Consider the following 230,686-nt stretch of genomic DNA (forward strand, 5'->3'; position numbering starts at 1 on the left):
ATTGTTTTGCCCAGTAATCACTCGAAGCAGCTTCTTCATTTGTTATAAATTCACCCGATAAACAGGAAATAAAAGGGATTTCAATGGTATTGAATTCGATATCTTTAAATTCTTTTTTAAATTCTTCGAGTATAGAATCCTGCTCACTTGAATGAAAAGCATGTGAGGTATGAAGTTTAATATAAGGAATGTCTTCGCTAGTCAATCTTAAAGTTAATTTTTCTATTGCGGTGTCATTTCCTGAAAAAACTACTTGATTAGGTGCATTTAAGGCAGCTAAAGAAATTCCTTCTTCACAAAAATTCTGAGCTTTAACATCATCAATTGGCACGCTAATCATTGAACCTGATGGCAAACTATCCATGAGTGCACCTCTCTTTACAACTAACTGTAATGCCTGCTCAAAAGAAAAGAGACCACTTATACAGGCAGCCGTATATTCTCCAATACTATGTCCAACCATATAATTTGGCACAATACCATATTCTATTAATAATTTTGCTAAAGAATATTCAATAAGAAAAAGAATTGGTTGTGCTAAAGCGGTATTATTTATACTGTTTTGTTCCTCTTGAATTTCCGGAAATAGTATTGATTTAAAATCCTTATTTGTAAGTTTATATAAGAGCTCAAAACCTTTATCCATATTTTTTTTGAACATGGAATTGGAGCTGTATAAATCTTTCCCCATGTTAACATATTGAGAACCCTGACCAGGAAACAGGAAAATAATGGCATTTGGAGTGTTTTTCACTTTTGTGATAAAATTCTCGTCCAGAATTATTTCGTTTATTTTTTGCTGTAGTTCATTTTTATCCTGAAATGAAAATGATATTCTATTTTCAAAATTTTGACGTCCGGTTTGATAAGTATAACACATATCTGAAAGATTCAAATTTTCCTGATCTCCCAGAAATGCAGAGAAATTTTCCAGGTATTTTCTCAAAGAAGTTTCAGTCTTAGCAGATAAAGTAAGTAATTTGTACTCTTTTTCTAAAGAACTATTTGTTAGAGGTGCTTCTTCAAGAATAACATGAGCATTCGTACCACCTACACCAAAAGAATTCACAGCTGCTCTTAAAGGTGTCGTCGAATTATTATTCCATTCGCTTAAACTATTGTTTACATAAAAGGGACCGTCTTGAAAATTTATGTTCGGACTTGGTTCCGTAAAATGTAAACTGGCTGGAATTTTTTTATTCTTTAAACTTAAAACCGTTTTAATAAATCCTGCCACACCTGAAGCTGTATCCAGATGACCGATATTTGTTTTAACGGAACCGATAGGACATGACATTTCTTTATTATAATTAAAAGCAATATTCAATGCTTCTACTTCAATAGAATCTCCTAATTTAGTACCTGTACCATGTGCTTCTACATAGCCAATCGTTTCCGGTTCTACCTTTGAAAATTTTTGAGCCATTTTGATACAGGCTACTTGCCCCTCAATACTTGGGGCAGTAAATCCTACCTTATTATTACCATCGTTATTTACCGCACTTCCTTTTATAACTGCATAAATATTATCCTTATCAGCAATGGCATCTTTTAATCTCTTTAAAATCACTACACCAGTACCTTCACCATTTACTGTGCCGGTAGAATCTTTATCAAAAGCCTTACAATGACCGTCATTTGATACAATTGACCCTTCTTCATAAATATAACCTTTACTGGCGCTATTGCCTAGTGAAGAAGCTCCTGCAATTGCAATTTTTGTCTCACCAAAAATTAATGCTTTACAAGCAGTATGAATAGCAACCAATGAAGTCGAACAGGCAGTGTGGATCGCTATTGAAGGACCTCTTAAACCCAATTTGTAAGACATTAAGGTCGCCAGATAATCTTTATTATTGATCGTATTTACATAAAAATCATTAACTTTTTGCTTTTCTTCAGAGAGAGCTACAAAAGATTTCCATAATATATCTTCACCGGCACCGGCATAAATTCCGACAGTTTCTTTCATGTTTTCCGGAATATATCCTGCATCTTCCAGAGCTTCCCAAACACATTCATGAAAGAATCGATGTCCGGGATACATCATCTTTGCCTCATCTTTTGAGTATCCAAAAAATTTCGAGTCAAAAGAATCCTTATTTTTTATATCTGTTGTGCAGTTAACATAATTTTTATCTTTAGTGATTGATTTATGCATTCCTGCTGCAATTAACTCTTCATCTGTTAAGAAACGTAATGATTCTTTTGATGAGATTAAATTTTGCCAAAACTCTCTCCAATTTGAAGATCCGGATGTTCTAATTGACATCCCAACAACCGCTACCTCAAAACCCGAATAGTTATTATTATTCATTTTCTTCAAAATTTAATAAATTATATGATTCTTCCATTATACCGTAAAGTTCCTCTACCTTACTCTCATTTGCTTCACTATCTTCTAACGAACTCCCTTTTACATTGGAGTTAATATGTGCGGAAATTGCTGAAATATTAGGTAAATTAAATCCTTCCATTACCGATATATTTGTTTTAAACTCCATATTTACAGCGTTCAACATTTTGATAATCAATAAAGAATTCCCTCCTAAATCAAAGAAATTATCTTTAATACCAATATCTTCAACTCCTAATACATTTTTCCAGATTTCAATCAATTTACTTTCTCTCAAATTTCCGGGAGGAATGTATTCTCTTTCAAAAGCAACCGGTGTTTTCAAATTGGGCAACGCTTTTCTGTCTATTTTACCATTAGGAGTTAACGGAATGTCTTTTAACTCTCTAAATTGATCCGGAACCATATAGTGAGGCAGCTTATACCTAATAAACTCTCGTAATTCACTCTGATCAATAGCAGCCTTACTTGTATAATATGCTACCAAATTTGTATTGCCTGTCTCGTTTTTACTTGCTATCACTACGGCTTTACTTATTTCTTTATATTGCATCAGAATACTTTCGATTTCACCTAATTCGATTCTGTATCCATTGATTTTAACCTGACTGTCGGATCTGCCTAAATACTCTATAGAACCGTCTGCTGTCCAACGGGCTAAATCTCCCGTTTTGTATATGGTTTTATCCTCCTGTAAAGAATTATTAGATAAAGTAAACTTGTCAGATGTTAGCTTTTCATCATTATAATACCCTCTGGTTAATCCTTCTCCTCCTATAAATAAGGATCCTTTTACTCCTATCGGACACAGATTATTATGATCGTCCAAAATATAGATTTGGGTATTTTGTATCGGTTTTCCAATATTTAATATCGAATCTGTCTCAACAGTTAACGAAGTCGACCAAATCGTGGTTTCAGTAGGACCATACATATTATACAGTTTAGACTTGGTACGTGCTCTAAGTTTTTCTAATAGTTCATTAGGAAAATTTTCACCTCCTACTATTATATTATCTAATGATTTTAAGAATAAATCCGAATTATAATCCTCCAATAACGCATCCAGATAAGAAGGTGTTATTTGAAGTGAAGTAATTGGTTTATCGGTCGAATTATCGAGTTTTTCAACCTTCCTGTAACTATCTTTGAGTTCAGACAAATATTCCAGCCCTTTAAGGACTGTCTCATCTTCAATTCCAAAATCAACCAGACAAGCAATTTCTGTAACGCCAATTGAGTAAATTTCAGATAAGATTTTTTTGCAAGAATCCTTTGTGCCTAATAAAGCTGAACTTTGCCAATATCTTTCAAAAGCAAGTTCCAGTAAATCATTTAAATCTTCATCGCTTACTTTCGTAAGATCTCTGTTTAAATCTGTCGCAAGTTTTTGAATTAATCCTACACTTGATTTAAGATAAGCTTTAAATGGCTCCTTTGATTTATTTCTTACGTCTTCCAGATCACTTCCTATATAGGTGTGTAACATCAAAGATATTTTAGCCTCTTCAGTGTCGTAACCATTTTCAGCTAATGCTTGTTTATAGATCCTGATATTCTCCTTCAGATCATTTATTTCCTGACCTAATAAATGCGTTAATATATTAGCTCCTATTCTGCCGGCACTTCTAAAGGTTTCAGCGTTTCCTCCTGAAGTTATGTAAATATTTAATTTAGGATTAATGGGTTTTGGGTAAATTTTAAAGTCAATCTCCTGATCCAAACCATTTTTCCTTCTAATCGAATTACCTTGCCATAATGTTTTTAACTCTTCTATTTGTCCATACATTATCTCATGCCTGTTTCTAAAATGCTCTGGCTTGAGAACAAAATCATCAGCGTGCCATCCCGATGCAATAGATAATGCCACTCTTCCATCTGATAAATTGTCTACAACAGACCATTCTTCGGCTACTCTTACCACATCATGTAAAGGCAACACCACACTACCAGAACGTATTTCAATATTTTCTGTAATGGTTGATAACGCTGCTCCCAGTACCGATGGATTAGGAAATATACCCCCAAATTCATGAAAGTGTCTTTCCGGTAACCATACAGCCGAAAAATTATTTTTATCAGCATAAACAGCCGATTCTTTTAAAAATTTATATTTATTATCATTTGAAGCTTCCTGGCTTGAAAAATAAAACAAACTAAAATCCAACTCCTCAGAATGATCTTTTAAAAAGGAATTGAAATTATTAATTGATGTATTATCCCCTTTTATTGTTATCGGAATACCATTTGTTAAAGTCCAAAACAACTCCAATACTGATATATCAAATGAAATAGAAGTTATCGCTAAGAGATGATCCTTTTCGCCCAGGCAGATAGACCTGTTCATCCCATACAGAAAATTAACCACATTTCTGTTCTCCACCATTACTCCTTTAGGATTTCCGGTAGTCCCTGAAGTATAAATTACATAGGCTAAATGGGATGGCTTATTGATTTTTACTGGATTTTCATCTGAAAATCTTTCTCTGATTGCCAGAAAGTTTTCCAGAAAAGCACTATCAATTACAGCTTTGCAATTGCTGTTGTCCTGGATATAACTGATTCTTTGTTCAGGATAATTAATATCAATAGGAACGTATGCTCCGCCTGATTTTAATATTCCTAAAAGAACAACGATCATTTTCTCGCTTCTCTCCAGTTTAACGCCTACTAAATCATCTGCCTCGATACTGTACATTTCTCGTAAGTAATGTCCCAGTTCATTGGCTTGTTTATTCAGTTCTCTGTAGGTAAGTTTTGTTTTTTCAAATACTACTGCAATGCTATCCGGTGAGGCTTCAATCTGTTTCTCGAATAGGTCTATTATAGTTTTGTCTCTTGGATAATCTGCTTTTGTATCATTGAAGTCTACCAGAAGCTGCTCTTTCTCTGATGGGAGTAAATAATCAAGATCTTCAATAAATATTTCTGGCTGTTCCATCGACTGACTCATAATATTCTCGAAATGGGAGAACATTCTTGTGATCAGAAAAGCATCATAAATATCTGTATTGTATTCAATAATCAGATCCAGTCCTTCTGTTTCTACAAAAGTAAAACTGATATCAAACTTAGAGGTATTACTGTGAAGATCGTATTGACTTACTTCCAGATCGTTAAGTTTATCGTTATTCAGGTTCTTTAACTGCCCCTGATTTTGCAGCACCACTAAAACATCGAATAAAGCCGAACGACCGGCATCACGTTTTAAATTCAATTTGCTGATTAATACATCAAATGGATAATTCTGATGTTCGTAGGCTTCTAAAAGAATGTTCTTTTCTTTATTTACAACGTTTTCAAAGCTGTTTCTGTCATCAAATTGTGTGCGTACTGCTAAAATATTCAGATACAATCCCAGCTGGTTCTCTAAATCCGGATGCTCACGCCCCGCGATCGGTGTTCCTATGATAAGATCGCTCTGTCCTGTATATCTGTACAATAATATCTTAATTCCTGCCATTAAAGTCATAAACAGTGTCGCTTCTTTAGCATTAGAGAAGGTCTTTAATCGCTCTAAAAATGCTTTGGAAAATGTATGCGTCTGGCTTGTCCCGTTATACGTTTTAAGTAAGGGACGTGTATTAAAACTAGGGAGATCCAAAACCGGTATCTCACCTGCAAATTGCGCCAGCCAGTAATTCTCGGATTCACGGTGTTTCTCCTGCTGTATTTCGGCGTTAAGCCATACTGCATAATCTTTGTACTGAATATTCAAAACCGGCAGGTTTATCGCTTGATCTGCTCTTAAGGCATTGTAGTTTTTTATAATTTCTGAAAGCAGTAATTCTATAGACCAGCCATCGCCAATGATATGATGCATGGACAGGAAAAAGATATAGTGCTCTGATGCTGTTTTAAGCAAAGATGCTCTGATAAGGGGACCATGTTCTAAGTCAAAAGGTTCATTGTTTAGCTGCTCGAGATAATCTGCTATAACCTGATCCTGATTTTTTTCAAAACTAAAATCAATTTCTGCTATCTCGAAATTGGTCTGATCGGACGATGCAATATGCTGACGCACTTCTCCTTCTTCACTGGTCTTAAAACGGGTTCTTAAAATTTCATGACTGGCTATTATTGCCGTAAAACATTTTTTCATTTTTTGAAGATCAACATCTCCATGTAATCGAACTGCGGCCGGCATATTATAAGCCAATGAACCTCCTTCGAGCTGGCTTAATATCCATATTCTGCCCTGAGCTGCTGTTAAAGGATAAGAAGGGGCTTCAGGGGCTTTGCTGATGGCCTGATAAACCTGATCCTGAAGTTCTTTACTTAATGTTTCTATTGTTGGACTGCTGAAAAAAGTTTTAAAGGTGACTGATTTGTTTAATTGTTTATAGATACGGTTGATTACCTGACCTACAATCAAACTGTGACCGCCTAGTTCAAAGAAGTTATCTGTAACTCCTATTTCCTGAATTCCTAATACCTCTTGCCATATCAAGGCTAGCTTTTCCTGGATATCGCCAACCGGTGCTATATACTCTTTTTTTATAAGGTCTTCACCTGCTACAACTGGCAGGGCTTTACGGTCTATTTTGCCATTAGGGGTGAGTGGTAAGGCTTCTAACTTTACATAAAAACCGGGAACCATATAGTCCGGCAGCTGGTTTTGTAAATAGCTCCTTAAGTTTGATTTATCAATTGCTGTGTCTGATACAAAATAAGCCACCAGCACCTTCCCTGCAGCTGTATCTACAGCTTCTACAAGAAACTGAACCAGGGCCTCTGAGTACTGCAGGGCAATATTTTCTATCTCTTCCAATTCTACTCTAAAACCACGGATTTTAACCTGATGGTCTCTTCTGCCTTTAAACTCTATTTTACCGTCTGGAAGCCAACAGCCTAAATCTCCGGTATCATACATCATCGTACCTTCTACAAAAGGATTTGGAATGAATTTTTCTTCTGTCAGTTCTGGTCGGTTCAGGTAACCTCTGGCAACTCCAAATCCTGAAATATAAAGCTTACCGTTTATCCCTAAACCTACTGGCTGAAACGAATCGTCAAGGATATAAATTTGTGTATTGGAAATGGGAGAGCCTATTGACGGATTATGAACTAAATCATCTCCCAACAATGTAATTGTTGTTACTACGTGTGTTTCTGCAGGCCCATAATGATTGTGCAGTTTGGTATTAGAATTACTAATTTTATTTAAAGCATCCTTACTTAAACTTAACTGCTCTCCGGCAACTATAATGTTTTTAATTATATTTAAATCTAATAAAGAGTAAAAGGAATTCACTTCCATCAATATTCTAAAATAAGATGTTGGCAAAAAGACAGTATCAATATGGTTTCTTTTTATAAAAAAAGATAAATCCTCATAATCTTTTTTAACTGTTTCGCTTATTGGAAACAGCGTTGCTCCTCCTAATAAAGTGGTGAAAATTTCCTGAAACGAAACATCAAAACTAATACTGGTAAACTGCAGTACATTTTTGACATTTTCTTTTTTAAACTGTTCGTTATGAAAATTGATTAGATTAAGCATACTTTTATGCTCCATCATAATCCCTTTTGGTGTACCTGTTGAACCGGAAGTATAAATTAGATAGACTAAGCTGTGAACGTCAATCGTTACATCATTTTTTTCTACAGCGTATTTCTCTTTATTTTTATTAAACTTCTCTAATTCATCCTGATCAATTACTGCTTTACAATTACTGTCTTTCTCTATGAACTCAATTCTGTTTTCAGGATAATGCGGATCAATTGGTACATAAGCACCGCCCGATTTCAATACGCCCAGAATTGCAACAATTAATTTTTCGCTTTTCTCCAGTTTTATTCCAACTAAATCATCTGGTTTAATCCCATAGCTTTCTAATAAATAGGCTGCAAACTGATTGGATTGCTCCTCAAGTTCTTTGTAGGTAAGTTTAGAATCTTCAAAAATTACCGCAAAGTTATCAGGAGTAGCTTTTACTTGTTCTTCAAATAAATCTATGACTGTTTTATCTGTAGAAAAATTAAAATCTACAGTATTGAAATCATTCAACAGGCGTTTTTTCTCGGTTTTGTCAAGATAATCTACTCTGTCAATAGCTATTTCCGGATTTAAAACTACGTTGTTAAGTAAAACTTCGAGATGATTTAGTATCTGATTTCCAAATTCCTGAGAATAAATATCATTGTTGAATATTATTGTTACTACTAAACCTTCTTCCGCTTCATTAAAAATAAATTCGAGATCAAACTTGCTAAAATTTACTTCTCCCGACTTATAATTTTTAATCTCGATTTCAGCTAATCTCTGAGTTTCATTCTGAAGTAAGCTTTCTTCATGAGATCTTACCATAACATCAAACAGAGGGTTACGGCTTAAATCTCGTTTAAGCGGTAAAATCTCAACTAATTCATCAAATGGAAAACTTTGGTGCTCGTAAGCTCCAAGAGTAACCTCCTTTATGTTTGATAATAATTCCTTAAAGCTGTCCGTTTTCCTAAACTGAGTTCTCAAGGCTAAAGTGTTGACATAAAAACCAATCTGATCTTGTAAATCAAAATTTTCACGTCCTGCAACAGGGCTGCCTATTACGATATCGTTTTGATTCGTATAACGGTACAGTAACAATTTCGTTAAAGCTACAAACCCCATAAATGATGTACAATCCTGAGACTGGCACAAAGCAGTAAATTTTTTGAGAGCACTTTTATCGTACTTTTTTTGAATCGCTTTTCCGTTATAAGTTTTAATTGCTGGTCTGGTTTGACGTGTCGGCAAATCTAAATTTGGTATTTCCTCCTGAAACTGTTGCAGCCAATAGGTCTTATCTAATTCAATATCTGCACCTTTCAACTGACTCTGCTGCCATACAGCGTAATCCTTATATTGTAATCTCAACTCTGAGAGAGGGCTGGATTTTTGGTTTACATATGCTTCATATAAAGTAAATAACTCTTTTGACATGATTTCAGAAGACCATCCATCACTAATAATATGATGCATCATGCAAATAAACACATACGAATTTTGAGAAATCTTCAATAATTTAGCTCTTAGCAAAGAATCAAAAGACAAATCAAATGAGTAATCCAGTTCTTTCTGAACAAGATCTTTAATAGCTGACTCACTAATCGGCTTTTCACTTAAATCTACATATTGCAATTGAAATTTACTTTCTTCCAATTCCAAAATGATCTGTCTAAGCTCTCCTAATTCTGTTTCTTTAAAAACAGTTCTTAAAGATTCATGTCGTTCAATAAGATGATTGAATGCCTTTTCTAAAGAAATAACATCTAAATTCCCTTCCAAGTGAAAAACACTTGGCATATTGTAAGCGGTATTTCCTCCTTCAAGCTGGCTCAATAACCATAATCTACGCTGTGACGAAGACAAAACATAGTCTGTATTCTCAGATGCTTTAGGGATAAATACCTGTTTTACATTTTTTTTATTTAAGGTTAAAAATTCTATTAATTCCTCTTTATGTGATTTAATCTCATTAAGTAATTCTTCCGTCATTACCCCTTTAGGGCACTGAATGTCAATGTTTCCGTTATCTAACAAGTTAATTTTAATATTAACCTGTTTTAGTTTTTTTAATAGTAATTTCATTTTTTTATCCGGATACATTAGTTACCTGTTCTGCCTTTTTCGTCTCCATTTCCTGTCTCTCTCTGAATGCCTCTAATTTTCTTATTACCAAATTTATAAGACAACGAAAGCTGAAAGGACTGTCTGTCAAAATAATATCTATTTTCCTGATAGATGGAGTTAACGGTTAAATTCCCTCTTTGAACTTCTCCTTTAAAAATATCATTTCCTCTTAAAGATATTTTTAGATCTTTATTCAATAAAAGGTATTGGATCGCCAGTGATAATGAGTTTGTTGCTTTATTATTGTAAACACCATCGATTCCAGGAAAACTATACCAATAGCTTACATTAAAAAGTATCGTTTTACTTGAATTTAAAGTAAAATCATTGCTCGTAGATATTCTTGAGTTAAAACCTTTTTGCTCAGGTCGGGTTAAGTCTAAACTTGATTTAGAAATAGAATAATTGACATCAACAGAGTTGCTACTTGTCCAAAATTTGATTTTATCAAATACATAGTTCTCTGATATACCATACCTTGAAGTAGAAATATAATTCAGGATTGTAGATCTGATAATATTTCCATCTGAATCTGGTATTGAAATTGGATAATACATATTATCTTCATAACTGAAGTAAAACTTGTTTTCCAAATTTTTATACGTGTAGGTAAACTCAGCATTATCAATAAAAGCAGGCTGAAGAAATGGATTCCCCTGCATTGTTTGAAAAATATTAGTATACCAAATATTAGGATTTAAATCACTGTATTGTGGTCTGTCGATTCTTCGACTATAGCTAAGATTAAATTTAGAGTCATCGTTAGGTGTATAGGACAAATATGCGGTAGGGAAAATTTTTATATAGTCCTTTTTTACCAATTGATTCAAACTTAAAGTAAATGATTCTGTTTGCGTGGCCTCGACCCTTACTCCTAACTGGGATTCCCACTTATCATTTATCTTTTTAACTCCTGAAATATAAACTGCCTGTACATTTTCAGTATAATCAAAATTATTCTGAGTCAAAGGCATCTGTGTAACTGGATTATTCACCAATCCACTATTAAAATTCAGAATATCATTGTTTGCTTTTGAATTTGAAATTTTACCTCCAAAATTCAACACAGCAAATTTTGTTGGAAAGTCTACATCTAATTTGGCTGACAAATTAGTAATATCCAGATTGTTAACATTTATACCGGAGAAATATTGTTTTTTATAAGGATTTTCAATTACTGAAATACCGCCAAACCTTCTGGTATCTTCATTATCATAATTAAAATAATCAAAGTTCAGACTAATCTTTTTTCCTAATGAATCTAATTTGAATTCATTATAAAAATTAAAAGATCTGATACCTGGGTATCTGACAGTTCTTCCATCTGAGTTCAAACTTTGTACCGCCTCACTAGTTACATTATTATAAATTATTGTTGATGGGCTATCTGTTCCCACGGGTTTATTATTATTAGTCATGTATTGTCCGCCTATTTTCCAGTTGGAAGAAAGCTGATATTCAATGTCTAATTTTGCATTTAGCGCTGCATATTTTACTTTTATTGGAGAATTAGTATGCAAAATTTCGTCTGGAAAATAAACATATTCATCACGTTGTATGTATTGCCCTCCGTTTTTATAATTAATCGATGCTGAAACACTTAATTTATCTTTGTTATAATTAAAACTTCCCATCGTTGCACCTTCACTATAAACCCTTTGAAGATAAGACGCTCCGATTAAACCATTCCAGGAATTCTTTTTTGCCTTTTTTAATACAATATTCACCAATCCGCTGTTTCCGGCCGCTTCGTATTTGGAAGGTGGATTGGTAATAACTTCGATATTTTTGATATTATCAGAAGGTATCGATTTCAGAAAATTAGTCAGATCCTCTCCTGACAGTGTTAGTACTTTGTCATCGACCATTACAATTAAATTACTTTTCCCAATTATCGCCACATTATCTTCTTGTACTCTGACACCCGGAGTAATTTTAAGCGTCTCGAAAGCATCTCCTCCTGCAGCACTAATCGAATTCTCTACATTAAAAATTAATCGATCAACTTTTCTTTCTATCAACTTTTTTTTGGCTACGATTGTTACATTTTCCAGTTCGTTTACGCTTGCAACGATTATTTTTCCTAAATCCAAATTGGTATTTACTTCAATCACTTTGGTAAATAATATTGTTTTTCCCTCCTTAATTTCTAATTTGTATAAACCTTGTTCTGCCAGTATAGTAAAACTTCCATCGTTTTCTGTGAGCTCACTTTTAACAGCTATTGAATCTTTAGAAACTAGGATAACCTCGGCCAACGCAATAGGAGTATTATCTTTTTTATTTACCGTTCCGGTAATTTTTATCTGAGCAAATACCGATATATTTATAAAAAGCAGAAAAAAACTAATAACATTCTTCATTTTGTTTTGTTTGTGTTTATTTTTTTTAATCAAATTACCTCGTTATATAATCAAATCTGAAATGTTACTATTTCATCATTTTCTTTATCGTAATCCTTATTCTCTAATTCCGTTTCGTATTCCGTTAAACTTATATTCTCAATTAAAAGAGCCAGATCCTCAATTTCAATATTTTCAAATAAATCTCTTATCGAAAGTTTTATTTCAAACTCCCTTTGTATGAGGCTAATCAATTTGGTAGCTTTTAAACTATGTCCGCCCATTTCAAAAAAGTTGTCAGTTGTACCGATCTTTTCAATTCCTAATACATCCTGCCATATCATTACTAACTTTTCTTCAATTTCATTCTTTGGAGCTTTATATTCTTTTCTTATGATATCTGCTCCCGAGATTTGCGGCAAATTCCTGCGATCTATTTTTCCATTTGGTGTAACAGGTAACTCTTTCATCAAAACATAGAAACTTGGAACCATATAATCTGGCAGTCTGTCTTGTAAAAAATGTCTAATTTCTAATTTATCAATCTCGGCCTCTGAACCTATAAAAGCAACTAGTACTTTTTCCTGGTTAACCTCCTCCACAAGTACAACTGATTGCTGTATTTGGGCCGAATATTTTGAAATCATACTCTCTATCTCTCCAAGCTCAATTCTAAACCCTCTGATTTTTACCTGATTATCACTCCTTCCTAAAAATTTGATATTTCCATCTGCCAGCCAGCAACCCAAATCGCCTGTTTCATACATTACAGAGTCAGGATTTAACGGATTTTTTATGAACTTCTCTTTTGTGAGTTCCTTATTATGTAAATAACCTCGACTTACACCTTCCCCGGCTATATATAAATTTCCGGTTACTCCAATAGGAACAGGGTTTAGTTCTTTATCTAATAAATAAATCTGAGTGTTCAAAATTGGTCGGCCAATAGACAAGCTGCTCTCGTTATTATATAAGGTCTCGATTGATGTTACAGTTGTTTCAGTAGGTCCGTACTCATTGTAAAAACTACAGTAGTTGTGCCATTTTTTAGCGGTGTTAATGGAACAAATATCACCTCCGGAAATTATTCGTCTTAAGAAAGAATACTTCTTAGGTGTTATTTTCTCAACAACTGCCGGGACAGCATGGAAATGAGTAATCTTAGCAGATTCAAGAAAAACCTCCAGTTTCTTGGCATCTAATAACACGTCCTGACTAAGAATACTTAAACAAGCTCCGTTTAAAAGAGCCAAAAATATTTGCTCCACTGAAGCATCAAAAGCTATATTCGAAAACTGAGAAATATTGTCCGTTTCATTAATTTCAAACTTTATGGACTGAGAGGTTATTAAATTAACCACATTTCTGTTCTCCACCATTACTCCTTTAGGATTTCCGGTAGTCCCTGAAGTATAAATTACATAGGCTAAATGGGATGGCTTATTGATTTTTACTGGATTTTCATCTGAAAATCTTTCTCTGATTGCCAGAAAGTTTTCCAGAAAAGCACTATCAATTACAGCTTTGCAATTGCTGTTGTCCTGGATATAACTGATTCTTTGTTCAGGATAATTAATATCAATAGGAACGTATGCTCCGCCTGATTTTAATATTCCTAAAAGAACAACGATCATTTTCTCGCTTCTCTCCAGTTTAACGCCTACTAAATCATCTGCCTCGATACTGTACATTTCTCGTAAGTAATGTCCCAGTTCATTGGCTTGTTTATTCAGTTCTCTGTAGGTAAGTTTTGTTTTTTCAAATACTACTGCAATGCTATCCGGTGAGGCTTCAATCTGTTTCTCGAATAGGTCTATTATAGTTTTGTCTCTTGGATAATCTGCTTTTGTATCATTGAAGTCTACCAGAAGCTGCTCTTTCTCTGATGGGAGTAAATAATCAAGATCTTCAATAAATATTTCTGGCTGTTCCATCGACTGACTCATAATATTCTCGAAATGGGAGAACATTCTTGTGATCAGAAAAGCATCATAAATATCTGTATTGTATTCAATAATCAGATCCAGTCCTTCTGTTTCTACAAAAGTAAAACTGATATCAAACTTAGAGGTATTACTGTGAAGATCGTATTGACTTACTTCCAGATCGTTAAGTTTATCGTTATTCAGGTTCTTTAACTGCCCCTGATTTTGCAGCACCACTAAAACATCGAATAAAGCCGAACGACCGGCATCACGTTTTAAATTCAATTTGCTGATTAATACATCAAATGGATAATTCTGATGTTCGTAGGCTTCTAAAAGAATGTTCTTTTCTTTATTTACAACGTTTTCAAAGCTGTTTCTGTCATCAAATTGTGTGCGTACTGCTAAAATATTCAGATACAATCCCAGCTGGTTCTCTAAATCCGGATGCTCACGCCCCGCGATCGGTGTTCCTATGATAAGATCGCTCTGTCCTGTATATCTGTACAATAATATCTTAATTCCTGCCATTAAAGTCATAAACAGTGTCGCTTCTTTAGCATTAGAGAAGGTCTTTAATCGCTCTAAAAATGCTTTGGAAAATGTATGCGTCTGGCTTGTCCCGTTATACGTTTTAAGTAAGGGACGTGTATTAAAACTAGGGAGATCCAAAACCGGTATCTCACCTGCAAATTGCGCCAGCCAGTAATTCTCGGATTCACGGTGTTTCTCCTGCTGTATTTCGGCGTTAAGCCATACTGCATAATCTTTGTACTGAATATTCAAAACCGGCAGGTTTATCGCTTGATCTGCTCTTAAGGCATTGTAGTTTTTTATAATTTCTGAAAGCAGTAATTCTATAGACCAGCCATCGCCAATGATATGATGCATGGACAGGAAAAAGATATAGTGCTCTGATGCTGTTTTAAGCAAAGATGCTCTGATAAGGGGACCATGTTCTAAGTCAAAAGGTTCATTGTTTAGCTGCTCGAGATAATCTGCTATAACCTGATCCTGATTTTTTTCAAAACTAAAATCAATTTCTGCTATCTCGAAATTGGTCTGATCGGACGATGCAATATGCTGACGCACTTCTCCTTCTTCACTGGTCTTAAAACGGGTTCTTAAAATTTCATGACTGGCTATTATTGCCGTAAAACATTTTTTCATTTTTTGAAGATCAACATCTCCATGTAATCGAACTGCGGCCGGCATATTATAAGCCAATGAACCTCCTTCGAGCTGGCTTAATATCCATATTCTGCCCTGAGCTGCTGTTAAAGGATAAGAAGGGGCTTCAGGGGCTTTGCTGATGGCCTGATAAACCTGATCCTGAAGTTCTTTACTTAATGTTTCTATTGTTGGACTGCTGAAAAAAGTTTTAAAGGTGACTGATTTGTTTAATTGTTTATAGATACGGTTGATTACCTGACCTACAATCAAACTGTGACCGCCTAGTTCAAAGAAGTTATCTGTAACTCCTATTTCCTGAATTCCTAATACCTCTTGCCATATCAAGGCTAGCTTTTCCTGGATATCGCCAACCGGTGCTATATACTCTTTTTTTATAAGGTCTTCACCTGCTACAACTGGCAGGGCTTTACGGTCTATTTTGCCATTAGGGGTGAGTGGTAAGGCTTCTAACTTTACATAAAAACCGGGAACCATATAGTCCGGCAGCTGGTTTTGTAAATAGCTCCTTAAATCTGATTTATCAATTGCTGTGTCTGATACAAAATATGCCACCAGTACCTTACCTGCAGCTGTATCCACAGCTTCTACAAGAAACTGAACCAGGGCCTCTGAGTACTGCAGGGCTATATTTTCTATCTCTTCCAATTCTACTCTAAAACCACGGATTTTAACCTGATGGTCTCTTCTGCCTTTAAACTCTATTTTACCGTCTGGAAGCCAACAGCCTAAATCTCCGGTATCATACATCATCGTACCTTCTACAAAAGGATTGGGAATGAATTTTTCTTCTGTCAGTTCTGGTCGGTTCAGGTAACCTCTCGCAACTCCAAATCCTGAAATATAAAGCTTACCGTTTATCCCTAAACCTACTGGCTGAAACGAATCGTCAAGGATATAAATCTGTGTATTGGAAATGGGAGAGCCTATTGATACATCTTGTATGTTTTCTATCGAACCAATTAAGGACGATATCGTAGTCTCCGTTGGTCCATATTTATTGTATAGTTTGTATTGGCCTAAATATGTTCTGCTTATTTCGCGAATAAAAGGTTCACCTGCCGAAATAATTCGTTTTAAATTCGTTAATGAATTCAAATTTAATTTCGACAATAAACTCGGTACACTATGAATATGAGTGATTGAATTCTTAATTAAAAATTCTCTTACACGATCAACCGAAATTAAATCCTCTTTTTTTAATACATAAAGTGTTGCCGAACTCAGTAATGTTGTAAAAATCTGTTCCACTGACGCATCAAAAGAGATATTAGCCATTAAAGGCACTCGTTCACTGGAATTTAAACCTAAGTATCTTATCTGAAAGAATACATAATTTGTTAAATTACGATTCTCCACCATAACTCCTTTTGGATTTCCCGTTGTTCCGGAAGTATATATTACGTAAACTAAATCACTAAGACTATTTACAGGCGTTAAATTTGTTTTTGAATAGTGGTCTTTACATTTATAGAATTTTTCGAATTCATTCTTGTCAATAACAATTTTACAAGTACTGTCTTTTTCTATATATTCAATTCTATTTTGAGGGTAATCCGGATCTATTGGCACATATGCCCCTCCTGATTTTAAAATACCTAAAATTGTAATGATCGATTTTTCGCTTCTCTCCAGTTTTATTCCAACTAAATCATCGCGTTTGATCTCATAATTTTCCCTTAAATAATGCGCCAGTAAATTAGATTGCTCATTAAGTTCCTGATAGGTTAATTCAACATCATCAAATACTACAGCCACTTTATCAGCAGATAAAGCTGCCTGTTCCTCAAATAATTCTACTATTGTTTTATCTACCTGATAATCATTTTCTCTACTATTGAAATCAAATAATAATTGCTTTCTTTCGTGCTCTGTCAAATAAATTAATTCTGATACCGGAAGTTCAGGAGCATCAAAAGAATGAATTAATAGATTCTCAAAATGATTAAACATTCTTTCGATCGATATAGAATCATATATGTCCGAATTGAAGTTAATCGCTAACGATAATCCCTCGCTTTCGACGAAAGTGAAAGTAAGGTCAAATTTTGAACTACCACTTTTAAATTGATAATCAACAAATTCAAGACTATTAAGTTCTTTCTTCTGATATTGATTTTGCAGAACAACCATCACATCAAACAGAGCAGAACGGCTCATATCTCTTTTTAGATTTATCTTATTTACTAAAGCGTCAAATGGATAATGCTGATGTTCGTAAGCTTCCAATAACAGAAGTTTTTCTTTTTCTAACAAACTCAAAAAACTATCTTCTTTCCCAAAACGTGTTCTAATAGCCAGAGTATTTGCAAATAATCCCATCTGACCTTCTAAATCAGAATGATCTCTCCCCGCTATCGGTGTCCCAATAACAATATCATTTTGTCCACTATACCTGTTCAACAGCACTTTAACTGCGGTCATTACGACCATAAATAAAGTAGCCTTGTTCTCTTTAGAAAAATCTTTTATTCTTTCTAAAAAGACTGCTGAAAAATCAGTGGTAATTGTACTGCCATTGTAAGTCTTGAGTAATGGACGTGTTTTAAAACTTGGTAAATCCAGTACAGGTATCTCACCTGAAAATTGTTTTAACCAATAGTTTTCCGAGTTTTTTAGTTTATCATTTTCTAATTCATTATTGAACCATAATGCATAATCTTTATACTGAATTTTCAATATTGGAAGACTTGCTTCTTTATTAGTGGTTAAGGAATTATATATTTCTACTATCTCTGAAATCAACAATTCAACAGACCATCCATCTCCTATAATGTGATGCAGTGATAAAAAGAAAATCCATTCATTATCATTTAATGCAATCAAAACTCCTCGAACCAAAGGTGCCTGTTCTAGGTTAAATGCTTCTGAATTTCTTTCTTGCAAATATTCTTCTAACGATTGTCCTTTATCTTCTAATTCACTAAAATTAACTTGCTCAATAGTAAAATTAATGTCGTTTGCCGAAGTTATGTATTGGTTAACTTCACCATCTTTATTCGTCTTAAATGAAGTTCTTAATATTTCATGACGCTCAACGAGTTGCCTGAACGAATCTTCAAATTTGTTACGGTCCATAGTGCCCTTCAATTTTACTACTGAAGGCATGTTGTAAGCTAAAGATCCACCTTCTAACTGACTCAACATCCATAATCGGTTCTGTGAAGGCGTTAAAGGGTATGATTCCAACTCAGGAGCTTTAGGAATTGCAACATATTCTTTTACGAATATCTTTTTACTCAGTTCCTCTATAGTTGGATGTTCGTAAAAGGTTTTAAAATTTACAATTCTATCTAGTTGTTCATGAATGCGATTAATAACTTTTGTGATCAATAAACTATGCCCTCCCAGCTCAAAGAAATGATCTGTAGTTCCAATTCTCTCTAATCCCAACACCTCTTGCCATATGATAACTAACTGTTTTTCAACATCATTTACTGGTGCAGTATATTCTTTTCTTATAATGTCTTTTTCATCAACATTAGGCAGAGATTTACGATCTACTTTACCGTTGTGGGTCAGATGTAATTCTTTCAGTGATATATAAAAACCGGGAATCATATAAATAGGCAATTTCCCCTGAAGAAAATCTCTGATCTCTATTTTATCAATAGGAATTGTGGAAACTAAATAAGCTACCAGTACTTTTTCCTGGTTTATTTCTTTAACCTCTACAACTACTTGTTTTAAATCGGCTGAAAATTGTGAAATAATATTTTCAATCTCTCCAAGCTCAATTCTGTGTCCTCTTATTTTTACCTGATTGTCTTTTCTTCCTAAAAATTTAATCGTACCATCCGGCAGCCAATACCCCAGATCCCCTGTGTCATACATTCTCTCTCCCGGTACAAAAGAATTCGCAATAAATTTTTCTGATGTAAGTTCCGGCTTATTTAAATAGCCTTTTGCAACTCCTGCTCCTGAGATGAAAATCCTGCCAGGTACAGCTATCGGTACTAAGAGCTTTGCATCGTCAAGTATATAGATTTTTGCATTAGCAATAGGAGCTCCGATTGGTATGTTAGCGGAAGGTTTATCAATTTTACAATACGTTGCGCAAACAGTAGTTTCAGTTGGCCCGTATGAATTATAAACTGCAGTTTTATCAAATATTTTATCGATGTAATCAAATTTTAAAACATCACCACCACTAATTATTTTTTTTAATGAACGGAACAGACCACTTTCAGAATTTGTATTCAGAAAATCAATCAGGAATGGATTTGTACTCAGTATGGTAATTTCGTGTTTCTCACATAATGAAAAAACAGAAGTAAAATCTTTATTATCTTCGGCTATTACTAATTTTCCTCCAACATTCAGAATAGGGAAAATTTCTTCTATAGAAGTATCAAATGATATTGTAGACTGACTAAGAATTGAATCTGATTCGTTGACCTGAAAATAATCTAAAAATGTACTTACATAATTGGTTAATGAACTATGGCGTACCATTACTCCTTTCGGATTACCTGTCGTCCCGGATGTGTAAATTACGTATGCTAAATCATCAGGCCCATTAACGACCGTAAGATTCTTCTCAGCAGATTTATCCTTAAATCTGCCAATTTCCTCCAATACAGAATTATCGATAACAATTTTACAATTGCTGTCTTTACGTATATATTCTATTCTGTCTTTAGGATAATTAATATCTATTGGAACGTAAGCTGCACCGGATTTTAATACTCCCAAGATTGCGACGATCATCATCTCACTTCTCTCCAGCGCTATTCCTATTAAATCATCGGACTCTATCTCATAATTTTTCCTTAGAAAATAAGCTAATTGATTCGCTTTTATATTAAGTTCCTCGTAGGTTAGGACACTTTCATTAAAAACAACAGCAATATTATCTGGTGTTTTAATTACTTGTTCCTCAAACGAATCTATTATTGTTTTGTTTTTTGAATAAAATACTTCTGTGTTATTAAAATTAACTAATAGCTGCTCCTTTTCTTTGTTTGTGAGATAATCAATTTCTTTAATAGATTTCTCCGGTTTTACTATTAATTCTGTAATAAGATTTTCGAAATGAATAAACATTCTCTCAATCAAATATTCATCATAAATATCTGTATTGTATTCAATTTTAAGATTTAATTCGTCTGACTCAACAAATGTAAAACTCAGATCCAGTTGAGAGGTTTTAGTATTAAAATCGTAACTGCTAATTTCAATATTTGAAAGTTCTTCAGTATTCATATTTTTTAACTGCCCTTGGTTTTGCAGTACAACCAGAACATCAAATAAAGCCGAACGACTAGTATCTCGTTTCAAATTCAACTTCCCTACCAATGCATCAAAAGGATAATTTTGATGATCATAAGCTCTGGATAAGGTTTCTTTTTGAACGATTATTAAATCTAGAAAAGTATTATCTTCTTCAAATTGAGTGCGTATAGGAAGTGTATTGAGGTACAGCCCCATCTGATTCTCTAAATCCGGATGTTCCCTGCCAGCAATCGGAATTCCGACAACAATATCATTTTGACCGCTATATTTATGCAGAAGTGCATTAATCCCCGTGATCAAAGTCATAAACAAAGTCACGTCCTGTTTTTTCGAAAAATCTTTTAATCTGTTCAAAAAAACATTCGAAAAACAATACGTTAAACTACTTCCATTATAAGTTTTGATTAATGGACGCTGTTTAAAACTTGGTAAATCTAAAACGGATACTTCTTCCTTAAACTGCTCTAACCAATACTGTTCTGAAGCCAGATATCTTTCGCTTTGATTTTGCAAACTAAGCCACACTGCATAGTCTTTATACTGAATACTCATTTCCGGTAAATCAGCTTCCTTTCCGTGTGATAGTTTATTATAAGTACCTACAATCTCTGATGTTAATATTTCTATTGACCATCCGTCTCCAATAATATGATGCAGAGACAAGAAAAACACATATTCTTCTTCATTCAATTTAAGTAGAGACGCTCTAATTAAAGGTCCCTGCTCCAAATCAAATAATTCGGTATTTAGCGTATTTAAACATGCCTCAACTTCTTGTTCCTGATTATCTCCTGCTGGAAAAGAATAATGTGTTATTTTAAAATCGGTCTCTTCGAAAGGGCGTATAAACTGTGAAATCTCACCATTCTTGTTACTCTTGAAACAAGTTCTCAATATCTCATGATGAGCTATTAATTTTACAAATGCTTCTTCGAGCTTATTAACATCAACAAATCCCTTTAACTTAATCGTTGCCGGCATATTGTATGCTAATGAGCCGCCTTCCAGCTGACTTAATATCCATACTCTGGTTTGAGAAGGTGTCAATGGGTAAAAAGCAGCTGCCGGAGCTTTTGGTATAGAAATATATTTATTTTCTCCCAACTCACGGCTTATTCCATATACAGAAGGATTCTCAAAAAATGATTTAAAATTTATGGTATTGCCTAATTGTTTATAGATTCTGTTTATGACCTGAGCAACCATTAGGCTGTGTCCCCCTAAATCAAAGAAATCATCATTAACACCAATCTTTTCAACCTGTAATACTTCCTGCCATATTGCAACAAGTACTTCTTCCATTTTATTTCTTGGTGCTACATATTCTTCTCTGATAGCATCTTTACCTGAAACATCAGGCAATGCCTTTCTGTTTATTTTCCCATTTGGCGTCAAGGGTAAAGAATCTAATTCCATCAAGAAAGCAGGCACCATATAATCCGGCAGCATTTCCTTAAGAAATTTCTTTAATGCCGTTTTCTCTATATTTGATACCGCTACAAAATAAGCAACTAATATTTTTTCATTATTATTTTCTCTTACTTCTACAACAGCATGTTTTAAATCATCTGAAAATTTTAAAATCGTATTTTCGATCTCCCCAAGTTCAATTCTGTAACCTCTAATTTTTACCTGATCATCTTTTCTTCCCAAAAACTCAATATTTCCATCAGATAACCAACATCCCAAATCTCCGGTATCGTACATCAGATCACCTGTAGAAAAAGGATTGTCAATAAATTTCTCCGCTGTAAGTTTGTTTTTGTTTAAATACCCTTGCGCCAGTCCGACTCCCGCAACAAAAATCTTCCCTGTCACCCCTATTGGAACAAGTTTAAAATCCTCATCCAGTATGTACAGGCTCGTATTTGAAATTGGTTTTCCTATAGGAATTATTGTACTATAGGCATTCAGAACGGTCACTTTATAAATTGATACACATACGGCACATTCAGTAGGTCCGTATGCATTATAATAATCGATTCCTGCTCGTATAACAGCCAATGCTTTACTTGGATTTGCAGACTCTCCGGCTGTAATAATACAACGTAGGCCTGAAATATCATTTTCATCTAATAGCGCTAAATAGCTTGGAGGAAAAGTAACAACAGTCGCCTTTGTTTTTTTTAAAAAACCTATAAACTTGTACTTATCTTTTATGATTTCGTCTGTCGGAATACACAAAGCCGCACCACTATACAAACACATCATAATCTCAGAAATAGAAGCATCAAAAGCTACAGAAGCGAACCAAACCACTTTATCACTCTCCGAAATATTAAACTTTCGAATCTGATCTAAAGACATATTTACATTACTTGTATGCTTAATCGCTACACCTTTAGGCTGACCTGTCGAACCGGAAGTATAAATAATGTAAGCTAAATCTTCAGCCGAAATCTTTGTATTGATATTATCTGCAATAATACCTTCAAAATTTATCGAGTTTAAATCTATCGTATTGCAATTATCTATAGTGAATGAATTATCGGAGATTACTATTTTTAATCCGCTGTCTTTGATTAAATAATCTATTCTTTCTTGTGGGTAATTAATATCAATTGGCATATAAACAGCACCCAATTTTAATATCGCCAGTAATGAAACAACACTAGAATCGGCTTTAGGTAAAAAAACACCAACTATATCGCCTTTACCAACAAATTGATTCGAAGAAAGATAATGGGCCAATTGATTAGCCTTTTTATTAATATCAGAATAAGTTAATACCGAATTTTCAAATAGGACAGCAATATTATCAGGCGTTTTTACTACTTGTTCTTCAAATAAATCAACTATTGTCTTATTTTGTGGGTATGAAACATCAGTATTGTTGAAAGAAACCAGCAGCTGCTGTTTATCCTCTTCTGTTAAGAGTGGATACTCACTCAAATCGCAGGATAAGCAGGACTCTAAATTGACAATGAAATAAGTAAAATGCTGAATCAGATAATCAATAATTTCCTTTTTTACAAAACCATCAAGATATCGGAATTGAAACTCGATAGTCTCACCTTCGCTCATTGCGACATTTAACAAAATGCCCCTACAATCTAGATTATTTTGAGAATTGATGTTGATTCCGAAATTAGAAAAAGCTGCTAAATCAATACCACTATCACTATCGGTCCTATTCTTATAATAATCAGCAGAATGGTTTAAACTTTCTAAAATCTCAACTTTAGCCTTTTGAAGAAACTCCTTAAAAATCAGTTTTAAATCAACTGAAAGAGAAAGAAGTAAAGCGTTTTCCTGATTTTCAAACTTAGAAACGACATAACCATCATAATCAGCTATCAATCTTTTTAGTAAAAAAGAATAGATTGCTGTTAATACGGTATGTTGAGCCAGCAAATTATTATTGGTTAGCTGATTAAAGTAAAAAAGATCTGTTTTAGCTACAGTTTTTGTTACTAAAACTTCTTTTTGATTGATCGTCTTTGCACTTTTATCCCTGTTTAATACTTTCTTTTTCCAATATTTTGAAACAATATGAAAATTATATTCTCCTGCTGTACTCATAAATTTAATCCTCTACCCTTTTCTTTAATCTCTGAAAGACTGGCGATGGCTTTCAGCTTTTATATTCTTAAAATTTAATTCCTAATTTTTTTGAAAACAGTAAGACAAATTTCCCTGCAATTATTAAGACTTTAGATGATAAAATTATCAACTCGGCCAAAAATATGTTATACCTGCAGCTAATCACAAATACTTACAACCTACATTTATAAATCTCGATCGTGTTTTTATAAAAACCGTCAAATCAAAAAAACCAAACAACTGATATTCAACACTATAAAAACAAGTCTGTTTGGATTTTTTTTTAAGAATTATCCTAAAATAATTTTTCTAAAAAGAATAAAAAACTCTATTTTTGACCAAATAATATTAATTTTTATTTGCCAAATCATAATATGTCCAAAACTGAAATAAGATTTAGTCTCTTTTCTTCTTATGTTTTTAGAATACCTGCTTTTCCAGTTATCTTGTATCAAAACCTTACAAATGGATCTACTATAACTGATGAACAGATTAAAGAATTGGCAAAAAATAATACGATAAAAGAATCTTTATTTCTAGCATCGCCAGAATTATATAATGAAGTACAGAAGTGGATCTCATTAGAAAATTATTCTCCTGAGAAAGCTCATAAAATCAAAATTTCTTTATTAAAATATTTCATCAGAATGTCAACCAGATGTACACCGTTTGGTCTATTCTCAGCTTGTGGTTCAGGTAAATTTGGTAACAAGACACAAATCAATATCAATACTGCTTCCTCATTTTATAGGAAGACTCGTTTTGATATGCAATTTGTAGGTAATCTAGCAAATACATTGCAAGCCATTCCGTTAGTAAGGGATGAACTGTTGTTTTATCCTAATACCACTATCTATAAATTAGGAAATTTTTACAGATATATTCAATATACTTTAAATAAAAGCGGCAGAAAATACTCACTGGAAGCATTAAAACGCACGGAATATTTAGATCTGATACTGGAAAAGTCACTTTTAGGAATTTCTAAAAGTGATCTCATTAATTTTTTACTATCGGATGAAATAACAGAAACCGAAGCCACCTTTTTTATTGACGAATTAATAAATCATCAAATACTCGTTTCTGAATTAGAAATGACACTTACTGGTGATGACTTTTTCGACAAATTAGTTAACTTAAATGATCTGATAGGAAACGCTTACAAAACTAACTTAGTCGAAATAGAGAAAAAAAATGGACCCCTTAAAAACTCACTAAAAGACAGTTCATCACTAAATTTGAAGGCTCTTTCAGAAAAACTACAAAATATCAATGGGCATCAGAATGAACCACTTTCGAACTATGAAAAAATTGTAGAAGAGCTAAAAGAAAATGACCTTTCTTTTAATGAAAAACATCTCTTTCAAACCGATTTATTTATAGAATCAAATAATTTCACATTAGATGTTAACTATAAAAAAGAATTGCTTCATGCCATAAAATTTTTAAATAAAATTTCGTCTATAACTCCATCCAAAAAACTACAAAACTTTAAAAAAGATTTTATAAAGCGTTATGATTTAGAAGCCATACCGTTAGTTGAAGCACTTGATTTTGAGACCGGTATTGGTTATGGATCTGATAATAAAAATTTTGATGTAACACCTATATTAGACGAATTAGCCTTAAACCATAAATTAAAAACTGAAAATCAAATCATTCTTGATGAAGTTGAAAACATATTTCATTCTAAATTTAAAAATGCCATCCTAAAGAGTCAGAAAAGCATTGAATTAAATCATAATGACTTTAAAGCTATTGATTTTTCAAATCAAAATCTGTCCAGTACTTTTTCTTGCTTATTTGAAATCGTAACAGAAAATGAAGAAGAATGGATTGTAATTCAGAATATAGGAGGATCCAGCGCAGCAAATTTATTTTCGAGATTTTGTTACGGAAATAACGAAATCAATACTTTGGCAAATGAAATTACAAACTACGAATCTAAAAGCTTTGATGGGAAAATTGTTGCCGAAATTGTCCATTTGCCAGAAGCCAGAACCGGAAATGTTCTAAAAAGACCTGCGTTCAGAATGCATGAAATTCCGTATTTAAGCAAATCTGATTTAGACTCTTCACAACAAATACCAATTACCGATATAATTATAAAGATAAGTTCAAATCGAATTGTATTGTGGAGCCAGGAAAAACAAAAGGAAATTATTCCCAAGCTAACTAATGCTCATAATTTCTCTCACCAGGCTTTACCAATTTATGAATTTTTATGTGACATGCAATTTGAAAACACTAAGGGATCATTAGGAATTAAAACGGCTAATCTGGAGAAATTATTTGATTTTACTCCAAGAGTATTTTTGGGTAAATGTATTATTCTGAAAGCAAAATGGATATTTTCACAAGAGCAACATCCCCATTTTTTTAAGTTGTTGAATGTAAATTCTGAAATTTATTACCAAAATATTTCCCGCTTCGTGTCTGATATCACTTCATGTATAAGCTATAAACCAATACCTCAATATGTATCATTGATAGATGGTGATAATACTTTAGTCATAAACATGCAAAACTACGATTGTCAGAAAATGTTATTATCAGCCATCAAAAACCGAACAAAGTTTGTTTTGGAAGAATATCTGTTTCCATCAGAAAAAACGGTTACAAACAAAAATGAATACCATTCCAACCAATTTATTGCAGGTGTAAAATGGGAAAAAAACGAATTTTAAAATGAGTACCGTAAAGAGGAATTTTATTATTGGAGATGAATGGCTATACTATAAAATATATTGTGGTACTTACTCTTCAGACCAGATTTTAATCAATGCTATTCAAATAATCGTTGATAAATTATTTGAAAAAAAAATTATTGATCTGTGGTTTTTTATACGATATAAAGATCCTGATAATCATTTGAGGGTACGTTTTCACTTGCTTAATCCGGATACAATTCTTGAAGTAATACAGTTGTTTAATTTTCATTTTAATAAATTAATTACCAATAATACGGTTTATGATCTTACAACAGCCACTTATAAAAGAGAAATAGAACGATACGGCGAACATACGATTTGCGATGCTGAAAAAATGTTTTATTACCATAGCAAAAAAACAATTGAATTAATTGACAACACAACATCTGAGTGTGATGAAATTGCCAGAATTTTTAGTTCGTTGCAGATGGTCAACGATTTATTAGTAAATTTTGAAATCCCCCTGGACATTCGTCTCCAATTTACCGAAAAGATGTCTGCTCAATTTAAATTAGAGCACAACGTAAATAAGGAGAATAGTCGGAAATTTTCTCACTTGTACACAAAGTACAAAACAGATATTTCATTATTCCTCAGCGAAGAACAAGACCCGGAGTACCTGGAAGGACTTCATGAAATAACTAAAATAAAAAAAGAAGAGATTCAATTAGTAAAAAAGGTTTTAGATAAAACTTCCAAAAATAGCAGCATTAGCGCATTAGAACTAATTACTTCTCTAATTCATATGAACATTAATCGAACATTTCGTTCCAAACAGAGAGAATATGAAATGTTATGTTATGATTTTATGAACCGATATTACAAATTCATCACTTATAAAAAATGAAAAATTATACTTTAATCTTATTGTTTTTTATTCATGCGCTGATTTATTCACAAAGCGTTTTAAAGAATACAGATTCAATTAAAAAACTAAGTTTTGCAGAACTAGATGAAAAAATTGATAATTCATCTCTAAGTTTACAAGAAAAAATTGCATACACTGACATTTACTATAAAAAGGCTATAAAAACTGATAATGTTTTCAGAATTGCAGATGCAATGTATCACAAAGCCCTAATCTATCCCGGTAAATCCGTTCAGCTAAAATATGCAGATTCAATAATCTCAGTAACAAAAGATACTCCCAATGATATTTATCCAGCAAGAGGATATATGTTAAAAGCCAATTATTTTCAAATTAATCTGAATTTAAATCAAGCATTAAAAAATGTATTAATTGCAGAAAAACTATCAAAAAGCAGAAACAATTTTGAACAGAATCTAATCATTAAAAGATATATTGGATTAATAAAAATTGAGTTAGGAAGAGCCGAAGAAGCCTTACCCTTATTTATTGAAAATTTAAATTATTATAAAAATAAACCTGATAAATCATTAGATGTAATTTTCATCAAATGGGTGCTATCGGATATCTATATAAGATTAAATAAGGTTGATCTTGCCTTATCCTATGTAAATAATGAGTTAAAAACTCTTAAAGATACTAATCCGTACTATCCTTATTATATAATGTATAAAGGAATTTGTTTAAATTTAAAAGGAGACTATACTACAAGTAAATCTTATATAGAAAAAGCAATCGATTTACTAAAAAAGACTGATGATTTGCTAAATCTATCAATTTGTTATTATTATAAGGGGGAAAATATCTACAAAGGCCAGAAGGATTCAAAAAATGCAATGCTCTATTTTGAAAAAGTTGATTCTATTTTAGTGAAAACAAAGCAATACTCATGTGATATCGTGGATAATTACACCCGGCTCATTGAAATAAGCAAAAACAATGGAAATGATAAAAAACATCTGTACTATTTAAACCGCTTAATTGAAATTGACAACTATTTTAAATCAAACAATATATCACTTTCAAAAAATATAAATAAGGATTATGATATACCAAATTTACTGGTAGATAAAGAAAATTTAATAACACAAATCAGGAACGAAAAACTTTTTTTTATTGCTATATCATTAGTATTAATGCTGGGTCTTGGATTTTCTATTTTCTATGTCATAAAAGTAAGAGAAAGAAGCAAAAAATCTGAAGAACGTTTCCGTCATTTGATGGAAAAACCAATTTTAGAAAGTACAGAAAATAATGCTCAATTGATTGAAACAAATGAGAAACAAAATGAAAAAGAAAAAGCAATGGATCTACCCGTTGAAATGGTAAATGAAATACTGAAGAAGTTATCAGAATTTGAATCAAATAAGGGGTATCTGGCATCAAATTTAAAACAGACTGATCTTGCGAAGCAACTTGCTACTAATAGCAGTTATTTATCTAAAGTCATTAATTTCCATAAAAGCAAAAACTTCAGTCAATACATAAATGATATGCGCATCAACTACGCAGTAAATAAATTAAAGAAAGATAAAAAGTTTAGAAAATACACCATTAAGGCCATTTCAGAAGAAGTTGGATTCAGCAATTCAGAATCATTCTCAAAAGCATTTTATAATAATACCGGCTTGCAACCTTCTTATTTTATAAAAAAAATAGAAGAAAACGAAAAACAACAAAAATCCTAACAACTGATATACAATTAATTAAAAATAGAATTCCCTATATTTATAAATCTAGACCATTAAAAATATATTACTCTATCCTCTTACTATACATTTGCGAACACTAAGAACAATTTAATGCTTTAAACAATGAAAAAGAATCAAAAAATTGAAGAAAAAAGACTTTCTTTAGAAAAATTCAAAATCGCAGAAATTAAAAACAAAAATGTTATATTCGGAGGAAAAGCTCCAGATGATGGAGATCCACCAGCAACTTCGCCAACTGTAAGAGGCTAATAAGAGATAATTTTCTTAGTTTGCCTTTTAAAAACTAAAGATAATGTTACATTAAATGAAAAAGACAATATTAATCCAGGTAATCTTTATATTTAGTTTCTCGATTTCTGCCCTATCACAAGATTTAAATAATAATCATAACGGTAATACGCAATCGAATACTAAAAACATGGATGAGTATCAATATTTAGAAGATTTACAAAATGATTCTGTACAAAACTGGTTCAAAAATCATAACAATCACGCTAGGTATACATTGGATAATATTTCAGGCAGAAATGAATTTGTTGAAAAACTCATTGAATTTGAAAAAAGAAAAACTTTTAATGTAACATTACTAACTATTACAGAAAATAATTTTTCTTACTACTTAAAAAAAGCTGAAAGGGATCATTCCGACAAGCTTTACTTAAAAAAACCGGGCGAAGAGGAAATCTTACTTTTTGATGCGGCTACTTATAAAAAGGAGACTGGAAATACTTATACCATTTCTTACTTAAAACCATCTTGGGATGAAAGTAAAGTTGCACTTAGTTTTACTAAAAACGGAGAAGAAATCGCAGAAATTGCTTTTTTAGATGTAAAAAGCAAAACTTTACTCCCTATAATTATTTCTAATTGTTGGCCTTCGGAATTAGGCGGAATTAACTGGTTACCCGATAATAGCGGAATTATCTATGTTAACATCCCGGTAATTAACACAAAGAACCCTGATTATCTTTTAGATACAGAATCTGTTATTTATAAAATAGGAGATAATCCATCTAAACATGTTGCCATTTTCTCAAAAATAAACAACCCTGATTTAAAAATTTCGAGAGCTGATTTTCCGATAGTCAAAAAAATAAATTTAAAGGATAAGTATATCTTAGGCGCATTAACCGGAGCAGCTACCTACTTGGATTATTTCTATGCTGACATTAATGATTTAAAAAACCAGAAAATAAACTGGAAAATACTCTATAAAAAAAGTGATGGTTTATTAGATCCCATAATAATCAATGACGATTTATATTGTTTTTCTTCAAATCAGGCTTCAAATTTTAAAATTATCAGAACTAAAATATCTAATCTTAATTTTAAAAACCCTGAAGTACTTGTACCGGAAAATTTAAAAGAAACTTTAGATGACTTTGTGGTAAACAGCGATGGTCTTTTTTATACCACTAAAAAAAATGGCGTTGAAGCTAAATTGTTTTTTTTAAAAGATAAAAAAACAAAACAGATCACTTTGCCTGTAAAAGCAGGTGATATATCGCTTTCTTCAAATAATAAGTATAACAATGATTTTTCCTTGACTACAAGTGGCTGGTTAAGTCCTAAAAGAAGGTTTTCTTATAAGATTGAAACAAATGAGTTTATTGAAGACCACACAAATCCCATTGTTTTATACCCAGAATTTAACGATTTTAACGTTGAAGAGATTGAAATTACTTCACATGACGGTACTTTAGTTCCTGTTAGTATCATCTATAATAAAAAGTTAAAACATGATAAAAAAAACTATATCATGATGGATGGATACGGCTCTTATGGTATTTCTAAAAGCCCAAGATTTCAGCCCACTATTTTAACTTGGGTGATGAATGGTGGTACATATGTAATACCGCACGTAAGAGGTGGAGGAGAAAAAGGAGCTCAATGGCATGAAAGCGGATTTAAGAAAAATAAATCAAATACATGGAAAGACTTTATTGCAACCGCTGAGTATTTAATCAAAGAGAATATAACTACAAAAGATAAAATAGCTTCACTAAGTGGCAGTGCTGGTGCAATACTTGTAGGCAGAGCAATGACTGAACGCCCTGACCTATTTAAAGTAATGATTTGTTATGATGGCTATCTTAATCCTTTAAGAATTGACAAAGCTCCAAATGGCCCTAATAACATGAAAGAATTGGGAGACCCGTCTATTGAGGAAGAGCTTGGCCTTCTGGCTCAAATAGATTCTTTTAATCATTTACAAAAAGGTGTAAATTATCCTGCCTGTCTTATTTCTGTGGGTATGAATGATGCCAGAGTTGCCCCTTGGATGTCTGCAAAATTTGTAGCAAAACTTCAAGCTACAACATCTTCTAAAAATGAACTGCTTTTTGTAGTTAATTATGACGCCGGTCACGGAATAAATAGTTCAAATTTACAGCTGTACAATGATTATGCAGACGAGTTTGCTTTTGCATTCTGGCAAATGGGACATCCAAAATTTAAACTTTTACAAAAAAAATAAGCAAGATTTGATTGCTTATTCTTTTGAATGTATATTTTCTTCTTAAAACAAAAACTTAAGTCATTGTTATACAAGTTACTAAGTTCTTTTTTTTGATGACAATCAGAACATAACACTTGATTGAACCAAGGACATTCTTCAATTAAAAAGCATTATTTTTTCTGCAAATTATAGGATTCATTTTAAACAAATTACTACCATAAGGTTATCCCTTTGCGGTAGTAATTATACATTTTTTATCTCTATCTTTTGAAATTTCAGGACAAGGTGTACTACTCCCTTCTAACAGATCTTTAAAAACTCTACTTGTTTGGTGTAAAGTTTAGTAGACTTCACCTCCATCTTGTCAGGTTGAAGCGGAGTATGATGTAATAATGCTTCATGACACTTACTTTCCTCATTAATAAACCTAAACTTAATAATGAAATTTACCTAACTACAGATTTGGTCTTCTTCGGAAAATCAAAAAAGCTACTGGTAAGTATTGGCACAAAAAATATGGCAACGGTAAGGGCCGAGATCCCAATATCTGCAGCATGGCTTCCTAAGAATTTACTGAATGCTGTTTCTGGATAAAAATGTTCATATAAAGACAACGCCAGCTTGATCCCTAAAATGGCAATAACTACAAAAGCAGCGGTTTCCAAAAACTTATATTTTTCTAAAAGATTCACAAACCTCTGTGCTATAAAACGCATTGCCAGTATACCTATAAATACTCCAATACATACCAATATGATATTTGGCGTAAAGGCAACCGCTGCAAATACATTATCTATTGAAAAGGCCATATCCATAAGCTCTACAAGGCAAACTGTAGCCCAAAAATGCCCCATCGTATTCACCGTGAGGCGATACAACCAATTCCCCTCCTTATTTACTTTTTCTTCTTCACTGCCTTCTTTTTGCTTGTCTTTGTACCATGAATATACGAGATAGAGCAAATAAAGTCCGCCAATAGGTTTAAGCCACCAAATAGCAATAAGCGCCGAAGCAAATACCATTGCAATACCTCTAAAAATATAGGCGCCCCAAATACCGTATTTAAGTGCACGTTCACGCTGGTTTTCCGGTAAATCCATTACCATCGTAGCCAGTACGGCTGCATTATCTACAGAGAGTAGACTCTCAATCAGAATAAGGTTTCCAATAATTGCCAGTGATGTACCCGGATGCGCAATAATATCTTGCCAAAGGCTATTAAAAGTAGTAATCAAATCAGTCATATTGTATTATTTTAAAGTATGGTGCCTCAATGGCTTATTTATTTTGTTATGGAAAGGTCTATTTCAGGATTTGGTTCAAACTCATTTTCATATTTCGAAATGAGTATAACGGCTACCCCATTGCCTATAAAATTAGTTATAGTACGGGCTTCGTTCATAAACTTATCAATACTGAAAAGCAACGCCAAGCCTTCTAAAGGAAATTTATTAAGTGTTGTAAAAGTTATGGTTAGCGCTACAAAACCAGATCCTGGTATTCCCGATGCTACTTTTGATGTCACCATGATAACCAACCCTATAGTGATGATATCGCGAAACGTAAGCGGAATGTTAAACAACTGAGCAACAAACAACGTACATATAGGTAAAAATACAGATGCCCCTGCAAGGTTAAAAGAATAACCCAGTGGTATTGAAAGACCTACAACAGCTTTACTACACCCTGCCTGTTCCAGCTTTGCCACAATCAAAGGAAACACTGTTCTGGATGATGATGTACTAAAAACAATAAGCAGTTCTTCTTTAATATAGTTCAGAAACTTCCAAAGGCTGATGTTGTAATAACGCAGCAAAAGCCCCAATACTATAAATACAAAAGATGCCATTGTAATGTAAGTAGTCGCCAGCAGTTTTCCCAAAGGCAAAAGACTATGTATACCAAATCGCGATACTGCATAAGCCATTCCACCAAAAGCCGCAACTGGAATAAGCAAAAACAGGTACAGGAGTATGCGATACAAAAAGGTCATAATTTTTTGCAAGATCCCTACATACTTTGCTCTGCCCGGCGAAAGGCTAAGCAAAACACCTGTTATAACGGCCAACAGCAGCAATACCAGGGGACGGTTAAGCACTATAAAATTAAACCAGCCGTTATCAAGTGATTCGGTAGCTGTAAAATGTTTGGGCAGAGTTACGTCTATGAGTCTTTTTTCGATCTTGCCGGGCTCTATAAACAACGCTGCCATTATCCCCATGATCATGGCAATAGTCGTTATGATTTCAAAATAAACGAACGCCTTAAGCCCCACACGACCCACTTTTTTAAGATTACCAATACTGCTTACACCTATAATGATCGTTAAAAATATTATGGGCTGTATAAGCGGTTCAATAAGATATAAAAATCCACTGCCTAAAAAATCCAATTGAATACCCTTTTCAGGATAATAGTGACCTACAGCAATTCCCAACAGCAATGCTATAGTAACATAAGCTGCTAGATTTTTCAAATACTTTTGTGGTATTCCGTTGCTTTCCGGATATTGTGGTGTGGTATTCATCTTTTTAAACCTTACTCATTAAGTTGCTCTACAAAGGTAGTTTTAAAAAGTTATTAACCCGATAAGCAATGCTGCAATGAGCATGGCAAGTGATGAACCCAAAGCCCATTTTATAGTAAATTTTACGTGATCAGAAAACTCAACTCCCGCTAATCCTACTAAAAGATAAGTAGAAGGTACCAACGGGCTTAACAAATGAACTCCCTGACCTATAAGTGATGCCACTCCTATTTCTAATTTTGTAGCCCCCAAATGTAATCCTGTTTCGGTAATCAGTGGGAGTATCCCAAAATAGTAAGCATCGTTACTCAAAAAGAAGGTCAACGGCGCACTGCTTACTGCTGTTAGCACCGGAAAAGCGTTCCCCCAGGTATCAGGTACCACTGATATCATAGAAGCTGCCATAGCATCCATCATTCCCGTACCGGAAAGTATGCCGGTAAAAATACCTGCTGCAAATATCATCGATGCTACAGAAAGAGCATTGCCTGCATGTAATTTTAGTACTTTTTGCTGTTCATCGACTTTCGGATAATTGATGATCAGTGCAATACAAAATCCAATCATAAAAGAAACGGCCAGCGGCAATACATCAAACATCATTGAAGCCAACAGCAGTATGGTAAGCAGCAGATTAAACCATATCAGACCAGGTCTTTTGAGCTCGCGCTGCGTTACAACTTCTTCCTCATTTATAAGATGCTTGTTCGTTTCGCCTTCACGGGCAATCCTCTTTTTTTCGCGGAGACCAAGCCAGAATGCTGCAAATATTACCCATAGTACACCACCTGCCATCACCGGTATCATAGGCATAAACAGTTCTGATGCATCCATTTTAAGGGTGGTCATGGCACGTGCTGTAGGCCCGCCCCAAGGCAGTATGTTCATTACCCCGCCACCAAGCATTATAATACACGAGAGTACAAGCGGGTTCATCCCCAGTTTTTTATATAAGGGCAACATTGCTGCTACAACGATCATATAGGTAGTCGCACCATCACCATCAAGCGAAACCAGCACCGTTAAAAAAGCGGTACCTAAAGCTATTTTAACCGGGTCGCCTTTTACAAACTTTAATATCAGGTTTACCAACGGATCAAATAATCCTGCATCAATCATTATACTAAAAAACAGTATACCAAAAATAAGCATGATGCCGGTGGGAGCAATATTTTTTACACCTTCCATGATTATAGAACCGAGATCGGCTGTAAAACCTCCAAAAATAGCAAAAAGTATAGGGATAAGTATGAGCGCTGTTAACGGAAACAAGCGTTTGGTCATGATCAGGTACATAAATACAATGATCATTGAGAATCCTAAAATTGTAAGCATGACGGTATATTTTAAGTTTAATTATTTTCTGTTTTAGACGACCAGTCAAATGAGTTTCTATAGCCCGCCAACACATAATTACTGGTATCGTCCGGACTTACCTGATTGACAAATGAAAGTTCTATGGCTGATTGTTTACCCACATTAATCCCTAATCCGGCAGTAATCCTGTTACTGTCAAATTGTTCCTTCTTTACTACATTCATCCTGATTTCATTTTTCAGAATACCATATAATAAATTCTTCCCTTCTTCTTTACCCAATGGAATTTTTAACGATAGTAGATATCTCAATCTCACCACAAAATCATCCGGATTGGTTAAGAAACGTTCTTCGACACGATACCGATGCAATAAGGTAGTACGGCCAATTTTATTTTTGATCGTTAACTGCTGAAACGGCCTGTTTTCATAACGCAGCTTTTTATCGGTATCGCTGGTATAGGGCTGAAGTACCAAAAACATATAACCCACAGCCGGATAAAGATCATGATCTAACTTTCTTTCCAGATAGGTCGAAACTAAAAAAAGACGTGAATCCATTACTAAATCGTACGCCCGATATTGAGAAAGGGCTGTAAAGCTGTACTTTTCGCTTAATTTTGCGGACATTGTATATTGCAGCCACATGTTAAAATTATCTTGTTGCGCTACTGCTTTCGTAGAAAAAATCATTAAAAAAAACAGGATTGATATATATTTTCTATACATTTTGATAAATCGTTAATTTATTTGTCTGAGGTAAAAGTATACGATTGATTTTTTCAAAAAAGTAATTTTCAACGAACGACTCATTTAATAAACAAACAACGCAAAGTGCCTGTTTTAAAATAATGATATTTGTATTTTTAATGATATAATTTTAAAGGGTGAATAATTTTTAACACAAAAAAGTATGGTTTTACTAATAAACATCATTATCCTCCTTGCGGCTTTCAGATTACTGTTTGAACAAAAGATTATAGGCAGTCTCATGAAGAAACAATGGACAAACCTTATCCGGTTTCAACACATCCTGTTTTTTGTGATATACACCTCTTTTCTGGTAATTTCGACACTTTATTTTACCGAAATGCCTTTTGCGTTGTACAAAATACTCTTCACTATGGCTGTCAATACGGTATTATATTTTGTTTGTTATTCCTATTTAGTTCCCGCCTATTACCAAACCAATAAATATCCCGAATACCTATTATATGCACTGATATTATTTATATCTACAACGTTGCTAAGACTGCTTGTTGAACCTGAATTTTCTCAGGAGAGCGATGCAGTACAAGACCACACATTGTTTTTGATCAGTGTGTACAGTTCGCAGAGTATCGTGATTTTAGTTGCTTCTTTTTTAGGAATATCAAGGCATAAATTCTTAATCGAATATGACTATCTCGACCTTGAGGTAAAAAAAAATGAGACCGACCTCAACCTCATGAAGTCAAAAATAAACCCTCACTTTTTACTCAATACCCTTAATAACATTTACGCAGGCAGTTACAGTCAGCATGGTAATACTACCGAAGCAATACTACAATTGAGCCAGCTGCTGCAATATGTCATATACGAAACCGATAAAAAAACTATTGCGATACACAAAGAGTTCGAAATGATGAAGGCACTCGCAGGTTTGTACCAGCTTAAGTACAATAATACCCTGAACATCCTATTTGAACTAAATGATAGTGAAGTACAGGAACAGGTAGAGATTCCCCCTTCTATCTATTTTACACTTTTTGAAAATGCACTTAAACATTCCGGTATTGGAGCGGATAGAGAAGCTCATATTAAGGTGAACTTTGATAAGGTTGATGATACCTTCGTATTCAGGATAGAAAATTCTGTAGCGGACAAGATTCACTTTAATAACCATAACGGATATAACGGAATGGGGCTCGTTGCACTAAAAAAAATCCTTACCATGAAATATGCAGAAAATTATCAATTGTTTGACGAATTATTAAATAAGACGTACTTTTCTACTCTCAAAATTAAATTATGAAACAATTGCAGGCTGTGGGCGTAGATGACGAATACCTTGCGCTGGAGCTAATAAGAAACTACTGTGGCAATTCTGATGGTGTTAACCTGCTCGCTACCTTTAGCAATCCACAGGAAGCCATCACTTTTTTACAGCAAAATGAAGTTGACTTACTTATCCTTGACATTAATATGCCGGGCATCAACGGCATACAGTTGCTGCAAAATACACCCAACAAGCCACTCTGCATTTTCATAACCGCTGAAGAACAACATGCAGCCAAAGCATTTGAACTTGATGTGGTAGATTATCTTATAAAACCTATAAGTTTTGAACGTTTTGAAAAAGCCATCACAAAAGCCAAAGAATACCACCATTTTATAAAGTCTAAAGATATTGCCGAAGACTATATTATGTTTAAGTCGGACTATATTGTAAACAAAGTCAAGCTGGATGATATTTTTTGGATAGAAGGTTTTGGCGAATACCTTAAAATCGTATCCCGCTACAAAAACCACATGGTATTAGAACGCATGGCAAAGTTTGAAGAAATGCACCGTCACCTGGGTTTTATCAGAATACATAAGTCGTATTTGGTTTTAAAAAGCCACGTAAAATCATTCAACTCACGCATGGTACAGCTCAGAGATGGTAGAGAATTGCCAATAGGCCGCACTTATAAGGACAATCTTAAAGAAATTTAATTACTCCTTCAGAATATTATAATTTTCCTATAATTATTACAACATAACATTCGAATTCTGCTCTCACCACAAAATGCTTTTAAGAAATGAAAGACTGCTTTTACAATCTTTTCAAAAAAACTTGAAAAAAAAAAAAAAAAAAAATGTAAAACCTGAAAATTCAAGGATTTACAGGTTCTTTTGCTGTTTTCTCCATTTTTTTAAATGGAACAAAATCTGAGTGACAGAATCATAGTAAATGCACATTTTATAAAACAGAAAACCCGTAAAATAAACCTCTAAAACTAAGGTTTAAAACTTTTTACAGGGCGATTAATCTCTTTATTTTTCATCAAAAGAGAAAAACTCTTTTACTTCACTGTATTTCAATTCAATAGCAACAACAACAATTTTCTTCGTTACTTAAATAGAGATCACCTAGCCCATCTGATCAGATTTTTCATGCAAATAACCGTAATTTTTCATGCAAAATACCGTAGATTTTTATAAATACTTAAAGGTAAATTTAAGTTTTAATTAGCTCTAATTGAAACACTCAACAATATTTTAGAAGTAAAATTCCCCCTGTACTTATCCAAAAATGAAACAAATACATTAGATAATGGTACGAATGAATTTTTAAAAAACTATAAAAACAATAAAAAAAGAAGTATTTTTTTACAAACAAGATAAAAAAAATCATGTATTTAAAGTTTTTGTAAAAAAATCATTATAAAATAAATTTCAATACTCATTATTTAGAAGAAATTTATTACTTTTATTCTACTATACCACAATAACTATTTATAGCACCAGAAAGGTCATTTTTAAAGTTATACCATTTCCAAATCTCATTTCAATCTTATCAACCTATGAAAAATTCTACTATTATAGGATTAACGCCTTTTGAAAAGCCTGACGTCAACCTAATGTCTCAATTATTTCAGGCCGGAGCATTCCCCGTATTAAGTCTAGGACATGATATCGAAATCGCTCAGGAAGCATTACATCAACTTGATGGGAACAGTATACCTTCCTACGGTATATATCTTACCAGTGACAGGCTAACATCTCTTCAACTGCCCGAGCAGGTAAGCCTTGCGATCCTTCCATTTGGGATCTCAGTAGAAATTTATCCCAACGTATCACGAATTTATCAGGTAACTAACCTTGAACAAGCCAGAGAAGCCGAACAACTGGGAGCTGTTGGAATTATTGTAAAAGGAAACGAAGCTGCGGGATTAGTTGGTTATGAATCCACATTTGTTCTCTTTCAGCGTGTCATACAAGAAATCAAGACCATACCTGTATGGGTACAAGGAGGAATAGGTCTTCATACCGCTGCTGCCGCAAAAGCACTTGGCGCAAAAGGTATTGTATTGGACAGTCAATTGGCATTATATCCCGAAAGTTCCGTTCCTCAGGAACTCAAAAATCTCTGTTCGAAATTAAATGGAACAGAAACCAAGATCATCGCCCAGCATCGCGTATTGGTTAGACCTAATTCGCCTGTTTTATCTGAAAATGTTTCTATAAAAGAGTTGGGGCAATACTTTAATGACCTCGACCCTGAAAAAAGTTACATTCCGATGGGGCAAGACATTGCTTTAGCAACAGATTTGTATGAAAATTTCAAAACGCTGAAAAAATTGATTTTTGGATTTAAAGAAGCTCTATATGGTCATCTGAAACAAGCAAAAGCATCTCAAATTATTGATCAAAACAATCCATTAGCCAAACAACTTGGTCTGCGTTACCCGATCGCACAAGGTCCAATGACCCGTGTGAGTGATGTTCCGGCATTTGCCAATGCGGTAGCCGAAACAGGAGCTTTGCCTTTTATAGCTCTTTCCTTACTCAAAGGGGAACAAGCAAAGGCATTAGTCACAGAAACTAAACAATTGGCCGGCGATAAAACCTGGGGTGTAGGGATATTAGGCTTTGCACCACAAGAATTGCGGGAAGAGCAAACCGCCTATATCCTTGAAGCCAAACCTCCCGTAGTATTGATCGCTGGAGGTAGGCCTGCACAAGCTAAAGTATTTGAAAAAGCCGGTATAACCACATTTCTACATGTCCCTTCGCCTGCGCTATTGGATATTTTCCTAAAAGAAGACGCCAAAAATTTCATTTTTGAAGGCCGGGAATGTGGCGGACATGTTGGCCCGCTCTCCAGTACAGTGCTTTGGGAAAAACAAATCGAACGTATCTTAAAAGAAGATCAGCCGGAAAACATAAGTGTATTTTTTGCCGGTGGAATTCATGATGCTTTTTCCACTGCCTTTGTATCTATCATGGCTGCCCCTCTGGCTGCCCGCGGTGTAAAGGTGGGCGTATTGATGGGAACAGCTTATTTATATACAAAGGAAGCTGTGAGTGCAGGTGCAATTCAGCAAGAGTTTCAGCAACAAGCGATGCAGGCCAAAGATACTGTTCTGTTGGAAACCGCACCAGGTCACGAAACCCGTTGTTTGAATACTCCATTCGCCTCACATTTCGACAATGAAAAGAAAAAGTTACTAGCCCTTGGAATGGACAAAAAGCAAATTTGGGAACAGCTTGAAAAACTGAACGTAGGACGTCTCCGAATTGCCGCAAAAGGCATTGATCGTCAAGGTGATGCACTTGTAACTGTACCTAAAAACCAACAACTTGATTTAGGTATGTATATGATTGGGCAGGTAGCCACCATGCACAATCAGGTGATTACACTGGAATCACTTCATCATAACGTTGCTATCGAAAATCAAAAATATATTCAACAGGCAGCACTGCCAGAAAAACCTTCATCAACCGAAAAAGCCCTCGATATAGCTATCATAGGTATGGAATGCGTGTTCCCAGGCGCCAAAAATTTAGCAGAATACTGGCGGAACATCATTCTTGGAAAAGACTGCGTTACTGAAGTACCGGAGGAGCGATGGAATAAAGACATCTACTATCAGCCTGATTCTAATGGTTCTGATATATCACATTCAAAATGGGGCGGTTTTATTCCAAAAATAGATTTTGACCCTCTAGAATTTGGCATTCCGCCACAATCACTTGCAGCGATAGAGCCAACGCAGCTTTTAACTTTACTCGTTGCCAAACGTGCAATGGAAGATGCGGGTTATGGTGAAAAACAAATCAACAGAGAAAATATATCGGTTATCATTGGTGCTGAAGGTGGAAACGACCTTGCCAACAGTTACAGTTTCAGAGGTTATTACAAACAGGTTTTTGGAGAGCTTCACGAAGAAGTAGAAAAAGCATTCCCGCACACCACCGAGGATTCGTTTCCGGGTATATTAGCCAATGTTATCGCCGGCAGAATCACCAACCGTCTGGATCTGGGGGGAAGAAATTTTACGGTAGATGCTGCCTGTGCTTCATCAATAGCTGCTATTGATCTGGCATGTCAGGAACTGATACTAGGTAAATCGGACATGGTACTTACCGGAGGTGCAGACTTGCATAATGGGATCAACGATTATCTGATGTTTTCCAGTACACACGCCCTCTCTCGCAAAGGACGCTGCGCAACATTTGACAGTGCTGCCGACGGTATTGCGCTGGGCGAAGGCGTCGCTATTTTAGTCTTAAAACGATATGAAGATGCCCTGCGTGATGGTGACCGTATTTATTCGGTTATTAAAGGTGTCGGAGGATCCAGCGACGGTAAAGCCCTTGGTCTTACTGCACCGCGAAAAATCGGTCAGGTACGCGCACTAGAGCGTGCCTATGATCAGGCTGGTATCAGTGCCGCTACAGTTGGTTTAGTTGAAGCTCATGGTACCGGAACAGTGGTAGGAGATAAAACGGAGCTTACGGCACTCACCAATCTATTTCTAAAATCTGGAGCTTTACCGTCTCAGACCCATCTTGGATCTGTAAAAACTCAAATTGGGCATACCAAATGTGCTGCCGGTCTGGCCGGACTTATCAAAGCCACGATGGCCGTATACCACGGAGTAAAACCTCCTACCCTTCATCTCCAACAACCCAATGCCTACTTCAATGCCCATACAAGTCCTTTTGCTTTTCATGCAAAAACAGGATTATGGTCCGAAAAAGAACGTTATGCAGGTATTAGTGCCTTTGGGTTTGGTGGTACCAATTTTCATATGGTAATCGAAAATCATCCACAAAAAGAAGAAGCCGCCATTCTACAATCCTGGTCCTCCGAATTATTCGTCTTCCGGGGAGATAATTATGATGCAGCCAAAATTCAATTGGAACAGGTAAAAACTTTATTGCAAATCAATGATAGTTTATCTTTAAAAGACATTGCCTACAGCTTAGCCGTGGGTTCAGAAAAACCGATTCAATTGAGCATTGTTGCAGATACAGCCGAAGATCTGGTAATGAAAATCGAATTGCTGTTAACGGGCATTGAAAGTAAAGATATTTTTATGGTCAACAAACGAGCGGGTAAAACTGCCTTTTTGTTTCCCGGACAAGGCAGCCAAAACATTCATATGGCACGAGATCTGTTCGTGCTGTTTCCTGCCCTGCGAAAAATCATATCACAATATCCTGATTTAGAAAAAGTGGTCTTCCCCGCAGCCACATTTGATACGGCAACGTTAAAAAAACAAAAAGAAACCATTAAGGACACACGTCTCGCACAACCTCTGTTAGGTATTGTAGATCTAGCCTTAGCTCAATTATTACAGTCATTCGGTATTATACCTGATATGGTAGCAGGACATAGTTATGGAGAGTTACCGGCTTTATGTTTTGCTGGTGTATTTAACGAACAACAGTTGGTTGAACTCAGCAGCAAACGTGCGCAATCTATTCTAGATGCCATTACAGATGGTGATCCCGGAGCTATGGTAGCCGTAAACATTGATGCAGATCGTTTGAAGACAATTCTTAACCAACATCAGGACTGCTATCCGGTCAATTACAATTCACCTACTCAATGCGTTGTTGCCGGAAGTACTGCAGCCATTGATAAATTCATGGAGGCACTTAAAAACGAGCGCATCTCAGCCAAAAAACTAGAGGTTGCCTGTGCCTTTCACAGTCCTTTGGTGAGCAAATCCAAAGATTTGTATGCCGATGTTCTGAAAGAAATTCCTTTTCAGGAAATGCAGATTCCGGTTTGGTCCAACACTACAGCAGCCTTATACCCAAGTGCGGTATCTGATATTAAAACACAATTGACCGATCACTTGGTTCAACCCGTGCATTTTGTTGACGAAATCCAGGCCATGTATGCCGATGGAGCAAGAATATTTATTGAAGTAGGTCCCGGAAAAATATTAACCGGACTAACAAAGGCCTGTCTCAATCAAGAGGAACTGATACTACATGTTGAGGATAACAATCACAACAGTCTCACCCATCTCCTTTGTATGTTGGCACAGTACCTTGGAACTGGCCGCACCTTTAATCTAAATAAACTTTTTGAAGACAGACACGCAAATTTAATCCAAATCAATCAACCGGATCTTTATCAAAAAAGTCCAACGATTTGGCGTGTAAATGGACAAGCCGCTCATCCAACCACAGGTACATTACCTGCTCATGGTGCATTACCTATCGTAACTCCTATTCAAATGACAAACTCCAAGATCATCCAGACACCAGACACACAGCCTGCCGCAGAACAGGTACTACAGGAATATTTAAACAGTATGAAAATGCTGATCCAGGCGCAGCGAGATGTCATGCTTTCCTTCTTAGGACAACAACAGCTAAATCCTATCCCCGTTTATGCTGCTCCGGTAGAAAATAAGACGGCTCATCAATTGGCAGCAACCGTAATTCCGAACGATAAACCGATAGCTAAAGTAACACTGCAAGTGCCTTCAAGAGATATCAAATCTTTGTTGTTAACAGTGGTATGCGAAAAAACGGGCTATCCGAAAGAAATGTTAGGAATGGAAATGGATCTGGAAGCTGACCTCAGTATCGATTCTATCAAAAGAGTTGAAATCATCGGCGCGCTTCGCAACGAGCTTGGTATACTTAGCAGTGATCATGAAAATGACGACTCAGTTATGGAGCAGCTGGCAGCCTTAAAAACTTTAAATGGTCTCGCCGCCTGGCTTACGGAATACACCGATACCTTCAATTCAGTTGCAACAAAAGTTGAATTATCACCTGCATCACCTGTAGCAGCAGATAAAACCACTGTAACACTTGCAGAACTGCAAACTGCCATTTTAGATATTGTTAGTGAAAAGACCGGCTATCCGAAAGAAATGTTAGGACTGGATCTGGATCTCGAAGCCGATTTAAGTATAGATTCCATTAAACGAATGGAAATTATCAGCGATCTGAAAAACAAAATCGGATTTGGTGATGACAAGGAGCAGGCTGATGATCTTATGGAAAAATTAGCCGCCATAAAAACGCTAAATGGTTTAGCTGCCTGGATAAGTGAAATGAGCACAACTGACCCCGTACAAAGTTTATTGACACGCCTGCGGTTTGATTTAGTACCAACCCTTATTTCCGAAGCACAAAACACCGAAATCCTTAAAGGAAAACGATTTGCAATAGTTCCGGACAATGGAACACAAACATTGGCCATTAAAACGATATTGGAACAATACGGTGCAATCACTGAATTGGTTCATGCAGAACAAGATCTGCCCCTCTTTGATGGACTGATTATTACCGATATATACTCAGCCATTGTGAAGCATAGTATTATCGACCACGTTGGTCTCATTAAAAAGATGAATCTTGAGAAAGCGCAATGGATTTATTTGATCTCAGATATCCCGGCACATGTTGAAGAATTAAAAGATACCCGTGCATTACGTCATTATCAAGGTTATCCCGGTTTATTCAAAAGTTTAGCCCGTGAGTTTGAACAAACCAGCTTCAGACTGATCAGTCTCAATACTCCACAGGAAGTAGACCAAATAGCCGAAATTACTTTACACGAGATCCTGACAACAGACCAATCAGTTGAAGTGATTTACAGAAACAATCAACGCTATAAAGTCGAAATAATACCTTCACCCATGTTAACAGCTCTTGATCAGGCACATATCGAATTGGATCAAAAATCGGTTGTTTTAGTCCTTGGCGGAGGACAGGGGATTACTGCGGAACTGGTCAAACACATGTCCGCCACTTATCCGTGTACCTATGTTCTTGTGGGCAGATCAACAGACCCGAGAGAAGTTATTACCGATTCAAAAGCAGTAGAGCTGATGGAATCGAAAGAAGAAATCAGAAGCTATCTGATTAAAACCGGTAATTTCAATGCTCCGTCTCAAATTGAAAAAGAGACCTTACGAATTTTCAAAAACAATCAAATTCTGCGTACCATTCGGCACATGGAAGAATTGGGAAATAAAGTAGTCTATCAATCCTTAGATGTTTGCGATGAAGAGGGCTTGACTCAGCTGATCCATGATATTTATAAGCAATATGGACAATTGGACGGTGTCATTCATGGCGCAGGTCTTTTGGAAGACAAACTTTTCAAACAGAAAACCACCAGTTCTTTTGAACGTGTCTTTGATACAAAAGTAAAACCCTTACGTGTGCTAGCGGAACAATTGCGCTCAGATTGCCAATTTGTAGTTTTATTTTCAAGCATTGCTTCCGTGTATGGCAACAAAGGACAAACGGATTATGCCGCAGCCAATAGTGTATTGGATGATTATGCCAAGGCCTTAAACAAAAGGCTGAAAGGAAAAGTAATCTCGATCAACTGGGGGCCATGGAAAGGCGCGGGAATGGTTTCCTCTACATTGGAAAGTGAGTACGAACGCCGCGGAATTTCGTTGATCCCATTAGAAGAAGGGAAAGAACTGTTTCTGAACGAAATCAAATATGGAACAGAAAGTCAGGTATTAATCATGTCCGGTAAAAATTGGTAATAACCGTCGTATTCCTCTATTATGAAAAAAACAGATATTGCTATTGTAGGTTTATCCTGCCTGTTTCCTGGTGCAAAAAATGCAGAGGAATTCTGGCAGAATATCATCAATAAAGTCGACTCCACGCAAGTTGTTCCGGCAGATCGAATCGATCCTGTTCACTTTAACGACAGCAAAGAAGCTACGGACCGCTTTTATTGTAATCGTGGCGGGTTTATTCCTGATTATGAATTCGATCCTACAGCATTTGGTATTTTACCTCTTGCCGTTGAAGGTACTGAACCCGACCATCTATTAACACTCGAACTCGTTCAAAAAGCATTAGAAGACGCAGGTGTATTCCGAAAAAAAGTTTCATTGGAACGAACCGGAATTGTCATCGGAAAAGGGAATTATACAGGTCCCGGAGCTACACGCGCCATTGAAATTGTACGTACTGGCGAACAGATATTCTCACTTTTACAAGAACTATTGCCGGAGGTATCTTCTTCAGATATTGAAAAAATAAAACAGGCCTTTCAGGAACGTAAAGGGCGATTTTCAGCAGATACCGCCATGGGGTTAATCCCCAACCTTGTGGCCTCATTAGTCTCCAACCGATTCAATCTTGGAGGCGTTGCTTTCACCGTTGATGCGGCCTGTGCAAGTGCTCTTGTAGCCGTAGACCATGCCGTACAAGAGTTGCAGCGTGGCCGAAGCGATATGATGATTGCCGGAGGAGTTCATACCGGTCAAAATGCTGCATTTTGGAGCATATTCAGCCAATTGGGAGCATTATCACATCAACAGCAAATCAAGCCCTTTAGCGAAGATGCAGACGGATTGCTCATTGGAGAAGGCTGTGGTTTCGTTGTCCTAAAACGCTTGGAAGACGCGATACGCGATCAGGATAAAATTTATGCCGTTATTAAAGGAGTTGGTATCAGCAGTGATGGCAATGGAACAAGCGTGATGAGCCCTTCTGTAAAAGGCCAGTTAAAAGCATTGGAACAAGCGTGGACACAGGCCAATTTAAATAAAGAACAAATTGGCTATCTGGAAGCTCATGGCACGGGAACTCCCTTAGGGGATAAAACAGAACTGCAAACTCTGGCTCAATTTTTTGGCAAAGAAGAAACCGCTGCACGTGCCGGTATAGGATCAGTCAAATCCAATATAGGACACGCCATGCCTGCTGCCGGAATAGCGGGTTTAATCAAGACTTGTCTGGCCCTTCATCACGACATATTGCCGCCTACCTTATATTGTGAAAACCCAACTGCCTCTATACAAGACACCAGATTTACACCGATTCAGGAAGCTAAGAACTGGTCACAAGCCGGTTTACCCAAAATCGCAGCAGTAAATGCATTTGGATTTGGAGGGATCAACGCCCACGTAGTTCTGGAGGGTTATGATATTCCCAAAAAAGACGAAGTATTGTTGCTTGCAAGGGAAACCCATGAAGCGCTACTTTCGGCACTTCAGGATAACGATACCTCTGTAGGAAATGGAGATTATCGTATTGCACTTTTTGATCCAACACCCGAACGCATTCAAAAAGCAATCAAAATTGTATCCAAAAATAATGCCTGGCGCAATAAACAAGATATTTGGTACACCTCTACTCCCCTTTTACAAAATGGCGGTAAACTAGCTTTTGTATTCCCGGGATTAGACGGTTTAGAAAAAGGCGAAGTTGAAACTGTCAGTCGATATTTTGGATTGACAGCACCTATAGAAACAGCTGGTGAAGGACTGCTGAACGACGCATTAGGTATTTTTAACAATTGTGGTATACTGGACAGTTCCTTAAAAAAATTGGGAATCTATCCGGATATGAATGCCGGACATAGTTTAGGAGAATGGTTAGCGGGATATGCTTCAGATTTGGCCGAAGCCAGTTCTGTCAAGGATTTGATCGATGTTCTTGATCCGAAAACATTTGAACTAAAAGATTCTAAATTCATTGCTATTGGAGCAGGTCTTGAAGAGGTAAAGCCATTGATTGAACAAATTCCTAACCTCTATGTTTCCAATGATAATTGTCCACATCAGGTCATCCTGTGTGGTACAAATGCGGCACTTCAGGAATTGACTCCTTTATTAAAATCAAAACAGATATTCCACCAGGTTTTACCGTTTCAATCCGGTTTCCATTCTCCATTTGTTGCAGATAAACTGGATGTGATCTTAGCCGGTATGGAAAAAGTTCAATTCCAAAAAACAAAAATTCCGTTGTGGTCAGCCACTACGCTCCTGCCTTATCCGGCAGATCAGAAGTCTATCCGTAAATTAAGCGCCGAACATTTGGTGCAGCCTGTAAGATTCCGGGAACTAACCGAAAAACTTTATGCCGAAGGAGTTCGTTTCTTTATTCAGGTAGGTACGGGAGGATTAATCGGTTTTATTGATGATACGCTAAAAGGAAGCCCTTTCAGTACCCTTGCCTCAAGTGTTGCCAATCGAACAGCACTTGCTCAGCTGCAACGGGTAGTAGCCGCATTATTTGTAGAAGGCAAAGTCCTGGCGCTCGATTTTTTAGACATCCAAAATCACAGAAAAATAGTCCCTAAAAAAGGCATAAAATTGCAATTAGGATCACCTATTATTCGTGATTTTGAAGCCATCCAAAACTTACGAAAATCGATCCATACAGTACAACCTAAAAAGGTTTTAACGGAAGCAAAAGTAAGTCATCCATTGGTCCGTGCCTTTCAGGAAAATATCGCCGATATGATCCGAATGCAGGAAGAAGTATTGGACGTCTTTCAAAATCAGGGAGAAGCCGCTGTTTTAACACCTGTTTTAACGAAAAAACAACTGATCGACAGTCCTTTTGCAAAAACACTGCACGTCAATTTAGATACGCATCCTTATCTGATTGATCACAGCCTTTTACGACAACCCAAAGGCTGGTTGGATGTGGCAGATATGGAACCCGTGATTCCAATGACCATGATCTTTGAATTACTGGCAGAAGCAGCACAAGCAGAGCAGCCGGAAACCAAAATTCACAAGATTATGAACGTCAGTGTATTTCAATGGATGAACGTTGCCAAGCCTTTTGAAAAAACAATAAAAGGCGTCTGGCGCTCCAACCATCACGCCTATCTGGACATAGAGAATTTTGCCAATGCAGAGGTATTTTTAACAGCATCACATCCGCCACAACCTGCTTTTGATCTGTCTGTGGGCGAACGATTGCCTATTGAGCGAACTCCTTTGGAAATCTATGAGAAACATATGTTTCATGGAGAAAAATATCAGGGTATTACGGTTGTATCAGCTGTTGGAAAGAAAGGTATTACAGGGCAAATAAAAGGTAATGGCGGTAAAGGTTCCTTATTGGATAATGCCGGACAATTATTTGGATTGTGGCTGCAACTTACCTTAACCAAAGACCGCATTGCTTTTCCGGTCAAAATCAAACAAATTGAATTCTTCGAAGATATGCACGATCAGGACGGTGTGTTTGAGTGTACCTGTATACTGACTGAATTAAACGATGAATTTGCTATCGCCGACATTGTACTGCAAAGAGACGGAAAAGTTTGGTGTGCGATAAAAGGATGGCAAAACCGAAGATTAGAAATTGACGAACCTTTATGGAATGTTTCCATGTCTCCACTCCATAACCGTCTGTCAGAAGAAATTGCCCCACAAGTCTTTTTCTTTCATCAGGCCTACTCACGCGTAAGTTCCTGGGACTTTATACTGAAACGTTATTTCAATCAAAGAGAAAAACAATACTATCAGGAGCTCCTGCCCAACCGCAGAAAAAACTGGATGGTGAGCCGTGTAGCAGTAAAAGATGCCGTACGACAGGTGCTGAGTGAAAAGAAAAATCAGCCCAGTTATCCTATCACCTTTGAGATTTATTCTGATAAAGCAGGCAAACCTCATCTTAAAGGTAATGCTACAGAACAGATTCAGATCTCACTGGCACATAAAGGAAAAGATGCTGTAGCCATTGCGCGGCACGATAAACCGGTTGGTATTGACATGGAAATCATTGCTGAACGCAGTCCTGAATTTTATCAGTTGGTATTCACCGATACAGAATCAGCCTTATTAGAAGAACGAGATCAGGCCGAATGGACCACCCGATTTTGGGTAGCAAAAGAAGCTTATGGAAAATTATTGGGAACGGGGCTGAAAGGTAACCCAAAAAGACACGAAGTAACCTGCATACAAGGCGATCATCTGTGGATCGATCAAATAGAAATTAAAACAATCAAACACCTAAATTATATTATCGGATGGACACTTTAGACACAACATTAAAAAGAAATCATGAGGAGTTATTCAACCTTTTAAAAGGTTTTATTACAGAAATTATTGGTGAAGAATTTGTAGAAGAAATGGATATCACTCCGGAAAGTTCATTCACCAAAGATCTGGAAATGGACAGTATAGAGATTGTATCTTTTTCAGAAAAAATCAAAGGACACTTTGGCGATCAGATCGATTTCACGGGCTGGCTGTCTGCTATGGATTTGGATGAACTGATCAATCTTGATCTGAATAAGATCATTAATTATATCTACGAATGCCAATAATCACTATTAATAATAAAAAAGTTCACGTACAGGAACTCAATAAAGGTGCTGAAGATACCGTGGTACTAATCCACGGTATGTTTAGTAATCTTTCTATTTATTATTTTAACATTGCTCCCATTTTGGCACAGCACTTTCATGTGGTGATGTATGATCTAAAAAGTCATGGCCGAAGTGAGCGTACCTTAGAAGGATATGATTTAGAAAATATGTCCTCCGATTTAATCGCAATGATGGATTGCCTCCAAATCAAAAAAGCGCAACTTGTTGGTTATAGCTTTGGCGGACTTATTGCTCTCCAAACGGCTTTGAGAGCCCCTGAACGTGTAGATCAATTGGTTATCATCGAAGCACCCGATCCGCAAGATGAAAAGGCACGAGGTATAATCGAAGCTTACAGTAAGGAATTTCTCGAACATTACATCGCCAATTTTACAGATACCACAAAAGTGAAAATGGGAAAAAGACAATTCGAAAAAAACCATCGGTTATACGAGTTTTTATTTCACCAGACCAGTATCAAAGCAGATATGGTTAAAGAAAAAGATTTTCTGTATCAGGTCCTTATTTCCGAATTACGCATACCCACTCTGTTACTCTATGGATCAGCTTCCGACTGTAAACCGACAGGAGAATGGTTAGAGTCTCAAATTGGTACAGCCGAGCTGAAACTCATCGATGGCGATCACAATATTCCCATTCAGGCTCCCATTCAGATAGCAGAAACTATTGTTCAATTTTTAACTAACCCTTTATTACAGAACTATGGCTAAATTTGTATTTGTTGTTCCACCGCTAACAGGTCATGTCAATCCAACATTGAGTATTGGTGCCGAGCTTTTAGAAAGAGGACATAAAGTAGCATGGATCAGTCTTGACCAAAACTTAGAGTCTAAACTTCCTGCAGGCGGACAATTATTGCTTATCCAATACGATCAGACTGACGAAGAAAAAAGAGAGAGCGAACACTATCTGGATATCATTTCAAAAAAGGTCGTTTACGGTATTGACAGTATCAAGTTTTTATACGAAGAAGTGTTGATTCCTTTAAACAGACATTGTTATAATGGAATTGTTAAGCTGTTGGAAATTTATCAGCCGGATTTAGTCATTGGTGATCATCAATTATTTGCAGCGGCAATTGCGGCAAAAAAAGTGAATCGTCCTTATGCGACCTCCGTAACTGCCCCGGCAGCAATCAAAATTATTAGTGAGTTACCAAAAGTACACGAATGGGAAGTCAATCAGATCATAGCTTTACAAGAAGAGCTTGGTGTCAAAGAAAACCAATCACTGGCTTGCTCTGATCTTCTTACTTTAGTGTTAACCTCTCCCTATTTCTTTGGAGAAATGGATCTCAACTCAAACTATCAATTTACAGGTCCGGTAATAACAGAACGCCGTTTGTCGTGCGCTTTCGATTGGGAGCGTTTAAAAAGTAGTCCAGGGAAAAAAGTCTTAGTCAGCATCGGCACCACGTTCGACCACGAGCATAAGAAAGTATTTTTCCAAAAGGTAATCGATGCCTTTCAGGACGAAGATCTAACGGTTGTAGTGGTTTCAGATCCAGATTTATTTGATCAGTGGCCTGAAAATTTTATGGTCTATGTGCAAATCCCACAATTGGATTTGTTACCTCATTTAGATGCTGTCGTGTGCCATGGCGGACACAACACCGTTTCTGAAGCCCTTTCACAGGGTCTGCCACTCGTTGTTATTCCAATTGCATACGATCAGTCACATGTTGCAGGGCGTGTCGTACGTACCGGAGCGGGTGAACGTCTCAATTTTAACCGATTTAAAGCAAATCATCTAAAAAATAGTGTTCATGATATCCTGAATAATCCTCAATATCGGGAAGCCGCCGTCAAAGTACGCCAATCTTTTATAGATGCAGGCGGAACGAAGACCGCAGCAGATCTACTGGAACATGCTATAATTTCTGCGCAGCGATCTACTGAATCTCCGGCCAAATTTCTCGTTGTTGTTCCGCCATTTTTCGGACATATCAGTCCAACATTAAGTTTGGGTGCCAGTTTATTGGCCCGGGGTCATGAAGTCAAATGGTTCGGTATTACACCATTGGCGAAGGAACATATTCCGACAGGAGGAACTTATATCTATCCCGAGGAAGATCTCCTACCTTATCAGGAGGAACTTCAGCGAATATTAAAACGACAAGACGATGGCCCATCTTGTTCGGGACCGGAAGTCATGAAACTGGCACTGGAAGAAACCTATGTTCCATTTGCCAAAATGATGATGCCAGGCTTAGAAACACTACTCGGTCACTGGCAGCCTGATGTAATCATTAATGACTGTATCACTTTTGGCGGCGCTTTGTTCGCACACAAACATCGTATCCCTTCTGTGACAACAACCCCAGTACCACCGGATGTTATGGGGGACACCGAGAAAAGTGCTCCTAAAATATTTGAATGGCAGCAAAATCTTATCAAAGAGCTGCAAAAAGAAGTCGGTATTTCTGATGAGGGGATATTCATACATTCGCATCAATTAAACCTGGTGTTCACCTCGCAATCATTTGCCGGTTTTGAAACCGTTCCTTCACACATGAAATTTGTAGGTCCGGTAAAAGGCCGTCCCAACAATAGTCCTTTTGACTGGGAACGATTAGCAGCCAGCACAACGCCAAAAATATTTGTGTCATTGGGTACTTTATTAGTGGATATCCGGAAAGATTTTTTTAGCAAACTCATCGAAGCATTTGCCGATCAGCCCGTTACTATAATTGCCGCGACACCGCCCGATATATTTGACAAATGGCCTTCTAATTTTATCGTAAATGGTTTTGTTCCACAATCTACATTGATGCCGCATATGGATATGGTGATCTGTCATGGTGGTTTCAATACCGTAAACGACACCTTTACCAATGGTCTCCCGATGTTGATTACACCAATCGCTTACGATCATTTTCATACCGCAAAGTTGATTGAACAGGCGGGCTGTGGTATCAGCATTCGATACAAACGACTTCGCATAGAAGATCTTAGAAAAACAGTCTTTGAGCTTTTAGAAAACCCTAAATACAGAAATGCCGCCAAAGAAGTGCAAACCGCTTTTCTAACCGCAGGCGGCAATGACAAAGCAGTTGCATTATTAGAAGATTTTGTAAAACAAGAACGTTTGGTATTAGCTTCAGTATAAAATATGAAAAGAAGATTGTTATTTGGAGAGCGTATGCTTTTGGGAGAAGGAAAAGACCCCTTCCATGTTGTTATTCCTTTTCGCCTGCGCGGTGTAATTGAGGAAAAAGAGATTCAGTATGCTTTGGGCAGACTTCAGAAAAAACATCCCTGGTTACGGGCATGTATCCATATTGATAAAAAAAACATCCCATGGTTTGAATTATCTAAGCTACCGAATCCAATTCCTATCCGTATTGTAGATCAAAAAAGAGAAGAGGACTGGCAACAAGAAACTATGCGAGAATTGCAGACACTCTTTGATTATAAAAACAAACCTTTGATCCGCCTGGTGTGGATCAAAGGAAATGATACCTCAGATATGCTGCTGACTTTTCATCACTGTCTGTGCGACGGTGGTGCTGCGATGAATTTGATTCATGAATTTTTAAAAGTATTGGATGATCCTACAGCAGATATAGGCATTGAAAATCCTATTTTAGGCATCCAGGACGTTGTTCCTTCCCTTATTTTAAATAGTAACAGACAAAGATTCAAAGCAAAAATGATTGGTCGACTGGCAACATTCGCCATCAAATGCATTCCCGTCAGCAAAAAAGCGATTGATCGACAGACAGACTATTTCATTCATTGGAAATTAGATCCAGCCACGAGTCAAGAGCTTGTTTCCCATTGTCAATCACTAGCCATCACCGTCAATACTTTTTTAAGTGCTATCGTATTGGACACTTTTAAAAAAGTACGCGGAAACAAAGCCTTTAATAAGGTTTCTTGTCCGGTAGACATCAGACGTTTTGCTCCTCAGGTAAAAAAAGATCACATTTTCGCTTTCGGTCTGATGATCGTCCTGTCATCAGATCCTAAACTCGATTTCTTAGACAATTTACGTGTCATGCAGCAGCATGTAGATCGCAAAACCGCCAAACTTAATCCCTATATCACCATGATGGTTATGGAATCTGCTCATAAGGCGTTGAACAACTTTACAAAACTTCTAAAACGAGGCAAGTCCTCCAACGATTGTATGTTCTCTAACCTGGGACGTATTCAGATACCCCATCAATACCAATCCTTTGCGTTGGAAACTGTTCGCAGTCCATCTGTCATTGGCCCATTGGGTAATACAACAACTATCCTTACCTCTACTTATCAAGGTGTTATCGACTTCTCGTTTATGGGAAGTGAAGGTTATTTGCCTTATCACGAAGCCTTAGCCATTCGTGATGAAATAACTGATTCTATCAAACGCCAATTAAATTATCAAGCAGCCTCATGAACAAACGAAAACTCTTATTAGTGGAACGAATCATGTATGTTGATGCCGCCACCCCTCTAAACTGTGTCTTTACAGCAAAAATCAAAGGTGAAATTCTAAAAGAACAGATCGAAATTGCTTTAACAAAAATCCAACACAAGCATCCACTGCTTCGTGCAGAGGTTGATTTACAGGATAAGCAGCATCCGGTTTATGTCCTCAGGGAAAATATGAAACCTATTCCGCTTCGCATCGTAAAACGTCAAACAGATACCCATTGGTTAGTGGAATCCGAACAGGAATGGTATCGACAGTTTAAAGGCGAAGGCTCCCCTTTGGCTCAATTGGTATGGATCAAAGGACAGCAATTCTCTGAATTGTTATGGGTAGTGCCACATTGTATCTGCGATGGAACCAGCATGGTCACTTTGATGCAGGAATTACTTGCCTTAATCGATAATCCAACGCTTGATCTTGAACCTTATCCATTATTTCAATCGGTCAACAATTTTCTGGCGCCGCAGTTTGATCATCAAAAAAAGCACGCAAAGCAAAGCTTTTTTTATTTTTGGGGAAATTTTTCTTTTTACTGCAACGGAAAAATAAAAAAAGAAATCTCGGAAAAAATTATGCCATTCATTGGAAATTAGACCCGACAAACTCCGCCGTTATAAAACAAAAATGCAAAGACAGTGGTATTTCGGTACACGCTATTCTTTGTACCGCTTTTATGCAGGCTTTTCAGGACCTGCAAGGAAAATCAGCGAAAAAAAAGGTAATCAGTCCTATTGATATCCGCCATTTTATTCCTGAAATCAGAAAAGACCAAATGTTTGCCTTTGCCCCAACGGTGGAACTGTCTTTAAAAAAAGAAAAAAATCAGATACTGGATCAGGCGAAACACATCAAAAAAGATCTTGCTCAAAAAATAGAAAAAATGGACGCCCGGGAACTGCTCTGGATGGGTGAACAGATGCACCCTCTGGTACATCGAATGATTGCGCTGCTAAAATCCAGCCGAGGTGCACACGATCTGACGCTGTCGAATATGGGTAACCTTCAAATCCGGAACGATTACAAAAATTTCATTCTGGAAGATATCTTCAGTCCAACAGTAGCATTTCCCTGGCTAAATTCAAACACTTTAGTTACGACTACCTTTAACGATCAAATGGACTTTACCTTAATGTCCAACGAAGACTTCTTATCGAAACAAGAAGCTTCAAAAATTAAAGATAAGGCCTTGGAAATACTGGCTTTGCCCTTATAAATCACATATGAAAACAGCAGCTCAGACCAAAAAAATATCTCTTAAACGCTTTTTAAGAAAGCGAGCCATTTACTATATCCTTCCCAACGTATGTTTCAATTTTATTATTGCTTATGCCAGTTTCCAGGAATTAGGATATACCCATTTTTTTGCCGGTCCTCAAAGCTTAGCACGCTTAACATTGCCAATGGCTATCTTTTTGCCTGTAATCCTGACAATGGATATCATCAATCGGGTTATTGTCGCCTCCAAACAAGAATTAATCGAAGTGGCAATAGATCATAAGCTGAATAAAAACAAGTTTATAACAAAATTATGCCTCTTGCACGGCATCACAACCGGTTTACTGGTATTAACAATATTGCTTCTTGCACAGCAGAGCTTAACGGTTAACCATAAATTAGATCCTACCCTTATGGCTCTTCTGGATGCTGTTCTTGCGGGCCTGCTTTCGATATTGTTTACTTATCTTCCCATCTACAGGTTAAAAAAACATTTTCACCAACCTCTGTCAAAGGTGCAGATAGAAACTGCTAACCATTAACAAGGTAGCATTATTCAACTAGTATCAATCAATACTCAAAAGCTGTAATTAGGCTTTTAATTCCCTATATTAGCATTTGTTTAACTGCATAAATATAATTAAAAATGAATTTAGGGATTTTCAAGGATTTTTGGGACGGGCAGCCAAACCATTTGCCTTTTCTAAGTTTAGTAGAACAAACCAGTGACGAATCTCAAAGTTTCAACTTAAAATTAAGTTTTTCGAAATTAGAAGCCATACTCGAAACAAACTCTGAACAGAAAATTAGTGAAGGTATTAGATTATTATTAGAGCAGGAAAATTGGAGAGCTCACCTAGTAGCATCGGTTTCATTATTATTGATTAGTCAGGCAAAAAGAGACCGTTTAATTAATTTATACTGGGAAAGGCTTTCTCGTGGTTCTTGGGTTTCTCCCCAAATACTAACCTCTCTATCAAGATGCGATACCTCTTTTAATACCAAAGGAGAAAAAATACTTACCGAAGGATTTACCATTAACTATTCATCACTGTCATCGATAGATCATCATGTATTGCGTGGAGGAGTTCCAACAACTGTCTCTGAAAAAAAAATTATAGCAGCTGTAAATTATTTATTAAATAACATTATTAATGATAATTATGATAATGATTCTGGCGGCTCAATAGCCAAAAACTGGAAAGAAAAATTAACTGAATTGATAAAAGAGAACAGAGTGAAACTTGCTTACTTTTAAAGTTAAACTTTTATATAGATTTCATCTATCCTCCAGTTTACTCCCACTCTGTTCTTTTTCTTTTTTTCATCCGAATTTCTAAAGATAATAAGTAATTATAGAAATCTCAAGACCACTCCTTTTAAATTAACACAAACTCCAGTCTTTATCTAAAAATTCATCCTCTCCCGGCTCCTCCGTTTTATAGGCAATCGCTTCCGGAATGGATGTTTTTGGAATGTTCACGTGTATGATTGTATTTTCCTTAATAGTATCAAGCTGCTGTAAAACGTCTTCGAGTTCATCGAGAGTGTTCACTTCAAAACCTTTCCCTCCAAATACATCAACGAGTTTAGCATATTTCCAACGATGCATTTCATTGTAATCATAAACACTGTTTAAATCAGGGATATCATAATCTACCTGATCAGCACCACGGAAAGGATTTGGATTCACCAGCATTTGTTCGATACCATAAATACCATTATCCAATACAAAAACAATAGTATCATGTTTCAGTTTGTTCTGTGTTGATATGGCCTGGCAGGTTTCCTGAAAAGCACCATCGCCAACAAATACCACCGGTCTTTTATCGGGTCTGGCACATTTTATTCCGGTTGCAGCAGGTACCGAATAACCGATAGAAAGCCACGATGCCTGCGCCACAAATCCATTAGGTTCTGCAATACGGATACCCTGAGCTCCCAATAAAGGAAAGCCGGCATCTGCAACTACTATATGGCTGCCGTTTATAAAACTATTGATCCGTTTGAAAAAAGTATCATAGGTCAAAAGTGGTTTTTCATTTTTTGCTATGCTGTCATCAGCAACAAAAAATGATTTCGGCAGCTTTTTTTCCGTGTCATACATTTCATAGGCACTAAAGCTAACTTTAGTGAGTTCTTCTTTCAGGAAAATAATAAAATCCTTTAGCGATACATTAGCCACATAAGAAGCACCTATTCTTACACCACTGTGGTTCGCGAGTACCGTGTCTTCTTTCCAGACATCAAAACCACCCAGATTTTTACCCGTGGTCCATACACCGAGACCAATTTTCACCTGAGCCTTTTCAAATTGTTCCTTAACATCTTTTGGTGATGCTTTGCCATTAAAAACACCCCTAAATTTACGATGATTTTCAGAAACGATCGATTTTCCGAGTATGGAAGTTACAAATTCCGTATCGGTAGTTTCAATCAGATCCAAAAATTCTTTTTGAATGCCGTAGCGCTGGATTTCAATTCCGCCCCAGAAAATAATCTCTTTTCCACGGGCCATTGCGGCAACCCTTTGAGCTGCCTTGCGTGCACTTGTCTGGCATTTTGATGTTCCTTTTTCTACCAATGGAGTAACAGGTGCATTACATTCCATTCGCCATGCATCTTCAAAAACCTCAAGATAAACCGGTCTTCCATATAAAAGACAGGCATTCAGTACTGCATCAATCTTATAAGGAGCGTCAGATGAACCCGTAATCTGTTCGGCTGCGACAGTAACATTACGGAACACATTGATATTGCTGTACATATCACCGGTCATGTGTGAAGCCAGCATTCCCTGAACAAGGCTTCGCTGTTGATCTTTATTGGTTGGAGCTCCATTGATAACCAAAACAGGGCAATGTTCTACATAAGAACCTGCAACCGAATTCAACAATGTAAATGCTCCCACACCATAGGTTACCGCTACTGCTGCAAAACCATTTTGTCGTGCATAAGCATCCGTACAATGTCCGGCATTTATTTCGTTTGTATCGTTAACGATTTTAATTTTTGCATTTTTGTCTTCAAGGATCGTATTTAAAAACGGAGCTGTATAATTGCCTGCAATACCAAATAAGTGGGTAAGCCCTAATTCTTCCAGGCGTATCTGCAGGTATTTTGCTACTGATATTTTTTGCTCTGCCATCTTAAATCGGGTTATTAAGATTACCTATATTTTCGTTGACTTCCAGTGCGGTACGAATTCCCGATTCGATAGCGCCTTCAATCCAGGCATGTTTCAGAGAAGTATGCTCTCCTGCAAAATGCGCTTTTCCTTTCCATTCTGTAGAAATAATATGGCGCTGTAATAACTGTAACTGACCCGGGTTGAAGATTGCTGCTTCGCCAAAAGCATAAGGGTCGCGCATCCAGCTTTGTGTTGCAGCACCCACTAGTTTTCCGGTTTTTCCTTTACGGTCTTTGATACTTGAACTGATTACAGCAAGGTCGATAATACGCTGTTGTTCCTTCTCATCATCGCTGTGCATGATGGCCAGATTTTTAAGTGCATAGAAATATCGGTCATCATCATCCATAGAATCCCAGCGGCTTGCTTCGTCTGACCAGCAATAGGAAGCCAAAACAACACCATGTCCGTTACTTCCCAAATCATTACTCGGATAATACGTAAAACGGTTAGAGAAATCCGTAATGGTGCCACCGCCAACGATATTATACGGAGCTTCCTGCCACCATTTTTCACGAAATTCAAGCAATATTTTAGTAGCAGAATCATAATGCAGTTCCCGGATTGCTTTTCGTTTTTGCTGCTTGAATTGTGGTGTTACATAAACGTGCCTTAGTGCCGAAAATGGTATGCTGACAATTACTTCATCAAATTCCATATCGCCAACAGGTGTTTTTAATGCTTTGAATCCTGCATCTTCATAAAACTGAGGGTCACGCTGTACCTCTATATCTACTTCTATTTTTACCTTGTCATTGACCAGCATCATTTTAGTCATCCTACAATCGAAATAGGTATTTTCTTCTAGTTTATGGGCTTTAAAAAAGGCATTAGGCAGCTTGTCACATCCCCCTACAATTTCCATAAATCGCGTAGAGTCCTTAATAATATTCTGTTCAATAAAACTCTGGATGAAATCGTAAGCCATTCTGGATTCCAGATTTTGGAGCACACCAATCATTTCAATAGCATTTTCTGAATACATGGAATGTTCTTTCAGGAAACGACGCATTGAATACTCTCCGTAACGCTCGATCAGCACTGGCCAGTTTTTTTCCGGATCTTCAGCAATAAAAGCTTTAAGGGGATTTATAAGATTGGCCATTAACTGGTCTGCACGCATGTTTTCGTTGCTGCCTAAATGAAAGTCGAGCAAAGCGTTTACATCAACAATTTTACTCGTATCCTTTGGGATATATTCATTCTGGACCACACGTTTGCGGTTGATGTAGAAAAGAGAGTTTCTTGTAACTTCCGGTTTTGGTTTAGCAGGATCCGCCTGATATGCAATTGCCTGAGCTTTATCAACCGACAAATAATAAAAAGGCTCTGTTTTGAGTCCTAATTTATCGATGTATTTGAGTACCATCTGATGTATGGTCGGGATACGCATTGCTCCAGCTTCGCCATAAACAGTGTCATCTTCAAAATATTTTTTATCATCCGAATTTCGGAAAGTCTTAATTCGGCCGCCAACACGGGTATTAGATTCCACTATTGTAACCTTATGGCCTGCCTCCTTCAACATAGCCGCTGCTACCATTCCGGCCATTCCGGCACCAATGATCAATACATCTTTTGGTTTATCCGTACGGGGAATTCCTTCGTCTATGTATTTTAAATATTGCTGAATAATTGGGTCATTCTCTTCGTCGAGTAAGCCATGTAAGTAGTTTTCCATAATCAGGGAGTTTATTTGTTTGATATGTTATTGGTAATAACAAATAAACTCACTAAAACTGTGATTTTTAAGCGTAGTTCTACCTGTTTTAATTAGTAGAAAGCAGATTTTTTATCCCTCTGATCAAAAGTTTTTAAAATAAGCCTGTTGGGTGTAATTAATACAAAAATCATTTAACATATTGAAACATAGATTCTCCAAAAAAAGCAAGAAGTGAAATGTGAAACGTCCTATTTTTAATAAGAGAGTCTCTGTTTATGTGTTTAAAGAATAGCCGCAGATTAACGGATTAAAAAGATTAGAAAATCTGCAGACCTGAGCGATAGCGAACTGGCGAAGCAATCTGCGTGTAAAAAAATATTCAACGCATCGAGACATCGATTTTCTTTTTACAGGAAGAAAGTCTATGTTTCTCCTGTGTTTAAAAATAATCACACCCAACGGGTTAAACTAAGTATTCAAAAGTTCTTTTTATAGTCAATATCAACTTCTGTCGCAGCTGTCCGACTCAATTAGGGATGACTGAGATAACAAGTTAACTCAGCTGCGACAAAACCACAAATACTTCTTATTTAAAAATGTTCATTTTCTCATCATAAACCGGACTTTCGACATTAAGAAATTTTAAAACACTATGAAAAACATGGTTTTGAGTTAATGTTTCATTAGGCTTAAGCTGTTTTGAATGATCAGACACCCAAACAATAAACGGAATCTCATATTGCTCTTTAGGGGCAATACTAATAGGCACACCATGCATATAAAGATTTTTTTCTCCTAAAGATTCTCCGTGATCTGAAACAAAAATCATGGTGCTTTTGTATTCTTTTAATTCTTTTAAATCCTCAATTACACTATGAAGTATATAATCGGTATACACAATTGTATTATCATAAGCATTAAGAAGTTCATTTTGAGAACATTTACCCAATTCAACACTATTACAAACTGGTTTAAAAGTCTCAAATTGCGGTGGATATTTTTTACTGTATGTAGGACCGTGACTTGTACTGGTATGGAGTACAATTAGTATTTTATTCTTTTTACTGGCCTGAATCTGCTCTTTTAATCCTCTTAGTAAAACCTCATCATAATCACATTCCACACCTTTACAGTCGGCTTTTAATGTTTCCTTGTTTTGATAGTTCTTTATATGAACTGGCGGTTCTCCCCAATTGGTCGTTCTCCAAATGACTTCAACATTATTTCGATATAAATAATTAGGCAAAATTTCATACAGGTCATCACTGTTTTTATGCTCTAAAATACATTTTACACCTGCGGTAGTATATGTAGCACAAGAATTGGCATTAAAATGAAATACATTTTCTGTTTTGGAAAGTAACGGATTGGTGTTTTTCTTATAACCGTAAAGAGAAAAATTTTGTCTTCTGGCCGATTCTCCGATAACCAAAACCACAACCGATTTCTCGTTATCTTTTATAACAGCATTGGGCAGTAAAATTTCCTTTTCATTTTTCTTGAACTTATGAATGTAAAATAGCGGTGTATTAACCGAATATGACCATGGCATTGCAAGACCTCCAAGTCGTTTCGAGTTTTTGTCAATCCAAAGCCAATTGCTGGCATTAACAAATACTAAAACGGCAATAAATACTAAAGTTAGTGCAGAAGTGATTGAAAACTCCTTCAATGGTACCTTGGTTATTTTGACCTTTGCAATGTAAATACTCGGAATAATTCCAAGAAAAATTACATACAAAATTACTTTAAAGGAAAAAAAACTGCTCGATTCTTCGTAATTGGTATTCAAAATATTGCCAATCATACTTTCATCAATGATGACACTATACGTATTCACAAAGTAGACTGCAATTGAACTAACAATAAAAAACAAGATCAGCAAAACTTTTCCGACATGACGAGAGAGCGAAAACAGCAGGTATAAAACAAATGCATTAAGAACCAGCATTAAAATTACCAAACTCACAATCAAGACAATACCGTTTAGACTTTTATAATCGACATTGTTAAAAACAAAGGTGTAAAATGGCAGGTGGAAGAACAAAAAAATCAAAAAACTCATCAATAGAACAAAATGAGTTATTCTTAAATTATTTTTTAACGTAAACATAAGTGATCTTATAAAGTGAGACTGCTAAGCTAATAAACGAAAGATAATATATGATCAAATTTTCTTTAATAATTTTGCCTACCAAGCAAATACAACAAATGATAAACAATGCAATAAAAATAGGATAGTATTTATCATTGTTGATCCAAGCCCCTATTTTATATTTTCTGCTGATAAAAATACCGGAGATTCCGGAAATATACCCCAGAATACTTCCTGTAATTACATCAAGGGGATAATGTGCCCCTACGCCTACTCTTGTAAATGCTAAAATAAATCCTATTGTAATGATCGATACTGACCACAGAATTTTAAATTTCAATCGCTGCGGCATAAAAGCAAATAAGATAATGGTCAATATAGTAAAAACTACAATCGAATGTCCTGAAGGCAAACTATTGAAGCCACATAATTTTCTTCCCATAATACATGTAATTTCATTATTAAAAATTACAGCAGGTCTTGGAACACCAAATATTGCTTTTAACGGACAGGAAAATAATAGCGAAAACAATAACCCCGACAGTAAAGATTCCCATAATTTGGGCGCATAGAGTACAAAAAGGGTTAAAAAGGATAAAAAAATCGAAGCATCTCCAAGTTGAGTAAGATTGTATTGTAAATTAGGATAAAGCCCCAAATGAGCATTAATGTAAAGGAAGCTGCTTTTTTGAATTTGCGCGTAATTATAAACGCTTAAAGCATTCTCATAATACAAAAACAGTACAAGAGCAGCTAAACAGAATAAGGGCAAAAAATATAAGGAGAACTTAAGTTTAGAATAATTTTTAATAATACTAGTATTCATTGTGTTGTTTGTTATGGTAAATTTAAAGGCAGCTAATTTTTTTTTAAAAGGAAAGCGACTTAACAGTCATCGCTCATTTCCTCCGCAAAGTTTTGTAATTAAAATGAAGAGGAGATTAAAAAATCCATAACAGTTTATGTGCCTATCCATCTTTTGGAGAAAAGTAAAAGATATACTAAGTAAAATAGCACAAATGACAGCCCTTTACGAAAGGGAACTAAAATCTTAAAAAAGTAAATTGAAATAAAACTGGCAATTTTTGAGTACCAATAATAAAAAGCAGTTTGAAAGAAAAACGAAAAAAAAACGGAAACATTCGAAAAAACGGATAATTTATAAAATCCGTGTTCCGAAACCTTGTTTAAGTTCTTTTCGATTCTCATATAATAACCTTTAATAGCAAGTAAAGTAATTGTTCAATTTAGAAGAAATTTAGAATTTTGGGCCAAAATAAATACTTTATTTAAAATAATCGTATTTCATAACATTTTATTAACGTAATAATTTTCTTTCATTTGTCTTAAACTAAATAATCTCTCTCAATAACAAATTAAAAATCTTACAAAATCATCTTAACTATTGACCATAATGACACAAATAACGTCATTTTTATATCATAATTCAAACGCTACACTGAAACTCTTTAACATTTTTCGTTCTCTTTTAAAATCACTACTTTTAGATGGAATATCAAAAGACGGAAAAGGTCGTTAAAAATTGAATTGATTCGGTTACATCAAAAAATAAAAGATTCAATTTTTCTACAAAATTCCGGGTTACACTTGCAGCATGAAAATTTTAATTATAGAAGACGAGCGGCAAATTGCTCAAAACATCAGGGATTATTTTAAAACAAACGGCATTCAGTGTGAAACAGCCGAAAGCTACAATTTGGCACTCAGCAAAATCGATTCTTATGATTATGACTGTATCCTTTTGGATCTCATGCTTCCTGACGGTGATGGTTTTGATATTTTAAGGGAACTCAAAAGAAAAAATAAAACGGACGGTGTTATTGTCATTTCTGCCAAAGAAACACTTGAAACGCGGATTGAAGGATTTAACCTTGGCGCAGATGATTTTCTAACCAAACCATTTCACCTTTCTGAACTATTGGTCCGCATGCAGGCTCTTATACGGCGCAAAAATTTTAAGGGAAATAATACTATCATTTTTAATGAAATTGTAATCGACATCCTTTCAAAATCGGTAATGGTAAACGATATTAAACTAGATCTTACCAAAAAAGAAATCGATCTGTTGTTGTTTTTAATTGCAAATGACAATAAAGTATTGTCGAAAGCCGCCATTGCTGAGCATCTTTCCGGAGATATGGCAGATATGCTGGACAATCATGATTTCATTTACGCGCACATTAAAAATTTAAAGAAAAAACTCAGTCAAGCAGGAAGCGGGGATTACATCAAAACAGTTTACGGACTGGGATACAAATGGGAAAATGAATAGCAAAAAATTACTTCAAAAAACAACCAGCAGTTTTCTTACTTATGCTATTATCATTTTAGTAATAGCAGCGCCATTATTCTACTTTATCAGCCAGCAGCTTTATATTTATGAGACTGATGAAGTACTGCATTTTCACAAAGGTGCTTTTATTAAAGAAAGTCATAAGGATTTTACACAAAAAGATATTGACTTATGGAACAAGTACAACCATGAAGTAATGATTGTTCCGGACATGGGCGTTAAAGAAGATTCTATTGTTGGAAAAATGCTTTATGATTCTATTGCAAAAGAAAAAGAGCCCTTTCGTGTGCTTTATGCTCCTGTAACTATAAACGGCAAGAAATACACCTACAACGAAAAAATAAATCTGTTGGAAATGGAAGGAATGGTATTTAGCATTGCCCTTATCTTTCTTTTTATCATTATTATGCTGTTAATCGGAATCATCTTGATTTCAAAAGCCACAGCAGCCAAAATATGGAGTCCTTTTTATAATACTTTGCATCAGATTGAGAATTTTGAAATAGACAAAAACAAACCTCCTCACTTTCTGCCTACCGATATAGATGAATTTGACCGTTTGAATAAAAGCCTTGAAAGACTGATTGAAAAAAACACCGCTATTTATAAAAATCAGAGAGAATTTGTCGAAAATGCAGCTCATGAACTTCAAACTCCACTAGCCCTCTTTCAAACCAAAATAGATACGCTGACACAATTGAATTTAGACAAAGAACAATCCCTTCTGGTTTCTTCTCTAAATCTTGATGTTGCAAGACTTAACAGATTGAATAAAAATCTATTGCTGCTGTCAAAAATTGACAATGAAAATTTTATTGAAAAAAGTACGATGGTCCTTACTGATTATATTACAAAGCATTTGGACTTTTTTACTGAACAGGCGAATACCAAAAACATAACAATCTCTACTGAATTTGCATCTGCATTAACCATTACAGGAAATCCGGCACTTACGGAAGTCCTTATTAATAATTTGTTTTTGAATGCGATTCGCCACAACGAGCAAAACGGAAAAATCATTATTAAAGTTACAGAGAAAGAATTGATTTTTTCAAACACCGGACCAGCCACTTCCCTCGCAATTGAAAAACTCTTTAATAGATTCTATAAAAACAACCCTTCTTCCACTGGTAATGGCCTTGGTCTCGCGATCATCAAAAAAATCACTGAACTGAATCACTGGGAAATAAACTATGCTTTTTCTAATAATAGGCACAGTTTTACAGTCAAATTTTAAAAATTCAAACTTCCTACAGATTCGCATATAATATTTGTACTGTAATTTTTAATTAAAAGAACAGTACTCATGAAAAATTCAATTCTGGCTTGTTTGGCCCTGCTTTTTTCATCTTATGCCATAGCGCAAAAAGTAAATGAAAAAGACATTCCCACTGTCGTAAAATCAACCTTTTTAAAATCTTATCCGAATCAGAACAATGTGAAGTGGGAAAAAGAAAAGGACAATTACGAAGCTTCTTTTACAGTTGTCAAAACGGAACACGCGGTACTTTTAGATTCCAACGGTAGTATTTTGGAAACTGAAGAAGAAATCAGCGTGAAAAAACTTCCGGCTAAAGCGTTGGCTTACATTCAAAAAAATTATAAAAACAAGCAGATAAAAGAAGCTGCTGTCATCACTGATGCTCAAGGCACGATAACTTTTGAAGCACAGATTAATGCTATCGATCTGATTTTTGACAAACAAGGAACTTACATTAAAAGCATAGCAGATTAAAACCATTCCAATGAAATTAAAGATTTTTTTAGTATTCGCCTTACTTGTATTTAAAACATTCAATGCAACGGCACAAAACAACTCCGCAACACTTTCGGGCTTAATTAAAGACAAAACAACAAAATCTCCACTACCCTATATAAATGTCGTTTTAAAGACGGCCAAAGATCAAAAAATGCTGTTCGGCACTCTAACGAATGAAGAAGGACGCTTTAACCTGACCAATGTAACTAGCGGAAATTATACGCTGGAAATTACTTCTGTTGGCTACAAAACCAAATCTCAAAAAATCTTTGTAGGGACGCTATCCGATTTCCTGGACCTCAACACCATTGAACTTGAGGAGGACATCAATACATTGTCTGAAGTTGTTGTGACTTCTAAATCATCTGAGGTAAGTGCCAAAATGGATAAAAAAGTTTTCTCCGTATCCGACAACATCGCCCAAAGTGGAGGCTCAGTTTTACAATCTATGCAGAATCTTCCGGGTGTTACACTCCACGAAGGAAAAGTACAGCTTCGAGGCAATGATAAAGTAATGGTTCTGATTGACGGAAAACAGACTGCCCTGACTGGTTTTGGAAATCAATCGGGTCTGGACAATATTCCGGCATCTGCCATTGAAAAAATTGAAATCATAAACAACCCCTCGGCCAAGTTTGATGCCAATGGAAATGCAGGTATTATCAATATTATTTACAAAAAAAACAAACAGGAAGGACTAAACGGTAAAATAGGAATCAGTTCAGGATACGGTGCTTTATGGGAACGTAAGACCAATTTGCCAACCATTCGTCCACAATATCAGATGACCCCTAAAATTAATCCATCCCTGTCTCTGAATTACAGGAAAGAAAAAATAAATACCTATTTACAGGCCGATTATCTGTATACCGAAACACTCAATAAAAATGAATTTGTAACCCGTACTTATGATGACGGCACCATCATCAATCAGCAAACGGTACGAAACCGCAATACTCATTTTACCACTTTAAAATCCGGAATAGACTGGAACTACAATGAACAAAACAGTTTTTCTTTTTCGGCACTTTTTGGAAGTGAAAAAATTATTGACAACGGTGATGAGCCATTCTTCAATCAAGATTACTCTCAAAGGTTACGCCTGTGGGCGTTTTTAGAAGATGAGCTCAAAACAACGGTAATGGCCAGCGCTTCTTACGAACATAAATTCAAACAGCCCGGGCATAAATTAAATGCTGGTATCAACTATACCTATCACAGGGAAGATGAAAAATACTTCTTTACCAATACATTGTCAACTTCGGTTGGACAGGATGCTTTTAAACTGCTTTCGGATGAAAAAGTAGTGGACATTAATGTTGATTACATAAGGCCATTAAAATATGGGCGATTTGAAACAGGTTTCAAATTCAGAAACAGAGAAATCCCTACCAACATGCAATTTTTCCCGGGCGCGAACTCTCCTATTGACGCCAATGCGGGAGGATGGGCCAATTATAAAGAAATCATTCCTGCTCTTTACTCCAATTATATTTTCGAAACGGACAAAATTGAAGCAGAACTTGGTTTAAGACTTGAATATGTAAAACTGCAGTACGATGTTAATCCCAATCATCCCACTTACAAAAGTGACGGGTACAATTATACAGAACCGTTTCCGAACGTACGTTTTGGATACAAAATTGACGACAAAAATAAAATTACAGCTTTTTACAACCGTCGGGTAGACCGACCGGCAGAGGTTGACATCCGTATTTTTCCAAAATATGATGATGCCGAAATTATCAAAGTTGGAAATCCTACATTACGTCCGCAGTTTACAAGTGCCTTTGAAGTAGGGTATAAAAAAACGATGGAGAAAGGTTATTTCACTTCCTCTGTTTATTACAGAATCATTAATGGAACTATTGCCCGTATTGCCACTACTGTACCCGGAAGTTCACTGATATATAATGTTTTTCAAAACGCAGATAAAAGTTCATCTGTTGGAATCGAAGCTGTTTATTCAAAAGAAATAACACCCTGGTATTCTTTCAACCTGAATGGAAATCTATATCAAAATACCATTGATGCATTTACCGTAACAAATCTATATCCGACGCCAAGTACTTACTATGGAAAACGTCAGCAAATGGTATCCGGAAATTTAAAATGGAACAACAGCCTTCAGTTAAACAAAACACTAAAAGGTCAAATTTCTGCTGTTTATCTGGCTCCTGATATTATTCCACAAGGAAAAATTGACTCCAGATTTTCTGTTGACCTCGGACTAAAGAAAACGGTACAAAAAGGAAAAGGGGAAGTCTTTGTAAATGCCACCGATATTTTCAACACGCTAAGCATACGAAAAGATATTCAAGGTGAGGGCTTTAATTATAGAAGCAAAGATTTTTATGAAACACAAGTGGTGCGATTTGGATACAGCTACAAATTTTAATTTCTAAATCACGTTTTGAATACTTTTAGCTCTCCATAAGCTTCCTGATTTGGAAGCTTATGGAGAGCTTTTTTTTCCTTAAAAACGCCTGGTATTATACTAATTATGATTCTAAATATTTTTTTAAACGGATCATTATCTTAGTATAAAACCATTCTTCATAGGATCTTTCGGATCTATTAAAAATGTATTTACTCCTGTTACAAAGGCCGTTCCTGCCACTTGCGGAATTACAGCTTTGAAAGGACCAAATTTTTCTTCTCTGACAAGTGATCCTTTAAAAGTACTTCCTGTTATACTTTCTATTGTAATAACTTCACCTGAGTTTATGGCATTTCTATTTTTTTCAATCGCAATTCTTCCTGAAACACCGGAACCTGTTGGTGAACGATCGACTTCTCCATCGGCAAAAACGCAGACATTTCGACTGTGGTTAACACTATTCAGCGGTTCATCGATAAAAATAGTTCCGTATAAAAAACTCAAATCTTCCTCAAACGGATGCTGAATTTCTGTATCCTGCTTCATTACGGCATGTTTGATATCGACCCCGGTTTGAATAATGGTTCGGTAATTTTCTTCCGTTAATCCAAAATTCAAATGTGTATTTTTTCTCAAATCAACGTAAGCATAAAAAGCACCTCCATAGGCCAAATCATAAACGACATCACCAATCCCCTCAACATTTACAACACGATCTAAACCTACGGCAAAACTTGGCACACAATGAAACCGAACTCCTGTTACTTCTCCGTTTACTACCGTCACAAACGAAAAAATCCGACCGCACGGAGCATCAATTTTCAATTCATTCTCACCTTCTTTTACTGTGATCCATTTCATTTTTGCTGCCAAAGTACTTATCGCAATAATGGCATGACCACACATACTGCTGTATCCTTCATTATGCATGAAAAGAATACCAAAATCTGCATCATCATCATTTGGCGGAAGTAAAATACAGCCGTACATATCAGCATGACCGCGAGGTTCAAACATCAATGCCGTTCTTAAGTAATCGTAGTTTTCTTTTATATCTCTTCTGTATTCTAAAACAGTATTTCCTTTCAATTTCGGAAAACCGGAAACAATTACACGCAAAGGCTCACCACCTGTATGCATATCAATTGTTTGGATCTGCAGTACGGAAGCGTCTGCTTTATAAACAGTATTATTACAAATATTTTGGTAGGTATTAGACATTCTTTTCTACTTTTAAATTATACTCTTCATAAAAATATCCGGCTGCGACAAGGTCTTCTAAAGCATGTCCAACCGATTTAAAATAAGTGATTTCGGTCTCAGAGGTTCTGCCCGGTTTTGTAGTACTGCATAATTCAAACAAATCGGCTTTAATAGTTTCTTCTGTTATAATTCCGGTTGTCAGCGGAATCAAAATATCGCCGCTTTCCTTTAGTCCGCCCTGATAGGTATCTAAAAACAGGCTCGATTTTAAAACCGCTTCGTCATCTGCCTCGCGCATATCTTTTTTATACGCCCCAACAAGATCTAAATGCTGTCCTGCTTTTAGCCATTTTCCAAAAACAAGCGGAACGGGGGATAAAGTCGCTGACGAAATGATATCAACCTGAGAAACAACTTCTTCTATAGTTGAAACGGGTTTACAGGTAAATAGTGAACCCTTGAGTGCATTGCAAACCAATTGTGCCTTTTCTATAGTTCTTCCCCAAACATAAACTTCTTTTATAGGTCTTACACTGGCATGCGCCTGAATTAAATTGATGGCCAATGCTCCTGTACCAATCATCAACATAGACGAGGAGTCTTTTCTCGAAAGGTAGCTGCTTGCCAAAGCAGATGTTGCTGCAGTGCGTTTCCCTGTTAGTGATTTTGCATCAAGAATTGCCTTTATATTTCCTTTGTGCCCGTCGAGATAAATATAAGTTCCCTGAATGGAAGGCAAATCATATTTACCATTATTAGGACTTACTGTAACTATTTTTACTCCTAAATCCTTACCCGATTGGAATGCGGGCATTAGCAGCAGTGTAGAATCTTTGCCTTCTTCCGGATTGGGATAATCATGATGATGGCGCATAGGCACGTTGATATCCGAAGTCGAAAACCCAGCCCGAAGTCTTTCTATAAGTTCTTTAAAATTACATTTTTCTTCAATAAAATGATCTGAAATAAGCGATATTGGTTCCATGTGTTTTGTTGAAATTTCATTAAAAATAGAAGTTTCTTCCATCTTAATACTATTTCATGCACAATCAGATAACATATGCCAATTTAGGGTTAACATAGTACAGATTAATGAGTCAAACGATCCTAATTTATAAAAAAAGTTTCAGCGTGAAATTTCAAAACTTACTGATTCTTTTTGAAAAGCCCCGCTTTTAGATTTGAACCTGCTGAACCTTCGGCCAATTGCAGGTAATTTCGTTTACTTTGATCTTTTTCAATCTTTACAGTTCCCGTAATTTGTACGTTTTCCATTTTTAGAAAGTCTGTCGATGTTGCATCGTTACCACTTAACGGACCACTTCCGTACCCTGCCAGATTGGTGTAATTTGTAAAAAGGCAGTCCGAAGCTTTGTACTGGCGTGTGCTTCCTTTTTCTCTTATCCATACGGTACTGCTGTTTGCTATTATATTATGATGAAAGTCGAAATGGTCTCCATTGGTACTTTGTGTAGTCCAAACACCACTAAAATAACTGCCATATACGAGTGAATAACGCATAACGTTTGGACTTCCGGTTCCTCCGTCGGTTTGCCAAAAAACAACCGGATTTTTGCAGTTGAAAAAAACACAATGATCGATAACCAGTCCATAACCGTTGGCTATAACTCCCACATGCAGCGGCAATACATCAACATCCCCGGCAAACAGGCACTGCGTTACGAGCAAATCGTCCAGTCTTTTTCCATTACGCCATATCGGATAGGAACGACGCAGGTTATTACCATCCATATAAGAGTAATCGGGACTGCCTGTAAATCGCAGACCTTCAATGGTTACATGGCTAACCTCGGGCTGTATGCCTCTGGCCTCTTCTCCTCCCACTCCCGGTAAAAGCGGTACTGCCGTAACTACCACCGGCATTTTTTGAGGAGTCCAATCCGCATCATCAGGCATAATCTCTGCACGAATGACCAAACGATTTTTTAAAGTATACTTATCATTTGTGAATATAACGGTCTCCGTTAACAGATGTACCCCTTCTGAAAGGAAGATGGTAGTTGCTCCCTGTTCTTTGTTTAAATTTACACGTTTCACCGCCTCTGCAAGTGTTTTTAATGGCTGAGTTCTTAATCCTGAATTTGTGTCATGACCAGTCTTGGGATTAACGTATAGCTGTTCTGCCTGTAGAGACGATACGCTCATGACCAACAATAGAAATTTAAGTGCGAATTTTATCATATCCTTTTTTTATGTAAAATTAGAATATTCTCATCCTGCCAAAATGGTCATTTTATCTTTAAAATGGTCAATTTTTACTTCTTTCGATACTGTTGTGGTGTAGTTCCGGTTATTTTTTTAAAGAAGCGATTAAAGTTAGATGGATCCGAAAAACCAAACTCGTATGAAATCTCTTTTGCGGATTTGTTTTGACAAAGTTGTTTCTTTATTTCCGAAATCAGCTTGTAATGAATCATTTGCTGGGCTGATAATCCGCTAAATTGTTTGCAGATTTTATTAAGAAATCCCGAACTGATATTAAGCGCTTTTGAATAAGCTTCAACAGTATGATCTGCTGTGAATCTCTTTTCCAGCAAAGATCGAAATCTATAAAAGTCTAAATGAACATAAGTATCTCTTTGAACATTATGAACATCTGCATAGTATCGATTGAGAATTACGAGCAATTGATACAGAAGCGACCTGATCAAATGACTGCTGTCATTCTGAAGCTGACCAAATTCCAGTGCAATTCCATATAAAAGTTCATGACATTTTGCGAATGCTGTTTCAGATACCTGCATCTCGGTTGGACGAGAATATTGGTGAAAATACTGAAATCGATACAGAAATAGTTCATCCGAGAAAAAAAGATAAAGAAAATCTTTTTCAAAGAAAAGAGTATACCCTTTTACCGCCTCCTCAATCTCCCAACAACGCACTTGTCCCGGACTTGTGAAAATAATAGTCCGAGGGTTTATTACTATCTTATTTTCGTTCAATGTAATAGTACCCGCTCCCTCTTCGATGAAAAGAATTTCGTAAAAACTAAGCTGATGTAAGGTATTGTCTAATACAAAATTTTCCAATGTTTCGATACGTCCGATATCTAACAGCAATTCCGAACCGTACTTATAGGGAAGAAAATGATATGTTTTAACTTTTGTGACTAATGCCATTTCTTTTATAATTTTTTGCTGTTTTGCAGATGAACTAAAAATACAAATTTTCATTATTGGAAAACTAAAAGAATTAAGACTTTCTACTGTTTTTTCTTATATTTATTAAAACAAAAAAGTATAAAATTACTCCTGCGTATCTATCTGAAAAGCAATAGGCTATGTATGACTTTATTATACAAACAGATTAACGTCAATTGTAGAACAACACACCACGGCAAAAAATGGACATTGTAAAACATAACAGATCGGCTTGGGACAATTATGTTGAAAAAAAAGATCGCTGGACAATTCCTGTTTCCGAACAAGAATTAGAAAATGCAAAAAATGGAAACTGGAATATTGTTTTGACACCGATAAAAATGGTCCCTCACAATTGGTTTCCCGACCTGAAAGGCTTGAAAATTTTAGGACTCGCATCCGGTGGCGGACAACAAGGGCCAATTCTTGCTGCTTTGGGGGCAGACGTTACCATTTTTGACAATTCTGAAAAACAATTGCAGCAAGACCAAAATTTAAGCGACAAATTTAACCTTAACATCAAAACTGTTCAAGGTGACATGAAAGATCTTTCTGTATTTCCAGACAATTTTTTTGACCTGATTTTTAATCCTTGTTCAATAGTCTTTGTTGACAATGTTTTGCCTGTCTGGCAGGAATGTTTTCGGGTTCTGAAACCAAACGGAATTTTAATGACAGGCTTAATCAATCCTATTTCATTTCAACTTGACGAAGAAAACTTGAAGTTAATTTACAAACAGCCTTTTTCAGACTTGTATTCATTGCCGGCAGAAAAATTAAAAGAACTGAAAAAAAACAATGAAGCTTTGGTATTTGGGCATAGTTTGACCGACCAAATTAATGGCCAATTAGAGGTTGGTTTTAGCTTGACAAATCTGTATGAAGACAATTGGGGTGAAGAAAACAGGATAGATGAATTTTTTCCTTCTTTCATAGCAACAAGAGCCATAAAACGAGTAAAATAAATGTAAAAATATCAATGAAATTAGCAACAAGTACTTGGTTTTCTTTTCCAAGTGCATCCGATCTGAATTTTTCAGAGATCGTTTTTAACGTGATTTCATACTCAGAACCTCCCTTTTTTTAGCTTACTTTTTCAGATTCTTATCTTTAAATAATTTCCCGACAAACTTTCTATACCATGAAAACTGATTGATGGTAAAAATCAAAAGGATAATGGCCGTCGAGCAGATTGCAATTACAAACATATTGAGTGCGATGGCCATACCTACAGCCGAAGTCGTCCATAAACCAGATGCAGTTGTTAATCCCTTAGGCAAATTTTTTTCATCTCTAAAAATAAGTCCTGCTCCTATAAAACCAAGTCCTGTTGCAATAGCCGCAAGCATTCTTGCAATAGCCGATTTATCCTCGGTGAGATGAGCAGCAATAGAAACAAAAAGGCAAGAAGCTACACAGATACACGCAAAAGTTCGCACACCCGCATTCTGCTGTTCTCTTTCTCTCTCAATACCAATAATTCCTCCCAATAAAAACGCCAAAAGTAGTTTGGCAGAAAGCAACAGTTCAAATTCTACATCCATAATGAAATACTTTTTAAAAGGTCCATTTTTAAGTTTATTACATCTCGTAATAAAGCTCATTTTTTTCCTTTACAGGGATATTTTCTGCCCCTGTCATTTCGAGCAGATTGATCTCGATTGTCTTTGCGAGTGAAGTCATTGGCGTGTCAACAGGAGTGTTTTCAAAAGGATCCTGCATTATAATTGCTGTTTTTTCTATGGAAATAAACAGAACAGGAATCAATATCGTTATAAGAATCTCTACCATCAACTGTGAGTCTTCAAGCCCAAAAGGAAGTATCGCTGCAAATACATAGATCAGGGTATGAACCAATACACTGTATGATTTTGGAAAAACGGTATTTTTTAAACGTTCACATTTGCCCATACTGTCACAAAGCCTTGCTAATGTTTCATTTAACTGCACCTGTTTAAACTCTGAAATTAGTCCTTGTGATGCCAATTCTGCGATGTTCAGGGAGTGTTTATCCAACAAAGCATTAGGGATATTAGATGCTTTGATGCGAAAAGTATCAAGATAAGTCTGCACCCTTGATGAAAACTGCTGTTTGCGCAATGACTCTCCCAATGCATAAAGCCAGATGATCTGTCTTTCTGTAAAAGCATCAGCAATCTCTTTATTTTCTTTTGGTGTAAATTGGATTATTTGCCGGATTAAAGTCCTGGAATCATTTACTATCGCTCCCCAAACGGTTCGGGCTTCCCACCATCTTTCATAAGACTGTGCTGTCCGAAAAGCAAGAAGAAGAGAAACCGCAGTACCCACTAGTGCCGGAATACTTAACGGTAGAGATACCTGCTGAAATAAGGGATGCATGTCGAGCAGTCCAATTGATATCGCAAATAGTACGATCAATACAATCTGTGATCTAATCTCATTAACAAAGTACAAAAGTGATATTCTTCTATTTAATAACATAAGTAATGATTAAAAATTCAACAATTGATTCTGTATCAGACAATTCAAATATAAAAATTTAAATTGAGGTAAAAGTTATTTATAGCTGTTACATCTTCATTTGGACTGTCTATTATTTAAAAAACTGGACCATCGAATTAATTCTGAACCAAACTATGTTTGCCGATTAAAAAACTTAAAAATACATCTTACCGCACATAACTCCTTTGAAGTGCCAAAATAACCTTTCACCTTACTATAGCCAACAAATGGACAACTCAATATCTTAACAAAAAAATCATCATGGAATCAAAAATTAAAAACGCACAGCAAATTTTAAACTTTATGCATATGGCAGAGAATTTAAAGAAATTAATCCGTCACAGCTGGCTCTCTGATGGCCGACAGGAGAGTGTTGCGGAACATACCTGGCGAATGTCTCTCCTCTATTTGCTGGTCGAACCTTACCTTGCTATCTCTCTGGATAGTCGCAAGGTTCTAGAAATGATTACCATTCACGATATAGTAGAAGCGATAGCTGGTGACATTCCGGCTTTTGAACAGTTTGATAATGATGTCAAAACGCAAAAAATAGCCAACGAAATTAAAGCCATTGAGAGTATTCGCGAAGAACTCGGTTCTGAAAATGGAGGTAAGTTTTATAATCTCTGGTATGAATTTGAGAACAAAGTAAGTAACGAATCAAAAGTGGCTAATGCTTTGGATAAATTAGAAGCTCAGATTCAACATAACGAAGCAGATATCGACACTTGGCTTGATATTGAGAAGGAAATGCTTTTCATGCTGGATAAACACGTCAATTTCAACAATTTCCTCACCATTTTGAAAGATGTAATTGTTCAGGAAGGAATAACAAAACTTAAATCAGCCGAATTAAATAACTAACTCCAACGAAACTAAATACTAAAATAGATAAACAGCACGGCTTTAGCTGCTTTTCTCCTATTATTCTTCTAATAGATTCTCTATATTTGCGGCTATTTTAATTAAATCTAAATAAACTAAATATGCGAATTTATTCTTTGCTGATCGTGTTCTTTACTATAAGTTCACTTTCTGCACAACAAGCTTCTAAAACAAATCCCCAAAGTCAAGACAGTGTTTTACCTGATAAATCAAAATCTGACAATGAATTAAAAGAAATTGTTATTTCTGCCACAAGACAAGTCGAAAGTTTAAATGAAGTTCCTTCTTCAGTAACGATACTTTCAAAGAAACAAATACAACAACAATTAAGCATAAGCTCCAATTTAAGTGATATTCTGGGTACAACAGTACCGGGCTTAGGTTTTACCACGAATAGAACTCAGAATTTAGGTCAGACTTTACGTGGCCGCCGCGTGTTGGTAATGATTGATGGTATTCCGCAATCTACACCTTTAAGAGACGGAGCAAAAGACATGCGTTCTCTGGATCCTACAGTGCTGGATCGTGTTGAAGTTATTAAAGGCGCTACCGCAATTTACGGTAACGGTGCTGATGGTGGTTTGATCAATTACATTACAAAAAAACCAACTACCGATAAAGCAATAAGCGGATCAACAGAGGCTGGGACAGCTTTTTCCCTGATTAAACCTAAAGGAACTGCGGGTTTCTTTGTATCACAGCAGTTCAACGGGAAAATTAAGAAATTCGATTATGTAGTTAGTGGCCGTTATGAAGAAACAGGACTTTATCGCGATGCAAAAGGACGTGTCCTTTCACCGGAATATGGAATGAACGATCTTAGAAACTGGAACGCTTTTGCTAAAATCGGATATGATTTTAACGCTAACAATCGCCTGGAATTAATGTACAATTATTTCAAAAGTACCCAACACACAGATTATATCGCCAAAGCCGGAGTGTATGGAAATTTTGATCGGCCTACAACTGGAATCAGAGGGTCACGTCCCGGAGAACCGGAAGGAACACCTTATAACCACAATGCTGCTTTAAGTTATATTGGGGAGAATATTATTGGAAATACAGATATTAATGCTACACTCTATTTTCAAGATTATCTTACACTTATTAACTATAGTGACTTTTTTGAAAACAAAGGACAACCTGCTACACAAAGTAAAAAATTTGGTTTTCGTTTGAATTTAAACAGTCCATACGAAATTAACTCTCTTATATCCGGTAATGTTACTTATGGGGTGGATATTCTTTCAGATATTACAGATACTCATCTTACTGATAACAGATTGGTTATTCCGGAAATGAGTATGACCAATTTCGCACCTTACTTTCAAATTAAGAACATGTTTGGACCAAACTTGGTATTTAAAACCGGTTTGAGACTTGAAAATGTAAACATTGACGTTCCTGACTATACCACCATTGGTATTCGTAATTATGTAAACGGAACTTACGTAGGCGGAGGTGTCGCAGTAAACGGCGGAGCCTTACATTTTAATGCACTAATGTTCAACGCCGGACTGCGTTATACAAAATGGAACTTGTTCAAACCTTTTGTAAGTTTTTCTCAAAGTTTCAGTGTAGCCGATTTAGGTTTAGTATTACGTGCTGCAAAAGAAAACACCGTTAACAACACTTCTATAAAAGCGGTTACTGCCAATAATTATGAATTTGGATTCTCCGGAGGCGTAGATCAATTATCTTATGAAGCGGCTGTTTATTACAGTACTTCTAAATTAGGGGCTTCTTATGTTTATATCGACGGTAATCCACAAATTTCCCGTTCACCTGAAAAGATCTATGGTTTTGAGTTATCAGCAAAATACCGTCTTCATTCCAAAATAGATATCGGAGCCAGTTATTCCTTTACAGAAGGGAAACGTGAACTTGCCGACAAAAAAGTGTATTTAGGAGGTGACCGCATCAATCCGCCAAAAATAACAGCTTATACTGTATTCAGGCCTATCGAAGACTGGTCCATTTTTCTGCAAATGATCAATACACCGGGAAGAGACAGATTTGAGCCTGTTAATGGAGCTTATACTTATGGAACAGGACCAATAAAATCATTCACCGCTTTTAATCTTTCTTCGAGTTATACTTTTATGAAAAAAAGTACGATACGTTTAGGTGTTGAGAATTTATTTAACAAAGACTATTATACGGTTATTTCACAATGGCAATCGAACAATATGAATTATGTGAAAGAAAATGGTACACGATTGACCTTAAGCTTTACACAAGCATTCTAATTACATCAAAAGTCATCAAACAAAAAAAGGCTGTCCGAAAATAATAAAGGACAGCCTTCCTATTTTCTTTTAGAAACTCTTTTAAAATCTTTTTTGGTAAAATTTAGTATTAATTCAAAATATTAAATAAACAGAACAAAATCAATTACAATTAAGCAACTACCAAATGAAATATTTGAAAACACAATCATTAATTTAATATCGATTTGATCAGCTAATAAAAACAAACATCTAAACTAATTTGAGTTCATCAATTATTCAAATAAAATCAAATACACTTTTTATCAGAGAAAGTATAAATGAAAGACTATTATAAAAACTAACCGTCCTAATCAGCCTATTATCATAAAAATTATCAGCTTCAAAAGGGTTGATGAACAAAATTAACAAAATAGTACTTAATAAAACCTTCATTTCGAATACACTATTCGTACCTAATCTACCTAAAAAAGAACATTTAAAACTTTATTTGTAAGAAAAAACAACTTTATTTATACTTAATATATAATACTATACATATCTTTCTTTTTTTTTGAAAAAATCTATTAAACTGAATAAATACTCTTAAATAACAAGTTTAAATTCATTGCAAAATATGATACAAAAAACAAAAAATATATTGAATCTACTAGTACTAACATATGTAAGTACGTTTATGACCGGCTGTCAAAGCGATGAAATAAAAACTACGGTCATAAATCCTGATATAACTTCAGTAAAAGAATGGTTTGACAGTAACGGTCCAAATTTAGAATCACTAAAGTACACAAAAAAAATTGACTGGGAAAATGCAGCCATATCTATTGAAGGTGAGGCTAAAACAATAGAAATTCCTCTTATGCTGTTTGACAATACATCGACAAATGTTACTGACGATCCCGATTATAGAACTTATATGTCATTATTAGTCATTTCAAATAAAAATGAAGAATATCAGATCTTCGATATTATTTACACTACGAAGAATAAAAATATAAATAATGGTAAAGAGTTTAATCTCTATAAAACTGATTCCATATATTCGGGATATATAACGATCCAAAACAGTAAAAATAAAATTATTTATTCTGGAGAATTTCAAAATGGTCAGCATATTAGATATCATAACAGAGCTCCCATACAGAACGCCACTTCAAAATACATATGCACATACTACGTTACAGTTGGTCCCATTACGACTTGTAGTAATTGGAGTTGGATACCTGACAATATACCAATGCCTGGAATTCCCTATTTTCCAGGAGGTCCGTCCTTTCCTGGCGGTCAACCACCTCCAGTTATAAAACTAGATCCCTGTGCACAAGCCGCAAAAATGTCTATTGATGGAAAAGACCCTGTTTTTCTATCCGCAAAAAAAAATATCCTTAATGCTGATCCAAAAATAGAGCATAGTATTACTTTAACTAAACGGAATAATCAATTGGGACAGATAGCTATGAACAGTGGTGGCGCTTCTAGCGTAAAAGTAAACACAAACTGGCATGGATCTTTTGCTGCCTTGCACAACCACCCAAATAATACACCACTGTCTGCAGGCGACATTTATGCTGGTATAACTTTAAATATAGACAATCGTAATTTTACAACTTCGTACATTCTAACAGGAGGAGAAGTATATGCTATTGTTATAACCAATTTGCAAGCAGCAAAAGATTTTGCTGCTGCTTATCCTGCTGATCAAATACCAGGTTACAATCCCGAATTTCCGGACGTTCTTTTTGACCAACTGCAAAATTTAGTCACTACCTTTAGTTCTTCTATTGATGGCAGGACTGAAGCAATGTCAGTAATTTTAAATAAATATAATGCAGGAGTCACTTTGATGAAACAAAATTCTGAAGGGCAATTCAAACCATTTAATACTAAAGAATCTATACTACCAAATGGCAACAAGTCTTACACCTCAATACCTTGTAATTAACAAATAATTCAAAAAAAAAATGAAAAAGCTATTAAAAACATTTATACTTCTGCTATTACTAATTAACTATAGCTGCAAAGCACAGCAATTGGTACAAACTCCTAATGATATATCTAAATTAAAAACAAATGAACAACAGTTTCTCAATAAGCCTCTGAAAAGTCTTCTAAAAGAAATAAGACCTGAAATAAAAACAGCTTTTGCTACCACTGACAGTCCTTCATTTTTCACTTTTAAATTTTTGACTCCTTCGGAAATTAATCAAAAAGTTGTTGGACGAAAAGACATAAGCTTTTATGTTTATGTAAAGGAACCTGTTGATTGGAGTGATGATAAAAGGCCTAAGGGAAAGGAATATATATGGACAGCACAAGATATTGAAAAGTATGGCAACCTAACAGTAATTAGGATTAAAGTAATTGAAAGAATAGAGAACTAAATATATAACTAAGAACAAATCCTATTTTAAATTGTATTAACCGTCGATGTTTCCCATTTTTCACTAATGGATTAGACAAAATAAAATCGTACACGATTAACCTTAAGCTTTACACAAGCATTCTAATTACGTCACAAATCATCAACAAAAAAAGGCTCGAACATTACGTTCGAGCCTTTTACATTCAGATTCTAAAAAAACTAGAATTTATAAGTTAAACTTCCCATAACGGTACGTGGAGCCTGAACATTAATTGTCGTATAACCATTAAAATACAATTGGTCTGTTAAGTTATTTACTTTCAAAGACACTCTGTATTTTGGCTGATCGTAGTACAAAGCAGCGTTAACCACAGCATATGACGGAAGCTCGAAAGTTTGACCAGGTCCGTTATTGTAAATGTAAGTAGCGTCTCCATAATTCCCTCCAAATCCTAAACCTAATCCTTTCAGTTTGGTTCTTTGAAGATTATAACTGAACCAGTAGTTGATTAAATTTTCAGGTCCTGCAGTTACAGGTCTTAAGTCATTTAATTTAGAGTTATTATTAGAATACCCCACAAGAAGGTTCAATCCCGGAATTGGATTAGCGGTAAGCTCTACTTCAAAACCTTTACTATATTGTGTTCCGTTTTGTATGCTCGCATTTGGAAGATTCGGATCTGCGATTACAATATTGTCAACTTTGATATCATAGTAACTAAAAGTTGCGCTTACTTTATTCTGGAAAGCATTCACTTTCACACCAACTTCAAGCTGATTTGCTTTTTCAGGATCAAACTGTTTCATTTCAAGCTTCCCGCCAACATTAGCATTTAAGAATCCTTTATTGGTAAAACTATTTTGGTAATTTCCGAAAACAGATACCTGATCTTTTACGATTTGATACACGGCACCAAATTTTGGTGAGAAAGCATTTTGAGAAAAATTGTCCGCTTTTGTATTCGAAGCAGGATCAAATGATCCCTTATTTTGAAAATGATCAAAACGTACCGCCGCCGAAAGAATTAATCTTTCTGTAATGTTGATTGCATCTGCTACATAAACACTATAGGTTGCTATAGAACTATTAGTAGTATAAGGAGAATTCCCTTTTCCCGTAAGTGCATCCTTTACATTTGTTGGGTTAAAGTCGTAATAATTAGTTATCGCTCCTGAATACTTTACCGTATCATACGGCGCATAACCCGGTAAACTTTGGTACACTAATTTATTTGAACCGTAATAGATATCACCACCTACTAAGAAGCGGTTTCTCATAGATCCAATTTTGAAATCTCCATTAAAGTTTTGTTGGAATTCGATCGCGTTATCTTTTCCATTTGCATCCCAGGCGTTTCTAGAGAATTCCTGATCTTTCAAAAGGTAAAACCATGTTTGTAAACCACTTGCTTTATTAGAACTGCTGCTAAATACCGTTTGAGAAGTCCATTCGTCTGAAATTTGATAAAGAGCCTGTGCAAAAACGTTTAATGTTTTGGTGTTGGTCATAAATTCATCTCCTAAAAATGATCTTTTGAAATTAACATCCAAATTCTTAGCATTATTAACGCCTAAGTCAGCAATAGAAACTCCAAAAGGAAGATAAATTAAAGGCATACCAGAGTTGTCCTGATTTCCAATTTCGGCATCGATAGAGATGGTTAGTTTATCGTTTACTTTATAAGCAAAAGACGGCGCTACGAAAAAACTCTTTGAGTAACCGAAATCCTGAAAAGTATTCGCATTTCCAAAAGCAGCATTCAATCTGAACAATGCCGTATGGTCATCATTAATTGGAGTATTGATATCGGCCGTTAAACGGTTAAAACCATAACTTCCGTTTTGATATGAAATTTCTCCACCAAAATTATCATAAGGTTTTTTAGTTACACGATTGATTAATCCACCGTAAGAAGAAACCACATTTCCAAAAAGTGTTGCTGATGGCCCTTTTATCACTTCGATTCTTTCTAAATTTACCGCATCAGTGTTACTGTTTACTTTTCCGGCAAGACCATTTCTCACTAAACTCTGAGTGGTAAATCCACGTAAGGAATACCATGATGCTCCGTCACCGGCACGGTTTGTTGCTGCCCATAATTGATATAAACCCGGTACATTTTTTAATGCCTCATCCTGATTGGTTACCAACTGATCTTTAATCAGCTCTTTAGTAACGACATTATAAACCTGTGCATTTTCAAGGTTTTTAATCGTCATTCTCGATACATACTGACTTTCAGATTTGGTATATTTATTAGCATTCCCTTTTACAAATACTTCTGTAAGTGCCTCAGATGTAGTTAGCAGTGTGAAATTTTCGACAAGATTACTTCCTGCTGAAACTTCAATATTTTTTTCTTTAGATGAAAACCCAATTACCGAAACCTTCAGAATATAATTTCCGGGTCTGATGTTCTTGATCTCATAATTTCCCTGAGCGTCAGTGGTAGTTCCAATCTTTGTTCCTTTCAGTGTTACAGAGATATTATCTGCTGCCTCATCATTAGACAATGAAACCGTTCCTTTTATTGTACCAGTCTGTGCAAATGATGCAGAAGCTGTAAGCAGCATCATCAAACAGCCCAAAAGTGGCAATAGTACTTTTACTTTCATGTTATTTAGAATTATTTTTAATAACGCAAATGTATTATTTGTATCAAATCAAACCAAATTATTTTGAATTATTCTAGATAACAATCCTGTTTTGATACTTTTAAGTACTATTTTTCATTCTTTTATTAGAAAAAAAGCAATATTCATTTTTTCTAATAAAATTAAATCATAATCTTTTGATGAACTCCCTCATGTCCCCGATGGTTTTTATATCTTCTTTTTGAGTGTTACCAAGACCTCTCTCCTTTTCAATATGCAGCAAACTAATTAACATCGCTTTTTGCAATCCGTTTAGAAGGATCATTGCTCGTATCGGCCCCAGCTTTCCGAAGTGTTCAACTGAAAAGCTGCGTAAATGTCTCTGACTTTGCGCTTTTTTTACGCTCATTGAATTATTAAAGTTCGTAAAAGTTTCCCGACTTTTTATATTATTTCTTAATATTATTTTGATTCTTTCTTTTTCAGAAATCGCACCTAATAAATTCATTTTTAAAGCCTTATACTTTACGGTTTATATGTTTTAAACTAGACGTTTGCGCAGCGCTTGTGAGGTTAACTTTGCGGAGCGGGGCTATATGTTAAATCAATTTTTTGTTAATGATGTTCACAAGCGAGACGCTCGCGCCAGTGGGGATTAACTACCGACAAAAATTTGATCATTACCGTAATGAAAAACATGCTGATTATCAGTCCAGCGAAAGAAATCAAAAGTTGATTCTAATATTCACAACAAACCCCGCTGAAATGAGCGGGGATTTAGTTTTTTTAACCTTAGCGTTACAGATCGAAAGACTTTCTTATAACGGGATTATCTACTATAAAAAAGTATGTTTTTTTTTAGTATCACAGATGAAGCAATGCCCTAAACACAAATAAAACTTTTTACAGCTTCAATATTATTAAGCAAAATCGATATTCAATAGATAAGTAAATTTTTCTTCAAATAACTCCCTTTTTACCTTTTTAAAAGGATTACTACAATCTATAATCGTTAAACTACGCAACTCTTTACATTCTAATAGTAATTCTATGTTTTTCATCTTTTTTGAAGATCGAACATATAATTCTTTCAGATTGGGTAATTTTGAAAGCAACTCACAATCAATTTCTGCCTGTGAGTGCGCTATACTTAAAAACTCAATGTCATTATATGACACTATTCCCTCAAGAGAAAAGTCTTTTTTCATTTCTGACAAATACATTTTTTTTAGTCGAGATGGCAAATAATCAAATATCTGATGACTCCCTAAATTATGAATTTCAATAAAATCCAGGTTTTGCAAATCTTTAATATTTTGCAGTATTAGGCCTTCTTTATCAATTCCTGTATTTAAGTACTTAAGATTTGGAAAATTATTTTGCGAGATAGAAATATCACTAAAATTAAGATTCAACCAAGTAGGCGTATCCAAAACCAATCCTTTAATTTTTTCCAGACCTACACTTGGGAAAGAAGGGTAATTACTTTTAGTAGATATATAACTATCATTCGCAGTTATTATCAAAGTCTCTAAGCATTCCGGTAAACTATCTTCATTTATTTTTTCTAAAAATGATATAGGTATATCTAACTGCTTAAGATTGGGCAGCTTTACAACATACGAAGGAAATTCATCATTCCTATCCGCTTTACTTGGTTTTAGTCTTAAATAAAAAACATCTTCGTAATCATTAAGTTTTGGATTAGCTTTCCATAAAACTTTTTTAGCACTTAAAAAAGCTTTACAATTATCTTTATCTCCAATACAATATTGATTATCATCCCAATTTTGAAAATATTTACCTTTTTCTATAAATATCATCGGTTTTATTGTTTGTTCTACTTGCATGTTATTCTTCTTTTATTAGCTCTAGCACCTTCTTGATCAATTAGATCTTCTATGGCTTTTCTTTTCTTAGAATCTTGTATTCCTGTATTATTATTTAATTTTTGTCCCCTTGCTGGCACGAGCGGAGGATTAACTATCACAAAATTAATCATTAACGTAATGAAAAACATGCTGATTATCAGACCCGCGAAAGAAATCGAAAATTGATTCCAATATTCACAACAAACCCCGCTGAGATGAGCGGGGTTTAGTTTTTTCTACATTCACTAGTGAGATCCACACCTCAACTGAAGTCTTTTTTAAATAGGATAGTTATTCTCTAAAAATAATTTAACTAAAAAAGCATGTGAAATTGGTTTGAACGAAAAAATGTCTTCACTTGTTTCATAGTCTAATAAAATTATGGATTTCTGATCCAAAATTTTCTTTAGTTCAGTTATTTCATTCTTTAACTTATTGTCTAATATCCATTTATAAGTTGGTAAATAAATAAGTTTTTTTGAATCAGAATAACTTAAAATATCTTCTCCATTAATCCCTTTTCTATGTCCTTTTACCTTCCCATACTTTCTGACTGTTCGTTTGATATTTTTCATGTTTTCTATATCAAATTTAGCAGGGTCAATGTCGGAATTTTCAAATACCTTTAATCCTTGCCAAATCCCCTCCACACTTTTCGAAAATTTATTATCAGTGAAAGGAATTGGTATATTTTCTAATGGATAAAACGGGCTGAATTTTACCCATGGATCTTGAGCTTTTGAAGTGATATCAATAATCTCAAAATTTGGATACTTTAGCATTAATGTTTCTGTCTTTTTTCTTTTACTTTCTATAATAATCTGACTATTCATCTTCAAATATTTTTTTTCTAATTCTTATAATATCAATAATTTGTTCAATGCCCTTAAGCACTAATCTAATTCTGCTCTTGAAAATAGATCAAGAATTAACGCTTTGTTTTCACAAGCTTCTTTAAATGAAATAATAAAAGATTTTAAGGCTTCGGAATCTGAAGAATAGGCACAAAACATGCTTCCTTCGGGATCAAACTTTACGACATCAACAAACTCAGATTTTTGTTCTTGCAAAAACACCAGCGCTAAAGAAGCCCAATCATATCCATTCCCTTCAAAACCTTCTTCTTCTCTGGTTTCAAAAATTTCGGTTTTATACTCCCCAACATTAAGGCATACCGAAACACTATTTTCATGTTCAACCCAAAAAAAAGGATCTATTGACTCCCTAAAATCATCCAGATTCATATAATATTTAAATTTTATCTAGTTCAGAAAATAATAAATCAGCTGATTCTTTAACACCATCCCTAAAACTTGCGGGTATTTTTTTTCCACACCTTTCGAACCAGGCATAAAAAGTTTCTTTAATTTGATTTCTGTTTAGTTTTGCTACCCTTCTATTCGCCATTTCAGGATATTTCTTACTTAAATATACAAAAACATCAATATGAACCAATAGAGCTTGGCTAGCCTCGTCAGCTGTTCTTAACCATTCTTCTACCTCTAAGATTTGTTTTATTGCCAAATTAAAATAACGAGCCGGCTCTAAATCAGCCATTTGATTTCCTTCTGGTGCTGCACTGTAAACTTTCATTTATTCTATATTAATTATAAATAAGAAACTGTCTCTGTATTGAGGCTGTTTTGTTTTTTTCTATACTTCGTTAAGTTTCCACTATCCTAAAGAAAGATACCTGCTAGCTAGTTAATCTTAAATATTACAGATTAACAGTCAAAATTAATTACTCAGCTATTCCTACTTTTTCAAATCTAAGTCCTTTAATATCATTCTCCGAAATAAAATTAACAAACTCATTTGTACAGAAATAAGAAGAACTTAGCTTATCATCCCTAAAAATAATATTATCTGAAATATTGCTTTTTTTTAACGATATATTATTTTCTCTAACCATTAACATAATATCACTATTAGATTTATTATCCTTATTTATACAATCAATCTTTGTTAATAAATTAACAAAATAGAACTTTTCAGACAAGTCGGTCTCTACGTCAAGAATTTCTATTTTTGAGGATAATTTATTTGCTAATAAACTTCTGTTTTTTTCATTTATTAATAATATCCCAGTATAATAACAACTCGCATCAAAATCTAACCTTCTGTTATCTTGTTTTTTTTGGGGGTCGATAAATATTTTAAAATCTAACTTCTCATAATTACTACTTAATAACTCTCCTCTAAAATCTATTGCTTGTTGTGAACTATTATTGTTTTCGTTGTAAACAAAAAATTTAAACTCAACATAGTTCTGCGAAATTCTATATATATCCATTTCTACCATATTTTTTTGTTAAATAAGAGATCATCCGAAATGCTGTTTAACTCATCTAAAAAAAACCAGGGCTGGCGTAAGCGTCTCGCTCGTGCACTCAATGTACAAAATCAATATACATTGTAATTTAAAGGTAATTATTGTAAACAAATAGTAGTACTAAAATAGGAATGTAAATCTATTTTAGGATTAAGTATAAATATGCAAACTTTTTTCAGAACAAGACAACTTTGCGTTCATAAACGAGACGCTCGCGCCAGCGGGGGTATTCACTATCGACAAAAACTTGACCATTACCATAATGAAAACATGCTCATTATCAGACCAGCGAAAGAGATTAAAAATTGATTCTAATATTCACAACAAACCCCACTGAAATGAGCGGGGTTTAGTTTTAGATAATCTTGTAGTTACATGTTGAAAGACTTCGCGTAACATTTAGCTAAGAATATTGCCAAAAACCTGCTATTATTTCGCCTGTAATATTGTGTTTATACAAATATAATGCTCCATACATAAATACATAATCCATACCATCATAGTATCCTTCTTCTTCTATTTGTAAAAAAAATGAATAACCACCTTTCTCTAATTTTTCATAAAAGTAACTTTTAGGTTGAATCAAACGTGGCTCTCCTCCAACTTTTATAAATAAAAATTCACTTAAATTCTCTGTCGAATAATTACTTATAGAACAAATTCCAAGGTCTTCAATCACCTTATCTTTCCTATCTCCGATTTCAGAATATTCATGTTCTATCACTTTTACAGATATGTCAGGATAAATATTATTCTCTAAAAGGACATCAAAATTATTATGTATTATTATTGAGAGCATTTTATCTTGCTTCTCTGGATGGTTAATAACTGCATAAAAATTATAATCTTCCGGAATATCATTTTCAATAACTTTAGGAGGATTCCCCCCTATTCTGGCTTCTAAAGTCTTGTCATATATCAAACAAGTAGCATACAATTCGTTCATTCTTTTTTATTTTTAGTGACATATATAACCTTGTTTCTTTGCAAAATCCCCTGCTGGCGCGAGCGTCTCGTTCGCGCCAGCAGGGGATTAACTATCGACAAAAATTTGACCATTACCATAATGAAAAACATACTCATTATCAGGCCAGCGAAAAAAGTCAAAAATTGATTCTAATATTCACTACAAACCCCGCTGACATGAGCGGGGTTTAGTTTTTATAATTGCTTTTTTTTTTACCAGTTAAATAAATTGTTATTAAAGTCTCTTGCGTTTGCAATTTTTTCAAAATCTTCATTTTCTGCTCTCGATTTACTTCTAAAATAAAAATTGATTAAATTTAATTTTGACAATTTAATTATTTCTTCAAAATTTACAATAGAGTCCGTAATAGCAACTTTTGTTAAACTACTGATTTTAAACATCGATTCTATATCTTTTAACTTCTTGTTGGCTAACAATTGTACTTTAGTAACCTTAGTACCTACTTTAGGAAAGACAGTAATATTAGTACTATTTATAATTATATTTTCTAAATATTTTAAATCTTCCAAGAAAGAAAAATCATCTATTTTTTTGCAGTTGACAAGTTCTATATGAGTAATGTTCGGGTACTTCTCAACTAACAGATTTTCATTAACTAGCTCTTTGGAAATTTTTAGAAAAACTAAATTAGTATTTACTTCTATTTTTGCTAAATCCAATTTTTCAATTGCTAACTTTTCCAGATTAAAATTTTCTAGCAATTTGTATTTATTACCATCACTTAACGCTTCAATTTCAAAAACTTTTAAATTTTTAAAATTGTTTAAAACCTCTATGTTAATATTTTTATTATAAAATCCCGATAATTTAAAGCTTTTTAAATCATTAATATTCAATACATTATTAATTTCCTCTAATTCCTTTGAAGAATTTGATAAAATAGATATAGCACTAATATTATTTAAATAATTTAAAACATCTAAATTTCTTTTTAAAATATCATTACTTACTTTATTAGAGTCACAAACTAACACTAATTTTATTTCTTTTCCCTCAATTTGTTTATTTAATTCTACTAGAACTTCTTCTTTACATCCCTTTTCAATTGCAATTATTTTATTACCTAAAATTTGACTAAGCTTAGATTTTAAGTCTGTAATTTCAATATTATCTATATCCATAATTATTTTATTATTTACATTTTTTCAAAGGTTGATAATGATCTTTAACTCTCTTATCAATCACATCTTCATAATTATCTCCAAAGGTATCCTTTAACCATTTTTCTCCTAAATCTCTACGAAACGTTTTCTTTTTATTTCCCATATCAACAGGTCGTTGAGCATTTGTCAAAGGATCTAATTCACCTCTTTCTACCATCTTGTTCATTCTCTCATATGTAATTTGTTCAACTCCTTGAGCTGTATCTGTATTTGGTATATCTTTAAAAATATCTGTTGCAGTCGATTTATTTCCATACCTAGTAGCGGCATTTTGTTTTGCTTTTCCAACATATACTTCTTTATTTCTTAAATATACTGTTGAAAGACCAAAGATATCAATCCAAAAATTTGAATCTTTTACATAAGCATAAAATGCACTTCCCCCTTCAAGCCCTATTGGATCCTGACTCACATAAAGTCCTGTCTCAGAAGAGTAATACCTAAACCTATTATAGTATAACCCAGTCTCTATATCCTCGTACTGCCCTAACTGTCTAAAAGGAATAAAACTTCTATCTCCAATTAGATTGTATAAATCACCATAGATATCATAATCCGTTTCCCAGACTATATGACCTTCCTCACTATAAGCTTGAATAGGCCTTCCAATATAATCACTAATAATGGAGAACTTTTCATTTTCAACAATCTTAGCACTTGGTACAAGAGAACCTCCCTCATAAATCCAAGTTATTACATTCTCGACGGGCTCATGTTTGTCGTATATTAGATCATCATCTTCAATAATTAATTTAGGTCTTTCGTTCAGGTCGTACTTCCATTCATGAATAAGAACATTTACATCCCAAACATAGCGATTTATTTTTTGGTTTGCAATTTTTGCAGTGCGTCGGCCCAGGGCATCGTACTCAAAATGTACTTTCTTTCCATCCGGGTTGGTAATGCTCTCGAGCATACCATTCGCCAGCCAGCTGTAGGTGGTATCTCCGTCCTGCCACTGTTCATGTTCTTGCTGTAGTCTGGTTTCTTCGGTTTTGTTGCCTGCCAGTTTATCGATCCAGTTGGTGGCTTCTTCAAATTTTAGTTCTTCGTTAATGTTTCTGGAACTTTTATGTATCAGGTTACCCAGTTCGTCGTATTTATAATAATACTTTTCGTCCTGTAACAGTTTACCACCTTTACCATACTTACGATCGCTGCGATCCGGAGTTTTATAAAGATTTCCTACTGCATCCGGGGTTTTATAAAGCTGTCCTTTACCATTATAATCAGCCTTGGCAAGATTACCAAAATCATCATAATCAAAGTAGGTGATATTAGAGGTCATTTGGTTGACTGCACTACGCAATTGCTGGTTGGTATCCCAGTTGTAATAACGGGAACCGGTGCGTTTGCCATTGGCAAATACTTCCTGTTCTTTTTGTTTTCCGTTGTTATTGTAACTGGTTTTAATGTGGAGTCCACCTGTGGTAAAGCGTTCTATCTCTCTTCCCAGTTCGTCACGTTTTAGGGTAGTTTCCCACTTCTGGTGCTGTTCTTTGAGCTCGTTGCTTTGTGCCTCGATGCGTTCCAACTGTCCTTTTGAGTCGTAGTGTGTGCTGATCTCTGCTCCTAAACTAGTGTTTATATGGGTGCGTTGTCCCAGTTTGTTGTAAGTAGAGGTAATAGTAATGGCATTATCATCTTTGTCGAGCTGTTGTTTTTGGGTTTCTTTTACGATGCGGCCCATTTCATCACGTTCCAGAAGGATACTTACATTTTGATTTACGGCTTCTGTTAAAAGTCCGTTTTTGTTGTAAGTGTAGGTTTCCCAGGTACCGTCATGATAGTCGGCTCTGGTGATTCGTCCCAATGCATCCTGCTCGTATTCGGTAAATTTTCCGTTGCCATGGTCTATTCTGGTGACTTCCCCTGCGAGATTGCGCTGGTATTTTTTAACCATACCATCAAAAGCGGTTTCTTTGATTATTTGCCCGGCTTTGTTGCGGCTAAAATAGTAGACTTCGTTGTCTTCGTTTTTGATGGCTTGCAACTGTTCCATCTTGTCGTAATCAAAACGAACTTTTACGCCATTTTGCTCGCGTGTGGCAAGGCTTCCCAGTGGGGTATAACTGAATTTAACGCTATTTTTATTGTCTTTTAAAGCTATGACTTCATCGTAATTGTTGTAGGTAAACTGTATGACATTGCTGTCTTTCTCTACAATTTGTCTTACGCGGTCCAGTGCATCGTAGCTAAAATAATCGGCCATTTGCATTGGGGTGTAGATCGCCTGTACGCGTCCGCGATGGTCGTACTCCCATGATTTTAGTTTTTGGTTGTTCTCACGCCATTCTATCAGGTTGAATTGATCGTCATAAATCAGTTCGAGATTGTTGTTGTTTTTGGCCACTGTCGCCAATAGTCCATTATCGTGATAACTAAAATGGGTAGTAGTTTTATCGGGAGCAATAATCGTTTTGAGCTGATCTTCTCTATCTTCTTTGTACAAATAAACAGTTTTATTACCTTCGGGATCTATGGCTATCGACAGGCGGTTCTCCTCATCGTAAATCATGATTTCTTCGGTACCATCCGGGTAAACGGTGCCGGTTTTGTTTCCTCTGTCATCGTAATTAAAACCCAGAATGCGTCCTTCGGGATCAATCTCGCGATAGAGTTCCATAAATTCGGTATAATCGTAAAAGGTACTGTTGCCTATTGGGTCTTTTACTTGTGTAATCAGCTGGCTTGGTTCGTAATAATAAGTGGTTACGGCCAGGTTGGAGTCTGTTATCAGATTATAACCTTCCTCGGGGTGGTATTCCATCCAGCCTTCCTGCCAGCCACCATCACCCCAGGTGTGGATACAGCGGTTTTGGGTGTCATATTCCCAGTAAAAAGCTTGTCCGTTACGGTCAGTTTTTTTGACCATTAAATGATTTTCATATTCAATGGCTGTCGGTTTTTGCAATGCATCAATAATAGCACTTATGTTACCTTGCTTATCGTACTCGTAGGCTACTAAAAGTTCGTCCTGTTCCGGTCCAACAAGTTCCAGCTTTTGAATGAATCCGTCCTTAGTGCTTACTTTGATCTCCCTGCCTGCAGCATCGATGATTTTTTTCAGGCGATTGGCTGTAAATTCGAAAACGATGTTAAGTCCGTTAGCATCACTAATTTGGGTAAGTTGGTATTTTTTACCGTCAAACAAGGTAAAATCGTAAAAAAGCTTGCTTTGATGATCGTAAGCCTGATAGCCGTCGGGAGTTCTTTTCAGAGTTGTTTTTTCTTCACGGAGGTAAAATTCTTCCTCGGGCATCAGGATAGGAAAAGCAACAAGCCGTCCGTCGTCCATGCGAAGTCCTAAGGCATCGTCCTCGGAGTATAATTCTACCGCTCTGTCGTATACACTATGTGTTCCATAACCGAGCCATCCCACATAAGGAGAATCAGAATACCAGCTGCGTTTCCAATTTAAGGGAATTGGACTTGCCAGATCAAAATCACTACCGTCATAAATCACCGCACCATTGACCACATTTACCGGGTCATTAACACATTTTCGGAGTCCATCTTTAAGCCCTTCGGGAGTTTTCGATCCTTTAAGTTTAATCTTTTTAACAAGTCCCCTAACTTTTTTCATTAAGGTACTAAAACCAATACTAGCTAATAAGCCTGTAAGGACTCCTCCCCAATCGGGAGGATAGGGTCCACCAACCATTACGGGTTTCCCCGTTGGGATAGGCAATGAAAACGAGGTTGGGGCAAAAAGGGTTGGGGCAAACGGTAGCATCTTCTTGCCTATTTTGGTTTTCCCTAAAGACATCGATAGGGGGATGCCGATATCATTACAGGTCATTAGCATATGTCCTTTGGGACTCATCCTCGTACCGTCTGAAAAAACGGTTTGTGAGGCGAAAAAATTCATACTTTCATGGCCTATGATAGGTGTCATAAGCCAGGGTGGCGTAAAAAGAGGAATGTGCATCAGAGGTATTATGATACCGCTGGTGTCTGAGTTTCCACGTTTAAAACCATTTACATGCACAGTGGCACCTAAAAACGGAACATAATCAAAAGGATCCATCACAATACCTATATAAGGATGAAAAGGATTAAAAGGGGGTAGGGTAGTAAAATGAATGTCTATCCCCACTACAATGGTCAAATGATTATCGGTTAATAACATAATTAATAGGTGTTGCTTAATTGATATTCCTCTTGTATCTGTTTGGCTATTTGTTTTGGATTGTCGTTCCAGTTTTCTCCAAAAATGAGTACCATTCGTTTAAAAACAGCTTCTTTTTCTGAATAGTCAATTTTAGGATCACTCTCTAAATAACTATCCGCAATAAAAGTAAAGTTGGCAATTTTGAGGGTTTCGTCACTCAATGCGTATCCGTACTCAAAAGCATCATTTAAAATTTCGGTATATCGACTGCCTTTTTTCTTGGCAGCCAGCAGCAATGCATAATTGTACCCGTTGATCACCTGCATTTCCTGATTTATTTCTTTAGCAATTGCTACTTGTTTTAAAAAATAATCAATCGCTGTATCTGTATTTCCAATAATGCTGTGATGCGAACCTTTGTAAACTAATAATTGCATTAAAATTCCAGCAACATCTTCTTTCTCTTTATAAAACGGAGTCGTAATTTTTATTCCTTTATCCAATAGTTGATGAATAAGCTCCTTCTCGTCTTTAAACTGGAATAAAAAACTGGCATAGATCAAATAAGACGAAGACCAAAAACTGGTTTCTCCCGTACTCTTACTAATGTCGATAAGCTCATTACCCAGTTTTTTTACTTTCTCCTGTTTTTTGTTTTTTGCTGCCTCACCAATTTCAAATAAACATTTTCGGTAACGTACCTGTGGATCATTTGGATTTCCTTGTGTAGCTATTTCTTTGTAAGCTTTGTTTATTTCCTGATTTGGAATTTCTATAATGATTCCGTTTTCCTTTGCTGCAAAAACTACATCACGATACTGCTGTCTTTCCTGATAATCCAAAAACAGGAAACCAATATTTTCCGGTAGTAAAACAGCCAGTTCATTGAGGCTTTCGGTCAACAAATCGGTATTAGTTACTTTTTTGATTAAAAAACTTACGATTAGAAGATTTCCGGTTTTTGCTTCAAATTCTTTAAAACTAATAAGCATTTTGATGTAGAATTCCTTCAGACTTTCAATACTAAGCTGATTAATTTCCGGAAGTACTTCTTTAAAAGTGGCAAAATCTTTCCAATTCCAATCGGGATTCTTTTTCAGGTCTTCTTCAAAAGTTACAATCCATTGCTCTATGATTGTGCTGTAAAAATCTTTTTTATCATCAAAATCAACAGCAAAAGCAACAAACGAATCTTCAGATTTACCATAGGCGGAAGATTCTAACCGAATAAAAGCATCCATTAAAGGAAAATCATCCTTAAAACAAACCATACTGAATACTTTAGCTTTTGGCTTTTCTTTTCGGGTTTTGTTCCAGATTTTCTGAATGTTCTCGACTCTTACAGCGATAGGATTGTGCGTATTATGCATTTCTTATTCTAATTTAAGTTCACCACTCCACCTTTAACATTGGTCATTGTTTTACCGTCTATATCAACAACCTTTCCTTCTGCCAAAATGGTATTTTTACCTTTTATATTGATACTTGGCGCTTCATTACCGATTTGGGTGTCACTTTTCACACTCACCTCATCCGTACCAACAGCTACTATTTTTTTACTGTCGACATTGACCTCATTTATACCATTTATGTTTACCTTTTCATCAGCAAGAATGTTAATTTCTTTAGACAAAACGTCTATTTTGTTTGGAGCATAAATGGTCATGGTCCCGTCACCGTTAAGTTTTACCATATTACCACTTGGGTCTGTTGCGGTAAAACTATTATCTCCTTCATCTAAAACTAAAGAAGTACCTCCTCTGGTCGCAAAGCTCCTTTTGTTGTTATCCTGGCCACCGCCTCCGCCACTTTTTCCATGAAATACACTTCCCAGAATGAAAGGTCTGTTGGGATCTCCATAACGGAAATGAACCATAACATGATCCCCTACATCTGGAATAAATACCATTCCTCGGTTACTTGCTACTTTTCCGCTGCTTCCCGCATCAGGAGTTAGAACACGAAGCCAGGCTGTTTTCATAGAAGTACCTTGCTGCCAAAGCATTTGCACTCTAATTCTTCCTTTGTTTTTAGGATCTGTATTGCTTTCTACCAGAGCTTGCTGTGTTTGTGCTATTGGATAAGCTACATCAGGTTCCGGAAGACTCAATACTTTTGAAGGTATCGCTCTGAAGTTATTTTCGTACTCTCCTAAATGGGTCGCATAGTGGCTAATTTCGGTAATAATATAGGAGCCTACTTCTTGTGTTATCATACTTTCGTTTTCTAAAACACTAGATTTTATGTTGACTATGCTTCCTATTTTTAATTTTGTATTTTTAGTCGTTGCCGAAACATAATTGGCATCGGCAGCGGCGCTTTCCTGTTTCTTTTTTAAGAAAGATTCTAAAACCAAATCGTCACCTGTACTTACTATTCCGTGTGTAAATGCTGGCGTTGCAAATACCTCTTTAGAACTGGCAAAAGCTTCATTACCTAATTTTGGCAAACCGCCTACCGTGTCTTTCGATTTTGCGGTATAGCGTTTGTCAGCGCTTTCGTTATAAGTAAAAGCACTGAATTTATTCGGTACTGCCTGTACGGATATTTTTAGTTTTGAGATATCACTATTGTAGGTCAAAGAGATCGGCTTGTCGAAACTTTTAGGTTTCCCGAAGATTAACTTCTCCCCATCATAATACAGCCATTCGTTGTATTGTTTTGCCAATCGCTGAATGAACTGAAAATCGGTTTCAAGGTATTGATTCTGATAGTCCATTTTGCTGGAATATTCAGGGTTTACCTCGTTTTGTAACTGCTCCGCTGCTCCATTCTTTATAGCTTCTTTAACGATATCTTTTAAATTCATTTCTTCCCAGGAATGCAGCTTTTCACCGGACTCCAACAAGATGGTCTTTGAATAACCTGATACTACAATATGGTTGCCTGAATGCCCCATTTCCTGATCAAAATCGATATTGGTCACTACTCCTAAAAAGTTATTTTTGTCTTCAAGGATGATGTGTACCACTTTACCCAGCCAGGCCTGAGCATTTTCAAGCGTATAGGCCAAAGGACTTTCGACAACAGCATGAGGAACACGAATTTCGAATCGATGATGATCGTTTATCACTTGTACCAATTCTATACTGGTAAAATGACTTATTCTCTTGGAATCTATTCCAAAAATTATGGTTTGTGGTATCATTATTTTAATCTTTTTAGTTAGTACTAACTATTTATGTCTATCGGATCAGTGTGGTGTTATTTAATTTTATAAATCTTGTATCGATTATTGTATTTAAGGAATGTTATTATTATCTGTATTTAAAAACTTCAACAATGTCTCATTGTTCTCTAACATTTCGGAGGTCAAATTCAATTCTTTAGTACCTTGATGCGTTATTAAATTTTTACCGATTTTGTAATAATGAACGGTTGTTTTTCCTTCATAATTTAAGCTGTTCGCGCTTATAATTATGTTGTTTTTTTCATTAAAATAAAAAGAATTAATCCCGGTAGTAATGATATCAGATCGTTGTTTGAACTGATAATTAATTTCTTTTTTATTAATTAAATCAATTGCAATCAGATTTATTCTATTATTTACCTCACTCAAGGGTAATAAAAGAATATGATTATTTGTGATGTAAACGTTTGTCGATTTATCATTGGCAATAAGACCATTTATGGGAAATACATTATCGAATCGATTTGGATATGCGATTTTAATAATATTATTTCTACCCTGGTTCACATAAATACTATCTTTATAATATTTAATGGTATATAAAAGCCCCTTTCGGTCTTTAACTTCTAAACTGTCAATTTCAAATTTTACCTGTTCCTTCTTAATTTCATTTATCGAAATAACATTTTCTTTATTCTTCGAATTACATCCAAGAAAAACAAAAAAAGTTAAAATTATAAGTAGCTTAAGTTCACTAGTTAATTTCATTTGAAACGGTGTTAAATTTTTCGTTCTGAATCACCAACTGTCTTTTTTCTCCTTCCAGTGTACTTTTTACGGGATCAGTAAACAAAAGTGAATTGCCTGTCAGGATTGTATTTATTTCCTTTAACCTTTCTTTATTAGCCTCTATCTGGAAGTCTAAGCTATTTTTGAAACGCTTCTTTACTCCGCCGATTTGTTTGAGCAGATGCTCTCCATAATGATTGGCACCACTGCTGTCCATATCAGCATTATAGGCGTACTTCCCTCCATGCCTTTCTTTAGCTGTAGGATAATATGTTCCTGTATTAAAAGCCTTGTCAATATCATCTGCTGTTATGGTGTCATTTTTTATTATACTGGAAAAATGACTCCAGTTTTTGTCTATTTTGTTAAAATAATCCGTCAAAGCGGCCTGATAACCTCCCAAATTGGAGTAATCTTTAACGGTACCGTGGCTGGTACTTCTTTTGAAGGGTTTTCCCATAACTCCAAATAAGTTATAGTCCCCATGTTTTATTGCGGATGCTCCATATCCACTTTCTAAACTTGCCTGTGCCAATACTAATAATGCGCCTTGGGAGGATGCTCCTTTTGCTTTTGCGAAATCATATATTTCGACTGCAATTGTGGTCAAAAACTGATGGTGAACCGGTTTTTCTTTTTTAGGTGGTGCACTTATAGCTTTAGCTTTAACATCTTCGGCTACACGATTACCTTGCGGGCTTCTTCTTTGCATCATTGCGCCCACTTTATCTGTGTTTTCCCACTGACCTGTTTGTCTATTATACTGAGGTCCTTTGACACCTAATGAACTGGCGTTCTTATGTTTTCCTGAAGATGAAGTTTTAGCCATGAGATTGTTGATTAGATTGAGATACCTCAATAGTCATAAAACAATATCTCTTTTGGGGATTTATTTCGTAGGTTATTTTTTGTGGTATCATTGGGGTTTGGGGGTTATTTTATTAAGAGGGCTTCCATCTTATAAATTGCTTTAATATAAAATCCCTTAGAAAAGTATATTTTAGCAATACACTTATCTACTGCATAAAAAGAAAAAATTATTTCAACTTTCTGACAACGGAACTAAAAATAGGCCGAACAAAAAATCTCTTTCTAAGATTTTCCTTCAACTGAACCGCTAAAATTAAAGCCTAAAAAATCCAGATCTTTTTATTTATAAAGGAAACAAGAAGCGATATGGTATCGCTTCTTGTTTCTCACAACTAGCAAAAATTAGATTTTAGCCCAGTTGTTATCTAATGTAGCATTACCTAATGTAATTTTCTCTGCAGAGAATGTAATCTCAGTAGTCATTGGAGTTTCAGCCAAAGCGTCTAACTGCTCGCTAAAGAATACAATAAAAGCATTTTCAAAAGAAAGTTCTTTCATTACTTGCTCAGAGTCAGCTTTGAAAAATTTTACTTTTCCGCTTACTGGTTTGTGTTGACTGTTTACCGCTTGTTCGATAACTGTAGTGTTGTCAGTAGATTTTACTCTTAAGTTTAATCTTCCTCCTTTAATTTCAGAAGAAACAGCTCCTTTACCGTCAGTATGTCTTAACATATCAACTTTTGAAAATAATACTTGGTACTCGTTTCCTTCGAATTCTAAAACTGCTTTAAATGCCATAATAAAAAATTTAAGTTGTTAAAAAATGTTTTTTTAGAATCCTCTTTCCTTTTGTATGACTAGTATGAACAAAAAAAAGAGGTATTCTACATGATTTTAGAATACCTCTTTTTGTACTAACGTACTTTTCATAATTGCTTCTTGTAGGAAGATGAGGGTGATTCGCAATCAATATTTGTACGAATATACAAATACAATTTTGAAAAACAAGTTAATTCGTAATCTTTTTCATAGAAATAAAGAAAAAATATTGCTTTAAGCCAATCAAAAATGTAAGAATCCAGTATTTACGGGGGCTGACAGAAAATTCACCTTTTTCTTCTACAACCAAAATAGTCGTATAAAAAAATCCTACCTCACTCTTTCTTGTTTTTTCAATACTTTTTTTATGAATTTTTCCACTTCTTTAGATTCATAAAAATCAAAACAGTTACAAAAAACAATACCGTTATTAAAACTATTCCTTCTTTTATTTTTTTTATTTAGTCAATAATCTCTTTTTGAATACTGGGACGATATATCTTTCAATTTCTCTCCATTCGAAATGAACACTAAACTCTTCATATCCACTATTCCTATAATTTTTAGTATCAAAAATTGAAAAATAAAAGTCCGGAACGCTTTTATTTTTATCGATGATTATTCTAAAATTTAATAAATCATTTGATTTAAATGGTAAATTAATGTCCTGGTCTTTTAATTTTTTTCTGATTTTTTTTAACAGTCCGGGTTTATCTACAAATAAATCTAGTCCAACTCGTTTACCATTATTCAGATCAAAACAATAATACTGAATTGCTTCCCACGGTGATCCATAAGATTGAATTCCGATTGAAATACTAATAATCTTATTTTTATCATAGTAAATTTCATAATGTTCAAATCCCGAATTTGACTCTCGTAAAGTGTTGTTCAAAATACGTTTAGAGAGCGTATCTTTTTTCATTCTGATTCTATCCTCAGGTTTACCAACAAAAGATTTGTCAAATACTTCATAAGTATTCTGCGTAATTGCATATACTTTATTATTTATCTTCGCAATATCCGGATTGATTTTTAACTCTTCAATTATCAAAAAGCCAGAATCTACAAATACTGAATCTTTTAAAATTTTAAGATTCTGACTATGTAGTGAAATTGAAAAAAAAATAAGTACTATTGTTATAAATTTGTTTTCCATTTCTATTTTGATTTTACTTCTTCTTTTTTTGTAGGATTCTTTTTTTCCTCTTCCTCTAGAATTTTTTCAGCCTCTTTATCACCGCTCTTTTTTTGTTTCTCTAAATATTTCTTTGCTTCTCCCTTTTGTCCATCATCACCATTTTCTAACATAAGTTTATAGTGTCTATTAATATCAAAAGCACCTTCCTTTCTAGCTCTTACTAAATTGGCTCTTCTATTATTTTTTCCAACTTTACCATCGTACTCATTAACACATTTTATAACAAGTTCTATATCATCATTATCAGCGTGCTCCTTTGCAAATTTTTTATTTTTCTTTGTCCCATCATTCCAAAAATATAATGCAGATTGTGTTGCATACATTGCATCATCTGATATTTTTAAATAATTACCTTTTAATTGAACCCCATCTTTCTCAGCTGTAAAATCTATCTGCCCTGAAGTATCCCCAGTGAAAGTATTTTTATTTCTATAGTTTGTAAAATTTACATAATTCCCTCTTCCTGTCAATTGTTTTAAGCCTCGTCCTTTAAATTTCCATCCATCTCTAGTTAATTCGTCTCCATTCCCTAATCCTCTTTTATCTCCTGCATAAGGAGCATATGCTCTCGACATCAAAGGGACTCCAAAGTGCGAATGTGCTTTTAGATAAATTTTATAATCAATTGTTTTGTCAGCTTTTAATACTTCTTTAATTAATTTGTCGTTATATTTTTTCTTATCTTTTGAATCTTTTTCACCTTTAAAAGCTGCATAAAGTTCTTTATCAACAATTGATGGTTTGTCTTTAAGAAGAAGTAACTTTAATTCATCATTTGTTTTAGTAAGGGCTAATCCTTTCGCATCAACTATTTTAAATATAGAACTAAGATTATCCTTCAATGAATTAACTATAGTCTCATTTATTTCTATTAGACTTGAACTAAAAACGCCTGGTGGATTAGAATAATTTTCGTATTCAGAAAAAGTTGTAAAATTTGCACTTTCAACACCAATTTGCGAAATAAAATGAGCTTTACGTAAACAAGTATCCAGTCCAAAATCTTTTCTGTATTTATTCAAATATGGCAAAATAGAATCGATTATCTCTGTTTGCTTTGCAGATAACTTTTTGACATCTATCGTTTTTCTGATCAACTCACTGGTAAACTCTTCCTCACAGTGCGTACATTTGTAAGTTTTTTGCTCTTTGACCGGCGGCACAGGCGCAGCTGTAGTATCAATCTTTTCCGGTGCATTGCGTTGCGCAGAGTCTGTGATTTTAATATCGACTCCTCCATAATTGCATTTAATTGTACTTTTAAGTAGTAATGGAAATTTTTCCTGAAAATACACCGTTCCCACATCTTTCCAGTCGGCAAGCTGCATTACTGAAGCGCATGGACTTGAACTCTGAGGGCTTTTTTTGCAGTTGCCTTTAAAGATTACACTTTTCTTGTCTTTCTCGACAATCGTTGCTACTTTTTTATCTTGTATGGTAGGAGTATCAAAATTTACTTTTAAGTCGCCCTCCGGAACGGTACATAAGTCACATTTTAGTTTGGCTCCGTCGATAACAAATTTTAAGCCATCCTCGGCTTCCTCTTTTTCCTCGCGTTCTTTTCGTTTTTGAGTATTATCTGGTTTTGCCATTAAAGTGATGTTTTATTAATGTTATACAAAATGCTCAATCTTTCTTTTTCTATTTCTAATGTTGCCAATTCTATCTGATGTTCTCTGTACTCTAAAGTACCATCATATTTTATGCTATCTGTCTTTGCACTCTCCTCAAAAGGTTTTCCTGATACAAAGTAGGTATCCAATTTCTCATCTTTTGGATAAACGTGTTCCAACATTATAGCGCTCCCGCAATCTATTATTTTTTTTTGCCTTTCAACGGGGGACGGGTTTCGATATAAACTAAAAAAATACAAACCAAACATTTTATAATCGGAGAAGAAGATTATCATTTTTTGCTCGTCTTCTACCGAACTGCTAATATCCTGCAGGTATGATTCTGCCACAAAACCAACATTATCTATGGCCAATTTGGCACGAACAATTTCCCATCGCTTTCCCAGCTCCTCAAAATTTACTATTTTGATAATTTTGCCATAGTTATTTACTTCAACTTCAACTTCGTCAAAAGCAGCTCCTATTCTTTTGAGAAAAATAAGATTCTCTGTAGATAAATTACTTGTGATTTCGATCTCGGAAAGAAATAACTGAAACAACTTATCATTTCCATTGTCTTTGTACCTCGTGATAGCAATCTTTCGGGTGTAATTTATTTTTTTTATCTTTTTTGGATTCGAAAAATCAGTTGTTACCGTTTCAAATACAAACTCATTTATTTTATCAAGCTGTGGAAATACAACATCGTAATCTAAATAAGTCATACTTTAATGTGTTTTTCTTTTTCTGCCTTCATTGGGCTGCATCCCGAACCAATCTCTTGTTGAGGACCAATGCAGGTATTCATTCCTTAACTTCCTCAACATAGTTTGTGAGCTGTAACCAACAACAGTAACTCCCTCTATAGTATATGTTTTCATTTCAGGCTCTTTTTGCGGTATTTTAAGCGTCTCAAAGTCTAATTTAGGTTTATATTGCTCTACCCGTAAATTGTCGGCTACTACTTTGAGCTCTTCGTATTCATAAGTATGATTTTTGAGTTTTTGCTCTATACTTTGTATTTCAGCTTCACATCTCTGCTTTTCTATCCTTTCCAGTCTTCTTTGTTCGATTACTTCATCACTGATGAAATCCCATTCTTTCACCTCGTTGGTTTCATCCAGTGCATAAGGTGTTAAATAGCTTTCTACATCTGTCAAAAAATCATCTAATGGAAATTTCACAGCTGTTTCTTCTACAAAATACTCCTTCATTTCAGTACTTCTGGCATAAGTTTCCATAAAGTGCAGCGGAATATAACTGTACTCTTTTTTAACTCCTTCATACTGATCTTCGGTACCTTCTATTTTTTTTCCACGGATTCCTGTTAGTTTATAATAAGGTGGTACACTTATCCACTGCCTTTTTATTTTTATTTGCTCTTCTTTATACCAATATTGGTTTATCAAATCGTTTCTAAGGGCGTTCAATCCAGGTAGACTAGTAGGAATAATTCCATTTAGAAAAGCAAGTATACCCGCTTCGTCCTTTAAACTGGTTCCTATTTCATCTATTTCTTCTTTTTCGGTCATATAAGCTCCTCCTATATCGCAATGCACTCCCGGAAAATTCTTTTCGATGTATCTGCCTGGAATTTGATTGATTCGGGTAAGAGCAAAATTTTGACGATGTTCATCTTTGGCCGTAAAGTGTACTACTTTTTGACAGTATAAATTATTCAGGTGCAGCTCGGCAATGTCATCATTAAAATGTGTTGACCAAGCTTCTTTGATAAGTTTGCCTCCTTCGTCTTTCACATTTCCATAATCGTCATAATGATCCCGAACACCACTCTCTTCAAAATAAGAGGATACAGTATCATAAATCCCCACGAAACGGACGATGATCTCTACATTTTTTAAATACTCAAATTTAAGATTAGCCTTTTTAATCAGACTATATCCCAAATGTCCCATTTTAGGCAATTGATTCTGGATCAAACTACTATTGTCTATTTCATAATTATCGACATCGACAAAGGCCGTTCGCATTTTTTGAATGCGAACTCTACCGGATTGCGAACTTCGGGTTTCGACATACTCTACTCCACAAGGGATTTGTTTTTGTACGGCATTTGCGTAACCACTATCATGATTTACCTCATAAACCAGATTTCTTGCCGTAGCAGCACCTCGACTGAATCCAAATACATCGAGTGTGATTTGGGTAAGTTTTGTGGCATCATCACTCTCTGCCATCTTCAGTGCTACTTTATCTGCAATTTGCTCACAAGCGTTACGCACTCTGGCACGTATACCTGTTTGTCCCGAACCAAAGGCAAAACCATCTGTACTGTCGCGCATTAGGTTATCCGTTCCCATACCCGGCACATAAATGGCGTATTTTTTTTGTTCACAGCATTGCCACATACGTGCCACGTTTGTATAGTCGTTACTATAACTGTTATCAGTTCCCATACGATCCAGACCAAACTCGTTTAAAGGAACTCTATAGGAGGCAACGAGATATTTGTCTCTTTCATCAATAGCTTTAAACTCCGCTTCTTCGGCTGGAGTCTTATTTTTCTTGGAGAGGAGCTCTTCTATCCGTCCTTTATTCTTTATTTTTTTATATTTTTTTTCGTCTTCACTTTCCAGCGTCGCATTATCTTTTGAATAATCAATATTCCCATCAGCGTCCTTACCCCGACTATGCTTGTTACGCATATCGGTATTCGTTTTATTATTGAGTGTACCGTCTATAAAAATTCCAAAAGTCAGACGTAGCTCTTCCTGTTTTTCTTCATCTTTACTGCTTCCTGTATTGTATACAAATGTTTTTCCCATAGTTTATTGTATTTTACATTTTACCATACGACATTACTCCCAATCATCTGCTATAAATTTTACGGGTATTTCTTTCCCATTACCCTTAAGAGTAATACTAAAAATTTGAGGAGCATCGCCTTTTTTAATTTCCATTTCTATAGGAGCACCAGGCTTTAGCTTATCAAGACTTCTAAAAGTTTCAGCAATTTCATCTTCCTCAAATATTAGATCCGTAGCATTTATGAATTTATCTTGTTCATTATAATTAAAAGTTATTCTATAGGGAGGTGAGTTTTGTTGGAAAGGTATATCGATAAATCCTTTGTCTTTAAGAATCTCTTCCAAAGTATTACGTCTTATATTAATTTCATCTGGTTTTTTTGTACCCTTGGCAAACACAAAAACAGGACGCCAATTGTATTTATACTCACTTGTAACTATACTTGACTCAAAAACGTTTGTTTTACTTTTTTTCAATGGTATAACATCTGTACCGTTTTTTAGTGTCGCTCCCAAATAATCACTACCCGGGTTTATTTTAACTTCTAAATCAATATTTGCCTCAGGATTCTTTTTACGCAGCTCTTTGAAAGCATCAAAAATTTCTTTCTCATCAAAAATAAAGGAACCACTATACCCCTGTCCGTTTTTATCCCACCAACGCATACCTAAATTTCGCGGAATTGCTCTTTCGTGATACTCATTTTTGACAAATTCTTCTTCTAACAATGTTTCCCGTTCTCCATTAAACAGGCTAAAAGACAATTCATCCTGCACTTTTCCCTCTCTCACAAATACTGCTGTAGGGCGCCAATTGTACTTTATACGGTAGCTGTCCCAGAGTCCGTAAGGAATGGGCTTATTTTTGTGTGCTTCCTGATCTTCCGGAGCTATAATTTTCGGGTTTTTTAAAGTTCGAGCTCGATCAGCAGGATCAAATAACAGGCGTTCATGACTGTCCAAAGAAGCTATTTCTTTAGCACTTATCTCTGTCTTTTTTCCTTGATATCGTCCTATTTCTACATCTTTCTGTCCGCCTTTCAACCAGACCACTACTACGCCTCCCGGAGCAAAACCCACTGTGATGTGCTTGTAAGTTGTCATTACTTTTCCTCTTTTTCGAACAATGCTCTGAAAGCCTTCGTTGAATAGTTTTACCATTTTTGGATAGTCCAACTCTGTATCGATATGATACATCACATCTTCAACATACGAATACCACGTACAGTTAAGTCTTTGTGGAATTGGCTTTTCACCCTGACTCATTCCTGAAGAATTCTCTCCCCAGTCTCCTATACCTGTGGTTGTACCAAAACCGTATATACCGGTTGTACTGTTGGGCTCTTCATTTACACCATTTGATACTAACGGGCCTTCAAGCCAGCCTCTATATACTTGTATTGGGTATCCTGAAGGACAACTTAAACCTTCCTGCCATTTAAAATTTGTTTCCATATTACTAAGGGGGGCTTTTATTGCGGAGCTATTAACCTTTTTATCGGTTTGCTTTTTCTCCTGACAAGAACTTGTTAACGTATTTGTTATAAGAAATAATAGTAAATAAAGGGCTATTTTCTTCATGCTTTTTTAAGTTTTACGCATACTGGTACTGTCTTAACGAACTACTTGTAAATATATAAAAAGTAAGATACATCTCATATTTTTCTTTATCCAGACTTGTTTCTGTACACTGTATATTTTTTACCTTTTTTATTTTATAACTTTAGTAATATGAAAGTTTTTTTCATAAAATTGTTTATTTATTTATACATATCCATCTGACTATTCTTGAACCTTTTCAATTATTCCTTTTTAATAGCTCTCAAAATAAGTCTCACGATTATAAAAAAAACAATAAAACACACACTAAAAATAATTCCTGCCAGAACCGCTGCTCCAAAGCTTATAAAGCCTTTTGAAAAAATGAAACTTGTAATAATCAGGGAAATAATTAAAGCAATTAGTAGTGATTTTATAATAATACTATTATTCTTGTTCATTATGTTTGTTTTTAATCGATATTTTCAATTTTAGAAAAATACTCCCTGAAAGTTTCTTTAAAATTGGATAAGTTTTGAATTCCTGATTGTATTACTTTCTCTTTACTGTAAATTTCATACTTTCCATTTCCGGTCTCTTTCCCTGTCCAGACAATTCCGGATTCAATTTTTCCGGATTCATTCGTTTTTAAATAGGTGATTATCGGAGGGGCAAATTTTTCAGCATAGCTTGCTAAATAGATTCTATAAAGAGCATCTTCTTTGGAAAAAAAATGGGCTATTGAATTAAAGGCGGAATCTAAATTTTCAGCATTTGCAGCATGATTTAAACTAGTAAAAAGTTTTATCAGATTCTGGTCGAAATTTTCATCGAGATCATTGAGATCAAAGCTGCATATAGAACTCTTTATTTTATTATTTACAAGAAAACTATATATGCTGTTGCTTTTGGGTAACTGATCTATATTCAAATTTATAGCTTCCAAATAGCCTACTATTTTCTTCTTATAAAATAGTTCGCTTATTTGCATCTGATCTTTAAAATATATCTTAATAACAGCAGCTGATTTTTCTCCATTACTCACTGTAATAGTATCTTTTCCTTTAGTAAAACTGAAGATGTTTCCATAATTTACCGCGTACATTTCTACAATAAAACTTTCCAGTTTTCCGTCAATATACTTTTTTGATAATGTACCGCCTTCTATTTCTGTTTTTTGTACCTCTTCCGCTTGTCCAAAAGAGAATGCACTTGCCAATAGAAAAATAAAAAATAAGAGTTGCTTCATTCTGATTTGATATTACGATTAAGTTTTCTTTGTCTGTACCGGTTTGTTTCAATTAGGATAAATCTTTACCAGTGTGCCTGCGCTATCCTTTATTTACTTTGGCATCAATGGCACCCAGTACTTTTGAGATTCCCGAACTTTTTATCAAAATATCTCCTCCTATGGCTTTGTGAGTTGTTGTCGCTGTGGTTTTATTTAAATTACCATTGATCTTTACGGTTTTATCACCCGATACTTTTTGCTCGTACATATTTGTAATAAGTTTGTAGAGTTCTGTAATATCGACTGTACTGCTTTTTCCAACTTTTAAGCTGTTGTTACCGTCGATAGTGGTTTTCTTGTTACCACCTACCCCTACAGTCATATTTTTACCAACAGTAATATCCAGATTATCACCAACATTGATGGTCATATTTTTAGGTGCATTTACAGTAATATTACCTTCACCATCCAAATAAACACTGTTGTCTGACGGGTCTTTTATCAGAATACTTTTCTGCTTATCATCAAAAGTGATGGTGCTCCCGCAACGGGTAAAGAAACTTTTAATATGATTGTCCAGCTTACCGCCTTCGCCTGTTTTTCCATTAAAAATACTACCAATCACATATGGTCTGTTAGGATCATTGTAACGAAAACTAACCATTACATGATCACCTACCTCCGGTATCGTAACCCATCCGCGATTTTTATTTACAACATCGCTGGTTCCTGCATTAGGAGTTAATACATACAGCCAAGGTGTGCGGGACTGCTGTTTTTTTTGCCATAATAATTCTACACGAACTCTTCCATTACCACTAGGATCATCATTGGCCACTACCACAGCTCTTTGTTCCTGCGCTATTGGCATGCCTACCTGAGGCTCGGGAAGTTTTTTTATTTTAGCAGGAAGTGCTCTGAAACTATTTTCGTACTCTCCAATTTCAGTAGCTTTATGTGTGATTTCGGTAATAATATAAGTACCTATTTCATTCGATTCAAATTGTGTCTTATTTGTACTCAATCCTTTTTGAAGAACCTCTGACTTATCTAATATTTGCTGAGATTCAATATTAATAATAGAGCCGATTCTTAGTTTTGGATTTGAGCTTGTTGCCGAAATGTAGTTTCCTTCTGCAGCTATACTCTCCTGTTTCTTTTTCAGGATACTCTCAAAATATACATCATCTCCGGTACTAAATTGTCCGAACTCGTAAGAAGCTGTACTGTATAACTTTTTGGAAGCTTCGAAGGCGTCTTTTCCTAATTTCGGTAATCCCTCTACTATGCTGTCATCTGTTTGTGCCTGATAAAGCTGATCGATATTTTCATTATAAGTATATCCGCTGTACTGATGGGGTTTTGCTTCTACCGATATACTTAAATTAAACAGGTCTTTGTTGTAAATTAATTTTATGGGAGAACTTTCTTGTTGTGGTTTTCCAAAAAAAAGTTTTTCTCCGTCATAAAATAACCATTCGTTATATTGTTTGGCTAATCTCTGGATATACTTAAAATCCGATTCCAGATATTGCGTTTGATATTCTATTTTAGAAGTAAATTCGGGCTCGATTTCATATTGCAGCTGTTCTCCTGCAGCAGTTTGTATGAGATCGTGCACCATATCTTTCAAATTGAGATTTTCCCAGGAATGTAACTTTTGACCGTAGTCTAACAAAATAGTTTTAGAATATCCTGAAATAACAATTTGACTGCCTACATGTCCCAATTCTTGTTGATAGCGAACGTTTGTTATAATTCCCAGAAAATTATTATTACCGCTTAGCCTGATGTGCAGCACTTTCCCAAGACATTCCTGGGCGCTTTCCATCGTATAGGCCCGAGGTCGTTCTATAACAGAATGTGGAATACTTATTGAAAACTCATGGTGAGCATTAATGGTTTGCTTTAAATCGATTTTAGTAAAATGAGAAATTTCTTTGCCGTCTATACCAAAGATTATTTTAGGAATGACCATAAATCTGTCTAGTTTTAAGTTTAATTCTTTAAAATTTTTAACTTAAACAGAGTATAGTCAAAGCCCTTTATTTTAAAGTTCTTCGCGCCGAATTCAATTTTAAGCTAAAAGATGTCATATTCTGAAAATAAAAAAACAAGAAGCAGTACGTAACTGCTTCTTGTTTTATGAGAAAAATTAAATTTTAGCCCAGTTGTTATCTAATGTAGCATTACCTAAAGTAATTTTCTCTGCAGAGAATGTAATCTCAGTAGTCATTGGAGTTTCAGCCAAAGCGTCTAACTGCTCACTAAAGAACACAATAAAAGCGTTTTCAAAAGTAAGTTCTTTCATTACCTGCTCAGAGTCAGCTTTGAAAAATTTCACTTTTCCGCTTACTGGTTTGTGTTGACTGTTTACTGCTTGTTCAATAACTGTAGTGTTGTCTGTAGATTTTACTCTCAAGTTTAATCTTCCTCCTTTAATTTCAGAAGAAACTGCTCCTTTACCGTCAGTATGTCTCAACATATCAACTTTTGAAAATAATACTTGGTACTCGTTTCCTTCGAATTCTAAAATTGATTTAAATGCCATAATAAAAAATTTAAGTTGTTAAATAAAGTTTTTCAGAATCCTCTTTCTTTTTGTATGACTAGTATGAACAAAAAAAAAGAGGTATTCTACATGATTTTAGAATACCTCTTTTTGTACTAACGTACTTTTTTTAATTGCTTCTTGTAGGAAGATGAGGGTGATTCGCAATCAATATTTGTACGAATATACAAATACATTTTTAAAAAACAAGTCGATTCGTAATCTTTTTCACAAAAAATAAGAAAAAAAAGAGTCGTTTTTAATTGACAAATGTAAGAATCCAGCATTCATAAGGGCTGACAGAAAATTCATCTGTTTTAAAAAAACAAATAGTGACTGCAAAAAACAATCTAATAGTCAAAAAATATTTTTTCAACATTCGTTTTACTTCTTCACCTAACCCCGTAAACACAAAAAGAGATATTCTGCATAATTTTAGAATACCTCTTTTATCTGTTTTTTTTACTAATTCATTTTAATCTGTAACATTTTTCATAAAAAATAACAGAATAAATCCCAACAGTACAACGGTTATGTGCAGGACTATTGAATTGACCTGTGGCTGTAAAGAATTGACCTGGTTTTTTAAGTCTAAAGTTGCTGTGGTATGAATTTCATTAATTTTGTTCACCTGCTTTTGCAATGAATCTATGGTCTTGTTCAAATACAAAATATTCTGATGCTGATTAGAAAACAGTCTTTTTACTTCTTTGTCAGACAGCGCTCTTTTTTTTCTAATGACTCCTGTTTTAGGCTCTTTTAATGTCAGTTCGCTAACGTCTTCAATTTTATTATTGTTTACCGCAAAACTGTCATTTAACTTGTTTACTAAGAAAAAAATAAACACAATATAAGAAAGCAAAAACGTAGGCAGTATGTACTGAATAAATATTTCAAGCGCTTTGGGCTTTGCGGCATTGTGTATATTGTTTATCGTACTGTAATTGGTAAAAAAAATAGGCTCTTGTTTTTTTTCTTTGTGCAATCTCTCGGTTTTAAATTTTTCTTCTAAATCAATTAGTTCAAAGCGATCGAGGCTGTACAAACCTAAATTCTCATTTAGTTTTTTATGATGTACCATCCAATTGAGTACTTCTTCTATCTGATATTCTGTAATACTGGGATTTTTAAGCCTCCACAAGATTTCTTTTTTTGTAAACTCACACGGTTTCCCTTTGCTTTCAAAATAAAATAACTCTAAAATTATTTCATGCAAAGGTTTCGTCATTTCTATTGTATTGATAAGTTCCATAATCGTTATTTTATAGTAGCATATTTTTCGATATATAATAGTGTTTGAGCTGAGACTCCTCATCAAAAACCTCAAAAGCACTATTTCTTACCATTTTCTCTAGGGCTTCAACTTTAGCATTCAAGCCTATAAACAGCGCTCTGAATTCAGCCGGTTTTCTCTTAAACTTTCTGATATCTTTAATTCTTATAGTATGCAGATCAGAACTGTTTACAAATACTCTTGTCTTAAAATAAAACAGATCTGCTAAAGAATTTCTGTTTCTCAATGGTTCGGTCCTTCTGATAATTGAGGCAAATGTATAGCACCTGTCTTTAAAATTCAGAATCTCTACCTTATCAATATTTTCATTGGTGTATTCTTTGCTTACTAACTCCCGATAATTTTCAATAAGCTGTTTAATTTCATTTTCGGTCAGTAAAATGTGTACTTTACTTTCTAAATCATTATACAGCGAATCTTTTGCATTTATCGCAAAGGTTTCGTTTTTATACTTTTTAGGCACATCAGTACTTACACTGTCTTTTAAAGGAGAATTTTCGATAATATTTTTTACGGTTATACTCGGCTGACTTCTTAAAAAGCTAAATTCATTTTTATACTGAGTGAGTGATTTTAGCAATGCATTGTTCGTCTTGATCGTTTTACTGATCACGGTATCAATGGCCTTGTTTATCGTTTCAGGAGTAAGCTCCCCGTTTAACTTAGGAAATACAATTCCGCCATTAAAGTTACTTTTTAAAGGAGCGTTGTAGATGTACTCATTATCCGCTTCGCCATTGTAAACAAATTCATCATTTTTAGGAACCAGCTTTGGATCTACATAATAGTTCTGAATGTATTTTTTGTTGGCATTACTGGCATCACTTAAATAGGCCTTACTCTGCGAAATAAAATCCTGATTGTCAGAACTGTTTTCATTTCTAAAAAGGATGTACAATAACTTGGCATTATTCTTTGCCAATGTGCTCATATTGTCCTGCAAAACGGTATTTATTGATCCGTCTAATCCTGCGAGTATAAAGAAATTGTTTTCGTAATTGGGTCCCGCACTCAAAAACTGAGTAATATTTATGTTGTTATTGGGTAAAATATTTTCATTTGTAATTTCTTCCGGTGTTTTGATACTTTTTTCAATTAAATCAAACCACTTCGAAAAAGAGGATGTTCTGAGCAAAAAATAACTTTTGGACTTTCCTTTTGCAATAAACGAGTACGTAAAATTATAATTGGCGTACAAATCACTGCTCGTTGTTAATTTTAGATTTTGCAATGCCGAAAGTGTCTTTTTCAGGTATTGTTTGGTACTGCCGTTGTTCTCAAAAACGTAAAAAAAGTTAATGGTCTTACTTTGCAAATCGATCTGTTCGATTGTCTTTATGGTAATATCATCCCCTTTTAAATTTGTTATTTTATTTTTGTCGTGGTTCCAGACATTTACAGGCAATAAAATTTTAGTGGTATTATCGAATCTGGCAGCAATACTAGATTGATTTTCATTTACGAAAAAGGTGTTTCTGTACAGTTCATTTGCATGAAAGTTGATTTTACCCGACGAAAACTTCAACGTATCGGCAGGATTCAGTTTCACCACCACATTGTCTGTTATAGGATTCAGATATTGCAAAGGAACCCAACCATATTTAAAATTAGCGGTGTCTTTTGGCATCAAATCATCAGAATTGGACACAAAGGCTGAATTTGCCGTTTTGTTTATGTTGTAGACGTAAACGAAGTCATTTAGTTTTATCCCTTTTTTGGTTACTGTTTCTAAGTTAGGATCTCCCTTTAACAAAAGAGTACTTTTTTTGACGTTATTGTTACTGTTTACCAAATTATCCAGCGTATTACAAGCCACAAAATACTTTACATATTTTAAGTTAACCTGATTCTGGATAGCTCTTCCATATTCCAGTACATTGTCTTTTTTAATCCATCCCAGATATTGTACTTCTTTAGCTTTAGAAAAATGGTTGTCTTTACTTCTTAAAGCAGAGAATGTCCCTTTGGGTTTCCCAATCAGTTTTTTATCCGCAACGACAACTTCGTAATAATTCTTATCTTCATCAATAACATACATGGGAGTCAAAATAGCGGCCTTATTTTTTACTTTAGCGCCATAAGGTTCCTCATAAATTTTATTCTCATTTCGATCCGAAAAAACCATTTTCAGTTCTGGTTTTTTATTTTCTTTTTGCTCCTGGTTATCGTAAGTATTAACTGTTTCTCCCGTTTTTCTAAGAACGTTTGTACTGTTCTTAACCTGCGAAAAAAGGGTACTGGTGATCAATAAACAAATTAAAGACGTATATCGAAGTAAAATGCTGCTTTTCATCTATTACTTTGTTTTATTTTTAGTTTTTTGGGTAATATTGATCTGCTTAAAGCACTTAATATTATCTAATTTTACATCCTCAATTATAGTCTCATTGCCTTCCAGATAATGAAGTCCCTGACAGTAACTTAAAAAATCATTGTATTTTTCTTCGTTGACTACTACCACTACATCAGACAAATCATTGCAGATGTATTTATTTTTCAGATAATTCACCTGTTCTCTGTACGTTCTGGTATCTCTTGCTCCTAAATTAGCAATGGTCTGCAGTCTTTTTTTAATATCATTCAATACAATACCTGACGAATCTACGGCCTCCGGTTCTTTGAAAGGTTCGTACAACTGAAGCACTTCAATTTCTTTTGTTATCGGATACTTCGTTTTGTCTGTTTCAAGCTTTACCGTATAAATTCCAGGCTGAGTAAAAATATAAATGGCTTGTTTTTCATAAGAATCAATAGTTCCCGTTTCACCAAATTCCCAATACCAATTATTAGAACTCGGAGAATATCCGGTAAACACAATTTCCTCACCTACATAACCAAACTCCGGACAAAAGATCTTGGTGATCGAATCTCTTGCCGTCAATCTTCTGCCATTAACGATATTGATCTGTTTTGAAAAATCAAACTTGTCGTCAATTTTTAAGGTAACTAAATACTTTCCGGCTTTGTCATAAGTGTAATTTACACTTCCTTTACTAACAATCGAATCACCGTTTCCAAAATACCAAACGGCTTTTTTATCTGATATTAAAGTACTGTCATTTATTTTAAAAGATAATTCCTCGTTTAATTCATACTGATGATTACTATTATCATCAACAATCGAAAAATCAAGATTACTCAATCGTTTATTATAAGGAAATAGCAGTGCTACTATCACTAAAATTACCGCAATGCAAGACAAAAGGATAACTACTGTTCTGTTTTTAATGTTCATTTTTAAAATCTGCTTTACATTCGTTAAGACTTGTCTGTACCAGAGTATCGTTCTTTTTTACCGTACTTTCTTCCAGGTTTATCTCTAAAAAAACATTTAATAAGTTCCCGCCGATTAAGCAAAAATTATAGGACGAATGAAATTCGTTGTCTTTATAAAGCTGTTTGTACTCTGAAATATTTCTTTTTACTTCATCGATACGCTGTACCTGATTAATGTCGTATTTAATCGTATCAATGGTTTTGAAAATTAACTTCGATTTATTGGCATAGTCTACCTTAATCTTCTGCATTTTTTCATAATCATTAATTCTGTTCAGCATATCTGTATTATTAAAATCAGGTGTCTTCAATAAAAACTTGGTAAGACCAATAAATATGACACAGGCGCTAATGATAAATAATAAATTGAACTTTGCTTTCTTCCAATAGGTTTCGTCAAAAATTATTGCCTTCTTCATGATTTGGTACTATTTTTTTTATTTTCCAGTTTATGTTTTTCAATACAATTTTTAAGCTGATTACTTTTGATTTCGTAGCTTGTTGCTGCTTCTTTTAAAACATCAATTTTAGTTTGTATACGCTGCAATTCAACCAAAAGTTCCTCATACAAACCGAAAGAATTGGTCAGATTTGTTTTTGATTTTTGAATCTCATTATTGATTGCAAATCTTTTTTCGTTGATCAGGGACTGAAGATTTTTACGTTCATTTAAAGTTCTGTCTTTAAATCTTAAGTCATTGATTTCGATAAGGATTTCACCCAGAAGCAAGTTCATTTCGCCCTGTTTTACTGCAATATCATTGTAGTATTTGTGTTTTTGCTCTAACTCGGCAGCACCTTTATTGGCCGTTATCAGCGTAATAAAAAGACAGCCGAAAATAAAAGTAAACGTTGTAAAAAAGAGGATTAAAAACCTGCGTTTTTGAGTCGCTATTTTAGGAGAATTAAGTGGTTTCATAGCGCTATGTTTAATCTAATATTGACCATGTATTGCTCTTTGGTGCTGCCACTTTCGTTTCCTCACTAATTACAATGTTTTCTTTTCTGATTCCGATATACTCCAGTTCACTTAATTTTTGCCATAAGCGCTTCAAAATTCCTAAAAACTGATTCAGTTTTTCAAGTGTTTGCGCGATATCGTTGTGGTCGTATACGGCGCTTTTTGCTTCAAACAATACGCTCAATAACTCCGAAGGTTTTACATCAATCCATTCATAATAGTACTGCAGCAGCACCTCTTTTTCTTTGTCATCCATTAAAGTCAATGTCGAAATAAGATGATTCGCCAAAACAATTATTCTGTCAAACATATACACCGGAGATTCCTCAGGAGCGACATTTTTAAGATAAAAACAGTTTTCTGAATAATACTCGATTATTTTGGTACATAAACTAAACGTGTTCGACACCAGTCTGTTATTAGAAGAGTTTTGCACATTTTTTTTATGAATTTTAATCGAGAAATCATTCAGTTGATACAATTCAGTGTTTACTTTCGCTATAAACTGATTCAGGATTTCATTGTTTTTAGTCTTAACAACAGGAGCGATGTACTTGTTGTCTTCGATAAAAGTTCCGTTTTGGAATATTATTTTTTTGACAATTAAAAAGTAACCCGATAAAAAATTATCATTTACCTCTTTTTTATTGATGATGTGCAATTTGATCTCCGGAAGGGCATGAGGATGATGCAATGGAATAATTTCCGGATCAGGAATACCTACAGGAATTAAATCATAAGGATTAACGGAAACAATAACGTAATAATGCTCAAAAGAATTTCGATCTAAGTCGTTGGCGTTTATACTTACTTCCGGAAGTTTGGTGCCATAAATATCCTGATTAAAAGAAATTATGTGACCGTTTTTAGCAATTACTTCACATTTTTTTAGGTAGGCAACCAGCTGTCCTCCCTCAATTTTTATCTCAATGTCTATCGATTTATTTCCCGCCGGCTGGATACAGCCATAATTAAAATTGTTTAACTGAACTTTATTATAATCACTGACAATTGTTACGTAATTGAAATAATTATTGATAAAATGGTCTTTCGTAAGTTTTACACCGTCTGTCCAGTTGATTGGTAAATGAATGTTTGATTTCATAATCCTGAAGTTTGTTTTGTGGTATTTATTAATCTCTTTTCCTTTTTTACCCAAATGGTTTTAAAGAAAAAGAGGTGGTATTTAATTATTCTTCCAGACCGTTTTCATGTCTGTTTAAAGCTACTCTTTTAGCAAAAATGGTCTGTTTATTTTTCAATTTACTTTCAGAAATGGTTCTGTAAGGACTCAAGTTCTTTATAAACAAAGGAAAGCTGAAGTATTTTGCGGTATAAAAAGTCCAGCCCGTATCTTCATTCTCTGCGTTGGATTCGATAGCATCATTAGGGAATCTGTAATTCTGATCTTCTATAAACTTATCAAACCAACTACCCAGATTGACGTCCTGAGCAATTTTTACATCAAATTTTGAAAAGAATTCAGAATTGGCTTTTTTTCTGATGTGTATGGATACCTGCATGAGGCGAAACTTATCGATATTATCCCAATATTCGAAATCCTTGCGTTCTTTCCCCACTCTCCAGTATTCGTAGAAAGGCTCAGGTATTTGCAGGTATTTGTTCTTTGATTCCTGAAAAAAGATAGGTACAAACAACCACAAAATATTAAGCATACTGATGTGAGCATAACTTGATATGGCGATATAGTTGAAAACAAGATAATAAATCCAGGAAGAGAGAATCGCTATTATTAAAAACAGAAACACTTTTGCCAGAACATTATTCTGTATCCCCACTTTTTGAAATAAAGCAGTGTTCATGAAATACACCAGTGCGATTCCAAGTATGATGTAGTAGATAACCGAAAATAATAAGCCAAACCAGATAAATTCATTGTTAAAGAAAGCAAACAAACAGGGCAAAGCTGCTATAATCGAAAAACATAAAGTAAATATTATGGCCGCTTTTGTTTTAATTTTCACATTTGAAAACTGGCTCATAATCAGCGTTATGATTAAAATCAAAAACGGAGCTAATAGGTATTTTAAGAAAAAGGGTAGTATTGTATTCATATCTGAATGTTATCTCTTTATTATGGTTTAAAAATTATAAAATGGTATTTATGCCCAAATAGTTCTCGTTTAGTTTTATGCCTAACTGATAATTATTAAAAAAGACGATATCAATTTTTCTGTTACTAATGATAAAATACTCTAATACTTTACGAGTTAGGTTCATCTTGCGTTCCAGTATCTTATAATCTATATTTCCTTCAAAATATAGCGCAACCTCTACGTCGTCTATCTCGCTTTCTACCGCTCCGCAAAGTCCCAGATTGAATCCTAATGCTCCTTCACTTAATTCCAAAAAAGGAGAATCGGTGAAGACATGTTTCTTGTATTTTAATTTGACTACATTACCCAATAAGGTTTCCAGTACTTTCTCCAGTTCCGGAAGATTCTCTTTCAGTTTATCGGCTTCACACAGATAAATGAAGAGATTCTTTTTTTGCGCATTAGACAAGTCAAAATCAATGGCGACTAATTCATCTACTATTTTCAGAAACAAATCAATCTTATCATTAAACAAGTGAAGACTTCTGATCGCATAATTTGAATTTGCCGCAAAAAGCTCATTGTCAAAGGGCATAAAAAAATCTAAAGCATTATTTTCTGCTTTTTTGTTTTCTCTTACTGCTTCTACAATTTCTTTATTCGACATCGTAGAATTACTAACCGATAAGGGATGAAAAAGTAATTCAGGCAAATTATGGTAGATGCTGTTTTTGGCCAAATGCAGCACTAGCGCTTCTTTGGTAAATCTCGAATCTTCCTGATACAACATCGACGAGAGATCAATAGCATCTCTTGAATTGTGCCTTTTTGAAAGTCCTTTATGTCTGACAAAGACTTCGGTTTCCTTTTTAAGAATATTTTGCAATTCATAAAAAAGAATTTCTCCTCTCAAATTAAAGTTAAGCTGTTGTTTTAAAACTGCGATATCCTGTTCCATATCTTATTTCTTTTCCCAGATAAATTCATCCTCTTTTATATCCAGAACAATACTTTCGTTCTCCAAAATAGCTTCGGATATAATTAGTTTTGAAATGGTTTTCTTTAGATAAGTTCGTACGGTTCCCGCAATAGGTCTGGCACCATATTTTTTAGAAAATCCTTTATTGGTCAGATATTCTAAAGCCGAATCAGATAAATCAAATGAAATATTTTTGATCGTTCTTAACTGTTCCTGCAAACGGCTAAGATGCAGTTTGAAAATAGCTTTGGCGATTTCTATATTGATCGGTGCAAATGGAACTACTTCAGTCAAACGTCCTAAAAACTCAGGTCTGAAGTGCTGACTCATAATATCAATCAACTGATTAGAAGTGGGTAAATGACCGCTTTCTATCTGCTCCTGAATCCATTGGCTTCCAATATTTGAGGTAAAAATGATAATTGCATTCGAAAAATCACCTTCACGCCCCAATTTATCATGCACTTTTCCTTCGTCCATAATCTGCAAAAACACGTCGTAAACCGAACTGTGCGCTTTTTCGATCTCATCAAAAAGTACCACCGAATAAGGTTTTTGTCTGATTTTATTCACCAGCATCCCACCTTCTTCATACCCCACATATCCCGGAGGTGCACCATACAATAACGCCGCCGAATGTTCTTCTTTAAACTCTGACATATCAAAACGAATCATCGCATTTTCGTCATCGAACAGCAGCTCTGCAAGTGTTTTAGTTAATTCTGTCTTTCCCGTCCCGGTTGGTCCCAAAAAGAAGAACGAACCAATAGGCTGTTTTGGGTTGCTCAAACCACTACGGGATTCGATTATGGCTTCTGAAAGTGTTTTAATAGCATGTGCCTGCCCTTTTACTCTCTCTTGTAATTTGTCTTCAATCGTTAGAAGTTTTTCCTTTTCTCCTGCACTTATTTTTCCTAATGGAATTCCGGTTGCATTAGAAACGACCGCCAAAATCTCAGACTTTTTAACCACAGTGATTTTCTCTTTTGCAATCGCTTCGATATCAGCTGATAATTTTTCGATGGCATCGAAAGTGATTACTTCGTCTTTTTGTTTTTTTGAATTTTCGGCAGCACTAATTTTACTGGTTACCACACAGCTAATTCTGTTGAATATTTCTTTTTTCAGCAAACTCATCCTTGATTCATCAGCAGGGTCAGCTTCTTTTATCTGTTCTTTTATTTTTACAATTTCAACTAAGGAATTGGCATTCGAAACAATTACTGACGAAGCTGTTCTGTCTAATAAATCAATGGCTCCGTAAGGCAATTTCTTTTCTTTATAAAATCTTTTCGACAAATGAATGGCTTCTTCTATAACTTCATCGTCAATCCCTATTTTATAATGTTTTTCCAATTTATTTTTATAAATCCCCAGACATTCCAGCAATAAAGCATGATCCAGTTCTTCGATAAAAATGTTTTCAAACTTTCCGTCAATAGTCGTTCCTTCAATCGATTTTCGATACGAATCTGAATCAATAGAAGCAATAATGTTAATCGTTCCCTGAGTTAACTGCGTATTGATGATGTTGATTACCGCATTTGATTTTGAGCTTGATGAATTTAACAACACCTGTATGTCATCGATAAAAAGAATGCTCTTTCCGTTCTTGGATAATTTTTCGAAAATTTCAATCAATTTCTTCGAAATCTCATTTTCACCGCTGCAATTGGCAACAAGTTTAGACACGTTTAAAGAAAGTACCAGTGTTTCTTCAAAAAAATTAGGATCTGTTTCGTGTAAACTGTAAATCAGATTTTTTATGATACTAGTTTTTCCAATACCTGATTCTCCAATCAACAAAATACCGTGATTCTCGTATCGTTCAATGTTTTCAAGTATCAGTCTTACCTCCTTATTTCGGCCAATAATAGCACTGCCCTCTTCGATTATATTTTTTCTGTAGAGTGTATCACAATAATTAATATCAACCGTTTCTTCTTTATCATCATTATCCACCAGATTAAAACTTTTTTGAGTATTACGAAGCCCAAAATGTTTTAAAAGTTCTTTATCGCTTAAATTTAAACCGTCGATCTGTTTGTCACTGTACACCAATCCGGGTTTAATAATGGCAATAAAAACGCAAAAAGCATCAATAGAATCTGATCCTAATCTGATTTTATTGAAATTTGATTCGGTAAAAACATTTTCGATCTCTGCATCGGCAATAATAATGTTATCATTGCTTTGAGTCGAAGTGTATACCTCCTTTCTCACGTCAAACCATTCTCTTATATAATCTATGTCTTTTGATAATGTTTTTAAAACCTCTGTCAATCCCGTTGGCTCAAATAAAAGTGCGTAGGCTAAATGCGGAACACCGTAAGTGCTATGTCCATCCTGAATGGCCAACGATTTAGCAGATTTAATTGCAGATAGTAAGCTGGGGCTATAATCTAATTCATTCATAAGTTTAGTTTATGGTAATTTGAAATGGGATGTTCATCACAGATTGTTTCTCTAAGGTTTCCTTCAAAAACAATCCTATTTTTTGCTTGTTTTCTATCTGTAAAGCATACTTATCCTGCAAAATAACTTTTACATCAATCGTTCTGAATACTCCTTTTTTTCTTTCATTGCTAATGCCCACTCCATCTGTAATCAGTACCTCTTTTGTAATGTTTCTTAAATGATAATGAACCGCAGATTTTATGTCTTGTTTCGTTACCAGTCTCTCTTTGGATAAAAAACCATATCGAAGATTGATTAATTTCTCGACTTTGTTATTTCTGTAAATTCCGCCAAGCGAAGTCGTCTCAAAAACAGTAGAATCCTGAACTAATTCTGATAAGATCGTTTGTTTTAAAACAGTACCTTTTTTTAAGTTATTAGCCACCTGACCGTTTGAAGTCCAATACGAACAGTACAAAATTTTAGATTTATCGGTTTCATGAATCAGAGCATAAACTTCCTCTTCGTTCACCTGACTGTAACTGCTGGTAATTTTACTTTCAATTGAATTGATTTCTTCATTGATTTTAGTCATTGTCGCATCAATATAATCGGCATTGATATTCGAAAATGAACTGATGTCTTCACGTAAAGCTCGGGCTAATTTTTTAAGGAAAAACTTTGCTGTTCTGGAATCATAATTCTCTAATCCGCCATAAAAAACGGTATAGGTATTTGAAGTGATAGCGTTAGGCTGCTTGATTCCATTGATGAATTCGATATTTTTTTCGTTAAAAACTTTCATCACATCCAAAAAATGCGTATTTCTCTCAGCCTTCATCGGAAACAGACGTCCTTCCACCTGAGCATTGTGAACTCTGTTGTTCAGCTTTCGGTTGACGATCGGAAATGTGTTGATCTTTATCTGGATTTTATCAAGCTCCTGTTTGGTAAAGATTTCAGGAAATACAAACTCTAACCAAATAAGTTCTGTATTCTTTTTAGCAGATTTTAATGCGTCTTTTTCAATATTAAATTTATCCAGTAAAGATTCATAAACCAACTTCTCCGGATTTAGTTTTAACTTGTAAATAAAATTTTTATAGTATGATTTTATCGCTTCAACGTAATGCTTATTGTCCTGAACTTCCGCAAAACTTTCATTTTCAAAAGCAATAGCATTTCCATGAGTATCTCTTACCGTAACAAACTGTAAAAAAGCGTCTAACGAGGAATTCTCTGTAACAAATGTAAATTTCAAAGAATTTAATTTCTCCAGATTTTCTTTTGAAATATCCAGTCCAATCCACATCCTGTGATCAGAAATTTTACAATGCGCCGGTAAGCGATTCACATTTTTAAAAGAATCGATCAATAAGGAGTCATAGAGCTGAAAACCAACCTCACCCTCAATAATGCTTTCGTTGGTAAAGGGTGTAAAATGAATATCATAATCAACGTTGGTCGCGAAAGTCGATTTTATAATAAATTCAGCATCACTGTTGAGTACCACAATACCATTTGTTGCTGCTGTACTTGCTAAAGCGTGAGCCGGCATAGGTAAATTCCATTGACTTGGCACAATTTCCTGAGCAATACGCTCAATAATTTTATTATCAGATTCGATTCCTTCGTGATACAAATAATAAAGTTCATGAACAAAAACTTCTAATAACATCATGACCAAGGGGTCGGCCATGTTAATATTTTCAATTCCCCAGATCTCTAAACACTTCTTTTGTATTCTGTTTTTTATTTCAATAAACTTAACGTCTTTCATATTTTGTACTATTGAGAAATTGGGCTTATATTCAATTTTGTGTGAAAGCTAAATGGCATCAGACTTTCGATAATGTCTCCTTTTACGACTATGTTTGCTTTTCTTCTTATGCTTGATCCCAGCTCGGTATTATCAATTTCATCTAACGAAATAGTGACTTCACTTAAGGTTAATCTCCTCTCAAATTCAGTAATCGACTTTAACAGGGATTTTCTAACCAAATCCTCCCAATCTCTTTTCTTTATATGCTGATTAAACTCCAGGTCCCAGATGACAGATCCGTAATTTGGGATCTCCGGAATCTCTCCAAATGAAGTGGTAATAATCATCATAATGTTATAAGCAATCGATTCTTCTATCTTACAAAAATTATCCTGTGAACCTCTCACCAAAGACTTAAAATTAACAGGGTATTTCAGGTATTTCATCTTTTGTCGAAATTAAGTTGTTTTTTATAAAACTAAAGCTTTAATTTTTAATTTTAACACATTGCTACAAAACTCCAAATAAAATACTTACAAATCAATATTATTTTAAAGTTTTTTTTTACTAGTTTTACAAAATCAACTAAAAATCTTATAAAATTATGAGCATGTTCAATTATGGTATTGGTGGCAATGAAGTAAAAGTTGACGCCAGTGAATCAATTTTGGAAATTCCTTCAAACAGAACATTACTAATTCAAAAACTTACAAATGAGCAGCCGGTTGGACCCGAAGCTGTCTATGATTTGCAGACTGTAGAAGCGGTTTTTGAAAAGTACAAACCTAGCGTAGACTTTGAATTTACAACGGAACAAGGTTCCGATTTAAACGAATCGATGGTTTTCCAAAACTTAGGAGATTTTGGAGCAAAATCTATAAAAGAAAACAGTCCTTTTCTTAATAAATTAAACACTGAAAAAGAACAAGCGTACAAAATTGTTCGTCAGCTTTCGAGCAACAGAGCTTTAATTAAAGCGATCCAGGATCCGGCAGTTAAAGATGCAGTAATCGAATTACTTCAAAACGCTAAGAACGAAATTAACAACAACAAACAGTAAATATGGCAACTCAAACTAAAGAACAAAAGGTTCAAGGTTCTTCAAGCGAACAATTAGTACAAGACTCCCCAAGCAAAATAAACCTGTTAAACGAATATGGAGGTTTTGCTTTCTTAGAAAACGTAATCGACGGATTATCAAACTTAAACCCTACCAGAAAAGCCAGAAAAAACATCTTTCTTAACGATGCTCAATGGGAAAGTGAGAGAACAACTCTTAATAACAGACTTGATTTGTGGCTGGATTTACTAAAAGGAAATGATTCTGTTGAATCAATGATCGAAGTAGCCAATGCAAAAGCAACATCAGCAGATGCAACATTAAATAAAAACTTGAAATACGCCTTAAACACTACAAGAGAATTAGAAACTTCTTATCGTAGTGTTGCTTTATTCTACAAAAATGCTGAAAGTGATAAAATCAAGAACGTAACGATCGTAAACGCTGATATAACGCAATTAAAAGATTTAGACAACACTTTGTTTATTGATTATGTTTCGAATGAATTAAAGCAAAATTTTGACCGTCTTGATTTGAGAAAAAACTACTCTATACTTTCAGTTCCAGGATATTTAGGTTCTAACGCTGTTTTAGAAAAATGGTCTAAAATAGCTCACGAAAACAAAACAGTATTACTAACTGATTTCCAAGATCTTGAAACTCCGGATGATGTTATCGATATCTTCTTCAATGCCAATCATACTGGTGGTGATGTGTACAAATCAAACACTATTATGACTTGTAACTATTTGTTAGGAAGAAGTAAAAATAACGAAGTTGGAGAAGAAGACAATCTTTATGTACCACCATCGACTTCTTTAGCAGGTAAAATATACAAAACATTGATGTCTCAAGTGGTTGCCGGTAAAAAATTCGGAGGCTTAAACGAGGTGGAAAGTGTTCGTTTTGACCTGAAGAAAAGTGAAATCTCAGAAATTGAAAAAATGGGATTAGTACCAATGGTTAATGAGTACAGCAAAATTATGGCTTTCTCTGCAAAAACATTGTTCAACGGAGACAACTTAGGTTTACAAACCTACTCTGTAGTACGTGTATTTGACCATATTACCAAAGTACTTTTCGATTTCTTAAACAGAAGAGCTTTCGAGAACTGGACTACCAGAACTGAAGCCGATTTAAGAAGCCAAATCATTAAATTCCTTGACGGAATTAAAGGACCAACTAATCTTATTGAAAAGTTTACAGTAATGAAAATTGAGCAGGATAAAACTCAAAAAGACAGAATCTTACTAGATATCCACATCACACCATACTTCCCGGCTAAAAGTTTCGTAATTCAATTAGACGGACACAAAGGAGATGGTCCTGAAGAAGCTGTTTGGCATAGTGACTACAAACAGGTTTAATTCATTTCTACCCTAAAATCTACCCCAAAAAATACTCTTTTGGGGTTCTTTTTTTTAACGGGTTATCCAAATAAAAAATGTATCTAAACGAAACAGAATTCGAATAACACACTCATCAACATTTATAATGAGAGTTCTTCTAAGAAATAGACTATATTCGTTATTAATTAGTCCCAAATTAGGTCTAATTTTCAACAAATAAACAAACTAAACAAGGCAATGGAAGAGCTTCTTGTATTTATAAACAGTTTTCATGCACTGGATCAAGAGACCGAAAAAGCAGTAAAAAACTTATTTAAAGAAGAATCTTACAAGAAAAATGAGGTTATTTTAAAAGAAGGACAAATTTGCCAAAAAATTTACTTTATAAAATCCGGTTCAGTACGAAGGTTTTTTTATAATGACGGAGAAGATGTAACTAAATGGATTTATACCGATCACCAATTCATCACTTCATTGAGTAGTTTTTTTGAACAGAAACCATCATTTGAGCTTTTTCAGGCATGTGAGGATACCATACTTTATTCATTATCTTACACAGATGAACAAATTTTATTAGAATATCCTTTATTTTCTAAATTCTATATTAAGTTGCTTAGAATTTATCTTTCAAAATTGAATGAATTTCATCATTTTTATAAATCCATGAATGCTCAGGATAAATATTTCTACTTATTAAATTCATTCCCTCCTATTATTGCAAAATCAAAACTAAAACATATTGCCTCGCTTATCGGTGTAAGTCAGGAAACATTGAGCAGAATCAGAGCTTCAATTAATTGATTTTACATCAAGAAAAAATTATTATATTTTTCCAACATTTGCTTTTCATATAAAGACAATCAAATTGAAAAATATAACTATAGGCAAAAATGCAATTATTGGAACAAATGTTCATATTGGCAATTACACTACTATTGAAAATGATGTAATTATTGGAGATAACACCTGGATTGGTAATAATGTAAACATACTTGATGGTGCGAGAATCGGCAGGAATTGCCAAATACACCCCAATGCAGTATTATCAGGAACCCCACAAGATTTAAAATACAAAAACGAATACAGTACCCTGGAAATAGGTGATAACAATAGTATCAGAGAATTTGTTACTATAAACAAAGGAACTCAATCAAAACAAAAAACAGTAATTGGGAACCATAATTTAATCATGTCCAACACTCATATCGGACATGATTGTTTCATTGGCAACAACTGCATTATAGGTTTTAACGTGGGAATGGCAGGAGAAGTAACGGTGGGTGATTACGCAAATATCAGCGGATTAACAGCAATTCATCAATTTTCGATTATTGGGGAGCATACCATGATTAGCGGTATGAGTCGCATTGTCAAAGATATACCTCCGTATATACTTGCTGCCCGTGAACCTTTAAGCTTTACAGGATTGAATACCATTGGTTTAAGAAGAAGAGGTTTTAAGATTGAAAAAATACAAGAACTACAAGAAATATATCGTATCATCTTTCAGCAAAAAAGAAATACCTCTCATGCATTAGATTTTATCGAAAAACACATGAAGCAAACTTATGAACGTGATAAAATATTAGATTTTATAAAGAATTCATCCCGCGGAATTGTCAAAGGAAATAGCATTTAATTATACTAATCTATTTCTTATTTAAACATCGATCCAATAACAACAACAATTATTATGGCGTTCCCCTTCGGGTCGGGCTGTCCGCTAAATCTTTTGCGATAGAAGTTTCAGGGAATTTTTAAATGAACGGTCCTCGCAAAAGGATATCGCTCCCATCCCTAACGCAGTCAACGATAAAAAGAATATTCAAAGAAAAAAGCACTAAAGTTTTTAACCGCAAAGTCCGCAAAGGTATACGCAAAGCCCGCAAGGAAAAAAGGCTGAAAGCCAGAAAAGCAAAAAGCATGGTGCAAAGCACTATGGACCAAAATAAACAGCAAACATCGCCCTGAAAGGGCAAAAGCCATCTACATCCAATAAAAAATCCGTTCTAATCCGCGTTTTCGCTTAGCAAATCTGTATCATCCGTGTGCATTTTTTTTAACCGCAAAGTCCGCGAAGGTTTACACAAAGCGCTCAAGGATTTAAAAAACGTTATACAACAAAAAACCCTATCCGATTTGGATAGGGTTCTTAAAAGAAAGGCGACGACATACTCTCCCACATAACTGCAGTACCATCTGCGCAGGCGGGCTTAACTTCTCTGTTCGGGATGGGAAGAGGTGAGCCCCGCCGCAATAACCACCTTAAGGCTGTTAGTTGCTTGGGCAACTTTTTAATTATTAATTATAAATTGTTAATTATCAATTAAAACAATATTTTAACATACTGAGATAAAGAAACAAATAAGTTTTTTGTTAAGAAAGTTTCCTCCCTCTCGTCTGGGACGAGAGGGAAAAGGGTGTACATAAGCTTACGGATTATTAGTACTACTCGACTATGACATTACTGCCTTTACATCTATAGCCTATCAACGTGGTCATCTTCCACGATCCTTAAAAGAAATCTCATCTTGTGGTGGGTTTCGCGCTTATATGCTTTCAGCGCTTATCCCTTCCAAACGTAGCTACTCTGCGGTGCCCCTGGCGGGACAACAGATACACTAGAGGTTTGTCCAATTCGGTCCTCTCGTACTAGAATCAGATCCACTCAAATTTCTAACGCCCACAGTAGATAGAGACCGAACTGTCTCACGACGTTCTGAACCCAGCTCGCGTGCCACTTTAATGGGCGAACAGCCCAACCCTTGGGACCTTCTCCAGCCCCAGGATGTGACGAGCCGACATCGAGGTGCCAAACCCCCCCGTCGATATGAGCTCTTGGGGGAGATCAGCCTGTTATCCCCGGCGTACCTTTTATCCTTTGAGCGATGGCCCTTCCATGCGGAACCACCGGATCACTATGCTCTACTTTCGTACCTGATCGACCTGTATGTCTCTCAGTCAAGCTCCCTTATGCCATTGCACTCTACGCACGGTTACCAAGCGTACTGAGGGAACCTTTAGAAGCCTCCGTTACTCTTTTGGAGGCGACCACCCCAGTCAAACTACCCACCAAGCACTGTCCTCTTCATCGAAGAGTTAGGCCTCAGATAAACAAAGGGTTGTATTTCAACAATGACTCCACAACGCCTGGCGACGCCACTTCAAAGTCTCCAACCTATCCTACACATCATTTATCCAAGGTCAATACTAAGCTATAGTAAAGGTGCACAGGGTCTTTTCGTCCCACTGCGGGTAAACGGCATCTTCACCGTTACTACAATTTCACCGAGCTCATGGCTGAGACAGTGTCCAGATCGTTACACCATTCGTGCAGGTCGGAACTTACCCGACAAGGAATTTCGCTACCTTAGGACCGTTATAGTTACGGCCGCCGTTTACTGGGGCTTCAATTCAATGCTTCTCCGAAGATAACATCTCCTCTTAACCTTCCAGCACCGGGCAGGTGTCAGGCCCTATACTTCATCTTACGATTTTGCAGAGCCCTGTGTTTTTGATAAACAGTCGCCTGGACCTCTTCACTGCGGCCCCCATTGCTGGGGGCGACCTTTCTCCCGAAGTTACAGGTCTATTTTGCCTAATTCCTTAGCCATGAATCTCTCGAGCACCTTAGGATTCTCTCCTCAACTACCTGTGTCGGTTTACGGTACTGGTACTAATTACCTGAAGTTTAGAGGTTTTTCTTGGAAGCCCTTAGGCGCACTATCTCTTTGTCCGAAGACTCCGAGTACTATCGTATTTCACCATTCTCTACGGATTTGCCTATAGAGAATATAGCTAGGTACTTCAACGAACTATTCCGTCAGTTCGCGGCGCTTTCATCACTCCGTCACCCCATCACAGTAATTAGTAGTACGGGAATATTAACCCGTTGGCCATCGACTGTCCCTTTCGGGTTCGCCTTAGGACCAGACTAACCCACAGCTGATTAGCATAGCTGTGGAAACCTTAGTTTTTCGGTGTGCGGGTTTCTCGCCCGCATTATCGTTACTTATGCCTACATTTTCTTTTCCAGCCAGTCCAGCATACCTTACGATACACCTTCAACCCTGCTGGAATGCTCCCCTACCACTTTGTATTACTACAAAATCCATAGCTTCGGTAATATGCTTATGCCCGATTATTATCCATGCTCGTCCGCTCGACTAGTGAGCTGTTACGCACTCTTTAAATGAATGGCTGCTTCCAAGCCAACATCCTAGCTGTCTGGGCAGACAAACCTCGTTCTTTCAACTTAGCATATATTTGGGGACCTTAGCTGATGGTCTGGGTTCTTTCCCTCTCGGACTTGGACCTTAGCACCCAAGCCCTCACTGTTATCAATCATTATATAGCATTCGGAGTTTGTCAGGAATTGGTAGGCGGTGAAGCCCCCGCATCCAATCAGTAGCTCTACCTCTATATAACTAAAATAACGCTGCACCTAAATGCATTTCGGGGAGTACGAGCTATTTCCGAGTTTGATTGGCCTTTCACCCCTACCCACAGGTCATCCGAAGACTTTTCAACGTCAACCGGTTCGGACCTCCACACTGTGTTACCAGCGCTTCATCCTGCCCATGGGTAGATCACACGGTTTCGCGTCTAACACTACTGACTAAAGCGCCCTATTCAGACTCGCTTTCGCTACGGATCCGTGACTTAATCACTTAACCTTGCCAGCAACGTTAACTCGTAGGCTCATTATGCAAAAGGCACGCCGTCACCCCACTTAAGGGCTCCGACCGCTTGTAAGCGTATGGTTTCAGGATCTATTTCACTCCGTTATTCACGGTTCTTTTCACCTTTCCCTCACGGTACTGGTTCACTATCGGTCTCTCAGGAGTATTTAGCCTTAGCGGATGGTCCCGCCAAATTCAGACAGGGTTTCACGTGCCCCGCCCTACTCAGGATACCACTATCTATTATACTTGTTACCCATACGAGGCTATCACTCTCTTTGGCTCGACTTTCCAGTCGATTCTGGTTCCTTGTACATAAAATATCGTGGTCCTACAACCCCAACAATGCCGTAACATCATTGGTTTGGGCTAATCCGCGTTCGCTCGCCACTACTTACGGAATCACTTTTGTTTTCTTCTCCTCCGCCTACTTAGATGTTTCAGTTCAGCGGGTTTGCCCACCTATCGGTGTACTATGTCTTCAACATAGTGGGTTGCCCCATTCGGATATCTACGGATCAATCGATGTGTGCTCGTCCCCGTAGCTTTTCGCAGCTTATCACGTCCTTCTTCGCCTCTGAGAGCCTAGGCATCCCCCATACGCCCTTATTTTGCTTATTGTACCAATCTTGTCAATTAAAACAAGACCGTTTTTTTTTGTCTTTTATTATTGCTAATAAAAAACGCTTTCTACTTTCTTATTATTTTCTTATCTCAATATGTCAATGAACTTTGTTGCGCTTTAGGCTTTAAGCAATATGCTTTAAGCTCTTTAGCTTACGGCCTACAGCTTATAGCTTATAGCCCTTAGTGGAGAATAACGGAGTCGAACCGTTGACCTCCTGCGTGCAAGGCAGGCGCTCTAGCCAGCTGAGCTAATCCCCCATTTTTTAGTTGTCAGTTAACAGTTTTCAGTTAACAGTACTTAAAACGGTTACTCAACCTCTAAAATTTCCTTATAAATTAAGCTTACAGTCTTTCTTTTAATTGATAATTAACAATTGATAATTAACAATTCTTAAAAAGTAGTCCCGGGCAGACTCGAACTGCCGACCCCTACATTATCAGTGTAGTACTCTAACCAGCTGAGCTACGAGACTCTGTTTTTACTTAATTCTTTCATTTTTTTAAATTAACAGCAAGAGTAATACAATCTCCAATTCAGAGACCCATAAATAGTCATCTTTTTTCCTTAACGTGCACTAGGCTAACATTAAGGCTCTAGAAAGGAGGTGTTCCAGCCGCACCTTCCGGTACGGCTACCTTGTTACGACTTAGCCCTAGTTACCAGTTTTACCCTAGGCAGCTCCTTGCGGTCACCGACTTCAGGCACCCCCAGCTTCCATGGCTTGACGGGCGGTGTGTACAAGGCCCGGGAACGTATTCACCGGATCATGGCTGATATCCGATTACTAGCGATTCCAGCTTCACGGAGTCGAGTTGCAGACTCCGATCCGAACTGTGACCGGTTTTATAGATTCGCTCCTGGTCGCCCAGTGGCTGCTCTCTGTACCGGCCATTGTAGCACGTGTGTAGCCCAAGGCGTAAGGGCCGTGATGATTTGACGTCATCCCCACCTTCCTCACAGTTTGCACTGGCAGTCTTGTTAGAGTTCCCGACTTGACTCGCTGGCAACTAACAACAGGGGTTGCGCTCGTTATAGGACTTAACCTGACACCTCACGGCACGAGCTGACGACAACCATGCAGCACCTTGTAATTTGTCTTGCGAAAGATCTGTTTCCAAACCGGTCAAACTACATTTAAGCCTTGGTAAGGTTCCTCGCGTATCATCGAATTAAACCACATGCTCCACCGCTTGTGCGGGCCCCCGTCAATTCCTTTGAGTTTCATTCTTGCGAACGTACTCCCCAGGTGGGATACTTATCACTTTCGCTTAGCCACTGAACTTGCGCCCAACAGCTAGTATCCATCGTTTACGGCGTGGACTACCAGGGTATCTAATCCTGTTCGCTACCCACGCTTTCGTCCATCAGCGTCAATCCATTAGTAGTAACCTGCCTTCGCAATTGGTATTCCATGTAATCTCTAAGCATTTCACCGCTACACTACATATTCTAGTTACTTCCTAATAATTCAAGTTTAGCAGTATCAATGGCCGTTCCACCGTTGAGCGATGGGCTTTCACCACTGACTTACTAAACCGCCTACGGACCCTTTAAACCCAATGATTCCGGATAACGCTTGGATCCTCCGTATTACCGCGGCTGCTGGCACGGAGTTAGCCGATCCTTATTCTTACGATACCGTCAAGCTCCGACACGTCGGAGTGTTTCTTCTCGTACAAAAGCAGTTTACAATCCATAGGACCGTCATCCTGCACGCGGCATGGCTGGATCAGGCTTGCGCCCATTGTCCAATATTCCTCACTGCTGCCTCCCGTAGGAGTCTGGTCCGTGTCTCAGTACCAGTGTGGGGGATCTCCCTCTCAGGACCCCTACCCATCGTAGCCTTGGTAAGCCGTTACCTTACCAACTAGCTAATGGGACGCATGCTCATCTTTTACCGTTGTGACTTTAATAGTATCTCGATGCCGAGTCACTATACTATGAGGTATTAATCCAAATTTCTCTGGGCTATCCCTCTGTAAAAGGTAGATTGCATACGCGTTACGCACCCGTGCGCCGGTCTCTATATCCGAAGACATATACCCCTCGACTTGCATGTGTTAAGCCTGCCGCTAGCGTTCATCCTGAGCCAGGATCAAACTCTTCATCGTATATTTTTTATATTATATTGCGATGAATATCTATCGGTTCTTTTCGAATCTTACGACTCTATTACTCTTATTCTTTAGTTTCGATTTTCATCGAAACGGCTGTCAATTCAATATGTCTACGAACGTATTCTTTTTTCTTAATATCGCTTGTTTCTCAAAGCGGGTGCAAAAGTAGAAAACTTATTTCTAATCGGCAAGAGTTTTTTGAAGTTTTTTTTTTAGAAAATTTCTTTTCTTTTTTAACTCCTCTCCTTACCAATCTTTCAATGAACTTCCCTTGTTTTGCGGGGTGCAAACTTAAAACTTTCTTTCTTTACTCACAAGCTTTTTTTAATCTTTTTTGAAAATAAATTTTCATTTTGATTCGTTTTGCTTATCAGTATTTCTGTGAACGTTTATCGCTGTTGCGGGTGCAAAAGTAGTCACTTTATCCGCTTTCACAAGCTTTTTCTAAACTTATTTTTAATCTTTTTTAAAACTTTTTCTTAACACTCTGACAACACCTCTTTTACAAATTAAACTATTTCTGTATTTGAAAGATTTTTCTTTAATGAATTAGATTCAATACTACACCTGCCTTTAAAACATTCCTATTTTACTAGTCTCACAAAGATGCAAAGGCGCGAAGTTTTTGCTTTATGACCGATCTTTCCTTTGAAAACCCATGCCCTAGCCCCGATAGTAGTGGAAATCCTTTTGCTTTTTCCTTTAAAAAGCAAAAGATTGCAGCGGATAGCGGGATAAAGCTTCGACTTCGCTCAGCTGGACAAAACTGCTTTTCTTGCATTTTCGCTTAACTGGACAAAAAAACTACTCTTATATATAGTATAGAATCTCAAATTCCAAATTCCAAACCTAAAGGCTTCGACTTCGCTCAGCTGGACAAAACTGCTTTTCTTCCATTTTCGCTCAGCTGGACAAAAAAACTACTCTTATATATCGTATAGAATCTCAAATTCCAAATTCAAAACCTGAAAGCTTCAACTTCACTCAACTGGACAGAAACTACTTTTCTTGCATTTTCGCTTAGCCAAACAGAATCACTCCTTATATATTAGGTCGTAAAAAAAACAAACCCGACAGGTTCTGAAAACCTGTCGGGTTGTAAACTATATAGGTACAATAAACAAATCTACTACTATATGTGCTATACTTGATCTTTCTTAAGTGATACACTAAATGAATTATCGAAACTCAATCAAGATTCATAACAAATACTATGTAAGTGCTCTGCACGACTCAAAAAACTCATAAGCTCTTTTCTCTGCATAGGAATACTCCGAGTCACGCAATGGGAAGGCGCAATGCCCACCATATCTTGGTGTTTCCAGATACACATAGGCGCTGTCCTGTGCTATGGCTCTGGGATAACATCTTTCTCCCAGAAAAGGATCGTCTAATGAGTTAATAATTAAAACGGGGGTGGTAATATTTTGAAGGGAGAATTCAGGAGAAACACGCTGATAATAATCATCACGACTTGCAAAGCCATGCAGCGGTGCTGTAAAGTACTGATCAACTTCATCAAACGACGAAATTTTATCTATCTGATCCCGATTTATAAAATCAGGGAACTGAGCTGCCTTGTATTTCAGCTTTCTTTTGATATCAATTGTAAAGTTCTTTAAGTAAACTCTGTTAAAACCTTGTTTGAGTACAGCCGCACTTGTAGCAATATGTGTAGGTACCGAAATTGAAACTGCTGCTTTTATGCGTTTATCAATTTTAGTCCAGCCCAAATAATTCAGAAGCTGCACTCCTCCCATTGAATATCCGATCAAATAGACATCTTCGAATTCTTTTTGAAAAACAAAGCGGACTACTTCGTCAAGATCATCAACGGCACCATGATGATAAAGTCTTGGTAGACGATTCATCTCGCCTCCACACGTGCGATTGTTCCATGCAAAAACAGAAAAACCTTTTTCACGAAAATAAGCAGCACAACTATTATTATACGTTCTGCGCGAATCACCTTCTAAACCATGACATAAAATGACCGCTTTTTTAGAGTCGTTTATAACAAAGTCGATGTTTATAAAATCTCCATCACTTAATTCATGCTTTTCTCTTGTATATTCGGGAACTTCATACTTTTTAAACAAAGCAGCATAAATAGTAGAAATATGCCTGTTACGATGCATAATAGAAGGCAGATTATATTCTGATTGCTCAATTAATGGCATGATTAAATAGTTTTATGGTGCTATACAAATCTAAGAAATCATTCAATATCAAATTTAATCCTCTCTCTTTTATTTTGTTTTTAAAAATAACGAAACAACTCCACTCAACAAATTAACAGGAAACTAAAGGGAGGAATACCTCTAATAATAATCCTTACTTATAGACACAATACGTACCGTTTACAAGTAAGATTAGCTATTTAAACCTGGCGGACTCTTTCTCCCTTTAATTCCTATCAAACTAAATATGAAACACTTTTAAAAATTTTGCACAATAAGAAAATAAAGAGGCAATCCAATGGTTATATTTATCGGAAAAGTAACAGCCAGAGCCATTGGCAGAAACAATCCAGGGTTTGCCTGAGGAACTGTAATCTTCATTGCTGCCGGAACTGCAATATAAGAAGCACTTGCAGCCAATATCGCAAAGATGAAACGATTGGTTATATCTGTCGTTACAAACGAACTCAATACTGCAAAAACGCATCCGTTAAGCAAAGGAATGAAAATCGCGAAAAGGAAAGGAAACCATCCAAAAGAGAAGAAGGACTTCATTTTTTGCCCGCTTGTTATTCCCATATCCAGTAAAAATATGGCTAAGAATCCTTTAAATAAATCATTGGTAAAGGGTTCTATTCCCTGTGCCTGTTTTTCACTTGCGAGATAACCTATAACTAAACTTCCCAAAATAAGAAGTACACTCCCATTGGTTAAAGAATGTTTTAGTGCGGAACGTTTTTGAATAGGGCTTGTTTTGTCTTTATTGAAAAAGGAGATCAAAACCAATCCTACTATGATCGCTGGAGATTCCATTAAAGCCATAATAGCAACCATGTGTCCGTGCAATGCCAATTGTTGACTTTCCAGAAACGAAACGGCCGTAACAAAAGTAACAGCACTGACGGAACCGTAAGCCGCAGCGATTGCACCGGCATCATGAACATTTAATTTTCTCTTGAGGATGAAAAAGGTATAAACCGGAATTATTCCCGAAATGAAAATCCCGAATAGCATTGACCAGACAATCTGACTTGTAAAAGCTTCATGGGACAGCTCTTGCCCTCCTTTAAAACCAATAGCAAATAATAAATAGAGCGAAATAAACTTCGAAGAGTTTTTAGGAATTTCGAGATCACTCTTTAAATAGACAGCTATAATTCCTAAGACAAAAAAAAGCAGCGCAGGATTGGTTAGGTTTTCAAGCAATAAATTAAGATTCATATGTTTAGACTTTTATATTTTTTACTGTAATTATTGCCTCTCTCTCAGAAAAAGCGGTACTGTTATCTGAGTTACATTCAAGAGGCATCTTTCATTAAAAATTGTTTTATTTATTGTTTTGAGGCTCTTTCAAGACGATCGTTAATAGTTCGACCGAGATCATGATCCGGAAAACGCTCTGCAATTATAATATCTACTGTCATAGCATCTAATTCATGAAGTGCAGCATACAGCTTTGAAGCAGCCTCTTTCAGGTTACCACTAGGAGAAAGAACGACCTGATGTTTAATATTCTGCTCTTCCCTGTGCTGCATGAACATTAACAATCCTATTTTTCTATCTGAAAATCTGCCAATACACTCCGAAAGATTATCGGTTACATATAAAGTGGACTGAGGAGCATAATGTTTTGACAGCATACCAGGAGCTTCAGGAGTATTCTCTTCTTTATTAAACAGGATTGCCGGTCCTGTAACTTTCTCTATTTCTTCTTTAGAAAGTGCTCCAAGACGATAGATCACTACGCTTTCTCCTTTAAATCCGACAATAGTTGATTCTATTCCGGCTTTACAGACATCTCCATCTAATACCATTGGAAGTTTCTCCTTAAAGTAAGCCTCAACATGCCCGGGCGTAGTTGGACTAATGGCCCCAAATGGATTAGCACTGGGAGCTGCTAAGGGAAAATCTAATTGTTGCAGCAACGCTAATGCTACAGGATGATTCGGAATTCTAACAGCAACTGTCTGATGCCCTGCTGTAATGAGTTCTGAAACATTGGGATGCTTTTTTAACAATAGTGTCAGAGGTCCAGGCCAGAATTTCTGTGCCAGAATCTTCGCAATCGCCGGAATTTCAATGGCGATCTGATCTAAATCTCCGATTGCTTTGATATGTACAATTAGCGGATTGTGCAATGGTCTTTGCTTGATATGATATATTTTGTTAACTGCCTTCGTACTGTAAATGTTTCCGGCTAAACCATAAACGGTTTCGGTTGGAAAACCAATTACACCTTCATTTTTTACTATTTCGGCTGCGAGTTCAATATCGTTGCTTATCATATTTTGTCTGTTCTGTTCCGGTTGTCGTGCTTAATTTTCGTTTATTGTGTACGGAACTTCAACCGTTAAAAAGATGTCGCTTTCTACTTTTATTTTTAGATTCTCCCTTGTTGCGTGATTTATTATTTCGGAAATTACCTCTTGACTTTCTGTAAGTTCGGTTATTCTCTTTAAACTAATTTCGTCTTGTTTTCCGGAACGTTCATCATCACTAAAGTTTTTAAGGTTGTGAAAATTAATCTTAGCATTGATCAGGTTGAGTAAAATTTCTTTGGCTTCTTCGTTTGTGAAGTCTCCTTTAATTAATTGAATTTTTTGTGTGTTTTTCATGGGTAAGGATTAAATTTATAATGTTGTTACTGGTTAATAATCGAATAAGATTTAATAATGCTAAAATGATTATGGCATCTGAAAGTCTTCTTAATAGTAGATTTTCAAAAAATACAGCTCCCATAATTGCAGTAATGAGACTGACTGAACAAAGCAGGATCTTAAAAACAGCTAATTTTTTCTTCATTTTTCTATATTAGTTAATGTTACTTTTTTCTTTTTTAGACTTTTTTAATGTTATACAATTCTCGATGCTTCTCTTTCATTCATAAAAACTCTGGTTCTTAAACGCTGGCAAAGTTGATTATTTATACTTATAAATTTTTATTTATATTTGTAATGATTTGCATTAAATATTTTTATGAACTATACTTTACATCAGCTTCAGATTTTTCTAAAAGTGGTACAGACACAAAGTGTTACCAAAGCGGCAGAAGAACTTCATTTGACACAGCCTGCGGTTTCTATTCAGCTCAAAAATCTTCAGGATCAGTTTGATATTCCTTTGACAGAGGTGGTGAGCCGAAGATTGTGCATTACCGATTTTGGAAGGGAGATTGCAGAGATTGCGGAGAAAATAGTAAGTCAGGTAGAGGCTATTAACTTCAAAACAATGGCTTACAAAGGACAGTTGACGGGAAAGTTAAAAATTTCTGTTGTGTCAACGGGTAAATATGTTATGCCTTATTTTTTGACCGATTTCATGAAGGAACATCCGGGAATTGAACTGCAGATGGATGTGACAAATAAAAGTAAAGTGATTAGCAGTTTAGAAAAAAACGAAGTGGATTTTGCTTTGGTGTCTATTCTTCCTTCTAACTTAAATATCGAAAAATTAGATTTACTGCAAAACAATCTCTATTTGGTAAGTAACACTAAAACGAAGTTCAAGAACAATAAAAACGCACAGGAGATATTCAAAAATATGTCGCTTATTTTTAGGGAAAAAGGATCGGGTACGCGTCAAACGATGGAGCGTTTTATTGAGCGAAATGCTATTGTTGTTGAGAAGAAAATGGAGCTCACCTCTAATGAAGCGGTTAAACAGGCCGTAATTGCGGGCTTGGGCTGTTCGATTATGCCTTTAATTGGAATCAAAAATGAATTACATAATCAGGAACTGCAGATTATTCCGTTTAAAGGACTGCCGATTAAAACAACATGGAGCTTAATATGGTTGAAGGGGAAAAGACATTCTCCTGTTTCTGCCTCGCTTCTGGAATATATGAAACAGGATAAAGATAGGATTGTGAAGGATAAATTTGGCTGGTATGAAGGATCGTAAACAGGAACGCAAGTACTAATCGCTATTCTACTAAAAAAATTACTTTGAGTACATAATCTAAAAAAGGGAGATTGTCAAATGTTATCTGACAACCTCCCTTTTTTTTTTTTTCACACAGATTCAGCAGATAATAGAGCAAAAAAAATCTGCTGAATCTGCAAAATCTGCCTGAAACTTTAAGCTCTTTTTTTTAAAACAGAAATCCCCAATACTGGAAGTAAATACCTACTAGTAGCAATGAAAACAGAATTGTTGCCATAACTCCCGTATTTGAAATGGACTTAAGTTTAAGAACAAAATAAAGTATCGAAATCAGGGTAAACACCATAAAGATCCATTGTAGTATAAAAAGGTAATTAAACTGATTTGGTATTCCGAAAGCTAGTATATAAAAGTTGTTTTCGGCTGTGCTGTTTATTGCTAAGACGAAACCAACAAATGTAAACAACCCTAACAAAGAGGTAATTATAATTAAAGCCCTCAAAACTTTATTGGGTGTTTTCTCTTCTCTTTTTCTAATTAATACATATGCAAAAATAAAAATAGAGAGCAAGACGATAATTAAAGCGGTAAAAAAAGGCGCAAAAAAGAGTAAATTGAATTCGTTTAGACTATTGGCAAAATTTGAAATCCCTCCACTGATTTTTATATTGGTAACGAAATGAACTTTATTGTCGGAGTCTAATTCCTTGGTATTAGGTCTTCGAAGCGGATTTTTTATAAATTCTTCGGCAATTTGGACTCCTACCAATGAAAAACCCGGTGTATGGCCTGAAATTGGGGCATTTACCAAAAATGCATTTTTAAACCTGTCAACTGTAATTTTACCATTTAGGGCAGGTGTTATCGGATCAAACGCTCCTGCAAATACTAATACGGGGATGGTTAATTTAGACAGGTTGGATAAATTAACCAAGGTTGGCTGTTTATTTACTCCCAGATTCCATTTATCGCAAACCACGAAATCTGATTTGTAAAAGGAAAGTCCACCTTTTAGTTCTTTATAATTGCGGGCTCCTTTATTAAACTCTGAAATCGAATTGTTCGGGACAGCTTCATTACAGCTCACACAATAGTATTGTCCGTAATCTAAGCCTAAAGCTCCTGAAAAAGCTGCTACTAAAGAGCTTAAAGTACTTTTGTTTCCTTTATTAAATTCGGTAATTAGTAATGGAATTACTTCTATCAGTCTTTTTTGATAAAGTGACTGTTGAATTGCAATTTTAAAATCTTCTGCATTATAGGTAAATCTTCCACTCGGAATTATTCTTTGATCCACCTTAACAGTAACAGGCTTTTTCTCCAGTCTTTCAATGGTTTCATAATAAGCGGCTTGCAGATTAGGGTATTGCTGGTTGCAGTTAGGATCATTTTCGCAGGCATTAAAAACCTTTTTAAGACTGCTCATATAATTCTCCGTATTGCGATTGTAATATTGGGAAATATCTGAAATGGAAGAATCCAGCGTTAATGACTTAATGTCCTGAGGAAAAGCATTGGCATAAACCTGAGCGGTATAAGTACCGTACGAAACCCCGTAAACATTCCATTTGTCATATTTAAGAGCATTCTTTAAGGCATTTAAATCCTTCACTATAGAATTACTGTTATAAGCGGTTATATCAATATTTCTGTTCAGTAAATCTTGTTTGCACTCTAATGAAGCTATCGTTTTTTGCTGCTCGTCTTGCGTACTGTTTTGATTTTTTGCTAGTATTTCTAAGAATTTTTTTCCCAGATCCGGGCAGAATTTTGGCAGGGAGCGCCCTGTTCCCCTCACATCGAACAAGACAATATCACTGTTTTTTCTTAAGGGATGATTCAGCCATGGCCATACTCCCGAAAGTCCGCCTGATCCCGGTCCGCCATCGATGTACACCACCGGATTTGAATCCCCATTTTTTGAAATACTTTTTAAAACAGCCACCGCAATTTTAACCGTTTTGCCTGTCGGTTTATCCCAGTTTTCAGGAACCGTTAAAAACCCCCATTCTATATTTTCCTTAGAGAGATTTTGATCTTCGGGAAAAAAGGTCTTTACTTTCTCTAACGTAAAGACTTTTGTTTGAGCAAATGCAAAGTTTGGTACAATCAATAGTAATAAAAACAGACTTATTATTTTTTTCATTTTGGTTGAGTTAAATTGTTAGGTTTATAGTATGATTCTTTTCAGGTAAATTTTACTGGCATCCGTTTTTAACGAGATGTGGCATTTGTAGTTTTTATCTATTTTTACTTCGCTTAAATAATATTTCTCTCCGTTGATTTCGGTTGTATTGTCTAATACTTCAAATGATTTCAACGGAACTATCAGTCCATGTCCCTGAGCTTTTAGAACGGCTTCTTTCTGTGTCCAATACTCAAAAAACGCTTCTTTTTTATTGTCGGACAGAACGATCTTATTCCATTCAATTTCTGTCATTTGCGATTTAAAATCGGCTGTTTCAATATCGGTAATGATCTCAACATCGATCCCCACTTCATACTGATCGCTTAAGGCGCAAACCACAATATCTCCTGAATGCGAAATATTAAAAAGAACCGGATTATCTTCAAAATAGGGTTTATTATAAAAGGTTTGCATGATCTCTTTCGTATTAGGCTTCTGCTTATAGGTTTCTTCGATTCCTTTAAACAAGAGTATCCGTCCTAAAAGCGATAACTGTGCATCTTGCCATCTTCGATAACGCTTAATTTTATCCTGATAATCGGCCGGAAATTTCGGTAAATCATTCTGCAGCAAACTCTGATGTTTTTCTTCAGACAGGTAGGAGTAATAAATATGTATCAAGAGTATTCGGATTTTAGTAGTTAAAAACGCTTAAAAATTAAAGTCAAAATCGGTTTCCTGAAGTTTTGCTGTATTTGCTAAAGGATTTTCAATTTCTGATACTTTAATCAAAGGGTTTTCTATTATTTGAGACCATAAATTTTTGAAAGTCACCAGAAGAAACTGTATCGTGATTTCTTCATACTTATTCTTATCGTATGAAATGCTGACTTTTAGAGTATTGCTGCTTTCAAAAAAATTAAACAATAAAGGAAATCTGCTGTAATTGGTGTCGGAAGTCACGTATTTCAATTCGGCAAGATCCATTTTGATTGTTTCCTGAAAAGAAAAATCGGGATTCTGATAGCTTATTAAAACGTCAAAAAGGGTTTCATTTTTCAGTTGTGGTGGAAAATCCTGATGTGTATTTATTAAGAGAACGTCTTCCTGAACTTGTTTTAAGAGCTCTAAAAAACTCCTATTTTCATCTAGCTGAATACGGAGTGGCAGTGTTTTTACGAACATTCCTATCATTGTCGCAATATCAGCTTTGTTTCTTCCTGAATTAACGGTTCCAATTACAATGTCTTTGTGATCGTTAATTTTATAAATCAGCACATTTAAAAGCGAAATAATCGTATTATAAAGCGTACTTTTTTGTTCCTGCGCGAATTTTTTAAACGATGTTGTATCCTCAATGGTAAACTCATCATAATAATGCGCTCCGTTTTGCAGTTGATCATTTCGATTAAAATCGGTATTGATGGTTTCTTTGATCGTGTACCCATCTAAATATTTTCTCCAAAAATCGAAAGTAGTTTTGTCGTCTTTCTCACAATCTAACCATGCTGTATAGTCTTTAAACTGAATACCTGAGTTTTTAATTGAGGAATTAGGATGATTGTATTTTTGAATAAACTCTTTGGTAAAAAATTCTAATGAAACTCCATCCATAATAATATGATGGGTGCAAAAAACCAACGATGATGTTGTCTCGCCCGTTTGTACGAGCAGCATTCTTACCAATAAATCATGTTCTAAATCAAATGGTGTTTCTATATACCGCTGAATAGTCTGCTTTTTTTGTTCGTTATCAATCTGTAGCTGAGTGATTTTAAAAGCGATATCCTCTTGTTTCCCTATTTTTTGAAAAACGGTTCCTTTACTTTCCACAAAATTGGTGCGGAGAATTTCATTTTCAAAAATTAACTGTGACATGGCATTATTAATTTTATCCGGAAATACGGTCCCGTTAATCTCAAAAACGGCTACCATGTTATAAGCAATCGATTTTTGCTGATCCTGACAAGCTACCCATAATTCTTGTTGTGAAGGTGTTATTGTGAAATTTGTTTTTAGGGTTGTAAATGGTATACCCGGTTTGTCATTGGGTTTTAAAGTCGCTAAATGATCCGCCATTAATTTGATCGTTGGATAATCAAAAACCGTTTTCAGGCTAACGTCGTACCAAAGATTTTTTGCTATTGACCCTGCAAGTTTAACTGCATTTAGAGAATGTCCTCCAAGTGCGAAAAAATTGTCATTGATACTGATTTCTTTTTTATTGTTTAAAATTTCTTTCCAATATCCGGCTAACTTTTTTTCCAGATCAGATTCAGGTGCTATAAAATCATCGTCTATTGTATGATACTCAATGGCTCTTTGCGCTAAGCTTTTACGGTCTATCTTTTGATTTGGTGTTAGCGGAAACTCTTCTAAAAGAACAATTGTACTTGGAATCATATAATACGGAAGGTTTATTTTTAATGTGGCTACAATTTCTCTTGTATCCGCTATTTCTTCCGTTTTTACTACATACGCTACTAAAAAGGCTTCCTGCTGATTCCCTTTTTTTGCAATTACAACCGATTCTTTTATTCCGGAAATCTGATTCAAATGCGATTCGATATCTCCCAATTCAATTCGATATCCTCTAATTTTAACCTGATTATCGTTTCGTCCTAAAAATTCGATTTCTCCTTTGTCATTCCATCGACCTACATCTCCGGTTTCGTATAATAAACCATTCGTCTGAAACGGATTTTTTATAAATTTTTCCTGAGTTAATGTACTATTTTTATAATATCCTTTCGCTAATCCATCGCCGGCAATGTAAATTGCTCCGGGAGTTCCGATTGGCTTCGGGCTTAAAAATGAATCCAGTATGTAAATTTGTGTGTTGTGTATTGGTTTCCCAATGTTTGACGCCTCTTTTGCATGTTCCAGTTTTTTTAAACTTGACCAAATGGTGGTTTCCGTCGGGCCGTACATGTTCCAAACTTCTAAACTATGACTGATTAACTTTTCGGCTAATGCTTCACTTAACAAATCACCTCCACAAAGTACTTTCAAACGTTTGTCTCCGTTCCAATCGGCATTGAAGAGCATTTGATAGAAACTTGGTGTTGCCTGAATTATTGTGGGTTGGATTTCCTCCATTTTTTTGATAATAACTGCCGGATCAGCTAAAATTACCTGATTTGCCATATATAAAGCAGCTCCTGACAATAACGGTACAAAGAATTCTAAAATTGAAATATCAAAAGAGTAAGTTGTAACCGAAAATAACACATCATTCGATCTCACACCCGGCTCCTGCTGCATACTGCTGAGGAAATTCAACAGGGACTGATGCCCTATTTCAACACCTTTCGGATTACCTGTTGAACCTGACGTGTAAAGGATATAAGCGGTGTCATGAGGAGAAACTGTCAGGGATGGTTTTCCCTCTAATTCGAATGCATTTTCTAAGATTGTCTCTAAAGATAGTACCTCTACCTTATTGCTTGTATTCAGCACATAGCCTTTTTCATTGATAAGCAGTTTAACCTGACTGTTTTCGATAATGTAATTCAATCGGTCTTCGGGGAATGACGGATCTAGCGGAATATATGCCCTACCTGCTTTGAGTATTCCCAGTAACACAATGACAATATTTGTCGAACGTCCTAATAAAACGGCTATTGGTGATTTGTCCTCTTGTCCATAATTGATGATTAAGTATTCCGCTATTTGACCTGATAATTGATCCAGTTCGGCATAGGTATAACTTTTGTAATCGTCTTTTAGGGCTTCTTTTGTACTAAACTTTATAACCTGATCCTGAAACACATCCAGAATTGTATTCTCTTTTTGATAGTCAACTTTTGTAGTATTGAATGTTTCGATAACTTGGCGCTTTTCGTCTTCTCCCAGATAGTTTAATTCTTTTAGAACTTGATCAGGAGCATCTAAAATGGCGTGAACTAAGTTTTCGAAGTGATGAACGACCTGTGTGATTTGTCCCTCTGTAAAATAATTCAAGTTGTAGTCGAAGTCAATTTTTACATCCTCATCTTCATCAAATTCTCTGATGTAAATGGCCAAAGCTACCCGTTCAGATTTATGTGTGAGCGGAATTACCTGTGTGTGCGTATGAAGAAAATCATTAGAATAGTTCTGTTTTTCATAAGAAAGTGTAATATTAAATAGTCTCTCTTTTTCACTAAAAACCTGAAGTTCCTGAATTAATTTGCCTAACGGGAACCGCTGGTGACGATAATCATGTCTTAGGGTCGTTTTTATTTCTGTAATTAAATTCTCGAAAGTGGTGTTAAAATCAATCGAAATCCTTAATGGAGAAACGCCCATAAAAAGACCAACTGTTTTTTTATAACTGGCCTTACTTCTGTTTAAAACCGGTAGTCCAATGGCAAAATCATTGTTCTGGTGTTTTCTTCCAAAATAAGCATACAGAATAGCCAGAATGACGTTGAAAGTAGAACACTTATAACGTACTGCTAACGAATTTAACTGATTGTACACTTCTCTTTTGACAATTAGTTCCCTGCGATCGCTTTCATTGACCTGAATGTTGTCTTCTAATTTATCAAACAGATTTTGTGGTAAGGATTCAAACTTTTTCGTCCAGTAAATTTTATCCTGATGGTACGATTCTGATTGCTGATAGGCAGCATCATCAGCTGCAAAATCTTTGTAACTAAACGGATACACAGTTTGAATTTCACCATGTTCGAGAATCTCATTGTAATTCTGCACCAATCTCTGGAACATTAAAGAAGTACCCCAGCCATCGGTTATGATATGATGATAAACAGAAAATAAATAATGAAAATTTTCCTGAACTTTAACAAGGGTAAAAACATGCAAAAGATGCTCTCCAAACAAATCAAAAGGTTTTGCAAACTCTTCCTGCATGTATAAATTTGCCGCCTCAAAAGGTTCTGCAGATTGAGAAAAATCAACAAATCCCAGAGCTGAGTTATGATCTTCTACAATTTTAATCCGAACATTCTCGTGTTTGCTGGTAACTATACTTCTATACGAATCATGCTGATCGATTAAGGCAATATATGCTTTTTGAAATACATCATGGTTTATTTGGCCTTTAATTTTAATCTTAGCCCCAATGTTATAGATGGGCTCATTGGGATATAATAACTGCTCGAAATAAACATCTTGCTGAGGAAGGGTAAGTTTCATTTTAAAATATTTTTACGCAATTAGAACTAAATGATATCTTGTTTCGTTTAATTTTTGAAGAATTAAACAAATTGATTTTTCCAATCCGGAACTTAAAAAAAGAAGAATTATTTAACCTGGGTTTGGTGTAAGGAAATGCATTGTACATTTTTATTCAGAATTCTATAAAACACTGTTTATGAATAAAATATAACAATACAAATGTTTCGCTCCTTTGGGTGCTATAGATATTTCGCTCCTTTGGAGCTTGTTTATAGGATCGGATAATTTTTTTCTACAAATATTTCGCTCCCTTGGATGCTATAGATATTTCGCTCCTTTGGATGCTATAGATATTTCGCTCCTTTGGAGCTTGTTTATAGGATCGCATAATCTTAATCCGAATATTTTTTATAGATATTTTGCTTCTTTGGACGCTATAGATATTTCGCTCCTTTGGAGCTTGTTTATAGCATCGGATATTTTTTTTCTATAGATGTTTTGCTCCTTTGGAGCTTTATTCTAAATCCTTTTCTCAAGAAAATGAAACTATAAAAATCCGCGTCGATCGGCGTTTTCGCTTTAGCGAATCTGTTTCATCCGTGTGCCAGGTTTGCACACCTTGTTATGCCCAGAAAAGTTCTTTACTGTATTCTTTTGATTTATCGACTTTTACCTCAGCCTCTATTTTACCGTAATTAAATTTTATAATTCGGTCTGCCAAATGAAAATAGGCATCATCGTGTGTTACCGCAATGATTGTTTTGCCTTCTGCTTTTAACTTCGGAATAAGTTCTTCGTAGAAAAACTTTCTGAAATAAGGATCCTGATCAGCAGCCCATTCGTCTAAAACTAAAATTGGTTTTTTCTCCATTAAGGCAAAAATCAAGGACATTCTTTTACTTTGTCCTTTGGAAAATTTTCTTCTTGCTGAGCTTTCTTTATCGTCTAAAATGACTTTGTCCAGCTTCATCATTTCCAATAATTCTCTGTATTCAGGATTGTTTTCAACGGTATATTCTTCATAATTATGAGAGAATATATGATCGTCTGTGAATACGGCTGCTATTAAATCCTGATTTTCCTGACCGGACTCTGTTTCTTTTCCATTTAAAAGTATTTCTCCTTTAGAAGGTGCGTATAATCCGGTGAAGGTATTAATGAAGGTACTTTTTCCCGAACCGTTTCCGCCTACAATAAAGATGGTCTCTCCTTCATTTACGGTTAAGTTTATAGGGCCTAACGCAAAAGCACTGTCATTGGAATCGCTATTGTATGAAAAATGTATGTCCTTGAATTCGATACTTTCAAAAGAGGTATCGCTTATCTGCGCTTGTTTTTTTACATCTTCATGTACTTCAAAGTCTTTTAAGAAATCCTTGATTCTTTTATTGGCTACGATAAAACGTGTATAGGTTTGTTGTAAGTTTATCAGGTTATTTATAGGCCCTGAGATGAATAAAACAATTACCACATACGCTATCACATCAGACTGGCTTAACAATCCCCATGACGGTAAGACAAACAAAATGGTTGCGATTATGGCATATAAACCATATTGACTAATAAGATTAATGGACAGAAAGATATAACTGATTTTAAAGTCTAATTCTCCTGCCTGATCCCTATTCGGAATTAAAAATCTATTCATTAGATTTTCAGCTCTGAAAAAACTCAGTTTTAGTTTTTTAAATCCTTTCATAACATCATCCACATACTTGTAATAATCGTCGTTGTACTCTCTCAGACTGGTTACTTTTTTAGACATAGAGTTAATAACCATCAAATAAGAGGCTGCAACGGCTATAATTAGTACTACCACAATAAGGGCAGAACTTACCGAAATGGTAAACATGTAGATCAAGCAAAGTACTAACATCAGTACAGAATTTACGGTATGTGTTACGGTATATGGCAAAAGTCCAAATACCCGTAAATCTTCAACAACGGTAAAAAAACGCTGAGAACCTAAGTTTTCTAATTTTATCAGTGAGGTCTGAAGTATTTTTGAGAATATTTTTTTTTCATTATCGTATAACATTTTAAAAGAAAACTCATTGAGTCCTTTCTGAAAAATGATGTTTAACAAGTAGGTATATACAACAATTGCAAAAAAAACCATTCCGGTATAATCCGTTATAAACGTCTTGTTGCCTGACAAAGTATTGTTTATAATGTACACTATCCCGAAACTAAGAATTGTATTTGGCAACGCATACGCCGCCAGAAGAATTGAATTTTTTAGTGATATTTTAAACATCTTAAAAGTTTTTATTGTGGTTGATAAAGTCTTAAAGAGATTGTATCCTCTTTTTTAAAGTCCGGATTCTGAAATTATCGTGAAAATCCAATTCTGTTTTTAGATCTTAAAGAAGAATTAGCAACCAGAACAGGTAAAAGATTCCGAATTACTTGATTCTGTTCTTTTCGTTATCGATACTGTTATTTTCTCTCTCTTTAGTAGTCATTTTGTCTCCAAAATTATACGTAAACGATAGTCGGACCTGTCTGGTATTCCATAATGTCTTGTAATCAGCAGTTGCATTAACAAGATTATTAATCTGTCCTTTGTTAATATAAGTTCTGAAAATATCCATCCCTATCAACTTGATTGAACTTCTGTTAGACATTTTTTTACTGACGGTGACATCCAGAAACCAGTAAGGATCTGTGGTAAATTGAGCTACATATGCTTTACCTACGTACCTTCCAAAAAGTTCGACATTATAATCATTTTTCAATTTTACCTGCAATACGGGATCGATTCTTAAATTATAACCGTAGGTATGCAATTTTCCTCCAAAGAAGTTACTTTTAGTATCGGTATAGGATAATTGTGCGTTTCCGTTAAAAGTTAACCATGAGGTAATATTAAATGTTGAACTAAGACTAAGATTGGTTACCTGAGTATTTCCGATGTTTCCGGGCATACTATAGTACACATTATTGATTATCTCTATGGTTTCCATAATCTGATCGTCAATTTTACTATAGGCAAGAGTAAGATTCAACAAACTTTTATGAGCAAAGGAAGCTTCAACGGAATTTGTAATTGAAGGCTGCAGATAGGGATTTCCCTTATAAAATGTTAGCTTATCAACCTGAATTACTACCGGGTTAAGGTCCTGATAAAATGGTCTGTCAATTCTTTTTCCGTAATTGATTCCTACCGTGTTATTGGCTAAAGAGTCCAGTTTATAAGATAGGTACAACGTCGGAAATAAATTGTCGTACTTGGTGGTGTTTTTTGTTTTGGGCTTTATTTCGTTTCCTAACTGATCTCCCACAACTTTCACATTTTCATATCGAAGTCCTAACTGCATAGAAAGTCTGTTTAAAGTTGTATTGGAACTCACATATAAAGCCGTTATTTTTTCATTGTATAAAAACTTATTATTCTGATTTAAGTTTGGAGTCGAAACATCATTCACGATATCAAAGTACTCGCTCTTATTATTGGTTTTGATGTTACTGTATTTGAATCCGGTCTGCAGGTTTGTTTTTTTGGTCACCTGATTGGAATAATCTAGTTTTCCTGAATAAATATTAACCTTAGAAGCCGCTCCTCCTACCAGCATATCGGAATAATTTTTACTTGGATCCGGAAAAATGATCGAATTTCTAAATTGCTGATAGGGAAAGGAATCGTATAGTAAATAATCTAAGTTGGCGCTAACATCGCTCTTTTCATTGAGCTTATGGTTGATGTTCAGGTTTATTCCGCTATTTACAAATTTATTATCTGCGTCGCCTAATGTTTTTACAATTGAATCTGTAGTTTGGTTTCTGTTGTAAAGGTAATTTAAACTATTATCGATGTCATTTCCATTCCAGATTAAGCCATCTGCAGATACTCCGATCACCGTATTTTTTGACAAATTATAGTCGGCCCCAAATCTCAGATTCGTTAATATCGCATCTCCTACGTTATTGTTTTCCTGTTTGCTGTAACTGCCTGTATCGGTATAATTTCTACTGATATAAAGATCCTGAAAGCGTTTTTTGTAAGCAACGTTTCCGTTCAGAAAGATATTATAATTCTCTTTTTTCTTATTTAGATTAAAAACGGCATTGTACTCTGTAAATTTATGCTGTCTTAAACCCAAAACAACGCTTCCGTTTTCTCCTTCTTTTTTACTCTTTTTTAGCTTGATGTTGATCACTCCTCCATTTCCTGCTGCTTCATATTTGGCAGGCGGATTGGTCATTATTTCAATTTTATCTATGTTGTCTGATGACAATCCGCTTAAGTAACTTTCAAGCTGTGCTCCTGACAGGTAAGTTGGTCGGTCATCAACAAAAATAGTAGCGTTTGCTTTTCCATTCAGACTTACAACTCCCTGTTCGCTTATACTGGTTCCCGGAGCTTTCTTTAACAATTCTAAAGCGGTAATTCCCGTGTTAGATTCTAAAGCGTCTACATTTAAAATGGTGCGGTCAATTTTAGTCTCAACGAGTTTTTTCTTTTTAAGTATTACGACTTCTTTTAAGCTCTCTTTTTTGGCGATTTTGAGCAGCTCTATAGGCAGTACTTCTTTTTGATTGTCTGATTTAATGGTTATAATTCCTGTACTAAACGTTTTGTAGTCGTCATGGGTAATTTTAATCTTATAGCTCCCATTTTTCAGGTTTTTAAAATTAAACTCTCCTTTCGTTTCAGACAATTCGCTTTTTACTAATATTTCCTGCTCCTCATTCAACAAAAGAATGGTTGCAAAAATGATAGGCTCTTTATTTTCAGCATCTATAATGGTTCCTGAGATGGATGCTGTTGATACTTGTTTGTATATTTCATTATTCGCTGCTTTCGAACTTTGCCCGTACACTGAATTACCCAGAAAAACAAACACGCATAGTAAAGCGATATATTTGAAATGCATATAATTATACTTCATTATTTTTTTAATGTATTTAATAAGATTGCCTGTGAGGGATACAATGTGTAAACTCAAGCTCTTTTGAATTGATAAAATTTAAGGAATTTAAATGATCACAAAATTTCAAGAATAGGATAATCATTTTCAATTGTAAAATCAGAGAGTATGCTAAAAAAGAAAACTCAGCTAGTGGTAAAGACCTCTTTTACTTTACCTTGTAGTTTTTGCAAATGTTCCAATTCGTATTGTTTCCGATATACTTATTTTTATATCTCAATTGTACTGCCGGTTCCTGCTTCACTCCGTTTATTATAAACTCCTTACTATTAAGTATGTAAGACAGCTTATTCGTGTTTTCGGTGACCAGTTTCTCTTTTACAATTTGGTTACTGATGGTTGCAATTAGTTTTTCGGCATTATTTACGTCAGAAGATTCTTTTATAGATTGTCCAGTGATTCCTGTAATTGTCAGTTGCTTTTCTACCTGCTCTTTTTTCTTATTTTGTGCCACACTGCTAATTGAGATTAATATTATCATAGCAGTGGTAATAAGGGTCTTGGTTGTTTTCATAATTGATTTGTTTTTGCAATGCTATTGTACATTATTATAATTAAGACTCGTACATTCGGCAAAACTAATATCAAAAATTTCTTTCAATTTATCACCATGATTGAGTATAAAAAAATGATTCCCTCTTAATATGTAGGAGTTAAAACCGGAAAATGTGTGCTTTCTCCAATTGTTTATCTGGTCTACATATTTCTCTGAGTTCCCCATTATGGCTACAATTGGGGCTTTTACAATCGTATTTTCAATGAAAAAATCTTCTTCTACTATTTTAAAATCGGCCTTAAGGATCGGCAATACAAAATCGAGCAGCTCCTTACTTTTTAATAATTCATCCGGTATACCTCCTAATTCGGTAAGCATACTGATAAAATCGTCACGTTCCAGATCGGATCTCTTTTTTTCTGTTGTAATTCCGGGTCCTGCATTACCGCTTACGATCAGACATTGAGGCGGAGTATTATTTTTCTCCAGTAAATCGGTTACTCCCAGGCCCAGAGACGAACCTAAACTGTGCCCGTAAACGATAAAAGGGTTCCCGTTAAGTTTATCTGTTATTTGCGAAAACAGATCCTTAACCGCTTCCGGATAGGAAGTCAATAGTTTTTCTTTGATTCTTTTTCCTCTTCCGGGTAATTCCAGCGGTATCATTTCAAAATCGGTGCATAATGATCTCAGAAACTCGAATGAGTATATGCTGCCACCGGCGAAGTGTAATAAGAATAGTTGCTTTTTTTTCATCTGCTTTTTAATATTTGGTTCATGAGAATCTTCTTTAAAAAAATCAAAAGAAGGTTTCACATTGGTTATTCTGTTATGTCTCAATTTGAAATTAGCTGGTCACTAATTCATTTTTTAATTCATAATCGTATAACAATTCTTTTTCTCCAAATAATCTTTCTGCGATAATTCCTTTATCTGCACAGTGGTTTATCAATCGGTTTGATTCAATAATGGCAAGGGATTCTTCGGTGTATTTGATACTGCTGATAAATTCTAACCAAGGCTCCATTCCCATTGCGTACACATAGGCTTCCTTAGGATTAAAAATATCAACTAACGATAAACCTCTTTCGCTGTCGCAACCCGCCAAACGTCTGGACTGATCGTCGTCTCTGTTAATAACTTCTGTCATTAAACAGCCGTAAAGCCAGCTTAACGGTGCTCCGGCACATTCCATTCCTAAAAACAATACATCTACGTCGCCTTTAACCCTATGGATATGTTCGTATAATTTAGGTTCCATTACTCTGGAATCGGCAACAAACAAAAAGCTTAGTTCATTGATCGCGACATGGAAACATGATTTTGCTCTAATATTTAAGTCACTATGTTCCCCTGTAAACGGAAGTCCGGTAATGGTACAATTTTCAAATTTTATTTCTTCCAGTTCATCAATTTCTATGACATTTTTAAAACCCATACTTTGAAATGCCAACTTGATACTTGGATCCTGAAGTGCTCCACTGGTGGTTACAGGAACTATTAAATTTTTAATTTTATGTCTTAGCGGCAATAAAGTTTCTAGTACAATATGATCCTGATGATTGTGTGTAATCAATACATAATCAATAACATCCGGAAGGTCAATATCCGAAAAATGTTCAACTGTAGATTCATACCCGTAATAACTGATCAAAGGATCTACAAGGATACTCACATCTTTGGTTTCAATTAAAATACAGGCATGTCCCAGATAACGCATTCTGGCTTTGTCTCCTGTATATTTTTGATAGGCCGGATGCTCTTTCCTGGTGAAGAAAGTTTTAAACAATTCCATCTGATCTTCACGAACGCCCAGTTCTTCGGCAACAGTTTCAATAGATCCCGGATTTCTCTTCATTCTGCTTAAAGTATCAATTCCTTTATGATCAAACGGAATATCCAACTGTAATACTTTAGGGTCTTCTAATTGCGGGGTACTTAAACAAAAAGGACGCTCATCATTTAGTGTTTCCCATAAAGAAATAGATTGAGAGTGTTTAGAATAGAAAGGGCTGTTGTACAACAAGGATTCAAAGAAACGATAGGACGGATGATTGTTTAAATCGTAAACCAGTTCTACATATCCTTTTAATATTTCGGGAACTTCTTTGTATAAAGGCTCTAAAGAAGCTCCTTTGGCTTTGGCTTTAAGGAGTTTATCCAATTCCTTTATCGCGTCTGATAATTGTATTGCGTTTGCCTGTTTTTCCAGAATTTCAGCTTTAAGTTCTTTCACTTCCTCTACTCTTCTGGTTTCATAATCCATAAAAGGTCCTCCTAACATTTTAGGATTTTTTACGGCTGCCTCGTGAATCGCAGGAGCCTGAATATAGGAGTTCATTATTTTTAGATGCCTTTCGACAATGTTCATTGCTGCAGTTGCAGGAGAAATTAAATGTGTCCATGCATACCATTTATCTACTAATGGTCCAATAATTACATTGGGTTTAAAATAGTACTTTTCTGTGTTTTCCATTCTGTTTTATTATTTAGTTTGACAGTTTTAGTTGGTTTCTTTATTTGTTTTTTGAATGATACTTTTAAAAATTTCTATGTACTTGTCAAAATTTTTCTCGTTGAAAGCTTCCCAGTGTGTCCCTGACAAATAGTGGTGCAGCAACTCTCGATCGGTATGATTCTGCCAATTCATCATATCACTTCTTAAATCATTCTCAGCGGATTCAAGAACATGTATCGTACTGGAGATTTTCCCTTGAAGTTTGTATTGATTGTCAAGGTGCAAATTGTTTTTTATAAAAGACAAAACACTTTCTTTTTGGTCTTTACTTAAATCAACTGCTTTTTCATATTCATGGAGCAGCCAATTTGCCTGTTCGTCAATATTCTCTGTGTCCGCGTTAATTCCTGTTAGAGATGTTGGTCTGTCCACCAAAACCAATTCAATGGCATCATAGTGTTTTTCAAGTTCTTTGACTACTTCAAAGGCAATCGAAGCCCCCATTGAATATCCCAAAATCAGAAACGGCTGATTACTCTGACGTTTTTTAATTTCTTTGCTGAAGTGGTCCGCCATTTCTTCAATAGACTGGCAAAGTTCTTCATCAGGTTCTAATCCTTTGTATTGTAAACCAATTGAATTGAACTGATTGCCTAATACTTTTGCCAACGGATGATACAATATGGAATTACCCAAAATTGGCGGTATGAAATAAATCGTATTTTCAAGATTACCTGCCTGTAAATTAATCGCTGCAGAGGCAGATGCTTTTTTACCCAGAGCCAATTCTCGAATTGTTGGGGCATTATAAAGGTCTTTAATCGAAATATCAAGGCCAAGTTTTCTTCTTAACATTCCCTTTAATTTAATGGCCTTCAAGCTATATCCACCAATTTCAAAGAAATTATCCACTACACTGATTTCCTTTTTTTCTAAAATTTCCTGCCAGATCTGAAGAATTGTATTTTCGGTTTCATTTTCAGGAGAAACGATCGTTTTAAGAATATCTGTTCCGTGTATTTCTATGGATAATAGTTTGTTTCGGTCTACTTTTCTGCTTTTTGTCAGCGGAATTTCTTCTACCGGAACATAATAGGATGGGATCATGAAATAAGGCAGCACACTTTTCAATTGGGTTCTGATGTTTTTTGCATCAAATTTTTCATCAGCAACCAAATAAGCTACGATTTCTTTCTCTCCTACCTTATTTTCTTTTGCCAGTACTGCAACAGAAGTTGTTATTTTTTGCTGAAGAAATGCATTTTCAATTTCTCCCAATTCAATCCTGTAGCCTCTAATTTTTACCTGATCGTCGACTCTGCCAAAAAACTGAATATTCCCGTCCGGTAACCAGTAGCACAAATCTCCTGTTCTATATAAGATTTCATTATCAGCAAAAGGATTGGTAACAAAACGTTCTTTGGTAAGTGCTTCCTGATTGATATATCCTCTGGAAACTCCTATTCCTCCAATATACATTTCACCCACAACTCCGGTTTTTGCGATTTGAAAAGCATTATCTACAATATAAATCGTAGTGTTTTCAATCGGTTTTCCGATTGGCAGACGGCTTAAGTCTTTATCATTCTCTTTGTCATAAGCATATATTGTCGAAGATACAGTCGTCTCAGTTGGTCCATAAGAGTTGTAGAATTCGGTGTGAGCTACCCATTTCCTGGCTAGATTTAATGAGCACTCTTCACCTCCAACCACAACTCTGTTTAAATGGTATTTATTAGGTGTTACATTTTCCAGATAAGTTGGTGTGGCATCGATATGGGTGATTTTCTTTTCCATCAAAAGCATTTCAAATTTTTCACCATCCAGTAAATCCTCTTTATCACATATCACTAAAGTTGAACCGCTTGCCAATGCAATAAAAATTTGTTCTACCGAAGCGTCAAATACATAATTTGAGAAGGCTAAAATTTTCTCTTCTTTTTGTATTTTATATCTTTTTATTAATGCTTTCGCCAGGTTTACAACGCCTTTGTGTTCAATATAAACCCCTTTCGGTTTTCCGGTTGTTCCGGAAGTGTAGATACTGTATATCAAGGAATTTGACGTAAGATTATTGGTTACTCCCTCTGTACTTTCTTTTGAAATCAAATGCCAATCCTTATCTATTACTATTGTTTTTGGAAAGAACTCTTCTGAAAAGTTTTCCAAAAGAGACTGTTTTGAAATTATGGCTTTGGCTGCTGTATCTTTTAAAATAAAATCAATTCTCTGCTGTGGATAATCTTCATCCAGCGGGACATAGGCCGCTCCTGCTTTTAGTATTCCAAAAATTGAAATAAGCATTTCTACAGAACGATCCAATACTATTGCAACAAAATCTTCATTACCTATACCCTGCTTTTTAAGATAATGCCCTAACTGATTTGACTTTTCATCTAACTCGGCATAACTCATGTTTACTCCATTATGGTGTAAAGCGGGATAATTCGGGTTCGATACAACTTGCTCGTTAAACAAATCTAATACGGTTTGTTCTTTATTTTCGATTACCGAATCGTTTTCCTTTTTGTTCAAATAGAGCTCCTTTTCCTCATTGGATAAATAATCTAATTCTTTTAATGATGATTCCGGATGATCTACAAGCTGCTGGAAAACCTTTTTGTAAACCGACTCTATTTCAGACAATTCGATTCCATTAACAAGCTGTCTGGACTGAGCAAAATCAAATGATGGAAAATTATTAGTGTTGTTAACCGTAAAATCAAGATAGGTATTGGTAACTCCTTTTCCTTTTAGTGATAGTTCCTGATTCTCGAGATACGATTCTTTTTCGTCATTAAGTTGTTCTTCTAATGCATCATAAGAGTAAAAGTCAACATAATTGAAAATGATATCAAAGAAAGGATTGTTTATTCCTTTAATTTCATTGTTAACAGAAGCGATACTGGCTAAACTCATATCCGAAAAATTACTTACTTCGATGAGTTTCTGTTTTACTAATCTGAGTAACTCTTCACCACTTAATGATCTGTCCACCTCAAGTCTTAAAGGTATTGTATTTAGAAAACAGCCCAACATTCCATCGGCATCCGGCAAGGCAGGTCTTGTATTCACAACCAATCCTATTGTGATGTCATTGCTGTACGTGTATAACTTTAAAGTGTATACAAAGGCACTCAGAGCAAGTTCTTTTAACCTGATGCCGTAAGCGGTTTTTAAAGTTTCAATTTTGGATAACTCTTCTTTCTCAAAGCGAAATAATTTAGAATCGTCTGCTTCTTTTTCTGTAAATAAATCAAGTCTGTGGTAATCGTTCAATTCTTTAGACCAAAATGCTGCAGTCTCTTCTTTTCTTTTATCCTGCAACTGATACAGCATATAATCTTTATGACTCGATTTTAATTTTGTAGGTTTAAATGAAGGAGTCTCCAGTAATTTAAGATACACATTATTGATTTCAGTCAATAACAACGAATCGCTCCAACCATCTATAATGGCATGATGACATTGAGAAATGAACACAATAGTATCATTACCTACATTAAAAGCGGCCATTCGAAACAGTGGTGCCTGAGCTACATCAAACGAATTTAACAGCTCTGACTGAAGAAATGCTGAAATAACTTTTTCCTGTTCTTTAAACGATTCCAGTTGAGATAAATCTTCGTATACAACTGGTATTTCGGCTTGTTTATAAACAATCTGAACTTCCTGATCGTAATCTTGTAAATTAAATCCTGTTCTTAGAATTTCATGCTTTTCGGTTATTAATTGCATTGCTTTTCTGAAAACCGAAATATCAAAATTCGGAAATTGTCGGTGATTAATCATCTGATCGTGATAGATGCTTGCCCCTTCATATTTCAATGATTCGTAAATCATTCCTTTTTGAATATCACTCATTGGGTAAACGTCTTCCACATTATCAGCATTATTTCCGCTTAAAGCTTCTAAAACACTGTTTTTCAAAACTTCAACGGATTGCTTTGCCTGATTTTCAGCTCCCTCAACTGCTGCTTTTTTAACTTCAAGTGACGCTCTGTTGCCTGCTATGAAATCTGATAACTGCGAGATACAATCATGAGTATAGATATCCGAAATCGTAATATCTAACTGCATTTCGTTGTAAATACCGTTCACAATTTTCAATACTTTAATAGAATCACCTCCTAAGTCAAAAAATCGATCATTTACACCAATTTTTTCCTTGTCCAAAACGGTTTCCCATATATTTACTAAGGCTATTTCTTCTTCTGTTCCCGGAGCTACATATTCTTCTCCTCTTCCAGCTTCTGAACCGCCAATTTCAAGTAATGCCTTGGTATCTATTTTTCCGTTTGGTGTTAACGGAAATGCCTCCAAAGTAATAAAATGAGCAGGTACGGCATAGCTCGGCAACAAATCTTTTAAATGGTGTTTTAACTCTGAAGTGTTTACTGTTTCTTTTGCTAACAAATAAGCATACAATTCGTTATCACCAGATTTGTTTTCTTTGGTTAAAATAACAGCCGCTTCTACAAGGCTGTACTGTTCAACAGCATATTGTATTTCGCCCAGTTCGATACGATATCCTCTAACTTTTACCTGATTGTCTTTTCTGCCTAAAAACTCGATTTCACCAGCCGAGTTCCATCTGCCTAAGTCACCTGTTTTATACATTAGACCTGCTTCACTAAAACGATCTTTGACAAACTTTTGAGCAGTTAATTCCGGATTGTTTAAATAGCCATTGGTCACGCCGTTACCTCCAATGTGCAACTCACCAATTACGCCAAGCGGAACCAAATCTTCTTTTTCGTTTAAGATGTAAATACGGGTGTTGGCAATCGGTTTACCTATAGTGGCTGTGACCGGTTTACCTTCTTCATATTTATGAACACTACTCCAAACGGAACATTCTGTTGGGCCATATTCATTAAATAAATCACAGCCTGATTGCCCTATTTGGCTTTTAAAATGATCTTCGATTAAACTTATAGGGCAAGTTTCTCCGGCTACCGTAACCTGTTCAATAGAAGAATCTTTATCTGACAATGCACTCAAAAGCAACTTATAATACGAAGGCACTGTTAACAAATGACTTACTTTTTGATTTACTATAAGATTGGCAATGAAATTTACATCTCCAATATCCGAACTGCCAGTGATGCATAATGTTCCTCCGGTAGTCAGCGTACTGAATATCCCCGCAACTGAACTATCAAAAGCAACTGAAGACAGTAACAAGAAGCATTTTATTGGGGAGTAAGTATTGCCTCGTGGTGCTAAAGAATGTAGTAAGTTTCCATGAGTTACCATAACACCTTTAGGATTACCTGTAGATCCGGACGTATAAATGATGTAAATCAAATGATCCTGTGAAACCGTTATTTCCGGAGCTGTTATTGGATTTGTTAAACTCTCCAACTGTACATCCATTGCGAATATTCCGCCCTCATAATATGATAAATCAAACATATAATCGGATTGTGTGAGTAGGGCCTTTACGTTGGTATCTTTCAGGATATACTCTTTTCTGGAAACAGGATAATCAGGGTCTATAGGAACATAAGCTGCCCCTGCTTTTAAAATTCCTAAAATACCAATGAAAATCGATTCTGAACGATCAAGCATAATCCCGACAAAATCATTAGGCTCCAGCTGATATTCTTCTAATAAAAAATGAGCCAATTGACTGGAACGCTTGTCTAATTCAAGGTAGCTTAATTGATTTCCTTCAAAAGATACTGCTATGGCTTCCGGATTTTTTTCTACTTGTTCTCGGATCATTTCTAAGACGTTCTTAGATTTGTCGTAATCAAATGTTTCTGCATTGAAATCAAGTAAATGCTGTTGTTCTTCTTTTGGTAACCATTTCAACTCCAGTATCGGCAGTTCTGCATTTTGCAATAAAGCAGTTAATAACTGTTCCAGATGATTTCCAAATTGCGCTATGCGTTCTGAGTCAAATACATCACTGTTGTAAATGATATTTGTGGCTAAACCATTTTCTGAATCAACAAAACTAAAAACCAAATCAAACACGCTGGAGTGTGGCAAGTCGCCTTTATACGGACTAACCGACAGGTTGTTTAATTCTGTACTGGCACCATTCTGATTGTTCTGAACAATAACCTGTACATCAAATAATGGATTTCTACTCATATCCCTCGGGATATTTAAAGAGGAAACCAGCTCATCAAAAGGATACAGTTGATGTTCGTGAGCTCCCAAAACAACTTCTTTTACTTTAGATAAAACATTTTTAAAATGATCTTCTTTTGAAAATTGGGTTCTTAATGCTAATGTGTTCACATAAAACCCGATCTGATTTTCTAAATCAATATGATCTCTGCCTGCAATCGGACTTCCAATTGTAATGTCTGACTGATTGGTATAATGGTAGAACAATACATTAACGGCACTTAACAATCCCATAAACAAAGTACTTTCTTCTGCTTTAAGGAATTCTGTGAGTTTGCCGCTTAGTTCTCCAGAGATTATTTTATTATAAACACCTCCATTATATGTTTTTGTAAGAGGACGCTGTTTTCCTCCGGATAAATCTAAAACGGGTAAATCTCCTTTAAACTGATTGATCCAGTATCCTTTGTGAAATTCTAATCTAGAATCACTTAACTCCTCAAGCTGCCATGAGGAATAGTCTTTGTATTGAACGTTTAGCGGTGTTAATACTAATGGTTCTCCGGTTACAAGTGTATTGTACAGGTACAATAATTCGTTTACAATGATTTCTAAAGACCAGCCATCGCTAATGATGTGGTGAATTACGTTACTAAAAACCCAACGATTCTCTGATAATTTATATATACTTGCTTTTAATAATTGCCCCGAAGATAAATCAAATGGAGCCATTAAATCTTCTGACAGGTATTGGTCAAGTATTGATTTCTCTTCTCTGCTTAAATCAATATTTTTTATTGCAAAAGAAATGTTTTCGGGATCCGTAACGTACTGCAGGATTTCTCTGTTGGCATCTTCTTTAAAACTGGTTCGCAAAATTTCATGACGCTTAATCAATTGTATAAACGCTTCTTCTAAAATGCCAACTTCTAAGATTCCTTCAAATACATAAGCGCCGGACATATTATAAGCAATATTCGCTGCCTGATGCTGACTTAAGATCCATAAACGGCGTTGCATTAGCGATAGCGGATAACCATCTTGTTTCGCTAATACCGGAATCCTGTTGTAACCTGAATGCTGTCCTTCGGCTATTAGTTTGCACTGAGACTGCAGAGTGGCATGAACAAACAGATCTTTCAATTTGAGTTTTACCTGAAACTCTTTATGCACCTTACTGATTAATTTAGTCGCTTTTAAACTATGACCTCCTATATCAAAAAAGTTATCTTCGAGGCCTACTTTTGAAATACCTAAAACATCTTCCCATAATTTAGCCAAAGATTTTTCCAATTCAGTAGAAGGTTCTTTGTATGCTGCTCTTCCTTCGATAACCATTGATTCCGGCAACGGCAATTTTGACCGGTCTACTTTTCCGTTTACATTCAGTGGAAAAACATCCAATATTTCAAAATAGTTAGGAACCATATAATAAGGCAAACGCTGAGACAGCCATTGTTTTAGATCGGAAACAGCTATTGGAGCATTTACGGTAATATAGGCAACTAGTACCTTTTCTTTTTTATTGTCTTCCTGAACCATTGCCAAGGAAGAATTGATCAATTCGTGCTGTGCTAATACACTTTCTATTTCTCCTAATTCGATTCGGTAACCGCGTAATTTTACTTGATTGTCTTTTCTGCCCAAAAACTCTACTGTACCGTCTTTCAGCCATCTCCCCAGGTCTCCGGTTTTGTACAAACGCTGATTTGGTTTGAAAGGATTTGGTACGAATTTTTCAAGACTTAACTCTGGCTGGTTAAGATATCCTCTGGACAATCCTGTACCTCCCAAACAAATTTCACCCACTGCTCCCTTGGGAATCAAATTATAGTTTTTGTCCAGTATATAGACCGTACTATTGGTTATTGGTTTTCCGATAGGTATATTATTGTTCTCTAAGACTTCGATTTTATGAGTCAGCGAAAAAGTAGTATTTTCAGTTGGCCCGTATCCATTTATTATTTCTAAATGCGGATAATGCTTTTGCAATCTGGAAATATGTGCATAAGATAATTTATCTCCTCCGGCTAATATGGTTTGTAATCCTTCAAACAGTTCTATATTATCCTCTACGATCTGATTTAATAACCCTGCCGTAAACCACATGATGCTGATCGATTCTTCTTTTATTATTTTTGATAAATCAGTAGAAGACAGTAAGGTGTTTTCGTCGCACAGAACTAATTTCCCACCATTGAGCAGCATACTCCAATATTCAAATGTTACGGCGTCAAAAGAAAATGAACCTGTAGACAGCAGTGCTTCTTTTCCCGTTAGCGGAACATAATTGCTCTCTTTTACCAAACGAATTACACCTCCATGTTCTATTAAAGCTCCTTTAGGTACTCCTGTAGAACCCGAAGTATACATGATATAAGCCAGACTGGACGGACTTAGCGGACTAATTGTTTTACTTTCAGAATATTGAGACTGAGCACTCAGAAAGTCTGCAATTTCTTTTTCTGATACTACTAATTTGCATTTGGTATCTTCTAAAATAAAGCGAATTCTACTTTCCGGATAATCTGAGGCTATTGGTACATAAGCACATCCAGCTTTTAAAATGGCCAAAATGCTTATGATCTGCCATTCGCTTTTGGGTAATAAAATGGCAATTAAGTCTTCCTTTTCCAGAAGATATTGCTTTTCTAAAAAATGAGCTAACTGATTGGAAACAGCATCTAATTCTGAATAGGTAAAAGACTTATCCTGATAAACTAAGGCAGTATTTTGTGGGTTTCTTTCCACTTGTTCTGCAAAAAAACTTACGATAGAACCTGTCTCGGGATATTGTTTTTCTGTGTTATTGAAACTTACCAAAAGTTCATATTGTTCCTCACTATCCAGACCACTAATCAATTTAATTTCTTCTGCAGGATTTTTAAGCAATTGAGACAGTAGATTTTCTAAATGGTATAAAAGTGTCGTTGCCGTTTCTTTAGAAAAAATATCTCTGTTGTACTCCAATTCAACTGTTAATGAATCTGGTTTTTCAATAAATGTAAAGGTCAAATCATACTTACTAACTCTTCTGTCAAGAAGCTCATTATAAGATAAATCTTCTGCTTGTTGATTGGGCTGACTGTCATTTTGTACCGAAATCATTACGTCGAATAACGGACTACGGCTTAGATCTCTTTTTACATTCAGATTATCCAATAATTCATCAAAAGGATAATTCTGATTTTCTATAGCATGCAGGGTAACTCTTTTATTCTGCTGAAAAACGTCTTCAAAAGAATTAGCTGCTCCAAATTGGGTTCTAAGTGCCAATGTGTTTACATAAAACCCGATTTGATCGGCCATATCTTTATGTGTTCTTCCGGACACCGGACTTCCTATTATAAAATCTTCTTGTTCCGTATATTTATGCAGCAGTACGTTTAGAATACTAAGACAGCCCATAAACAAAGTCCCTTCGTGTTTCTGGCAAAAGGCTCTCAATTGCTGAATTAAAAGAGCATCCATACTGCGTTTTACAACGCTTCCATTGTAACTCATAATAGCCGGACGTGAATAGTCTCCAAAATGAGAAAGTGTTGGTAAATCACCTGCCAGATGGGTTAGCCAATAATTTCTTTCTTTATTGAATACTTCGTCTGACAATTGTTTTTGCTGCCATACTGCGTAATCTTTGTAATGAATTTGCAAAGGATTACTCAGAACGGTTTCTCCATTTTTTCTGATCGTATAATTCTTAAGCAGTTCATTGATCATGATACCAATTGACCATCCATCGCTAATGATATGGTGCATGTTATATGCAAAAACAAATTTAGTATTGCTAACCCTTACAAGAGCTCCCTTAAACAATGGTCCCTTTTCAAGATCGAACAGCGTATTATGAACTCCTGTTAATATTTCATTTAGTTTTTCTTCATCGCCATCAACATCTATTTGCTGAAAAGGAAATTCAAAATCTTCCGGAGCTATAATAAACTGTCTTACTTCTTCATTTTCTGCAGACTTGAAAACGGTTCTTAATACCTCGTGGCGGTCTATCAAATCACGAATAGCCATGATAAATGCATTCGCATCCAATGCTTCATCAATAACCTGAACTCCGGGAATATTATAGGAGAAGTTTGCATTATCAATCTGACTCAGAACCCACAATCTTCTTTGGGATGACGATAATGGATAGTGTTCACTTTTTGGGGCAACGGGAATAGAATAATTTTCAGTAAGCTGATCTTTTGCATATTTAGTAACCAGGTGAATTAACTCTTCCTTTTTTGATTTAATTTCATTTAAAATTTCTTCATTTAAAACACCTTTGGGAGCCTTAATATCAAGATTATTGTCTATTACTTTTACAGTAACTTTAAGTTTTTTCAGCTTTGTAAATAAATCGTAGCCCATAGTAATATTTTTTCGTTTAACTAAATTGTATTGCGTGTTAGATAAATGGTCCTGTATAAATATTTTAATTTATTATTCTGTTTTTATCAAATAATGTTCTGATGCTGTTCATTATATTGATCTGATGGTCGGTCATAGCATCTCCTAAATAGGGAAGGTTTATTTTACCAACTCCATGTTCGCCTGAAATGGTGCCTCCAAATTCCAGTGCTTTCAAAAAGATCGCTTTTACCCAAATCGCCAAATTATCTTCCCATTGTTTTTTGGTGCTTTGTTTGTCCTGAAAAATATTGACATGAAAATTTCCATTTCCCACATGTCCAAAAACTGTGTATTCGAAATCATATTTTTGGGCTATCAGCGAAATTGATTTATACATTTTATCAATTTTAGAACGGGGCACCACAATGTCAATATCTCTGAAAAACACATGATGTATAACCGCTTCTCCAATTTTAGAACGCATTTCCCATAGCGTTTTAACTTCGTTTTGGGTATCCGCTATACTAATTTCTTCTTTTGTATAAGTGCTGATAAACTCACTGATTTCAAAAGCTTGCTGCATCAGTTTTTCTGAATCTGTCCCTTCAAGTTCTATCCATAAAATGCCTTCAATTGCTTTTTGATGCCATTGCTTTTTATTTAAGAATTTCGAAGCCAGCTCTACTCCTTTCCGGTCAATAAATTCAATGCTTGAAGCATCGTATCCTTTTACAAAAAACTGCTGTACGCCTTCAAACAGCTCTTCTATTTTGGTAAAAGGAATCATGAGGAGCAGTTCTTTTACAGGGGGAACTAATTTTAATACGACTTTGGTAATGATGCCCAGCGTTCCTTCGCTTCCTGCAAACAATTGGGTCAGATTATAACCGGTTGCATTTTTAGTTACATTTTTTCCGGTCCAAATGATACTGCCATCAGGCAAAACAATTTCTAAGTTGATGACATAATCTTTTGTGGTACCATATTTTAATGATTTTGGACTGCCGCTGGATACTGCTATATTTCCACCAATAAAACAAGCATTTGCGCTACTGATATTTTGCGGAAAATTTAAACCTTCTTCTAACACCGCATTGCGCAAATCCTGAGTGATTACTCCCGACTCTGTGGTAACAATTCTGTCTATTTTATTAATCTCAATGATTTTATTCAGCCGTTCCAGCGAAAGTATCAGACCGTTTGTATGAGATAATGCTCCCCTGCTGACTCCCGTACCACCACCTCTCACGGTGATACTGGTCTTGGTTTCATTACAGATTTTAAGAATTTTCGAAATCTCTATTTCATCTTTTGGTAAGATTACTGCCGAAGGTATATTCTCTTCATCAGAAGTGCAGTCTCTTGAATAATTGTATAGCAGTTCAGCATTGGTTAGTACAAAATCAGCTCCCACTATTTCAATTATAGCATTAATAATATCAGTCTTGCAGCCTGTCATCCGGATTATATTTTATTGGAAAGTGTTAGTTCTTCCTCCATTGCTTCAAACAGAGCATAGATATTATCTAAACCAAATCCTTGATAATCATTTACTCTTTGTACTATTTCGTAGAAAAATGTAGCTCTGTCTCCAATTGGAGTTGTGAAGATTTGAAAGAGTAAGGCTCCTTCTAAAACATCACATAATATCCCGTGTTTTTTTAGAGGTTCTACATCTAATTCAGGGTATTTGGTGGCTAATTTTTCATAATATGAATCCGGATATCTGGTAAATTTCACACCCGAATCTCTCAATGCCTTTACTGATTTAATGATATTATTTGATTCAAAAGCAATATGCTGTATTCCGGTTCCGTAGTTTTGATCGATAAACAATTGAACCTGGTTTTTTACTCCATGTTCCGGTTCAACCAAAACGTTATTGATGTTTTTATTACCGGATTGAAGCACTTTCAATAACATCCCGATTTTCTTTTCGCCTTTCACTTTTCTTTCGTCAAATTCGACTACCGTTTTAGAAAGGAAGATGTTGTTAAAATACTTTTCCCATAAATTGATTTCGTTAAGTCTTAAAGCGCAGGCTACGTGGTCAATTTTTTGCAGACCTGTATCTTCTCCTTCAAAGTTCCATTCGCTCTGTACATTTTTATATCCCGGAAGAAAGTCTCCATTGTAATTATCATAATTGATAAGTACGATTTCGTTATCGTCAAACATTTTTAAAGATGCCTGTTCTACAAATCCATTTTCATCTGATGTTAAATGTGGATGTTCTACCGGAATTGCGCCATTTTTCATAGCTCTTTCGAAGAAATCCTTAACATTGTCAACGTTTATGGCCAGTCTTTTAATACCATTTCCATGAAGATCTACGAAAGAAACTATTTTGTACGAACTAGGCTGTGATGCTGAGGTGATAACCAGTTTTATATCATTTTTCACGATGTAATACGAGCATCTGTCTAAAACACCTGTTTCCGGTCCGGCGTACGCTATCACTTCAAAACCTAGTGCTTTAACGTGCCAGAATACCACCATCTTGGCCATACCCACATAATACTCGACAAAATCGTACTCCATATTAAAAAAATCAGATACGATTATTTCATTGTTGTTTTCCATTTTTATAGTTTTTATTGGTTTCTTACTTTTGATTTTATAAACTCAGACAATCTTTCAATTCCGTTTTTTATTTCTTCTGAAGTGACATTACTAAACGCCAGTCTCAATTCATTTTCGCCTCCTTTGTCCATGTAGAAAAATGACATGGGAGTAAAAATCACTTTATTGACTTCTGCACATCTTATGACATCTTCCTTAGTAATTTCGAAAGGGACTTTAACGATCAGAAAAAAACCTCCTGCAGGCGAATTCCAGCTAATACTTTCTGCCCACGATTGTGTTTGTTTATTAAAAAAGTGATTCAGACTTTCGAGAAGCTGATCTCTTTTTTCTTTCATTCCCGCTCTTTTTTCTGCATTTAAGGATTCGAGTGAGAATTCATTCTTCAATAATAAACCGCCAAACATGGCTTGCATAATAGACGGGGTATTTACGGTTACATATCCTTTTGTTTTGGCCATTAAATCACTTAAGGCAAATATTTTACCCTGTACATTCACTTTCTGTGTGACCACCATCAGACACAAGCGCAAAGACGGATATATGGTTTTTGAAAGAGATCGCAAATAGATTACATTGTGGTTTTGATCCAGCGATTTTAACGTGGGCATTTTATCCTTTTCATAATAAAAATCACCATAAGCATTGTCTTCGAATATTACAAAATCATACAAACGGGCTAATGCCAAAAGCTGGCGTCGGTTTGCCAAAGACATGCTGTTTCCTGTCGGGTTCTGAAAATCGGGAATAACATAAACCACTTTTACTTTTTTTCCTTTTTTCTGATGCTCCAGAATTTTCTCTTCGATTGCTTTTATGGAAGATTCATCTGCTATAACCGGAATACTTTCGATTTTGTAATCGTTGATTTTAGCAAAATGTGTAATTCCAATGTAAGCGGGATCTTCAACCAGAATAACATCATTTTCCCGATCGCATAGTGTTGTAATCCCAATAGAAATAGCTTCTTGCGCACCTACTGTGATAAGGATATCTTCAGGAGCTGCTTTTATAGATTCATCAAGGAGCAAGTATTTTGAAACTTCTTCATTTATGATTCCTTTAGTCCTGTTGTACTGACCGAGATTTTCTAAAACTATATTTTCTTCAAGTCCTTTTTCACGAGCACTATTTTTCACAAAATAATCCAGACATTCAGAGAATTGTTCGATTTTGAAATATTTAGCGTCCGGTCTGCCTGATGCAAACGAAATTGCATTCGGATATTGCAACTGAACTTCATTTAAAAATCCCATCACATCTTCTCCCATAGAGAACAACAAGGGATTGACAACATCGGCTGACGGTTGCGAAATTATTTTTTCAATCATTTCTGAATCTTTTAAAGGGTTATTTGATTTTAATTTTAGAAAAGGAAAAGGATGTTTTAAATATTAAATTTTTCGTACTCCACTTCATCAACCTCATCCATCTGTTTGACTAATTTTTCTACCTCAATCGAAAAAGAAGCTATCGTAAGCTGATGCAATAAAGTCAGAGACACTGGCGGTATACCGAATTTTTTGTAGATTTCATTTTTCATTTTTGCAAGCTTTAAACTGCTTCCCCCCAGAAAAAAGAAATTATCGTTTACACTTATTTCTTCTAATTTTAACAGCTCTTTCCAAATCTCCGTTAACTGCTTTTCGGTCTCATTCCTCGCCAATACAAAAGTGTTTTGACCGCTTATTTTATCATTTTTAAGAAGACGTAATTTTTTAATATCGGCTTTTCCGTTTACCGTCACCGGAATCTTCTTTATGGTCATAAATTTTTCAGGAATCATATAGTCCGGTAAATAGCTTTTCAGGAACGTTCTTAGGGTTACATAATCTATTTTTTCATCACTATTCAGATAGGCTGTCAATTCTTTTTCACCATTTTCAGCTTCATTCAATAACAGTATTGCTTTTTTTACGGACAGATATCTTTCCAGAACATTTTCGATTTCTTTTAAATCGATACGATAGCCTCTAATTTTTATCTGACTATTTTTTCGTCCCATATATTTTAAAGTCCCATCCGGTAGCCATTTTACTAAATCACCCGTTTTGTATAACAAATCGCCCATTTCCGGATCAACAGTATTAGGAACAAACGCTTGGGATGAAAGTACTTTATCATTAAAATAGCCTAACGCAAGTCCGCTTCCTGCAATGTAAAGCTCTCCGACGGCGCCCTGAGGCATTAGCATTTTTTCTTCAGACAAAACATACAATCCTGTATTAGCAATTGGTTTTCCAATGTTTACAATATCATCTTGTTCTAAGAATTGTAAACTGGAGATGATTGCCGTTTCTGTTGGCCCATAAAGATTCCAGATACCGGTAGCGGTTAATTCAACCAATTTATTTTTCAGTTGTTGGTCCAGATCTTCTCCTGCTGCCATAACAACCAGGTTTTCTGTATTTTTCCAGCCTGCATCCAGAAGCATTTTCCATCTTGTAGGCGTTGTAAGCATGTGACTTACTGTATTTTCCTTTAAAAATTTATTCAAATGGTAAATGTCCTTTCCTTGCTCTTCGCTGGTCATTACAACCTGTCCGCCAGTGGCTAAAGGAAGGAAAATTTCCAAGAGTGAAATATCAAATATGAGAGGGGTAACCGCTACAAATTTTATGGTTTGATCTAATGCCAGTTTCTGAATTAAGGAAACCGTTACATTTTCAAGCGAATGATGACTGATCATTACTCCTTTTGGCTTTCCTGTTGACCCTGAAGTAAAAATAACATACGCTAAATCACTTGGATCTATTTCTACAGCTTCAAAAATACCTTCAGTGACATTGGGAACTTTATGAATATCAATTTTTACTATTTCGGAAGAAAAAAGACTCATATTTTCTTTCTGAGCTACCAGCAATTCTGGATTTACTTCGTCTATAATCTGAGTAATTCTTCGGTTTGGAAAACTGGAATCAATTGGTAAAAAAGCAGCTCCGGTTAACAAAATACCCAAAATACCTACTAATTGATCAACAGAACGGTTGATGCACAATGGAATAATCATTCCTTTTTTGGCTCCCTTAGATTGTAAGTAACGGGCAAGATCTTCTGATTTTTGGTAAAGCGCTTCATAGGTTAGAGATGAAACAGCGTCAGAAACAGCAGTTTTACCCGGATGCAGCAGGTATTGTTCTTTAAAAAGCTTTATTACAGAATTCTGAGTATTCTTTCTGATGTTATGCTTTTTAATTCCGCCAACCTCTTTTTGTACAGCGTTAAAAGAATCTTTTAATTTTGTAATTTGAGGTAATCCTTCCAGAACGCTTGTTTTATCAATACCAAAATCAATTAAGCAGGCAATTTCATTTACTCCTGATTTTGCGGCTTTATCCAGTATCGGCAGACTGCTTTCTAAATTCCCGATAAGACAACTTTCTTTAAAATATTTGCTAACCGAAAAGTCCAGTAATTCTTCAATCGATTTTTCTGTTATGTTTTGAAGTAACGGATCGTTCTCATTTTCCAAAACCTCTTTTCCACTCATTTCGATCGACTTTAGCAGGTATTTTTTCATGGATGGTCTTGCCTTTTCCTGAGCTTTCTCTACCGTTTCATCTAGATAAGTGTGCAGCATGAGTACTACTCTGTCACCGCCTTTTTTGTGGTTATTCTCTTTGTACGCCTTTCTGTACACCGCAATTTTTTCCTCCAGCTCTGCAAAAGTGATGTTTAATAATCCAGTCAAAATTCCTGCTCCTATTTCACCTGCTTTTTGATAGGTTTCTACATTTCCTGCGCAGGCAATCCAAACCGGAAGTTCTTTCTGAACAGGCTTTGGCAATATTTTAAAAGATTTTTCTATAGCATCAACTCCTTTAAAATTTACCGAATTTCCTGCCCAAAGAGAATGAACTTCTTCTATCGTATGGAATAAAACATTCTTTCTGTCTTTAAAATTTTCAGGGTAAAAAACGAAGTCATTACTATTCCATCCTGAGGCAAAACAGATCCCCACTCTTCCACCTGAAATATTATCGATTACTGACCATTCTTCGGCTATTCTGATGGGATGATGAAGTCCTGCAACTACGCTTCCTGACCTGATTCCTATATTTTTGGTTCTTGCTGCAATTGCTGCCCCTAAAACACTTGGATTTGGAAAAGGTCCGCCAAACTCATTAAAATGTCGTTCGGGTGTCCAGATTGCACTAAAACCATTAAGATCTGCATAAGCCGCTCCTACCATTACGATTTCATACTGATTGTCTTCTGTTCCTGTATTTCCAAAATAATAAAGACCAAAATCTAACGTTGCACGGCTATCAGTAACTTTTTTCTCCGTTAGAACCACACTTGATTCATTCCTGCTCCATGCTGTGATTCTTTCTCGTTCAACAGGGTCAATACTTTCCAGAACATTTACAGCAACACTATCGTTTGCGATGGTTTCCGTCATTAAATATTCTAAATGATCGGTCATACGCTTTATCGTTTCCTCACGATAGATTCCTAAGTTAAACTCGATTTCATAAAAAAGATCTCCCTCTTTTGACTCCGAAAAATTAAAGGTAAGATCATAAGCAGAATACCCTTCCTTAATCTCTGCAAATTCAACCACTTTTAGTCCTCCGGGAAGAAAATCATCTTCTAAAGAATCGGTGCTAAAGTTTTGTAATACGACGAATACATCAAATATGGTATTTCTGCTCGGATCTCTTTCTACCTGAAGCTGATTTACGATTTCTTCAAAAGGATATTCTCTGTTTTCATAAGCGCTGAAGGCATTCGTATTGACAATATGAAACAATTCCTTAAAGGTATTGTGTCCTTCAAAACGGGTTCGCAAAGCAATTGTATCTGCATAAAAACCAATCTGATCATCCAATTCAGAAAAATCTCTGCCGTATACCGGAAATCCTAAAATAATATCTTTCTGTTCGCTAAACTTATAAAACAGTAAATTAAACAACGTCATCAATCCGGTAAACAAGGTTCCGCCTTCATTTCGGCAATAAGCCTTAAACGGTTTTACTAAATCGGAATTAATAATACGTCTCTGCATACCAACTTCAGAATTTCTTACGGTTGGCCGGGCATGGTCTTCAGGTAATTGCAGCAAAGGCAATTCTCCGCCCAATTGATTGATCCAATATTCTTTTTCTTTACTTAAATCTATATCCTCAAAACGTTTGCTTTTCCATACGGCCACATCTTTGTATTGCAATCTGAGCTCCGGTAATAAATCATCTGTTTGCAGTACTTCGGCTTTATAAAAAAAGAATAAATCCCTCATTAAAATGTTCAAAGATCTGCTGTCGCAAATGATATGGTGTATAATGATATAAAACAACCATCTGTCTTCTTCTAAACGAATTACAAAAATTTTAAGCAAAGGGCCGGTTTGCAGATCAAAGGGTATTTTTCTTTCCTCTTTAATGAGCTCTCCTAATCTTTCTTCGGAGGTATCTTCACCTCTGAAATCAATCTGACTGATCTTAAAATTTATTGCTTCGGTACTTTTGATCCACTGGCATATTTCGCCGCTTTCATTTTCGGCAAAAACCGTTCTAAGACTTTCGTGTCTGGAAATCAATTTCTGACAGGCTTTTTCAAGTGCCGGAATGTCTAATTCTCCTTCAAACTGAAAGCTTTTAGACATGTTGTAGGCATAATTGTCTCCCCAGTTATGGCTTACAATCCACGACCTGGTCTGGGAAGGTGTTAACGGATAATACAAAAGATCCGCTGATGCCAAAGGTATGCTTGCTTCAGTTCTGGTTTCCTGCTGCTGCTGCTGTTTTAAAAAGTCTACAAGTTCAGATTTGCGTACTTTTATTTCCTCCATAACGGCCTCTGAAATTTCTTCCCTTGTATAAGAAATTTTAAGATTATCCTCAGATAGTTGGACGCTAATATTTTCTTCCGTTAAATAATTCAAAAACTGTAGTGTATTCATAATCAATTCGATTTAAGTAGATAGAATAAGGTGCCCTAAGAATATTTTACAATTCTTTTGGTTTAGATTTATGGGACTAAAGGGTTCAATGCTATTTTTTATGCTATTCTGGCATTGCCATTTGGGCTAAATGGTAATCGTTTTTACTTCCTGATTTTGTTTGTTGGTAATGCCTTCGACAGTTTCGATTATTTCTCTCACGGAGCTATGTTCCATAAAATCCATCAGAGATAATTCGACCTGCAATTCATTTTTAATTTTGTTCAGAATTAACATCCCTTTCAGAGAGTCACAACCGATTTCAAAAAGGTCTTTATCCACATCTACTTTTTCTTCTCCAAGAAATTCAACAAACACTGCATGAACAATTTCTGAAGTAGTTTCCTTTTTCTTCTGTGGAATATTCGCTTTCACTTCAACCTTGATTTTTTCCTCTTTTTGAGTAAAAAAATTAAAGTTATCGGGTGTGAGACTGACCACATGCGGATATTCATTTTTCTCGAATTCATAAACCGGCAGTGATGCTTTTGCAGGGTGATTGTTCCCGTAAGTTTCTTTCCAATCTATATTTTCGCCCGACAGCCATAATTTTTTTAATGTATCTTTTAAGATGTCATTTGCATTAACGGCTTTGTCAGTTTGGGATAACGAAATAGAGAAATGGTTCTTTTCTTCAAAATTTTCAGCCGAAATGGTATTTAAAAACTGTGTCAGTTTTGTGCTGTCTCCCATTTCCAAAAGAACAGATGAATTGTTTTGCACAATATCAGTGAAGGATTGCAACGCGTTAACTTCCAGACTTCTGCCATTCACCCAATATTTTGCAGGAGTTAAAATTCCTTCTTTTATAATGATGTCTTTGGCCGCTTGCACAAAAGGAATCTGAGCCGGTTCTATGCTTAACTCCTTTTCATCATACAGTATCATCCCAATTACTTCTTTCAGTTGTAATATTCCGGAAACACAGGCTGCAGTATATTCTCCTATTCCAACACCTGAAGTAAAATTGATACGTATTCCGTATGCTTTCAGTAAATTGGCTAACGTATAACCTGATAACAGTACAAACACTTTCGCGAGTACTTTATCTGCCGATTTGTTACTAACTGTTGTTTCATTCATCCATTTTTTAAGATCATGACTGCCTAACTCCAGTGTCGCAATACTTTGATCTATTTCAGCTCTAAAACCTTCATTTTCTTTGTAGAGGTTGCTGTAAAACCGGATATCATTATCATTTATATGAGGAAAAAATAGGAGTATCGTCTTTTTCTTTTCGTCAACCTTCCCTATATTTTCTTCATTTCCTAAAATATCAGCTTGTAGCAATAACTCCTTTTTGCTTTTACAGCTTATCGCGGCTCTGTAATCAAAATGTTTCTTTCCGGTTTGCAGGGTATAGGCTACTTCCTCCAGAGCAATGTCTCCTTCATTTTTTAGAAATTCCTTAAATTTTAAAAGATAGTTTTGAAGTGAACTTTTCGATTTGGCCGAAAAAAGGAAAAGATTGGATGTTTGTTTTACTGCATTTTTATCTTTTTGCGGGGCTTCTTCTAAAACGACATGCACGTTTGTTCCTCCTATTCCAAAAGAACTTACTCCGGCTCTAAGTGGTGCATTGTCTACCGATTCCCATTTTTGGAGCTCTTTTTGGACATGAAAAGGCCCTTCATTAAAATTGATTTTCGGGTTTGGATTGCTGTAATTTATGGTTCCCGGTATCTGGCGGTATTTTAAACTAAGTGCTGTTTTTATTAAACCTACAACCCCTGCTGCAGTATCGGTGTGTCCAATATTGTTTTTTACCGAACCCAGTACACAGTTATGTTCTTTATTATTTTCAAAAGCCATATTAAGTGCTTCCACCTCAATCGGATCACCCAATGTTGTACCCGTTCCGTGTGCTTCTACATAACTCACACTATCAGAAGATATTCCGGCCATTTTATGGGCTAATCTTATGCATTCCATTTCTCCTTCAACACTTGGAGCTGTATATCCTACTTTTCTGTTTCCGTCGTTATTGGCGGCACTTCCTTTAATTACGGCATAAATATTGTCTTTATCTTCTATGGCCTCTTCCAGTCGTTTAAGCACCACAATCCCAACGCCTTCACTACCTATGGTTCCGCTGGCTTCTTTATCAAATGCTCTGCAGTGTCCGTCTTTCGAATAAATAGCTCCTTCTTTGTATTCGTAACCTGCTCGGGGCTCCAACATTAAAGAAATTCCTCCGGCCAAAGCTACTTTTGCTTCTCCGAATAAGAGTCCGCGACAAGCCAAATGAACCGCTGAAAGTGAAGTAGAACAAGCGGTGTTGATTGAAAATGAAGGGCCTTTTAAATTTAATTTATAGGATGTTAAAGTGGGCAAATGATCTTTGTTTGTTATAAAATCAAGCGTAAGACCATCTAATTTACTGCTATCACTATTCAAAGTAACATGAGCCTTCCAGGGTGTATGATCACCGCTACCCACATAAATACTAATTGCCGATTCAGACAGACATCCGGCATCTTCCAAAGCTTCCCAAGCCGATTGCAAAAACATACGATGCACCGGATTCATCAGGGATGCTTCATAAGGTGTAAAACCAAAAAATGCAGCATCAAAATTTCCTTTGTTTCCTACTTCTGCTATAACCGGAATGTGCAAATTATTCCCGGTTTCCTTTTTAATAAAGCCTCTTTTGAGAAGTTCTTCTTCTGATAAGGTATCAACGGACTCTTCTCCTTTCGAAATATTATTCCAAAACGTTCTCCAGTCATCTGCTCCCGGCACGTGACATGACATTCCTATTATCGCAATTTCTAAACCTGTGTTATCGTTTGTTGCCATTTGAATTTACTTTATTGAGATACTTCTTAATTTATTTGCTCCTTCTTTTTTAATATTGACATGGTCTGATTTACTATGCTCACAGACTTTGAATTCTTCTCGTCTACTTTTTCAAGATTGGGTTCTACATCTTGTGTGATATGATTGGTAAGTGCTTCTATATTGCTAAACTTAAATGCGTTGAGTACTTTTAAGTCTATATCCAATTCTTTATTGATTACCCGAACCATTTTCATAAGAGAAATGGAATTACCTCCAATTTCAAAAAAATTATCCTGTATGCCTATATTTTCATTGCCCAGGATTGTTTTCCAGATGTTCAGTATTTTTGCTTCCAACTCGGTTTTAGGCAAAGTATACTGTTCGCTTTTGGTGGTTTGCTGACCTAAACGCAATAGCGCTTTGGCATTTGTTTTTCCATTGATCAGGATCGGAAATTCGTCTACCCAAATTATTTTTGAAGGAATCATGTACAAAGGCAATTTTTGCTGCAGGTATTTTCTTAATTCCCTTTCCTCCAGTTTTTCAGCTCCTGTATAAAAAGCAAGTATTCTTTTTTGATCTTCATTTTGATTGTCCGCTAAAACTATGGCCTTTTTAATTGTTTCATGTTCCTGAAGCGCCATTTCGATTTCACCAAGCTCTATACGATATCCGTTTAATTTAATCTGACTGTCTTTTCGGCCTATGAATTCAATAACTCCATCAAAATTCCAGCGCGCTAAATCACCCGTTTTATAAAGTTTCTTTCTTGAAAAGAAATCAGTCATAAAAACTTCTCTTCCTCCGCCTTCATTATTTAAATATCCGTTCGCCACTTGTTCTCCCGCAATACAAATTTCTCCGGGAACTCCTATTGGCACCAGATTATTTGCTGTATCCAGGAGGTATATTTTCGAGCCTTTATTAGGTATTCCTATCAGTTGCGGATTGTAACTTTTCTGTTTCTTCAAATAAGTTTGTCCGGTTATAAAAATGGTTCCCTCAGTAGGTCCGTAAAGTACATGAATAGAAGCATTAGGAAATATCTTAAATAAATCTTCCAAAGTTTCGTTGGAAGAAGCTTCTCCTCCCATAAATACTTTTGCAACATGTGAAAAACGATCTGCAATGTCAAAATCAATAATATAATCCAGCAATTGCCTCATTAAAACCGGTACGGCATGAAAGGCATTGATCTTTTCAATTTCTTTGTTCAAAAGTGCAAGATCTTGTATCGTCTCAGAACTTAATACCGTGATGGTACCGCCTATGGCTAAAGGATAAAAAACTTCGAAGAAAAAAATATCAAAGGAGTTTGAGGCTAAAACCGGAAAATGTGCCTTGCTATCTGTGCCGAATTTTTTTCTGCAATTGGCCAAAAGAACACTAAAATTCTGATGCGTAACCATAACTCCTTTCGGCTTTCCTGTAGACCCTGAGGTATAGATGGTGTACGCTATTTGAGAAGGTTTTATTTCTATGTTTATCGCATCATTATGCTGAGAAGAGTTTTCAAATTCTTTGATCGTATCTTCATGAACTACCAGCACACACTGACTGCTTTCTACTATGATTTTTTTTCTTTCTTCCGGAAAATGAATGTCAATTGGAACATAAACAGCACCCAATTTAAAAATGGCCAAAATGGTTACGATTAACATTTCTGATCTCTCTAATGCTACTGCAACAAAATCATTCTCTTTTATGCCACAATTCTGAATGAGGTAATGCCCAAGTTTATTGCTTTTTTCATCTAATTCCTGATAACTAAGGGATTCTCCATTATACTTTACAGCCGTTTTATTTGGATGTTTTAAGACCTGTTTGGAAAAATAACAGATGATGTTATTATTGGCTGTAATCTCAAAAGTCTCTCTGTTGAAATCAAAGAATAATCTGTTTCTTTCTTCTCCTGCTACTAAATCAATTTCAGAAAACAAACTGTCCGGATTTTCGAGAACCTGAAGGTAAATATGCTCAAAACATTTTTTTAAGTTTTCTATAAACTCACGACTGTATTTTTGTGCATTATAGGTAAACCTTAATACGGTATCGATCCCCGGAACTATAGCCAGCGAAAAATTATAATTCGTTTTTTCGAATGCTTCTACAGCTGCTACTTGTAAAGTGTCCTGAGCCGAATTAACCAGCTCGTCTTCTTCGTATTCCTGCGACGGGTAATTTTCATAAACAACCAAAGTATCGAACAACTGTTGTCCTAAATTACTCTTGGATTGTATTTCTGCCAGTTGGATATAATGATTCGGAATACTTTTTATAGCGTCTTTTTGAGTATCAATCAAGATATTCTTTATTGTTTCTTCTGACTTAAATTTTATCCTTACCGGAATCGTATTAATAAAAAGCCCCAACATTTCTTCTATTCGCTCTACTTCTGAAGGTCGGCCCGAAACTACACTCCCAAAAACAACATCATCCGTATCATTATATTTGGCAAGGAGTATTCCCCAAATGGTCTGAATAAAAATATTCTCCGTAATCCCTAGTTTTCGGCAGAGTGCTGTAACCGAATCTTTATTTTTTCCAGCCAGGGTATAAAATATTTTACCTTCCTCTTCCTGGCTGTTTTGATTTCCGGGGTTAAAGAATGGAATTCCGGTATTGGTTTCAAATCCGGAAAGATATTCTTCCCAATAAGCCGCTATACCTTTTTTATCCAATTGCATTAGCCACTTGCTGTATGCTGAATAACTTGGCGGTGGCGGTAACTTGATCCCCTGACCTGCCAATAAACATTTGTAGACGTAAAAAAAATCCTTTATTAGGAGCTCTATACTCCAGCCATCTAAAATAATGTGATGGTAACTCCAGATAAACTCAAATACATTTTCCTTCAGCTTGATAACTGTGAGTCTTATTTGTGAGCCTTTGTGAAGATTAAATCCTTTTTTTTGATCTGATTTTTTGAAATTTTCCAGAGAAAAATTTTCATTGGTACTCTCATCCAGATAATAAAAACCGGAAGGAACACTATCCAATACCACTTGTAAAATATCGTTTACGGTAGTGTTGTTAAAACAAGTTCTTAGTGCATCGTGCCTTGACACTAAAAAATCAAATGTTTGTTGTAATAATTCAACCTCAACTTTCCCATAAATGTGATAGCAGGATTGTTCAAAATACTCATTTTCTGAAACATGCCAGCGGAAAAAAATTCCTTCCTGTAATGGGTTCAGTGCATATATTTCTTTAATTTTCATAGATTAGATAAGGGGCTTTATGTATCGTATTGAAATTTGCAGCAATGACAGGACTGCACAAAGGGCACGAATTTTAAAACGAAGAAAAAATCTGTGACAATCCGGCCAATCGCTATGCGCTGCAGCTTATTTATTTTAAGATTTTATGTTTCATCAAATTGTGATATTCTCATTTTCAACATCTTCAAGTTCTTCGTTATTGACCCAAATCACATTGTCAATTTCATTCGCTAAACTCTCTACAGTTGGATTGTTGAACAAATCGGATATTGCAAGTTTCACCTCAAATTCATTATTGATAAGGTTAAACATTTTTACAGCTTTTAAACTGTGTCCGCCTAAATCAAAGAAGTTATCTCTTAGTCCTATTTTTTCTATTTCTAAAACATCTTCCCATATTTTAACCAGTGTTTTTTCGGTAGTGGTATCAGGAGCAACATACTCTTCACGTTCTGTTTCCAAGCTGGTAATTTCCGGAAGTTTAGCTCTGTCTATCTTTCCATTGATGTTTAACGGAAATTCCTGTAAAAAGACAAAATGATTCGGAATCATGTATTTTGGCAACTGGGTTCTAAGCCAGTTTTTTAAAGAGTTACTTTCTAAATCATCATCTGTAATGACATAGGCAATTAATTTTTTTTCAGCTGCCGTGCCGTCTGTTATAACAACCAATGAAGAAAATATGGATTGGTGCGTGCATAAGATATTTTCGATTTCTCCGAGTTCTATTCGGTACCCTCTTAATTTTACCTGATTGTCTTTTCTTCCAATAAATTCTATTGTATTGTTATTAGTCCATCTTCCTAAATCACCCGTTTTGTAGAGTCTTTCCGCTGTTTTGTAAGGGTTTTTTATGAATTTTGAATGGGTTAGTTCGGCATTGTTCAGATAACCTCTCGCGAGACCATCACCTCCTACGCATATTTCACCAATGGCTCCTTTAGGTACCAGCTGATGGTTTTTATCCATAATGTAAACCGTACTATTACTTATCGGAACACCTATGGGAACGGAGGTTTTGATCGGTAAGTCAATGGTATGGGTTATCGAAAATGTTGTGTTTTCCGTAGGCCCATAACCATTGACGACTACTAATTCAGGATAAGTACTTTTGAGTTTCGTAATATGGTGGGGAGACAAAACATCTCCTCCGCATACTATTGTTTTTAAGTTTTTGAATAAGATGAGGTTTTCGTCTACCAACTGATGTAACCAGCCGGCGGTAAACCACATTATAGTAACTTTTTCATTTGCAACGACTTCGTTCATCCCTCTTACTGATAATAGGGTGTTTTCGTCGCAAATAACCAGAGTGCCTCCATTTAAAAGCATTCCCCAATACTCGAAAGTACTGGCATCAAACGAAAAAGCTCCTGTAGCCAGTAATACTTCTTCTCCGGTTAGGTTTATAAAATTGGTATTTTTAACCAGTCGAACAACGCTTTGCTGTTCTATTAAAACTCCTTTTGGTTCTCCGGTAGAACCTGAGGTGTACATGACATAAGCCAGATCATTTGCTTTCGCGTAGGTACTTTCAAACTTAGAAGAATAATCCGTTTGTGATTTTACAAAATCTTCTATCAGATCTGCTGCAATCAAACATTCGGCATTAGCATCTTTAATGATGTAACTGATTCGTTCCTGAGGATAATCAGTCGAAATAGGTACATAAGCACAACCCAATTTTAACAGGGCCAAAATACTTATGATCTGCCACTCGTTCTTTGGCAGATAAATGGCTGCCAGATCTCTTTTTATTTTGTAATTCTCTTCTAAATAATTGGCCAACTGATTGGCAACATTATTAAGTTCCTGATAAGTGTATCTCTGTTTTTTGTATACGAGAGCTGTTTTTTCGGGTGTCAGGGCAGCCTGCTTTTCAAACAATTCTATAATCGATGCTTCCTTCGGGTAATCGGTTTGATGACCGTTTATTTCTTCCAGTAAATGTTGCTTTTCGGCCTGTGTCAGACAATCGATAGCGCTTATCTTTTGGCCTCCGTTTAGGGTAACCTGTACTAGTATTTGCTCTAAATGATTAAGCAATGAAGTGATTTTTTCTGAAGAGAATATATCGGTGTTGTATTGTAAGCTTAGCGTAAGTTTAGATTCCGTTATTAAAAAATCAAACGTTAAATCAAATTTGGCACTTACCCCGTTTCCAACCACATCAATAATAGTATCATAAGTTGCTGCATCTGAAGGCTCATTATTTTCTTCTCTGGCCGTAACTACGATGTCAAACAAAGGGTTTCTGCTGGCATCATACTTAATATTCAGGAGCTTAATTAACTCATCGAGTGGAAATTTTTGGTATTCTTTGGCGTTGATTACATTTTCTTTTATTTGTTTTAAAGTTTCTGTAAACGAAGCGTTTTCATCTAAATGAGTTCGCAATGGAATTGTATTGGCATAAAATCCAATCTGATCAAACAATTCGGGATAATCACGGTTTACAATCGGGCTTCCTGTAATGATATCCTGATCGCCGGTATTTTTATAGATAAGAATATTGGTTACGGCTAAAAAGACCATGAAGAGCGAAACTTCTTCGTTTTCACACAACGTATTTAAATCTTTTAAAATATTGCCTTTTAAAACTTTTGAAATCACTCCGCCATTATGGGTTTTAATATTGGGTCTTTTTTGATCTCCCAATTCACTCAGGATTGGCAAATTGCCTTCAAATTGTTTCAACCAGTAATTTTTATCCGCTTCAATGGCATCGCTTTTAATCATGCTTTGCTCCCACACAGCATAATCCTTAAACTGTATGGCTAATGGCGGTAAAATAATGTCTCTTTTTTCGTTGTACTTTTCATATAAGGCGTACAGCTCTTTTACAAAAACATCTGTTGACCATCCGTCAAAAATGATATGGTGAAAAATGATGCCGATGATCCATTTGTCGTCTTTAACGCTTATCAATGCCGCTTTCATCAAAGGAGGTGTTTCTAAATTAAAAGAGACATCGCCAGTTTCTATAAGTGCTTTTTGCAAATCTTTTTCTAAGGTTTCGCTATTGCGCAAATCCAAATACTGGATTTTTAACGGTTCGATTTTTTGGATCGGAATGATAATTTGTCTTGGTTCACCACTTTCATTTGTAATAAAAGCAGTTCTTAAAACTTCATGTCGTTCTAATAAGCTGTTCAATGCCTTAGTAAAAGATTCTACGTTTACAGGTTTATTTTTAACGTCTATTATCCTGATATTGTAAGCCTTATTAGCCTGAGTATCTATAGAACATATATTGTACATTCTGTATTGAGAAGACGATAAAGGGTAACTCTCTGCTATTTCTGCATTAGGGATCGATAACGTATAACCGTTTTTAGCACTATCAATAAATACAGCCTGCTGCTCTATGGTAGGATGAATGTAAATTTCCTTGATATTGAGATGCATGCCAAAATTCACAAAAATCTGATTGGACAGTTTAATCATTTTCAGACTGTGTCCGCCTAAATGGAAAAAATTGTCCTGAATTCCGATTACTTTGCGATCCAGAATACGCTGCCATATTTCTGTTAGTTTTATTTCGGTATCCGTTACGGCCTGAACGTATTCTACTTCTCTTATTGCATTGGCATCTAACGGATTTGGCAGTTTTTTCGCATCTAGTTTTCCGTTTACAGTTAGCGGAATCTCATCTAATTGGATGTAGTAATCCGGAATCATAAAGGAAGGCAGTATACCTTTCAGAAATTGAATCAGCTCTTGCGTATCCATTGGTTTTGTGGCCTTTAAGTAGGCTACAATTTCTTTTTCATCACCTGAAACTGTGATTGTTTTCACAACAGCAAAATCTACCTGTTCATTCGACAATAGAGCATTTTCTATTTCTTCCAACTCTATTCGATATCCTCTAACTTTAACCTGATTGTCTTTTCTGCCTACAAATTCTATTTTACCATTTGCAAGTCTTTTAACCATATCGCCTGTTCTATAAAGCTTTTCATCAGCCTTAAAAGGGTTTACGATAAATTTTTCGGCCGTAATTTCTTCTTTATTCAAATAACCTCTTGTTACCTGATTTCCTGAAATACATAATTCTCCTATGCTGTAAAACGGACATAGTTTTAAATGATCGTCCAATACATAAGTTGCGTTATAGGCATTACTTTGTCCTATTACCGCATTTGGAAATTGCTTTACGCTTGGCAAATAACTTTCGGACGTGATAAAAATCGATCCTTCAGTTGGTCCGTACAGCACGTTTATGACAGCATTGACAAATACTTCTCTTATTTCTTCGAGAATTCCGACAGGTATTTTGTCTCCTCCAATAAAAATCGATTCTATATGATGGTAGGATTGCTGGCTTTTGTTTGTTTTTATATGATCGATAACCGCTCTCATTAGCGTTGGTACGGCATGAAAACTATTTGTTTGTCTGAGAATTTTGGAGAGATCCTCCATGTCTTTTATTTCCTCGTTGGGTACCATCACTACTTTTCCTCCTGCTAATAGGGGATAAAACAATTCGAAAAGAAAAATATCAAACGAATTGGATGCCAGCAAAGGCATTACGGGTTTTTGAGAAATAACAAAACGGTTTTTTGTATTGACTAGTAAAGCACTGATACTTCTATGCTCTACAAGTACTCCTTTCGGTTTTCCTGTTGACCCCGAAGTATAGATAAGATAGGCTAAATCGGATGGGGAAATGATCGCTTTTGATACCGTCAAATTGGCCTTTGGATATTCTCTGAAACGATCGATAAAATCCTCATTAATAATAATCGAACTGTTGGTATCTTCCAAAATATAATCTACCCTGTCCTGTGGCAAATTAATATGCAGAGGAACGTATACAGCACCGGCTTTTAAAGTTCCTAATAAGGCAACAATAAGCCAGTCGCTTCGGTCCAGCTGCAATGCAATAAAATCTCCGGACTGTACTTTATGTTCTGATATTAGAAAAGCGGCAAACTGATCTGCCAGTACATTTAATGCTCCAAAGCTGTACTGTGCTTCCCCATACACTAAAGCAATATGATCCTGATTTTCCTTCACAACATTTTCAAACAGTTCGACCAAAGTATATTCGGGAGAAATCTCTTTCAACATATCGTGACCGGATAAAGACAACACTGCTTCTTTTTCTGATTCTTTTAGAAGTTCTACTTCCGAAATCGCAATATCAAAGTTTTCTACTACAGTGTTTATGACTTGTTCGAAATGAGCCTTAAGCGCTATAATAGCCTCTTCTTTATATTTTTCGGCATTAAAAGTAAAACGGATACTGATTTCTTCTCCGGGAATAATTGCGAGTGAAAAATCATAGTTCTCTCCTTCGTATAATTCCGTTTCCAGCAGTTTAATATTTGTTTTTTCGTTGTCGGCCAGTTCATTGGCTACAACTTCGGCAGTCATATAGTTTTCAAAAACAATGATGTGATCAAACAAAGACTGATTGTTGTTTACGCTTCTTTGTGTATCACTAATCGCCTGGTAATGATAAGGTAAACTTTTTATGGCCTGCTCCTGTGTCTGCAATAAGATTTGTTTTACCGTAGTCTGACGGTCAAATGAAATCCTTACCGGAATTGTATTTATAAAAAGTCCTATAATATTGGCCACGTCATAAATCTCAGCAGGTCTGCCCGATACTACTCCGCCAAAAACCACATCATTTGTATTGTTGTACTTCGCCAGTAAAATTCCCCAAATCGTCTGAAAAAAGACATTTTCGGTAATACTATTCTCCTGACAGAAAACGGCCAGTTTTTCTCTTAAACTTCCGCCAATGGTATAGAATATTTCTCCCGGTGTAAAAGTTTCCGTATTTTGTTTTGGAAAGGGTAACGTATTTAAGCCCTGAAACCCCTCCAGATAACCGTTCCAATATTGCAATGATTTTTCTTTGTCATTCTTCATCAGCCATTTTACATAGTCTGAATACGGGGTTGCTTTAGGTAAAATGTTCTTTTTTCCCTGAAGCAAGCCTTCATAAAGTGCAAAAAACTCACCAATTAAAATGCTTATACACCAACCGTCCATAATAATGTGATGATGGCTCCAAATTAGTTCATACTGGTTTCCACTCGTTTTTAAAACGGTCAGCCGCATCTGTGAACCTGTAGCAAGGTCAAAGCCTTTTGCAATATCCTGCTCTTTTACAGCTGCAATCGTTTCAGTTGTATTTCCGGTGATGTCCAGATACGTAAAATTTGAAGGTACTTCGTTTTGAACAATCTGTAAAAGATCTTCGCCCACATTATCCCGAAAACAAGTTCTGAGCACATCATGTCTTGCAATCAGCTGATCGTAACTTTCCTTAAGATAGTTGATATCCAATTCAGCTTGTATTTTATAAGATGACTGTTCAAAATACATTGATTTAGAAAGTTTCCAATGGAAATAAATTCCTTCCTGCAATGGCGTTAACGGGTATATATCTTTAATTTTCATAGCTTTTTTACTAATACGGTTACAGCATTTTATTTAATTCTTCCAGACTGCTCAGGTCTAAACCTTTATAGGTAAAATCAACAGGGGTTAGATGGGTTTCTTTTTCTTCGGAAAGGCTTGAAATCAAAGATTCCAATTCGTATTTATAGGCTTCTTTTAAAGTTTCTATGGTTTCATTTCTGAAATAGTTCGTATTAAACGAAAGCATGATCTGAAGCTGGCCATTAATTAAAATTCCCGATACATCCAGTGTTCCTGTTCTTTCCGTATTAGCTGCTATTTCTTTTCCTTTAGGGACATCTGTAAATTGAAAGATTTGATCTTCTTTGTTCGATTGTCCTAAATCAAAATCACCCAAATAGTTAAAGGACACATCCGCATTTATAGTTAAGTCGCAATCCTTTAAGTATTTTAGAATGCCAAATCCAATGCCTTTGTTCGGAATTCGATGCAATGTTTCTTTTACTTCTATTAATTGACCGATGTTATCCTGTTTCTTTTTAAGAGTAATTAATACGGGATAAATGGTGGTAAACCAGCCTACCGTTCTGGTGATGTCTATTTCTGAGTTAATATCTTCTCTTCCGTGACCTTCCAGCTGAATTGCTACCTTATCGATATCAAAATTTTTACCGATTGCCAGTGATAAACCTGCAATTAAAACATCGTTTATATTGGTTTTATAGGCTTTGTGTGCTTCAGTCAACAATTTTTCAGTAAAACTTTGATCGAGTTGAAATACTTTTGTTTCAAAATCTTTGTAGAAATTATTTCCCTGATAATCAAAGTCCTTCGGGAGCTCAGAAGTACTGAATTGTGTGGCTTCGTTTATAGAAGACCAATACACTTCTTCTTCCATCATGGTCATTGAATTGGCATATTCCAGCTGTTTTTCCTGCCAGTATTTTAAGGAATGTGTTTTTAGTGGTAATTCTAATGCTGTTCCCGCCTCGTACTGCGCATATAAAGTCATTAAATCTTCTAAAATAATTCTCCAGGATACACCGTCAATCACCAGGTGATGAGAAAGCAGCAACAAGTAATCGGCCTCTTCTTTCTTTAATAAAACCACTTTAAACAACGGTCCTTTTTCTAAATCGAAGGAAGATTGATAAACATCACAAATGGTTTCAAATTCAGAAGCTGTAACGTTGGAGTGAACATGCAGTTGGAATTCGAATTCCTCATTTTTGATTTCCTGAATCCAGTCGTTCTCTTCCTCTTTAAATACCGCCCTTAAAGCATCATGCTGTGCCGTTAGCTTTTGAAAGATCTGTGTTAATCCTTCTTCAGACAATGACTTCGACGATTTTAACAAGATCGATTGGTTGAAATGGTTTTTAGACTGTGAAGTCACTTCAAAGAAATATTTCTGAATTGGGGTAAGCGGAATGGTTCCTTCAACTGCATTTTGGTCTATTACCTGCTTTGCCAGTTTTACATGGAGGGCCAATTCCTGTATGGCCGTATATTGCATAACGTCCTGTACCGTTAATACAAAACCAAGTTGTTTTAATTTGGAGATAATTTGTATGGCTTTTATAGAGTCTCCTCCCAGAGCAAAAAAATCATCTTTTACACCCACACTCTCTTTTTTTAGTACGTCGCAAAATACCTGTGCCAGTTTAGTCTCTATCTCATTTGATGGAGCCGTGTACTCATTATCATTTATAAGATTTTCATCTGTTAATAAAACTATTTTTTTCTTATCCACTTTTCCATTTATCGTTAAAGGAAAAGTTTTAAGTTGTACATAATAAGCCGGAATCATGTAATTAGGTAATTTCCCGGATAACGAATAACGTAAATCGATTACTTTTTCTTTTTTATCAGAAATAATATACGCCACCAGCTCAGTATCTCCTTTTTGATCTGATTTGGCCAAAACAAGTGCCTGACTGATTCCTGGAAGCGCTTCTAAATTTGCTTCAATTTCTCCTAATTCTATTCGATATCCTCTTACTTTAACCTGCTCATCAATACGTCCTAAATATTCTAACTCTCCCTCAAAAGTCCATTTTGCCAGATCTCCTGTTTTGTACAATCTTGAAGCACCGCCTTCAAAAGGATTGGCGATAAAACGTTCATTCGTTAATTCGGGACGATTCAGATATCCTCTGGTAACACCATCTCCTGAAACGTAGAGTTCTCCCTTTACCCCTATTGGTATCAGATTCATTTTATCGTCTAAAACATAACAGCCCAATGTTGGTATAGGTTTTCCTATTATGTTTAGATTATTTTCAATTTCTTTATCCGTTACCACTTTAAAGGTCACGTGAACTGTTGTTTCGGTAATACCATACATATTTACCAGAACACAATTTTCATATCGTTCCTTCCATTGTTTCAAACCATTTGGCTGTAGCGATTCGCCCCCGAATATGGTGTATCGTAATTTTAAATGCTGATTATTACTGATGGCTTCTCGTTCCAAAATCTGAAAAGACGATGGAGTACTATTCAAAACAGTTACTTTTTCTTCTTCTAATAATTTTGCGAACAGCCTTAAATCGGCTCTCATTTCGTTTGGAACGATGATTAATTTCCCTCCAAAAAGCAATGCTCCAAATATTTCCCAAACCGAAAAATCAAAACAAAAAGAGTGAAACATGGTCCATATATCCGTAGATCCAAAATCAAACAGCTCTTCTGAAGCTTTAAACAAGCTAACCACATTTTGATGTTCTACCAGAGCACCTTTTGGTTTTCCGGTTGTTCCGGAAGTATATATTACATAAGCTAACTGATTCGATTTTATAGTAACAGACGGATTGTTTACAGCCACTGACTGATCGTCGAAAGTATCTAAACAGATGAGTTCTATAGGGCCAAAAAATGCTGCATGCGATTCTGTCGTGATTAATAATCTCGAAGAGGTATCCTCAATAATATAATCAATACGCTCTTTTGGAAAAGTTGGATCAATAGGAACATAAACCGCTCCGGCTTTAAGAACGCCAATGATACCAATAATCATTTCTAAAGATCTGTCTAAACATATTGGGATTAATTCTTCACTTTTTACATTACGGGCAATTAAATAGTTGGCCAGTCGATTTGATCTCTCGTTTAATTCTTTATAGGATAAAGTTTCGTCCTTAAAGGCAACTGCTATTGAATCCGGATTCTGATTCACCTGATTGTCAAACAGGTCTAAAATATTTTGTTCTTTATCAAAATCAAATGCACTTCTTCTGGATAATTCTAAAATTTGATTTTTACCTGCCTCGTCGATATACTCTAATTTTGCAATTTCTTCCGTAGGGTTGTTTACGATTGAAGCTATTAGGATCGACGTATAATCTGAAATTTTAGAAATTAAAGCTTCTGAGAATAAATCGGTATTGTACTGAATGTTTAAAACTAAACTGTCTTCTTTTTTATGAAAGGCAAAAACGACATCAAAACGACTGGTTTTAGCTTCTTCCTCTAATTCATAAGCCTGAACCTGGAGTCCTTCTAAGCCTATATTTTTTTTGCGGTCATCATTTTCTCCGTAAATCACCTGAACGTCAAAAAGAGGATTTCTGCTCGGGTCTCTTTTTAAATTTAGCTCTTTAACCAATGACGCAAAAGGAAACATTTGGTGCTCATAAGCGTTAAGAATCTGCTTTTTGGTATACTCTAATAATTCCAAAAAGCTATTTTCTTTTTGAAACTGCATTCGCATGGCTAATGTATTGCCGTAGTAGCCTATTTGATTTTGTAAATCAGCATCTTCTCTTCCGGAAACTGGTGTTCCAATTACAATATCTTCCTGAGTCGATAATTTGTATAAAAGAGTATTGATTACAGCCGTTAGTCCCATAAACATGGTTGCTCCGTTTTCTCTTATCAGTTTTTCAATAGCCGCAGATCCTTTTGCATCTATCTTTTTCTCTACAGTATTTCCGTTAAATGTTTGAAGAATAGGTCTTTTTTTATCTACAGGCAGAGTAAGAACCGGCAATTCTCCACTGAATTGGTCAAGCCAGTACTCTTTGAGATCGTCGTATTTTTTTCCGCTAAGCTGTTGATTTTCCCATACCGCATAATCCTTATATTGTATTCTTAATGCATTTAGATTACTGGTTCTGTTTTGTTTTTTGGAATTGTACAGCTCCAAAATTTCTGAAATAAATATATTCATAGACCAGGCATCTATAATAATATGATGGATGGTATAAGTAAAAACCCATTTATTTGCTGCTAGTTGGTATAATTTAGTTCTGAAAAGAGGACCTTTTGACAGATTAAAAGGAGTTGAAACATCTGCAGAGATATATTTCCTTAAGGTTTCATCGCTATTAGCAGTATGTTGCAGATCCTGCCGTTCAATTGAAAAATCAAGAGCCGAAACCTCTTTAATAACCTGACTTACTACTGATTCATTATCCTCTTCAAAAATCGTCCTTAAACTTTCATGCCTCAAGACAACTTGTTTTAAAGCATCATTTAATAAATCAAAATCTAATGTTCCTTCAAAAATATATCCTTCAACCGAATTGTAAGCGGCATTTCCTTTTTCGGACTGACTTAAAATCCAAAGTCGTAACTGAGACGAAGACAGCTCATATTTAGCATTAGGGCTTATGGCAGCTTGCGGAATGGCAGCAGCTTTGTCGTATTTGTACTGATTGATAAAACTAATTAATTCGGCTTTGTTTCTTTTTATTTCATCAATAATATCCGGAGTCAATGCACCTGCAGGAGCCTTAATGTCAAGATTATTGTCTTTTACGTCAATGTGAATGTTTTGTTCTTTTAGTTTTAAATATAAATCTGATGCCATAAGATGAATTATTTAAGGAAATAAATGGATAGTAGTTTTTGTTTCGGGCAGGTTCAATGGAGTTAGTACAACAGTACGCCTTGTTTAAACAGTTCTTTTTCGGCAAATAGTCTTTCTGCGACTATACCTCTGTTTCTGCAGTCTTCGATTAACATGTTCGATTGCACAATTGGATTGGATTCGTCTGTATATTCAACATCCAAAATATGTCGCACCCACGGTTCTTCTCCCATGGCATACACATAAACTTCTTTGACATTAAAGCAGTTTACCATTTTGATTCCTTCGTCGTAATTACTGCCTCTTCCTCTTCGGCTGAAATCTTTTTCACGTTCCTGTTTGGTGGTAAAAATGGGGCCGTACACCCAGGAAGCCGGTGCTCCGTCGCATTCCATTCCCATGAACAGCACGTCTACATCACCAATAATTTCATGAATGTGTTCGTACAATTCCGGCGACTGGTTACAGGAATCTGCTACGGCCAATAAAGAATAACCGTCTAATTCAACGTGATACGAAAGTTTACTGTTGATGTGAATGTCATGATGCTCCCCGATAAATGGAATTCCTGTAATTTTAATACCGTCGATAGCCGAAATGGTTTGCAATTCTTCTAATTCTATAATATTCTCAAATCCCAGATTTCTTAGTAGTAAATTCAATGACGGGTCCTGAATGGCACCGCCTATGCTTTTACCAACGACTATATTTTTGACTTTGTGTCGTATTTGCAGCATCGTTTCCATCAATATGTGGTCGTGATGCCCGTGAGTGATCAGTACATAATCTATTTCGTCCGGCAAATCATCATAGGTAAATCGGGACACATCGGATTCGTAGGTATAACTTAAAACCGGATCGAGCACGATGGAGTGTTCTTTGGTTTCAATCAGGATGCAAGCGTGTCCGAAGTATCGGATGCGCATACTGTCTCCGGTATATTTTTCATACTTTTTAGGCTCTTCTGTAGTAAATAGATCTTTAAAAAGTGCCTCATCGTTTTGATCAATATTCAAAAGTTCTGTGATGTATTCAAAAGTTTGAGGCTCGCGTTTCATCTTGAACAACTCGTCGATTTGTTTCGATTTAAAAGGCAATTTTAATTCCAATGCTGCTTCCAGATTAGACAATCTTGGCGTTGAGAAGATAAAAGGTCGATCAGCATCCTTATTAATTAAAGACAGCTTCACCGTCTGAAAATCCTCTACATAATAAGGACTGGCATAAATAAGAGGCTCATAAAATCTGAAATCAGGCCTGTGATGTCTGTCATAATACAATTCGACATAACCTCTGATTGCCGATGGAACTTCTTTGTACAACGGCTGCATCAAATGTCCGGTTGCTTTTTTCTTAAGCAATTTGTCCAGTTCTTTTACAGCATCTGTAAACTCAAAAAGCGGAGCTGCCATTTTTTTTGTATTTTCCAGCAAAGCTGCTACTTCATCGACATGTTTTTTGTCTAAATCGATAAAAGGACCTCCTCTAAAAGCAGGATCTTTTACGGCAGTCTCATGTATGCTTGGATCGTTAACATACGATTCCATAATCGGAATGTATCGGTTTACCACATTAAATCCCGTTAGAATTGGCGGGATAATGTGATGCCATGCATACCAGTTTGAAATTAACGGTTCTACTTGTACGTTATTTTTCAGATATATTTTTTGAGTAGCCATTTAGATCTATTTTATAGTTTTAAAAAAATGTGGTTAGGTTATAGGGAGATATTTTCAAAATCATCTGTAATCACGACTTCCGCATTCACGAGCTGTGCCTTTTTTATTTCGGCTGCCATTTCTTCTAAAATGGCATTATTGAAAATCGAAATCAGGTCGAGTTTTGTGTTAAACTCCGCTTTTATTCTCGTGATTAAATAAGTGGCTTTTAAACTGTGACCTCCAATTTTAAAAAAGTCATCCAGTACTCCCACTTTATCTATTTCCAGCACTTCTTCCCACAATGCAGCAAGTTTACTTTCTGTTTCGTCCCGGGGTGCCAGATAGTTTCGGGAAACATTTTCAGTTAAAGATTTGTTCTGCAACAGTTTCTTTTTGTCTGTTTTTCCATTTAAGGTCAGCGGAAATTCGTTTAAACTTATAAAGTGAGACGGAATCATATATTCCGGCAGTTTGTCTTCTAAGAATTCTTTAATATCATCGTTATCTGAAACCGAATCGGTTTTTAGCACAAAAAAGGCAACCGTTTCTTTAATTCCTAAACTGTCTTCTTTCACCACTACTACGGCATCTTCGATTGCTTCGTGTTCTTTGATAACAGTTTCTATTTCGCCCAGTTCGATTCTAAATCCTCTCACTTTTACCTGATCGTCATTTCGTCCGGCATATTCGATCGTACCGTTAGGGAGCCATTTTCCTAAATCACCCGTTTTGTATAATTTTTCGCCTTCAGCAAATGGATTATCGATAAACTTCTGACTCGTCAATTCTGGCTTGTTCAAATACCCTTCGGCTAAACCGGCTCCGCTTACATAAATTTCACCAATGGCTCCAAGAGGAAGTAGTTTTTCATTGGTTCCGAGGATGTAAATTTTGGTGTTGGCGATTGGAAATCCGATCGGAACATTAGAAAGTTCCTGTAGCTGATTTTCATTCACTTTATAAATTGTAGCACAAATACTGGTTTCTGTAGGACCATAAGCATTAAAACAGGTACCGCCATAAGTCAGGTATTTTTTTACTTCTTCGGTAGGAGCTGCTTCTCCTGCAGTTACCAGCTTTTTTAAACTTTTAATTTTATCCAGCTGCAATAATTTTAGGTACGAAGGAGAAATGGTTGCGAAATGAATTGCGTGTTCTCCGATGTAATTTTCCAGTTCTTCGGTGTCTTTTTTTACCTCATCGGTTATGATGTGTAGTTCTCCGCCCGAAGCCAAAACCGTAAAGATTTCTGAAATCGAGGCATCAAATGAAAACGAAGCCAACTGAAGGGCTTTTTCTTTGTTTTCATTCCCAAAAATTTCGATCTGAGATAAAATCGTATTCGAAATGGCTGCCTGTTTTATCGAAACTCCTTTAGGAAGACCGGTTGAACCGGAAGTATAAATCAGATATGCCAGGTCATCGGCACTGCTATTCGATTGCTCCATAACACTGCTGTAGAGCTTTTCCATCGATCTGAAATCATAAATTTCATCTGAATCGATAACCAGTTTACAATCGCTGTTTTCAATGATGTAATCGATTCGCTCTTCCGGATAAGCAATGTCAATGGGTACATAAACTCCTCCGCTTTTTAGAACCCCAAGCAATGAAATAACATTCCACTCGCTTCGGTCTAATTTAACACCAACAAATTCATTTGCCTTTATGCCGTATTTTTTCTTTAAATAATTTCCCAGTTTGTTGGATACCTCATCCAATTCCTGATACGTTATTTTTTTATCTTCAAAAACCAGTGCGGTCTGCTCCGGTGTTTCTAATACCTGCTTTTGAAACAGACCAATTAAGGTGTCGGGCTGTGCGCTATAATCTCTTGCCGTATCATTAAAGACATTAAGTATTAAATTTTCTTCCTCAGCATTTAGAAATGATAATCCTGATAAACTTTGATCTGAGTTTACTAATACCTCATGCAGCAGTACTTTTAAGTTTGAGATTAACCGTACAATGGTCTCCCGAACGTATAATCCTGATTTGTACTCGATTTTACCTTCTAACTGTCCCTCGCTTTCTATGAAGTTGAATACTAAATCGAACAGGCATTTTTTCAGAGTTACATCATCGTATTCTGCGATTTGCAGATGATCTATTTCGAGTGCTTGTTTATCGGCTTCTATCGAATTGTCTCTCAGTACAAACCAAACGTCAAACAATGGATGTCGGTTACGGCTCAACTGAAGATCTAAATTGAGAACGAGTTCATCAAAAGCGACCATTTGATTTTCCTGTGCATCGATAACACTTTGTTCTACCTGATGCAATAAGCTTACAAAATCATGATTTTCATTGAATACCGTTCGCAAAGGAACAGTGTTGATGTAAAGCCCGATCTGGTCTTCTAAATCGGTATGTATTCTGCCTCCGATAGGTGTTCCAACGGTAATATCCTGTTGGTGGGTATATTTGTATAATAAAGTTTTAACCAATGATAAAAGTCCAGTAAAAACGGTAATCGAGTGGCTCTCACAAAAGTTTTTAAATTTTGAAAAAGTCTCTCTTTCAATGGTAAAATCAACAGAATCTCCATCATACGCATTGATTGCCGCTCTTGATTTATCTGTTGGAAAGTCTAATACCGGAACTTCTCCCTCAAACTTTTTTAACCAATGCTGCAGCTGATTTTTATATTCCTCCGACTGAAACTGCTCGGTTTGCCATTGCGCATAATCTTTATACTGAATTTTTAGATCAGAAGCTGTAATTGCTTTTCCTTGGGATAGATTTTGATAATTCGAAACAAATTCTTTTGTCAAAATATTCATAGACAATCCATCACTGATGATATGATGCATTACAAAAGAAAACATCCACTGATCGTCTTTGATCTGATACAATTTCAATCGCAGCAAAGAATCTTCTTCCAGATTAAAAGGTTTGTCAATTTCCTGATTGATTTTGGCATCAATAACCTCCTGAGAATATTGATTTGGTCTGAAATCTTCAATCGTTAAATTCAGTAAACTGTCATTAAAGGCTTTAATGTATTGCTTCACGATACCATTTTCGTCCAGTCTGAATACCGTTCGCAGACTTTCGTGTCTTTTCAGAATGGCCAAAAAAGCTGCTGCAAATACCGAAATGTCGAGTACACCGGTGAACGTAAAGGTCTTGTACATGTTGAGCGCTATACTTGCATCGTCCAGATGCGACAACAGCCATAATCTTCTTTGCCCTGACGAAAGCAGGTAACTGGTGCTTTCCGGAGCTTTTTTAATTTCCTGATAAACAGTCGTATTCGACCCGGCTATTTTTTTGGCCAGACTTTGAATGTTTCTGTTTTCAAAAACATCTCTCAGATTGATTTTTACATTGAATTCTCTGTTGATGCTATTCGCTAAATGTGTAGCACTCAAACTGTGACCGCCCAGTGTAAAAAAATCTTCGAGTATCCCAATCTTGGTCTGATTTAATATTCCTTCCCAAATTACTACCAGTTTTTGCTCCAGTTCACTTTGTGCGGCAACATAAGCAACAGTTGTTTTTAGACTTAGTCCGTTGCTGTGACGCAGTTTATTTCGGTCTGCTTTACCGCTATTAGTTAACGGAATTTCGTCTACTACGATAAAATTAGACGGAATCATATAAGTAGGAAGTTTAGTTCCCAGCCATAAGTTGAGTTCTTCCTTCACCAATTCACCATTTGCTACAATATACCCTGTCAGATATTTATCTGCGCTGTTTTCATTGGTATGGTCTAAAACCACAGCCGTTTGTATTTGTGGATGTTGGTTTAATGCCTCTTCTATTTCTTCCAGCTCTATTCTGAATCCTCTGATTTTTACCTGAAAATCTTTTCTTCCTAAATATTCTACATTCCCATCAGGCGACCACATGCCCAGATCTCCGGTTCGGTACATTTTCGCTCCTGGTTGAAACGGATTCGGTACAAACTTCTGATGAGTCAACTCCGGATTGTTTAGATAACCAAGGGCCAGTCCTTTTCCGGCAATGCAAATTTCTCCCGCCACGCCAATAGGCTGAACAGCATCTGACTCGCTTAAAATATAAATCTGCGTGTTCCAGATTGGTTTTCCAATCGGGATTACTTCATTGCCTTGAGCTGTATTAAAATAAGTAACGTCTATCGAAGCTTCTGTTGGACCATAAAGATTATAAATGGGTGCAGCCGATACTTTACTATACCATTCCTTAACTGTCAATGGTGTTAAAGCTTCACCACTGGTTATTACGGCACGTAAACTAGACAATTTGTTTCCTAATTGTTCTGTATTAGCGACTGAAGCAATAAAGGTGTTGAGCATACTTGGCACAAAATGCAGACTGGTTACGCCATTGTTTTGGATCAAATTCAAAATGCGATGTGGTTCTGAAATGTCTTCCTGTTCGCAAAGTACCATCTTGGTTCCCCAGCATAAAGGCATAAAAATTTCCCATACCGAAACATCAAAAGTAAAAGTGGTTTTTTGCAGAATAACATCCTCCAAAGAATAGTTGTATTCATTCCACATCCAGTCAATTCTGTTGGTCACTCCTTCATGAGTAATCATACAGCCTTTCGGATTTCCGGTTGATCCGGAGGTATAGAGTACATAAGCCAGATCGGTAACTTTATTGTGATTTTCAGGATTGCTTTTAGACAAAGAAGCCAATTGTTCTGAGATATTTTCTAAAGTTTCCTCATCAATTAAAAATTTGCACTGACTGTCGGCTATAATGAAATTGATTCTTTCTTCGGGATATTGCGGTTCTACCGGAATATAAGCTCCTCCGGCTTTTATGATGGCCATAAGGGCGATAATCATTTGTTCGCTTCTTGGAAGTTTTACGATTACGAAATCCCCTTGTTTGATGTTTTTTTCCTGACGTAAATAATGAGCCAGCTGATTCACTTTTTCATTGAGTTCCTGAAAGGTAAATTCTTTCTCTTTGAAACGAAGTGCTGTGTGGTTGGCTAATTTCTCCACTTGTTCTTCGAATAAAACATTCAACGGAGCACAAACCTGATTGTCGAATTGTGTAGCATTGAAATCTAAAACCAGTTTTTTCTTTTCAATCTCAGTTACCAGAGAAAGGTTCTCTATTATTTCTGACGGAGTGTTACTTACTAAGTTTAATAAATGCTCAAAATGTGCTGTGATTTGTTCTATAAAAAAAGTGTCATACAAATCGGTATTATAAACAATACTCAATTCTAAATTTTCATCTACCTCAACAAAATTGAAAAGCAAATCAAACTTACTGGTTTTGTTTTCTGTTTCTAAAGCCTGAACGGTTAGTTGATCTCCGATACTTTTTACGTTTGTATTTTCGTTGTTTTGTAAAATCAGGAAGATATCAAACAATGGATTTCTGCTTAAATCGGTTTCCAGCTGTGCTTCTTCTATCAGTTTATCAAAAGGATACGATTGGTAGTTATAAGCTCTTAGAGTGCTTTCTTTAATGTTCTTAAGGAAAGATTCGAAACTGTCTTTCGCATTAACCACTCCTCTTAAAGCAATGGTATTTAAATACAGCCCCAACTGATTGTGAAGTACCTGTAACTCACGCCCGGCTATTGGCGAACCCACAATTAAATCTGTCTGACTGGTATATTTGTAAAGCACTATTTTTAAAGTGGCCAGCAATCCCATGAACAAAGTACTCTCGTTGTCCAGACAAACTTTCTTGAACTTCGTGCTTACTTCTTTACGTATCGTTCTGTAAACAGTATCACCGTTATAGGTTTTTAAAATCGGTCTTGTTTTACTGAAAGGAAGTTGGATTTTAGGGATTTCACCTGAAATCTGTGACAGCCAGTATTCTTTGTGTGCTGCAAAATAATCATCGCTCAATAATTTTTGCTGCCAAACTGCGTATTCTTTGTATTGTATCGCTAAAGATTCTTTAGCCACATTTTCTCCTTTTTCTAATGCCGTGTAGTTTTCTAATAATTCATTTATAAGTACTCCCATCGACCAGCCGTCGCTGATGATGTGATGAATCATAAAGAAGAATATCCACTTTTGATCTTCTATTTGATAAACGATACTTTTTAGCAGCAGCTCTTTTTCTAAATCAAAAGAATAGGGCATTTCTTTGTTGATGAGTTCTTCTGCGCTTGTTGTTTGATTTCTCAGATCTATTTCTTCTACCTGAAATTTTATTTCTTCGGCAGGGACTATTTTTTGTACAACGGTATTCTCCTTATTGACAAACCTGGTTCTCAGAATTTCATGACGTTCTATAATCAACTGAAAAGCACGCTCTAATGTCTTTACATTCAGATTCCCTTCAAAAGTGTATAAAGCCGGAACATTATAGGCTTTACTGGATTCTTCCATTTGACTTAAAACCCACATCCTATATTGTGAAGAAGATAATGGATAATCTTCTAAATCGGCTGTTTTTAGTATTTCAGGTAATGCAGGTTTTGATGCTTGCAGGTTTTGATTGTTCAGCAAAAAAAGAGTCAATTCTTCTTTGTGCTTTTTTATTTCTTCAATTAAACTATTATCAATAGTAGATTTTTCGGCAAAAACCTTCAGTTTATTGTCAATTATTTCAAGTAAAATTCCTTCTCCCTGTAGTTTATCAATTAATTTTTTCATTGGTTTATTTTAATTTTCAGAGGATAATTTTTCAATTATTAAAGTAAATTGGGTATAGTTTGAGATCTGAATTTCTCTTCTCAAAAGACACTATTACAGGTCAATATCGATTTCCTGCAGGTCTTTTTTGTTTGCTGTCAACTGTTCTTGTTTCTGAATGAAACTAAGCTGCTCTGCCATGGTTTCAATAGTTCTGAATTGAAATATATGCCCTATACTCACTTCAACACCGAAACTTTCCTGAATCATATTGGCCAATTTTACGGCTCTTAAACTATGTCCTCCTATTTCAAAAAAATCATCGGTTACACTGACCTTTTCGATCAACAATATTTCACTCCAAATCTCACAGAGGGTCTTCTCTGTTTCATTTCGATAAGAAACATATTCTCTTTCCAGTATGGATAAATCAATCTCTGGAAGAAGGTCTTTATCCACCTTTCCATTTTTATTCAAAATGAAATCCTCTACTTCTATAAAATAGGTTGGAATCATATAAAATGGAAGTCTGTCTGCCAGATAGGCCTTTAATTCCTTTTGATTCATAGCCTGATTGGCTTTAACAAAAGCAACAATAAATTTATCTTCCGCGGCCTCTGATCGTTGTTTCACTACTACTACTGCACCATTAATATCCGGATGAGCGTCTAAAGTTTTTTCAATATCATTTAGTTCAATTCGATAACCGCGAAGTTTGATCTGACTGTCTTTTCTTCCAAAAAATTTGATATTTCCATCCGGCAGCCATAATCCTAAATCGCCAGTTTTATAAACTCTTTCATTGTTAAGCGTCTGCGGATTCAGGAATTTTTCGGCATTCAATTCTTCTGCATTTAAGTAGCCTAAAGAAAGCCCGTCACCTGCCAGATATATCTCACCAACAACTCCCAAAGGACATAACTGTAAATTTTGATCTAAGATGTAAGCCTTAGAATTGTTAATCGGTTTACCAATCGGGATGTCCTCTTCTACGGGTGCTATAATTTTATAGGTTGCCGAAAATGTAGTGTTTTCGGTAGGGCCGTAACCGTTAATAAGATTGAGCTCGGGATAAGCTTCTAACAATTTACGAATGTGTTTCGCGGATAATTTTTCACCTCCTGCCAACACATTGATTAATCCTTCAAAAAGAGATACGTCCTGATCTGTAAACTGATTCAATAAACCAGATGTAAACCACATGGTATCTACTTTTTCTGTTTTTATTAATGCAGAAAGTTTTTTAGTATTTAACAAATCTTCTTTATCGCATAAAACTAGTTTTCCGCCATTAAGCAACGCTCCCCAGAATTCAAAAGTCGACGCATCAAAAGACACAGAACCTGTAGACAATATGGCGTGTACCGTATCAAAATCGATGTAATTGGTGTTTTTAACCAGTCTGGTTACTCCTTTATGCGGTACCAAAACTCCTTTTGGATTTCCGGTAGACCCGGAGGTGTACATGATGTATGCCGGAGCGTCAGGACTGTTCGTAATTTGTGGAGCGGGAGAATAATTTTCTAAAGTACCTAATTGAATGTCTATGACGATCGTACTTCCCCTAAAGAAATCGATATCATATATATAGTCCATCTGGGTAATGATCATTCTGGTATTGATATCATCGACAATAAACTCCTTTCTGATTTTCGGACTTTCCACATCGATTGGAACATATACCCCGCCCGCTTTTAAAATTCCGAGTATAGTACTGATCAAAAGTTCTGATTTGTCTAAAACAATTCCGACTTTTTCACCATTAGTGAGTCCATATTCTGTCGTTAACAAATGAGCAATTTTGTTCGCATTGCGATCCAATTCCTCATACGTCAATTGTCGGTTTTTGTAAACGACAGCTATTTGTCCAGGTGTTTTACTAACCTGCTGCTGAAAAGCGTCGACAATATCCAGGCAAACCTGAGAATTAAAAGTTCCGCTACTAAAATCTGATGAAAGAAGTTGTCTTTCATCTGCAGACAAATAAGAAAGCGAAGCAATGGCATCACCCGGGTTTGCAATTACCGCATTCAACAGATTTTGAAAATGTTTCTGAATTTGACGAATAAAACCTGCATCAAAAATATCGGTATTGTAAACTAAGCTAAACTCCAGTCCTTTTACCGTTTCTACAAAATTGAATGAAACATCAAATCGGCTTACAGTTGCTTTAATTCTTTCATATAAAGCTATTTCAAGGCCTTCGCTGTTTAAAGAATCTATCTTCTGATCTAAATCTGCATTTTGCAAAACAACGCTGGCATCAAACAAAGGATTTCTGCTAATATCATGTGTCAGATTCAAATCACTGATTAATTGATCGAAAGGATAAATCTGATGTTCGTAGGCTTCCTGAGTTAGTTTTTTTACCTTTCGGAATAAGTCCGTTACGGCATCCTTATCTGAAAACTGACAACGTAAAGCCAACACATTAATGAAACAGCCTATTTGTCCCTCTAAATCAGTATGATTTCTTCCGGCAATTGGGCTTCCAAGTATAATATCTTCCTGATTGGTATATTTATAAATCAAGACATTAACTACCGTTAGCAACCCCATGAACAAAGTCAGGTTTTCCTGATCCAGTACATTTTTAAAATTTTCTACTGTTTTGCTGTCAATGTTTATGGTCGACGTCTCACCATTATATGATTTTATCTTAGGACGAATTTTACTTTTCTGAAGGCTCAAAACAGGAAGTTCTCCTGAGAATTTCTCCATCCAGTAGGCTTTGTGAACCTGCAACGATTCGTTCTCCAATTGTTGATTCTGCCAGGCGGCAAAATCTTTGTATTGTATTCTAAGCGGTTTTAAATTTACGGGAAGCTCATTTTTATGGACTTTGTACAAATGCAGCAGCTCTTCGATAAAAACCTCTATAGACAGCCCGTCGCTAATAATATGATGCATCACCGCTACCAGTATCGCTTTGGATTCTTCTACCTGCAATACACTCACTTTTAAAAGCGGCCCTTCTGATAAATTAAATACTACCTGAATGAGATTGTTGATGCTTTCTTCTAATTCGTTTTCCGGGCGATTGCGAAAATCAACGAAATCTATCTCAAAATTATTCTCCTCATCAGACGATATAAATTGTCTTAATTCCTTATTTTCATCTTCTTTGAAAGTGGTTCTAAAACTTTCATGTCGTTTGGTTATGGATTGAAAAGCAAAAGCTAAAGCTGCTTTATCCAGATCTCCTGTTAAGGTGTAGATACTGGGAATTGTATAGGCTTTGTTGGCTTCCTGAAACTGACTCAATGCCCAAAAACGCTGCTGTGATGATGAAACCGCATAACTTGGCTGCTCCGATAAAGCTTCTATTTCCTGAAATTCATTTTCCTGTGTCTGAAGTATCGTTTCTGCAAGCGTTTTAATATTTCGATCTTCAAAAACGTTTCCAATGTCTATTTTTATATTTAAGTTTTTATGAATGGTCGACACCAGGTTCATTGCCTTAATGCTGTGTCCTCCAATGTCAAAAAAATCATCGGTTATACTGATATCTTCTTTATCAAACAGTTCTTTCCAAATATTGTGCAGGGCTATTTGGATTTCAGTCGTTGGCAAAACAAGCTCTCTGGTTGTTTCCTTATTTGATTTTGCCAGTTTGTTTAATTCTTTCTGATCTACTTTTCCGTTTCTGTTCAATGGAATCTGAGGCACCTGAGTAATATGAGCCGGAATCATATAGTTCGGCAGTTTTTGTGTCAGGAAAGAACGAAGCTCTTCAGCACTAATAGTAGCATCGGCAACGAAAAACGCTGCTAAAAATTTCACATCATGGCTGTCTTTGTTTACGAGAATTACAGCTTCGGTAATACTATTGTAACCCGTTATCTTTCGTTCGATTTCACCTAATTCTATTCTGAAACCACGAATTTTCACCTGACTGTCTCTTCTTCCTAAAATTTCTATTGTACCGTCAGGCAGCCATTTACAGATGTCTCCTGTTTTATACAACAGAGCGTTTTCCTGATAAGGATTTTCAACAAAACTTTTTGAAGTGAGTTCTTCTTTGTTTAAGTACCCCGCTGCAACACCTTCGCCCGAAACATACAATTCTCCTGTAATACCAACAGGCTGTAATTTCATGCTCTCGTTAAGAATGTAACATTGTGTATAGGAAATTGGTTTTCCTATCGGGATGCTTGGCGCATCTTCTGAAACTTCATCAACTGGGTAAAAAGTTGAAAAAGTAGTGTTTTCGGTAGGTCCATAAACGTGTATTAGCCTTCCGCTTCCGAAATAATTGACAAACTTTCGCACATGAGATACGGAAACCATTTCTCCGCCAAAAAGAATTTTTCTCAAGTTTTTAAGACTGTCAATGTCAGTATCCACCATGGAGTTGAACAAAGCCGTTGTCATAAAAACAACCGAAATTTCATTTGCGGTAATAGCCTGAAACAGCAGCTCAAAATTGAGCACTAAATCTTTCTCCGGAATGTGTAAAGTTGCTCCGTTTAATAATGCTCCCCAAATATCAAAAGTAGAACCGTCGAACGAAGAATTTGAGATGGCCAGAATACGATCCTGAGGATCAATTTTGATATAATTGGTTTCTTTCACCAAGCGTACGATACTTTTATCTTTTATCACAACACCTTTTGGCACTCCGGTTGATCCTGAAGTGTACATGATGTAAGCGATATCTCCCTTACTATTGTTTTGCCAGTTTGCATCGGAAATATTTTCTTCATTAAGCATCACGTCTATACTAAATAACGGAATATCATAATGAAACAGGTCATTCAGATACTCGATTTGAGTGATGATCACTTTGGGCTGTGTGTCCGATAAGATATAATCAAGTCTTTCTGTCGTAAGATTATAATCCAGAGGTAAATAAGTGGCACCCAGTTTTAATGCCGCAGCAAAAGAGAAAATCGTATTGGCCGAATAATCTGTCATGATCCCGATAATATCCCCGGATTTAATTCCGTACTCTTTTTGCAATAAACTGGCCAGATGATTTACTTTTCGGTTTACGGCTGTATAGGTGTATTTTTTTCCTTTATAAACTAAAGCAATGTTCTCAGGCGTTGCCTTTACCTGCTGTTCAAAAATCTCGATAACACTTGCGTGGATCTTCTTCTCAGATTCACCAGAAAACTCCAGTAACTGTTGTTTTTCAGAGGCGGTAATAAATTCAATATCATCCACCTTAGTATCAATCAGATTACTGCTATTTTCAAGTATATGCGTAAAATGCTCCAACATATTCTGAATGAAAAGTGCATCGTATTTTGCAGCATCAAAATGTATGGTAATTGATTCCTCACCCGCAATAGTATCTTCTATTTCCAGACAAAGTTTGGCCTGAGCGATTCGATTATTTCTGCGATTTAATTTCTGATATATAAAAGCATATTGAAGGTAATCTTCAGGAGTCAGTTCAATATTTAGAAACTCTTTTTCAATTAACTCAAAATCAATGGTATCATAAAGCAGCGTTTCTTCAATCTCCTGTTTGGTTGCGTTTATTGCATCTCTCAATGAAGAAACATTGGATATAGCAGTATTATAAAACAACAAGGCATCTTTTTCCGACTGCACTCCCTCCAAAATGAAAGGCGATGAAGCTACCCAGATATTTTCGTTATTCGTATATCTTTTTAACACTATATTAAAAACAGACAAATAAATAGTCGCTGCGGCAATGGCGTTCCCTCCTGATAATTTAGCAACCTTATCCAAACAGTTCTTTTTTAGTAAAATGCTATACTGACCTGAAGGAACCTGTTCAGATCTGCTCAGTAAATAACTGCTGTCGTTACTGTATTGCTTTATTTTGTTCAACCAATAATCTTGTATGATTTTCTTATCTTTCATGCTGTAGTCTGATTATATTGTAGGGATTACAAAAGGTTTATTTGAATGTTGTGTTGATTATACAGGGGGTACTAAAAATTGATTTCGATATTGATTCTGGAAGCTTCCAGTTGTTTTTCTCGTTCGGTTTTAAAACCGTAGGCTCCTATTTCATGTTCTATGTCTTTTGACAGTTCTTCCAGAAATACCAGATAACGCTCGGCAAAAAGGTCTATGGTGTCTTTGCTAAAAACATCTTTTCTGTATTCCAGAATAAAATCGGAACCGTTTGAAATGACCCACAAGTCATATTTAACCTGTTCTGTAGCTATACTTTGCGCCTTTGCCTTAAGGTTTTCATTGATTGTAAATTCATCATGAGTAAGCTCATTCCAGGTAAAACCGGTATTGATAAAATTTGTTCCTCTGTCTCCCCTTTCAAATTCTAAATCTCTCAGAATTAAATCGATTGGGTACATTTGGTGCTCAAAAGCTTTTGACAATTTGTGCTGAACCCCTCTGATTATAGTTTCGAAATTTTCATTTTGATGAAGTTTAACCCGTATGGGCAGCAGGTTAACATAATACCCTAGCTGATCTTCGAGATGAGCATGAGCCCTTCCGGCAAACGGAACTCCTAATATGATATCCGATTGCTCTGTTTGTACATGCAGAAAACTGAAAAATGCGGCTAAGTGAAATGAAAATTCAGTGACATTAAGCTTTTTAGCGATTTTCTTTATGGCTGAATTAACCCCGGCATTCAGGAAAAAATCAATTCTACTGCCTTGATCCTCCACTTCAGTTGGGAGCAGATACTCATATTTATACTGGAGTGGTTTTAAATGCCCCTGCAGCTCCTTCATCCAGTAAGCATTGGTTATAGCGTTTGTTTCAATCTGAGTTCTCAGCCAATGACCGTATTCTTTATACTGAATATCCAATTTTGAAGAAGGCAGAACCGCTTCTTTTTTCAATATTGAATTGTAATTACTGCTGATCTCTTCTATCAGAAGCTGCAATGACCAGGCATCGGATATGATATGATGAATTACAAATAACAAAACATGATGTTCAGAATCGCTGCGGACTAATTTTGCTTTAAATAAAGGCCCATTGAACAAATCAAATTCAAAATTGCTTATTTGCTTAATTTCCTGCTTTAGTAACAGTTCTTTGTCGTTAAAGTCGCTAAAATCTTCGCATACAATCGAAAGTTTAAATTCTTCTAATGGTGTAATGAACTGTCTGATACTTTTTTCGTCATCTTCTTTAAAAACTGTTCTCAGTATCTCATGTTTTTTGATAACGCGATAGAAAGCTTCTTTAAAAGCAATAATGTCAAGCGTTCCGTGAAAATGGTATACGGCAGGAATGTTGTAAGCCACCTCATTCCCTTTAAACTGACTTACCATCCAAAGGCTTTTCTGTGCGTACGACATCTCATGAGAAGCCGCCGCGGGAACTGCTGCAATAGGTTCAAAATTATTGGAGAATGATCTCTTTATCAGTTCAGCCTGATCTCTTAAAACGGAATATTCAAATAATTTTTCAAAAGGAACGGTAACCTGTAACTGTTCGTTTATTTTATTAATCAACTGCCCCAGCTTAAGACTGTGTCCTCCCAGATTAAAAAAATCATCGGTCGCACTGATGGTCTCTACTGCCAAAATATCTTTCCAGATAAGTGCTACTATTTTTTCAATCCTTCCTTTTGGCTCAATATAACCACTATTTGTCTCGTTAATTTCATCGATATTCGGAAGTGCTTCTTTGTCTGTTTTTCCATTTGGAGATAAAGGAATAAAAAGAACCTCAACATAATATTGCGGCACCATATAGGCAGGCAGTTTGCTTTGCAGATAGGCTTTCAAATCATCTTTAGAAATAGAATTACCGGCTGTATAGTATGCCACTAAAGTATCAGCACCTTTAAGTTGTTTTACAGCCACCACAACTTGTTTTACATCTGCTGAAAATTGCAGGAGACCATTTTCTATTTCGTCCAGCTCTATTCGATAGCCTCTTAGTTTTACCTGATGGTCTTTTCTTCCAAGAAATTCAATATTCCCGTCAGGAAACCATTTAACCATATCGCCTGTATCGTATAAAACACTTCCTTCGACAAATGGATTTTTAATAAATTTAGCTGCCGTAAGTTCATCTTTATTCAAATATCCCAAAGCTACTCCTTCGCCGGCTAAATAAAGTTTTCCAACAATACCCAGTGGCGTAAGCTGTAGATTTTTGTCTAATATATAAGCCTGTGTATTGGAAATAGGTTTTCCAACCGGAATTGTTTTATAAGCCTTGCCTTTTTCTAACTGGTAATACGTACTATAAGTCGTATCCTCAGAAGGTCCGTACAGGTTTCTGATTTCTGCTGAAGTGCGCAGCAATTCTCTGGCAATATCAACCGGAAACGGTTCACCCGCTAAATTGATGATACTGGCATTTTCTAATGAAGAAAAATCTTCCTCCATCAGACTTCGTATACTGGAAGGAACTGTATTCAGTAAAACTTTTTTATCGGTTTTTAATTCTTTACTTATCTCCAAAGCATTGCTAAGCAGTTTTATAGTCTTTCCAACTGATAACGTAAAAAACATTTCATAGGCCGAAAGGTCAAAACAATGTGAGGTTACGGCATAGACCAAATCAAAACGTTCTGTATTGAATTCTTTTTTAGCCCAGTATAAGAGTGCTGTAACATTTTTATTGGTAATCAGAACGCCTTTCGGTTTACCTGTTGTTCCCGAAGTATAAATAACATAAGCCAAATCTTCGGCTCTGTTTATTTTTGGAAGATTTTCGATACTATATTGTTGTTTCTTTACCTGAAACTTACTCCATTCGTTTTCGTCAATTACAACTTTGCAATTACTATCTTCTACAATATATTTTATACGATCCTCAGGATAATTAACATCCATCGGAACATAAGCTGCTCCTGATTTAAGCACTCCTAAAATCGTTATGAGCAAACGCTCATCTCTTTTTAAACGAACACCTACTAAATCGTTTGGTCTGATCGCATAATTTTCTCTCAGATAATCCCCCAATTGATTGGATTGCTCGTGGAGTTCCTTATAAGTCAACTGTACATCATTGAAAATAAGTGCACAATCATTTGGTGTTTTGACTGCCTGAGATTCGAGCAGATCAACAATAGTAGCTTCTTTCGGAAAGTAAATTTCAGTATCATTGAATGTTTTCAGCAACAATTCTTTTTCTGATTCCTCTAAATATTCAATGGTATCAATCGTAACATTTGCATCCGTAAATACAGTCGTCAACAAATTCTCAAAATGTTTGAAGATCGCATTAATCCAAAAGGCATCGTAGAGATCGGTATTGTATTCCAATCTTAATAACAGCCTTTCTTCCTGCTCTGTGAAAATAAAACTAAGATCAAACTGAGAAGTATTTCGTTTCACTTCATAAGGCTCTACGTCAACTCCCAACATTGGAACATTGGTCGATATGGTGTTTAATTGTGCCTGATTTTGCAGTACAACCAACACATCAAACAAGGCCGATCTTGAAGCATCTCTTTTTAAATTAAGTTTGTTGACTAAAGTACTGAAAGAGTAATTCTGATGCTCATAAGCCTCGATTAAGATTTTTCTTTGCAGCTCTAATAAGGTCGAAAAACTATGCGTTCCGTTTATTTCGGTTTTAATCGCTAAAGTGTTTAAAAATAATCCCAGTTGGTTTTCCAGATCCGGGTGCTCCCTTCCGGCTATCGGAGTGCCCAGAACAATCGTATTCTGATTCGTATAGCGGTACAATAAAGCATTGATTCCGGCCATTAGCGTCATGAACGGGGTAACAGTATTCGTTTTAGAAAAATGCTTTAATTTTGATAAAAAAGCCTCCGAAAATTGATACGAAAGCGTATTGCCATTATAAGTTTGTCTGACCGGACGGCTTCTGTAACTTGGCAATTCCAGAACAGGAATATCTTCTTTAAATACAGACAACCAATAGTTTTCTGAATCTAAAACCGCTCCTTCGTTTTCCTGCGACTGTAACCATGCTGCATAATCTTTAAACTGAATTGCCGCAGGTGAAAAATCAATCGGTTTTTCCTGAACCAGATTATTGTAAGCAGCTACAATCTCTGAAAACATCAGTTCTAACGACCAGCCATCGCTTATGGTATGCTGTACCACCAACGAAAGAATATGTTCCTTTTCTTCTGTTTTTAATAATGCTGCTTTTACTAATGGCGCCTTCGTTAAATCAAAAATAGTCGCTTGTTGTTCCTTTAAATATTGAGAAATCTCTTCTGTGCTCTTGTTCAGATAATTTTCGTGAGTAAGAGCAAAATTCCATTCGCCTTCTTCTAAAATGTACTGACTTATTTCGCCATCATCGCCTGCTTTAAAATAGGTTCTTAAAATTTCATATTTAGCGATTAAAAGACGAAAAGCTTTCTCCAATTTTGAGACTTCCAAATCACCTTTAAATTTTAAGGCTCCATGCATGTTGTAGGCACTATTACCGCCTTCAAACTGGCTCAACACCCAAATTTTATGTTGTGAAGAGGTTAACGGGTAATATTCCTGCGCTTTCGCTTTGGGAATTACCTTATAACCTCCTTTTTGTATTTTTTTACTTATTTGTGCAATAGTAGGAGTTAAAAAAAACTCTTTATACGAAATAGATCCCTCTAACTCTTTGTAAATATGATTAATTACCTGACCGATCATTAAGCTGTGTCCTCCCAAATCGAAAAAGTTGTCTTCGATACCCACTTTTTCGATCCCTAAAATTTCCTGCCAAATAATAGTCAGCGTTTTTTCTGTTTCACTTTTCGGGGCTACATAATTTGCATTTGATACCTGAGTCAACGGCAAATTTTCAAGAACCTTACGGTCAATTTTTCCATTTGGTGTCAACGGAATTTTATCGACACCAATAAAATAATGCGGTATCATAAAAGCCGGTAGCTTTTCCTTAAGGTAATTTTTTAAAATTTCGTGATTTACCACTTTAGTTTTAGTGAGATAGACCACCAAACTTTGCGCTCCGTTTTTTTGTAATACCAGAGCAACGGTTTGTGTAATATTTTCTGAAAAAGAGAGCACTGCGTTTTCAATTTCTCCCAATTCGATGCGGTATCCTCTTAATTTTACCTGATAATCTTTTCTTCCCAGGAAGTCAATAGTTCCATCCGAAAGCCATTTGGCCATGTCTCCGGTATCGTACATCAAAGATTCTTCTTTAAACGGATTCCGTATGAATTTTTCAGCAGTTAGTTCAGGACGATTCAAATATCCTTTTGACAGTCCATCACCCGAGATGTACAATTTTCCGGCTACACCAACAGGTACTAATTCTAAATTTTTATCCAATAGGTAAACCTGAGTATTCGCTAATGGTTTCCCTATCGAAACTGAAGCAGTGTACTCTTTTTGCGGTGATAATCTATAAACTGTACTGTACGTTGTATCTTCAGATGGCCCGTATAAATTTCTTATCTCGGCATTAGTCTGTACTAATTTCTTAGCAATATCAACCGGAAAAGGTTCACCTGCCAGATTTATTATCGCAGCATTTTCTAAACTGTATCCGCTTTCAATAGTATTTCGAATACTTGATGGTACGGTATTGATCAATACCTTTTTATCGTGCTGAAGCGCTTCTCCAATTTCGAGTGCATTGTCCAGAATTCTTATTTTTTTCCCAATAGAAAGAGGATAAAACAATTCGTAAACCGAAAGATCAAAGCAATAAGAAGTTGCCGCATAAACCACATCAAAAGCAGCAGCACTAAACTCCTCCTGTGACCAATAAAGTAAAACAACTGCATTATGATGCGTAATCATAACCCCTTTCGGGTTTCCGGTAGTTCCCGAAGTGTAAATGATATACGCTAAGTCCGCAGACTGATTTAGTATCTCAGGATTGTCTGTTTTGTAATCGTCTTTTTGATTGAGAAAATTTCGAAATTCATTTTCATCTATAACCACTTTACACTGACTGTCCTCTTCGATATATTTGATTCGCTCCTCAGGATAATTAACATCGACAGGCACATAAGCTGCACCGGATTTAAGAATCCCTAATATAACTACTGTTATAGATTCGCTTCGTTCCAGTTTTATTCCAACTAAATCATTAGGCTGAATATCATACTCTTGTCTGAGATAATGAGCTAACTGATTCGCGTGCTGATTCAGTTCGTTATAACTCAATTCCTTGTCCTTAAAAATAACAGCTGTATGAACTGGTGTTTTTGCTGCCTGCTCCTCAAATAACTCAACCAAAGTTTTAGTCGGATAATTTTTTACCGAAGGATTAAAAGAGTTTAACAATTCTTCTTTCTCCAACAAAGTAACCACCGGTATTTTATCAACCGAATCATTCATATAAGACTCAAGTTGCAACAGCCAATTGGCGTAAGTGTTTAAAAAATGTGCTGCTACATGATCCTCTATAAACGAAACATCATAGGAAAGAAATAACTCAAATTCTGTATCCTTTTTGTTTACTGATAATGAAAACGGAAAGCTATTTTTTACGTGGGCTGATTTTGAATTGTAGAAAAAACCAAAAAGCGCATATTCAGCAAAAGGATATTTTTCCTGTAACGCATCCTCATACTCCGAATGTTTATAAACTTCCTGTATTTCCTTTTTAACTTCCCCTAAATAATCCTTAAATGATTGGCCAGATGCAGAAATACTTTTAAACAATAATGCAATTTCAGCATCAGTAGGTTTCAACGTGAAAATGAAACTCTCCACTTCAAAATAGCGTTGCAGTAAGGCCGTATAAACCGTAGTTAAAACGGTTAATTCTGCTATTGCATTCTCACCGGTAAGTTTTTTAAAAAACGCAAGATTTTTGGTATCAACCTGTATGTTCTTACTACTCCCATTTTGGGGCTTAACACTATTGATCAGGGGCTTATTTTTAACTTTTGTTACCCAATAGTTCGAAATACTTTTTTGTTCGATGGTTGTCATTTAAAAGTCTAATAATTTGAAGGATATTTACTTCTTCAAAATGTGATGAAAAAGTATAAGAATCCGTTTAGTTGTAAAAAACTGTCTCTTTAATAAAATAAATCAAAAGCATCCAATCGAAATAAGTCTACTAATTATATGGATACTATAGATATTTAAACTACTACTCTTCCGTAGAAAAAACCACTTCTTATTCAGAATTTAACTTCATAAAATGAAAAGCCGGTTTTTTTATACTCGATAACATTAATTCTGCAAATAATAGGATGGAATTGTAGCAGTGATATTTTTCTGCAGCGAATCAATTCTAACCACAATTTTATTGGTGTTGTTTGTATTTAGTACTTCACATTCTAATCCTTTTAAGGAACCGTAAGAGATCGTTTTAAAATCTCCAACACTAAATTCTTCAACATGTGTTTCAACCTCAGTGACGTCATTGTTTAAAAGCAAAAGTTCAATTTTTCGCATTTCTTCATCACTCACTTTGGCATACTCCATTCCAAAGCGGATGTACATGCATGCTCCATTAATCGAAAGCGTTTTATAAAAATCTAATGAAGAATTTATCTTTACAAAAACATAAGACGGAAAAAGTAATTTCTGAATACTTTTCTTTCTATCCGTACGTGTACTCTGTACCTGAATAGTTGGTAAAAAAGCCTTAATAGACAAATATCCGAGCATATCAAATACTTTTCTTTCGTGATGAGATTTAACATACAAGACGTACCAACCATTGTGAATTGACTTCATAAATAACACTCCCTTTTTTTAATAGCTTCGCTGTCCTCGGTTACGAGAATATTTATCTAAATACGGATTTGAAAAATTAAAACGCATTTTATTTACGGCTAAAATAGTAGTAGTATTTACATAAAAATTACGGACTTTTTAAATAAAAACTACGGGCTTTCATATTAAAAAACGTAAAACACTGATAATAAATCAAACACTTGCTATTTTTGCATGAAAAGAAAACACCTCTATAACTCCCTAAAAACCAATAATTAAGCTTTGAAAAACAATTCAAATATTTCGATTTAAAAAAATTGTAACCGGGAAGTACTTTGTTTTCAAAAAAAGAAAACCCGACAAGTTTTAAAAAACTGTCGGGTTTTAAGGACTTTTGTGGAGATCGTTAAAATTTTGCCGTTTTGAAGCGTCAAGCCAGCTCCTTAATATTAAACCGGACTTCAATTTTGGTGCCTTTTCCAATTTGTGATTCAATACTAAACTTACCTTTTAGCGAACTGGTTCTTTCTTTCATATTGTTTAAACCTATGCCTTCTTTTTTAGTTTTCGTATCAAACCCCTGACCATTGTCAGTAATTGACATTTTTAGGACACTATTAGCCTCAAACCTGATTTTAATTTCACATTTTGTGGCATTAGCATATTTATTAACATTTAATATCGCTTCCTGAATGATGCGGTATAAATTTATTTTGTAAATGTTCTGAATAGCCGACCATTCAAAATTTTCGTCGGTTGTATAAATAAACTGAGTGGCACTGATATCCTTTTGACATTCGATTAAACTCAACAGTAAAACATTAAAATCATTACCATCTAAAAAAGAGCTGTGGCTTAGATCATGTGATACCATTCTAACCTCGTTTTCTATATTTTGCAGTTCAAAAATATACTCTTTTCTTTTTTCGATTATTTCCGCTTCAACTTTAGAATTAAAAAAGCCCAGATTCATTCGGACTCCATAAATTCTATTCATTATTCCGTCATGAAGTTCCTTTGCAATTTTAGATTTTTCATTATCTCTTGCACTGTTTATTTTTTCATGCTGTTCCATCAGCAGTAAATAGACTTCCTCATTTGCAGACTTTTGTTTTTTAAGGAACTGCAATTCTTTATTTTTATACTTGGAATATCTTAAAATAACAATAATCAGCAATAGAAAAATCGATGCAAATGAGAGGATTAAAATATAGAAATTTTTCTTCGTCAAAATCTTATTTTCATCTTCAATTCTGGAAGTTTCGTACTCAATTCTTGCATATTTATTGTGTGCATTTTTTTGAACAATATTGATACTATCACTCAAATTAATGTACTCGTTTGCATAATAGAGACTATTTTTCTTATCCAGAGTAGAAAGCAGCTTTAATGAAGTTAAAATTTCATTACTGTTCTTAATTCGCGTGGCTAACAAATTGGCTTCTTTTAAAACTTCGATTGCTTTAGCCGTATCTTTTTGTGTGAGGAAATACTCTCCAATGCGGATCTTTTTATATAGAATATCTGCTTCATCTCCTTTATTTTTCAAAATCTCTAATGATTTGGAAAACATTTCATAAACATTGTCATATTCACCAATTTTCATTTTAGAATAGGCCAGATTACTCAGGACATTAGCATACAATCGGGGCCAATTTTTTTCTAAATCACTGGAAAGTAAACCTTCCAGCTTTGCTATAGACTTTAAATATTCCCCTTTTAAATCATACAGATTACAGATATTAATCGTAGCCGTTACATTGTAATTGGTTATTTCGTCCTTGTCAATATGATTCAGCTTGATCTTTTCCAGATTATTCAAAGCCATACGGTGGTACCACAATGCTTTATCATAATTGACCAGCTTTTCAAGACAATTCCCCATTAAAGCATTGCAGCAATAGAGTAACTGCTGATCTTTAGATTCTTTTAAATACTGTAAGGCTTTAGAGATTTCAACTTCGCATTCGATATAATTTCCATCATAAAACAAAACGTAAGCTTTGTTAAATAACATTCGTGCCGTATTATCGTAATCTGATAATGTAGAATATACTTTTTCGGCTTGCAGGTAATAAAAATAAGCGCTGTCCTTTTTTAGATTCCCATAGCTGTCGCCAATATAATAAAATGCTTTGGCCATTCCTTCTTTGTCGTCAACCTCTTTAGATAATCTCAAAGCCTCTAAACTGGCTGCCAAAGATTTTTTGGGATTTTTATTGTAATAGTATTCTGTGGACAGCTTAAAATGAAGATTTCTGGTAACAGAATCATTATTCTGATCCTTTAACAAATTAAATATAGAGTCTAAATATTTCTCTTTCTCCTTCCCTTTTAAATACTTATCATCCACTGAAATAGTAATTTTATCATTAGCATTCGCGAATTCATTTTTCCTGCAGGAAAAAAAAGTCAACACAAGTAATAAACAAACTATTTTAAAAGGTGTCGTCAAAAGTTTAAGTATTATTTTACAATTTCAAATATAGGGTTTTGAAATAAAAAGACTATAAGATTTAAAAATAAATCAAATAGTCTTTTTTATAAACACAAAAACATTTAGTCTTTTCTGGTTGGTCTTGTAATTTCGGGATCTCCCTCAGTATTTAACAAGTCTGTATTCGAATTAGTCGTTCCATTTACCATCTTATTTGTTTTTGGATCTAATTTTTCATGCAGATTTTTTGACTGACTACTTTGAGTTTTCGGAGTTTCGTAATCATCATTTGTACAAGAAAAAGTCAACAATGCAACAGCAATTAGCAATCCCGGAATAAATAACTTCGTTTTCATAAAAATAACTTTAATTGATTATTAAAACAAAAAAACATCAAACTGTGGATTAAAATGTACGGTAAATCCGTAATATTTCATTTAATTCATGTTAAAAATGCGACTTGTACTAATTATCAGTCATTCAACCCGTCTCTTTAGTTGTAAAACAATCAAAATTCCATTACGGAAAAACCGTAGTTTTTCTTACATTTGTTTCCAATAGAATTTAACAAATTATGAATCTTAATATTTTGATCGTCGACGACCATCCAATGACGGTGGACAGCTATATCAATCTCTTATCTGATGGTGAGTTTCAGCAAAATTTACCAAATTTTATTAAAAGTCATAATTGTGAAGATGCTTATAACAAAATCATTCTTCATCACAAGCAAAATATTAATATCGATTTTGCTTTACTTGATATTAATCTGCCACCCTACAAACAATCCAATATTAATGACGGTATAGATTTGGCCTATTTAATCAAGGAAAAATTCCCGAATTGCAAAATAGTACTCCTTACCATGCGCAGTGAGCCTTTGACTGTCGACAAAATAATAAAAGGAATTCGACCTGAAGGTTTTATATCCAAAAGTGACATCAATTTTGAACAGTTTCCTGTAATTTGTAAAAACATTATTAATGGTGAAATATTCAGAAGCAATACTATTGTAGAATCTCAAAGGGAACTATTCAAGAAAAATATTAATTGGGACAATCACGACAATCAAATTTTGATTCTAATCTCTGAAGGGGTAAAAACAGTAAATCTTCCCGAATATATTCCGCTTTCAATGAGTGCCATAGAAAAAAGGAAAGCCAACATAAAAGATCAGCTGTTAAAAGGAAAAGGAAGCGACAAAGATCTAATTGAAAAGGCTAAAACGCTGGGATTATTATAACAAGGTCAATATACTCCTTTTTTATTTAAAGACACAAAACAAAGAAGGCTGCCCTTTCAGACAGCCTTCAATTCAATCAATTTCTATTTAAAGTCTACTATTTTATTATCTTTTTATCAGGCTGTGCCACACCATCTACTTTTACCTTCAAAAAGTAGAAACCGTTGGTAAGATTATTGCCATCTATAGTTATAGTGTCATCATTGGTGTCGTATGATTTAACAAACATGTTCTGTCCTAAACTGTTATAAATTAATACTTCTACTTTTTTTCCCGAAAATGAATCAGAACTAATGTTTATGACATCATGAAACGGATTTGGATAAGCTTTAAAAGCTACTTTGTTTTCAAAATCAACACTGCCCAAAGTAGGAAAAGTAAAAGGATTAACTGTAGAAGGCGTTGTAATTAAAGCTTGCGGTCCTGCACTATATGCATATCGTATTACTGCAAAACTTTTTCCGTCTGTACTTACGGCTGCTTCAAAATAACCATAATAAGAGATGCCGTTTTTAACAAATGTAAATCCAATGAATCCCGTTTTTCCATTCCAGTTATTATAAGCAGGACTGCTAATCATTGCATCTCCTGACGAATTCCAGTTGTTGCTTCCTCCAATTGTCTGATTGGTTCCAATAAAACTAATTGAACTTGTTCCTGTTTCACTTACTAAACCGTTATTGGTCAAAAATTTCACGCCCTCTTCGCCATACTGCAGCTTAAATTCGGTATCGTTTCCATCTACCTCGGCAGTAATTCTAAAGGATCCTGAAGGACTCGCAGCCGAAACTACGATCGGAGTAGGTAAATCTACTTTAACAACAACATAAGCATTTGTAAAAGTAAAATCAGTAGTGAACGATTTATTTTCTAAAACTGCTGTTCCGCCGGTAATAGCCGGATCTAAAAAGGTAATTGTGGCTGTAGCTGCATTGGCTGTCTCATTAGCAATGGCTTTGCCCTGATAACTTACCTGAACCGTAGTGTTATTTACTACACTCACACTAGCAGTTAAACCCGATGGTAAGCCTGTTATAGTAAAATCCGTCCCCTGAACTAAATTACCAGAACTTTTTGTAAAAGTTCCATCATTTGTTGTCAGCTGTACCGTTACCGTCGTTGTAAAAGTTCCGTCATTAGTTAATTTATCTTCAGCGATTACTGTTGGAGTATTAGTCATCTTAACCGTACCTAACTGGAGCGGCGTAGTGATTGAAGTCATAGGTGCCGTATTATAGGCATATTTACTGATCGTATAACTCTGACCATCAGCACTTACAACTGTTTCAAAATAACCATAATAAGACACCCCATTCTTAGTATATTTAAAGCCTATAAAACCAGTTTTACCATCCCAAACCGTATAAGAACTGCTTCTTAGAGTAGGAACTCTTGTCCCGTTCCAATTGCTTGCTGCACCAATTGTAACATTATATCCCAGATATGAGATATTGTTAATTCCTGATTCGCAAACCAAATCCTTATCATAATTTTCTAACTTTAAGTCATTGCCGTCAATAAATAATCCATAGCTGGTATGATCTGCCTCTGCCGTAATATTAAATGGATTCCATTTAGAACCTGTAACAGATACTGTTAAAGGAGTTGGAAGATCAACATAAATAATTTTATAAGCGTTCTTAAAGATAAACTTAGTTGTAAAATTATCACTATCCAAAATAGCGGCTCCTCCGGTAATTGCAGGATTCAGGAAAGTAACAGTCGCCGTGGCTGTATTTGAAGCTTCATTGGCCGTGGCTTTACCCGTATAACTCAACTCGGCTGTTGTACTGTTTATTAAAGTAATTTCGGGGGTCAAACCTGCTGGCAATCCTGTAACGGTAAAATCTGTTCCAAGAACTAAATTCCCAGAGCTTTTTGTAAAAGTCCCACCGTTTGTTGTTAACTGAATTGCGATTTTTGTTTCAAAACTGCCATCATTGGTTAAAGCATTTTCATTTATTTCATCGGGTGTAGTGGCTAAATGAACAGAAAGATCTACCGGAATATCTTCCGTAAGTATACCTGCCAGCGGTTCTGTATTATAAGCATATTCTAATAATGTATAAGCAGTTCCCTTGGCATTTACTTTCACCTTAAACCAGCCATAACAAGGTTCATCAGCTATTGTAAATTTAAAACCAATATAACCCGTCTTCCCATCCCATGATTTATAACCCGCATTTCTTAAATTGTGTAGATTAGGATAACTGCCTCCTTCAATAAAATTACTGTTGCCATCAATAAGTTGATTGGCTCTGATCAAACTCATGTTTAAAGAATTCCCCTCACAAACAATAGATTTTGTATAGGTTTCTAATTTAAGATCACCCTTATCCACAAAAACTCCATAATCCTGCTGATCAGCATCGGCAGTAATTCTGAAGAATTTCCAGGTATTTTCTGCATCCACGGTATAATTCAGATCTTTCACATGTACAATTGCATAAGGATCTCTGAAATTAATTTTAACAGCTGCAACAGAACTTGACAATACTGTAACCCCACCTGTAATAGCAGGATTTAAAAATGTTACTACTACCTGAGTACTATTTTCTTTCAAATGCATCGCAGCATTTCCTGTAAAAGCCAATTGAACTTCGGTAGTACTAATTGCGGTTAGTTTGGCTGTCAAACCAGCCGGAACACCTGTGATCGTATAATCAACCCCTGGAGTTAACTGCCCTGAACTTTTGACAAAAGTTCCATTGTTCGTCGTTAGTTTAAAAGAAGAAATTTGAGAAATGCTTCCATTATTAACAGCGCTCTCCGAAAGAGAAGCCGGCGAAACACTTAACGCCACTTTATCTGTGATTCCGGTATAAATGGTTCCGCCCGGTTGTGTATTATAAGCATATTCTACAATGCTGTATCCTGAACCGTCCGCAGCAACAACTGCTTTTAACCAACCGTAACACTTTTCTCCATCAATGGTGTATTCGAATCCTAAATAATCCGTTTTCCCGTCCCATGCCTTATAAGAAGAGGTTCTAAGATCTAATTGGTTAGGATATGCTCCCGGTGCTGTAAAATTACTGCTTGCATTAATTGCCGCATTAAAGCCGAGAGCAGTAATATTATTAGTTCCTGTATTGGTTACCAGTCTTTTTCCGTAAGTTTCAACTTTTAAATGATTGGCTGCAAATCGCCAGGCACCATATTTAACATCATCTCCTTTTTCAAGCGCAAAATATTTCCAGGTAGACGTTGGCGTAACTGTCATATCAGGTATATCAACATAGAAAATACCATAGGGATCTCTAAACTTAAAATTCCAACTCAAACCATCACAAAGCATACCACTCACTCCACCATTTAATGCAGGAGCTAACAATGTAATTCCACCGCTGGTTGTATTACTTGCATTATGATTCGTTGCCGTTCCGCTTATAGTAACCGTAGCCTGATTACTGCTGTTTATAACAATCGCAGCACTTAAACCAGCGGGCAAATTAGAACTAAAATCTACCCCGGAAGTTAAAGCTCCCGACGATTTCGAAAAGACGGCTCCATTTAAAGTAATTACAGCATTGCCTGTAACCGTTCCGTTATTAGCAATATCTTCTTTAAAACTTGTAACATTTGTGGTTACACTGCTTCCGGTTGAATTAACACCGGTATCGATCAAATTTTGTGCTGACCATAAAGTTTTTCTTGCAGCGTGTTGTAAAGCAGCAAGCATTCTCGCTACCTGTCCTTGTGTAAACATCTTACTGCATCCTTGTGCAGCATTGTACCCCATATAATTCTCTATATTTACTTTGTCACCATCGCAATTCGTTCCCGGTACACAGCCCAAAGAATGTTTTCCGTCTTCTTTTGGAGTATCATCCACTTCATCAGTCCCTGTGCAGCCACCATCAAAAGTGTGAATCAAATTCAGGAAATGCCCAAACTCGTGAGTCAGTACTGAGGCAAATTCTTTATTGGTATTTTCTCCCAGATAAGCTCCGTTATAAACACATCTTGCCAATTTATTATCGGACATCCACGAATCCGGGTACCAGCAAACTCCGGAATTATTGGTAGCTCCATCAGCATACAAATCATTCTGAATGTAAACGTTCATGTACTTGTAATTGTCCCAGGCATCTGCCTGAATCTGGCTATCGTACCCACTGCCGTTACCATATCCGTCTTTTTTTCTTTCAAAAATTACACCGGTGGTACATTTTCCATTGGGATCTATCTGTGCGAGTTTAAACTCAATATTTAAGGTTCCCCTTCTTGCCTGAAAAAAGGGTTCTACGGTATTGAAGTCATCATTTAGACCCTGAAAATCCTCATTAAGATGCTTTAAGGCTATTTGTATTTTTTCAAGAGTAACTGTTTTACCATTAAACGATGTACCATACACGTGAAAAACAACCGGTATCGTATAAGTAGTATTTACCGAACTTTTATTGGTTTTCAGCTTTTTAGCGTATTCTTTACTAAAAAAATTAAACGCTTTACTTTCTTTCAATGAACCAGGGTGGTTCTTTAATTGTAATTCATTGACCTCTTTTGTACGACAGCTGTGTGAAGGCTCGATTAGATCCTGTGCTTTTATCCCCTGCATACTCCAGAGACAACACAATACTAATAAAAGTAGTTGTTTTTTCATAATACTTGTTTTTGGTTTAGTTTTGTTAATTATTTACAACACACATAATTTAAATCTTAATTTATTACGATTTAAATCAAGATAATTCGCTTATGATATGAATTAACTTTTCAAATCTAACTTTAACCCAAATGTTATCTTTATGCTATATTAGTATGAAATGATATTATATTATTGTTTTTCAGTGCAATCCTTTATTTTAACACGACTTATCTTTATTTTTTCAAGTTTAATCTAAAAATTGAGTAGATTTTTTCAAAAAAAACTCCGGAAAAAAGTCCTTAAACGGAGTTTACAAATTGGTTTTGAATGCTTTGTATTTTTACTTTTATAAATCCGGATTCTAATCTGATAAAATGATTCAAACACAACAATATAAAATAAGAAAATACGTTCAAATAGTTCTAACTTTAATTACATTATGGAATATTCAAAAAATTACACTGCTGCGGATGCACACATAGACATACAAGGCATTATGGACGGTTTATACTACCCTTTTTATATGGAAGAATGCCGTCATGACTTTGTTCGGGAGGTTTTAGGTTTTGATTTTGTGCAACAGGCTCAAAATGGCGTATTTATGGTTTTATCCGAGTACAGTATCAAATTTATACGCTCGCTAAAAAAAGACGACAATTTTGATGTTACCTGTGCGGTCTACACCGATGCTCAGGGATTACCCCGATTGCATTTCAAACAATCGATTATAAAAAACGGAAAAACAATGGCAACGGCTGTATTTACAGGAACCTGTATTCCCGCTACCGGAGGCCGACCTTATTTACCTGAAGAATTGAAAACTAATTTTGCTGATGCACCTTCTTTACAACTATAAGTAGAGAAAAATCTCTTTCAAAAACATAATATAAATCAATTTCTCTTCTTTGGGATTAGGCTTGTGCCCTTTCAGGGCTAAAACAATCATTATCAATATCCCTTTCGTAGTGCTTCGCACTATGCTAGAGCTAAGGCTCTTTCAAAGCGATAGATGGTATTAAACAGGTTTTACAATGCTTCCTTTACCGCAAAGCTTTTTTAAATTATAAAACTCCCGGCATAGAAAAAATATCTTGCTATGATACCTAAGAGTAGTTAAAACAAAAAAATCCCAAACTCCAGTTTTAAATTGGAATTTGGGATTTGAAATTTATTCTTTTATCAGATCTAGTCTAAAACGAAACTTACATTTACGTTTGCTGTAATTTCAATTTCTCCAACTGCAAGCGTTTCATTTTCAGCGCCACCGTTAGTATCCATAGCCATTGATTTCATAGCTGCATACATTGGTCTAGGATTGTATACCTGAGAATTGTCTGAGATTGTAATCGCTTTACCTACTTTTTGACCTAAAACTGAAACGTAGTCTTCTGCCTTTGCCTTAGCATCTTTAATAGCTAATTTACGAGCTTCTGATTGGTGTTGTGCTAATTTAGAAGATTCAAAAGAAACATTATCAATACGATTGATTCCTTGTTGTACCAAACCTTCCATTACTTCATCGTATTTAGATAAATCTTTCAATACAATTTCTACAGTCTGAGTAGCATTATAACTTGTTTTCTTTTTTTCGTAATCGTATTGCGGATTAAGCGAAACCTGTTTTGTTTTGTAATCAGCAACAGGAACATTCATTTTTTTGATGAACTTCAAAACAGCGTCGATTTTTTCGTCGTTTTGTTTTTTGACATCTTTAGCATTATTCCCTTTTGTTTCAACCGTAGCTGAAATACAAACCTGATCCGGTGCTATTTTTACTTTTCCTTCACCACTTACATTGATTTGAGGAATTTGTTTGACTTCTTGCGCGTAAGACATAGACATAAACATTATTGTTAAAAATAATACTACTTTCTTCATTTTAGTTATATTTAAATTATTTGATTAGTGACCTTTCAAAAGTTGTGCCATTGTTACAATTTCCCCAATTTCGCCATCGCAAAAAGGATTAAAATCGGGATTGCTAACAGTATCACCATCATACTGTGATCTACAAATAAAGATGGCTCTTTGATCAAAGTTATGAAATATCCGCCAATAGCACCTCCAAAATGTGCTGTATGTCCAATATTATCATTTTTGGCTTTCATTCCGTATATCGAATACAATAAATATAAAATTCCAAATAAATAGGCTGGCATTGGTATGACAAAAAAGATTCCCAACATCATATCTGGCTGTAACAATATGGCGGAGTATAAAACTCCTGTCACCGCACCTGATGCCCCTACTGCACGGTAACTATAATCGTTTTTATGAAACAGCATCGTTAATAAGCTTCCGAAAATTAAACTTCCGAAATAAATTAACAGAAAAGAAAAATTACCCAACCAGTTTAATACGACCGGAGCAAAAAACCAAAGCGTTAGCATATTGAAAAGTAAATGCATCATATCGGCATGTAAAAAACCGGATGAAAGCATTCTTATTTGTTCTCCTGAGCGAATACTTCCTACATGAAACTCGTATTTTCTAAAAAAAGCAAGATTGTTGAAACCCTGATAACTAATCAAAACATTGGCAACTATAATTCCAATCAAAATGGTATTCATAAAAAACTTTTAATGTGAATTGTAAATATAATCATTCTTAAACATATGTTAGCATCAATTCAAAATATAGCTCGTAATTCATTTTTACTTTATATTTGTAAAAAAAACAATACATGCAATTTCTCGTTTATATCATAGCCTTCCCTTTTCTTTGGCTCATTTCTATACTTCCTTTTCGAATATTTTACTTGTTTTCTGATTTTGTATATTTAATCATTTACAGAATTGTAGGCTACCGCAAAAGAGTAGTACGTGAAAACTTAAAACTTACTTTATCGCATTTAAACGATTCTGAACGAAAAGAAATCGAGAAAAAATTCTACAAACATATGTGTGATATGTTTTTGGAAATGATTAAAACGATGAGTATTTCACCTCAGGAGATGGAAAGAAGATTCAAAACGACAAATCTTGACCTGGTTAACGAATATGCGAAAAAAGGCAAAAGCACTATTCTGGTAGCGGCGCACTACGCCAGTTACGAATGGCTTTTGACGATTAATCCTAAAATTGCTTTTCAGGGTATTGCAGTGTATAAAAAAGTAGCCAACCCCTATTTTGACAAGCTGGTTCGAAAAATTCGCTCTAAATACGATACGGAATTAGTTGAAACCAGAAAAGCGATTCCAACAATGGCTCAAAACCAACGTGACGGAATTTTAAGCATGTACGGTTTAGCCAGCGACCAATCGCCTAAACTGGACCGAATTTTTCATTCGATGAAATTTATGGGAATTGAAGTTCCTGTACACACCGGAGCCGAAATGCTGGCCAAAAAATACGACCTGAGTGTTATTTTTGTAAAAGTAAAAAAAGTAGCCAGAGGGTATTATGAAGCCACCTTTGTACCGATTGCCGATAATCCGAATGATTATGAAAATTTTGACATTACGGAGAAATACTTAAGAGAAGTAGAAAAACAAATTTATGAGGCTCCAGAATTCTATTTGTGGACACACAAAAGATGGAAACACAAGGTAGAGTAATTTTGTTGTGAAATGTGAGATGTGTGAGTTTGTTTTGAGTTTTTGTACTGAACATTAAGAAAACTTGCAAATTGATGACACAAACCAGGCACCATTTTTACTTTCTTAAAATAAAAAAACACCTTTTTCAATGATGAAAAAGGTGTTTTTTGTTTGTAATCACAATGCAAATTAAATTCCTGCGATTGCTTTTATTTCGTCAATGATTCGAAGTGCCAAAACATCAGCTTTTTCCTGTGAAGGAGCTTCTGTATAAATTCTGATAATAGGCTCTGTGTTTGATTTTCTTAAATGAACCCATTCTGTAGCAAAATCAATTTTCACACCGTCGATTGTAGTAATGTCTTCGTTTTTGTATTTTTCGGTCATCGCTACCAAAATTGCATCAACATCGATTTGCGGTGTTAATTCAATTTTATTTTTACTCATATAATACTCCGGATAAGAAGCGCGCAATGCCGAAACTGACATCTTTTTATTTGCCAAATGGGTTAAAAATAAAGCAACTCCCACCAAACTATCTCTTCCGTAATGCGATTCCGGATAGATAATTCCTCCGTTACCTTCTCCTCCAATAATAGCATTGTTTTTCTTCATTAACGCTACAACGTTTACTTCACCAACAGCGCTGGCTTCATATTTACCGCCATGAGCTATAGTTACATCGCGCAAAGCACGTGAAGATGACATATTTGAAACTGTATTTCCAGGAGTTTTACTCAAAACATAATCAGCGCAGGCTACCAAAGTATATTCTTCCCCAAACATTTCCCCATCTTCAGAAATAAAAGCCAGACGATCAACATCCGGATCAACAACTACTCCTAAATGCGCTTTTTCTTTTACTACCAATTCGGAAATATCTGTCAAATGTTCTTTCAATGGTTCCGGATTATGAGGAAAATGTCCGTTTGGTTCGCAGTATAATTTTACGACTTCAACACCCATTTGTTCCAATAATTTTGGGATGATAATTCCTCCGGAAGAGTTTACACCATCCACTACCACTTTAAATTTAGCGGCTTTTACTGCTTCAACATCAACCAAAGGCAAGTTCAAAACCTCGTCGATATGAATGTCCATATAAGCATCGTTTATCGTAATCTCACCCAAGCTGTCAACATCTGAGAAATCAAAAGCCTCCGCTTCTGCAATTTCAAGAATTTTTGCACCTTCTTCTCCGCTTAAAAACTCACCTTTTGCGTTCAACAATTTCAAAGCGTTCCATTGTTTCGGATTGTGAGAAGCCGTTAAAATAATTCCTCCGTCTGCTTTTTCTAACGGAACTGCTACTTCTACTGTTGGTGTTGTAGAAAGTCCTAAATCAATTACATTAATTCCTAAACCTATTAGAGTATTTACTACAAGATTGTGAATCATTGGTCCTGAAATTCTTGCGTCACGACCAATCACCACCGTTAATTTTTCTTTTGATGTGTTGTTTTTCAAAAAAGTACCGTATGCCGATGCAAATTTTACAGCATCAACAGGAGTCAGGTTATCTCCTACTTTTCCACCGATTGTTCCTCGTATTCCTGAAATAGATTTTATTAAAGTCATTTTTGTGAGTTATGGTTATTGATTACAAATATAATAGTTGCTAAGCTGCAAAGCTGCAAAGTTGCAAAGTTTTTATTAACGAGAGATTAAACCTCTCTTGCTTTAATTTAAGAAATGATTTTTATATATTTACTAAAATCTCTTTGAGACTTTGTAGCTTTGAACCTTTGAATCTTTATAAAAATGAATTTCCTAGCCCATATCTATCTTTCTGGTGAAAATGATTTGATTAAAATTGGCAACTTTATGGCCGATGGAATTCGCGGTAAACAGTTTGAACATTTTCCGGAAGACGTTCAAAAAGGCATTCTTTTGCATCGTTCCATCGATACTTATACCGATTCGCATGATGTTTTCAGGCAAAGCACCAAACGTTTACATGAGAAATACCATCATTATGCAGGCGTAATTGTCGATATTGTCTACGACCATTTTTTAGCCAAAAACTGGGAAAAGTACTCCGATGAAAAATTGGATCACTTTGTTCACCGATTTTACAGATCTTTGCATGAAAACTATCCTATTTTAACAGAAAAAACACAAGACTTAATGCCTTATATGATCAAACAAAACTGGCTTTTGAGTTATCAGACTGTTGAAGGGATCCATCAAATTTTAACTCAGATGGACCGAAGGAGGTCGAAAAATCAATCCAACATGCAATTTGCCACTGCTGAACTAAAAGAATTCTATCCGGAATTTGAACGAGAATTTACGCTCTTTTTTGAGGATATAAAAAGCCACTCAAGTCAAAAATTACTCTCTCTTTAATACTGCTTTTCACCAAACAAAAGCACCAAATAATACCTTTTAATTTTACATCAACATGAAAAAAATAACTTTCTTATTTACGCTAATCTATATTAGCTGTACTGCGCAGCAAAACCCAATAAAACCAACCGGGCTTGTTGTTTCAAAAGCGATGGTGGTTTCGGCACGTGCCGAAGCTTCTAAAGTTGGGGCAGATATCATGAAAAAAGGCGGTAATGCTTTTGACGCAATGGTGGGTACCGAACTGGCACTGGCTGTTGCTTTTCCGTATGCAGGAAATTTAGGTGGGGGCGGTTTTATGGTTTACCGAAAAGCCAATGGCGAAGTTGGATCATTGGATTATCGTGAAAAAGCACCACTGGCTGCAACAAAAGATATGTTTCTGGATAAAGACGGAAATGTCATTAAAGGAAAGAGCACCGAAACGGCTTTGGCTATTGGTGTTCCGGGAACTGTTGCCGGAGTTTTTGCAGTTCATAAGAAACTAGGATCTCTGCCGATGTCCGAAATTTTAAAACCTGTTATTGCCCTTGCCGAAAAAGGTGTGATCGTAACCCTAAAACAGCAAAAGCAACTGGAAGCTTATCACGACGCGATTGTAAAAGTAAATGGCCCGAATACCCTTATGGCAGGAAAATTTAAGGAAAATGATACGATCAAATATCCCGCTCTGGCCAGTACTTTGAAGCGTATTCAAAAGAACGGAAAAGATGAATTTTACAAAGGGCAGACGGCTAAAACTTTAGTAAATTATATCCAGAAAAAAGGAGGAATCATAACACTTAAAGATTTAGAAAAATACGAAGCCAAATGGAGAAAACCATTACAGTTTGATTATAAAGAACTGAAAATAACATCCATGGCGCCACCAAGCAGCGGCGGAATTTGTCTGGCTCAAATTATGAAAATGATTAGTCCTTTTTATTTATCCAAAATGGGACACAACACTCCGGAATCTATTCAGGTGATCGTTGAAGCTGAGCGAAGAGCTTATGCAGACAGAAGTCAGTTTTTAGGCGATCCGGATTTTGTAAAAATTCCGATGAATGCTTTATTGTCTGATACGTATTTAAAAGACAGAATGTCAAATTTCGATTCTGAAAAAGCGAGTTTATCCTCTGAAATTAAAGAAGGAAAAGTAACGTACAATGAAAGTACCGAAACGACTCATTATTCGATCGTAGATGCGCAAGGAAATGCCGTTGCCGCTACTACAACCATAAATGATGCCTTTGGATCAAAATACTACTGTGATGAATTAGGTTTCTTTTTAAACAATGAAATGGACGATTTTAGTGCAAAACCGGGATCTCCTAATATGTTTGGTTTGGTAGGTAATGAAGCGAACAGTATTGCACCCCAAAAAAGAATGTTAAGTTCAATGACTCCTACGATTGTTGAAAAAAACGGCAAACTGTTTATGGTGGTAGGTACTCCGGGCGGATCGACTATTATCACTTCGGTATTACAGGCCATCTTGAATGTGTACGAATATAATTTAAGCATGCAGGAAGCAGTGAATGCTCCACGTTTTCACCACCAATGGCTTCCGGATCTTATTACATTTGAACCTGGTGCCTTTAGCAATGTTACAATTGACAAGCTAAAAGCAAAAGGATATCTGATCAATGAAAAAAACGCTCCTGTAATTGGTAAACTGGATTGTATTCTGGTTCTTCCGGACAATTCTCTTGAAGGCGGGGCTGATTTTCGTGGAGACGATACTGCGGTTGGTTTTTAATTTAGTTCTCTATTTCCATTTGTTTTCAAACATTATAAACTAAATTTGTATTTCCCTAACCATTTACAAACAGCATGCTAAAAAAATATTTTAGAAAACTAGAAAACATTATCGCTTTAGGACAATCGTTAATGACTCCAAAGCAATTTATTTTCCTGTCAAGCGTTTTAATTGGTATTTCCTGCTCTTTGGCGGTAATTGTTTTAAAAACTTTTGCCCACAGTGTTTTTTCATTTGCCACTTATATAAATGGAATTTTAAAACTAAGCTTTATTAATAGTATCCTGCCGATTATTGGTATTGTACTTACTGTATTTGTGATCAAAAGGGTTTTGAACGGAAGCATCGAAAAAGGAACTTCACAAATATTATATGCCGTTGCAAAAAAAGCAAGTATAATTCCCAGAAAACAAATGTATGCCCAAATCGTTACCAGTTCGTTAACGGTTGGTCTGGGAGGTTCTGCGGGTTTGGAAAGTCCTATTGTGATTACGGGAGCTGCTTTTGGATCGAATTTCGCCCAAAATTACAGACTCCCTTATAAGGATCGAACTTTGCTTATTGGCTGTGGTGTTGCTGCGGGAATTGCCGCGGCTTTTAACGCTCCAATTGCCGGAGTTCTTTTTGCCATCGAAGTTTTACTGGTAGATGTAAGCATTTCTGCCTTTACCCCTATCATGATTTCGGCCGCAACGGGAGCTTTAGTTTCAGCTATCGTCTTAGACGAAACCATTTTATTGTCTTTCAAAAAACAGGAAGCTTTTAATTACCATAATATTCCTTTTTATGTTCTTTTAGGGATACTAACTGGTTTCATGGCCGTTTATTATGCTCGAAATTTTCAAAAAGTCGAGCATTATTTTGCCAGTCTAAAAATAGGAGCCTATAAAAAAGCTTTAATAGGTTCCTCGTTATTGGCCTTGCTTATCTTTATTTTTCCAACATTATTTGGTGAGGGTTACGAGAGTATCAAAACGCTATCTGAAACTGATCCGGGGAAAATATTAAACAATACTTTATTTGAAGATTTCAGAAACAATCAATGGGTTTTACTGTTGTTTGTAGGATGCACCATGATGGTCAAAGTTTTTGCCTCGGCACTTACCCTCGGAAGCGGTGGAAATGGTGGTAACTTCGCTCCCTCTTTATTTCTGGGGTCCTATTTGGGGTACTTTTTCTCGAAGTTCATTAGCCTAATTGGTCTGTCAAAACTTCCAATCAGTAATTTTACGATGGTTGGAATGGCCGGAATCTTAAGCGGATTATTTCACGCTCCACTAACCGCCATTTTCTTAATTGCCGAAATTACGGGCGGTTACAGCTTAATGATCCCGCTAATGATTGTATCTTCAATTAGTTT

General features: G+C 35.6%; 122 protein-coding genes, 2 tRNA genes and 3 rRNA genes (2 of these 127 cut by a window edge). 37 read left to right on the top strand and 90 right to left on the bottom strand.

Features of this window, described 5'->3' with window-relative positions:
• The 4 genes in view from OLM58_RS21095 to OLM58_RS21110 are tightly spaced (at most 50 nt apart) and all read right to left on the bottom strand, a layout consistent with a single transcriptional unit that may run on beyond the window.
• Positions 1 to 2,317, bottom strand: the 5' portion of a protein-coding gene (locus OLM58_RS21095) for a type I polyketide synthase (protein ID WP_264530519.1). 2,132 nt of this gene lie to the left of the window's left edge; 2,317 of the gene's 4,449 nt are visible here — the first part of the coding sequence; its start codon is at positions 2,315 to 2,317; the stop codon falls past the left edge of the window.
• Entirely contained in the window at positions 2,310 to 9,926 is a 7,617-nt protein-coding gene (locus tag OLM58_RS21100) for a non-ribosomal peptide synthetase (protein ID WP_264530520.1), read from the bottom strand. The genes OLM58_RS21095 and OLM58_RS21100 overlap by 8 nt, the downstream gene beginning before the upstream one ends.
• A 17-nt stretch (positions 9,927 to 9,943) precedes the next feature.
• Positions 9,944 to 12,331, bottom strand: a complete 2,388-nt coding sequence (locus tag OLM58_RS21105) for an outer membrane beta-barrel family protein (RefSeq protein WP_264530521.1) — start codon at positions 12,329 to 12,331, stop codon at positions 9,944 to 9,946.
• A gap of 50 nt (positions 12,332 to 12,381) precedes the next feature.
• On the bottom strand, positions 12,382 to 24,183 hold the full coding sequence (locus OLM58_RS21110) for a non-ribosomal peptide synthetase (RefSeq protein WP_264530522.1): 11,802 nt from the start codon (positions 24,181 to 24,183) through the stop codon (positions 12,382 to 12,384).
• Between the two features lie 395 nt (positions 24,184 to 24,578).
• On the opposite strand from OLM58_RS21110, the gene OLM58_RS21115 reads away from it, so the two are divergent.
• The 5 genes from OLM58_RS21115 to OLM58_RS21135 all read left to right on the top strand — a co-directional run bounded on the left by OLM58_RS21115 (position 24,579) and on the right by OLM58_RS21135 (position 31,971).
• The gene (locus OLM58_RS21115; protein WP_264530523.1) at positions 24,579 to 26,891 is read left to right on the top strand and encodes a lantibiotic dehydratase family protein; all 2,313 of its coding nucleotides are present in this window, start codon (positions 24,579 to 24,581) and stop codon (positions 26,889 to 26,891) included.
• Between the two features lies 1 nt (position 26,892).
• Complete coding sequence (locus OLM58_RS21120; protein WP_264530524.1) at positions 26,893 to 27,762, top strand: thiopeptide-type bacteriocin biosynthesis protein; 870 nt, start codon at positions 26,893 to 26,895, stop codon at positions 27,760 to 27,762.
• Complete coding sequence (locus tag OLM58_RS21125) at positions 27,759 to 29,471, top strand: helix-turn-helix domain-containing protein (protein ID WP_264530525.1); 1,713 nt, start codon at positions 27,759 to 27,761, stop codon at positions 29,469 to 29,471. Before OLM58_RS21120 ends, OLM58_RS21125 begins: the two co-directional genes overlap by 4 nt.
• 126 nt (positions 29,472 to 29,597) lie before the next feature.
• Positions 29,598 to 29,744 carry a hypothetical protein gene (locus tag OLM58_RS21130; protein WP_264530526.1) on the top strand — a complete coding sequence of 49 codons (147 nt, stop codon included), beginning with the start codon at positions 29,598 to 29,600 and terminating at the stop codon, positions 29,742 to 29,744.
• 55 nt (positions 29,745 to 29,799) lie between these two features.
• Positions 29,800 to 31,971, top strand: coding sequence for a prolyl oligopeptidase family serine peptidase (locus tag OLM58_RS21135; protein ID WP_264530527.1), 2,172 nt, complete (start codon positions 29,800 to 29,802; stop codon positions 31,969 to 31,971).
• Between the two features lie 428 nt (positions 31,972 to 32,399).
• On the opposite strand, the gene OLM58_RS21140 is transcribed toward OLM58_RS21135, so the two are convergent.
• Genes OLM58_RS21140 through OLM58_RS21155 form a run of 4 tightly spaced genes read right to left on the bottom strand, consistent with a single transcriptional unit; the run spans position 32,400 to position 36,489 of the window.
• The gene (locus OLM58_RS21140; RefSeq protein ID WP_264530528.1) at positions 32,400 to 33,197 is read right to left on the bottom strand and encodes a TerC family protein; all 798 of its coding nucleotides are present in this window, start codon (positions 33,195 to 33,197) and stop codon (positions 32,400 to 32,402) included.
• A gap of 38 nt (positions 33,198 to 33,235) precedes the next feature.
• Positions 33,236 to 34,480: a cation:dicarboxylate symporter family transporter gene (locus OLM58_RS21145; protein WP_264530529.1), complete on the bottom strand. Its 1,245-nt coding sequence runs from the start codon at positions 34,478 to 34,480 to the stop codon at positions 33,236 to 33,238.
• 42 nt (positions 34,481 to 34,522) lie between these two features.
• Positions 34,523 to 35,815: a CitMHS family transporter gene (locus OLM58_RS21150; RefSeq protein ID WP_264530530.1), complete on the bottom strand. Its 1,293-nt coding sequence runs from the start codon at positions 35,813 to 35,815 to the stop codon at positions 34,523 to 34,525.
• A gap of 17 nt (positions 35,816 to 35,832) precedes the next feature.
• Positions 35,833 to 36,489: a DUF2490 domain-containing protein gene (locus OLM58_RS21155; RefSeq protein ID WP_264530531.1), complete on the bottom strand. Its 657-nt coding sequence runs from the start codon at positions 36,487 to 36,489 to the stop codon at positions 35,833 to 35,835.
• Between the two features lie 220 nt (positions 36,490 to 36,709).
• Between OLM58_RS21155 and OLM58_RS21160 the strand changes: the two genes are divergently transcribed.
• The 12 genes from OLM58_RS21160 to OLM58_RS21215 all read left to right on the top strand — a co-directional run bounded on the left by OLM58_RS21160 (position 36,710) and on the right by OLM58_RS21215 (position 57,803).
• Positions 36,710 to 37,810: a sensor histidine kinase gene (locus OLM58_RS21160; protein ID WP_264530532.1), complete on the top strand. Its 1,101-nt coding sequence runs from the start codon at positions 36,710 to 36,712 to the stop codon at positions 37,808 to 37,810.
• Positions 37,807 to 38,493, top strand: a complete 687-nt coding sequence (locus tag OLM58_RS21165) for a LytR/AlgR family response regulator transcription factor (protein ID WP_264530533.1) — start codon at positions 37,807 to 37,809, stop codon at positions 38,491 to 38,493. The genes OLM58_RS21160 and OLM58_RS21165 overlap by 4 nt, the downstream gene beginning before the upstream one ends.
• A gap of 851 nt (positions 38,494 to 39,344) precedes the next feature.
• On the top strand, positions 39,345 to 46,307 hold the full coding sequence (locus tag OLM58_RS21170) for a type I polyketide synthase (RefSeq protein WP_264530534.1): 6,963 nt from the start codon (positions 39,345 to 39,347) through the stop codon (positions 46,305 to 46,307).
• A gap of 21 nt (positions 46,308 to 46,328) precedes the next feature.
• A complete protein-coding gene (locus tag OLM58_RS21175) occupies positions 46,329 to 50,561 on the top strand; it encodes a beta-ketoacyl synthase N-terminal-like domain-containing protein (RefSeq protein ID WP_264530535.1) in 4,233 nt (1,410 codons plus the stop codon).
• Positions 50,549 to 50,848: an acyl carrier protein gene (locus OLM58_RS21180; RefSeq protein WP_264530536.1), complete on the top strand. Its 300-nt coding sequence runs from the start codon at positions 50,549 to 50,551 to the stop codon at positions 50,846 to 50,848. The genes OLM58_RS21175 and OLM58_RS21180 overlap by 13 nt, the downstream gene beginning before the upstream one ends.
• Complete coding sequence (locus OLM58_RS21185; protein ID WP_264530537.1) at positions 50,839 to 51,621, top strand: alpha/beta fold hydrolase; 783 nt, start codon at positions 50,839 to 50,841, stop codon at positions 51,619 to 51,621. The genes OLM58_RS21180 and OLM58_RS21185 overlap by 10 nt, the downstream gene beginning before the upstream one ends.
• Positions 51,614 to 54,019, top strand: a complete 2,406-nt coding sequence (locus tag OLM58_RS21190) for a glycosyltransferase (protein ID WP_264530538.1) — start codon at positions 51,614 to 51,616, stop codon at positions 54,017 to 54,019. The genes OLM58_RS21185 and OLM58_RS21190 overlap by 8 nt, the downstream gene beginning before the upstream one ends.
• 3 nt (positions 54,020 to 54,022) lie before the next feature.
• Entirely contained in the window at positions 54,023 to 55,294 is a 1,272-nt protein-coding gene (locus OLM58_RS21195) for a condensation domain-containing protein (RefSeq protein WP_264530539.1), read from the top strand.
• Positions 55,291 to 55,923, top strand: a complete 633-nt coding sequence (locus OLM58_RS21200) for a condensation domain-containing protein (RefSeq protein WP_264530540.1) — start codon at positions 55,291 to 55,293, stop codon at positions 55,921 to 55,923. The genes OLM58_RS21195 and OLM58_RS21200 overlap by 4 nt, the downstream gene beginning before the upstream one ends.
• An 80-nt stretch (positions 55,924 to 56,003) precedes the next feature.
• Entirely contained in the window at positions 56,004 to 56,543 is a 540-nt protein-coding gene (locus OLM58_RS21205; RefSeq protein WP_264530541.1) for a hypothetical protein, read from the top strand.
• A gap of 7 nt (positions 56,544 to 56,550) precedes the next feature.
• Positions 56,551 to 57,087, top strand: a complete 537-nt coding sequence (locus OLM58_RS21210; protein WP_264530542.1) for a hypothetical protein — start codon at positions 56,551 to 56,553, stop codon at positions 57,085 to 57,087.
• 104 nt (positions 57,088 to 57,191) lie between these two features.
• The gene (locus tag OLM58_RS21215) at positions 57,192 to 57,803 is read left to right on the top strand and encodes a hypothetical protein (protein WP_264530543.1); all 612 of its coding nucleotides are present in this window, start codon (positions 57,192 to 57,194) and stop codon (positions 57,801 to 57,803) included.
• A gap of 126 nt (positions 57,804 to 57,929) precedes the next feature.
• Here OLM58_RS21215 and OLM58_RS21220 read toward each other — a convergent pair whose 3' ends face one another.
• The 4 genes from OLM58_RS21220 to OLM58_RS21235 form a co-directional block, all read right to left on the bottom strand.
• A complete protein-coding gene (locus tag OLM58_RS21220) occupies positions 57,930 to 59,693 on the bottom strand; it encodes an alpha-keto acid decarboxylase family protein (RefSeq protein ID WP_264530544.1) in 1,764 nt (587 codons plus the stop codon).
• 1 nt (position 59,694) lies between these two features.
• Positions 59,695 to 61,416: a flavin monoamine oxidase family protein gene (locus OLM58_RS21225; protein WP_264530545.1), complete on the bottom strand. Its 1,722-nt coding sequence runs from the start codon at positions 61,414 to 61,416 to the stop codon at positions 59,695 to 59,697.
• Positions 61,417 to 61,984: 568 nt separating this feature from the next.
• Positions 61,985 to 63,511 carry a phosphoethanolamine--lipid A transferase EptA gene (gene eptA, locus OLM58_RS21230; protein WP_264530546.1) on the bottom strand — a complete coding sequence of 509 codons (1,527 nt, stop codon included), beginning with the start codon at positions 63,509 to 63,511 and terminating at the stop codon, positions 61,985 to 61,987.
• Positions 63,492 to 64,319, bottom strand: a complete 828-nt coding sequence (locus tag OLM58_RS21235) for a phosphatase PAP2 family protein (RefSeq protein WP_264530547.1) — start codon at positions 64,317 to 64,319, stop codon at positions 63,492 to 63,494. The genes eptA and OLM58_RS21235 overlap by 20 nt, the downstream gene beginning before the upstream one ends.
• A gap of 789 nt (positions 64,320 to 65,108) precedes the next feature.
• Between OLM58_RS21235 and OLM58_RS21240 the strand changes: the two genes are divergently transcribed.
• The 4 genes from OLM58_RS21240 (at position 65,109) to OLM58_RS21255 (ending at position 69,964) form a co-directional block, all read left to right on the top strand.
• Positions 65,109 to 65,786, top strand: coding sequence for a response regulator transcription factor (locus OLM58_RS21240; RefSeq protein ID WP_264530548.1), 678 nt, complete (start codon positions 65,109 to 65,111; stop codon positions 65,784 to 65,786).
• Positions 65,779 to 67,044: a sensor histidine kinase gene (locus OLM58_RS21245; protein ID WP_264530549.1), complete on the top strand. Its 1,266-nt coding sequence runs from the start codon at positions 65,779 to 65,781 to the stop codon at positions 67,042 to 67,044. Before OLM58_RS21240 ends, OLM58_RS21245 begins: the two co-directional genes overlap by 8 nt.
• 69 nt (positions 67,045 to 67,113) lie before the next feature.
• Positions 67,114 to 67,542 (top strand): PepSY-like domain-containing protein, encoded by a 429-nt coding sequence (locus OLM58_RS21250; RefSeq protein WP_264530550.1) that lies wholly within the window; start codon positions 67,114 to 67,116, stop codon positions 67,540 to 67,542.
• Between the two features lie 10 nt (positions 67,543 to 67,552).
• Positions 67,553 to 69,964: a TonB-dependent receptor domain-containing protein gene (locus OLM58_RS21255; protein ID WP_264530551.1), complete on the top strand. Its 2,412-nt coding sequence runs from the start codon at positions 67,553 to 67,555 to the stop codon at positions 69,962 to 69,964.
• Between the two features lie 135 nt (positions 69,965 to 70,099).
• On the opposite strand, the gene OLM58_RS21260 is transcribed toward OLM58_RS21255, so the two are convergent.
• The 4 genes from OLM58_RS21260 to OLM58_RS21275 form a co-directional block, all read right to left on the bottom strand.
• Positions 70,100 to 71,167, bottom strand: a complete 1,068-nt coding sequence (locus tag OLM58_RS21260; protein WP_264530552.1) for a proline racemase family protein — start codon at positions 71,165 to 71,167, stop codon at positions 70,100 to 70,102.
• Complete coding sequence (locus tag OLM58_RS21265) at positions 71,160 to 72,134, bottom strand: ornithine cyclodeaminase family protein (RefSeq protein WP_264530553.1); 975 nt, start codon at positions 72,132 to 72,134, stop codon at positions 71,160 to 71,162. The genes OLM58_RS21260 and OLM58_RS21265 overlap by 8 nt, the downstream gene beginning before the upstream one ends.
• 161 nt (positions 72,135 to 72,295) lie before the next feature.
• Positions 72,296 to 73,351, bottom strand: a complete 1,056-nt coding sequence (locus tag OLM58_RS21270; protein ID WP_264530554.1) for a hypothetical protein — start codon at positions 73,349 to 73,351, stop codon at positions 72,296 to 72,298.
• A gap of 74 nt (positions 73,352 to 73,425) precedes the next feature.
• Complete coding sequence (locus OLM58_RS21275) at positions 73,426 to 74,289, bottom strand: AraC family transcriptional regulator (RefSeq protein WP_264530555.1); 864 nt, start codon at positions 74,287 to 74,289, stop codon at positions 73,426 to 73,428.
• 224 nt (positions 74,290 to 74,513) lie between these two features.
• Between OLM58_RS21275 and OLM58_RS21280 the strand changes: the two genes are divergently transcribed.
• Positions 74,514 to 75,275 carry a class I SAM-dependent methyltransferase gene (locus OLM58_RS21280; RefSeq protein WP_264530556.1) on the top strand — a complete coding sequence of 254 codons (762 nt, stop codon included), beginning with the start codon at positions 74,514 to 74,516 and terminating at the stop codon, positions 75,273 to 75,275.
• A gap of 123 nt (positions 75,276 to 75,398) precedes the next feature.
• On the opposite strand, the gene OLM58_RS21285 is transcribed toward OLM58_RS21280, so the two are convergent.
• Together OLM58_RS21285 and OLM58_RS21290 are read right to left on the bottom strand one after the other, a co-directional pair.
• On the bottom strand, positions 75,399 to 75,854 hold the full coding sequence (locus tag OLM58_RS21285; protein ID WP_264530557.1) for an MgtC/SapB family protein: 456 nt from the start codon (positions 75,852 to 75,854) through the stop codon (positions 75,399 to 75,401).
• Between the two features lie 37 nt (positions 75,855 to 75,891).
• Positions 75,892 to 76,773, bottom strand: a complete 882-nt coding sequence (locus OLM58_RS21290; protein ID WP_264530558.1) for a bestrophin family protein — start codon at positions 76,771 to 76,773, stop codon at positions 75,892 to 75,894.
• Positions 76,774 to 77,055: 282 nt separating this feature from the next.
• Here OLM58_RS21290 and OLM58_RS21295 point away from each other — a divergent pair, with 282 nt between their 5' ends.
• The 4 genes from OLM58_RS21295 to OLM58_RS21310 all read left to right on the top strand — a co-directional run bounded on the left by OLM58_RS21295 (position 77,056) and on the right by OLM58_RS21310 (position 82,288).
• Positions 77,056 to 77,658, top strand: coding sequence for an HD domain-containing protein (locus OLM58_RS21295; RefSeq protein WP_264530559.1), 603 nt, complete (start codon positions 77,056 to 77,058; stop codon positions 77,656 to 77,658).
• A 122-nt stretch (positions 77,659 to 77,780) separates the two neighbouring features.
• Complete coding sequence (locus tag OLM58_RS21300; protein ID WP_264530560.1) at positions 77,781 to 79,928, top strand: TonB-dependent receptor; 2,148 nt, start codon at positions 77,781 to 77,783, stop codon at positions 79,926 to 79,928.
• A 595-nt stretch (positions 79,929 to 80,523) separates the two neighbouring features.
• Positions 80,524 to 81,849, top strand: a complete 1,326-nt coding sequence (locus OLM58_RS21305; protein WP_264530561.1) for a hypothetical protein — start codon at positions 80,524 to 80,526, stop codon at positions 81,847 to 81,849.
• A gap of 19 nt (positions 81,850 to 81,868) precedes the next feature.
• Positions 81,869 to 82,288 carry a hypothetical protein gene (locus OLM58_RS21310; RefSeq protein ID WP_264530562.1) on the top strand — a complete coding sequence of 140 codons (420 nt, stop codon included), beginning with the start codon at positions 81,869 to 81,871 and terminating at the stop codon, positions 82,286 to 82,288.
• 200 nt (positions 82,289 to 82,488) lie between these two features.
• On the opposite strand, the gene OLM58_RS21315 is transcribed toward OLM58_RS21310, so the two are convergent.
• From OLM58_RS21315 to OLM58_RS21485, 35 genes are all read right to left on the bottom strand, one after another.
• Positions 82,489 to 84,885 carry a TonB-dependent receptor gene (locus OLM58_RS21315; protein ID WP_264530563.1) on the bottom strand — a complete coding sequence of 799 codons (2,397 nt, stop codon included), beginning with the start codon at positions 84,883 to 84,885 and terminating at the stop codon, positions 82,489 to 82,491.
• A 166-nt stretch (positions 84,886 to 85,051) separates the two neighbouring features.
• Complete coding sequence (locus OLM58_RS21320) at positions 85,052 to 85,372, bottom strand: hypothetical protein (protein WP_264530564.1); 321 nt, start codon at positions 85,370 to 85,372, stop codon at positions 85,052 to 85,054.
• A gap of 412 nt (positions 85,373 to 85,784) precedes the next feature.
• Complete coding sequence (locus OLM58_RS21325; protein ID WP_264530565.1) at positions 85,785 to 86,714, bottom strand: hypothetical protein; 930 nt, start codon at positions 86,712 to 86,714, stop codon at positions 85,785 to 85,787.
• Between the two features lie 299 nt (positions 86,715 to 87,013).
• Positions 87,014 to 87,568 (bottom strand): DUF6939 family protein, encoded by a 555-nt coding sequence (locus OLM58_RS21330; protein WP_264530566.1) that lies wholly within the window; start codon positions 87,566 to 87,568, stop codon positions 87,014 to 87,016.
• A 60-nt stretch (positions 87,569 to 87,628) separates the two neighbouring features.
• Positions 87,629 to 87,979 carry an immunity 51 family protein gene (locus tag OLM58_RS21335; RefSeq protein WP_264530567.1) on the bottom strand — a complete coding sequence of 117 codons (351 nt, stop codon included), beginning with the start codon at positions 87,977 to 87,979 and terminating at the stop codon, positions 87,629 to 87,631.
• Positions 87,980 to 87,986: 7 nt separating this feature from the next.
• Positions 87,987 to 88,328, bottom strand: a complete 342-nt coding sequence (locus OLM58_RS21340) for a hypothetical protein (protein WP_070905575.1) — start codon at positions 88,326 to 88,328, stop codon at positions 87,987 to 87,989.
• A gap of 148 nt (positions 88,329 to 88,476) precedes the next feature.
• Positions 88,477 to 89,028, bottom strand: a complete 552-nt coding sequence (locus tag OLM58_RS21345; protein ID WP_264530568.1) for an imm11 family protein — start codon at positions 89,026 to 89,028, stop codon at positions 88,477 to 88,479.
• A gap of 442 nt (positions 89,029 to 89,470) precedes the next feature.
• Positions 89,471 to 90,013 (bottom strand): hypothetical protein, encoded by a 543-nt coding sequence (locus OLM58_RS21350; RefSeq protein ID WP_264530569.1) that lies wholly within the window; start codon positions 90,011 to 90,013, stop codon positions 89,471 to 89,473.
• A 233-nt stretch (positions 90,014 to 90,246) separates the two neighbouring features.
• Positions 90,247 to 91,176, bottom strand: coding sequence for a hypothetical protein (locus OLM58_RS21355; protein ID WP_264530570.1), 930 nt, complete (start codon positions 91,174 to 91,176; stop codon positions 90,247 to 90,249).
• 10 nt (positions 91,177 to 91,186) lie between these two features.
• On the bottom strand, positions 91,187 to 95,350 hold the full coding sequence (locus OLM58_RS21360; RefSeq protein WP_264530571.1) for a DUF6531 domain-containing protein: 4,164 nt from the start codon (positions 95,348 to 95,350) through the stop codon (positions 91,187 to 91,189).
• Positions 95,351 to 95,352: 2 nt separating this feature from the next.
• A complete protein-coding gene (locus OLM58_RS21365) occupies positions 95,353 to 96,702 on the bottom strand; it encodes a hypothetical protein (RefSeq protein ID WP_264530572.1) in 1,350 nt (449 codons plus the stop codon).
• Positions 96,703 to 96,710: 8 nt separating this feature from the next.
• A complete protein-coding gene (locus OLM58_RS21370) occupies positions 96,711 to 98,480 on the bottom strand; it encodes a type VI secretion system Vgr family protein (protein ID WP_264530573.1) in 1,770 nt (589 codons plus the stop codon).
• A gap of 93 nt (positions 98,481 to 98,573) precedes the next feature.
• The gene (locus tag OLM58_RS21375; RefSeq protein WP_264530574.1) at positions 98,574 to 99,230 is read right to left on the bottom strand and encodes a hypothetical protein; all 657 of its coding nucleotides are present in this window, start codon (positions 99,228 to 99,230) and stop codon (positions 98,574 to 98,576) included.
• Positions 99,217 to 100,080, bottom strand: a complete 864-nt coding sequence (locus OLM58_RS21380) for a glucosaminidase domain-containing protein (RefSeq protein WP_264530575.1) — start codon at positions 100,078 to 100,080, stop codon at positions 99,217 to 99,219. Before OLM58_RS21380 ends, OLM58_RS21375 begins: the two co-directional genes overlap by 14 nt.
• A 383-nt stretch (positions 100,081 to 100,463) precedes the next feature.
• Complete coding sequence (gene tssD, locus OLM58_RS21385; RefSeq protein ID WP_017496350.1) at positions 100,464 to 100,859, bottom strand: type VI secretion system tube protein TssD; 396 nt, start codon at positions 100,857 to 100,859, stop codon at positions 100,464 to 100,466.
• A gap of 478 nt (positions 100,860 to 101,337) precedes the next feature.
• Positions 101,338 to 102,039 (bottom strand): hypothetical protein, encoded by a 702-nt coding sequence (locus tag OLM58_RS21390; RefSeq protein ID WP_264530576.1) that lies wholly within the window; start codon positions 102,037 to 102,039, stop codon positions 101,338 to 101,340.
• A 2-nt stretch (positions 102,040 to 102,041) separates the two neighbouring features.
• Positions 102,042 to 103,673 (bottom strand): PAAR-like protein, encoded by a 1,632-nt coding sequence (locus tag OLM58_RS21395; RefSeq protein WP_264530577.1) that lies wholly within the window; start codon positions 103,671 to 103,673, stop codon positions 102,042 to 102,044.
• The gene (locus OLM58_RS21400; RefSeq protein ID WP_264530578.1) at positions 103,673 to 104,419 is read right to left on the bottom strand and encodes a hypothetical protein; all 747 of its coding nucleotides are present in this window, start codon (positions 104,417 to 104,419) and stop codon (positions 103,673 to 103,675) included. The genes OLM58_RS21395 and OLM58_RS21400 overlap by 1 nt, the downstream gene beginning before the upstream one ends.
• 3 nt (positions 104,420 to 104,422) lie before the next feature.
• Positions 104,423 to 106,480, bottom strand: a complete 2,058-nt coding sequence (locus OLM58_RS21405; RefSeq protein WP_264530579.1) for a phospholipase effector Tle1 domain-containing protein — start codon at positions 106,478 to 106,480, stop codon at positions 104,423 to 104,425.
• A 33-nt stretch (positions 106,481 to 106,513) separates the two neighbouring features.
• A complete protein-coding gene (locus tag OLM58_RS21410) occupies positions 106,514 to 108,043 on the bottom strand; it encodes a DUF2931 family protein (RefSeq protein ID WP_264530580.1) in 1,530 nt (509 codons plus the stop codon).
• Positions 108,044 to 108,264: 221 nt separating this feature from the next.
• Positions 108,265 to 108,462: a hypothetical protein gene (locus OLM58_RS21415; RefSeq protein ID WP_264530581.1), complete on the bottom strand. Its 198-nt coding sequence runs from the start codon at positions 108,460 to 108,462 to the stop codon at positions 108,265 to 108,267.
• A gap of 11 nt (positions 108,463 to 108,473) precedes the next feature.
• On the bottom strand, positions 108,474 to 109,250 hold the full coding sequence (locus tag OLM58_RS21420) for a hypothetical protein (RefSeq protein WP_264530582.1): 777 nt from the start codon (positions 109,248 to 109,250) through the stop codon (positions 108,474 to 108,476).
• An 82-nt stretch (positions 109,251 to 109,332) separates the two neighbouring features.
• Positions 109,333 to 111,210: a type VI secretion system Vgr family protein gene (locus OLM58_RS21425; RefSeq protein WP_264530583.1), complete on the bottom strand. Its 1,878-nt coding sequence runs from the start codon at positions 111,208 to 111,210 to the stop codon at positions 109,333 to 109,335.
• Positions 111,211 to 111,387: 177 nt separating this feature from the next.
• Positions 111,388 to 111,783 carry a type VI secretion system tube protein TssD gene (gene tssD / locus OLM58_RS21430; protein WP_017496361.1) on the bottom strand — a complete coding sequence of 132 codons (396 nt, stop codon included), beginning with the start codon at positions 111,781 to 111,783 and terminating at the stop codon, positions 111,388 to 111,390.
• 475 nt (positions 111,784 to 112,258) lie between these two features.
• Positions 112,259 to 113,035, bottom strand: a complete 777-nt coding sequence (locus OLM58_RS21435; RefSeq protein WP_017496363.1) for a DUF5457 domain-containing protein — start codon at positions 113,033 to 113,035, stop codon at positions 112,259 to 112,261.
• A gap of 10 nt (positions 113,036 to 113,045) precedes the next feature.
• Entirely contained in the window at positions 113,046 to 115,370 is a 2,325-nt protein-coding gene (gene tssR / locus OLM58_RS21440) for a type VI secretion system protein TssR domain-containing protein (RefSeq protein WP_264530584.1), read from the bottom strand.
• A gap of 3 nt (positions 115,371 to 115,373) precedes the next feature.
• Positions 115,374 to 116,312 (bottom strand): PKD domain-containing protein, encoded by a 939-nt coding sequence (locus OLM58_RS21445; RefSeq protein WP_070905590.1) that lies wholly within the window; start codon positions 116,310 to 116,312, stop codon positions 115,374 to 115,376.
• Positions 116,302 to 116,772 (bottom strand): type VI secretion system TssO, encoded by a 471-nt coding sequence (gene tssO / locus OLM58_RS21450; protein WP_017496365.1) that lies wholly within the window; start codon positions 116,770 to 116,772, stop codon positions 116,302 to 116,304. Before tssO ends, OLM58_RS21445 begins: the two co-directional genes overlap by 11 nt.
• Entirely contained in the window at positions 116,769 to 117,272 is a 504-nt protein-coding gene (locus OLM58_RS21455; RefSeq protein WP_070905591.1) for a hypothetical protein, read from the bottom strand. The genes tssO and OLM58_RS21455 overlap by 4 nt, the downstream gene beginning before the upstream one ends.
• A gap of 10 nt (positions 117,273 to 117,282) precedes the next feature.
• Positions 117,283 to 118,419, bottom strand: a complete 1,137-nt coding sequence (locus OLM58_RS21460; protein ID WP_264530585.1) for a hypothetical protein — start codon at positions 118,417 to 118,419, stop codon at positions 117,283 to 117,285.
• Between the two features lie 85 nt (positions 118,420 to 118,504).
• Complete coding sequence (locus tag OLM58_RS21465; protein ID WP_264530586.1) at positions 118,505 to 119,389, bottom strand: TssN family type VI secretion system protein; 885 nt, start codon at positions 119,387 to 119,389, stop codon at positions 118,505 to 118,507.
• Between the two features lie 34 nt (positions 119,390 to 119,423).
• Positions 119,424 to 120,329, bottom strand: a complete 906-nt coding sequence (locus OLM58_RS21470; protein WP_264530587.1) for a hypothetical protein — start codon at positions 120,327 to 120,329, stop codon at positions 119,424 to 119,426.
• 3 nt (positions 120,330 to 120,332) lie between these two features.
• The gene (locus tag OLM58_RS21475; protein ID WP_264530588.1) at positions 120,333 to 122,765 is read right to left on the bottom strand and encodes an AAA family ATPase; all 2,433 of its coding nucleotides are present in this window, start codon (positions 122,763 to 122,765) and stop codon (positions 120,333 to 120,335) included.
• Between the two features lie 4 nt (positions 122,766 to 122,769).
• Positions 122,770 to 124,527, bottom strand: a complete 1,758-nt coding sequence (locus OLM58_RS21480; protein WP_264530589.1) for a hypothetical protein — start codon at positions 124,525 to 124,527, stop codon at positions 122,770 to 122,772.
• Between the two features lie 8 nt (positions 124,528 to 124,535).
• Positions 124,536 to 124,955: a GPW/gp25 family protein gene (locus OLM58_RS21485; protein ID WP_017496372.1), complete on the bottom strand. Its 420-nt coding sequence runs from the start codon at positions 124,953 to 124,955 to the stop codon at positions 124,536 to 124,538.
• Between the two features lie 158 nt (positions 124,956 to 125,113).
• Here OLM58_RS21485 and OLM58_RS21490 point away from each other — a divergent pair, with 158 nt between their 5' ends.
• The 4 genes from OLM58_RS21490 (at position 125,114) to lpxA (ending at position 128,557) form a co-directional block, all read left to right on the top strand.
• Complete coding sequence (locus OLM58_RS21490; RefSeq protein ID WP_319802357.1) at positions 125,114 to 125,569, top strand: hypothetical protein; 456 nt, start codon at positions 125,114 to 125,116, stop codon at positions 125,567 to 125,569.
• 2 nt (positions 125,570 to 125,571) lie between these two features.
• Positions 125,572 to 126,936, top strand: a complete 1,365-nt coding sequence (locus OLM58_RS21495) for a DUF5458 family protein (protein WP_017496374.1) — start codon at positions 125,572 to 125,574, stop codon at positions 126,934 to 126,936.
• A gap of 219 nt (positions 126,937 to 127,155) precedes the next feature.
• Entirely contained in the window at positions 127,156 to 127,719 is a 564-nt protein-coding gene (locus OLM58_RS21500; protein ID WP_264530590.1) for a Crp/Fnr family transcriptional regulator, read from the top strand.
• A 64-nt stretch (positions 127,720 to 127,783) separates the two neighbouring features.
• Positions 127,784 to 128,557 carry an acyl-ACP--UDP-N-acetylglucosamine O-acyltransferase gene (lpxA, locus tag OLM58_RS21505; protein ID WP_264530591.1) on the top strand — a complete coding sequence of 258 codons (774 nt, stop codon included), beginning with the start codon at positions 127,784 to 127,786 and terminating at the stop codon, positions 128,555 to 128,557.
• 519 nt (positions 128,558 to 129,076) lie between these two features.
• On the opposite strand, the gene rrf is transcribed toward lpxA, so the two are convergent.
• The 9 genes from rrf to OLM58_RS21550 form a co-directional block, all read right to left on the bottom strand.
• Positions 129,077 to 129,186 (bottom strand): 5S ribosomal RNA (gene rrf / locus OLM58_RS21510).
• A gap of 154 nt (positions 129,187 to 129,340) precedes the next feature.
• A 23S ribosomal RNA gene (locus OLM58_RS21515) occupies positions 129,341 to 132,221 on the bottom strand.
• Between the two features lie 190 nt (positions 132,222 to 132,411).
• A tRNA-Ala gene (locus OLM58_RS21520) sits at positions 132,412 to 132,485 on the bottom strand.
• A gap of 141 nt (positions 132,486 to 132,626) precedes the next feature.
• A tRNA-Ile gene (locus OLM58_RS21525) sits at positions 132,627 to 132,700 on the bottom strand.
• A gap of 125 nt (positions 132,701 to 132,825) precedes the next feature.
• Positions 132,826 to 134,339: ribosomal RNA gene (locus OLM58_RS21530) — 16S ribosomal RNA — on the bottom strand.
• Together the 16S, 23S and 5S rRNA genes with 2 tRNA genes alongside form the textbook arrangement of a ribosomal RNA operon.
• A 1,217-nt stretch (positions 134,340 to 135,556) precedes the next feature.
• Positions 135,557 to 136,525 (bottom strand): YheT family hydrolase, encoded by a 969-nt coding sequence (locus OLM58_RS21535; RefSeq protein WP_264530592.1) that lies wholly within the window; start codon positions 136,523 to 136,525, stop codon positions 135,557 to 135,559.
• Positions 136,526 to 136,783: 258 nt separating this feature from the next.
• On the bottom strand, positions 136,784 to 137,746 hold the full coding sequence (locus tag OLM58_RS21540) for a sodium-dependent bicarbonate transport family permease (RefSeq protein ID WP_264530593.1): 963 nt from the start codon (positions 137,744 to 137,746) through the stop codon (positions 136,784 to 136,786).
• 110 nt (positions 137,747 to 137,856) lie between these two features.
• Complete coding sequence (locus OLM58_RS21545) at positions 137,857 to 138,810, bottom strand: L-threonylcarbamoyladenylate synthase (RefSeq protein WP_264530594.1); 954 nt, start codon at positions 138,808 to 138,810, stop codon at positions 137,857 to 137,859.
• A gap of 30 nt (positions 138,811 to 138,840) precedes the next feature.
• Positions 138,841 to 139,140 (bottom strand): hypothetical protein, encoded by a 300-nt coding sequence (locus tag OLM58_RS21550; RefSeq protein WP_264530595.1) that lies wholly within the window; start codon positions 139,138 to 139,140, stop codon positions 138,841 to 138,843.
• Between the two features lie 361 nt (positions 139,141 to 139,501).
• Here OLM58_RS21550 and OLM58_RS21555 point away from each other — a divergent pair, with 361 nt between their 5' ends.
• Positions 139,502 to 140,425 carry a LysR family transcriptional regulator gene (locus OLM58_RS21555; RefSeq protein ID WP_264530596.1) on the top strand — a complete coding sequence of 308 codons (924 nt, stop codon included), beginning with the start codon at positions 139,502 to 139,504 and terminating at the stop codon, positions 140,423 to 140,425.
• Between the two features lie 190 nt (positions 140,426 to 140,615).
• Here the strand turns inward: OLM58_RS21555 and OLM58_RS21560 are convergent, their stop codons facing one another.
• The 24 genes from OLM58_RS21560 to OLM58_RS21675 form a co-directional block, all read right to left on the bottom strand.
• Positions 140,616 to 142,553, bottom strand: coding sequence for an alpha/beta fold hydrolase (locus OLM58_RS21560; protein ID WP_264530597.1), 1,938 nt, complete (start codon positions 142,551 to 142,553; stop codon positions 140,616 to 140,618).
• Between the two features lie 24 nt (positions 142,554 to 142,577).
• Positions 142,578 to 143,216, bottom strand: coding sequence for a 4'-phosphopantetheinyl transferase family protein (locus OLM58_RS21565; protein ID WP_264530598.1), 639 nt, complete (start codon positions 143,214 to 143,216; stop codon positions 142,578 to 142,580).
• A 30-nt stretch (positions 143,217 to 143,246) separates the two neighbouring features.
• Entirely contained in the window at positions 143,247 to 147,677 is a 4,431-nt protein-coding gene (locus OLM58_RS21570) for an amino acid adenylation domain-containing protein (RefSeq protein WP_264530599.1), read from the bottom strand.
• Between the two features lie 604 nt (positions 147,678 to 148,281).
• A complete protein-coding gene (locus OLM58_RS21575) occupies positions 148,282 to 149,916 on the bottom strand; it encodes a cyclic peptide export ABC transporter (protein WP_264530600.1) in 1,635 nt (544 codons plus the stop codon).
• Between the two features lie 148 nt (positions 149,917 to 150,064).
• Positions 150,065 to 152,551, bottom strand: coding sequence for an outer membrane beta-barrel family protein (locus OLM58_RS21580; RefSeq protein WP_264530601.1), 2,487 nt, complete (start codon positions 152,549 to 152,551; stop codon positions 150,065 to 150,067).
• A 187-nt stretch (positions 152,552 to 152,738) separates the two neighbouring features.
• Positions 152,739 to 153,104 (bottom strand): hypothetical protein, encoded by a 366-nt coding sequence (locus OLM58_RS21585; protein ID WP_264530602.1) that lies wholly within the window; start codon positions 153,102 to 153,104, stop codon positions 152,739 to 152,741.
• 21 nt (positions 153,105 to 153,125) lie between these two features.
• Positions 153,126 to 153,842 carry a thioesterase II family protein gene (locus OLM58_RS21590; protein ID WP_264530603.1) on the bottom strand — a complete coding sequence of 239 codons (717 nt, stop codon included), beginning with the start codon at positions 153,840 to 153,842 and terminating at the stop codon, positions 153,126 to 153,128.
• 91 nt (positions 153,843 to 153,933) lie between these two features.
• Positions 153,934 to 155,562 (bottom strand): MBL fold metallo-hydrolase, encoded by a 1,629-nt coding sequence (locus OLM58_RS21595; RefSeq protein WP_264530604.1) that lies wholly within the window; start codon positions 155,560 to 155,562, stop codon positions 153,934 to 153,936.
• 27 nt (positions 155,563 to 155,589) lie between these two features.
• Positions 155,590 to 165,993: a non-ribosomal peptide synthetase gene (locus OLM58_RS21600; protein WP_264530605.1), complete on the bottom strand. Its 10,404-nt coding sequence runs from the start codon at positions 165,991 to 165,993 to the stop codon at positions 155,590 to 155,592.
• Between the two features lie 64 nt (positions 165,994 to 166,057).
• On the bottom strand, positions 166,058 to 167,434 hold the full coding sequence (locus OLM58_RS21605; protein WP_264530606.1) for an FAD-binding oxidoreductase: 1,377 nt from the start codon (positions 167,432 to 167,434) through the stop codon (positions 166,058 to 166,060).
• Positions 167,435 to 167,439: 5 nt separating this feature from the next.
• On the bottom strand, positions 167,440 to 168,558 hold the full coding sequence (locus tag OLM58_RS21610; RefSeq protein ID WP_264530607.1) for a VOC family protein: 1,119 nt from the start codon (positions 168,556 to 168,558) through the stop codon (positions 167,440 to 167,442).
• Positions 168,559 to 168,569: 11 nt separating this feature from the next.
• Positions 168,570 to 169,889 (bottom strand): PLP-dependent aminotransferase family protein, encoded by a 1,320-nt coding sequence (locus OLM58_RS21615; protein ID WP_264530608.1) that lies wholly within the window; start codon positions 169,887 to 169,889, stop codon positions 168,570 to 168,572.
• 56 nt (positions 169,890 to 169,945) lie between these two features.
• Positions 169,946 to 174,460, bottom strand: coding sequence for a MupA/Atu3671 family FMN-dependent luciferase-like monooxygenase (locus OLM58_RS21620; protein WP_264530609.1), 4,515 nt, complete (start codon positions 174,458 to 174,460; stop codon positions 169,946 to 169,948).
• A 126-nt stretch (positions 174,461 to 174,586) separates the two neighbouring features.
• On the bottom strand, positions 174,587 to 177,298 hold the full coding sequence (locus tag OLM58_RS21625) for a beta-ketoacyl synthase N-terminal-like domain-containing protein (protein WP_264530610.1): 2,712 nt from the start codon (positions 177,296 to 177,298) through the stop codon (positions 174,587 to 174,589).
• Positions 177,299 to 177,324: 26 nt separating this feature from the next.
• Complete coding sequence (locus tag OLM58_RS21630; RefSeq protein WP_264530611.1) at positions 177,325 to 180,501, bottom strand: non-ribosomal peptide synthetase; 3,177 nt, start codon at positions 180,499 to 180,501, stop codon at positions 177,325 to 177,327.
• Positions 180,502 to 180,654: 153 nt separating this feature from the next.
• Entirely contained in the window at positions 180,655 to 186,918 is a 6,264-nt protein-coding gene (locus OLM58_RS21635; protein ID WP_264530612.1) for a non-ribosomal peptide synthetase, read from the bottom strand.
• A gap of 19 nt (positions 186,919 to 186,937) precedes the next feature.
• Positions 186,938 to 191,692 carry a non-ribosomal peptide synthetase gene (locus tag OLM58_RS21640; RefSeq protein ID WP_264530613.1) on the bottom strand — a complete coding sequence of 1,585 codons (4,755 nt, stop codon included), beginning with the start codon at positions 191,690 to 191,692 and terminating at the stop codon, positions 186,938 to 186,940.
• A gap of 62 nt (positions 191,693 to 191,754) precedes the next feature.
• Positions 191,755 to 193,371 (bottom strand): MBL fold metallo-hydrolase, encoded by a 1,617-nt coding sequence (locus OLM58_RS21645; protein ID WP_264530614.1) that lies wholly within the window; start codon positions 193,369 to 193,371, stop codon positions 191,755 to 191,757.
• A 38-nt stretch (positions 193,372 to 193,409) separates the two neighbouring features.
• Positions 193,410 to 199,922, bottom strand: coding sequence for a non-ribosomal peptide synthetase (locus OLM58_RS21650; protein ID WP_264530615.1), 6,513 nt, complete (start codon positions 199,920 to 199,922; stop codon positions 193,410 to 193,412).
• Positions 199,923 to 200,015: 93 nt separating this feature from the next.
• Positions 200,016 to 205,739: a non-ribosomal peptide synthetase gene (locus OLM58_RS21655; protein ID WP_264530616.1), complete on the bottom strand. Its 5,724-nt coding sequence runs from the start codon at positions 205,737 to 205,739 to the stop codon at positions 200,016 to 200,018.
• Between the two features lie 71 nt (positions 205,740 to 205,810).
• Entirely contained in the window at positions 205,811 to 212,695 is a 6,885-nt protein-coding gene (locus OLM58_RS21660; protein WP_264530617.1) for a non-ribosomal peptide synthetase, read from the bottom strand.
• 246 nt (positions 212,696 to 212,941) lie between these two features.
• Complete coding sequence (locus OLM58_RS21665) at positions 212,942 to 213,451, bottom strand: UpxY family transcription antiterminator (RefSeq protein WP_264530618.1); 510 nt, start codon at positions 213,449 to 213,451, stop codon at positions 212,942 to 212,944.
• 409 nt (positions 213,452 to 213,860) lie between these two features.
• Positions 213,861 to 215,783 carry a tetratricopeptide repeat-containing sensor histidine kinase gene (locus tag OLM58_RS21670; protein ID WP_264530619.1) on the bottom strand — a complete coding sequence of 641 codons (1,923 nt, stop codon included), beginning with the start codon at positions 215,781 to 215,783 and terminating at the stop codon, positions 213,861 to 213,863.
• Positions 215,784 to 215,989: 206 nt separating this feature from the next.
• Positions 215,990 to 216,223, bottom strand: a complete 234-nt coding sequence (locus OLM58_RS21675; RefSeq protein WP_264530620.1) for a hypothetical protein — start codon at positions 216,221 to 216,223, stop codon at positions 215,990 to 215,992.
• A 218-nt stretch (positions 216,224 to 216,441) separates the two neighbouring features.
• Between OLM58_RS21675 and OLM58_RS21680 the strand changes: the two genes are divergently transcribed.
• Entirely contained in the window at positions 216,442 to 217,110 is a 669-nt protein-coding gene (locus tag OLM58_RS21680) for a response regulator (protein WP_264530621.1), read from the top strand.
• A 97-nt stretch (positions 217,111 to 217,207) separates the two neighbouring features.
• Here the strand turns inward: OLM58_RS21680 and OLM58_RS21685 are convergent, their stop codons facing one another.
• Positions 217,208 to 221,716, bottom strand: a complete 4,509-nt coding sequence (locus OLM58_RS21685) for a zinc-dependent metalloprotease (protein WP_264530622.1) — start codon at positions 221,714 to 221,716, stop codon at positions 217,208 to 217,210.
• A gap of 421 nt (positions 221,717 to 222,137) precedes the next feature.
• Between OLM58_RS21685 and OLM58_RS21690 the strand changes: the two genes are divergently transcribed.
• Positions 222,138 to 222,554, top strand: coding sequence for an acyl-CoA thioesterase (locus tag OLM58_RS21690; RefSeq protein ID WP_264530623.1), 417 nt, complete (start codon positions 222,138 to 222,140; stop codon positions 222,552 to 222,554).
• Positions 222,555 to 222,883: 329 nt separating this feature from the next.
• Here OLM58_RS21690 and OLM58_RS21695 read toward each other — a convergent pair whose 3' ends face one another.
• Both OLM58_RS21695 and OLM58_RS21700 read right to left on the bottom strand, forming a co-directional pair.
• Entirely contained in the window at positions 222,884 to 223,576 is a 693-nt protein-coding gene (locus tag OLM58_RS21695) for an SIMPL domain-containing protein (RefSeq protein ID WP_249965819.1), read from the bottom strand.
• Positions 223,577 to 223,629: 53 nt separating this feature from the next.
• Positions 223,630 to 224,268: a rhomboid family intramembrane serine protease gene (locus OLM58_RS21700; RefSeq protein ID WP_264530624.1), complete on the bottom strand. Its 639-nt coding sequence runs from the start codon at positions 224,266 to 224,268 to the stop codon at positions 223,630 to 223,632.
• A 113-nt stretch (positions 224,269 to 224,381) separates the two neighbouring features.
• On the opposite strand from OLM58_RS21700, the gene OLM58_RS21705 reads away from it, so the two are divergent.
• Positions 224,382 to 225,254 carry a lysophospholipid acyltransferase family protein gene (locus OLM58_RS21705; RefSeq protein WP_264530625.1) on the top strand — a complete coding sequence of 291 codons (873 nt, stop codon included), beginning with the start codon at positions 224,382 to 224,384 and terminating at the stop codon, positions 225,252 to 225,254.
• Between the two features lie 171 nt (positions 225,255 to 225,425).
• Here OLM58_RS21705 and glmM read toward each other — a convergent pair whose 3' ends face one another.
• Entirely contained in the window at positions 225,426 to 226,814 is a 1,389-nt protein-coding gene (gene glmM / locus OLM58_RS21710; protein WP_264530626.1) for a phosphoglucosamine mutase, read from the bottom strand.
• 183 nt (positions 226,815 to 226,997) lie between these two features.
• On the opposite strand from glmM, the gene OLM58_RS21715 reads away from it, so the two are divergent.
• From OLM58_RS21715 to OLM58_RS21725, 3 genes are all read left to right on the top strand, one after another.
• Positions 226,998 to 227,585, top strand: a complete 588-nt coding sequence (locus OLM58_RS21715; RefSeq protein WP_264530627.1) for an acyl carrier protein phosphodiesterase — start codon at positions 226,998 to 227,000, stop codon at positions 227,583 to 227,585.
• 55 nt (positions 227,586 to 227,640) lie between these two features.
• The gene (gene ggt, locus OLM58_RS21720; protein WP_264530628.1) at positions 227,641 to 229,326 is read left to right on the top strand and encodes a gamma-glutamyltransferase; all 1,686 of its coding nucleotides are present in this window, start codon (positions 227,641 to 227,643) and stop codon (positions 229,324 to 229,326) included.
• 74 nt (positions 229,327 to 229,400) lie between these two features.
• Positions 229,401 to 230,686, top strand: the 5' portion of a protein-coding gene (locus tag OLM58_RS21725; RefSeq protein WP_264530629.1) for a chloride channel protein. 499 nt of this gene lie beyond the right edge of the window; only the first 1,286 of its 1,785 coding nucleotides appear in the window; the start codon lies at positions 229,401 to 229,403; the stop codon falls past the right edge of the window.

It is taken from the genome of Flavobacterium sp. N502540, assembly GCF_025947365.1.
In the GTDB taxonomy this organism is placed as follows: domain Bacteria; phylum Bacteroidota; class Bacteroidia; order Flavobacteriales; family Flavobacteriaceae; genus Flavobacterium.

Bases quoted from the DNA above. Each gene is read 5' to 3' on its own strand.
- OLM58_RS21100 (WP_264530520.1), bottom strand. From the start codon at position 9,926: ATGAAATTACTATTAAAAAAACTAAAACAGGTTAATATTAAAATTAAC.
- OLM58_RS21105 (WP_264530521.1), bottom strand. From the start codon at position 12,331: ATGAAGAATGTTATTAGTTTTTTTCTGCTTTTTATAAATATATCGGTA.
- OLM58_RS21110 (WP_264530522.1), bottom strand. From the start codon at position 24,183: ATGAGTACAGCAGGAGAATATAATTTTCATATTGTTTCAAAATATTGG.
- OLM58_RS21115 (WP_264530523.1), top strand. From the start codon at position 24,579: ATGTCCAAAACTGAAATAAGATTTAGTCTCTTTTCTTCTTATGTTTTT.
- OLM58_RS21120 (WP_264530524.1), top strand. From the start codon at position 26,893: ATGAGTACCGTAAAGAGGAATTTTATTATTGGAGATGAATGGCTATAC.
- OLM58_RS21125 (WP_264530525.1), top strand. From the start codon at position 27,759: ATGAAAAATTATACTTTAATCTTATTGTTTTTTATTCATGCGCTGATT.
- OLM58_RS21130 (WP_264530526.1), top strand. From the start codon at position 29,598: ATGAAAAAGAATCAAAAAATTGAAGAAAAAAGACTTTCTTTAGAAAAA.
- OLM58_RS21135 (WP_264530527.1), top strand. From the start codon at position 29,800: ATGAAAAAGACAATATTAATCCAGGTAATCTTTATATTTAGTTTCTCG.
- OLM58_RS21140 (WP_264530528.1), bottom strand. From the start codon at position 33,197: ATGACTGATTTGATTACTACTTTTAATAGCCTTTGGCAAGATATTATT.
- OLM58_RS21145 (WP_264530529.1), bottom strand. From the start codon at position 34,480: ATGAATACCACACCACAATATCCGGAAAGCAACGGAATACCACAAAAG.
- OLM58_RS21150 (WP_264530530.1), bottom strand. From the start codon at position 35,815: ATGCTTACAATTTTAGGATTCTCAATGATCATTGTATTTATGTACCTG.
- OLM58_RS21155 (WP_264530531.1), bottom strand. From the start codon at position 36,489: ATGATTTTTTCTACGAAAGCAGTAGCGCAACAAGATAATTTTAACATG.
- OLM58_RS21160 (WP_264530532.1), top strand. From the start codon at position 36,710: ATGGTTTTACTAATAAACATCATTATCCTCCTTGCGGCTTTCAGATTA.
- OLM58_RS21165 (WP_264530533.1), top strand. From the start codon at position 37,807: ATGAAACAATTGCAGGCTGTGGGCGTAGATGACGAATACCTTGCGCTG.
- OLM58_RS21170 (WP_264530534.1), top strand. From the start codon at position 39,345: ATGAAAAATTCTACTATTATAGGATTAACGCCTTTTGAAAAGCCTGAC.
- OLM58_RS21175 (WP_264530535.1), top strand. From the start codon at position 46,329: ATGAAAAAAACAGATATTGCTATTGTAGGTTTATCCTGCCTGTTTCCT.
- OLM58_RS21180 (WP_264530536.1), top strand. From the start codon at position 50,549: ATGGACACTTTAGACACAACATTAAAAAGAAATCATGAGGAGTTATTC.
- OLM58_RS21185 (WP_264530537.1), top strand. From the start codon at position 50,839: ATGCCAATAATCACTATTAATAATAAAAAAGTTCACGTACAGGAACTC.
- OLM58_RS21190 (WP_264530538.1), top strand. From the start codon at position 51,614: ATGGCTAAATTTGTATTTGTTGTTCCACCGCTAACAGGTCATGTCAAT.
- OLM58_RS21195 (WP_264530539.1), top strand. From the start codon at position 54,023: ATGAAAAGAAGATTGTTATTTGGAGAGCGTATGCTTTTGGGAGAAGGA.
- OLM58_RS21200 (WP_264530540.1), top strand. From the start codon at position 55,291: ATGAACAAACGAAAACTCTTATTAGTGGAACGAATCATGTATGTTGAT.
- OLM58_RS21205 (WP_264530541.1), top strand. From the start codon at position 56,004: ATGCAGGCTTTTCAGGACCTGCAAGGAAAATCAGCGAAAAAAAAGGTA.
- OLM58_RS21210 (WP_264530542.1), top strand. From the start codon at position 56,551: ATGAAAACAGCAGCTCAGACCAAAAAAATATCTCTTAAACGCTTTTTA.
- OLM58_RS21215 (WP_264530543.1), top strand. From the start codon at position 57,192: ATGAATTTAGGGATTTTCAAGGATTTTTGGGACGGGCAGCCAAACCAT.
- OLM58_RS21220 (WP_264530544.1), bottom strand. From the start codon at position 59,693: ATGGCAGAGCAAAAAATATCAGTAGCAAAATACCTGCAGATACGCCTG.
- OLM58_RS21225 (WP_264530545.1), bottom strand. From the start codon at position 61,416: ATGGAAAACTACTTACATGGCTTACTCGACGAAGAGAATGACCCAATT.
- eptA (WP_264530546.1), bottom strand. From the start codon at position 63,511: ATGTTTACGTTAAAAAATAATTTAAGAATAACTCATTTTGTTCTATTG.
- OLM58_RS21235 (WP_264530547.1), bottom strand. From the start codon at position 64,319: ATGAATACTAGTATTATTAAAAATTATTCTAAACTTAAGTTCTCCTTA.
- OLM58_RS21240 (WP_264530548.1), top strand. From the start codon at position 65,109: ATGAAAATTTTAATTATAGAAGACGAGCGGCAAATTGCTCAAAACATC.
- OLM58_RS21245 (WP_264530549.1), top strand. From the start codon at position 65,779: ATGAATAGCAAAAAATTACTTCAAAAAACAACCAGCAGTTTTCTTACT.
- OLM58_RS21250 (WP_264530550.1), top strand. From the start codon at position 67,114: ATGAAAAATTCAATTCTGGCTTGTTTGGCCCTGCTTTTTTCATCTTAT.
- OLM58_RS21255 (WP_264530551.1), top strand. From the start codon at position 67,553: ATGAAATTAAAGATTTTTTTAGTATTCGCCTTACTTGTATTTAAAACA.
- OLM58_RS21260 (WP_264530552.1), bottom strand. From the start codon at position 71,167: ATGTCTAATACCTACCAAAATATTTGTAATAATACTGTTTATAAAGCA.
- OLM58_RS21265 (WP_264530553.1), bottom strand. From the start codon at position 72,134: ATGGAACCAATATCGCTTATTTCAGATCATTTTATTGAAGAAAAATGT.
- OLM58_RS21270 (WP_264530554.1), bottom strand. From the start codon at position 73,351: ATGATAAAATTCGCACTTAAATTTCTATTGTTGGTCATGAGCGTATCG.
- OLM58_RS21275 (WP_264530555.1), bottom strand. From the start codon at position 74,289: ATGGCATTAGTCACAAAAGTTAAAACATATCATTTTCTTCCCTATAAG.
- OLM58_RS21280 (WP_264530556.1), top strand. From the start codon at position 74,514: ATGGACATTGTAAAACATAACAGATCGGCTTGGGACAATTATGTTGAA.
- OLM58_RS21285 (WP_264530557.1), bottom strand. From the start codon at position 75,854: ATGGATGTAGAATTTGAACTGTTGCTTTCTGCCAAACTACTTTTGGCG.
- OLM58_RS21290 (WP_264530558.1), bottom strand. From the start codon at position 76,773: ATGTTATTAAATAGAAGAATATCACTTTTGTACTTTGTTAATGAGATT.
- OLM58_RS21295 (WP_264530559.1), top strand. From the start codon at position 77,056: ATGGAATCAAAAATTAAAAACGCACAGCAAATTTTAAACTTTATGCAT.
- OLM58_RS21300 (WP_264530560.1), top strand. From the start codon at position 77,781: ATGCGAATTTATTCTTTGCTGATCGTGTTCTTTACTATAAGTTCACTT.
- OLM58_RS21305 (WP_264530561.1), top strand. From the start codon at position 80,524: ATGATACAAAAAACAAAAAATATATTGAATCTACTAGTACTAACATAT.
- OLM58_RS21310 (WP_264530562.1), top strand. From the start codon at position 81,869: ATGAAAAAGCTATTAAAAACATTTATACTTCTGCTATTACTAATTAAC.
- OLM58_RS21315 (WP_264530563.1), bottom strand. From the start codon at position 84,885: ATGAAAGTAAAAGTACTATTGCCACTTTTGGGCTGTTTGATGATGCTG.
- OLM58_RS21320 (WP_264530564.1), bottom strand. From the start codon at position 85,372: ATGAATTTATTAGGTGCGATTTCTGAAAAAGAAAGAATCAAAATAATA.
- OLM58_RS21325 (WP_264530565.1), bottom strand. From the start codon at position 86,714: ATGCAAGTAGAACAAACAATAAAACCGATGATATTTATAGAAAAAGGT.
- OLM58_RS21330 (WP_264530566.1), bottom strand. From the start codon at position 87,568: ATGAATAGTCAGATTATTATAGAAAGTAAAAGAAAAAAGACAGAAACA.
- OLM58_RS21335 (WP_264530567.1), bottom strand. From the start codon at position 87,979: ATGAATCTGGATGATTTTAGGGAGTCAATAGATCCTTTTTTTTGGGTT.
- OLM58_RS21340 (WP_070905575.1), bottom strand. From the start codon at position 88,328: ATGAAAGTTTACAGTGCAGCACCAGAAGGAAATCAAATGGCTGATTTA.
- OLM58_RS21345 (WP_264530568.1), bottom strand. From the start codon at position 89,028: ATGGATATATATAGAATTTCGCAGAACTATGTTGAGTTTAAATTTTTT.
- OLM58_RS21350 (WP_264530569.1), bottom strand. From the start codon at position 90,013: ATGAACGAATTGTATGCTACTTGTTTGATATATGACAAGACTTTAGAA.
- OLM58_RS21355 (WP_264530570.1), bottom strand. From the start codon at position 91,176: ATGGATATAGATAATATTGAAATTACAGACTTAAAATCTAAGCTTAGT.
- OLM58_RS21360 (WP_264530571.1), bottom strand. From the start codon at position 95,350: ATGTTATTAACCGATAATCATTTGACCATTGTAGTGGGGATAGACATT.
- OLM58_RS21365 (WP_264530572.1), bottom strand. From the start codon at position 96,702: ATGCATAATACGCACAATCCTATCGCTGTAAGAGTCGAGAACATTCAG.
- OLM58_RS21370 (WP_264530573.1), bottom strand. From the start codon at position 98,480: ATGATACCACAAACCATAATTTTTGGAATAGATTCCAAGAGAATAAGT.
- OLM58_RS21375 (WP_264530574.1), bottom strand. From the start codon at position 99,230: ATGAAATTAACTAGTGAACTTAAGCTACTTATAATTTTAACTTTTTTT.
- OLM58_RS21380 (WP_264530575.1), bottom strand. From the start codon at position 100,080: ATGGCTAAAACTTCATCTTCAGGAAAACATAAGAACGCCAGTTCATTA.
- tssD (WP_017496350.1), bottom strand. From the start codon at position 100,859: ATGGCATTTAAAGCAGTTTTAGAATTCGAAGGAAACGAGTACCAAGTA.
- OLM58_RS21390 (WP_264530576.1), bottom strand. From the start codon at position 102,039: ATGGAAAACAAATTTATAACAATAGTACTTATTTTTTTTTCAATTTCA.
- OLM58_RS21395 (WP_264530577.1), bottom strand. From the start codon at position 103,673: ATGGCAAAACCAGATAATACTCAAAAACGAAAAGAACGCGAGGAAAAA.
- OLM58_RS21400 (WP_264530578.1), bottom strand. From the start codon at position 104,419: ATGACTTATTTAGATTACGATGTTGTATTTCCACAGCTTGATAAAATA.
- OLM58_RS21405 (WP_264530579.1), bottom strand. From the start codon at position 106,480: ATGGGAAAAACATTTGTATACAATACAGGAAGCAGTAAAGATGAAGAA.
- OLM58_RS21410 (WP_264530580.1), bottom strand. From the start codon at position 108,043: ATGAAGAAAATAGCCCTTTATTTACTATTATTTCTTATAACAAATACG.
- OLM58_RS21415 (WP_264530581.1), bottom strand. From the start codon at position 108,462: ATGAACAAGAATAATAGTATTATTATAAAATCACTACTAATTGCTTTA.
- OLM58_RS21420 (WP_264530582.1), bottom strand. From the start codon at position 109,250: ATGAAGCAACTCTTATTTTTTATTTTTCTATTGGCAAGTGCATTCTCT.
- OLM58_RS21425 (WP_264530583.1), bottom strand. From the start codon at position 111,210: ATGGTCATTCCTAAAATAATCTTTGGTATAGACGGCAAAGAAATTTCT.
- tssD (WP_017496361.1), bottom strand. From the start codon at position 111,783: ATGGCATTTAAATCAATTTTAGAATTCGAAGGAAACGAGTACCAAGTA.
- OLM58_RS21435 (WP_017496363.1), bottom strand. From the start codon at position 113,035: ATGGAACTTATCAATACAATAGAAATGACGAAACCTTTGCATGAAATA.
- tssR (WP_264530584.1), bottom strand. From the start codon at position 115,370: ATGAAAAGCAGCATTTTACTTCGATATACGTCTTTAATTTGTTTATTG.
- OLM58_RS21445 (WP_070905590.1), bottom strand. From the start codon at position 116,312: ATGAACATTAAAAACAGAACAGTAGTTATCCTTTTGTCTTGCATTGCG.
- tssO (WP_017496365.1), bottom strand. From the start codon at position 116,772: ATGAAGAAGGCAATAATTTTTGACGAAACCTATTGGAAGAAAGCAAAG.
- OLM58_RS21455 (WP_070905591.1), bottom strand. From the start codon at position 117,272: ATGAAACCACTTAATTCTCCTAAAATAGCGACTCAAAAACGCAGGTTT.
- OLM58_RS21460 (WP_264530585.1), bottom strand. From the start codon at position 118,419: ATGAAATCAAACATTCATTTACCAATCAACTGGACAGACGGTGTAAAA.
- OLM58_RS21465 (WP_264530586.1), bottom strand. From the start codon at position 119,389: ATGAATACAATACTACCCTTTTTCTTAAAATACCTATTAGCTCCGTTT.
- OLM58_RS21470 (WP_264530587.1), bottom strand. From the start codon at position 120,329: ATGGAACAGGATATCGCAGTTTTAAAACAACAGCTTAACTTTAATTTG.
- OLM58_RS21475 (WP_264530588.1), bottom strand. From the start codon at position 122,765: ATGAATGAATTAGATTATAGCCCCAGCTTACTATCTGCAATTAAATCT.
- OLM58_RS21480 (WP_264530589.1), bottom strand. From the start codon at position 124,527: ATGAAAGACGTTAAGTTTATTGAAATAAAAAACAGAATACAAAAGAAG.
- OLM58_RS21485 (WP_017496372.1), bottom strand. From the start codon at position 124,955: ATGAAATACCTGAAATACCCTGTTAATTTTAAGTCTTTGGTGAGAGGT.
- OLM58_RS21490 (WP_319802357.1), top strand. From the start codon at position 125,114: ATGAGCATGTTCAATTATGGTATTGGTGGCAATGAAGTAAAAGTTGAC.
- OLM58_RS21495 (WP_017496374.1), top strand. From the start codon at position 125,572: ATGGCAACTCAAACTAAAGAACAAAAGGTTCAAGGTTCTTCAAGCGAA.
- OLM58_RS21500 (WP_264530590.1), top strand. From the start codon at position 127,156: ATGGAAGAGCTTCTTGTATTTATAAACAGTTTTCATGCACTGGATCAA.
- OLM58_RS21535 (WP_264530592.1), bottom strand. From the start codon at position 136,525: ATGCCATTAATTGAGCAATCAGAATATAATCTGCCTTCTATTATGCAT.
- OLM58_RS21540 (WP_264530593.1), bottom strand. From the start codon at position 137,746: ATGAATCTTAATTTATTGCTTGAAAACCTAACCAATCCTGCGCTGCTT.
- OLM58_RS21545 (WP_264530594.1), bottom strand. From the start codon at position 138,810: ATGATAAGCAACGATATTGAACTCGCAGCCGAAATAGTAAAAAATGAA.
- OLM58_RS21550 (WP_264530595.1), bottom strand. From the start codon at position 139,140: ATGAAAAACACACAAAAAATTCAATTAATTAAAGGAGACTTCACAAAC.
- OLM58_RS21555 (WP_264530596.1), top strand. From the start codon at position 139,502: ATGAACTATACTTTACATCAGCTTCAGATTTTTCTAAAAGTGGTACAG.
- OLM58_RS21560 (WP_264530597.1), bottom strand. From the start codon at position 142,553: ATGAAAAAAATAATAAGTCTGTTTTTATTACTATTGATTGTACCAAAC.
- OLM58_RS21570 (WP_264530599.1), bottom strand. From the start codon at position 147,677: ATGAAACTTACCCTTCCTCAGCAAGATGTTTATTTCGAGCAGTTATTA.
- OLM58_RS21575 (WP_264530600.1), bottom strand. From the start codon at position 149,916: ATGTTTAAAATATCACTAAAAAATTCAATTCTTCTGGCGGCGTATGCG.
- OLM58_RS21580 (WP_264530601.1), bottom strand. From the start codon at position 152,551: ATGAAGTATAATTATATGCATTTCAAATATATCGCTTTACTATGCGTG.
- OLM58_RS21585 (WP_264530602.1), bottom strand. From the start codon at position 153,104: ATGAAAACAACCAAGACCCTTATTACCACTGCTATGATAATATTAATC.
- OLM58_RS21590 (WP_264530603.1), bottom strand. From the start codon at position 153,842: ATGAAAAAAAAGCAACTATTCTTATTACACTTCGCCGGTGGCAGCATA.
- OLM58_RS21595 (WP_264530604.1), bottom strand. From the start codon at position 155,562: ATGGAAAACACAGAAAAGTACTATTTTAAACCCAATGTAATTATTGGA.
- OLM58_RS21600 (WP_264530605.1), bottom strand. From the start codon at position 165,993: ATGGGCTACGATTTATTTACAAAGCTGAAAAAACTTAAAGTTACTGTA.
- OLM58_RS21605 (WP_264530606.1), bottom strand. From the start codon at position 167,434: ATGACAGGCTGCAAGACTGATATTATTAATGCTATAATTGAAATAGTG.
- OLM58_RS21610 (WP_264530607.1), bottom strand. From the start codon at position 168,558: ATGGAAAACAACAATGAAATAATCGTATCTGATTTTTTTAATATGGAG.
- OLM58_RS21615 (WP_264530608.1), bottom strand. From the start codon at position 169,889: ATGATTGAAAAAATAATTTCGCAACCGTCAGCCGATGTTGTCAATCCC.
- OLM58_RS21620 (WP_264530609.1), bottom strand. From the start codon at position 174,460: ATGAATACACTACAGTTTTTGAATTATTTAACGGAAGAAAATATTAGC.
- OLM58_RS21625 (WP_264530610.1), bottom strand. From the start codon at position 177,298: ATGGCAACAAACGATAACACAGGTTTAGAAATTGCGATAATAGGAATG.
- OLM58_RS21630 (WP_264530611.1), bottom strand. From the start codon at position 180,501: ATGAAAATTAAAGAAATATATGCACTGAACCCATTACAGGAAGGAATT.
- OLM58_RS21635 (WP_264530612.1), bottom strand. From the start codon at position 186,918: ATGAAAATTAAAGATATATACCCGTTAACGCCATTGCAGGAAGGAATT.
- OLM58_RS21640 (WP_264530613.1), bottom strand. From the start codon at position 191,692: ATGGCATCAGATTTATATTTAAAACTAAAAGAACAAAACATTCACATT.
- OLM58_RS21645 (WP_264530614.1), bottom strand. From the start codon at position 193,371: ATGGCTACTCAAAAAATATATCTGAAAAATAACGTACAAGTAGAACCG.
- OLM58_RS21650 (WP_264530615.1), bottom strand. From the start codon at position 199,922: ATGAAAAAATTAATTGATAAACTACAGGGAGAAGGAATTTTACTTGAA.
- OLM58_RS21655 (WP_264530616.1), bottom strand. From the start codon at position 205,739: ATGAAAGATAAGAAAATCATACAAGATTATTGGTTGAACAAAATAAAG.
- OLM58_RS21660 (WP_264530617.1), bottom strand. From the start codon at position 212,695: ATGACAACCATCGAACAAAAAAGTATTTCGAACTATTGGGTAACAAAA.
- OLM58_RS21665 (WP_264530618.1), bottom strand. From the start codon at position 213,451: ATGAAGTCAATTCACAATGGTTGGTACGTCTTGTATGTTAAATCTCAT.
- OLM58_RS21675 (WP_264530620.1), bottom strand. From the start codon at position 216,223: ATGAAAACGAAGTTATTTATTCCGGGATTGCTAATTGCTGTTGCATTG.
- OLM58_RS21680 (WP_264530621.1), top strand. From the start codon at position 216,442: ATGAATCTTAATATTTTGATCGTCGACGACCATCCAATGACGGTGGAC.
- OLM58_RS21685 (WP_264530622.1), bottom strand. From the start codon at position 221,716: ATGAAAAAACAACTACTTTTATTAGTATTGTGTTGTCTCTGGAGTATG.
- OLM58_RS21690 (WP_264530623.1), top strand. From the start codon at position 222,138: ATGGAATATTCAAAAAATTACACTGCTGCGGATGCACACATAGACATA.
- OLM58_RS21695 (WP_249965819.1), bottom strand. From the start codon at position 223,576: ATGAAGAAAGTAGTATTATTTTTAACAATAATGTTTATGTCTATGTCT.
- OLM58_RS21700 (WP_264530624.1), bottom strand. From the start codon at position 224,268: ATGAATACCATTTTGATTGGAATTATAGTTGCCAATGTTTTGATTAGT.
- OLM58_RS21705 (WP_264530625.1), top strand. From the start codon at position 224,382: ATGCAATTTCTCGTTTATATCATAGCCTTCCCTTTTCTTTGGCTCATT.
- glmM (WP_264530626.1), bottom strand. From the start codon at position 226,814: ATGACTTTAATAAAATCTATTTCAGGAATACGAGGAACAATCGGTGGA.
- OLM58_RS21715 (WP_264530627.1), top strand. From the start codon at position 226,998: ATGAATTTCCTAGCCCATATCTATCTTTCTGGTGAAAATGATTTGATT.
- ggt (WP_264530628.1), top strand. From the start codon at position 227,641: ATGAAAAAAATAACTTTCTTATTTACGCTAATCTATATTAGCTGTACT.